General features: G+C 61.7%; 203 protein-coding genes, 5 tRNA genes, 1 other RNA gene, 1 pseudogene and 2 riboswitches (2 of these 212 cut by a window edge). Of the genes and pseudogenes, 121 read left to right on the top strand and 89 right to left on the bottom strand.

Annotated features, from left to right (window positions below; genetic code table 11):
* The 7 genes from KSW38_RS00275 to KSW38_RS00305 all read right to left on the bottom strand — a co-directional run.
* Positions 1–784: the 5' portion of an aldo/keto reductase gene (locus KSW38_RS00275; RefSeq protein WP_216921305.1), read on the bottom strand. It extends 56 nt beyond the left edge of the window; only the first 784 of its 840 coding nucleotides appear in the window; the start codon lies at positions 782–784; its stop codon lies beyond the left edge, outside the window.
* Between the two features lie 120 nt (positions 785–904).
* The gene (locus tag KSW38_RS00280; protein ID WP_216921308.1) at positions 905–1357 is read right to left on the bottom strand and encodes a hypothetical protein; all 453 of its coding nucleotides are present in this window, start codon (positions 1355–1357) and stop codon (positions 905–907) included.
* A gap of 8 nt (positions 1358–1365) precedes the next feature.
* Positions 1366–2007, bottom strand: coding sequence for a bacterial proteasome activator family protein (locus tag KSW38_RS00285; protein ID WP_216921311.1), 642 nt, complete (start codon positions 2005–2007; stop codon positions 1366–1368).
* 79 nt (positions 2008–2086) lie between these two features.
* On the bottom strand, positions 2087–2278 hold the full coding sequence (locus KSW38_RS00290; protein WP_216921314.1) for a YbdD/YjiX family protein: 192 nt from the start codon (positions 2276–2278) through the stop codon (positions 2087–2089).
* Entirely contained in the window at positions 2278–4557 is a 2280-nt protein-coding gene (locus tag KSW38_RS00295; RefSeq protein WP_216921317.1) for a carbon starvation CstA family protein, read from the bottom strand. The genes KSW38_RS00290 and KSW38_RS00295 overlap by 1 nt, the downstream gene beginning before the upstream one ends.
* Before the next feature lie 153 nt (positions 4558–4710).
* Positions 4711–5253 carry a PadR family transcriptional regulator gene (locus tag KSW38_RS00300; RefSeq protein ID WP_216921319.1) on the bottom strand — a complete coding sequence of 181 codons (543 nt, stop codon included), beginning with the start codon at positions 5251–5253 and terminating at the stop codon, positions 4711–4713.
* A 62-nt stretch (positions 5254–5315) separates the two neighbouring features.
* On the bottom strand, positions 5316–6299 hold the full coding sequence (locus KSW38_RS00305; protein ID WP_216921321.1) for an NAD(P)H-quinone oxidoreductase: 984 nt from the start codon (positions 6297–6299) through the stop codon (positions 5316–5318).
* 101 nt (positions 6300–6400) lie between these two features.
* Between KSW38_RS00305 and KSW38_RS00310 the strand changes: the two genes are divergently transcribed.
* The 3 genes from KSW38_RS00310 (at position 6401) to KSW38_RS00320 (ending at position 12256) form a co-directional block, all read left to right on the top strand.
* Positions 6401–6491 (top strand) — tRNA-Ser (locus KSW38_RS00310).
* Between the two features lie 223 nt (positions 6492–6714).
* Positions 6715–7500 carry a VOC family protein gene (locus tag KSW38_RS00315; protein WP_216921323.1) on the top strand — a complete coding sequence of 262 codons (786 nt, stop codon included), beginning with the start codon at positions 6715–6717 and terminating at the stop codon, positions 7498–7500.
* A 223-nt stretch (positions 7501–7723) separates the two neighbouring features.
* Positions 7724–12256, top strand: coding sequence for an ExeM/NucH family extracellular endonuclease (locus tag KSW38_RS00320; RefSeq protein WP_216921325.1), 4533 nt, complete (start codon positions 7724–7726; stop codon positions 12254–12256).
* A gap of 76 nt (positions 12257–12332) precedes the next feature.
* Here the strand turns inward: KSW38_RS00320 and cycA are convergent, their stop codons facing one another.
* Together cycA and KSW38_RS00330 are read right to left on the bottom strand one after the other, a co-directional pair.
* On the bottom strand, positions 12333–13820 hold the full coding sequence (cycA, locus tag KSW38_RS00325) for a D-serine/D-alanine/glycine transporter (RefSeq protein ID WP_216921327.1): 1488 nt from the start codon (positions 13818–13820) through the stop codon (positions 12333–12335).
* A 133-nt stretch (positions 13821–13953) separates the two neighbouring features.
* Positions 13954–14052, bottom strand: a riboswitch (glycine riboswitch).
* A gap of 74 nt (positions 14053–14126) precedes the next feature.
* Positions 14127–16112, bottom strand: coding sequence for an FAD/NAD(P)-binding protein (locus tag KSW38_RS00330; protein WP_216921329.1), 1986 nt, complete (start codon positions 16110–16112; stop codon positions 14127–14129).
* 59 nt (positions 16113–16171) lie between these two features.
* Between KSW38_RS00330 and KSW38_RS00335 the strand changes: the two genes are divergently transcribed.
* Both KSW38_RS00335 and KSW38_RS00340 read left to right on the top strand, forming a co-directional pair.
* Entirely contained in the window at positions 16172–18430 is a 2259-nt protein-coding gene (locus KSW38_RS00335) for a prolyl oligopeptidase family serine peptidase (RefSeq protein WP_216921331.1), read from the top strand.
* A gap of 144 nt (positions 18431–18574) precedes the next feature.
* Positions 18575–18662 (top strand) — tRNA-Ser (locus tag KSW38_RS00340).
* 59 nt (positions 18663–18721) lie between these two features.
* On the opposite strand, the gene KSW38_RS00345 is transcribed toward KSW38_RS00340, so the two are convergent.
* Positions 18722–20155 (bottom strand): MFS transporter, encoded by a 1434-nt coding sequence (locus KSW38_RS00345; protein ID WP_216921333.1) that lies wholly within the window; start codon positions 20153–20155, stop codon positions 18722–18724.
* 140 nt (positions 20156–20295) lie between these two features.
* Positions 20296–22461, bottom strand: a complete 2166-nt coding sequence (locus KSW38_RS00350; RefSeq protein WP_216921335.1) for a RecQ family ATP-dependent DNA helicase — start codon at positions 22459–22461, stop codon at positions 20296–20298.
* A gap of 143 nt (positions 22462–22604) precedes the next feature.
* Here KSW38_RS00350 and KSW38_RS00355 point away from each other — a divergent pair, with 143 nt between their 5' ends.
* The 4 genes from KSW38_RS00355 (at position 22605) to KSW38_RS00370 (ending at position 26302) form a co-directional block, all read left to right on the top strand.
* Positions 22605–24023 carry a phosphomannomutase/phosphoglucomutase gene (locus KSW38_RS00355; RefSeq protein WP_216921338.1) on the top strand — a complete coding sequence of 473 codons (1419 nt, stop codon included), beginning with the start codon at positions 22605–22607 and terminating at the stop codon, positions 24021–24023.
* 12 nt (positions 24024–24035) lie between these two features.
* Positions 24036–24491, top strand: a complete 456-nt coding sequence (locus KSW38_RS00360; RefSeq protein WP_216921340.1) for a hypothetical protein — start codon at positions 24036–24038, stop codon at positions 24489–24491.
* Positions 24492–24514: 23 nt separating this feature from the next.
* Positions 24515–24985, top strand: a complete 471-nt coding sequence (locus tag KSW38_RS00365) for an RrF2 family transcriptional regulator (protein WP_216921342.1) — start codon at positions 24515–24517, stop codon at positions 24983–24985.
* A 144-nt stretch (positions 24986–25129) separates the two neighbouring features.
* A complete protein-coding gene (locus KSW38_RS00370; RefSeq protein ID WP_216921345.1) occupies positions 25130–26302 on the top strand; it encodes a globin domain-containing protein in 1173 nt (390 codons plus the stop codon).
* Positions 26303–26415: 113 nt separating this feature from the next.
* Here KSW38_RS00370 and KSW38_RS00375 read toward each other — a convergent pair whose 3' ends face one another.
* Entirely contained in the window at positions 26416–28242 is a 1827-nt protein-coding gene (locus KSW38_RS00375; RefSeq protein ID WP_216921347.1) for a phosphoenolpyruvate carboxykinase (GTP), read from the bottom strand.
* 284 nt (positions 28243–28526) lie between these two features.
* On the opposite strand from KSW38_RS00375, the gene KSW38_RS00380 reads away from it, so the two are divergent.
* Positions 28527–28600: transfer RNA gene (locus KSW38_RS00380), tRNA-Arg, on the top strand.
* A gap of 164 nt (positions 28601–28764) precedes the next feature.
* Here the strand turns inward: KSW38_RS00380 and KSW38_RS00385 are convergent.
* Complete coding sequence (locus KSW38_RS00385) at positions 28765–29493, bottom strand: FadR/GntR family transcriptional regulator (protein ID WP_216921348.1); 729 nt, start codon at positions 29491–29493, stop codon at positions 28765–28767.
* Positions 29494–29843: 350 nt separating this feature from the next.
* Here KSW38_RS00385 and KSW38_RS00390 point away from each other — a divergent pair, with 350 nt between their 5' ends.
* From KSW38_RS00390 to KSW38_RS00445, 12 genes are all read left to right on the top strand, one after another.
* Positions 29844–31466: an ABC transporter substrate-binding protein gene (locus tag KSW38_RS00390; RefSeq protein WP_428982332.1), complete on the top strand. Its 1623-nt coding sequence runs from the start codon at positions 29844–29846 to the stop codon at positions 31464–31466.
* A 100-nt stretch (positions 31467–31566) separates the two neighbouring features.
* A complete protein-coding gene (locus KSW38_RS00395) occupies positions 31567–32523 on the top strand; it encodes an ABC transporter permease (RefSeq protein WP_256449672.1) in 957 nt (318 codons plus the stop codon).
* Positions 32524–32526: 3 nt separating this feature from the next.
* Positions 32527–34638 (top strand): dipeptide/oligopeptide/nickel ABC transporter permease/ATP-binding protein, encoded by a 2112-nt coding sequence (locus KSW38_RS00400; protein WP_216921352.1) that lies wholly within the window; start codon positions 32527–32529, stop codon positions 34636–34638.
* Entirely contained in the window at positions 34635–35432 is a 798-nt protein-coding gene (locus KSW38_RS00405; protein WP_216921354.1) for an ATP-binding cassette domain-containing protein, read from the top strand. The genes KSW38_RS00400 and KSW38_RS00405 overlap by 4 nt, the downstream gene beginning before the upstream one ends.
* A 37-nt stretch (positions 35433–35469) precedes the next feature.
* Complete coding sequence (locus tag KSW38_RS00410; protein WP_216921357.1) at positions 35470–36387, top strand: dihydrodipicolinate synthase family protein; 918 nt, start codon at positions 35470–35472, stop codon at positions 36385–36387.
* 6 nt (positions 36388–36393) lie between these two features.
* Complete coding sequence (locus KSW38_RS00415; protein WP_254185936.1) at positions 36394–37368, top strand: ROK family protein; 975 nt, start codon at positions 36394–36396, stop codon at positions 37366–37368.
* A 12-nt stretch (positions 37369–37380) separates the two neighbouring features.
* A complete protein-coding gene (locus KSW38_RS00420) occupies positions 37381–38067 on the top strand; it encodes an N-acetylmannosamine-6-phosphate 2-epimerase (protein ID WP_216921360.1) in 687 nt (228 codons plus the stop codon).
* Between the two features lie 95 nt (positions 38068–38162).
* Positions 38163–39620, top strand: a complete 1458-nt coding sequence (locus tag KSW38_RS00425; RefSeq protein WP_216921363.1) for a dihydrolipoyl dehydrogenase family protein — start codon at positions 38163–38165, stop codon at positions 39618–39620.
* A 70-nt stretch (positions 39621–39690) separates the two neighbouring features.
* Entirely contained in the window at positions 39691–40461 is a 771-nt protein-coding gene (locus tag KSW38_RS00430) for a P-loop NTPase family protein (RefSeq protein WP_216921366.1), read from the top strand.
* Positions 40458–42494 carry a YhgE/Pip domain-containing protein gene (locus KSW38_RS00435; protein ID WP_216921368.1) on the top strand — a complete coding sequence of 679 codons (2037 nt, stop codon included), beginning with the start codon at positions 40458–40460 and terminating at the stop codon, positions 42492–42494. Before KSW38_RS00430 ends, KSW38_RS00435 begins: the two co-directional genes overlap by 4 nt.
* Positions 42491–43144: a TetR/AcrR family transcriptional regulator gene (locus KSW38_RS00440; protein ID WP_216921371.1), complete on the top strand. Its 654-nt coding sequence runs from the start codon at positions 42491–42493 to the stop codon at positions 43142–43144. The genes KSW38_RS00435 and KSW38_RS00440 overlap by 4 nt, the downstream gene beginning before the upstream one ends.
* Before the next feature lie 85 nt (positions 43145–43229).
* Positions 43230–43850, top strand: a complete 621-nt coding sequence (locus KSW38_RS00445) for a hypothetical protein (RefSeq protein ID WP_254185937.1) — start codon at positions 43230–43232, stop codon at positions 43848–43850.
* A 52-nt stretch (positions 43851–43902) separates the two neighbouring features.
* Here KSW38_RS00445 and KSW38_RS00450 read toward each other — a convergent pair whose 3' ends face one another.
* A complete protein-coding gene (locus KSW38_RS00450; protein ID WP_216922770.1) occupies positions 43903–44814 on the bottom strand; it encodes an EamA family transporter in 912 nt (303 codons plus the stop codon).
* Between the two features lie 73 nt (positions 44815–44887).
* Here KSW38_RS00450 and KSW38_RS00455 point away from each other — a divergent pair, with 73 nt between their 5' ends.
* Entirely contained in the window at positions 44888–45817 is a 930-nt protein-coding gene (locus KSW38_RS00455; RefSeq protein WP_216921376.1) for a LysR family transcriptional regulator, read from the top strand.
* A gap of 118 nt (positions 45818–45935) precedes the next feature.
* On the opposite strand, the gene KSW38_RS00460 is transcribed toward KSW38_RS00455, so the two are convergent.
* The 5 genes from KSW38_RS00460 to KSW38_RS00480 are packed head-to-tail and all read right to left on the bottom strand — an operon-like array spanning position 45936 to position 50953.
* Positions 45936–46826: a polysaccharide deacetylase family protein gene (locus tag KSW38_RS00460; protein WP_216921379.1), complete on the bottom strand. Its 891-nt coding sequence runs from the start codon at positions 46824–46826 to the stop codon at positions 45936–45938.
* Positions 46823–47521 carry a fumarylacetoacetate hydrolase family protein gene (locus KSW38_RS00465; protein WP_216921382.1) on the bottom strand — a complete coding sequence of 233 codons (699 nt, stop codon included), beginning with the start codon at positions 47519–47521 and terminating at the stop codon, positions 46823–46825. The genes KSW38_RS00460 and KSW38_RS00465 overlap by 4 nt, the downstream gene beginning before the upstream one ends.
* 3 nt (positions 47522–47524) lie before the next feature.
* Positions 47525–48826 (bottom strand): MFS transporter, encoded by a 1302-nt coding sequence (locus KSW38_RS00470; protein WP_216921385.1) that lies wholly within the window; start codon positions 48824–48826, stop codon positions 47525–47527.
* Positions 48827–48855: 29 nt separating this feature from the next.
* On the bottom strand, positions 48856–50139 hold the full coding sequence (locus tag KSW38_RS00475) for an amidohydrolase family protein (RefSeq protein ID WP_216921391.1): 1284 nt from the start codon (positions 50137–50139) through the stop codon (positions 48856–48858).
* A 25-nt stretch (positions 50140–50164) separates the two neighbouring features.
* Complete coding sequence (locus KSW38_RS00480) at positions 50165–50953, bottom strand: sulfite exporter TauE/SafE family protein (RefSeq protein WP_216921394.1); 789 nt, start codon at positions 50951–50953, stop codon at positions 50165–50167.
* Between the two features lie 79 nt (positions 50954–51032).
* Between KSW38_RS00480 and KSW38_RS00485 the strand changes: the two genes are divergently transcribed.
* A complete protein-coding gene (locus KSW38_RS00485) occupies positions 51033–51692 on the top strand; it encodes a GntR family transcriptional regulator (RefSeq protein ID WP_216921395.1) in 660 nt (219 codons plus the stop codon).
* Positions 51693–51726: 34 nt separating this feature from the next.
* Here KSW38_RS00485 and KSW38_RS00490 read toward each other — a convergent pair whose 3' ends face one another.
* Together KSW38_RS00490 and KSW38_RS00495 are read right to left on the bottom strand one after the other, a co-directional pair.
* Positions 51727–52251, bottom strand: a complete 525-nt coding sequence (locus tag KSW38_RS00490) for a SixA phosphatase family protein (RefSeq protein ID WP_216921399.1) — start codon at positions 52249–52251, stop codon at positions 51727–51729.
* 91 nt (positions 52252–52342) lie between these two features.
* Positions 52343–53209 (bottom strand): winged helix-turn-helix domain-containing protein, encoded by an 867-nt coding sequence (locus KSW38_RS00495; RefSeq protein ID WP_216921402.1) that lies wholly within the window; start codon positions 53207–53209, stop codon positions 52343–52345.
* A gap of 669 nt (positions 53210–53878) precedes the next feature.
* Between KSW38_RS00495 and KSW38_RS00500 the strand changes: the two genes are divergently transcribed.
* The 4 genes from KSW38_RS00500 to KSW38_RS00515 all read left to right on the top strand — a co-directional run bounded on the left by KSW38_RS00500 (position 53879) and on the right by KSW38_RS00515 (position 58199).
* Positions 53879–54619 carry a response regulator transcription factor gene (locus KSW38_RS00500; RefSeq protein WP_216921404.1) on the top strand — a complete coding sequence of 247 codons (741 nt, stop codon included), beginning with the start codon at positions 53879–53881 and terminating at the stop codon, positions 54617–54619.
* Positions 54620–54622: 3 nt separating this feature from the next.
* A complete protein-coding gene (locus KSW38_RS00505; protein ID WP_216921408.1) occupies positions 54623–56116 on the top strand; it encodes a sensor histidine kinase in 1494 nt (497 codons plus the stop codon).
* Between the two features lie 134 nt (positions 56117–56250).
* Positions 56251–56408, top strand: a riboswitch (cyclic di-AMP (ydaO/yuaA leader).
* A 5-nt stretch (positions 56409–56413) separates the two neighbouring features.
* The gene (locus KSW38_RS00510; protein WP_216921411.1) at positions 56414–57229 is read left to right on the top strand and encodes an aggregation-promoting factor C-terminal-like domain-containing protein; all 816 of its coding nucleotides are present in this window, start codon (positions 56414–56416) and stop codon (positions 57227–57229) included.
* Positions 57230–57440: 211 nt separating this feature from the next.
* On the top strand, positions 57441–58199 hold the full coding sequence (locus KSW38_RS00515; RefSeq protein ID WP_216921415.1) for a MerR family DNA-binding transcriptional regulator: 759 nt from the start codon (positions 57441–57443) through the stop codon (positions 58197–58199).
* 10 nt (positions 58200–58209) lie between these two features.
* Here KSW38_RS00515 and KSW38_RS00520 read toward each other — a convergent pair whose 3' ends face one another.
* The 4 genes from KSW38_RS00520 to upp are packed head-to-tail and all read right to left on the bottom strand — an operon-like array spanning position 58210 to position 61462.
* Positions 58210–59601: a pyridoxal phosphate-dependent decarboxylase family protein gene (locus tag KSW38_RS00520; RefSeq protein ID WP_216921417.1), complete on the bottom strand. Its 1392-nt coding sequence runs from the start codon at positions 59599–59601 to the stop codon at positions 58210–58212.
* A 50-nt stretch (positions 59602–59651) separates the two neighbouring features.
* The gene (locus KSW38_RS00525) at positions 59652–60356 is read right to left on the bottom strand and encodes an HAD-IA family hydrolase (protein ID WP_216921420.1); all 705 of its coding nucleotides are present in this window, start codon (positions 60354–60356) and stop codon (positions 59652–59654) included.
* A 44-nt stretch (positions 60357–60400) separates the two neighbouring features.
* Positions 60401–60778 (bottom strand): VOC family protein, encoded by a 378-nt coding sequence (locus KSW38_RS00530; RefSeq protein WP_216921423.1) that lies wholly within the window; start codon positions 60776–60778, stop codon positions 60401–60403.
* A 48-nt stretch (positions 60779–60826) separates the two neighbouring features.
* Positions 60827–61462, bottom strand: a complete 636-nt coding sequence (upp, locus tag KSW38_RS00535) for a uracil phosphoribosyltransferase (RefSeq protein WP_216921426.1) — start codon at positions 61460–61462, stop codon at positions 60827–60829.
* 23 nt (positions 61463–61485) lie between these two features.
* Between upp and KSW38_RS00540 the strand changes: the two genes are divergently transcribed.
* Together KSW38_RS00540 and KSW38_RS00545 are read left to right on the top strand one after the other, a co-directional pair.
* A complete protein-coding gene (locus KSW38_RS00540) occupies positions 61486–62022 on the top strand; it encodes a nucleoside deaminase (RefSeq protein WP_216921429.1) in 537 nt (178 codons plus the stop codon).
* A 22-nt stretch (positions 62023–62044) separates the two neighbouring features.
* Positions 62045–62425, top strand: a complete 381-nt coding sequence (locus tag KSW38_RS00545) for a VOC family protein (protein ID WP_216921432.1) — start codon at positions 62045–62047, stop codon at positions 62423–62425.
* Between the two features lie 203 nt (positions 62426–62628).
* Here the strand turns inward: KSW38_RS00545 and KSW38_RS00550 are convergent, their stop codons facing one another.
* Genes KSW38_RS00550 through KSW38_RS00560 form a run of 3 tightly spaced genes read right to left on the bottom strand, consistent with a single transcriptional unit; the run spans position 62629 to position 65040 of the window.
* On the bottom strand, positions 62629–63636 hold the full coding sequence (locus KSW38_RS00550; protein WP_308169247.1) for a glycosyltransferase family 4 protein: 1008 nt from the start codon (positions 63634–63636) through the stop codon (positions 62629–62631).
* A complete protein-coding gene (locus KSW38_RS00555) occupies positions 63637–64035 on the bottom strand; it encodes a 6-pyruvoyl trahydropterin synthase family protein (protein WP_216921434.1) in 399 nt (132 codons plus the stop codon).
* Positions 64036–64038: 3 nt separating this feature from the next.
* Positions 64039–65040, bottom strand: a complete 1002-nt coding sequence (locus KSW38_RS00560; RefSeq protein ID WP_216921438.1) for a zinc-dependent alcohol dehydrogenase — start codon at positions 65038–65040, stop codon at positions 64039–64041.
* 138 nt (positions 65041–65178) lie between these two features.
* On the opposite strand from KSW38_RS00560, the gene KSW38_RS00565 reads away from it, so the two are divergent.
* Positions 65179–65268: transfer RNA gene (locus KSW38_RS00565), tRNA-Ser, on the top strand.
* Between the two features lie 808 nt (positions 65269–66076).
* Complete coding sequence (locus tag KSW38_RS00570) at positions 66077–67897, top strand: glycoside hydrolase family 15 protein (RefSeq protein WP_216921441.1); 1821 nt, start codon at positions 66077–66079, stop codon at positions 67895–67897.
* Between the two features lie 1138 nt (positions 67898–69035).
* Here KSW38_RS00570 and KSW38_RS00575 read toward each other — a convergent pair.
* Positions 69036–69497 (bottom strand): MarR family winged helix-turn-helix transcriptional regulator, encoded by a 462-nt coding sequence (locus KSW38_RS00575; RefSeq protein WP_216921443.1) that lies wholly within the window; start codon positions 69495–69497, stop codon positions 69036–69038.
* 159 nt (positions 69498–69656) lie between these two features.
* Between KSW38_RS00575 and KSW38_RS00580 the strand changes: the two genes are divergently transcribed.
* The 3 genes from KSW38_RS00580 to KSW38_RS00590 all read left to right on the top strand — a co-directional run bounded on the left by KSW38_RS00580 (position 69657) and on the right by KSW38_RS00590 (position 72365).
* Positions 69657–70859 (top strand): MFS transporter, encoded by a 1203-nt coding sequence (locus KSW38_RS00580; protein ID WP_216921445.1) that lies wholly within the window; start codon positions 69657–69659, stop codon positions 70857–70859.
* A 113-nt stretch (positions 70860–70972) separates the two neighbouring features.
* Positions 70973–71869, top strand: a complete 897-nt coding sequence (locus tag KSW38_RS00585) for an LLM class oxidoreductase (RefSeq protein ID WP_216921448.1) — start codon at positions 70973–70975, stop codon at positions 71867–71869.
* Positions 71870–71948: 79 nt separating this feature from the next.
* Positions 71949–72365, top strand: coding sequence for a GlcG/HbpS family heme-binding protein (locus KSW38_RS00590; protein ID WP_216921451.1), 417 nt, complete (start codon positions 71949–71951; stop codon positions 72363–72365).
* A 403-nt stretch (positions 72366–72768) separates the two neighbouring features.
* Here the strand turns inward: KSW38_RS00590 and KSW38_RS00595 are convergent, their stop codons facing one another.
* The 5 genes from KSW38_RS00595 to KSW38_RS00615 all read right to left on the bottom strand — a co-directional run bounded on the left by KSW38_RS00595 (position 72769) and on the right by KSW38_RS00615 (position 77725).
* Complete coding sequence (locus tag KSW38_RS00595; protein WP_216921454.1) at positions 72769–73080, bottom strand: putative quinol monooxygenase; 312 nt, start codon at positions 73078–73080, stop codon at positions 72769–72771.
* A gap of 32 nt (positions 73081–73112) precedes the next feature.
* Positions 73113–74024 carry an ABC transporter permease subunit gene (locus KSW38_RS00600; RefSeq protein ID WP_308169248.1) on the bottom strand — a complete coding sequence of 304 codons (912 nt, stop codon included), beginning with the start codon at positions 74022–74024 and terminating at the stop codon, positions 73113–73115.
* Positions 74025–74112: 88 nt separating this feature from the next.
* A complete protein-coding gene (locus KSW38_RS00605; RefSeq protein WP_216921459.1) occupies positions 74113–75660 on the bottom strand; it encodes a sugar ABC transporter ATP-binding protein in 1548 nt (515 codons plus the stop codon).
* 7 nt (positions 75661–75667) lie between these two features.
* Positions 75668–76621 (bottom strand): substrate-binding domain-containing protein, encoded by a 954-nt coding sequence (locus KSW38_RS00610; protein WP_216921462.1) that lies wholly within the window; start codon positions 76619–76621, stop codon positions 75668–75670.
* A 9-nt stretch (positions 76622–76630) separates the two neighbouring features.
* Positions 76631–77725 (bottom strand): zinc-dependent alcohol dehydrogenase family protein, encoded by a 1095-nt coding sequence (locus KSW38_RS00615; RefSeq protein ID WP_216921465.1) that lies wholly within the window; start codon positions 77723–77725, stop codon positions 76631–76633.
* Between the two features lie 230 nt (positions 77726–77955).
* On the opposite strand from KSW38_RS00615, the gene KSW38_RS00620 reads away from it, so the two are divergent.
* The 4 genes from KSW38_RS00620 (at position 77956) to KSW38_RS00635 (ending at position 81702) form a co-directional block, all read left to right on the top strand.
* Entirely contained in the window at positions 77956–78897 is a 942-nt protein-coding gene (locus KSW38_RS00620; RefSeq protein WP_216921467.1) for an SMP-30/gluconolactonase/LRE family protein, read from the top strand.
* On the top strand, positions 78873–79907 hold the full coding sequence (locus KSW38_RS00625) for a zinc-dependent alcohol dehydrogenase family protein (RefSeq protein WP_216921469.1): 1035 nt from the start codon (positions 78873–78875) through the stop codon (positions 79905–79907). Before KSW38_RS00620 ends, KSW38_RS00625 begins: the two co-directional genes overlap by 25 nt.
* Before the next feature lie 376 nt (positions 79908–80283).
* Complete coding sequence (locus KSW38_RS00630) at positions 80284–80913, top strand: aldose epimerase family protein (RefSeq protein ID WP_216921471.1); 630 nt, start codon at positions 80284–80286, stop codon at positions 80911–80913.
* 3 nt (positions 80914–80916) lie between these two features.
* On the top strand, positions 80917–81702 hold the full coding sequence (locus KSW38_RS00635; RefSeq protein WP_216921473.1) for an SDR family NAD(P)-dependent oxidoreductase: 786 nt from the start codon (positions 80917–80919) through the stop codon (positions 81700–81702).
* A 483-nt stretch (positions 81703–82185) separates the two neighbouring features.
* Here KSW38_RS00635 and KSW38_RS00640 read toward each other — a convergent pair whose 3' ends face one another.
* From KSW38_RS00640 to glmS, 5 genes are all read right to left on the bottom strand, one after another.
* On the bottom strand, positions 82186–82980 hold the full coding sequence (locus KSW38_RS00640; protein WP_216921476.1) for an SDR family NAD(P)-dependent oxidoreductase: 795 nt from the start codon (positions 82978–82980) through the stop codon (positions 82186–82188).
* A gap of 41 nt (positions 82981–83021) precedes the next feature.
* Positions 83022–84053, bottom strand: a complete 1032-nt coding sequence (locus KSW38_RS00645; protein WP_216921477.1) for an ABC transporter permease — start codon at positions 84051–84053, stop codon at positions 83022–83024.
* Positions 84050–85591, bottom strand: coding sequence for a sugar ABC transporter ATP-binding protein (locus KSW38_RS00650; protein ID WP_216921480.1), 1542 nt, complete (start codon positions 85589–85591; stop codon positions 84050–84052). The genes KSW38_RS00645 and KSW38_RS00650 overlap by 4 nt, the downstream gene beginning before the upstream one ends.
* A gap of 12 nt (positions 85592–85603) precedes the next feature.
* Complete coding sequence (locus KSW38_RS00655) at positions 85604–86770, bottom strand: sugar ABC transporter substrate-binding protein (RefSeq protein WP_216921482.1); 1167 nt, start codon at positions 86768–86770, stop codon at positions 85604–85606.
* Between the two features lie 156 nt (positions 86771–86926).
* Positions 86927–88813: a glutamine--fructose-6-phosphate transaminase (isomerizing) gene (glmS, locus tag KSW38_RS00660; protein WP_216921485.1), complete on the bottom strand. Its 1887-nt coding sequence runs from the start codon at positions 88811–88813 to the stop codon at positions 86927–86929.
* Between the two features lie 306 nt (positions 88814–89119).
* Between glmS and KSW38_RS00665 the strand changes: the two genes are divergently transcribed.
* Genes KSW38_RS00665 through KSW38_RS00710 form a run of 10 tightly spaced genes read left to right on the top strand, consistent with a single transcriptional unit; the run spans position 89120 to position 98645 of the window.
* On the top strand, positions 89120–89956 hold the full coding sequence (locus tag KSW38_RS00665) for an MBL fold metallo-hydrolase (RefSeq protein ID WP_254185938.1): 837 nt from the start codon (positions 89120–89122) through the stop codon (positions 89954–89956).
* A 10-nt stretch (positions 89957–89966) separates the two neighbouring features.
* On the top strand, positions 89967–90608 hold the full coding sequence (gene eda / locus KSW38_RS00670) for a bifunctional 4-hydroxy-2-oxoglutarate aldolase/2-dehydro-3-deoxy-phosphogluconate aldolase (RefSeq protein WP_216921487.1): 642 nt from the start codon (positions 89967–89969) through the stop codon (positions 90606–90608).
* Positions 90609–90652: 44 nt separating this feature from the next.
* On the top strand, positions 90653–91492 hold the full coding sequence (locus KSW38_RS00675) for an SDR family oxidoreductase (protein WP_216921490.1): 840 nt from the start codon (positions 90653–90655) through the stop codon (positions 91490–91492).
* Positions 91493–91498: 6 nt separating this feature from the next.
* Positions 91499–92566 (top strand): galactitol-1-phosphate 5-dehydrogenase, encoded by a 1068-nt coding sequence (locus KSW38_RS00680; protein ID WP_216921494.1) that lies wholly within the window; start codon positions 91499–91501, stop codon positions 92564–92566.
* On the top strand, positions 92563–93612 hold the full coding sequence (locus KSW38_RS00685; RefSeq protein ID WP_216921497.1) for a zinc-dependent dehydrogenase: 1050 nt from the start codon (positions 92563–92565) through the stop codon (positions 93610–93612). Before KSW38_RS00680 ends, KSW38_RS00685 begins: the two co-directional genes overlap by 4 nt.
* 43 nt (positions 93613–93655) lie before the next feature.
* Positions 93656–95155, top strand: coding sequence for a glycerol kinase GlpK (gene glpK / locus KSW38_RS00690; protein WP_216921499.1), 1500 nt, complete (start codon positions 93656–93658; stop codon positions 95153–95155).
* A gap of 35 nt (positions 95156–95190) precedes the next feature.
* Entirely contained in the window at positions 95191–96150 is a 960-nt protein-coding gene (locus KSW38_RS00695) for a shikimate dehydrogenase family protein (RefSeq protein ID WP_216921501.1), read from the top strand.
* Positions 96147–96740, top strand: coding sequence for a glucose-6-phosphate isomerase (locus tag KSW38_RS00700; RefSeq protein ID WP_216921502.1), 594 nt, complete (start codon positions 96147–96149; stop codon positions 96738–96740). The genes KSW38_RS00695 and KSW38_RS00700 overlap by 4 nt, the downstream gene beginning before the upstream one ends.
* 5 nt (positions 96741–96745) lie before the next feature.
* A complete protein-coding gene (locus KSW38_RS00705; RefSeq protein ID WP_216921504.1) occupies positions 96746–97696 on the top strand; it encodes a phosphoglycerate dehydrogenase in 951 nt (316 codons plus the stop codon).
* A 22-nt stretch (positions 97697–97718) separates the two neighbouring features.
* Positions 97719–98645, top strand: coding sequence for a MurR/RpiR family transcriptional regulator (locus KSW38_RS00710; protein ID WP_216921506.1), 927 nt, complete (start codon positions 97719–97721; stop codon positions 98643–98645).
* A 101-nt stretch (positions 98646–98746) separates the two neighbouring features.
* Here KSW38_RS00710 and KSW38_RS00715 read toward each other — a convergent pair whose 3' ends face one another.
* The 3 genes from KSW38_RS00715 to KSW38_RS00725 form a co-directional block, all read right to left on the bottom strand.
* Positions 98747–99418: an HAD family hydrolase gene (locus KSW38_RS00715; RefSeq protein WP_216921507.1), complete on the bottom strand. Its 672-nt coding sequence runs from the start codon at positions 99416–99418 to the stop codon at positions 98747–98749.
* A gap of 603 nt (positions 99419–100021) precedes the next feature.
* Positions 100022–100774 (bottom strand): IclR family transcriptional regulator, encoded by a 753-nt coding sequence (locus KSW38_RS00720; protein WP_216921509.1) that lies wholly within the window; start codon positions 100772–100774, stop codon positions 100022–100024.
* Positions 100774–101589, bottom strand: a complete 816-nt coding sequence (locus tag KSW38_RS00725) for an IclR family transcriptional regulator (RefSeq protein ID WP_216921511.1) — start codon at positions 101587–101589, stop codon at positions 100774–100776. Before KSW38_RS00725 ends, KSW38_RS00720 begins: the two co-directional genes overlap by 1 nt.
* Positions 101590–101816: 227 nt before the next feature.
* Here KSW38_RS00725 and KSW38_RS00730 point away from each other — a divergent pair, with 227 nt between their 5' ends.
* From KSW38_RS00730 to KSW38_RS00750, 5 genes are all read left to right on the top strand, one after another.
* Positions 101817–102761: a zinc-dependent alcohol dehydrogenase gene (locus tag KSW38_RS00730; RefSeq protein WP_308169250.1), complete on the top strand. Its 945-nt coding sequence runs from the start codon at positions 101817–101819 to the stop codon at positions 102759–102761.
* Between the two features lie 81 nt (positions 102762–102842).
* Positions 102843–103736 (top strand): transketolase, encoded by an 894-nt coding sequence (locus tag KSW38_RS00735; protein WP_216921515.1) that lies wholly within the window; start codon positions 102843–102845, stop codon positions 103734–103736.
* On the top strand, positions 103733–104665 hold the full coding sequence (locus KSW38_RS00740) for a transketolase family protein (RefSeq protein WP_216921530.1): 933 nt from the start codon (positions 103733–103735) through the stop codon (positions 104663–104665). Before KSW38_RS00735 ends, KSW38_RS00740 begins: the two co-directional genes overlap by 4 nt.
* An 18-nt stretch (positions 104666–104683) precedes the next feature.
* Complete coding sequence (locus tag KSW38_RS00745) at positions 104684–105772, top strand: 1-phosphofructokinase family hexose kinase (RefSeq protein WP_216921533.1); 1089 nt, start codon at positions 104684–104686, stop codon at positions 105770–105772.
* A gap of 29 nt (positions 105773–105801) precedes the next feature.
* Positions 105802–106569 carry an SDR family NAD(P)-dependent oxidoreductase gene (locus KSW38_RS00750; RefSeq protein ID WP_216921535.1) on the top strand — a complete coding sequence of 256 codons (768 nt, stop codon included), beginning with the start codon at positions 105802–105804 and terminating at the stop codon, positions 106567–106569.
* Between the two features lie 65 nt (positions 106570–106634).
* Here KSW38_RS00750 and KSW38_RS00755 read toward each other — a convergent pair whose 3' ends face one another.
* A complete protein-coding gene (locus tag KSW38_RS00755; RefSeq protein WP_216921538.1) occupies positions 106635–107648 on the bottom strand; it encodes an alcohol dehydrogenase catalytic domain-containing protein in 1014 nt (337 codons plus the stop codon).
* A gap of 73 nt (positions 107649–107721) precedes the next feature.
* Positions 107722–109023: an MFS transporter gene (locus tag KSW38_RS00760; protein WP_216921541.1), complete on the bottom strand. Its 1302-nt coding sequence runs from the start codon at positions 109021–109023 to the stop codon at positions 107722–107724.
* 249 nt (positions 109024–109272) lie between these two features.
* Here KSW38_RS00760 and KSW38_RS00765 point away from each other — a divergent pair, with 249 nt between their 5' ends.
* The gene (locus KSW38_RS00765; protein ID WP_216921544.1) at positions 109273–110055 is read left to right on the top strand and encodes an SDR family oxidoreductase; all 783 of its coding nucleotides are present in this window, start codon (positions 109273–109275) and stop codon (positions 110053–110055) included.
* A gap of 588 nt (positions 110056–110643) precedes the next feature.
* On the opposite strand, the pseudogene KSW38_RS23295 reads toward KSW38_RS00765, so the two are convergent.
* Positions 110644–110802: pseudogene (locus KSW38_RS23295) on the bottom strand (hypothetical protein); the annotation flags it as partial.
* Positions 110803–110975: 173 nt separating this feature from the next.
* Here KSW38_RS23295 and KSW38_RS00775 point away from each other — a divergent pair.
* The 7 genes from KSW38_RS00775 (at position 110976) to KSW38_RS00805 (ending at position 120206) form a co-directional block, all read left to right on the top strand.
* Positions 110976–111446, top strand: a complete 471-nt coding sequence (locus KSW38_RS00775) for a hypothetical protein (protein WP_308169253.1) — start codon at positions 110976–110978, stop codon at positions 111444–111446.
* On the top strand, positions 111443–112096 hold the full coding sequence (locus KSW38_RS00780) for an SRPBCC family protein (RefSeq protein WP_216921549.1): 654 nt from the start codon (positions 111443–111445) through the stop codon (positions 112094–112096). The genes KSW38_RS00775 and KSW38_RS00780 overlap by 4 nt, the downstream gene beginning before the upstream one ends.
* A gap of 138 nt (positions 112097–112234) precedes the next feature.
* Positions 112235–112852 (top strand): hypothetical protein, encoded by a 618-nt coding sequence (locus tag KSW38_RS00785; RefSeq protein ID WP_216921552.1) that lies wholly within the window; start codon positions 112235–112237, stop codon positions 112850–112852.
* A 99-nt stretch (positions 112853–112951) separates the two neighbouring features.
* Positions 112952–113689 (top strand): YcnI family copper-binding membrane protein, encoded by a 738-nt coding sequence (locus tag KSW38_RS00790; protein ID WP_216921555.1) that lies wholly within the window; start codon positions 112952–112954, stop codon positions 113687–113689.
* A gap of 101 nt (positions 113690–113790) precedes the next feature.
* On the top strand, positions 113791–114417 hold the full coding sequence (locus KSW38_RS00795) for a DUF4232 domain-containing protein (protein WP_216921558.1): 627 nt from the start codon (positions 113791–113793) through the stop codon (positions 114415–114417).
* Positions 114418–114472: 55 nt separating this feature from the next.
* Positions 114473–119383, top strand: a complete 4911-nt coding sequence (locus tag KSW38_RS00800; RefSeq protein ID WP_216921561.1) for an ATP-dependent helicase — start codon at positions 114473–114475, stop codon at positions 119381–119383.
* A complete protein-coding gene (locus tag KSW38_RS00805; protein WP_216921564.1) occupies positions 119376–120206 on the top strand; it encodes a DNA-formamidopyrimidine glycosylase family protein in 831 nt (276 codons plus the stop codon). Before KSW38_RS00800 ends, KSW38_RS00805 begins: the two co-directional genes overlap by 8 nt.
* 29 nt (positions 120207–120235) lie before the next feature.
* Here the strand turns inward: KSW38_RS00805 and yczE are convergent, their stop codons facing one another.
* A complete protein-coding gene (yczE, locus tag KSW38_RS00810; protein ID WP_216921566.1) occupies positions 120236–120865 on the bottom strand; it encodes a membrane protein YczE in 630 nt (209 codons plus the stop codon).
* 60 nt (positions 120866–120925) lie between these two features.
* Between yczE and yczR the strand changes: the two genes are divergently transcribed.
* Positions 120926–122380 (top strand): MocR-like transcription factor YczR, encoded by a 1455-nt coding sequence (gene yczR / locus KSW38_RS00815; protein WP_216921569.1) that lies wholly within the window; start codon positions 120926–120928, stop codon positions 122378–122380.
* On the opposite strand, the gene KSW38_RS00820 is transcribed toward yczR, so the two are convergent.
* Positions 122377–122880, bottom strand: a complete 504-nt coding sequence (locus KSW38_RS00820; RefSeq protein WP_216921572.1) for a DUF4188 domain-containing protein — start codon at positions 122878–122880, stop codon at positions 122377–122379. The two genes, yczR and KSW38_RS00820, sit on opposite strands and share 4 nt — an antisense overlap.
* 83 nt (positions 122881–122963) lie before the next feature.
* On the opposite strand from KSW38_RS00820, the gene KSW38_RS00825 reads away from it, so the two are divergent.
* Positions 122964–123539, top strand: coding sequence for a TetR-like C-terminal domain-containing protein (locus KSW38_RS00825; protein ID WP_216921575.1), 576 nt, complete (start codon positions 122964–122966; stop codon positions 123537–123539).
* A 25-nt stretch (positions 123540–123564) separates the two neighbouring features.
* Here the strand turns inward: KSW38_RS00825 and KSW38_RS00830 are convergent, their stop codons facing one another.
* Both KSW38_RS00830 and KSW38_RS00835 read right to left on the bottom strand, forming a co-directional pair.
* Entirely contained in the window at positions 123565–124257 is a 693-nt protein-coding gene (locus KSW38_RS00830; protein WP_216921578.1) for an SRPBCC family protein, read from the bottom strand.
* Positions 124250–124885, bottom strand: coding sequence for an ArsR/SmtB family transcription factor (locus tag KSW38_RS00835; RefSeq protein ID WP_216921580.1), 636 nt, complete (start codon positions 124883–124885; stop codon positions 124250–124252). Before KSW38_RS00835 ends, KSW38_RS00830 begins: the two co-directional genes overlap by 8 nt.
* A gap of 152 nt (positions 124886–125037) precedes the next feature.
* Here KSW38_RS00835 and KSW38_RS00840 point away from each other — a divergent pair, with 152 nt between their 5' ends.
* A complete protein-coding gene (locus KSW38_RS00840) occupies positions 125038–125988 on the top strand; it encodes an RluA family pseudouridine synthase (protein WP_216922776.1) in 951 nt (316 codons plus the stop codon).
* 83 nt (positions 125989–126071) lie between these two features.
* Positions 126072–126740 carry a hypothetical protein gene (locus KSW38_RS00845; RefSeq protein WP_216921583.1) on the top strand — a complete coding sequence of 223 codons (669 nt, stop codon included), beginning with the start codon at positions 126072–126074 and terminating at the stop codon, positions 126738–126740.
* 23 nt (positions 126741–126763) lie between these two features.
* Here KSW38_RS00845 and KSW38_RS00850 read toward each other — a convergent pair whose 3' ends face one another.
* A complete protein-coding gene (locus tag KSW38_RS00850; protein ID WP_216921586.1) occupies positions 126764–127294 on the bottom strand; it encodes an O-acetyl-ADP-ribose deacetylase in 531 nt (176 codons plus the stop codon).
* A gap of 53 nt (positions 127295–127347) precedes the next feature.
* Here KSW38_RS00850 and KSW38_RS00855 point away from each other — a divergent pair, with 53 nt between their 5' ends.
* The gene (locus tag KSW38_RS00855) at positions 127348–127980 is read left to right on the top strand and encodes a DedA family protein (RefSeq protein ID WP_216921589.1); all 633 of its coding nucleotides are present in this window, start codon (positions 127348–127350) and stop codon (positions 127978–127980) included.
* 7 nt (positions 127981–127987) lie between these two features.
* On the opposite strand, the gene KSW38_RS00860 is transcribed toward KSW38_RS00855, so the two are convergent.
* From KSW38_RS00860 to KSW38_RS00895, 8 genes are all read right to left on the bottom strand, one after another.
* Positions 127988–128293: a hypothetical protein gene (locus tag KSW38_RS00860; RefSeq protein ID WP_216921592.1), complete on the bottom strand. Its 306-nt coding sequence runs from the start codon at positions 128291–128293 to the stop codon at positions 127988–127990.
* 117 nt (positions 128294–128410) lie between these two features.
* Positions 128411–131209, bottom strand: a complete 2799-nt coding sequence (gene ppc / locus KSW38_RS00865; RefSeq protein WP_216921595.1) for a phosphoenolpyruvate carboxylase — start codon at positions 131207–131209, stop codon at positions 128411–128413.
* Positions 131210–131326: 117 nt separating this feature from the next.
* Positions 131327–131656 carry a hypothetical protein gene (locus KSW38_RS00870; RefSeq protein ID WP_216921598.1) on the bottom strand — a complete coding sequence of 110 codons (330 nt, stop codon included), beginning with the start codon at positions 131654–131656 and terminating at the stop codon, positions 131327–131329.
* 43 nt (positions 131657–131699) lie between these two features.
* Positions 131700–132827, bottom strand: a complete 1128-nt coding sequence (locus KSW38_RS00875) for a hypothetical protein (RefSeq protein ID WP_254185940.1) — start codon at positions 132825–132827, stop codon at positions 131700–131702.
* Entirely contained in the window at positions 132824–134101 is a 1278-nt protein-coding gene (locus tag KSW38_RS00880; protein ID WP_216921599.1) for a glycosyltransferase family 2 protein, read from the bottom strand. Before KSW38_RS00880 ends, KSW38_RS00875 begins: the two co-directional genes overlap by 4 nt.
* A complete protein-coding gene (locus KSW38_RS00885; protein WP_216921602.1) occupies positions 134098–135021 on the bottom strand; it encodes an ATP-grasp domain-containing protein in 924 nt (307 codons plus the stop codon). The genes KSW38_RS00880 and KSW38_RS00885 overlap by 4 nt, the downstream gene beginning before the upstream one ends.
* Complete coding sequence (locus tag KSW38_RS00890) at positions 135021–135935, bottom strand: PIG-L deacetylase family protein (RefSeq protein WP_223947926.1); 915 nt, start codon at positions 135933–135935, stop codon at positions 135021–135023. Before KSW38_RS00890 ends, KSW38_RS00885 begins: the two co-directional genes overlap by 1 nt.
* 111 nt (positions 135936–136046) lie before the next feature.
* Complete coding sequence (locus KSW38_RS00895) at positions 136047–137576, bottom strand: sigma-70 family RNA polymerase sigma factor (RefSeq protein ID WP_216921605.1); 1530 nt, start codon at positions 137574–137576, stop codon at positions 136047–136049.
* Between the two features lie 296 nt (positions 137577–137872).
* Between KSW38_RS00895 and KSW38_RS00900 the strand changes: the two genes are divergently transcribed.
* The 3 genes from KSW38_RS00900 (at position 137873) to KSW38_RS00910 (ending at position 141110) form a co-directional block, all read left to right on the top strand.
* Positions 137873–138568, top strand: coding sequence for a hypothetical protein (locus tag KSW38_RS00900; protein WP_254185941.1), 696 nt, complete (start codon positions 137873–137875; stop codon positions 138566–138568).
* 91 nt (positions 138569–138659) lie between these two features.
* The gene (locus KSW38_RS00905) at positions 138660–140009 is read left to right on the top strand and encodes an Ig-like domain-containing protein (RefSeq protein WP_216921613.1); all 1350 of its coding nucleotides are present in this window, start codon (positions 138660–138662) and stop codon (positions 140007–140009) included.
* 273 nt (positions 140010–140282) lie between these two features.
* Positions 140283–141110 (top strand): DUF1684 domain-containing protein, encoded by an 828-nt coding sequence (locus KSW38_RS00910; RefSeq protein WP_216921616.1) that lies wholly within the window; start codon positions 140283–140285, stop codon positions 141108–141110.
* 9 nt (positions 141111–141119) lie between these two features.
* On the opposite strand, the gene KSW38_RS00915 is transcribed toward KSW38_RS00910, so the two are convergent.
* On the bottom strand, positions 141120–142391 hold the full coding sequence (locus KSW38_RS00915; protein WP_428982352.1) for an acyl-CoA dehydrogenase family protein: 1272 nt from the start codon (positions 142389–142391) through the stop codon (positions 141120–141122).
* Entirely contained in the window at positions 142391–143215 is an 825-nt protein-coding gene (locus KSW38_RS00920; protein WP_216921619.1) for an SDR family NAD(P)-dependent oxidoreductase, read from the bottom strand. The genes KSW38_RS00915 and KSW38_RS00920 overlap by 1 nt, the downstream gene beginning before the upstream one ends.
* Before the next feature lie 91 nt (positions 143216–143306).
* Here KSW38_RS00920 and KSW38_RS00925 point away from each other — a divergent pair, with 91 nt between their 5' ends.
* From KSW38_RS00925 to KSW38_RS00940, 4 genes are all read left to right on the top strand, one after another.
* Positions 143307–144464, top strand: coding sequence for a glycoside hydrolase family 76 protein (locus tag KSW38_RS00925; protein WP_216921622.1), 1158 nt, complete (start codon positions 143307–143309; stop codon positions 144462–144464).
* A 191-nt stretch (positions 144465–144655) separates the two neighbouring features.
* Positions 144656–145711, top strand: coding sequence for an iron ABC transporter substrate-binding protein (locus KSW38_RS00930; protein ID WP_216921625.1), 1056 nt, complete (start codon positions 144656–144658; stop codon positions 145709–145711).
* Positions 145712–145715: 4 nt separating this feature from the next.
* On the top strand, positions 145716–147317 hold the full coding sequence (locus KSW38_RS00935) for an ABC transporter permease (protein WP_216921628.1): 1602 nt from the start codon (positions 145716–145718) through the stop codon (positions 147315–147317).
* Complete coding sequence (locus tag KSW38_RS00940) at positions 147314–148480, top strand: ABC transporter ATP-binding protein (protein ID WP_216921631.1); 1167 nt, start codon at positions 147314–147316, stop codon at positions 148478–148480. The genes KSW38_RS00935 and KSW38_RS00940 overlap by 4 nt, the downstream gene beginning before the upstream one ends.
* 17 nt (positions 148481–148497) lie before the next feature.
* Here KSW38_RS00940 and KSW38_RS00945 read toward each other — a convergent pair whose 3' ends face one another.
* Positions 148498–149103, bottom strand: a complete 606-nt coding sequence (locus KSW38_RS00945; RefSeq protein WP_216921633.1) for a YdeI/OmpD-associated family protein — start codon at positions 149101–149103, stop codon at positions 148498–148500.
* Positions 149104–149184: 81 nt separating this feature from the next.
* On the opposite strand from KSW38_RS00945, the gene KSW38_RS00950 reads away from it, so the two are divergent.
* The 5 genes from KSW38_RS00950 to tgt all read left to right on the top strand — a co-directional run bounded on the left by KSW38_RS00950 (position 149185) and on the right by tgt (position 153795).
* A complete protein-coding gene (locus KSW38_RS00950) occupies positions 149185–149925 on the top strand; it encodes a hypothetical protein (protein ID WP_216921636.1) in 741 nt (246 codons plus the stop codon).
* A gap of 73 nt (positions 149926–149998) precedes the next feature.
* Complete coding sequence (locus tag KSW38_RS00955; RefSeq protein ID WP_216921639.1) at positions 149999–150538, top strand: NUDIX hydrolase family protein; 540 nt, start codon at positions 149999–150001, stop codon at positions 150536–150538.
* 111 nt (positions 150539–150649) lie between these two features.
* A complete protein-coding gene (locus KSW38_RS00960) occupies positions 150650–151657 on the top strand; it encodes a DUF6707 family protein (RefSeq protein ID WP_216921642.1) in 1008 nt (335 codons plus the stop codon).
* A gap of 49 nt (positions 151658–151706) precedes the next feature.
* The gene (locus KSW38_RS00965) at positions 151707–152417 is read left to right on the top strand and encodes an SRPBCC family protein (protein ID WP_216921645.1); all 711 of its coding nucleotides are present in this window, start codon (positions 151707–151709) and stop codon (positions 152415–152417) included.
* A 46-nt stretch (positions 152418–152463) separates the two neighbouring features.
* Entirely contained in the window at positions 152464–153795 is a 1332-nt protein-coding gene (tgt, locus tag KSW38_RS00970) for a tRNA guanosine(34) transglycosylase Tgt (RefSeq protein ID WP_216921648.1), read from the top strand.
* A 10-nt stretch (positions 153796–153805) separates the two neighbouring features.
* Here tgt and KSW38_RS00975 read toward each other — a convergent pair whose 3' ends face one another.
* Together KSW38_RS00975 and KSW38_RS00980 are read right to left on the bottom strand one after the other, a co-directional pair.
* Positions 153806–154516, bottom strand: a complete 711-nt coding sequence (locus tag KSW38_RS00975; protein ID WP_216921651.1) for a queuosine precursor transporter — start codon at positions 154514–154516, stop codon at positions 153806–153808.
* Between the two features lie 235 nt (positions 154517–154751).
* Positions 154752–155282, bottom strand: a complete 531-nt coding sequence (locus KSW38_RS00980) for a methyltransferase family protein (RefSeq protein WP_216921654.1) — start codon at positions 155280–155282, stop codon at positions 154752–154754.
* Positions 155283–155677: 395 nt separating this feature from the next.
* Between KSW38_RS00980 and KSW38_RS00985 the strand changes: the two genes are divergently transcribed.
* The 5 genes from KSW38_RS00985 to KSW38_RS01005 all read left to right on the top strand — a co-directional run bounded on the left by KSW38_RS00985 (position 155678) and on the right by KSW38_RS01005 (position 161158).
* Positions 155678–157081 carry an MFS transporter gene (locus KSW38_RS00985; RefSeq protein WP_216921657.1) on the top strand — a complete coding sequence of 468 codons (1404 nt, stop codon included), beginning with the start codon at positions 155678–155680 and terminating at the stop codon, positions 157079–157081.
* 160 nt (positions 157082–157241) lie between these two features.
* Positions 157242–157904, top strand: a complete 663-nt coding sequence (locus tag KSW38_RS00990; RefSeq protein WP_216921659.1) for a response regulator transcription factor — start codon at positions 157242–157244, stop codon at positions 157902–157904.
* Complete coding sequence (locus KSW38_RS00995; protein WP_216921662.1) at positions 157901–159316, top strand: sensor histidine kinase; 1416 nt, start codon at positions 157901–157903, stop codon at positions 159314–159316. The genes KSW38_RS00990 and KSW38_RS00995 overlap by 4 nt, the downstream gene beginning before the upstream one ends.
* A complete protein-coding gene (locus KSW38_RS01000; protein ID WP_216921665.1) occupies positions 159309–160274 on the top strand; it encodes a TAXI family TRAP transporter solute-binding subunit in 966 nt (321 codons plus the stop codon). The genes KSW38_RS00995 and KSW38_RS01000 overlap by 8 nt, the downstream gene beginning before the upstream one ends.
* A 50-nt stretch (positions 160275–160324) precedes the next feature.
* Positions 160325–161158: a hydroxymethylpyrimidine/phosphomethylpyrimidine kinase gene (locus KSW38_RS01005; protein WP_428982336.1), complete on the top strand. Its 834-nt coding sequence runs from the start codon at positions 160325–160327 to the stop codon at positions 161156–161158.
* 10 nt (positions 161159–161168) lie between these two features.
* On the opposite strand, the gene KSW38_RS01010 is transcribed toward KSW38_RS01005, so the two are convergent.
* Positions 161169–162098: a cytochrome b/b6 domain-containing protein gene (locus tag KSW38_RS01010; protein ID WP_216921671.1), complete on the bottom strand. Its 930-nt coding sequence runs from the start codon at positions 162096–162098 to the stop codon at positions 161169–161171.
* 308 nt (positions 162099–162406) lie between these two features.
* Here KSW38_RS01010 and KSW38_RS01015 point away from each other — a divergent pair, with 308 nt between their 5' ends.
* Positions 162407–163021 carry a TetR/AcrR family transcriptional regulator gene (locus tag KSW38_RS01015; protein ID WP_216921674.1) on the top strand — a complete coding sequence of 205 codons (615 nt, stop codon included), beginning with the start codon at positions 162407–162409 and terminating at the stop codon, positions 163019–163021.
* Between the two features lie 89 nt (positions 163022–163110).
* On the opposite strand, the gene KSW38_RS01020 is transcribed toward KSW38_RS01015, so the two are convergent.
* Positions 163111–164412, bottom strand: a complete 1302-nt coding sequence (locus KSW38_RS01020; RefSeq protein WP_216921678.1) for a serpin family protein — start codon at positions 164410–164412, stop codon at positions 163111–163113.
* 176 nt (positions 164413–164588) lie between these two features.
* Entirely contained in the window at positions 164589–166103 is a 1515-nt protein-coding gene (locus KSW38_RS01025; protein ID WP_216921681.1) for an XRE family transcriptional regulator, read from the bottom strand.
* A gap of 151 nt (positions 166104–166254) precedes the next feature.
* Between KSW38_RS01025 and aceA the strand changes: the two genes are divergently transcribed.
* Together aceA and aceB are read left to right on the top strand one after the other, a co-directional pair.
* Complete coding sequence (gene aceA / locus KSW38_RS01030) at positions 166255–167577, top strand: isocitrate lyase (RefSeq protein WP_216921684.1); 1323 nt, start codon at positions 166255–166257, stop codon at positions 167575–167577.
* A gap of 249 nt (positions 167578–167826) precedes the next feature.
* Entirely contained in the window at positions 167827–169479 is a 1653-nt protein-coding gene (aceB, locus tag KSW38_RS01035) for a malate synthase A (protein WP_216921686.1), read from the top strand.
* Positions 169480–169737: 258 nt separating this feature from the next.
* On the opposite strand, the gene KSW38_RS01040 is transcribed toward aceB, so the two are convergent.
* Together KSW38_RS01040 and KSW38_RS01045 are read right to left on the bottom strand one after the other, a co-directional pair.
* Entirely contained in the window at positions 169738–170931 is a 1194-nt protein-coding gene (locus KSW38_RS01040) for an MFS transporter (RefSeq protein WP_216921689.1), read from the bottom strand.
* Between the two features lie 85 nt (positions 170932–171016).
* Complete coding sequence (locus KSW38_RS01045; protein WP_216921692.1) at positions 171017–172237, bottom strand: ROK family transcriptional regulator; 1221 nt, start codon at positions 172235–172237, stop codon at positions 171017–171019.
* Positions 172238–172419: 182 nt separating this feature from the next.
* Here KSW38_RS01045 and KSW38_RS01050 point away from each other — a divergent pair, with 182 nt between their 5' ends.
* The 12 genes from KSW38_RS01050 (at position 172420) to KSW38_RS01105 (ending at position 184245) form a co-directional block, all read left to right on the top strand.
* Positions 172420–173160 (top strand): sugar phosphate isomerase/epimerase family protein, encoded by a 741-nt coding sequence (locus tag KSW38_RS01050; RefSeq protein ID WP_216921707.1) that lies wholly within the window; start codon positions 172420–172422, stop codon positions 173158–173160.
* A complete protein-coding gene (locus KSW38_RS01055) occupies positions 173157–174314 on the top strand; it encodes a Gfo/Idh/MocA family protein (RefSeq protein WP_254185942.1) in 1158 nt (385 codons plus the stop codon). The genes KSW38_RS01050 and KSW38_RS01055 overlap by 4 nt, the downstream gene beginning before the upstream one ends.
* A 42-nt stretch (positions 174315–174356) precedes the next feature.
* Positions 174357–175685: an ABC transporter substrate-binding protein gene (locus KSW38_RS01060; RefSeq protein ID WP_254185943.1), complete on the top strand. Its 1329-nt coding sequence runs from the start codon at positions 174357–174359 to the stop codon at positions 175683–175685.
* Between the two features lie 63 nt (positions 175686–175748).
* Positions 175749–176762, top strand: a complete 1014-nt coding sequence (locus KSW38_RS01065) for a carbohydrate ABC transporter permease (protein WP_216921710.1) — start codon at positions 175749–175751, stop codon at positions 176760–176762.
* Positions 176755–177594, top strand: a complete 840-nt coding sequence (locus tag KSW38_RS01070; RefSeq protein WP_216921713.1) for a carbohydrate ABC transporter permease — start codon at positions 176755–176757, stop codon at positions 177592–177594. Before KSW38_RS01065 ends, KSW38_RS01070 begins: the two co-directional genes overlap by 8 nt.
* Positions 177595–177669: 75 nt before the next feature.
* The gene (locus KSW38_RS01075; protein ID WP_216921716.1) at positions 177670–178446 is read left to right on the top strand and encodes a sugar phosphate isomerase/epimerase family protein; all 777 of its coding nucleotides are present in this window, start codon (positions 177670–177672) and stop codon (positions 178444–178446) included.
* A complete protein-coding gene (locus KSW38_RS01080) occupies positions 178443–179564 on the top strand; it encodes a Gfo/Idh/MocA family protein (RefSeq protein WP_216921719.1) in 1122 nt (373 codons plus the stop codon). Before KSW38_RS01075 ends, KSW38_RS01080 begins: the two co-directional genes overlap by 4 nt.
* A gap of 21 nt (positions 179565–179585) precedes the next feature.
* The gene (locus tag KSW38_RS01085) at positions 179586–180803 is read left to right on the top strand and encodes a Gfo/Idh/MocA family protein (protein WP_216921723.1); all 1218 of its coding nucleotides are present in this window, start codon (positions 179586–179588) and stop codon (positions 180801–180803) included.
* A gap of 1 nt (position 180804) precedes the next feature.
* Positions 180805–181806 (top strand): sugar phosphate isomerase/epimerase family protein, encoded by a 1002-nt coding sequence (locus tag KSW38_RS01090; RefSeq protein WP_216921726.1) that lies wholly within the window; start codon positions 180805–180807, stop codon positions 181804–181806.
* Between the two features lie 12 nt (positions 181807–181818).
* A complete protein-coding gene (locus tag KSW38_RS01095; protein WP_216921730.1) occupies positions 181819–182718 on the top strand; it encodes a TolB family protein in 900 nt (299 codons plus the stop codon).
* Positions 182719–182722: 4 nt separating this feature from the next.
* Positions 182723–183772 (top strand): Gfo/Idh/MocA family protein, encoded by a 1050-nt coding sequence (locus tag KSW38_RS01100; protein ID WP_216921732.1) that lies wholly within the window; start codon positions 182723–182725, stop codon positions 183770–183772.
* Positions 183769–184245, top strand: coding sequence for a heme-degrading domain-containing protein (locus KSW38_RS01105; protein ID WP_216921735.1), 477 nt, complete (start codon positions 183769–183771; stop codon positions 184243–184245). The genes KSW38_RS01100 and KSW38_RS01105 overlap by 4 nt, the downstream gene beginning before the upstream one ends.
* Before the next feature lie 3 nt (positions 184246–184248).
* Here the strand turns inward: KSW38_RS01105 and KSW38_RS01110 are convergent, their stop codons facing one another.
* The 5 genes from KSW38_RS01110 to KSW38_RS01130 form a co-directional block, all read right to left on the bottom strand.
* Complete coding sequence (locus KSW38_RS01110; RefSeq protein ID WP_216922786.1) at positions 184249–184674, bottom strand: ChaB family protein; 426 nt, start codon at positions 184672–184674, stop codon at positions 184249–184251.
* Positions 184675–184781: 107 nt separating this feature from the next.
* Positions 184782–185540 (bottom strand): hypothetical protein, encoded by a 759-nt coding sequence (locus tag KSW38_RS01115; protein WP_216921738.1) that lies wholly within the window; start codon positions 185538–185540, stop codon positions 184782–184784.
* Positions 185541–185560: 20 nt separating this feature from the next.
* Positions 185561–186544 (bottom strand): hypothetical protein, encoded by a 984-nt coding sequence (locus tag KSW38_RS01120; protein WP_308169261.1) that lies wholly within the window; start codon positions 186542–186544, stop codon positions 185561–185563.
* A gap of 154 nt (positions 186545–186698) precedes the next feature.
* Positions 186699–187367, bottom strand: coding sequence for a response regulator (locus tag KSW38_RS01125; RefSeq protein WP_216921741.1), 669 nt, complete (start codon positions 187365–187367; stop codon positions 186699–186701).
* Between the two features lie 2 nt (positions 187368–187369).
* On the bottom strand, positions 187370–188941 hold the full coding sequence (locus KSW38_RS01130; RefSeq protein ID WP_216922790.1) for a sensor histidine kinase: 1572 nt from the start codon (positions 188939–188941) through the stop codon (positions 187370–187372).
* 284 nt (positions 188942–189225) lie between these two features.
* Here KSW38_RS01130 and KSW38_RS01135 point away from each other — a divergent pair, with 284 nt between their 5' ends.
* From KSW38_RS01135 to KSW38_RS01155, 5 genes are all read left to right on the top strand, one after another.
* Positions 189226–190236, top strand: coding sequence for a Bug family tripartite tricarboxylate transporter substrate binding protein (locus KSW38_RS01135; RefSeq protein ID WP_216921744.1), 1011 nt, complete (start codon positions 189226–189228; stop codon positions 190234–190236).
* A complete protein-coding gene (locus KSW38_RS01140) occupies positions 190233–190736 on the top strand; it encodes a tripartite tricarboxylate transporter TctB family protein (protein WP_216921747.1) in 504 nt (167 codons plus the stop codon). Before KSW38_RS01135 ends, KSW38_RS01140 begins: the two co-directional genes overlap by 4 nt.
* Positions 190736–192346 (top strand): tripartite tricarboxylate transporter permease, encoded by a 1611-nt coding sequence (locus KSW38_RS01145; RefSeq protein WP_216921750.1) that lies wholly within the window; start codon positions 190736–190738, stop codon positions 192344–192346. Before KSW38_RS01140 ends, KSW38_RS01145 begins: the two co-directional genes overlap by 1 nt.
* Positions 192343–192735 (top strand): universal stress protein, encoded by a 393-nt coding sequence (locus KSW38_RS01150; RefSeq protein WP_216921753.1) that lies wholly within the window; start codon positions 192343–192345, stop codon positions 192733–192735. Before KSW38_RS01145 ends, KSW38_RS01150 begins: the two co-directional genes overlap by 4 nt.
* A gap of 87 nt (positions 192736–192822) precedes the next feature.
* Positions 192823–193353, top strand: coding sequence for a GNAT family N-acetyltransferase (locus tag KSW38_RS01155; RefSeq protein ID WP_216921756.1), 531 nt, complete (start codon positions 192823–192825; stop codon positions 193351–193353).
* A 15-nt stretch (positions 193354–193368) separates the two neighbouring features.
* On the opposite strand, the gene KSW38_RS01160 is transcribed toward KSW38_RS01155, so the two are convergent.
* Positions 193369–195504, bottom strand: a complete 2136-nt coding sequence (locus tag KSW38_RS01160; protein WP_216921759.1) for an amylo-alpha-1,6-glucosidase — start codon at positions 195502–195504, stop codon at positions 193369–193371.
* 40 nt (positions 195505–195544) lie between these two features.
* Positions 195545–196627 carry a glycosyltransferase family 4 protein gene (locus KSW38_RS01165; RefSeq protein ID WP_216921762.1) on the bottom strand — a complete coding sequence of 361 codons (1083 nt, stop codon included), beginning with the start codon at positions 196625–196627 and terminating at the stop codon, positions 195545–195547.
* A 219-nt stretch (positions 196628–196846) separates the two neighbouring features.
* Between KSW38_RS01165 and KSW38_RS01170 the strand changes: the two genes are divergently transcribed.
* Positions 196847–197545, top strand: a complete 699-nt coding sequence (locus KSW38_RS01170; protein WP_216921765.1) for a DsbA family oxidoreductase — start codon at positions 196847–196849, stop codon at positions 197543–197545.
* Positions 197546–197639: 94 nt separating this feature from the next.
* Here the strand turns inward: KSW38_RS01170 and arfA are convergent, their stop codons facing one another.
* The 5 genes from arfA to KSW38_RS01195 form a co-directional block, all read right to left on the bottom strand.
* Entirely contained in the window at positions 197640–199178 is a 1539-nt protein-coding gene (arfA, locus tag KSW38_RS01175) for an arabinosylfuranosidase ArfA (RefSeq protein WP_216921780.1), read from the bottom strand.
* A gap of 50 nt (positions 199179–199228) precedes the next feature.
* On the bottom strand, positions 199229–200122 hold the full coding sequence (locus KSW38_RS01180; protein ID WP_216921781.1) for a carbohydrate ABC transporter permease: 894 nt from the start codon (positions 200120–200122) through the stop codon (positions 199229–199231).
* A 2-nt stretch (positions 200123–200124) separates the two neighbouring features.
* Positions 200125–201072 carry a carbohydrate ABC transporter permease gene (locus tag KSW38_RS01185; protein WP_216921790.1) on the bottom strand — a complete coding sequence of 316 codons (948 nt, stop codon included), beginning with the start codon at positions 201070–201072 and terminating at the stop codon, positions 200125–200127.
* A gap of 36 nt (positions 201073–201108) precedes the next feature.
* Complete coding sequence (locus KSW38_RS01190) at positions 201109–202443, bottom strand: extracellular solute-binding protein (RefSeq protein ID WP_216921793.1); 1335 nt, start codon at positions 202441–202443, stop codon at positions 201109–201111.
* 181 nt (positions 202444–202624) lie between these two features.
* Positions 202625–203623 carry a LacI family DNA-binding transcriptional regulator gene (locus KSW38_RS01195; RefSeq protein ID WP_216921796.1) on the bottom strand — a complete coding sequence of 333 codons (999 nt, stop codon included), beginning with the start codon at positions 203621–203623 and terminating at the stop codon, positions 202625–202627.
* A 278-nt stretch (positions 203624–203901) separates the two neighbouring features.
* Here KSW38_RS01195 and KSW38_RS01200 point away from each other — a divergent pair, with 278 nt between their 5' ends.
* A complete protein-coding gene (locus KSW38_RS01200; RefSeq protein ID WP_216921799.1) occupies positions 203902–204294 on the top strand; it encodes a hypothetical protein in 393 nt (130 codons plus the stop codon).
* A 277-nt stretch (positions 204295–204571) separates the two neighbouring features.
* Here KSW38_RS01200 and KSW38_RS01205 read toward each other — a convergent pair whose 3' ends face one another.
* Positions 204572–205348 carry a hypothetical protein gene (locus KSW38_RS01205; RefSeq protein WP_216921802.1) on the bottom strand — a complete coding sequence of 259 codons (777 nt, stop codon included), beginning with the start codon at positions 205346–205348 and terminating at the stop codon, positions 204572–204574.
* Between the two features lie 770 nt (positions 205349–206118).
* Between KSW38_RS01205 and KSW38_RS01210 the strand changes: the two genes are divergently transcribed.
* The 5 genes from KSW38_RS01210 (at position 206119) to KSW38_RS01230 (ending at position 210934) form a co-directional block, all read left to right on the top strand.
* Positions 206119–206586, top strand: a complete 468-nt coding sequence (locus KSW38_RS01210; RefSeq protein ID WP_216921805.1) for a nuclear transport factor 2 family protein — start codon at positions 206119–206121, stop codon at positions 206584–206586.
* Complete coding sequence (locus KSW38_RS01215; protein WP_216921819.1) at positions 206586–207152, top strand: TetR/AcrR family transcriptional regulator; 567 nt, start codon at positions 206586–206588, stop codon at positions 207150–207152. Before KSW38_RS01210 ends, KSW38_RS01215 begins: the two co-directional genes overlap by 1 nt.
* Before the next feature lie 270 nt (positions 207153–207422).
* Positions 207423–207848 carry an NUDIX hydrolase gene (locus tag KSW38_RS01220; protein WP_254185947.1) on the top strand — a complete coding sequence of 142 codons (426 nt, stop codon included), beginning with the start codon at positions 207423–207425 and terminating at the stop codon, positions 207846–207848.
* 830 nt (positions 207849–208678) lie between these two features.
* Positions 208679–210091 (top strand): MFS transporter, encoded by a 1413-nt coding sequence (locus KSW38_RS01225; protein ID WP_216921822.1) that lies wholly within the window; start codon positions 208679–208681, stop codon positions 210089–210091.
* Between the two features lie 156 nt (positions 210092–210247).
* Complete coding sequence (locus KSW38_RS01230; RefSeq protein WP_216921839.1) at positions 210248–210934, top strand: TetR/AcrR family transcriptional regulator; 687 nt, start codon at positions 210248–210250, stop codon at positions 210932–210934.
* 78 nt (positions 210935–211012) lie between these two features.
* Here the strand turns inward: KSW38_RS01230 and KSW38_RS01235 are convergent, their stop codons facing one another.
* Positions 211013–211657 (bottom strand): LytR C-terminal domain-containing protein, encoded by a 645-nt coding sequence (locus KSW38_RS01235; RefSeq protein WP_308169264.1) that lies wholly within the window; start codon positions 211655–211657, stop codon positions 211013–211015.
* Positions 211658–211679: 22 nt separating this feature from the next.
* Positions 211680–211979: a type II toxin-antitoxin system VapB family antitoxin gene (locus tag KSW38_RS01240; RefSeq protein WP_062069994.1), complete on the bottom strand. Its 300-nt coding sequence runs from the start codon at positions 211977–211979 to the stop codon at positions 211680–211682.
* 136 nt (positions 211980–212115) lie between these two features.
* Here KSW38_RS01240 and KSW38_RS01245 point away from each other — a divergent pair, with 136 nt between their 5' ends.
* Both KSW38_RS01245 and KSW38_RS01250 read left to right on the top strand, forming a co-directional pair.
* Positions 212116–213036: a Cof-type HAD-IIB family hydrolase gene (locus KSW38_RS01245; protein WP_216921846.1), complete on the top strand. Its 921-nt coding sequence runs from the start codon at positions 212116–212118 to the stop codon at positions 213034–213036.
* Positions 213037–213083: 47 nt separating this feature from the next.
* Positions 213084–214673: a stealth family protein gene (locus KSW38_RS01250; RefSeq protein WP_428982353.1), complete on the top strand. Its 1590-nt coding sequence runs from the start codon at positions 213084–213086 to the stop codon at positions 214671–214673.
* A gap of 10 nt (positions 214674–214683) precedes the next feature.
* Here KSW38_RS01250 and KSW38_RS01255 read toward each other — a convergent pair whose 3' ends face one another.
* From KSW38_RS01255 to KSW38_RS01270, 4 genes are all read right to left on the bottom strand, one after another.
* Entirely contained in the window at positions 214684–215637 is a 954-nt protein-coding gene (locus tag KSW38_RS01255; protein ID WP_216921849.1) for a phosphodiesterase, read from the bottom strand.
* 140 nt (positions 215638–215777) lie between these two features.
* A complete protein-coding gene (locus tag KSW38_RS01260; protein WP_216921852.1) occupies positions 215778–216260 on the bottom strand; it encodes a glutathione peroxidase in 483 nt (160 codons plus the stop codon).
* Positions 216261–216358: 98 nt separating this feature from the next.
* Complete coding sequence (locus KSW38_RS01265) at positions 216359–217957, bottom strand: M23 family metallopeptidase (RefSeq protein ID WP_216921855.1); 1599 nt, start codon at positions 217955–217957, stop codon at positions 216359–216361.
* Positions 217958–218115: 158 nt separating this feature from the next.
* Positions 218116–218493 carry a MarR family transcriptional regulator gene (locus KSW38_RS01270; protein ID WP_216921859.1) on the bottom strand — a complete coding sequence of 126 codons (378 nt, stop codon included), beginning with the start codon at positions 218491–218493 and terminating at the stop codon, positions 218116–218118.
* Between the two features lie 96 nt (positions 218494–218589).
* On the opposite strand from KSW38_RS01270, the gene KSW38_RS01275 reads away from it, so the two are divergent.
* A complete protein-coding gene (locus KSW38_RS01275) occupies positions 218590–220029 on the top strand; it encodes an MFS transporter (RefSeq protein WP_216921862.1) in 1440 nt (479 codons plus the stop codon).
* Positions 220030–220119: 90 nt separating this feature from the next.
* Positions 220120–221040, top strand: a complete 921-nt coding sequence (locus KSW38_RS01280; protein ID WP_216921865.1) for an oxygenase MpaB family protein — start codon at positions 220120–220122, stop codon at positions 221038–221040.
* Positions 221041–221166: 126 nt separating this feature from the next.
* Here the strand turns inward: KSW38_RS01280 and KSW38_RS01285 are convergent, their stop codons facing one another.
* A complete protein-coding gene (locus KSW38_RS01285; RefSeq protein WP_216921867.1) occupies positions 221167–224628 on the bottom strand; it encodes a bifunctional proline dehydrogenase/L-glutamate gamma-semialdehyde dehydrogenase in 3462 nt (1153 codons plus the stop codon).
* A 123-nt stretch (positions 224629–224751) separates the two neighbouring features.
* Here KSW38_RS01285 and KSW38_RS01290 point away from each other — a divergent pair, with 123 nt between their 5' ends.
* Complete coding sequence (locus tag KSW38_RS01290; RefSeq protein WP_216921869.1) at positions 224752–225699, top strand: LysR substrate-binding domain-containing protein; 948 nt, start codon at positions 224752–224754, stop codon at positions 225697–225699.
* A gap of 46 nt (positions 225700–225745) precedes the next feature.
* Here the strand turns inward: KSW38_RS01290 and KSW38_RS01295 are convergent.
* Positions 225746–225830 (bottom strand) — tRNA-Ser (locus KSW38_RS01295).
* 303 nt (positions 225831–226133) lie between these two features.
* Here KSW38_RS01295 and KSW38_RS01300 point away from each other — a divergent pair.
* From KSW38_RS01300 to recR, 5 genes are all read left to right on the top strand, one after another.
* Positions 226134–226457 carry a YqfO family protein gene (locus tag KSW38_RS01300; RefSeq protein ID WP_216921872.1) on the top strand — a complete coding sequence of 108 codons (324 nt, stop codon included), beginning with the start codon at positions 226134–226136 and terminating at the stop codon, positions 226455–226457.
* A gap of 36 nt (positions 226458–226493) precedes the next feature.
* Positions 226494–227216 (top strand): M15 family metallopeptidase, encoded by a 723-nt coding sequence (locus tag KSW38_RS01305; RefSeq protein ID WP_216921874.1) that lies wholly within the window; start codon positions 226494–226496, stop codon positions 227214–227216.
* Positions 227217–227313: 97 nt separating this feature from the next.
* Positions 227314–227410, top strand: an RNA gene (gene ffs / locus KSW38_RS01310) — signal recognition particle sRNA small type.
* 34 nt (positions 227411–227444) lie between these two features.
* Positions 227445–230510, top strand: a complete 3066-nt coding sequence (locus KSW38_RS01315) for a DNA polymerase III subunit gamma and tau (RefSeq protein ID WP_216921876.1) — start codon at positions 227445–227447, stop codon at positions 230508–230510.
* Between the two features lie 33 nt (positions 230511–230543).
* Positions 230544–230686, top strand: partial view of a recombination mediator RecR gene (recR, locus tag KSW38_RS01320; protein WP_216921891.1) — the beginning only. The gene runs 457 nt beyond the window's last position; only the first 143 of its 600 coding nucleotides appear in the window; its start codon is at positions 230544–230546; its stop codon lies off the right edge, out of view.

Here is a 230686-nt window from a genome sequence, read left to right on the forward strand (position 1 = left end):
CCAAGCCACTGATGGCCTCGACGTCGGCGTCGTCCAGCTTCACGCCCAAGGCGGCGAAGTTCTCTTGGATACGGGATTCCGTAACCGACTTGGGGATCACCACGTTGCCGATGGCCAAGTGCCATGCGATGACAACCTGGGCCGGGGTGGCGCCATGCTTGGCTGCGATTTCGCCGACCGTGGCGTTCTCCAACAGCTCCCCACCTTGGCCCAGCGGCGACCAAGCCTGCGTCAGGATGCCCTTGGAGGCGTTGAACGCGCGCAGTTCCGCCTGGTTGAAGAACGGGTGCAGTTCCACCTGGTTGATAACCGGAACAACTCCGGTTTCATCGATGATGCGCTGCAGTCCCTCAACCGTGAAGTTGGAAACACCGATGGACTTGACCCGGCCGCGCTTCTTGAGTTCGATCAGGGCCTTCCAGGTGTCCACGAACTTGTCCTGCTTGGGCTGCTGCCAGTGGATGAGGTAGAGATCCAGGGTCTCAAGGCCCAGGCGGTCCATGGATTCTTCGAACGCGGCAAGGGTGGACTCATAGCCTTGGTCGGCGTTCCAGAGCTTGGTGGTGATGAAGATTTCTTCGGCGGAAAGGCCAGAAGAAGCAATTGCGCGGCCCACCCCAGACTCGTTACCGTAAATCTTTGCGGTGTCGATGTGGCGGAAGCCCGCTTCGAACGCTTGGCGCACAACTTTTTCGGCTACATCGTCTTCAACTTGCCACACCCCGTAGCCGAGCTGGGGGATGGTGTTGCCGTCGTTGAAAGTAAGTGTTGGTGACGAAGTCATGTTTGCCATCCTGCCAGCAATGGGTTGCCTGAGGCACCAAATATTACAGAGATCAGCTATCCGCTTAACTATTTGCGCTCTCACAATATAGGCGGGCGCCAGTAGTTGCGCACGCTTCCTTTATTGGATCTCTGGAGCCTGCAGTTGGCGTTCGGCGTCGGCAACCTGCTCGAAGACTGACTCCGCACGGCGCCTAACGGACAATGCGCCCACAGGGACGGGTCCAACGGCCAGCCGAAGCATGGCAGCTGCTTCTGCTGTAGTGGCCAAGGAATTCCCAGCCTTGGACAGTGCGCGGTGGACACCCGCGAGAGAACCAGGAACGTCCAGACCATCGCTCGGCGCCCTCTTTTGGGCTTCCACGCAGATGGTTCTCACACGAGGAGACAACTCAGCCAGCTCATTCGCGATCTCCACGAGTTCCTTGTAGAGCTGGTCGTCGTCGACACCCTCAAGGACTTGGTGGTACCGGTCCAATCCGCGGTGAAAGCGATCGTGGGCGCGGCGCCACAGCCCCTTACCCAGCTCAAGATCGTCTTTCCGCCCTTGCCGGACGGCCCCAAAGAAACCCACGGTCAAGCTCAGAGGTACTGGCCCGGGCCATGGTCCGGATCTTCGGGACGGCCCTGGGCCGCTGCTCCGGGCGCACCCGGTGCGGCGGCCCGCTGGGGTTGACCGTTTTCGCCGATGACAATGCCGGGCGCAATGACAGTTCCTGGGGGAAGCTGACGGAGTTGCATCTGTGCCTTTGCGGCCTGCTGTGCCGCGACAGCAGCCTGAATGCCGTGGAAGAGTCCCTCCAACCAGCCGACGAGCTGGGCTTGGGCGATGCGAAGCTCTGCATCCGATGGCGCCTTCTCCTCTGGGAAGGGAAGACTGATGCGTTCCAGCTCTTCGATGAGCTCCGGCGCTAGTCCGTCCTCGAGTTCCTTGATGGAGCGCTCGTGAATCTCTGCGAGCCGGCCCCGGGCAGCATCGTCCAGCGGTGCACTCTTCACCTCTTCAAGGAGTTGGCGGATCATGGTGCCGATCCTCATTACCTTGGCTGGCTCGTCAACAAGTTCCTGGAGGTTCGTGCCCCGGGGTTTGGAATCCTTGACAGGTAGCGCATTGCCCGAATGCTCTTCTGTGGGCGTGCTGGTGCCCTCGTCCAAGGTGGTTCCCTCCACGGGGGTGTCGTCCGAAGCCTCATCCGTGGGCTGAATGTCGTTCAGATCGCTCATCCGTTCATACTCTCATGCGGTTCACGGGAACCTGGGTCCAGGCCCGGATTTTGGACTTCGTTCGTAGCGAAACTAACCGTCAGCAGCAGCGGCCTTGTGGGTTGTTGTCCTGCCGGTCCGTCCGGTCCCGCCAGAACTCGCGTTCTGTCATGGCGGGACCGGGGTGGCCTGTGGCGGTGAAGTGGTCCAGGTACTTCCGGTACGCGTCAGCGCCCATGAGTGAGCCCATGTAGGCGGCGAAGCCCCGGAAGCCCTTGACGACGGCGTGCATTAGTGGTGCCCGGCCTTTTGTGTGCGTTGCCCGGCCGGCAAGGCGTTCCATTCGGCGAGCAACTCCTTCTCTGCCGGGGTCGGGAACAGCCCGGCGGGGGCGAAGACCTTGGAAGCTACTGCTGGATCCTCGTGGTCCTTGCCTCCACCGGCACGGAAGGCCTTGATGGTAGCGATCACTGCCGTGAGGATCACGATGATGCTCAAGACCACGAAGATCACGGACAGCACGCCCTGGATCATAGTGTTACGCACTACCGCCTCCATGGCTTCCACCGTTTTGGCGGTGCCGAACGACGTCTTGCCATCGGCCAAGGCCTTGGAGAACGCCTGGTTGTTGGCAAAGTAGCCCACGGCGGGAACCGGCGAGAAGATCTTGTGGAAGCTTGCCGTAATGGTCACGACGGCGGCAAAAGCCAGCGGGACCGCGACGATCCACAGCCACTTGAACACCCCGCGCTTGGCAACAATAGCCATGCACACTGCCAGGGCAATGGCAGCCAGGAGCTGGTTCGCGATGCCGAACAACGGGAAGAACGTATTGATCCCACCCAGGGGATCCGTAACGCCCAACAAAAGCACCGCACCCCACGCTCCCACCATGACGGCCGTGCACAGCCAAGCGCCCGGGCGCCATGCGGGCTCCTTGAACTTGGGCACGAAGTTGCCGATGGAGTCCTGCAGCATGAACCGGGCTACGCGGGTTCCGGCGTCCACGGCCGTAAGGATGAACAGGGCTTCGAACATGATGGCGAAGTGGTACCAGAAGGCCATCATTGCCGGCCCGCCAATGAATTGCTGCATGATGTGGGCCAGGCCCACCGCCAAGGTGGGCGCTCCACCCGAGCGCGAGATGATGCTCTCCTCCCCCACGTCCTTGGCCGTCTGCGCCAAAACCTCAGGAGTGATGTTGACGTTGGCCAAGCCAAGGCTGTTCACCCAGTGCGCTGCGGATTCCACGGTGCCGCCCGTGAGTGCGAGGGGTGCGTTCATGGCGAAGTAGATACCGCGATCGATCGAGATGGCAGCCACCAGCGCCATGATGGCCACAAAGGATTCCATCAGCATCCCGCCGTAGCCAATGAAGCGGGTCTGGCGTTCCTTCTCGATCAATTTGGGCGTGGTACCCGAAGAGATGAGTGCATGGAAACCGGACAACGCTCCACAGGCGATGGTGACGAACAGGAACGGGAAGAGAGCCCCGGAGAAGACCGGGCCGTTCTCACGTCCCGCGAACTCACTGAACGCCGGGACACTGATTTCCGGGCGGACCACGATGATCGCGACGGCAAGCATCACGATCACACCGATCTTCATGAACGTGGACAAGTAGTCCCGCGGCGCCAGGAGCAACCACACAGGCAGGATCGCCGCGATGAAACCGTAAATGATCAGGCCCCACGCGATCGTGACCTTGTCCAGGTGGAAGAACGCTGCGCCCCATTCGGTACCGGCCACGGCACCGCCACCAATGATCGCTGCCATCAACAGCACGAAGCCGATGATGGACACTTCCATGACCTTGCCCGGACGGAGATAACGCAGGTAGACACCCATGAACAGTGCGATGGGAATCGTCATGCCCACCGAGAACACACCCCACGGGCTTTCACCCAGGGCGTTGACCACTACGAGGGCAAGAATGGCCACGATGATGATCATGATGAGCAGCGTTGCCACCAGCGCCGCCGTGCCACCGATGACACCGAGTTCCTCACGGGCCATCTGGCCCAGCGAACGGCCACCACGGCGCATGGAAAAGAACATGACCAGGTAATCCTGCACCGCGCCGGCAAGAACGACGCCGATGATGATCCAGATAGTGCCGGGCAGATAGCCCATCTGGGCCGCAATGATCGGGCCCACCAAGGGTCCAGCACCCGCAATAGCCGCGAAGTGGTGGCCGAACAGGACGTTACGGTCAGTGCGAACGTAGTCCTTGCCGTCAGCCTTGTACTCCGCCGGAGTCGCTCGCCGGTCATCAGGCTTCAACAAGTACCGCTCAATGACCTTGGAATAGAAACGGTAACCAATCAGGTAGGTACACACCGCAGCGAATACAAACCAGATGGCGTTCACCGTCTCCCCGCGGACCAAAGCCAGCATGAACCACGCCACGGCCCCCAGCAGGGAAACCGCCACCCAGATTCCAATCCTCGCCGGAGTCCACCTGCGCTCCTCGGCATCCAGAACAGCTTCATCAACGGCAGTCGGGGGCAGCGCAGGATCCAGCCCTGTCGCAACTTCTGTTTGGTCAGGTTCTGTATGGTCAGGGGTCATGCCCGTGTCTCCTCCTTGAGAACTGCTGCGGTTGTGGCCGCGGGTGCGCTGAACAGTCAGGGCACGGTAACAATGAGGACAGACAGAAGATGGGGGTGACACAGGAACCCCGGTGGTCTTGCGGTAAGCGGTAGTAGCGCTGCGGTGGGCGTACTAACTAAGCCCTCTGTTTCCCTGCGACTGGACCATGCGCGCCTCGCAAAGATCCAGCCAGCGCACTTCCGCTTCGGCTTGAAAAATCAAGGAATCCAGCACAAGCAGCCATGCCGTATCGGAGGACCGTTGGTTGGCCGAGACAGCCTTTCGCGCTTGCGTATGTTCTTGCAGGGCCCGAACGGAAACTTCGCGCTGTGATTGGATGACGGCCGATGCATCCACGCCCGGCAGCGTCACGGCGAGCGCAAGTTTGATGGCAATTTCATTCCGCGGCGGATTGTCGCGACCCACCGCTCCCTCAAACCAAGCCGCAACTTCCTCCACCCCGGCGTCCGTGATGCTGTAAACGACGTGGCCACCGCCGTCGTCGCCGTCTTTGCTGACAAGGCCATCGCGCTCAAGCCGGTCCAGCGTGGTGTACACCTGACCGATGTTCAGCGGCCAGGCAGCACCGGTTCGGTCCTCGAATTCCACACGCAGCTCATAGCCGTACCGGGGCTGGTCCTGAAGCAGGGCAAGCAGGCTGTGCCGGATGGACATGGGGCTCCTTGCTACTGGGGATTTGGTGGGGGACGTCCTGCATTAACGGGCTGCTGTGGTTGTTAGAGGAGCAGGAGGACCTTTCCTACGTGCTCTCCGGAATCAAAGTATTCATGTGCCTCGCTGACATGGTCCAGCGGAAATGATTTGGCCACCAGGGGCTTGATGCGGCCGTCGGCGAGCATGGGCCACACGGACTCGCGTACGGCGGACATGATGATGCCCTTTTCGGCCACCGTCCGCGGCCGGAGGGCTGTGCCTATGACGGCGGCACGTTTGCTGAGGAGTTGGCCCAGATTGATCTCGGCTTTGGTTCCACCCTGCAGGCCAATGATGATCAGCCGGCCGTAGTCGGCGAGCGCTTCAATGTTCTGTTGCAGGTACCTGGCGCCCACGACGTCGAGGATCACGTCTGCGCCTTTGCCTCCGTTTTGTGCCTTGAGGGTTTCAGGGAAGTCTTCTTCGTTGTAGTTGATGGCGATATCGGCACCTAGGAAGGCCTTTGCTGTGCCAACTTTTTCATCAGAGCCGGCGGTGGTGGCAACCTTGGCTCCATAGGCCTTGGCGAGCTGAATGGCCATGGTGCCAATGCCGCCGGTGGCACCGTGGATGAGCACAGTCTCCCCGGGTTGCAGCTGGGCCGTCATGATGAGGTTCGAGTAGACGGTTGCCGCCACCTCGGGCAGTGCCGCAGCTGTGACCAGGTCCACGCCGTCGGGTAGCCGCAGTACTTGCTCTGCCGGCACGGCGACCTGCTGGGCATATCCGCCGCCCGATAACAGCGCCACCACTTTGTCCCCCACTGAGAAGGCTTTGGTGACTCCTGGCCCGAACGCGGCAATGCGACCGGAAACCTCCAGCCCGGGAATCTCTGAAGCCCCTGGTGGCGGTGGGTAGAAGCCACGGCGCTGCTGGACGTCGGCGCGGTTGAGGCCAGCGGCCACGACGTCGATCAGTACCTCGCCCTCGCCCGGCACCGGAGCCGGTACGTCACGGACTTCGAGGACTTCGGGTCCGCCTGGTTCAGAAATATAGACGGCTTTCATGACGAACTCCCGGTTTCTTGCTTGTAATCCAGGCCCGGGGCAGGGACTGGAGCACGTGATGTTTTGGAACAGCCAACTCCCTATGAAACACTACTAGGCAGGGAAGGTTGTCCGAGCGGCCTAAGGAGCTGGTCTTGAAAACCAGTGTGCGGTAACCCCGTACCAAGGGTTCAAATCCCTTACCTTCCGCCAGCAAATGCCCCGGGTCTACGAACCCGGGGCATTTTTGGCTTAACACCCGGGGCATCTCGGGCTTCAAACCGGGCCAGAAGTTGGGCTGCCATCCGGATCTGAGAACTGACACCCAGAAAATCATTGAAACTGTCATAGCCCCCGCATAGTGTTCTGCTTGTCCTCGCAACCGCCCATAAACAGCCGTAGCTTCCGCCGCGGAACGAACACAGGAGCCTCACTTATGCCTACGCCTGACATCACCCCCGGCGCCCCGTGCTGGATTGATTTGATGACATCCGATACGGAAAAGGCCAAGTCCTTCTACAGCGCACTCTTTGGCTGGACTTACGAGACGGGCGACCAGGAGAAGTACGGCGGCTACATCACAGCTTCCAAAGATGGACGCATGGTTGCGGGCATCATGCAGAAACAGGCAGACATGGGTGCCATGCCTGATGTGTGGTCGACGTACCTGCGCACGGACGACATCAAAGCCACCACTGAGGCAGCTGCCGCCCATGGTGGCCAAGTCCTCCTGGAGCCCATGGAAGTTCCTGAACAGGGCAGCATGGCCATGTATGGCGACTCTTCAGGAGCTGCAATCGGGGCCTGGCAGTTCGGTGAAATGAAGGGTTATGAGGTGGCTGCCGAATCCGGCGCCCCGGCATGGCACGAACTACTCGCGAAGGACTACGAGTCAGCAGTCAGCTTCTACCAGAGCGTCTTCGGTTGGGAAACTGCCGTCATGAGCGATACGCCCGAGTTCCGCTACACCACGTTGGGCGCTGGTGACGATGCCAAGGCCGGCATTATGGACGCTGCCGGTTTCCTCCCGGACCAGGTTCCGTCCATGTGGAGCGTGTACTTCGCGGTGGACGATACTGACGCCACAGTGGAACGGGCCGTAACTCTGGGCGCTACCGTCCTGCAGGCAGCAGAAGATACCCCCTTTGGACGGCTGGCCACGTTGTCGGACCCTACAGGTGCCGCCTTCAAGGTGATCCAAAGCATGGCGCCTGCCAGCTAACCCGTGCACCTCCGGTTCCTGCGGCTGCCTCCTGACCCGAGGCAGCCGGCAGGATCCGGGCGTCCTCCATCCACCACTGGTCCACTTCCTGTTCATTCCGACGTGTTCTGCTATGCCCGATACCCAGGTTTACCCGGAGTAACTTCCGGCATATCGCCCACTTCACAAGAAAGCGGGCGTAGTCCAAAGAGCCCCACAGGGCCCCTAATGAAAGTTAGAGCGGATGCACAAAAAACACTGGAAAACAGCAGCTGGAGCAGCCCTTTCGGTTGGTTTGCTTGCTGCCCCGCTGACAGCCGTTCCCGCAATTGCCGCCGACGATCCTGCATCGCCGCCCGGCAACTCCGCAGTAATCATCAATGAGGCCTATCTAAGCGGAGGCAGCAGCGGCTCTGCTTTCAAGAACAAGTTCGTAGAGCTCTACAACTCCTCGGACACTTCCGTCAGCCTGGCAGGGTGGTCGCTACAGTACCGGTCTGCAACCGCCACGGGAGCGCCCACGGGAATCACTCCCCTCACCGGCAGCATCCCGGCCAAGGGCTATTACCTGATCCAAGGGGCTACGAACAGCGGCACCTCCACGGCACCCGCCCTGCCCACCCCGGATCTGCAGGCCACCGGAACCTTGAACCCGGGTGGAACTGCCGGCACGTTGGTCCTGGCGAAGCAGAGCAACGCAGTTTCTCCGCTCGGCGTGGGCTCAGTGACGGACAATGCCGCCATAGCGGATCTCCTGGGCTACGGCGCATCAAACACTTTCGAAACTTCGGCAGCAACTGCGCCCACGGGCAACACTGACGTCAGAAGCCTCAATCGGAGCAACGGTGTGGATACCGGCTCCAATGCTGCCGACTTCAGCTTGAGCGCCACCATCACGCCCACGGCGTCCGCCGGCGGAACTCCGCCCACTGAACCCGAGCCGGCCCCCGGGTTCAAGACGATCGCCGAAATCCAGGGAACCAGCACGGCAAGTCCGCTCGTCGGCAGCACGGTAACCACCCGTGGCAAAGTAACTGCCGTGTACGCTACGGGCGGTTTCAACGGCTACTACGTCCAGACCCCGGGAAGCGGCGGGGAGGATGCAGGGGCGGCCAGGACGGCGTCGGACGCTTTGTTCATCTACTCCCCCGCGACGACGGGAACGGTGCAGCCCGGCGACTACGTGGAACTCACGGGGGTGGTCAGCGAGTTCGCCAACCAGACACAGCTCACGGTTGAGGCTGCCGGCCTGCAGAAACCGAGCGAAGCTGCGCCGGAGGTAAAGCCCACTGCCTTCGAGATGCCCGCCAACGAGGCCGCGCGCGAAGCCCATGAGGGCATGCTCGTCGCCCCACAAGGCCCTTACACCGTGACAGACAACTATTCGCTGAGCCAGTATGGCGAAATCGGCCTCGCGGCCGGGACATCGCCGTTAGTGCAGCCGACGGCGGTCGCGACCTATGGTTCGCCAGAATATGCCGGCGTGGTGGCAGAGAACGCCCTCCGTGCCATCAAGCTCGACGACGGCGCATCCACCAACTTCCTCAAGGACGCCACCACCAAGGCCCAGCAGCTCCCTTACTTGACTACATCCGATCCTGTTCGGGTAGGCTCCCCCGCCCGGTTCCGGACCGATGTGATCCTGGGCTACGGCAATAATTCGTGGAAATTCCAGCCCCTCACAGCGCTGACTCCCACGAATGCGGACACTGTGCAGCCTGCAAGTTTCTCCGCTTCCCGCCCGGACGGCCCCGCTGACGTCGGCGGAAACCTAAAGCTTGCCTCCTTCAATGTGCTGAACTACTTCACAACCACCGGCGATCAGCTCAGCGGCTGCATTTTTTACACCGACCGGGACGGGAATCCGATCACGGTCAAGGAAGGTTGCAATGCCCGCGGCGCTGCCAATGCTGAGAACCTCCAACGCCAGCAGAACAAGATCGTCGCTGCGATAACCAAGGCCGGTGCGGACGTCGTATCCCTTGAGGAAATAGAGAACTCCGCCCAGTTCGGCAAGAACCGTGATGACGCCCTGTCCAAGCTCGTGGACGCCCTCAACGTGAAGACGCCGGGCGTATGGGACTACGTGCGGACACCCGCAAACGCTCCCCCTCCAAGCGATGAGGATATGATCCGCACCGCGTTCATTTACAAGAAGGCGGTAGCCGAGCCGGTCGGGGAGTCAATCATCCACAACGACACCGTGGCCTTTGCAAGCGCCCGCAAACCGCTCGCGCAGGTCTTCAAGCCGGTCGGCGCGGACGAAGACAAGAAGTTCATCGCGATCGTAAACCACTTCAAGTCCAAGGGTTCCGCTGCCACCCCGGATGACACGGACAAGGGCCAGGGCGCCTCGAACATTGCCCGTACAAAGCAGGCTGAATCACTCCTCGCCTTCTCCAAGGACCTCCAAGCCTCCAAAGGCACGGACAAGGTCTTCCTGATCGGCGACTTCAACGCCTATGCCAAGGAAGACCCCATCAATGTCCTCACTGGCGCAGGCTACGCCGACCTCGAAGCTGGTACCGGCAAGCATTCCTACCTCTTCGGTGGCATGGTGGGCTCGCTGGACCACATCCTTGCTTCCCCGGCAGCGGCCGGGATAGTCACGGGAACCGACATTTGGAACATCAACTCTGTGGAGTCCGTGGCGCTGGAATACAGCAGGTATAACAACAATGTGACCAACTACTATGCAGGGGACGAGTTCCGTGCCAGCGACCACGATCCTGTGGTGGTGGGCATGAACTTGGGATCGGATATGCCGGCCACTGTTGACCTGCAGTTCCTGGGCATCAACGACTTCCACGGCCGGATCGACTCCAACACTGTCCTCTTCGCCGGCACTGTGGAGAAGCTCCGCGCTGCGGCCGCCCCCGGCGCAACAGCCTTCATTTCTGCCGGGGACAACATCGGCGCTTCACTTTTCGCTTCCTCGGTTGCGAAGGACCAACCAACCATCGATGTCCTGAACGCGCTGGAGCTTCGGGCTTCCGCACTAGGTAACCACGAGTTCGACGGCGGGTGGCAGGACCTGCGCGATCGCGTCATCGCCGACGGTACCAACGCGAAGTTTGCCTACCTGGGCGCGAACGTTTACCAGAAGGGCACCAAGACTCCGGTACTGCCGGAGTACAAGGTCCTGGATATGAACGGCCTGCGGGTGGCCGTCATCGGCACCGTCACGCAGGAAGTTCCGTCGTTGGTGACCCCGGCGGGAATCACGGATCTCGAATTCGGGGACCCTGTTGAAGCCATTAACCGCGTAGCCGCCAAGATCAAGTCGGAGAACGCGGCGGACCTGATCATTGTGGAGAACCACGACGGCGCAGCATCGGGCACACCGGAGGGTGCCACCCTGGAGCAGGAAGTCGCAGCCGGCGGACCGTTCGCCAAGCTCGTCAACGAGACCAGCCCTGACGTGGCCGCCATCTTTACCGGACACACCCACAAGGAGTATGCCTGGGACGCACCCTTGCTGGATGCCAACGGCCAACCCACCGGCAAAACCCGTCCCATTGTGCAGACCGGCAACTACGGCGAAAACGTGGGAAGCGTGACTCTCACGGTCGATACCGCTACGAAATCCGTGACGGGCTATAAGGCCGCCGTCGTGGACCGGACCACGGAGACTTCAGAAAGCCTGGCTGCCGCGTATCCCCGGGTGGCGACGGTAAAGGCGATCGTGGATAAGGCACTGGCCGAGGCCGCCGTGATAGGGAACCAGCCTGTTGGCGCAGTGACAGCTGATATCACCACCGCCTTCACGCCGGATCCGCTTGGAGGTGCCCCCAAGCGGGACGACCGCGCGAGCGAATCCACCCTCGGAAACCTGGTAGCGGACTCCCTGGTGGACACGCTCAAGGCGCCCGAACTGGGCGGGGCGGAGATTGGCGTCGTAAACCCCGGCGGCCTGCGCAACGAGCTCTACTACGCCCCGGACGGCACCATCACCTACGCCGAGGCGAATGCGGTCCTGCCGTTCGTGAACAACCTGTGGACTACATCCCTCACTGGCGCCCAGTTCAAGACCCTTCTTGAGCAGCAGTGGCAGACCAACGTTGACGGAACTGTTCCCAGCCGCCCCTACCAGCAGCTGGGATTCTCCAAGAACGTCAACTACACCTATGACGCCGGCCGCCCTGCAGGGTACCGCATCACCGGCATCTGGGTGAACGGGACCGTGATGGACCCGGCGAAGCAATACAGAATTGGGACCTTCAGCTTCCTGGCAACGGGAGGCGACAACTTCCGGATCTTCAAGGAAGGCACCAACACGAAGGACACCGGTCTGGTGGACCGCGATGCGTGGATCAAGTACCTGCGTGAGCACAACCCCGTGTCTCCGGACTTCGCGCGCCGGTCAGTTGCCGTGGTTAACACCACCGCCACAGAGGTCAAAGCAGGTGAGCCCATGACACTCGCTATCTCCAAGCTGAATCTCACCTCGATCGGCAGCCCGGCCAACAACACCCTCAATGCGATCTTCGTGGACAGCAAGGGCGCAGCAGTGCCGCTTGGATCGGTTCCAGTAACGGCAGGAGCAGCCACGGTGGACCTCAAGGTTCCCGCTGCGGCAGCTGCAGGTACCGGCACCTTGGTGCTGACCGCCGTCGAGAGTGGAACCGTGGTGAAGGCCAGTGTTCAGGTAGCTGATAGCGGGCCCAACCCGCCGCAGTGCACTCCGCCGGTCAAACCGTCTACGTGGTACGACCTCGTGGGCTGGCTCCGCTACGCGTGGGCGTGGCTGGAGTATCAGAAGTGCCTGAGGGGCTAAACAGCCCCTTTCCTTAGGCTGCCCCAGGGGGCACCGCACGGTGATGAATCGTGAGGTGCCCCCTGGGGTTTGGCAGCTACTTCTTTGCGAGCTCGGGCTCTTCCGCTCGCTTGGCGTCTTTCTCAAGCTCCGCTTGGAACTCCTCGTAGCGAACCAGATGCGCGGGCCGACGACGCAGGATGGACCAGGCCACCCCCAGAATCACGAACCACAGCGGCGTAGCCAGCAGCGCAGCAAAAGTGTCCGGCTGCGTGGTCAGGGTCCAGAGCACGAAGGCAAAGAATGCGAAGACCACCCACACCATCACCACGCCGCCGGGCATTTTGAACGCCGAAGAATCATGCAGGTGTGGCCGCCGCTTGCGGAACGCCAGGTAGCTGGCCAGGATGATGGACCATACGAACACGAAGCAGACAGCTGACACGGTGGTCACCATGTCGAACGCCTTGCCGATGTCCTGCCCTGCGTACATGAGAACGACGCCGGACAGCAGCAGGACGCAAGAAAGGAACAGGGCGTTGCGGGGTACTTTGCGTCCTGAGAGCGCGCCGAACACAGCTGGGGCGTCGCCTTCCTTGGCCAGGCCGTAAACCATGCGGGACGTGGAGTAGATGCCGGAGTTGGCGGAGGACATCGCAGAGCTGAGCACCACAAGGTTGACGATGGTGGCGGCAGCACCCAGTCCGGCCAGGGAGAACATGGCAATGAAGGGGCTATGTCCAGCCGCGAACTGGGTCCACGGGGTGACGGACATCAGGATGATGAGGGCGCCCACATAGAAGAGCAGCACGCGGATCGGGATCGAGTTGATGGCCTTGGGCAGGTTCTTCTCCGGGTCCTTGGCCTCGGCGGCCGTGGTGCCTACCAGTTCAATGCCGACGAAAGCGAAGACGGCGATCTGGAAACCGGCGACGAAGCCCATGAATTCGTTGGGGAAGAAGCCACCGTGGCTCCACAGGTTGGTGAAGCTGGCCGGTCCGGCGTCGGACTGGAAGCCGCTGAAAATCATGAACAGGCCGACGATGATGAGGGCCGCGATAGCGACGATCTTGATGAGGGCGAACCAGAACTCGGTCTCGCCGAATGCTTTCACCGTAGCCAGGTTCAGGAGCAGCAGGATACCGATGGTGATCAATCCGGGTACCCAGAGCGGAAGGGAAGGCCAGAGCTCCTTGGAGTACCCGGCGATCGCGATGACGTCAGCGATGCCGGTAATGACCCAGCAGAACCAGTAGGTCCAGCCGGTGAAGAACCCTGCCCAGGGACCCAGCAGGTCCGCTGCGAAGTCGCTGAAGGATTTGTAGTTCAGGTTGCTCAGGAGCAACTCGCCCATGGCGCGCATGACGAAGAACAGCATGAAGCCGATGATCATGTACACGAAAATGACAGACGGACCAGCGGCAGAAATTGTCTTTCCCGAGCCCATGAACAGGCCCGTGCCAATTGCACCGCCTATCGCGATCAGCTGGATGTGCCGGTTACTGAGCTGCCGTTCGAGGTGTGGTGAGTCTGCTCGATGCGAGTCGGAGGATGGTGGGCGCTGAATCGTCAAGAGGAACTCCATTGTTCAGGCGGCACTGGGTGCCACGATGATTCGGGTTCCTCCCCGCTCTGTCGTGGACCTGAGAGTTTCCGCAGGAATGGGCCTGCTTGCACCTTCGGTGAGCCCGGTTGCCCGGACTGCTTTCCAGAGTTGCCTCGCCGCGGCGGTACATGGGCCTGAGAGATTCCTGGGGAGGGTTTGCTCCTACGGCGCCTGACGGGATGTACCGGCAGGACTCTCCCGCCGCAGATCAAAAGCGCGCACCACTTTGCCGGTGATGCAGCTCACACACTAGCGAAGCGTTGGACTCACCGCAAACGAAGGCAGCTAACTGCCCAGAATGCTACGAGCGATTTCGTCGGCATCCCGCAAGGTTCGCTGGCCACTGGCGTAAGCCTTCCCGGTTGCCGGACGCGCCTCCGCAGCAATCGCTGTTCCCCACTGGGTCGCGGACAATTGCAGGCCCAAAACATACATCCCCTGCGTCACAGAGCCGTTGGACGCCACAGGCCGGTACGGGTGCGGTTCCACATCCAGTCCGGTTGTCTGCACTGGCGTGCCCTCGGCACTCATCATGATTTTGGTTCGCACAAGGCCGTCGGCCATGAGTTGTTCCAGGAGCGGGGAAATATTGATGCCTACTCGGTTGGCTGGCGACATCGCTTCAATCAAAGTGGATGCCTCCACAGGTCCATCGTGAACCCAAGGCGAGACCGCCCGGAAAACCTTGGCGCTTCTATCCACGCTGAACTTGGGATCGGGTCCAACGAAACCAACGACGCCGGCACGCGCCAAAGCTGCCAACTGCTCCGAACGCAGCGCTGGGGCTCCGCTTGCAAGGCCTTCAACAAACGACTCGAACCATCCCCGCAGCTCAGCGACCCACGATTCGTCCGTGATTCCGCCGTCGGCGACGACGGACTTGAGGATCGCCCTGCCTCTGTGGAGGGCTCCGATGGCCATCTTCACGGGGTCGGCTTCCCCGAGGGCAGAGCGCCGCGCGTCGTCGTCAAGGTAGGCCGTTATTGCCAGGTCCAACTCCCGGCGGGACGCGAACGTCCGGCCAGCCAACGGCGCAGCGAGCCCGCGGACATTGAGTCGGCGGGAGGCAACCACGTGCTTGTCCACGAGGGCGGCGACGTCACTTTCCCATTTGGCAGTGGTGTGCGCGTGGGGCTGCAAGGCATCCTCAAGGTCCGCGAGGAACTGCGCTGCATCGCGAATGGCGGCGGGCTGCGACCTTGCCAGGGTGGAGTAGTAAGCCCACAAGGCGTCACGATGCAGGAGCGGCCAAAGGTCATGGTCGAATCCTGGCTGGATGCCGGCTGCCCTGAAGCGGTCCACTGCTGCCTCGGTCAGGTAACTCATGGTGATGCTGCTGGGGTAATACCCTGCCAAACCAGCCTTGGCCCGGTACGGGGTTCCGCGCCGGGATGCTGCGATGATCTTGGGTTCCCTGCCTGAGGGCCGGTACTCGAGAACTCCGGCTCCCGGTACGCCGGCTTCGACGAACTTGCCTCCGCGGCCCTCGGTCAGCTGGCCCATGACATCGAAGAAATTCAGTCCCATCCCACGCATCAGGACGGGCTCGTTGTCCGGCACCCGCTGCCAGTCGACGTCGGCCGGCGGTGCAGGCGGGAAATAGAGGAGGCCGTGCTCGTCGGCGGCCCGTTGGAACGCACGCTGCTCCGGATTCAAACGGGACTCGACGTGCCCCAGCGCGAGGACCACCGAGCCGACGGTGAGCGTAGTGCCGTCGGCCAGTTCGACGTCGAACGCTTGCCCGCCTGTGGTGCCTGAACTTGCCGGGACCGGGCGCGCCGCTACGGCGGTCGTTTCATGGAAGGCGACCTCCACGCCGTCGGGCATTCGCTGAAGCAGCTCCGCCAAAGTCTGCCGCAGGTACCTTCCATATATGGCCCGGCTCGGAAAATCGTGGGACTCGAGCGTGGCCAACTCCGCCTTTTCGGCGTCATTCAGGCCCTGTCCATCACGACGTCGGGCGGCGCGCCACTGGTCGAAGGAACCGCCCGCGAGGGGCTGCGCAAGCTTGGGATCTTCAGGGATGAGCGTCGGATAGAACGCCTGTGTGTTCATCAGGTACAGCCTGGACTGCTCCGGCTGCCACACATGGCCGGATGCCGGTGGGAAAGGATCTACAACATGGATGTGCAGTGCGCTCCACCCTGGATCGGCCCGGTTCGCACGGCTGGTGGCCCCTGCAGCCCAATTCGCGAGCAGCCGCTCAAGGACACTCGTGCCCCGGGGGCCGGCCCCAATCAGGGCAACACGATTGATTTGCGATTTAGCCACGCTCAAGCCTAACTTCCTGTGACTTGCTTCCAGTTGAAAAGTGTTGCTTGGATGGGGCGATGACCACCACAGAAGCTGATCAGACGCCCCTTCCTGACAATGACACGGATCTGGAGACCACGTCCGGGCCTCGCCACGCTGCGACCATAGCGCCCGAACCCACGGATGAGAACGTGTGGTTGGAGGACATTCACGGCGAAGAACAGCTGGCCTGGGTCGGTGAACAAAACGCGCGAACCGAGGATTTGCTGGAGGACGCAGAGTACGCAGCGGTTGAAGCCGGCATTCTGGAGGTCCTGGATTCCACGGACCGGATTGCCATGGTGAACAAGCGCGGTGATTACTACTACAACTTCTGGAAGGACCAGGAGCACCCCAAGGGCCTTTGGCGGCGGACCACGTGGGAGAGCTACGTTTCCGAGGCACCCGAATGGGACGTACTGCTGGACATCGATGCCCTCGCCGCCGCAGAAGGCGTCGAGTGGGTGTTCCATGGAGCTGGGTTTCTCCGTCCTTTGGACGGGGACATGTACCGCTTCGCGATGGTTTCTCTGTCCCCCGACGGCGGCGATGCCAACCGTCACCGCGAGTTCGACGTCGAATCCCGCACCTTTGTTGACCCTGCCGCTGGCGGATTCGATCTGCCCACGGCAAAAGGCAACGTGAGTTGGCTGGATGCGGACACCTTGCTGGTCTCCAGTACGGCAGAGGGGTTGCCTGCAACCAGTTCCTCGTACGCCCGGACCGGTGTGAAGCTGCGTCGCGGCCAATCCCTCGCCCAGGCAGAGCAGATCTTCGAGATCCCCGAAGACCACATGCTGGCCATCGTCGCCCACGACTCAACGCCGGGCTTCGAACGGACCTTCGCCGTGGATTACATCGACTTCTACAACCGCAGGACGTGGCTGCTCCGCGACGACTCATGGGTTGCGATCGACGTGCCTACGGACGTGAACATCAGCGCCCACCGGGAATGGCTGATGTTCCGCCCGCAGAAGGACTGGGACGTTTCCGGCGTTACCTACGCGGCCGGTTCCTTGCTGGCCGCTGACCTCGAGGGCTACTTGGCTGGATCACGGCAATTTGTGGTGCTGTTTACCCCCGATGATCACACGTCGCTGCAGTCATGGAGTTGGACCAAGGACTACCTGCTGCTCAACCTCCTGCGCGACGTCTCTTCCGAAATCAGGGTGCTGGACCCTTCCCGCGTCGATTCCGACAGCGGCTGGGTTGTCACCGCCCTGGACGCGTGCCCGCCGCTTCACGACGTCAACGCCTATGCGGTGGACGACGAAGACGAATCCGGGGCCGGAAATGACTACTGGTTGGTCGCCACCGGGTTCACTACGCCAACTACCCTCACCCGCGGCACCCTCACGGCTGGCGAGGTTCCTTCATCCGGCGGATCGACTGCCGGAGTGACGAGCCAGCATGCGGTGGTGAAGCGTTCGCCGTCGTTCTTCAATGATGGTGACTATGAGGTCCAGCAGCATTTCGCTGTCTCGGCGGACGGGACCAAAGTCCCCTACTTCCAGGTGGCATCCAAGGACCTGGTCCTGGATGGACAAAATCCCACGCAGCTTTCCGGCTATGGCGGATTCGAAGTTTCCCGCACCCCCGCCTACAGCGGCACCATTGGCAGGGCTTGGCTGGAGCGTCGCACTTCCGCTGCTGCCCTGGCCGACGGTCCCGGCTCGCACACCCGCGGCGGTGTGTACGTTGTGGCGAACATCCGCGGCGGCGGCGAATACGGCCCCTCGTGGCACCGCGCAGCCCTGCAGGAAAAGCGGCACCGTGCCTACGAAGACTTCGCCGCCGTGGCACAGGACCTGATCTCCCGCGGCGTGACCAGCCGCCGTCGACTCGGTTGCGTGGGCGGCTCAAATGGCGGGCTCCTGGTTGGCAACATGCTGACCCAGTACCCCGAACTGTTTGGCGCGGTGTCCTGCGGCGTGCCATTGCTGGACATGCGCCGCTACACCAAACTCTCTGCCGGATATTCCTGGATCGCGGAGTATGGAGACCCCGACGTGCCTGAGCAGTGGGAATTTATCCGTACCTTCTCCCCCTATCACCTGCTTCATGACGGCGTCGAGTACCCCGAAACCTTCATTTGGACCGCGACCTCGGATGATCGGGTAGGCCCCGTCCAAGCCCGAAAGATGGCAGCTCGGATGCAGGCAATGGGTATCCCGAATGTCTGGTTCCACGAAGCACTGGAAGGCGGGCACGCGGGCGCTTCGGACAATAGGCAGGCAGCCGCACTCCAAGCGCGAAGCAACCACTTCCTATGGCGTGTGTTGGCCGGGAGCAACTGAGGTTCCATTTCGATGGCCCGCTGCACGCAAGGCCGTGCGAACGGCTTGGCTGGCAGCGAGTCATCGAAATGGGCAGCGGATCGCAGGCGGTTTTGCACTGAACGGCACGTTCTGCGTATCCTTGGTGGGCTAGCAATAGCAAACGGAGACGTGCCAGAGCGGCCGAATGGGCTTCACTGCTAATGAAGTGTGGGGCACAACTCCACCGGGGGTTCAAATCCCCCCGTCTCCGCGGATGGGTCCCGGTTTTCGAACCGGGACCTTTTGCGTTTAATCCCAAGCCTCCGTAAGTTACCGGCGCTTCGCTCCGTGACTGACTTCCGCACCAGCGTGCCGGTGCAGGGTCAGGCTGTCCACTGTGCTGACCAGCATCAGGACAGCCATGGCGATAAATGCCCCTTTATAGGCCGCTACCTGGTCCGCCCCGAGCACATCCGTTGCCTCGAACAGCCTCAGGAACAACGCGCCCACGGCGATACCTGCCGCAGCCGCCAACTGTACGAGGGTGGCGGAGATGGCGTTGGCCGAGGGCAGCTGCCCCGGGACGATGTCGGCATACTGCACGGAGGCGTAGGCCGAGAAGCCTATGGATCGGAAGGCACCGCTGAGCAGCAACAACGCGAAAATGAGGGGCTCGGGTGTTTGGGCATTGAGCAACGCACACAAGGCAAACGTCACGGCTGATGCCAACGATGCAAAGACGAGCACGGGTTTGAACCCGAAGCGCCTTATCAGGGGTGTGGTGGCCGGCTTGATCCCGATGTTGCCCACGAAGACTGCGGCGACCATGATCCCGGCCTTCAACGGATCCCAGCCAAATCCATCCTGAAACATCAGAGGCAGCAAGAACGGAACCGAGCTGATGGTCAGTCGGTAAACGAAACCTCCCGTGGACGTCGACCTGAAAGTCCTGGTGCCAAATACGCTGAGGTTGAACAGCGGAACCTTTGCTTTGCTCATCCACCAGACGGCGCAAGCCAGGGACACCACGCCGGCAGTCACCACCACAATAGCCAGCAGATTGGATGCGTGTCCGCCCAGCGTTTCCAGCCCCACCACAAGGGAACCCACACCCAAGGTAGTCAGCAGCAGACCAAACCAGTCAAGACGGCGTTTGGCATCAAATTGAGTCCTCGGAACCAATCTCAGTGCCGCAATGAGGGCAGCCAGGCCGAGGGGGACGTTAATGATGAAGATCCAGTGCCACGACAGGAAAGTTGTGAGGGCGCCGCCCACCATGGGAGCCAGAACGGGGGCAAGAAGGCCTGGCCATACCAAATAGGCGGTGGCACGGAGAAGTTCGGATTTGGGCGTGCCCCGCAAGACCACCAGGGTGCCCACGGGAACCATCATGGCACCGCCCGCCCCCTGCGCCACCCGACTCAACGTCAGCATGGTCAAGTCGGTGCTTACTGCGCAGAAAAGGGAGGCAATAGTGAACACCGATATAGCCAGGCAAAATATCCTGCGGGCGCCGAACCGCTCGGCAAGCCAACTGCTCAACGGGATCCCCATTGCCACCGTCACCAAATAGGCAGTCATCGTGATGTTGATGTCTGCCGGCGCCGCCCGGAAATCGGCTGCAATGCTGGGGATGGCCGTGGTGAGGATAGTTCCGTCGAGAAACTCCATGAAGAACGTCGCCGCCACAAGCAATGCCAGGCGCGGGCGCCAACTGGTTTCAGTGGCCGCTTCGACGTCGGTGTTGCTCGGTTTTGTGCTCATGGCTCCGGTCCAAGTCTTGTCAGGTGGCCCGCATCGGCAGGCGGGCGTTTTTGCTCGATCCTCGTCTTTGCTCGATCCTATAGAGGCGCGGTGGGAGCGTTCACAACATGACGGTTTTCAGCGCAGTACCCGCCTGCGCGCTAACCCGCCTGAGCCAGGGCGAGCGGTAGCACTGCACCTACCCCGGACCGCCTGAGCGCCCTCGCCGCAACGGTCAGCGTCCAGCGGCTGTCGACGAGGTCGTCCACCAAGAGCACTGGTTGGTCACCAATGCCTGCGAGCGCTTGTGACAGTTCCGGGCCAACCGCCAAACGGTCCCATACTCCCGCGAGCCTGTAAGCGCTGTTCCCGCCACGTGATCCTGTGGGGCCTCCGTGCTCTGGCTGCAGTTGGCCCAGGTAAGGCATCCGCCCTATGCCGGCGATCCCCTGCGCCAGGGAGTCCACAAGTTGTGGCTTGCTCCTTGAGGGAATGCTGACAACGGCCGCCGGGCGCCCAACCCCGCTCCAGGCAGTTCCGCCGTCGGCCCCTGACCATTCGCGCAGCACCTGAACGCAGGCCTGCAGCATAGCGGGGTCCACGGACCGATCGGGTGCCCCGGCAGCAAAAAGCTCGCGGAGCGCACCACCCCAGCCCAGGTCCGTCAGCCTTGCCAGGACACGGCCTTCGGAAATGCTTTCGTCCGGCTTGATCTTGCCTTTGACTCCCACACCCAGCCTGTCCATTCCGCTGGGCCATTGGAGCCGCGGCTCCACCACGATCCCGGCTCGGCGCAGCGTCTGGCCTGCTGCATCAACCGCAGCCGCTGCAATGTCCACTGGGAACCAGCGTCCAGCACAGTTGTCACAACGGCCGCAAGGGGCGGCGGTCTCGTCATCGAGCACCGAGGTGATGTACTCCATGCGACAACCTGCGGTGTCCTGGTAAATCACCATGGAGTCCTGCTCATCCACGCGGGCTTCGGCAATGCGTGCATATCGCTCGGCATCGTAGCTCCATGACCGTCCGGTAGCCCGCCAGCCGCCGCCCACGCGTTCAACTGCCCCGTCAACGGCCAAGACTTTAAGGAGGAGTTCCAGAGGCGTGCGCCGAAGGTCCACTCGGGCTTCCAGCGCCACCGTGGACATGGCGCCGTTAGCCTCACCAAGTACCCTCAGGACGGCGTCAGCCTTTTCGGCTGAGGGCATGGAGGCGGTGGCGAAATACTGCCATATTTCCCGGTCCTCGGAGCCTGGAAGCAACAGGACATCGGCGTTGGCTGCGCCTCGGCCGGCTCGACCAACCTGCTGGTAATAGGCGACCGGCGAGGACGGCGCCCCGAGGTGAATGACGAAACCCAGATCCGGCTTGTCGAATCCCATCCCCAACGCCGAGGTGGCCACAAGCGCCTTGACCTGGTTGTCCTTGAGGAGTTGTTCTGCCCGCTCCCGATCGGCCGGATCCGTCCGGCCGGTATAGGACAAGACATTGTGTCCAGCCTCGGAAAGAAGCCGGGCAGTGTCCTCTGCGGCTGAGACGGTCAGCGCGTAAATGATTCCGCTGCCGGGTAGGTCCGCCAAGTGCGTCAGCAGCCAGCCCAGGCGATCGCGGGAGTCGGACAAGTTGAGAACGCCGAGCCGCAGCGACTCGCGGCCCAGTGCACCGCGGATGGTCAATACTGCGGCGCCGAGTTGTTCCTCGATATCGTGAACAACGCGGGAGTTGGCGGTAGCCGTGGTGGCGAGGACTGGAACCGATTTGGGCAGTTGGGCAATGAGATCGGCGATGCGCCGGTAATCGGGCCTGAAGTCGTGGCCCCAATCCGAAATGCAGTGGGCTTCATCAATAACGAGCAGTCCGGTCCTCCGGATCAGCTCGGGCAACTGGTTCTCCCTGAACGAGGGATTGGTGAGGCGCTCCGGCGACACCAGAAGAACGTCTACCTCGTCAGCTGCCAACTGGGCCAGGACAGTATCCCATTCAAGTGCGTTGGCCGAGTTGATAGCCACTGCCCGGACTCCCGCCCGTGCGGCCGCTGCTACTTGGTCCCGCATGAGCGCGAGAAGAGGGGACACGATCAGCGTGGGACCCGCACCGCGCTGGCGCAGCAACAAGGAGGAGACGAAGTAGACCGCGGATTTTCCCCAACCTGTGCGTTGGACCACCAAAGCGCGGCGCCCCGCGTCCACCAATGCCTCAATGGCCTCGAACTGGCCGTCATGGAAATCTGCTTCAGGGTGCCCCACTAGCTCACGAAGACAAGCCAAAGCCCTCTGGCGGGTAGGGGATTCCACGGAAACAGCGGCATTTGGGGAGGTGTTGGCCATGGACCAAGTATCCCAGCAGCCCCCGACAGCCAGAACCCGTGGCCCCGGCTATGTGGAAAGCGGCTCGCCAGTGGGACTGGTTTTTCCACTTAGCAGGCTCCCCGGTTCATGCTCAATTGCGCTACCACAGTAGGATTGAGCCCGTGACTAGCGAGCAGAACAAGAACTTCGACCTCTCGGCTTCCTTCAAGGCGTACGACGTCCGGGGCATCGTGGGGGAATCCATCACGGCTGAAATCGTCGAGGCGGTCGGTGCTGCCTTCATCGACGTTTTGGGTCTTGAAGGTGAAACCGTCCTTGTTGGTGGAGACATGCGCCCGTCCTCGCCGGAGTTCAGCCAGGCCTTCGCGAACGGTGCTGCCAGGCGCGGCGCCAACGTCCAGTTGCTGGACCTCATCTCCACAGACGAGCTCTACTATGCCTGCGGCGCCCTGAATGCAGCCGGTGCCACATTCACCGCCAGTCACAACCCGGCCGAATACAACGGCATCAAAATGGCCAAGGCCGGGGCGCAACCGATTTCCTCCGAGAGCGGCCTGAAGGAAATCCAGGTCCTTGCCGAGCAGTACCTGAACGAAGGCAGCATCCCCGCGGCAGCGGTGCGCGGGCAGATCGGTGTCCGGGACGTGCTGAGGGACTACTCCGAATACCTGCGCCAGTTGGTGGACCTCTCCGGTTCCCGTCCATTGAAGATCGTCGTGGACGCCGGCAACGGCATGGCCGGACTAACCACCCCTGCAGTGCTCGGCAACAAACTCCTCCCGGCCCTGCCGTTCGAGATCATCCCGCTCTACTTCGAACTGGACGGCTCGTTCCCGAACCACCCGGCCAACCCGTTGGAACCCGAAAACCTTCGTGACCTCCAGGCGGCAGTGATCAAGCACGGGGCAGACATCGGCCTTGCCTTCGACGGCGACGCTGACCGCTGTTTCGTGATCGACGAAAAGGGCGAGCCAGTCTCCCCGTCGGCAATCACCGGCATGGTCGCGCGCAGGGAGATCGCCCGAGCCCAGGCATCCGGGGAAGAAACCCCGGTGATCATCCACAACCTGCTCACGTCCAAGGCGGTTCCCGAGCTCGTGGCCAAGGACGGCGGCCGGGCAGTCCGGACCCGCGTGGGGCATTCATTCATCAAAGCCGTGATGGCCGAAGAAGGTGCCGTGTTCGGCGGGGAGCACTCTGCGCACTTCTACTTCCGTGATTTCTGGAACGCGGACACCGGCATGCTCGCCGCGATGCACGTCCTGGCAGCCCTGGGCGAGCAGGACGGTCCCCTGTCCGAACTCGGACGCCAGTACGAGCCCTACGTCTCTTCCGGTGAAATCAACTCCGAGATCGACGACAAAGCCGGCGCCGTGGAGCGGGTCCGCCTCGATTTCCAGAACGATGACGTCGAGATCGACCACATGGACGGCAGCACTTTCAGTGCCAAGGACGGCAGCTGGTGGTTCAACCTGCGCCCCTCCAACACCGAGCCCTTCCTCCGTCTGAACGCCGAAGCTAAAGACCTGCCCACCATGGAAAAAATCCGGGACCGCGTCCTGGCCCTGGTCCGGGCATAGGGAGCGTCAAACATGAGCGAGCAGCCCATCGACGACGCCGGTTCCACCGGGACCATCCAAGAGCGTGAACTCCGGGAGATTCTGGGGACTGCTCTGGGAACTGCCCAGGAGCACATTCTGCAGAACGGCGGCTTTCTCCCCTTTGGCATCACACTTTCGCACGAAGGTGAGGTGCGGATTGTCATGGTTTCTCCGGGAGAGCCGGACGAGGACGGTCACATTGATGCGGGGGCAATGTTGACGGATGTCCAGGAATTACTTCGCCAGGGCCGGAACGACTACCGGGCCGTGGCCATCGCAAGTGACGTCGCGCTGCCCGAGCATGGCTCGGACGGCATCCACGGCACCGCCGAGCACCGGGATGGTGGGGTCATGGCAGCCGTAATTCCCTATGTCCACACAGCCGATGGCTTCTCCTTCGGCGCCCTTGAGCCTGACACCCATGAGCCCTCGCTCTGGGTGGACTAGACCTGACTACGTAAGCTGATGCCATGAAAATCAACGCTTTCGCAGACGTGAGCCTCCGCGCCGTCATGGTGTTGGCGTCCGCCCCTGAGGGTACGTTGCTGACAACCCAGGCTGTTGCCGACGCCGTGGGTACTCCGTATAACCATGTCAGCAAGGCTATGGTCCGATTGCGCAGCCTTGGATTGATTGATGTGGAACGAGGCCGCTTGGGTGGCTCGCGCCTGAACGAAGCAGGACGCCAAGCAACCGTTGGCCAACTCCTTCGCCACTTGGACAGCCGGCAGGATCCCGCCGAATGCCAGTCCCCCAACCATGACTGCCCCCTCATCACAGAGTGCGCTCTCCGGCACGCAATGAACCGGGCCCGCGAAGCGTTCTATCGTGAGCTCGACACCGTCGTCATCTCGTCCCTGCCCCATGCCCGGCAGATGAATCCCGTCTTCCAAACAATAGGCCTCCGGCCGGAATTCAGGTCCCCCGCAACCCTGCCCTGACGGCGTGCGGACGCAATCGCGTTCAGCGATTTGCACATCTTTTCTACAAGGAGTAGAAATTGAGGTGTAAATATGCGCATTCCAAATGCTTGTATTGTGATGGTTCGAATGACCCAACCGGACCCCTACCCCCCCAGGAGAATCATGCTCTCGGAAAAATCCCGCCCCATTATTGAAGCCACCCTTCCCCTGGTCGGCTCGCGTATTGGCGACATCACCGCAGACTTCTACAAGCGCCTCTTTGCAGCGCACCCCGAGTTGCTCGATGGACTATTCAGCCGCTCCAACCAGCGCTCAGGCGATCAGCAACAGGCACTCGCCGGGAGCATCGCCGCCTTCGCAACCCATCTGGTGAACAACCCGGGCACGCTCCCGGAAAAGGTCCTGGCCCGGATCGCCCACAAACACGCCTCACTGGGCATCGCCGAAGAGCAGTACGGAGTGGTCTACGAACACCTCTTCGCAGCAATCGCGGCCGACTTGGCGGACGTCATTACACCGGAAATCGCCGAGGCATGGACGGAAGTCTACTGGCTGATGGCAGACGCCCTGATCAAGCTTGAGAAGGACCTCTATGCCTCCCAGTCAAACAACAAAATGTGGATGCCTTGGCGCGTGGTTTCCAAGGTAACGGCTGGCAAGGACGCCATGACATTCACCTTGGAACCTGCCGACGACACTCCCGTAACGCCGGCCCTTCCCGGCCAGTATGTGAGCGTCAAGGTCGCCCTCCCTGACGGCTTGCGCCAAGTACGGCAGTATTCACTGTCAGGCGACGCCGGCACCAGCCGGATCTTCACCACCAAGCTAAACGACGGCGGCGAGGTGTCCACCGCCCTGCATACCGCCGTCGAACCTGGCGACGTGCTCGAAATTTCCAACCCCTATGGCGAGATCACCCTCAAAGAAGGCGAGGGGCCGGTTGTGCTCGCATCGGCGGGGATCGGGTGCACGCCGACGGCCTCAATCCTGCGTTCCCTGGCTGAGGCAGGCACTGATCGCCAGGTTCTTGTCCTGCACGCCGAACGCTCCATGGACAGTTGGGCTCTGAGCGGCCAAATGACGGCAGACGCTGCGAGCATTGACGCCGAACTTCAGCTCTGGCTTGAGTCGCCCCAGTCCAGCAACGAAGTGCACCGCGCCAAGGCAGGCTTCATGTCCCTGAGGGAAGTCGACATGCCGGCAGACGCTTCCTTGTACCTCTGCGGGCCGTTGCCTTTCATGAAGAAGATTCGCGACGAAGCGATCGAGGCCGGGATTCCGGCCACCCGGATCCACTACGAAGTGTTCGGCCCTGACGTCTGGCTCGCGAACTAGTCAAAGCAAGAGCCAGGACAAAAGCAACAAGCACGACGGCGGCCCGTCACTTTTCCAGCGAAAAGTGACGGGCCGTCGTCGTTCACTTAAGAACGCCGTTGTCCTTAAGAGGTCTAGCCCAGACGGCTCTTGAGGCCGTCCAGCTCGGACTGCAGCGCCGCGGGGAGGGACTCGCCGAAGTTGGCGAACCATTCCTCGATGGATGCCAGCTCGGTGGTCCATTCGTCGGCATCCACACGGACAGCTGCCTCGACCTCGGCCGGGGTCATGTCCAGGCCTTCAAGGTCGATGCTGTCGCCGGTCGGAACGAAACCGATCGGCGTTTCCACAGCGTCCGCCTTGCCTTCGAGCCGTTCAATGGCCCACTTCAGGACGCGGGCATTGTCACCGAAACCAGGCCAGGCGAAGCCACCATCAGCAGTACGACGGAACCAGTTGACCAGGAAGATCTTGGGCAGTCGCTCCGGGTTGGCCTTCGCCGACAGGTTCACCCAGTGGTTCAGGTAGTCGCCTGCGTCGTAGCCGATGAACGGCAGCATTGCCATGGGATCGCGGCGGACAACACCTACGGCGCCAGCTGCAGCTGCCGTGGTTTCCGAGGAAAGCGTGGCACCCATGAAGATACCGTTGGACCAATCGCGGGCCTCTGTGACCAGCGGGATGGTGGTCTTACGACGGCCTCCGAACAGGATTGCCGACAGCTCCACGCCGTCCGGGCTGAAGTACTCCTCGGCGAGCATGTCGATCTGGTCGATCGGCGTGCAAAAACGGGAGTTGGGGTGTGCGGCCGGGGTGTCGGAGTCCGGAGTCCAGGACTCCCCGCGCCAGTCGGTCAGGTGCGCCGGAGTTTCCTCGGTCATACCTTCCCACCACACGCCGCCGTCATCGGTCAGGGCAACGTTCGTGAAGATGCTGTTGCCCTTGGCGATAGCGCGCATCGCGTTCGGGTTGGTTCCCCAACCGGTGCCCGGGGCTACGCCGAACAGGCCAGCCTCAGGGTTGACGGCGCGGAGCTCGCCTTCCTTGCCAAAACGCATCCAGGTGATGTCATCGCCAAGAGTCTCAACCTTCCAGCCCTTGATGGTGGGGTCGAGAAGCGCGAGGTTGGTCTTGCCGCAAGCAGACGGGAAGGCAGCGGAGACGTAGTAGGTCTTCTGCTCAGGCGAGGTCAGCTTGAGAATGAGCATGTGCTCGGCAAGCCAGCCTTCGTCGCGGGCCATCACGGAGGCGATGCGCAGGGCGTAGCACTTCTTGCCAAGCAGCGCGTTTCCGCCGTAGCCCGAACCGAAGGACCAGATAGAGCGCTCTTCAGGGAAGTGGACAATCCACTTGTCCGGGTTGCACGGCCACGCGACGTCGGCCTGACCGGGTTCCAGGGGTGCGCCCAGCGAGTGGAGGGCAGGCACAAAGAATGCATCGGTCTGCGTGATGCGGTCCAGGACGTCCGAGCCGATGCGGGCCATAATCCGCATGGAAGCTACAACGTAGGCGGAGTCAGTGATCTCAACGCCGAACTTCGGGTCCTCTGCATCCAGGTGGCCCATGACGAAAGGAATGACGTACATGGTGCGGCCGCGCATGGAGCCGGCGAACAGTCCGCGCAGCTTCTGCTTCATCTCCGCCGGAGCCATCCAGTTGTTGGTAAAGCCAGCGTCGCGCTCGTTCTCGGAGCAGATGAAGGTCTGTTCCTCTACACGGGCAACGTCAGCCGGGTCAGAGAACGCCGCGAAGGAATTCGGGAACGTTTCCGGGTTCAGCCTCGTCAGGGTGCCGGCCTCGACGAGTTCGTCGGTCAGCTTCTTGTTTTCTGCTTCGCTGCCATCAACCCAGTGGATGCGGTCCGGCTGAGTCAGCTCGGCAACTTCCTCGACCCAGGCCAGCAGGCGTGCATGCGTAGTAGGTGCCTTCTCAAGCAGCGGCAGTCGCGCCAGATCGCCCATTGCGGTTCCCTTCCTCGGGTTCAGTGGTGTGTCCTAAACGATAGGGGGCGCGGACCAGACCAATTCGTTGTCAGACATCGGACCTTCGAAGGCTTCAAAACGAAAAACCCCTAGAATTCAAGGTTTCAATTTCAGAGAAGGGCGTTTTAAGTGAGGAAGGTCACATAGACCGGTCTAGTTGTGTAGATTACAGCTTTTCGATTTGGAACTTCACATGAACTTCTGTAAAGTTTATTGAGGTTCGAGGGGGTCAGAGAAACAGACCGCCGAGAAACACACGAAATGCGCCCATAGCTCAGCTGGATAGAGCGTCTGTCTACGGAACAGAAGGTCAGGGGTTCGAATCCCTTTGGGCGCACAGATAGAGACCCGCACCGGTTCGCCGGTGCGGGTCTTTTGTTTTCCCCGCTTACCCAAGTAAGTAGCAGCAGTGCGCGTTTAGAGCACGCTAAACGCGCACAACTGCGACTCAGTTGGGCCGGCCGCGCGCAGAAACGCAAGGGCCGCCGTCAGTGGGAACGCCTACTCCCCCACGGCCTCGCTGATGCGGCGCCGAATGCCGTCGAAATGACGGTTGAGCAGCTCGGCTGCGAGGACCTTGTCTCCCGCTGCAACGGCGGCATAGATATTGCGATGGATTGCGGCGGTCTTTGCCAGGTCCTCGTTACCGGCGCCGATCTCTACGTGGATCTTCCGGTACACCTTCCAGAAAACCCCCATCAGGTTGATCAGCAGCTCGTTGTTCAGGGGTTCGAATAGCCGGCGGTGGAACTCGGCGTCGGCGGCCACGAAGTTCTCACCGGCGGCGGCGAGTTCTTCCATTTGCTTCACGGTTTCCTCGATGGACGCGAGCTGCTCTTTGGTCATCACATCGATAGAGGAGCCAATCAGCCCAGACTCCAAGGCCTGCCGCACGTCCACCAGCTGCAAGGCTTCGAGTCCCTGGTGTCGGAGGGAAAGCCGACCCCGGAATGTCAGGCCATCAGCCAAAGCATCGAAGTTGCTGGGCGCCACGAACATCCCGAAGCCATGGCGGATCTCGATCACACCCAGGGCCTGCAACACTTTCAGGGACTCACGCAACGTATTGCGCCCCACACCGAGGGCGACTGAAAGCTCGTTCTCTGTGGGCAACGGGTCACCCGCCTCGAGCTCGCGCTCAAGGATGAGTTCCATAATGTCCGACTGCAATGCACGCAGCCGGGCCTGTGCACTGAACCGCGCTTGCGGAACGACACCGGAAGTTGTCATGGCGCTCTCCTTGCCGATGCACTCTTCCCAGAGAGGCCTGTGTACCTCGGATGCAGAAGGAGTGCGGTGTTAATATTGAGGCGAGCTTTATGCCCACCGCAGATGAGTGACTCGCAACATACAATATCGGATGTCCCACCTCCTTGATAGGTATGTCTTCGGAATTCCTCGAGAATTCCGCCTTCGGGCACCCGGGCAGCGCGGAACCCGCGGGTTTCCAGCGTCCCAGGCAGCCTCACCGTGATCCATTTCTCACTTGACGTCCCCTTGTGACCACCCTTACAGTTTCAATACGAGCATCGGACGTCCTACATCCGATAACCCACGACAGTCGAATGGTGAGGCACCCTATGAGCAAGACCATCAACAGCCTGCCGCTGGTCAATGACGCCAGCCGCCGGAACTTCCTCAAGCTGAGCGGCGCCGTTGGTGCAGCCGCCGCCTTCACGGCGACCCTTTCTGCGTGCGGCGGCGCTGCCAGCACCACCACGGGGAACGCAGCGAACACCGCTGCTGTGAACAAGGACCTCATGATCGAAGCTGGCATCTCCTACGCCCTCTCCACAGGCTTTGACCCGCTGAGCTCCTCGGGAGCCACACCGATGGCAGCCAACCTGCACATCTTCGAAGGCCTCATCGAGCTGCACCCAGCTACCCGCCAGCCATACAACGCGTTGGCAGCCTCGGATCCCAAGAAAATCAACGACACCACCTACCAGGTGACCATCCGCGACGGTGCCAAGTTCCACGACGGCTCTCCCGTCACTACCGACGACGTTGCCTTTTCCTTCACCCGCGTGATGGACCCGGCGAACAAGTCATTGTTCTCCCAGTTCATCCCGTTCATCCAGGACGTCAAACCCTTGGACGCCAAGTCCGTGGAATTTACCCTCAAGTACGCCTTCCCCGGCTTTGGACCGCGTATCTCCGTTGTGAAGGTCGTCCCCAAGGCACTCGCCAGCGATCTGAAGGCCTTCGACGCCAAGCCAGTCGGCTCCGGGCCCTACAAGCTGGTGTCCGCAGTCAAGGACGACAAGATCGTCTTCGAAGCATTCGCCGACTACAACGGCCCCAAACCTGCTCTCGCCAAGGGCATGACCTGGCTCCTTCTTTCGGACGCAGCCGCCCGTGTTACTGCTGTCCAATCCGGCCGCGTCCAGGCCATCGAGGACGTTCCGTACCTGGACGTCGACGGCTTGAAGTCCAAGGTCAAGGTGGAATCCGTACAGTCCTTCGGCCTGCTGTTCCTCATGTTCAACTGCGCCAAAGCCCCGTTCGACAACAAGTTGGTCCGTCAGGCATTGCATTATGGCCTGGACAAGGATGCCATCATCAAGAAGGCCTTGTTCGGCAACGCCAAAGCCGCCAGCTCCTACTTCCAGGAAGGCCACCCGGACTACGTCAAGGCCAAGAACGTCTATGGTTTTGACACGAAAAAGGCCGAAGACCTGCTAAAGCAGGCCGGCGTCACGAGCCTCGAATTCGAGCTCCTCACCACGGACACCGCCTGGGTCAAGGACGTTGCACCGCTGATCCTTGAATCCTGGAACAAGATCCCCGGGGTCAAGGTCACCGTCAAGAGCCTCCAATCCGGCGCCTTGTACAGCGACCGCGTGGGCAAGGGTGACTACACCGTGGTTGCGGCCCCGGGTGATCCATCAGTGTTCGGCAACGATGCGGACCTGTTGTTGAGCTGGTTCTACTCTGGCGCCACATGGATGGAAAAGCGGGCCTTCTGGACCACCCCTGAGCGCGCCAAATTGCAGGAACTCATGAACAAGGGCTCCCAGGCTTCCGGCGAGGAGGCCAAGAAGGTCGTGGGCGAAATCGTGGATATGGTCTCTGACGAGGTTCCCCTGTATCCGGTCCTGCACCGCCAGCTTCCCAGTGCGTGGGACGAGAAAAAACTCAAGGGCTTCCAGCCTCTGCCCACCACCGGATTGTCATTCATCGACGTCGGACGTACCGCCTAGAAACCCGAGTTGCGAGGCCTGCTTTGCGCACTAAATCCCCCAAATAGCACGCAGAGCAGGCCACACAACCAAGCAGCACCCCAACCAACCGGAGAACAAATTGGTCACGATATTGCGTCTGCTTGGCCGCAGGCTTGCAGCATTGCCATTGATGATCCTGGGCATTACGTTGCTCGTCTTCCTCGTACTGCAGGGCGCCCCCGGCGACCAAGCCAGTTCCGCCCTGGGTGACGGTGCCAGCGAAGAAGCCAAGCAGCAGTATCGCCAGGAGAATGGCCTGAACGATCCCCTGGTCCTGCAATACTTCCGTTTCCTTGGGAAGCTGCTGCAGTTCGATCTCGGCGTCACTACCCCGCCGGCGAAGTCGGTGGCATCCATGATCGGCTCTGCGTTCCCGTTGACGCTGCAGCTCACCTTCCTGGGCGTCATTATCGCAATTGTTCTGTCCCTGGCTTTCGGAATCCTCGGTGCCCTTTACCGGGACAAGTGGCAGGACCAGTTGGTCCGCGTCTTCTCGATCGCCGCGATCGCCACGCCGTCGTTCTGGCTGGGTATCCTGCTCATCCAGTGGTTCGCACTCGGCGCCAACCCCATGTTCCCCTCAGGTGGAATTGCGACGCCGGAGTCCGGCTTTGGCGGTTGGCTCAACTCGATGGCCCTCCCGGCACTCGCCCTCGGCATCCCCGTCTCGGCATCACTGATCCGTGTAGTCCGCACCTCCATGGTGGAAGAGCTTGACCGCGATTACGTCCGCACCGCCATCGGCAACGGTGTCCCCTACCGCGAAGTGGTTTCCAAGAACGTTCTCCGCAACGCCCTCGTCACCCCAGTGACCGTGCTGGGACTCCGCGTGGGCTACCTGCTGGGTGGCGCCGTCGTGATTGAAATGATCTTCGCCCTGCCCGGCATGGGCCAGCTGATCCTCAATGGCATCACCAATCTGGACGTCAACCTGGTCCAAGGAGTGGTTCTCACCATCTCTGTCACGTTCGTTCTGGTGAACATCGTGGTGGACCTTCTCTACCTGCTCATCAACCCCCGAATCAGGACGGTATAGCTCATGCGCAGCAAGCTCGCAGAACGGCTAAGTGCCCCGGGCATTCGTTTCAAGGCCCTGCCCTGGGGCTCCCGTATCGCCCTGCTCTTCCTCGTCATGATCGTGCTCGCGGCCATCCTCGCGCCGGTCATCGCTCCGCACGATCCCCTCGAGACGTTCATCCCGGCAACCCCGCCCGGCGCCGAGCACTTCTTCGGCACCGACCGCCTGGGACGCGACATCTTCTCGCGTCTGCTCTTCGGCGCACAATCCTCGCTCATGATCGGCCTCGGCGCGGTTGGCCTCGCCATCCTCGCCGGTGCGCTCCTTGGCTCCTTCGCGGCGACCTCCAGCAAGTCGGTCAACGAGATCATCATGCGGCTTATGGACATCCTCATGGCGTTCCCGGGCATCGCGCTTGCGGCGGTACTGCTGGCCGCGTTCGGCAACTCGGTTCCCACCATCATCATCGCGATCGCCATCATCTACACCCCGCAGCTTGCACGAGTGGTCCGCGCCAACGTGCTCGCACAATATGGCGAAGACTACGTCCGTGCCGAACGCGTGATCGGCGCCGGCCGCTTCTACATTCTGGTCAAGCACATTGTCCGTAACACCGCCGCTCCCGTACTGGTGTTCGCCACAGTGATGGTGGCCGATGCCATCATCCTGGAAGCGTCGCTGTCCTTCCTCGGCGCCGGCGTGCAGGATCCTGCTCCGTCTTGGGGCAACGTGATCTCCTACGGCCGCAACCTTGTGCTCTCCGGCGGATGGTGGGCAACAACCTTTGCCGGCCTGACCATCCTGCTGACCGTGCTGTCCCTGAACATCCTCGCCGAGGGCCTCACGGACGCCATGGTGAACCCGAAGCTCCGCCGCGCCCCCGCGGTGAAGGACGACGACGGCTCCACCGCTGCTGTTGTTGTGGACACCGAAGTTGCCACTTCCGTTGCCCAGCCTTCCGTAGTTGAAGAACACGAGCTCGACGGCGTCCGTGCAGCTTCCGGCGATGCCGTCACTTCCAGTGTGGGAACCTCAGCCGTCCTCACCGATGTGAAGCTCGCCGCCGCCAACCCGCACCTCCTGTTGGACCGCGAACTGGAACTGCTGGCAGCCATCGAGGCGAAGCGCACCGACCGGCTCCCGCAGGTATCTCCGGGTGCCCGCAATGTGCTGGAAGTGAAGAACCTGTCCATCCGCTTCCCGGGCCGGTTCGGCGACATCGCAATCGTGGACAACGTCTCATTCACCGTCCGCGAAGGCGAGACCATGGGCCTCGTAGGCGAGTCCGGTTGTGGAAAGTCCATCACCTCACTGGCCGTAATGGGTCTTCTGCCCAAGACCGCACAGGTCACCGGATCCATCAAGTTCGATGGCAAGGAACTCCTGGACGCAAACACTCAGCACAGCAACCCCAAGGCTTACGAGGGCCTGCGTGGCGAGCAGATTGCCATGGTCTACCAGGATGCTTTGAGCTCGCTGAACCCATCCATGAAGATCAAGGACCAGCTGGAGCAGCTCACCAAACGCGGCGGCCGCAAGACACCGGCGGAGCTGCTGGAAATGGTGAAGCTGGACCCTGTCCGGACTCTTGCCAGCTACCCACACGAGCTCTCAGGCGGCCAACGCCAACGCGTGCTGATTGCCATGGCGCTCTCCCGCTCACCGAAGATCGTAGTGGCCGACGAGCCCACCACGGCCTTGGACGTCACCGTGCAAAAGCAGGTTGTGGACCTCCTCAACGAGCTCCGCGAACAACTGGGCTTCGCCATGGTGTTCGTTAGCCACGACCTCGCGTTGGTGGCCTCCCTGGCCCACCGAATCACGGTCATGTACGCCGGCCAAGTGGTGGAATCCGCACAGGCTTCCGAGCTTCTGCAGAATCCGAAGCACGAGTACACCCGTGGCTTGTTGGGGGCAGTCCTCTCCATTGAGGCCGACGCCGTCCGCCTGCACCAGATCCCCGGCACGGTCCCTTCACCACGGGATTTCGCTGCGGGCGACCGCTTCGCGGCACGCTCATTGCGCGCCGACGCGGATCCCAATCAGAAGCTCGTCCTCACCACGGTTGCGTCGTCCACTGGCGATGATGCGGACCACTACTGGGCCAGCCACTTGAAGGAGGATGCGAAGTGAACGCCACGCCCGTGATCGAGCTCAAGGACGTCAAGGTCTACCACCACGCCCGGACCGGCGGACTCTTCCGTCCAAACATCGTCAAAGCCGTGGACGGTGTGGACTTCAGCATCAGCCGCGGCGAAACCGTGGGCATCGTTGGTGAGTCCGGCTGTGGCAAGTCCACCCTCGCTTCAGTGCTTGTGGGACTGCAACCACCGACGTCGGGCCAGGTCTTGTTCCATGGAAAGCCAGCTATCAAGCGCAACGCTGCCATGCGCAAGCAGTTTGGCCGCTCGGTCTCCGTGGTCTTCCAGGACCCGGCAACTGCGCTGAACCCGCGTATGACCATTCAGGACATCCTCACCGATCCCCTGCAGATCCACGGCATCGGCAATGCGACAACGCGCGCCGCCAAGGTCAAGGAACTGTTGGCCCTGGTTGGTCTGCCGCAATCGGCGGCCGAGGTGACGCCGTCGCAGGTTTCCGGCGGCCAGCGCCAGCGTGTGGCGATCGCCCGCGCACTGGCCTTGGACCCGGACATCATCGTGGCGGACGAGCCGACGTCGGCCTTGGACGTTTCGGTCCGCGCGCAGGTCCTGAACCTGCTGTCGGACCTGAAGACCCAGCTGAACTTGGGCATGGTGTTCATTTCGCACGACATCCAGACCGTTCGATACGTCTCGGACCGGATCTGCGTCATGTACTTCGGCAAGATCGTCGAACAAGGCACCGCCGCACAGGTCTTCGACAACCCGAGCAACGACTACACCAAGAAGCTGCTGGGCGCCGCGCCGAGCCTGCTTCACATCTAGTTTTTCCCTTCACAAGTTACAAACAACGGAGATTTCTGTGTCCACTCAGTTCCAGGGCGTCATTCCCCCGGTCATCACCCCCCGCCACGCCGACGGCAGCGTCGACACCGCGTCGCTGAAGAACGTCGCCAAGCACCTGATCGACGGCGGCGTGTCCGGCCTTTTCGTCCTGGGCTCCTCCGGCGAAGTCCCCTACCTCACCAATGACGAGCGTGAACTGGTGGTCTCCACCATCGCCGACGCCAACGCAGGAGCGGTCCCGCTCATCGTCGGCGCCAACGAGCAGACCACCAACCGGGTGATCGAGGAAGCCCGAAAAGTGGTGGACCTGGGCGCTGACGCGATCGTGGTGACCTCCATGTACTACGCCATCGGCAACGCCGCAGAGACCGAAACGCATTTCCGCAGCATCCACGAGGCGATCGGCAAGCCGATCTTCGCCTACGACGTCCCCGTCCGCACCCACTTCAAGCTGCCCACGGACCTTCTGGTCCGGCTTGGCCGCGACGGCGTGATTGCCGGCGTCAAGGACTCCTCCGGCGACGACGTCTCGTTCCGCCAACTGCTCCTGGCAGCCAAAGACATCCCCAACTTCGACATCTTCACCGGCCACGAAGTAGTGGTGGATGGAGCCCTCCTAGGTGGCGCCCAGGGTGTCGTGCCGGGTCTTGGCAACGTTGATCCGGCCGGCTACCGCCGTCTGTTCGACGCCGCGAAGGCTGGCGACTGGGCCCTGGCCGCGCGGGAACAGGACCGCCTGGCCGACGTGTTCGAAATCGTCTACACCCCCAAGGGCCGTGTCTCCGGGGGCGCTGCAGGCCTGGGCGCTTTCAAGACCGCCCTGCAGGTGATGGGCGTCATTGAGTCCAACACGATGAGCGAGCCCATGCTGTCCCTGAACTCCGAAGAGACGGCGCTGATCCGCGAAATCCTGGAGCGGAACGGGCTGGTCTAGTCTTCGATGACCGCTTCCCTGACCCATGTGATCGGCGTTGACCTCGGCGGCACCAAAACCGCCGCCGGGGTTGTTTCCTCTTCCGGCGAGGTGTTGGCGTCGGAGACCATTCCGACGTTGAACCGGGCTGGTGGCGAGGCAATCCTTGATGCCACTGCAGCGCTGATCTCGGGCTTGGTGGAGCGCGCCGCCGACGCCGGAGTTACAGTTTCCGGCGTCGGCGTGGGCTCTGCGGGGGTCATCGACGCTGCTGCCGGGACCGTTGTTTCGGCGACGGATGCGATTCTGGGCTGGGCTGGAACGAACCTGGCCGCAGGGCTTTCCGCCCGTGTGGGTCTTCCCGTCCGGGCCGTCAACGACGTCCACGCACACGCCATCGGCGAAGCGTGGCTCGGTGCTGCCGCGGGGTCCTCAAGTTCACTCATGGTTGCGTTTGGGACCGGCGTGGGCGGCAGCTTTGTCCTTGGCTGCGCTCCAGTTTTGGGGCACCGCTTTGTTGGCGGGCACGTGGGTCACTTCGCATCGCCATACGCCACATTTGAGGGTGTTCCGTTGCCCTGCGTCTGTGGTTCGGCCGGGCATGTTGAGGCGATTGCTTCCGGGCCCGCCATCCACGAGTCGTACCTGCGATTTGGTGGTTCTGCCGTGGATGCTGTGGACACGCGCGGCGTGTTTGCGCTCGCCTCTTCTTCCACGCCCGACGGCGGTGCTGCCGCCACTGCCAGCCGAGCCGCTGCCTTGCGTGCCATTGATCTCGGCGCGGGCGCCGCAGGTCAAGCCGTGGGCGGGCTGATCAACATTCTTGACCCTGAAACCGTAGTGATTTCAGGTGGACTAGCCGACGCCGGCGGGCTCTGGTGGGAGCCCATGGAAGCCGCCCTCCGCCAAGAGCTGCTGGCGCCTCTCGCCCAGGTCCCCGTGGCGCGGGCAACCCTCGGCAACACCGCTGCCATTGTTGGTGCCGCGAAACTCGTCCTTTAGAAGAGAGACATCATGATCCTCACCCCCGAAGGCCTCGAAGCCCTCCGTTCCCAGCTGATCGTCTCCTGCCAGGCCTACCCCGGCGAACCCATGCGCGATCCTCGCACCACAGCTCAGGTGGCGGCCTCGGCTGTCATCGGCGGTGCCGCGGCGATCCGCGTCCAAGGGTTAGCCGACATACAGTTCACGCGTGCCGCCGTCGAAGTTCCCGTCATCGGCCTCTGGAAGGACGGTCACGATGGCGTCTTCATCACACCCACGCTCCGGCACGCGCTTGCCGTGGCGAACGCAGGCGCACATGTGGTGGCGATTGACGGAACGCGTCGTCCACGGCCAGATGGTTTGTCGTTCGCGGAGACCGTGGCCGGAATCCACGCCGAATCGCACGCACTGGTCATGGCCGACTGTGGCTCCTTCGACGATGCTCTGGCAGCCGTTGATGCCGGAGCGGACCTGGTCGGAACCACTCTGTCCGGCTATACCGGCGAGCGCCACAAGACCGACGGCCCGGATCTGGAGCTTTTGGAGCAGATCGCTGCCGGTGGATTGGGTAAGCCACTGATCGCGGAGGGCCGCATCCATACCCCCGCCCAGGCCCGTCAAGCACTCGATGCAGGGGCATTTGCCGTAGTGGTCGGCACGGCTATCACCCACCCGGCGTCCATCACGGGCTGGTTCAAGGGTGCGATGCACGCCTAGCCCTAAGTTGCGGGGCCTACTCTGCGCCCCAAAACCCACGCCAACCACACAGACCGGGCCTCACAACGCAGACGTAGCAGTTGTAGGCTTCTCCCATGAATGCCGAGAGCTCCCGTGAATTCGACGTAATCGTGATCGGCGCGGGTGCCGTCGGGGAAAACGTGGCGGACAGGGTGGTTCGTGGCGGACTGACGGCAGTGATCGTGGAAAGCGAACTGGTTGGCGGCGAATGCTCGTATTGGGCTTGCATTCCTTCAAAAGCACTCCTCCGGCCAGGCAGCGTGCTCCACGCGGCGCAGGGAATCCCCGGGGCTTCAGAAGCAGTCACCGGAGTCATTGACGCAGAATCGGCCCTGAAGCACCGGGACTGGTTCACGAACAATTGGCAGGACGGGGGGCAGGTCGAATGGCTGGACAGTGCCGGCATCGAGCTGATCCGTGGGCGGGGGCGCATCACAGGACCACGCGAGGTCCAGGTGGACGGGCTCGATGGCAACAGCTACGCGCTCAAAGCGCACCATGCCGTGGTTGTGGCCACAGGCTCTACTCCTACCATCCCGGATATTGAGGGCCTCAAGGACGTACCATTCTGGACTACCCGTGGCGCCACTGCGGCAAAAGTCATCCCACAGCGATTGGCCGTGCTCGGAGGTGGAGTGGCCGGCGTCGAATTGGCCCAGGCTTTTGCCCGCCTTGGTTCGGTGGTGACAATCATTGCTCGTGGTCGCCTTCTGAGCAGCTATCCCGAAGAGGCAGCCAATCTGGTCCTGTCCGGGCTGCGCGCCGATGGGGTGACGGTCCATCTCCACACGGATGTGGACAAAGCAGAAAAGAACGACGACGGCTCGGTGACAGTTACGTTCAACGGCCAGGCCGTCACGGCAGACACACTCCTGGTCGCGTCCGGCAGGCATCCAGCATTGGCCAATTTGGGCCTGGAGAATGTGGGCGTTGAGCCGCAGAACGGAAAACCCCTCCGGCTCACCACGGACGCCAGTGGCCTGGTGGAAGGCCCGGCAAGCGATGGCACCAGTGGACTGTGGCTGTACGCGGCAGGCGATGCCGCGGGCAAAGTATTGCTCACACACCAGGGAAAGTACGAAGCCCGTGCTACCGGCGATGCCATCGTTGCCCGGGCCAACGGCAAGCTCCAGGGCACGCCCCGGCCCTGGACCGCATATGCTCACACGGCCAACGAGCACGCCATTCCAAGTGTCGTCTTCACGGACCCGGAAGTTGCCTCAGTGGGTCCCAGCCTGGAGCAGGCCCTTCTTCAAGGCAAGCACGTCACAGGCGTTGAGTTGCCCATCGATGTTTCCGGCTCCCAGCTCTATTCCCCCGACTACAAAGGGTGGGCGCAGATCGTGGTGGACGAGGACCGGAAAGTCATTCTTGGTGCTACGTTCGTTGGCCCCGGCGTAGCTGAACTTCTGCATTCGGCCACTATTGCGATCGTCGGGGAAGTCCCTTTGGACAGGCTGTGGCACGCGGTTCCGTCGTATCCCACCATCAGCGAGGTGTGGTTGCGCCTCTTGGAGAAGTACGGACTCTAAAGCCCTATTTGAACTGACTGGTCAGTTCAGTTAGACTTTCAGCAGACACCATTTCTGCGAAAGGCTCATTGTGCTGTCCGTACAGCAACTCCAGATCAACGGCCGCCGGGACGATCTCCTTCCGGCGACGTCACTCCAGGCCCGTCGTGGCGAACTCTTGCTCGTGGCTGGCGAAGGCCAGGATCAACGGACCGCCCTGGCCTTGGCACTGAGTGGCCGCATGAAACCCAGCAACGGCGTCCTCAGTTGGGACAACAACAGCAAGACCAAGAAGATCCGGCTGGCGAGCGCCTTGGTGGATTCGCCCGGCGTCAATGAGCCTGAACAGCACCTAAGCGTTCGCGACCTCGTCACAGAGGACCTCTCCCTCATCCCCCGCCGTTACCGTGGTGCGCTGCTGAGCAAGCCGTGGCTGAAGATCAACAGCTTTGAGGACATCGCCGGCCTGTGGGTTGAACAGCTTCCCGCTGTCCGCCGGCTCGAACTCCTTACCGCCCTCGCCTTGGCAGATCCAGCTACCGACCTCCTGGTGCTCGATTCGCCCGATCGCCACAGCGCCGATCCCTCGGCTTGGTTGCCCCGGCTTGAGGCTTTGGCGTCCGACGCCGGGCGGCCGCTCGCCGTCGTCGCCGTCGTCAGTGCCCTCCCGGACAACTGGGCTGGCCCTGCTGCGGTAATTGGCAACTCAGTCGCCCACCCGCCGGAACCGGAAACCGTTGAAGTGGCCGAGCACGCACCGGCGACGAACGAGCAAGCGACAACGAGCCCAAGCCCGGCCCACGAGCTTCAAGACGAAGCATCCGAACCTGAATTCCAAGACCTTCAAAGGACTGCAAAGTGACTGTTCTGCGGCTCGCCCGCTCCGAACTCAAGCGCATGACCGGCGGGCTCCTGCCCAAGCTGACCATCCTGGCCCTGACCATGGTGCCGCTGCTCTACGGCGCGGTGTATCTCTACGCCAACTGGGATCCGTACGGCAACCTGAACCAGATCGACGCCGCATTGGTGGTTGAAGACACGGGGGCAACCTCCAAGGATGGCACCGAGCTGCAGGCCGGCAAGAAGGTTGCCGACAGCTTGGTGGATGGTCACGTCTTCAACTGGAAGCAGGTTTCCAGTCCGGAAGCTGCGGATGCCGGCGTCCGTTCAGGCGAATACGCCTTCGCGCTGCGCATCCCCAAGGATTTCTCCGCCAACCTGGTCTCCCCCGGCAGTTTCGATGCCGCCAATCAGGCAATGCTCCATGTCACTACGAACGACGCCAACAACTACCTCCTGAGCACCATCGTGGACAAGCTCACCACAGCCGTGCATTCAACGGTCGCAAAGGAGGTAGGCGAGGAAACGGCCAACCAGCTCCTCACCGGGTTCGGAACCATCCACGCCTCCATCGTGAAGGCTGCGGACGGAGCGTCCGAACTCGCCACGGGAGTGGGTCAGCTCAGTGATGGCGCTGCAACCCTGCATGACGGGACCACCCAGCTGGTCACCGGCGCCGATCAGCTCGTCGCTGGTCAAACGCAACTCCGCGATGGAGCTGTGCAACTCAATGACGGCGCGAGCCAGCTGAGCTCGGGCCTCACTGAGCTGAAGAACAAAACTGCCACCCTGCCTGCCGATTCCAAGAAACTCGCCGACGGTGCGGCGCAAGTAGCCGCTGGGAACGCCGAGCTGAATGCCAAAGTACAAGACGTCGTCGGGCAGCTTGATGCGGCAGACAAGGGCCTGCGCAATCGTGTTATCGAGTCCAATGCACGGCTGGTTAGCACTGGCGTGCTCACCCAGGAGCAGGCTGACAAGGTACTGGCCGATTTCGACTCCACTGCAACCTCCGGCCCGGTTACCGACGCAAAGGCCAAGATCGCGGGCGACGCCGCCAAGATCCAGCAGCTCTCGGACGGCTCAGCTGCGGTGAGCGCGGGCGCATCGAAGCTTGCGGCAGCCACACCAACGTTGACCGACGCGATTTCGCAGGCAGCGGCCGGAGCGGGGCAGTTGAAAACCGGGGCGTCCGCGCTGGCCGCTGGCCAACAGAGCGCACTGGACGGTGCCATAAAGCTCGACGACGGCGCCCACCAACTCAACGACGGCGCCGGACAGCTCGCCACTGGCGCATCGAAGGCCTCCGATGGCTCACACACCCTGGCCACAGAACTTGCCAAGGGTGCCGGAGAAATCCCGAACCCGAACGATCAACAGAAGAGCAGCGTGTCCAAGGTGATCGCCGATCCCGTCGCGGTGGACAACGTATCGCAGGCCAAGGCAGGTTCTTATGGCGCCGGATTGGCGCCCTTCTTCCTGACGCTGGCCTTGTGGATCGGAGTATTCATGCTGGTGCAGGCGATGCGCCCCATCACCCAGCGCGCGCTGGCATCCAACGCACGCTCTTGGAAAATCGCCGTCGGTGGCTGGCTTCCGTTCTTCGTCGTCTCGGTCCTGCAGGCCACTATCCTGACCCTCGTGGTGAATCTGGGCCTCGGCTTGAACGCCGCCCACCCCGTGGGCATGTGGTTGTTCATGCTTGCCGCCGTGATGGCGTTCAGTGCGATCATCCAGGGCATCGTGGCGCTCATGGGAACGCCGGGCAAGTTCGTGGTGCTGATCCTGCTGGTCCTGCAGCTCGTGTCCTCGGGCGGTACGTTCCCTTGGCAGACCACTCCCATGCCACTTCATGTGGTGCACGAAGTCCTACCCATGGGCTACGTGGTTACGGGAATGCGGCACCTGATCTACGGCGGGGAACTCAGCATGATCTGGCCAACAGTTCTGGGCTTGCTTGGATACACTTTGCTGGGAGCGGCACTGTCCACTCTCGCCGTCCGCAAACACAAGATGTGGACACTCAAGACGCTGAAGCCGGAGATTGCCGTATGAGTACCACCCAGCCGGCGGCCCCTTCAGAGCAGGGGCCGGCCGCAGGAACCGCGGAGAAGAAGCTGCGCCCCGGGCGCACCAATGCCACCAAGCAGCGCCTCTTCGAAGCGTCGATGGAACTGATTGGCGAACGTGGCGCTGCGGGCGTCACCGTGGATGAGATCGCGGCCGCGGCTGGCGTGTCCAAGGGGACGGTCTACTACAACTTCGGCAGCAAATCGGACCTGATCGCGCAGCTGCTGCGGCACGGCGTGGACATCATGCTGGTCCGTCTACAGGCAATCGAAGGCGAAGCCAGCGATCCCCTCGAATCCATGAAGAACATGGTGGGCCAGGCCATGGAATTCATGGACGAATACCCATCCTTCGCGCGCCTTTGGGTGAGTGAAAACTGGCGGACGCCGGGCGAGTGGAGTGCCGTGTTCGCCGAACTCAGGGCAGAACTGCTCGCCGTCATCGGCTCTGCGGTGGAACGCGTGGCCGCCGGATACAAGGTGGACGAGTCCGTCGTCCGCGGCAGCCTGGAGGCGGCCATCTTCGGGGCCATCTTCGTGGTGGGTCTCGACCGGCAAACCTACAACCCGGAGCGCACCCGCGAACAAAGCGTTGCCGCGGTCATGACCATCATGCACGGATACGTCATCAAGTAGGTTCACCCTCACAACGGTATCCAACTGCAATCTACGACGGCGTGGCGTGGCCCGCTGGTCGGCGATGATTAGACTCATGCGTCACATGGGGAACAGCGGAAAGCTTGCGGTGGTAGCCGCTTTCGTGTCCCTCGGGCTTTTGGTGCTCGCAGCCGTGGTCCTCGAAGAACTGGTCCTGTACCTGTTTCTGGGAGCGGTCCTGACCTGCTATTTGGCTTCGATAGTGCAGGTCTTCAACCGGCGTCGATACCTCGTGGTTCTCCTTGGCGCTGCCGGTACCAGCCTGTTCATCGGCTTCAGCATTGCATTCCTGCGCATGTGGGGCCTCGCGTTCAACCAGGACGCCAACGCCATGGGGACTGCCGTAAGCACGGAGGACTCAGACATCTACTTCTACTTGGCCGCAGTTGCAGGTGTGGGGACGCTGGCTGTGCTGTTCCTCGGGGCGGTCTGGCCATCGCTTGGTTCCAGCCGGTCCAAGCAACCCACGCCGGTAGCCAAACGAAGCACAACACCAACTAAGCGAGCTGCCAGCTCACGTCCAGCCGCGCCTGCCAAACGCCCAACTACATCGACGGCACGTCCTTCGGGCGCTGCCAAGGCCGCTCCGGCGAAGCGTCCCGCAGCACCCCGCACGCCAACAGCGGCAGCCAAACGTCCGGCGTCGGGCGTTTCCACACAACGCAAACCCGCCTCGAAGCGCTAACGACCCCCAATCCGCTGCGTTGTGGGGCCCGCTCTGCGTGCTTCAGGCGCGATTAGAGGCGCAGAGCAGGCCTCTCAACGGGAGTTTCCGTGCGTTTTCGTGATGCGCCGAGCACAGCAGTCGCGACTCCGACCAGCAGGATCAGCCCTCCCAAAATCTCGGGCGGCGTCGGGATTTCGTTCAGGACCAGCCAGGCAGCCGTCATACCCACCACCGGAACCAGCAGCGTGAAAGGCACGACGTCGGAACTCGGGTAGAGCGTCAGCAGGCGGTTCCAGATGCCATACCCAACAAGCGAGGCGAAAACCGCGGTGTAGATGGCGCTCAGGATGGTAGGCATTTGGAGGTCCGTGATAGTCGCCCACACGGTGCCCGGGCCGTCCACCACAAGTGACAATCCCGCCAAAGGGAACGGCACCACGGCCCCGGACCACACCACCAGGCCAAGGCCCGACGCCGCTTTCGAGTGCCGCGCAACCACGTTTCCGATCGCCCAGGACAAGGCCGCGGCCAGCACGATCATCAGAGGCAGGATAGGAGCCACGGCGCTGCGCCCCACAGCGACCACGCCAAGACCCGCGAGGCCGAGTCCAACCCCGAGCATCTGCCTGCGGCTGGGCCTCTCGCCAAGGAACCGCGCCGCAATCAGCACTGTGAACAGCACCTGCGCCTGCAAGACGAGGGAGGCCAGCCCCGCCGGCATCCCCAGAGCCATGCCCAGGTACAGCAGTCCAAACTGACCAGCGCTCATGAAAAGCCCGACGCCGATGATCGCCTTCCAGCTCACGTCGGGTTTGCGGATGAACAGAATGAACGGAAACACGACCAGGAGGAATCGGATCGCGACGAAAAGCAACGGCGGGACATTGCGGCCGTTGGCGTGCAGGCCCAGGTCTATGGCGACAAAGTTCACGCCCCAGAGGACAGCGACGAGGACGGCGAGGGCGGAGTGGCGGAGGTTCACAAGAATCACTCTGGCACTGGAATAGTTTAAGCACCAGCGTTGAATTCAGCATGAAACCAAGTAGATTTCCTTCATGATCGACATTTCAGCCCTGCGTGCCCTGGTAGCCGTGGAACAGCACGGATCGGTGGTGGCCGCCTCGGACGTGATGGGTTACAGTCCGTCAGCGGTTTCCCAGCAGATCAAGAAGCTGGAGAAGCAAACCGGGGTGGCCGTCCTGGAGCGCAACGGCCGCGGTGTACTCCTTACGGAACGGGGCCTTGCCCTCGCTGGCTATGGGCGGCGAATCATGGGCGAACTCGAGGAACTGCAGGCAACACTCCTCGCCGATCCCGCGAAGCCTTCCGGGCTACTGCGGCTCGTGGCGTTCTCCACTGCCTGCCGCGGCCTGGTGGGGCCAATGCTGGGACGCATCGGCACCACCGATTCTGCACTTGAAATCAGCGTGCTGGCGGAGGACCCACGTGAAGCCGTCCAACGAGTCGCATCGGGCGAGGCTGAACTGGCCGTGGTGCACAACTGGAACTCCGTGCCGCTGGTCATTCCCGAGAACCTGGTGCATGAGGACCTTTGCCTGGACCAGGCCGACGTCCTGCTTAACAGCACCCACGCTCTTGCTGGACGGGCCGTCGTCGAGCGTGAAGACTTACTGGACGAAATCTGGGTCAGTACGCCGGCCGGCGCTATCTGCAACGAAGCCCTCCTGCAGATCTTCGCCGGGCTTGGGCGGGTCCCCGATATCCGAGTCTACGATCCCGATTTCTCCACCCATATCGCCATGGTGGAGCAGGCTGTGGCCGTAGCGCTCGTGCCGCGTTTGGGCAGGCCATCTCTGCCACCCGGCGTCGTTGCCGTGCCGGTCGTCAACCCCGTTCAGCAGCGAGCCGTTGGAATCGTGTATCGAAAGACCATGACTGCCAGCCCCAATATCCGGCATGCCGTCCGGCTCCTGCGCGAGGTGGCGGCCGAGCATGAGCTACCTGTACGCCCTGAACCCAAGTAGCTCGCAATAAGGGTTGTTTTGAGCCCTCGAAAAAACCCTAATGCCAGTCAGTTGGGTTAGGGGCGCGGCGACGGCGACGGAGCACCCCGCCTCCGCCGCCGCTCCATTCCAACAGGACTTATAGTGCCGCCAAGCTCTGGTTGTCCGCAGTTTGGCGGTGCCAATCCAGAATCTGCTCCCCGGTCATGAACACAGATCTGGCATCGGCCCGGATATGCGCCAGCGCCTGCTTGAAGTAGGTCAGGCGGTGCGGCGCGGCCATGATGTAGGGGTGGATGACCAGCGCCATAACCCTGGCCGACTCCGCCGAGTCCTCGGCAAGCTGGTCAAACTGGTCCTTTGCACGCTGGAGATATTCACGGGCGGGATGGTGCTGGATGAGCATCATTGCCACGTCATTGCACTCCTGCGTGTAGGGGATGCTGGTGATGGGCTTTGTCCGCGTGCGGAGTTCAACAGGCTGGTCATCCAATACCCAGTCACAGACGTACTCGTAGCCCTCCTCGACCAGAATGTCCGGCGTCTCCCAGGTTTCCGTCAGGCCCGGCCCCAGCCAGCCACGCGGGGCCCTGCCGGTGGCTTGGCGGATGGCGTCGGTGGTCAGCCGGATATCTTCGCGCTCGTCCGGCACTTTCTGCATGTTTTTCTGGCCATAGCCGTGGCCAATGAACTCCCAGCCGCGTTCCTTTGCAGCCGCAGTTATCGCCGGGTAGGACGCGACGGCCTTGCCGTTGACGGCCAATGCCACCGGGATGCCGAACTCATCGAGGGCCTTCAAGAGCCTCCAGAAACCCACCCTGTTTCCATATTCATGCCAGCACCAGTTGGGCACGTCCGGTGTGGGGACGCCGCCGGCCGGAGGACTCAGGACAGTGCGCGGCATCGCCTCATCGTCATTCCACTCCTCAATGTTGACTATCACCCAGACCGCTACCTTCTTGCCGTCCGGCAGAAGTCGCACTGGACGATCAACAATCGCCTCATAGTCGATCCGTTCGCTGGGTTTCATGATTCCTCCTGTTCGGTCACTGCGATGCTTAGTTGAGGAAGGCCCGTAATCTCCACGGAGACCTGGTCGCCGGGAACAATGGCCGAAACGCCCGCTGGGGTACCCGTGTAAATCAAGTCACCCGGTTCCAGGGTGTACAGGGAGCTAAGCCGGGAAAGGATTTCCGGAACGGACCAGATCATCAGGCCCAGGCTCGTTCGCTGACGCTCTTTTCCATTGACAGTGAGCACCAAGGTTGCGTTTTCCAGGTCCTGCACCGATGCCGCTGGAAGGATCGGGCCGCAGGGAGCCGAACTGTCAAATGATTTTCCTGGCTCCCAAGGACGCGCTTGGGACACTGAATTTCTTTGCAAGTCCCTGCGGGTCAGATCGATTCCGGCAGCGTAGCCAAACACAGCATCGGAAGTATCCTGTGGCTGGCTGTTGCGAAGCCGCTTGCCCACTGCCACTACGAGTTCACCCTCGAACTGGAAGTCATCGGTTGATTGCGGGTAGGCGATGGCCGCGCCGTCCAGTTCGACGCAATCACTTGGCTTCTGGAAGAAGAACGGATCGTCGCGTTCGTCGCCTTCACGCATCTCGCGAATGTGGTCCACATAGTTCCTCCCCACGCAGTAGATGCGGCGGACGGGGAATCCGTGCTCGGAACCGGCTACGGGAACAAGGGCTTGGGTTGTTTTCCAAAGTGTTTGCATTGGTTACTCCTGAGTGGTGGCTATGGGGTCCGGAACAGTGGCTGAAGGGGCCAGCCGACTGAAGTCGGCCGTTCGCAGGGCCAAAGCGAGCAGACCGGACGCCAAGGACAGGCCTGTGATCTGGACCAGGCCGGCGGTGCTCCAGTCGGTACTTCCGACAAGAAGGCTGAAGGCCAAACCGGCGAAACCGGCTGCCGTGTAGATGCACGTTGTGAAGAGTCCTGAAGCGCGGGATGAGTGGGATTCATTCATGCTTTTGACCAGGGAAGCGACGAGCCCAACGTAGAGTCCGGAGCTGGCCACCAAGCCAAAGAGGAACGACCATACGGCCTGCCACGCAACGGTTGCGGGTCCTGCGAACAATGCAGCACCACAAACGGCCTGCGCGACGCTCAACGATGTGATGGCAATTTTGGGAGTCAGGCGATCAACAAGCCAACCCCCCAGGGGAGAGGCGAAAGCCGCAAGTCCGGATAACCCGACGGCAAGAGCTGCATCAGCCTGTTTGAAATGCAGGTGCTCGATCAGGAAACTGGCATACATTCCTATGTAGCCAAAATCTATGAGACCGAACAGCAGCGTGATCACCGCCAGGATCAGGGGATTACGGCTGAAAAAGCTGGTTGCCCCGCCTACGTAATGGGTTGTCTCCTGGACGGAGCGCCGTTCCGTGAATGATGATCGGACGAACACCGCAACCAGAAGCGCGGCTACGATCCCGATGGCTCCGAAGGCAATCATCGGAGCACGCCAGGAATCAAACTCCTGGTGGAGGAAGACTCCGAGGTTTGGCCCCACCAGTGCGCCCGTGGCGAAGGCGACGTTTACTGAACCGATCGCGATGCCACGGTGCCTGGGAAAGGCATGCGTTGCCACAGTAAGGATGGCCACCAACTGCAAGGCTTCACCTACACCGCTGAGGACCCGCCACAGCAGCATGTCCCAGAACCCGGCGCTCAACACCGTGAGTACCGTGGCGATGGAGAAGAGGACTGTACCCATGATCAGGACGTGTTTCCGGTTTACTCGGCGCAAGGCCATACCAGCCGGGATACCCGTAAGTCCCATTCCCAAGGCGAAGAGTGTGGATTGCAGCCCGGCCTCGGGAAGCCCAAACCCGTATTCTGTCCTGACCTCCGTCAGCAGGACCGGGAAAACCATGCGGTCCATTGCATTGACTGAGTAGGCCAGGAGGATAAGCAGGAACATGAACATGGCTCCGGAGGTGCCGAGCCGTTGGACACGCTCCGCTGACGCCGGAGGCCGTTCCTTGGGCACCGCCGTTGAGTCGTTTTGGCTTATCATCGTTGATTGCCTTCCTGATTGTTGCTGATTTATTTGTCCCAGGTTCCGGCTGCCATTGCGCGCTGGACCAGGGCGTCGCGCCGCTCTGTGGCCGTATCAATGGCTTGGCGGGCCGTCTGTTGTACCAGTTCGCCATCACGAAGAAGAACGCGTCCATCGCTGATGACGGTGCGGATTGCCGCGGAAGTTCCGTGATAGACGAGGCTTTCGGCAGGATCCCCCGTTGGAAGAAGCGAGGTACTTGACCTGTCGAAGACGATCAGATCGGCCCGCTTGCCCTGTCTGATGGATCCTGTGATGCCATCGATGCCAAGATCCTTGGCGGCACGGATGGTAGCCATCTCGAGGGCAATTCGAGGAGTCAGTGTTGCCCGTTTGGTGCGTGCGTGCTCAACGGAGAGCAACGCCCGCAAGCTGGAAAGTACGTCTGCATTTGCCGGCATGGCGAGTGTGTCCACAGAAAGTGATGTCAAAACGCCCGCTTCGAGGAACTCCGTGACCACGGGAAAGCCCATGGTGCGCATTTCCGAAAGTGGGCTCACCGAAATCCTGGTTCCTGTCCGGGCAATGGCTTCAATGTCCTCCGCGCTGGCGTGCACGGCGTGAACCACCTGGACGTCCGGTCCGAGCAATCCCTCACGGTCCAGTCTGGTCAGGCCACACGACTGACAACCAGGTTCCCGCATGCAGCGGTCGCAATGCATGGTGATGGGAACGTTGCGTTCCCTGGCACAGCTCCATTCCCGCGCAGCAAGCTCCGTGGATGTGCGATAGGGTCCCCGCAACGCCACCCCGAAATGGATCCGCCCGTCAAGGCGGTCGGAAGTCCATCTGTTGATGGCATCGTCCAGACCGTCGAAATCCATCACTTCGTCGGCACCCGAGGAATCCCTTGGCCCATAGGAGAATCGGCCCCTCAACCCCGAATCCAAATGCGCTTGGATGTTCGCATCTATATCCCCCGCACCGCGGACGTTGTGGTCCCAGTTATGGACGGTGGTGATTCCGTTCTGTACTGCTTCTGCCAGGGCGAACCTGGCGGACCAGTAGAAGTCATCGTCATTAAGGTGGGGGGCAAGGCCGCGCTTCACTGAGAAGTAGTCCCGTCCGGGCCCATCCCCCACTGTTCCCCGCAGAAGTGAATTCCACAGATGCCAGTGCGTGTCTACGAAACCAGGCACCACCAGGTTTCCGGTGCCGTCTATCTGTTCCACCCCGTCGGGGAGGGCGAGGCCCTGCCCGAGTTTTTCGATAATGCCATCCCTGATCAGGATGTCCGTGGTCCCGTCGGGGACGTCCGGGTCAAGGGACAAAATAAAGGCATTTTGCAGTAGCAAGCTAGTGCGTTGAGGAAGCATGATCCATCCAAAGAACGACGAAAATGACAAGGCCAAAAATGACTACACACCGCCGCAGCAGGACATCCGGAATGCGTCGGCCCAGAACGGCACCGATCCATCCTCCGAGCAGTCCAGCGGCGGCCATCACAAATGCCGCGGGCCATGCGACAGTCGCGAAGATACCGAAGAAGACAAGGGAAACAGCGCTCGCGACGGCGGACAGCACACTTTTGAGTGCGTTGAGCCGGGGAAGCCGCTCATCGAGGGTAATGCCCAAAACACCGAGCATCATGATGCCCAGCCCGGCGTTGAAGTAGCCACCATAGGTAGCCACACCCAACTGACCGAGACTGCTGGCATGCAGTCGTTCAGCTCTCACGCTTGAATTCTGAACCCCACCCACGCGTGCGACTGCCCATTTGGTCAAGACGGGCTGCGCTGCCAGCAGCAGGGTCGATGCAAGCACCAGCCACGGAACCACAGCAACAAATGTCGATTCCGGTCCCAGCAGCAGGAGCGCTGATCCCATTGTGGCTCCAACCACGGTGGTGGTTCCCAGGATCGCGACCCTGCGGGCCTGTCCTTTGAGTTCCCTGCGATAGCCCCAAACGCCGCCCACATAACCCGGGAAGGCTGCCACCGTGTTGATGACGTTGGCCGCGACGGGCGGGTAGCCCAGCGCGAGCAGGGTTGGAAAGGTCACCAGCGACCCGCCACCTGCAACCGCATTTATTGCGCCGGCAGCTGTGCCGGCCAAAGCCATAAGGGCTACAGACCCAATGTCCATGACCACCTCCCACACTCAGCGTACGCATTGCATGCAATGAATGCAATAGGTGTTTTCGCATGCCTTGTATACTTAGGTCATGAGTACAGACGCGGCAGGAACAGGATCAGCACGGTCAACCTACGACGTCCTGTGGGCCAGATTTCTCGACGGCACCTACACCGCCGGGGACCGCCTTCCGGAGGCAGCGATAGCAGAGGAATTGGGAGTCAGCCGCACACCCGTAAGGGAAGCACTGAGCCGCATGCTTGCCGAGGGCCTGCTCACGCCCGCAGCACGCGGCGTAGTAGTTGCAGGTTTGGACCACGACGCCAAACGCCGCCTGTTTGATCTGCGACGCAACCTTGAAGGATTCGCAGCCGAACTGACAGCCGCGCGGGCCCGCGATGGACAGATCGCTCCCGTCTGGTTCGCGCGGCTGAACGACGCAGCAACGGGCTTCGCGAAAGCCATTGAAAGCGGTGAAATACGGGAGTCAACGCGAATCAACAGGCAGTTCCACGACCTGATCGTCGAAGCCAGTGGCAACGAATTCCTGGCCGATGCGCATCGCCGGGCCATAGCCAGGCTTGCGGTTTCCACCGCAGCGAATCTCGGCAAGGATGACTGGGCGCACAAGGCCGCCGAACAACACGTAGAAATTGCCCGGGCAATTGCGGACGGAGACGTAGCGTCTGCCCGCGCACTTTCGGAAGCCCACATCAGTGACGCCCAAAAGGTGGCGGATCTGGCGGCCTAAAGTCGTCCCGGGATCATACAGCCTGGCGGGAAAGTCAGTGACGCGGCACTTTGAAGTGCGTCAGACGGGCGTCCTGCCCATCCAGCTCCGCCCATGGCTTCTCAGTCTCCATCACCGTCAAAGCACTGGTTGGGTAACGTGTGGCGGCATCCATATAGGCATCATGGTCCGAGTCGCGCGAAGCAAGATGCATGGCCAGGTCCTGGACGCCGGGCATGTGCGAGATCACCATCAAGGTGGTGACGGTGTCAGGGACATGGTTGATCACGGTCAACATCCGGTTTGCCGAGGCGGCGTACAAGCCGTCCTCGAGCTTGGGCGTCGGGGCTTTGTCCCCCAACTCATCGCACACCCACGTGCAGGTTTGGCGGGTCCTCAGCGCAGACGAGCACAGAATGAAGTCTGGAACTACCCCATGCTTGAGCAACCATCGCCCAGCCAGCGGAGCCTCACGGTGTCCGCGTTCCTCGAGGGGACGTTCGTGGTCGGGGACCCCCATGGGCCAATCCGCCTTGGCGTGGCGCATGATCACCAGGCGCCTGATGTGATGGTCACTCATTCAACAACCTTATAGCCGTACATGCTCGCGTCCCGTGATAGCGAAAGCGCCCGCCCCTTTACAGGACAGGCGCTTTCGGCTGCAGCAATAGCTAGATCGAGTATTCCGGAGCGGCCCAGACGATGACCTCAGGGTGCTCGTAGAAGCGGTAGCCCTGCCCACGTACGGTGCGTACGGTGTTGGCGAGGCGGCCCAGCTTGGAGCGGAGGCGGCGGATGTGGACGTCGATGGTGCGCTCGTTGGGCACTTCTTCGGCGTTGCGCCACAGGCCCTCAAGGAGTTCGTCGCGGCCTACCGTGCGGGTACCGTTCTCGACGAGGTAGTTGAGGAGCTCAAATTCCTTGAACGTCAGGTTCAGGGATTCGCCGTCGAGGTGGACTTCGCGGCGGGCGAGGTCGATCAGCACGCCGGAGGGGCGGGCTTCCTGTTGCGGTGCCGGGCGGGCAGCCTCGGTGCGCTGGCGTGCGGCGACCGTCGGGTCACCAAAAGTTGAACGTACGACGTCGAGCGCGGACCCGGGTGCCCCGGCCGGTGCGACGGCGACTGCAGCGTAGCTCTCAGCGCCGGTGACCAGCGACTGGGCGTAGGCCCGGATTTCCTGGGCGAGCTTGGCAATGGAGGTGCCGGCCGCTGCCGCTGTCTCTTCGTCAATACCCATGTAGAGCACGAAACCGCGGGCCACGTTGTCGTTGGCGACGGGGCGGAGGCGGTCAGACTGCGCAATGACGGGAGTAGGCGCCGTCATGGGTGCTGGCTCGTTGGTGGGAACTGCCCGCAACTGGCCATAGGAGTTGGGGTTGTAGCCCTGGGGCACATAGCCGGGAGCCTGCTGGCCGTTGCCCTGGGTGGTGGGGGCGTAGCCGGGGCGGTTGCCGAACCCGGGGCGGAGGCCTGCGTTTGAAGCGGCCTTGTTGGCGTTTCGGACGGAGATGTGGACGTAACCGGATGCAACTGACATGGAGTGATTACCTCAAAAGTGAATAGCCGTCATCGCGGCTTCGAATGCTGGTTGTCCCCGCAATGAGTTTGGGGAAGGGCGCCCAACGCTGGGCTAGGGGGCGAATGCCTGAAACTTCTTTGGGGTGGAAAGTTAGGCTTGCATTCGACAACAGCGGGTCTCGTCGCCAGCGGGTGTGCTGGACCAGATTGCTGCGGCTGCAGGTGCTGTTGAGTTCTTGTTCACATTGGAAGTGTGCAACGTAACAATGGCAACACGCAAGTAACAAAGCGCCAAAACGTCCACATTTTGAGACAAGAGGGTCTATTGTGCTGCAGATCACAATTCTTTCACCATGGAAAATGAACGTCATTTCATTCGGCGGCGATGAGAAATATTCGGCTTGGGGTGAATTTTCTTCGGCAGATAGTGCATGATGCCCTCCCTGATTCCCATCAGGCGCAAAACGACGGAATCTCAAGATCTGAAACACTTGCTGTCCAATCCCAAGCGACTCCAAGCTCGAATTTTTCCCCCAAAATCTGCTACAAGCCGTAGAAACGGCACCTGTTGGGGCGGGCGCGCTCGTGAACGCCTGCCGCCGAACTCCCACGTGGCTAGTGTTGACCTCACAGCGTCCTCACAGGACCGGCAAAGCTTCGGCAAACCAGCAGAATGGAGAGTTGTCACATGGCATCCCCGCACTCCATGACGAACAACCTTCCCCAGCTTTCCCACCCGGACGGCTCCCCTATCCGAGCCTTGGTGGTGGACGACGAGCCGAGTCTGTCCGAGCTCATGAGCATGGGCCTTCGCATGGCCGGCTGGTCCGTCGCGGTGGCAGCCGACGGACCGGAAGCTGTAAAGCTCGCCAAGGACTTCCGCCCCGACGTGCTGGTGCTGGACGTGATGCTTCCAGGATTCGACGGCGTCGAGGTCCTCAACCGGATCCGCGCCTTCGCGCCGGAAGTGCCCGCACTGTTCCTCACGGCCAAGGACGCTGTCCAGGACCGCATCGTAGGCCTTGCCGCCGGCGGGGACGACTACGTCACCAAACCCTTCAGCATGGAGGAGGTTCTCCTGCGCCTGCACCGTCTTGTACAACGCTCGGGTGTTGCGGCCATGGATACAGCGGAACTGGTGGTGGGTGATCTCACCCTCAACGTGGACACACGGGAGGTTTCGCGCGCCGGCGAGGACATCCAGCTCACGGCAACGCAGTTTGAGCTGCTTCGCTACCTCATGGAGAACCCCAAGCGCGTGGTCAGCAAGGCACAGATCCTGGACCGGGTCTGGGACTATGACTTCGGCGGGCAGGCCAACATCGTGGAACTGTACATTTCCTACCTGCGCAAGAAAATCGAAGCCAACCACCCGCCAATGATCCACACCGTCCGTGGCGCTGGCTACGTCATCAAGCCTGCGGACTGAATCTTGTCCACCCCTTCAGGCGTAACCCGCAAGACCCAGCGGAACTGGCTCAATCCCTCCACCTGGCATTTGCGCACGAGGTTGGTCCTGGTGGCGATGGCCTTGCTGGTGGCTATTTGCAGCGCAGTGGGAGTGGTTAGTTACGCCTCCATGGACATGTACTTCAACAAACAACTGGACAAGCAGTTGGAGCAGGCCTCAAGCCGCGCGAATGAATTCGGCAGGCCGCCGTCGAGCTTTCCCTCAAGCGGTCGGCCAGATCCACTGGAGGCCCGTGGCCAAGGTGCCGGGACGCTCAACGCGCGGATCGATGGTTCCGCGGTCATCAACTCGGGCTTCCTCAACGCAAACGGTCGCCGCGTGGCACTCTCGGCAGAAGACAAGCAGGTCCTGCTCTCGCTCCCCCGCGACAAGGGGCCCGTTGACCGTTCATTGTCCAACGGCGACTACCGGCTGGTGGCAGTTGAGACCCCCTACGGCGACATTATTGTGACGGGCCTACCGTTGGCTGACAAGCAAAACGCCGAGGCCTCGCTCGTATGGACCATGGTGTTTGTTTCCCTTGGCGGCCTGGTTCTGATCGGCCTCGCGGGCACTGTCATCATTCGCAGGACCATGCGGCCACTGGAGCAACTCTCGGAGGTTGCAACCAAGGTATCGCGCCTTCCCCTCGACGCCGGTGAAGTGGCACTCGCGGTGCGCGTACCGCCGTCGGCCTCCCATCCAGGAACAGAAGTTGGCAGCGTTGGCCACGCCTTGAACCAAATGCTCAACAACGTTTCCAGGGCCCTGGAAGCCCGTCAGGAGAGCGAAACCAAGGTCCGGCAGTTCGTTGCCGATGCCTCCCACGAACTTCGGACGCCGCTGACCGCCATTCGTGGGTACACCGAACTCCTTCGTATGACGGAGAACTTCACGGAGGACGGCAGGAAATCGCTGGCACGGGTCCAGAGTCAGTCGGAACGGATGACCACGCTTGTGGAGGACCTGTTGCTGTTGGCGCGTCTGGACGAAGGCCAGGCGTTGAAAGTCACCGATGTGGACCTGACGCAGCTGGTGATCGAGACCGTCAGCGACGAAAAGGTGATGGCACCGGACCACATATGGAAGCTCCAGCTCCCTGACGAGCCCATTACAGTGCGCGGGGACGCGACCCAGCTGCATCAGGTGCTGGCCAATCTGCTGTCCAACGCCCGCAAGCACACCGATCCAGGTACCACGGTGGTCACAGGCGTCATGCTCTCCGCGGACGGTAGTGCGGTGGTCACAGTCACCGACAACGGGCCTGGTATTCCCGCTGGGTTCCAGAGCCGTATCTTCTCGCGGTTTGCCCGGGCTGACGCGGCGAGATCGGGGTCGGAAGGAACCTCCGGATTGGGCCTGTCAATCGTCGAATCCATCGTCCAGGCGCATGGGGGAAGTGTGGAAGTGACGTCCCGGCCGGGACACACCGAATTCGCTCTTCGCTTTCCTACGGCTTTGAACGACCGCATATAACGAATCGGGCAACATGACGCGCCGTGAACGTGATCTCTGTTACCCAAATGTGACTTAAGCCGAAACCTCCTGTACCTTCGAAAGGGTGGGTCGCCCCTAACTGGCCCGCACCCGGGATGCGCCGAGCTCTGCCACTTCCCGGAGTTCCGTTCTCATTCGAGGCAGAGACGGGGGACCCAGAGTCTCCGGGCACAGTACTTTCCTTGCCCTTGGGGTGAAGCCGCAGCTACGCGCGCGGCCGGATGACCTCATCCGAACCCGACAGCTAACTCCGCAGGCGCTGAGAGGTAATCACACATGTCTGAATTCAACGATCAGACGCGCCCTTCCGCGCGTCACCGTGACGAACACACTGCTCCCCTGACGAAGTCGCAAGCCGTTCTGAAGAACGCTGCACGGCGCGGCAAGACCGGGCAACGAATGTCAGTTGTTGCAGGAGTCGTTGCCGCAGCATTGGGCGTTGCATCGCTCGGCCAGGCAGCAAACGCCGCATTCAATCTCCCCGAAACGAGCCAGGCGTCCGAGACGCAGGCTACCGCCCAGGTCAGCAACAAATCAGCGGAAATCTCTGCGTCCTTGGATGCTGCTGCCAAGAAGGGCGCTGCAGACAGGGCTGCTGCAGACCAGGCGGCTGCGGCACAGGCCGCTGCCGAGAAGGCTGCCGCGGAGAAGGCTGCGGCCGAGAAAGCCGCTGCCGACCAGGCAGCTGCCGCCGAGAAGGCTGCCGCTGATGCAGCCGCCAAGCAGGCTGCGGATGCCGCCGCTGCTGCAGCCGCGGCCGCTGCTGCGGCTCCCAAAGCCGTGGACGATCCCGCTGCTGCCAAGGCATACGCCGCCAGCATCCTCGCAAACTACGGTTGGGGTCCGGGTGAAATGACTGCCCTGAACACACTGTGGGAGAAGGAATCCAACTGGCGGACCACCGCGACCAACACATCCAGTGGCGCCTACGGAATCGTGCAGTCATTGCCGGCCTCCAAGATGGCAACTGCAGGCGATGACTGGCTGACCAACTACCAGACCCAGATCAAGTGGGGCCTGAACTACATCAAGGAACGCTACGGCTCCCCCTCCGCCGCCCTCGCCTTCCACTTGGCCAACAACTGGTACTAAGCCAACTCAATAAGCACGTTTGAGCCCACCCCAGCGGGCTCAAACGTTCAGGGCACGATTGCCGCCCCGTTTTCCGCCGTTCGCAGCAGGGATTACTGCAGCCAACGGCGGGACCGGGGCGGTTTTCGCGTTTAACCTGCCTTCCCAGGTTTAAGAAATCGGACGACGCCGGCTTGCACCTGACGTTACGTCAGGACTTAGCGTTGTGCTCATGACGGGAACAAGGGGATCCGGACCGTGGAGCATCGGTGAGCTCGCCACAGCATGTGGCGTCAGCGTGCGGACGCTCCACCATTACGACGAGATCGGGCTGCTGTCCGCAAGCCAAAGGACACCGTCCGGTCATCGCCGGTATTCGGAGGGCGACCTGCGCCGGCTATACCGGATCAGATCCCTTCAGATGCTGGGGCTTCCGCTCGCGGCCATCGGCAAGGCGCTGCAAACGCCCGAGGATGATCCGGAGTCCCTTCGGGGCCTCCTCCAGCAGCAGTTGGTCCATGTGCAGGAGCACGCCCAGCAGCTCCAAGCGCTCCAAAACCGTTTGGGCGAGCTCTTGTCACGCATGGACGGACACGCCATGCCCACCCCTGAACAATTCATGTCAACGTTGGAGATGATCACCGTGCTCGAAAACAACTTCACAGCCGAACAACGCCAGCAACTCGCGGACAAGCGGGAAGAACTCGGCGCAGAAAAAGTCGAAGCCGCCAAGCAGCAGTGGGCTGCCTTGGTGGAAGAAGGACTGGCGCACGTCCAAGCCGAGAGGCCCGTCACGGATCCCTCCGTCCAGGAATGGGTGCGCTCATGGGACGGTATCGGTTCCATGTTCCACTCGAGTGAGGACACCAAAGCTGCAGCGCGTGCAGCCTGGCAGGAAAACAGCCAGGCCATCAGCGCGGGACTGCCGTGGAGCGCTGAGCAGTTGGCCGGGCTGATGGCTTACCTGGAAAAGGCGCGCTCGGCCTTGTAACAGGACGTCGCTATGCTTCCGGTTCGGCCTCTGCCGCACCTCGAACGGCTGCGATCGAGGCAGCGACGTCACCTGCGTCCGTGGACCAGTTACTCACCGAAATCCGGAGGATTTCGCGTCCGCGCCATGAGGAACCTGACATCCACACAATGCCTTCGGCCATGAGTCTCTGGGTGACGCGGTGAGTGCGGTCATCGCTGCCGAAGGCGACCGACACCTGCGTGAAAACGACGTCGTTCAGAATTTCCACGCCCGGGATACCGGCGAGGCCCTCCGCCAACGCGCGGGCGTTTGCGGCAAGCCTGTCCACCATGGCAATGACTCCGGACCTGCCCAGCTGTCGCAGGGCAGCCCATACGGGGATGCCCCGGGCCCTACGGGACAGTTCCGGAACTTTGTCGAACGGATCACCCAGTCCGGTCTCGGTTGCAATGAGGTAGCTCGTATGGATGCTGAAGGCGCGTCTCAGGGCTTCGGGGCGGGAGACGATGGCCAGGCCACAGTCGTACGGGACGTTCAATGTTTTGTGGGCGTCGGTGGCCCACGAATCGGCCTCCTCTACTCCAGCCAGCCGCCCGCGTAGATGTGGGCTGACCGCCGCCCACAACCCAAATGCGCCATCCACATGCACCCAAGCCTCGCGGTCGTGGGCTACCGCAATGGCTTCGGACATCGGATCGAACGCTCCGGAATGCAGATTGCCCGCCTGCAGGCACACGAGGGAAGGTCCAGGTTGTTCATCCATGGCATCCGCGAGGGCGTCCGGCAGGATCCTGCCTTGATGGTCCGTGTCCACGGGAACGCATGCTCCCAGCCCCAGATACCGCAGGGCGAGGTCCACGGCGGCGTGCCGTTCGCGTCCGGCAAACGTAGTGATCCGCGGCGCCCCGGTCAGGCCCAGGTCCGCGAGGTCCCACCCCGCCTCGTCCATCAGGTATTGACGCCCGGCGGCCAGGCCCGCGAAGTTGGCCGTGGTAGCGCCAGTGGTGAACCCGACGTCGGATCCTCGCGGAAGATCCAATAATTCCAGGAGCCAGGCCGCTGCGGATTCTTCGATCGCGGCGGCAGCTGGAGTCGCAAACCTGAGCCCGGCGTTTTGGTCCCATGCCGAGACAAGCCAATCTGCAGCCATGGCAGCCGGCAGCGTCCCGCCCATCACCCAGCCGTAGAAGCGTCCGGACTGGATGGCCATCAACCCCGGCTCAGCCAATGCGGCGAGCTCATCTACTACGTCAGCCGCATCCGTTGCTTCATCGGGAAGGCTTGAGAGGAGACTCGAGGCGACCTGATCGGCGTCGGACGCTGGACGCACAGAACGGCTGGGCACCGATGCAAGCCAATCCGTAGCGTGCGCCATGGCCCGCTCCAGTGCAGCACCATACGCCTCCGGCAACGCAGACATGCGCACAGCCTACTCCGGCTTCACCGGTCGGAACAGCGGTGGCGAACAAGCTAGAGCGTGAGGGTGATGAGGTGACCGCCGTCGTCGTGTTTCATGGCCGTGACCGTCACGGCCGAGTAGTCCGGGATCCGCCACATACCCGGCTCAAGCTGCCCGCCGGCGTCGCCGACCACCACGGTTCGCATCCCGGCGGCGCGGGCGGCTGCGATACCTGCCGGAGCGTCCTCGAAAACCACGACGTCGGCCGGTTCCGCGCCCAGCAACGCTGCAGCTTTGAGGTAGCCCTCCGGGTGCGGCTTGCCCCGCGTAACACCTTCGGCGGTGACGGCGGTCGATGGCATGGAAAGTCCCGCAGCCTTCATCCGGATGTCGGCAAGGATGCGGTCCGCCGATGTGACGAGCGCGATGGCGTCCTCCGGCAGGGCAGCGAGTAGCGCTTCGGCGCCCGGGAGGGCAATCACGCCGTCGGTTCGCGTGCGTTCCATCTGGCCAAGCTCGGCAGTCAAGGCTTCCAAATCGGCTCCTGCCGGAGCATAACGCCGCACGGTATCGCCCGCTTGCACGCCGTGGGACGTCCGCAGGATCTCGTTGTAATCGAGGCCGTATCGTTCAGCGAACTCCAGCCATACCTGCTCAACGATCGCCGTGGAGTCAACCAGTGTTCCGTCCATGTCGAACAGGACAGCACGGACAGTCAAGGTTGGCGATCGTTCGGCTTGCGCGGAAGGTGAAGTTGGCTCGGCAGGATGGCTCATAGTTCCATCCTGCCGCACCATACAGGGGTGGGAGCGAAGTGTGACTAGCCGTTGGGCCGGTGCGGAATGTACTGCACAGCCCACTTATTGCCGTCGGGGTCCGCAAAATGGACGAAGTGTCCCCAGTCCTGGACATCGATATCGCTGACATCCACACCGTTTTCTTTCAGGTGGTCGTGGGCCTTTTGGATATCGCTGACCACGATTTGAAGCGACGGCGCCGTCCCCGGAGGGGCATCATTGAGGCCCTCCCCGATGGCAATGGAACAAGCCGAACCCGGCGGGGTCAACTGCACAAAGCGGAGGCCGTCCATGGGACGCTCATCGTAATCGGCGTTGAAACCAACTTTGTTGACGTAGAAGTCCTTCGCGCGATCGACGTCGGACACAGGGACAAACACCAGTTCAAGTTTCCAGTCCATGCGCCACAGGCTAACGGGACTCGCCGGAAAGCGGTAGGGGCGTGCGGATTAGCCGGCCACGCCGTAGAGGCGGTCGCCGGCGTCGCCCAATCCCGGAACGATGTACGACCTCTCATTGAGCTTCTCGTCAATCGAAGCGAGGACTACCTTCACGTTGGCGTCCTGCAGTTCCTCCTCCAACTTGGCGAGGCCTTCCGGAGCTGCCAGCAGGCAGATGCAGGTAACGTCCGAGGCGCCGCGCTTGAAGAGGAACTTGATGGCTTCGCGCAGGGTGCCGCCAGTGGCAAGCATGGGATCCAGCACAAAGATCTGGCGTCCGGTGAGGTCCTCGGGGAGGCGCTCGGCGTAGGTGATGATGTCCAGTGTTTCTTCGTCGCGGGCCATTCCCAGGAAACCGACCTCGGCGGTGGGGACCAGTTTGGTCATGCCCTCGAGCATGCCCAGGCCAGCGCGCAGGATGGGGACCACCAAGGGCGTTGGCTTGGTGAACGCCGTGCCGATGGTCTTGGTGACAGGGGTTTCGATCTCGACTGGCTGCGTCTTGACCTCACGGGTGGCTTCGTAGGCCAGGAGGGTGACGAGTTCTTCAGTGAGTTGCCGGAAGACCGGTGAAGGGGTGTTCTTATCCCGCAGAACGGTGAGCTTGTGAGCGACCAGCGGGTGGTCCACGACGAGTGTGCGCATGCGTTCAAAACTATCATTGAGACATGAGCGCCACCGAGCCGTATCACGCAGAACACATGGCTTGGATGGGCCTTGCCTTGGACGAGGCACGGCTGGCGTTGGAAACGGACGACGTACCGATTGGCGCGGTTGTCTTAGGGCCCGACGGCGGCGTGTTGGGTTCAGGTCGCAACGAACGGGAAGCGCACGGGGACCCAACGGCCCACGCAGAGATCGTCGCCATCCGTGAAGCCGCGGCCGCCCTGCAACGCCACGCCCTCGAATTGGGCGAAGGCGGCGATGGATGGCGCCTCGAGGACTGCACCTTGGTGGTAACCCTCGAACCGTGTGCCATGTGCGCCGGGGCAATTGTCCTGGCACGGATTCCCCGCGTCGTGTTTGGCGCGTGGGATGAGAAAGCCGGGGCCGCAGGTTCCGTGTTCGATATCCTCCGCGAGCGCCGGCTCAACCACTGGGTGGAGGTTTACGCAGGCGTGCGTGAGGAAGAATGCGCAACGCTCCTCCGGGACTTCTTCGCTACACACCGCGTACCGGCAGCGGAGCACCGCTCATCCGCCTGAGCTCTATGCAAAGGAGCCAATCATGACAATCGCTTTCAACCACACCATCGTCTATGCCAAGGACAAGCACGCGTCCGCTGCGTTTCTGGCCCGCATCCTTGGGCTTCCCGCTCCACAGCCGATGTGGTCCTTTGTCACTGTTTCCTTGGAGAACGGCGTCACCCTGGATTTCCTTGAGTCTTCGGAAGCCATAGCGCCCCAGCATTATGCCTTCCTGGTCAGCGAGAAGGAGTTCGATGCGATCTTCCTGCGGATCAGCGCCGAACACATCCCCTATTGGGCCGACCCCGCACGCTCCCGTGCGCAACAGATCAATCACAACGACGGCGGGCGCGGGATCTACTTCTGCGACCCGGACGGGCACTTCCTCGAAGCAATCACCCGGCCTTATGGTTCGGGCTAGTTGTCTCCTTGCAGCCCTAGCGCCCGGCAGCAGCATCCAAGGCGTCGATCCGCAACTGGCGCGACGCGGATGAGTCCACATGTCAGCCGAACTCCGCCGGCGGAAGTCAGCCAAGCTCCGAGCAGGCGGCGGGCGCCGTCGTCGTCGATACGGCTGCGGCGAAGGCCCCACCTGGTGTAGGCGTAACGCAGCTGGTGACGGCCCTATTCTGCACCCTCGCCGCTGCCGAGGGCTTTCAGGACCGTTGCTGCTGTGGTGTCCCACCCGGGAAGGTTGGACCGCGCCTGGAGCGCCGCAGTTCGCCACCTGTGTTGAAGCTCTTGGTCGGTGAGCCATCTCCGGAAAGCGCTGGCAAGGGTGTTGGGCTGTGTGAGGTCAAGCGCCGTCCCCGCTCCTGTGTTCCCGAGTGCTTCCACGGCACCGGTCCCCTGCCGGACAACAACCGGGACGCCATGGGCCAAGGACTCCGTCACTACCAGCCCGAACGACTCGGACTTCGAGATGAGGATGCTGAGATCGGCCGAGCGCCACTGATCCTCCAACGGTTTGCCGGTTAACTCCCCAGTCATCATGATGCGGTTTTGGAGTTTGTAACGTTCGACGGCGGCCCTCACTTCTGCCGCGTACGCGGGGTCAGGTTGGTCTGCTCCGATCAGGGCCGCCGTCCATGGCAGGTCTTTTAGGGTAGCGAGCGCTCCCACCAGTTCCGTTTGGCTCTTGTTGGGGAGCAGGGCGGCGAGGGCGATGATGTGCGGTGGTTCCGAGCCCTTTGCTGTTTCAGCCGCTTCAACTCCGGGCTGGGCAACCACGATGTTTTCGAGGCCATGCCTTTTTTCCAATGCGGCAGCAGCATGCTCGCTTGGGCAGATAACACCTGAGGCTGCGGCCAGGGCCCTGGCTTCAAGGTCCGCGTGATCGGCCAGCGCCATGTGGGAAAGAATCCACACCCGGGTTCCTGCCCTTACCGCGCCCGCCACTTCATCCGGGGCCCCACTCGCGACCAAACCGTCGGCAATCACTGTGGTGCCACCGTCGAGCATTTCGGCAAACCGTTGCCGGTCCGCCGCGCTCCCAACCGGCCAGCCGCCGTCGACGATGACTGTCTCTATCCCGACGCCCAAGGCTGTCAGGTGCTCGGCGAGCTTGGCGTTGTACTTGTTCCCGCCGGAGCCGTGCCGGACGTTTCCCGGCACCAGGAAGCGGATGTGCACTTACTTAACCGGGAGCTCCAGTGAATATCCTGCCCACGCATCCGGATTCTCGCGAAGGACGACGTCGATACCGTTGAGGGCTGCTCCATCCGGGGTGTCCGCGATGCGTGCGGCAACTGCGTCGGCGATGTGCTTGGCCAACGCCTCCGTGGTGGACAACTTGCCCTTGAAGGCTGGGTGGTCGTCGAGGTTCTTGTAGTTCAGGTCTTCAAGAACCTCCTCAAGAATGCCGCCTGCAGCACCGATATCCAGGACGATGGCGTCCTCGTTGAGGTCCGGGCGGCGGAAGGTCACCTCGGCGACGAACGTGGCACCGTGGAGGCCCTGCGCGGGGCCGAAGGCTTCCCGGGGAAGGCTGTGGGCAATCATGAAATGGCGTCGGACGGTCAGGCTGAACATGTCTTATTCCTCCGGCTTTGGATAGGCGACCACGTGGCAAAAGCCGCCCGGCTTTTCAAACAACTTAACGAGGCTGGTGGGCAGATTCTGAAATTGGCACTCGCTGCTGAGGAATGTGTCGAAGACCGGATCCTTCAGGGTTGCTGCCGCGAGTTGGAGGCGCTGGGCGTTGGTTCTTCTGTGCCTCCTGGGCAACGCCACGGCCCCCACTTGGCTGGAGCGGATGGTGAGCCTGCGCGCGTGGAAATCCTCGCCCAGCGGCAGGGTGACTTCCTTGTCAGCGAACCACGAAAGCTCGATCACGTCGGAATCGTCGCCGGCAAGTTGGAGGCTCAGTTTGAGTCCCTCGTTGGATGCGGAGCAGTGGAAGACGATGTCGCAATCGTTCTCTGCTTCGTCCGGGAGTGCGAAGTTGATGTTGAGCTTTTCGGCGAGATTTCTCTTCTCCGCGTCTGCATCCACGAGTTGCAGGCGGCCCAGCGGATACTTCCGGAGGATGGTCGCCAGGACGCCGCCCACCAAGCCACCACCGACGACGGCGACGCGGTCTCCCAGCCTCGGCCCGGCTTCCCACAGGGCATTGATTGCTACCTCCACGATGCCCGTGAGCACGGCACGGCGGGCAGGCACGTCCTCCGGTATGGCTGTGAGCTGGTTCGTCGGGACCACATAGAAATCCTGATGCGGGTGGAGGCTGAAGACTGTCTTGCCGATCCAGGTGTCCGGGCCTTGTTCCACGACGCCGACAGACAGGTAGCCGTATTTGACCGGCCCGGGAAAGTCGCCCTCTTGGTGCGGCGCGTGCATTCGTTCGGCCACCCTTGCTGGCACCCGCCCTTCATGGACTACGCGCTCCGTGCCGCGGCTGACGCCTGAATACAGGGTCCGGACGAGGGCTTCTTGGGGGCCGGGTGTTGGTATGGCCTCCGGGCGCAACTCACCGTGGCCCGACCCAGTGACCCAATAGGCCTGGGCCTCGTGTGCTTGTTCGCGCGAGATAGTCATGATGCTTATGAATCTATCGCTGGGCGGGTGCGGGCGGAAGTTGAGTCCACTTCTCGGCGTTTCCCCGGTGGTTGGCTGGGGGCTCGCTTGCGGGCCGTTTTGGGGAACAGGCCCCAACTCCGGTACCCTATTTCAGTTGGTGACGTGTCCGAGCGGCCGAAGGTGCAACACTCGAAATGTTGTTTGGTGTAAAAGCCAACGTGGGTTCAAATCCCACCGTCACCGCCACGTGAGAAGGCCCTGCTTCCCTTTGTTTATGAGGGAGGCGGGGCCTTTTGCTTTGCCCGGAGGCATGCCAGCCGTCTGTGACGAACTCCGCGCGGCTCCTTTAAGGCAGCTGCAACAGGAGCGGATTGACCGGCTTGAACCGCAGCAATCGGATGGTTTGCGCGAAGATGGCGATGCGGAAAATCAAGCTGAGGACGTTGGGCACCTCCCCTGTGGTGGTTACGACTGTCGTTTGAAACGCACGGAAGCTTCTTCTTGTTCGCTCATTAGGCCTTCTGGTCGACCTAAATCCCTTTCTAATCCCGCAGTCAGAGGCGTTTTCCAAGGTGAAACGAGTGCCCGGTGGCGGACGGTGAGCGGTGGAATGGTGATCATGGATTGGATGCAATGATCACCATTCAGCTTGATGGAACGTCCATTATCGGCGCTTAAACCACCGGACGTTCATTAGGTGGGAGAGCTCCCTATCCCTTCTCATTACGGATGTCAGGTTTCGCTCTCCAACCTGTCAGATGACGGATTTGGGCCATTATCGTCAAGCTGTCAACTGGCACACTTGCCCTGCCTTGCCTGGCGGAGGTCTTCGCCAGGCGCGTTCAGGCACATTACTGATTTACGGAACTGACCACAAGATTCCGCGAGATTTTCTGATCCAATCTGTCATTTCCCACGTTCGGTGGACGCCGTTTTCTGACGGGTTCCTCACTGCTCCTTCGGATGGGGAGGCTGTGGCCTTACGCGTGCTATGGAGCGCTATATCGTTTTTGAGGTTCTGCCGCATAGCAGCCAGTTGTGCTTTAGTGAAGCCATGGCTGCTCTCATTGAGGACTATGCGCTGCTGTCGGATCTGCAAACCGGTCCTCTGATCTCGAGGGATGGGAGCGTTGACTGGCTGTGCTTCCCGCGATTCGACTCGCCGGCGTTGTTCAGTTCCCTGCTTGGAGTCGAGAGTCATGGCCGCTGGCTACTGGCTCCCCGCCATCCCGAAGCAGCTGTGGTGAAGCGGCAGTATGTCGATTCAACATTTGTGTTGGAAACAGTCTGGAAGACGCCCACGGGGCTGGCCCAGGTCACGGACTTCATGCCGGTGGGGCATACGGGATCGTCCATCCTGCGCCGGGTAACGGGGATGGAGGGACGGGTTGGGATGCAGCAGGAACTCATCATCCGTCCGCGGTATGGCACGGTGGTGCCTTGGTCCAGACGAATCCAGGACGGTGCAGCTCCCGGTGAAATGGTGCTTCTGGCCATGGCTGGCCCGGATGCCGTTGCGCTGCGTGCACCGCACCTGCCTGAGGCTCACGCGCATGGGCACTCCGGTGAATTCGATGTAGCGGAGGGGGAGGTTGCTGACTTTGAGCTGACATGGTTTCCTTCGCACAGGCCTGTTCCCTCTGCGGTAGATGTCGACGCCGCACTTGAACAGTCCATCGATTACTGGACACGTTGGGGGCGCCATTGTCGTTCCGAGGGGCCCTACGGGGCCGCGGTGAAGCGTTCTTTGCTTGTGCTGAGGGCGCTGACAAATTATGAGACCGGTGGCATCGTTGCTGCGCCCACCACTTCGTTGCCCGAGGAGTTCGGAGGGCCTCGGAACTGGGACTACCGCTTCTGCTGGTTGCGTGACGCCGCACTAACGCTGGAGTCCATGCTTACCCACGGCTACGAATCCGAAGCCCTCCAGTGGCGCAATTGGCTACTTCGATCTCTCGCTGGCGAGCCCGAAGATTTGCAGATCATGTATGGCATCGGCGGCGAACGAGACCTGCCGGAGCGCACCTTGGACCATCTGCCCGGTTACCTGGACTCACGGCCGGTGCGCATTGGTAACGCTGCGGTGGCTCAATTCCAGGCAGACGTCGTAGGTGAGGTGTTGGTCGCATTGGAGAGACTCCGGCTGGCGGGCGGCAAGGAAGACCAGTTCTCCTGGGCATTGCAGCAGATTCTGCTCGGCTTCGTTGAGAAGCACATCGAGGAAAAAGACTTTGGCCTGTGGGAAATGCGGGGTGACCCCCAGTTCTTTACACATTCACGCGTGATGATGTGGGCGGCCTTTGACTGTGGGATACGTGCAGTCCGGAACCATGGCCTGGACGGACCTTTCGAGCACTGGGAACAGCTTCGCGAAAGGCTACGGGCTGAGATTCTGCGTGAAGGGTTCAACTCGGATCTTCATTCGTTCACGCAGACCTACGGCGGAGGGCAGACGGACGCGGCGTTGCTCGTGATTCCCCAAGTGGGCTTTCTTCCCTACGACGATGACCGCATGCGGGAAACCGTTAAGCGGCTGGAGGAGGAACTCGTTACCGATGACGGCTTGTTGTTGCGGTACCGCACCGAGACAGGTGTGGATGGGCTTGATCCGGGGGAACACCCTTTCCTTGCGTGTTCTTTTTGGTTGGTTGAGCAGTACGCGCGCACGGGCCGCAAGCTCGAAGCGAAGAACCTTATGGACAAACTGGTGGGTTACTCCAATGAACTCGGCCTACTGAGCGAGGAGTACGCCCCCAAGGAAGAGCGAATGGCCGGCAACTTCCCGCAGGCCTTCTCGCATCTGGCGCTGGTCCGGGCCGCCGATGCCATGCATGGGGTGGACCTTCTGAGCCTAGCGGCCGAGGCTGTGAGCTGAATTATGCAATTGAGCGGAAATCGACGACCCCGTATTAAACGCCCCTTAGCGTTGCATTCCGGCAGGCCGGTAGGGTTCCTGGCCCGGAAGGCACGTGCCTGGACTTGGCTGTCAGCGCCCCGGTTTGGGCGGACGTTGAGCCGCGAGACCTGCTAATTGACGCCTTCCATCTGATTCAGAACGTCCATCCGCTCCCGAGAGCAGTTGATGCTCTCAGCTTGTATCGCGTTCTTGTCCTGGCTCGGAGTGAGCCGCGATTCATTCGTGGGCCCCGTCTGAACCAGGGAATCTCCGATAGGAGCTAAGGCAGCGGGCGATAATTGGGTAAGGATTTGCTAAAGCAAGAGCCTCGGAGGGAGAAGGCTGGTCGCAGGCACCAAGCCATGGTCTTCATCAGCCATGCACGTGATACTCGAGGGTCGGGCTGCAGGCAAAAAAGCTGGGCTGAGTCACCGGGGCAAAGGGCACAATGAGCCATCGATTGCCATAAAACTCGACGTAACTGTCCGCCGGGCATTTTGCAAAGGCTTCTTCGCGTGTCATTGTCATGCTCCCTTCAAACCCGTCCACCGACCGCGGTTCCCACAGCTCGAGTGCGGGCGGCACTGGAGGTTCTCTAGTCAGAAGTGTAGCAGAAATTTCTATATAATAGTGCCTATTTGAAAAAAAATTCTATTCCAACCGGGATGCCATTTTAGGTCCTCGCTTATGCCGAGCCGTCGGTGCGTGGAGGAGGTCTGCTAAGAAGGTGGCTAAAGCTGTTCTGGAGAAGGGCATCCGTGGCCGCTGCCCAAGATTCTCAACAGGTTCAGGTCGGCTCCAACCACCCTTGCAAGACCCGCCTAATCCCATTTTCACGAATATCCGAGCAAGCCAGTCCAGAAACTAGCCCACCTTTGCTTTGTGCTCGACGCCGGCGCATGGCCGAGGTTAAGCCGCCCAGCCATGGGTCCCCAACGGCTACCATGGGGGGGTGTTTCGTGAACGTTCACAGCTGCAGGGGACCCTCCACTCGGCGGCATGGAGAGGCGGGCCCGCGGACTCTTTCGGGGGCGCCGCTTTCCCTCGTGGCTGCTTTATCTGGTCACAAGCCGTTCGCAGCGCTGCAGCACTCGCGCGAATCGCCGCTCGAACGAAGTCATGTCCGCATTTTCACGCTCTCATGCAGCGCGGGTAGGGTGTCGACCAGCGGGGCTAATTCAGGTAGTCGCTGTGCTTCAGCGAGGACGCGTTCCAGGGTTGCATCGTGGGCGGGGCGGGTTGCCTCCAGCAGCGTGATGCCGTCAGGGGTGAGCTCAGTGTAGATACCCCGGCGGTCATCAGCGCACAGAATACGCGTCAGAAGACCGCGGTCCTCCAGACGGTTCACCAAACGAGTAGTGGCGCTGGCGCTTAATGCCGTGGCCCGCGCCAGCTGTTGCATCCGCATGTGCCACCCGTCCTGCCGACTCAAAGCCTCCAGGACGGTGTATTCCACCACAGAAAGCTGGGCCCCGGCTTGCAGGGCGCGTTCTAGCTCGACCTCGATCAGACCATACAGGGCCGCCAACGTCCGCCATCCTTGCGCTCGGATCTCGACGCTGTCATCCATGATGGCCATTTGATACTTCCCTCGAGTCCTGTGCTCCGCAACCGCGGAACGAGTGAATAATTAGTTGCTTGCGCGCTATATTTGCGTGTGCAACAATATATACAGCGCCTGCAACTACAAGCGTACGCGCACTAAGCCCTTCCGTATAGATCCTAAAGGAGTATTCCAATGCCTATTGGCCTGATAGCCCTAGCCCTCGGTGGGTTCGGGATCGGACTCACCGAGTTCGTCATCATGGGCTTGCTTCCCGAAGTGGCCACAGACTTTCGGGTCAGCGAGGCGACGGCGGGTTGGCTGATTTCTGGTTATGCCTTGGCCGTCGTCCTTGGAGCATTGCTCCTCACTGCTGCGGTGACTCGCTTTGAACGCAAACCGGTCCTGGCCGTGCTGATGGTTTTGTTCATCGCAGGTAACGTCCTCTCGGCTCTCGCCCCGGACTACTGGACCATGATGATCGGCCGGATCATCGCAGCCCTATCGCACGGAGCCTTCTTCGGCGTAGGGGCCGTGGTAGCCGCCAATATGGTCGCTCCCACCAAGAAAGCCGGAGCCATCGCCATCATGTTCACCGGGCTAACAGCAGCAAATGTGCTGGGGGTTCCGTTCGGCACCATGCTGGGACAAGCTACGGGCTGGCGGTCTACTTTTTGGGCGATTACGGGTATCGGCGTACTCGCGCTGGCTGGCATCCTAGCCCTCGTACCTAGCACGGGTTCGGGCGACGCCGCCCCGGGCGGACTCCGGAGCGAGCTGCGTGCTTTCCGCTCCGGACAGGTCTGGCTCTCCATCCTCGTCACCATCCTCGGCTACGGCGGCATGTTCGGCGCCTTCACCTACATCGCCTTCACCCTCACAGAGGTCACCGGATTCTCCTCCTCCACCGTGCCGTGGCTGCTGATTCTCTTCGGCGTGGGCCTTTTCATCGGGAACACAGTAGGCGGCAAGGCGGCCGACAAGAACGTGGACCGAACCCTCATCGTCGTGCTTTCCGCACTGGTGGCCGTGCTCGTGGTATTCGCACTGACCTCAGGCAACCAGCCGATGACCATCGCCTCCATGGTGTTGCTGGGCGGCTTCGGTTTCGCCACCGTCCCCGGACTGCAGATGCGGGTCATGAAGTACGCCAATAACGCCCCCACGCTAGCCTCTGGCGCCAACATCGGCGCCTTCAACGTCGGCAACGCCCTCGGAGCGTGGCTCGGCGGAGTAACCATCACAGCCGGTCTCGGCTATACCTCCCCTATCTGGGCCGGAGCAGGAACCACCGTGCTGGGCTTGGTCGTCATGGCCTTCGCTGCAGCCGACGCTAAGCGCAGCCAGATAGTTGCCACCGATAGCGATACCCGCGCCGTCGCCAATGCATCGCTGTAGTAAGGAGAAATCAGATTCCAGATCGAACGGTGGCTTACGAAGTGACTAAGGTCCATATCTCAGCCCAGCCGAGGTTTCCCGCTTTGGATGCCCTCAGCGGCAAGGGCGGTGGAATGAGCCTCGGAGTCGAGCTCCCACTTGATAACGACTTCGCTCGCCAAACTTCACCGACGGGGGTGCCCTCAACTTTCGGCATACCGGACTTGAGACACCATAGAAAGCGAGCGGAACTCGCGGACAGATTGGGGTTCAGGGCCTTGTGGCTCCGTGATGTGCCGCTTTGGATTCCAGGATTTGGTGATGCCGGACAGGTCTTTGATGCTTTTACGTATCTCGGGTTCCTGGCTGGCGTGACCGACAACATTCTGCTGGGCACTGCAGCCGTTGTTCTGCCTCTGAGGCACCCACTTCACGTTGCAAAGATGGCGGCCACTGTCGACCAATTGTCTGGGGGGCGGCTGATCCTCGGTGTTGCCTCAGGTGATCGGCCGGGAGAGTATCCGAGTTTCGGGATTGACTTCCAATCCCGCGGTGAGCAGTACCGAACGGCGGTGGCTGCTCTTAGGTCGATCTGGCATGAGAGTGCTGGACTCCACAATGACCGGATTAAGGTACTTCCGGTGCCACAGAACGGGTCAATTCCGCTCGTCGCCGTTGGGCGCGGCCAGCAGAGCACAGAGTGGGCGGCCGAGAATATGGACGGCTATATGACTTACCACCGGCCGGCCCACCTAATGAAGCCTGTAACCGATAAGTGGGCGCACTCTATGCCCCCAGGGCAGCATAAGCCTGCCATCACTACGATGCTGGTCGATCTCCTCGAGGATCCCGACGCTCCGGCAGAGCCAATCAGGTTCGGGGCGCGCCTTGGACGCAATCAACTCCATCGCTATCTAAGCGGCCTTGAAGAAGCAGGCATAGCCCATGTGGCACTAAATTTCCGCCCCAGCTTCCGTCCCGTCGAAGAGGTGCTGGAGGAGATAGCCGAGCATGTGCTACCCGACTTTTGAGGTCATGCTCAGACACACGATCCCGGACGCGCGGACTCCGACGAGTTCCCAACTGGAACTGTCAAAAAAGAGATTTCTGATGACCGCACACGATTACCTCACAACACAGGACGCGGAAAAGCTGATCGCAGCTGCGCACCATGCCGCCAATGAAGTGGACGTGAGCATTAGCATCAGTGTTCTCGACGCCGGCGGAAATTTTCCGGCCTTCAGCCGGGATGACCGCGCAGTCCTCATCTCGAGGGAGACAGGCACCCGCAAGGCCTTTACCGCGCTTCAGATGAATGCGTCAACCGACGAGTTGGTTGAAACCACTAAATCAACCGGCCCGTTCTACACACTTCAAACGGCTCTGGACCGTACATTGCTATTTATCCCCGACGGCATCCCCATCCAACGCGAAGGACACCCCATCCGAGCCCTGGGGGTGGGAGGCGCCTCCCCGGAGCAGGATCACGCCATTGCCATGGCAGCCTTGGCAGTGCTCGACGGATAAGACGCTTGGGTTGGGCGTGTCGGCCTCACGTTCGTAGAAGCCGACACGCCCGCCTATCCATTGCTGTTGGTTCGCGCTCTAGACCGAAGTTCAGACGCCTCGGTCCCTGCAGCCGAGGCCTGACACGTGGTCATCGACGTACGATGCCACGGACGCTGACTCTTTCACCGCTACCGGGAAATAGTTTTCCCATGTGACACATACTGGCCGGGGACGTGGTCAAGGGGATCCGCTATCGTGATGTAAGTTCCTATGGTGTTTTCTTCGACTGCACCCGTATACCCCCCAGCGGCTCTTGGCTCGCTGTTTGTCGACACGTATTGACCACGTAGAGGCGAAACGGAGATGGGCGTTTCGGTGCTGCCCGTTCGGACGTTGCTTGGGGAATCCATTGGCCCTACTTTCAGAGTTTGGATTTTGAAGCGTGACCAAGCGGCAGTGCCACAACAGGCCACACTTGGGCAGGTTCGGCTAGAAGTGGCGATAACGCGGCATTCAGCGCTTTGTTTTCCGCTGTTGCAAGGTGCTGATCCCACAAGGGTCGGCTTTCCCATCGCTCGATCACTACAAATGTGTCCGGACCTTCATGGAGAGCGAGTAGCTCACATCCTGGTTCTTCCTGGATGCCGGGCCAGTACTTACGGCAGATTTCCAGCAGCTGTACACGCTGACCAGGTATGGGAGTCAGAGTGACGACGACAACGATTTCGTTCATGGTTTCCTTTGGTGTGGCTTTTGTGACATGGCCTATTGGGCTGTGCTTCCACGGCGCAGGCGGTCCACGAAGACGGCCAGGAGAATGACGGCGCCCATGATGATCTGCTGGTAGAAAGACTGCACGTTCAGCAGGGTCATTCCGTTGGAGAGGACCGCGATGAAGAGGGCCCCTACCAGTGTTCCCAGCAGGGATCCGCGGCCACCCATGAGCGATGTTCCACCTAAAACTATTGCTGCGATTGCGTTCAGTTCGTAACCCGTTCCTAAGTCCGGGACTGCACTTTCAAGCCGGGCTGAGACGATTACGCCGGCAATTCCCGAGCAAAGTCCTGAGATCACGTAGACCAAAAAGATGATGCGGCGAACCGGGATCCCGCTGAGTCGTGCCGCTTCGGCATTCCCGCCGATTGCATATACTTGGCGGCCGAAAACGGTTCGTTCCAATAGCAACCAGCCAGCGAAATAGACGGCAAGCAACACGAACGCAGCGACGGGTATGCCGAGAAGCTGTCCTTGTCCGATCCATGAGAATGCGACGTTGTCCGGGACCAGGGTTGTTCCGCCTGTTCCGACGTATACGAAGCCGCGCAGGTACGTGAGGGCGGCAAGCGTGACAATGAAGGCCGGCAAGGCAAACCGGGCGATGAATGCGCCATTGATTGCGCCGATGATCCCGCCTGCAAGGAGGGCAAGGGCGACTGCAACGAACCATGGCGCGTCTGTGTTGGCCATGACGATGGCTACCATGGCTGTCACGCCTAGTGCTGATCCCACAGAGAGGTCTATTCCGCTAGTCAGAATCACAAAGGTTCCGCCTGCGGCCAAAATGGCGATTGCCGCCACCTGGCGCACGACCTCAAGGAGGTTGTTAACGCTCCAGAAGTATGGGGCTATAAACGCCATAACGGCTACCAGCACGATCAGGGCCGCGATGATACCCACTAGTCCACTGCTTGCCAATCCGCTTGGGAGCATGCTCTCTTTCGGCTTGGACGCTGGAACGGTGGGTGAAGGCGGGGCTTGAAGCTGATTATTGGCCATGATGTACATCTCCTGGGGTATGGCTCGTGGAGGTTTCAGGGATTCCAAAAGCGTGGTTCATGATCGCCTCTTCGGTCAGGCCCTCGGCGTCGAGTTCTGCGACGAGGCGACCCTCACGCATGACATGGACCCGGCTGCTCAGGCCGATGAGTTCGGGCAGCTCGGAAGAGATAACCAGCACCGCCACACCTGCCTGTGCGCACGCATTGATGACCTGGTAAATCTCTGCTTTAGCCCCTACATCGACGCCCCTTGTCGGTTCGTCGAGAATCAAGACCTTAGGTCTGGTTTCAAGCCATTTCGCCAGCAGCACCTTTTGTTGGTTGCCGCCGGACAGTGTCCTAATTTCCTGCTTCAGGGAGGCGGACTTGATGCCGAATTGCTCCTTCGCCTTTGCAGCGACCTTTCTCACCGCCGAAGGCCGCACCCATCCGGCGCGCCGGACGTGCCTAAGGCTGGCCAACACCACGTTGGAGGTGATGGATTGGTCAACAATGAGCCCCTCAGTTTTGCGGCTCTCTGGGACCAACGCAATCCCCGCCCGGATGGCAGCAGCTGGGTGGCTTACGTCGGCGGGCACGCCGTCTACTCTGACCGTGCCGGAGCTGGCCCTGTCAGCACCGAAAATAAGGCGGACGAATTCACTCCGGCCCGATCCGATGAGTCCCCCGATTCCAACTACTTCGCCGGCCCGGACCTTGAGGTCTATGGGCCCGATGTTCTTTCCGTCGGTGAGTTGTTCCACTTCCAGTACGTCGGGCCCAGGGGTGGGTCTGTCCGCGGTGAAAAGTGACTCGATCTTACGGCCAACCATCCTCAGCACGATGGCATCCGGGGATGCCATCGCTTTGGGCAGTGTTTCGACGAGCGAGCCGTCCCTCATGATGCTGACCGTGTCCGCAATAGCATCTATTTCGTCCATGCGATGGGTGATGTAAATGATGCTGGTGCCCGCTGCCCTCAACTCGCCGACGATGCGGAGCAGCCGCTTGGTCTCTGCGGATGACAGAGCTGACGTTGGCTCATCGAGGATCAGGATTTTTGGACGTTGGGCCAATGCACGTGCAATTTCGATCTGTTGGTGGTCGGCGACCGTCAGGTTGCCTGCCTTGGCCGTTACCGGAAAACTTGCGCCAATGTACGCCAGTTGCTCCCGGGCGTTGCTCTTGGTGGCGCCCCTGTCAAGCCCGCCAAACCTGTTTCGATTCTCCTGGCCCATGGCAAGGTTGTCGGCGACCGAGAGATTCGGAGCAATGAGGAGTTCCTGATGCACGATGGTGACCCCGGCGGCTCGTGCGGACTTCACATCGAACGGACCACTCTCGCCGAATATCTCTACGCTCCCGTGGTCGGGTTGGTGTATGCCAGCAAGCAGTTTGGTGAGCGTGGACTTTCCGGCACCGTTTTCACCCGCGAGTATGTGGACTTCACCCGCCCGGAAGTCGAGGTCTACGTCCCTGACGACCGTGTTTCCAGCAAACGACTTTGTGACACCGCGCAGCCGTGCAACGACGGCTTGGTTATGTTCTCCTGCCATGGTCTGCTCAGCCCCAAGGGGTATAAGCCGAGACGTTGCTTGCGTCCACGAGTTCGGTGGGTACCAAGACCAGTGACTTCTCGGGCTGCTTGCCCTTCTTGATCGAAATTCCCAAATCAATGGCCTGTCGCATGAGTGCTGCAGGATCCTGGGCCGCCGTTGCCGTAATCAACCCCTTAGCTGCAATCACATCGGTGGCCGAACTGGCCCCATCCACCGACGTGATGATGACTGAGACGCCCTTCTGTTCTGCGGCCAGTTTGACGCCAACAGCCGTAGGATCGTTGATCGCAAAAAAGCCATTGATGTCCGGATTCGCGGTCAGGATGTCGGTGGCAATCGGCAAGGCTGAATCCCTGCTGTTTTCACCTCGTTGGTCCGCCACGATCTTGATGCCTGGGTACTGTTCGAGGATCCGCTTGCAGCCTGTAACCCGGTCGTCAACAGCTGAGACGGGCGTGCCATTCAAGATCGCCACTTTGCCTTTGCCACCGAGTTGTTCAGCCAACGACTTGCAAGAAATTTCACCCGCCTGGGTGTTGTCCGTTGTGATATTCACGGTGGCATTCTTGGACTGGTTGTCCACGCCGATAACTGGGATCCCTGCACTGATGGCACGCTTAACGGCCGGGCCAACTCCATCGGTGTCCGCAGCGTCAATCACGATGAAGCTGACGCCCGACGTAATGAACTGGTCGATCTGGTTCGACTGGGTCTGTACGTCCTCGTTGGCAACCTGGGAGAGGACTTCAGCCCCGGCTTCCTTGCCATACTTCTCGGCAGTCTTCGTCTCCTGCTGAAAGAATGGATTGGTGGAGTTGGCGACCGTCACGCCGATCTTGAGGGAGCCCGATCCAGAATCGCTGGCGGCTGCGTTGCACCCGCTTAGCGCCAAAGCAGCGGAGGAAGCCAGGAGAGCTGCGACTCCCAGGCGGAAGCGGGAGGATTTGGATGGTTTCATTGGGTTCTCCTAATTTTGGGTGAAAACGGACACACGGCTTCGTGCGTCCCGTTCGGTACTGTTGGGGATGATGACTGATTTGATTTGTTCTGAGTCGTGAAGGTTGTCGAGGGCGTGCTGGAACTGTTCAAGCCCGATTGCGCTGGTGATGATTCCTTCGGTGGAGACTTGTCCGGACTGCAGGGCGAAAAGCGCCCTGTCGATGCAGTGGGCCTGCGCAAACGAACCCTTGATGGTTAGTTCCCGACTGAAGATCTCGTATGGCCGCACCTTGGCCAGAGCCTGTTCCCCGGCAAGCCCGTATACCAAAATCGTGCCGCCGTTGCGTGTCAGACCGACCCCCATTTCCAGGACTGAAATGGATCCTGTCGCTTCAACAACTGCGTCGAATCCCTCCGGGGCGATTCGTCGCAGCTCTGCCTCCGCAACCTGGGGGTTGGAGCGGTCAACCTGAACGGTGTGGGAAGCGCCCTGCCGTTTTGCCAGGTCAAGCTTCGAAGCGGTGGGCGCGGCAACGGTGACTCGCGCAGCTCCGGCCATGCGCAGGAGCTGGGCAAGGATGAGACCGGTGGGACCAGCTCCGAAAATAAGCACATCTGAGGCGGGTTTGAGTGCCAGAATATCCACCCCGTGCATGGCGCATGCCGTGGGTTCGGCGAGCACCGCCACGTCGGGGCTGAGGCCGTTGGTGGGAAAGATTTTGGACGTTTGGGCGACCAGGAACTCGGCGAAGCCACCTGCCCGATCGCAGCCCAGGGAGCCAAAACTGCTGCAGTAGCCGGGTTGGCCGCGCTTGCACGCGGGGCAATCGCCACAGAAAACTGTCGGGTCAACTACTACTTGGGTCCCGATGTCTGGGCCGTGCGTGCCATCACCGTAGCCGACAATCTCGGCAACGATTTCATGTCCTGGAATGAGCGGGAATTTGGCGATGAAGCCACCGTGCAGGAGATGCTCGTCGGTCCCGCAGACTCCAACGCGGATCGGCCGCAACAGCACTTCGCCAGCCGATGGTGATGGTGTCGGCACACGGTCGAGGCGACTCGATGATCCTTGGTCGAAAACGACTGCGCGCATTGTTGAAGGGGGGGCCGTTTCTGGCATGTTCGCTCCTTTGCGAGATTCAATCCAGCTCAATCTCACTTCGAGGGATCATGAACGATGGATGAAAATAACTACCTAAATAGTAGTTCTAGTTGGAAATATTTTCTAGTAGGATTTGAAGGATTCCAGGGTCGCTCGAATGGCCCTCATCGACTAGTCTATCGTGAGACGGATCACTTGTCCGTAATATGATACTAGGTGATGGGTGAGGAGGAAGTGGAACAGTGCCCTTGATTAAGACTCGCCCGGCAACCCTCGTGGCTTCGGGCTTCACGTTCCTGGAGGGCCCGCGCTGGCATGCATCCGGACTGTACGTATCGGACTTCTACTCTGAGACGGTCTTGAGAATTGAAGAGGATGGATCCCACGTACCGGTGTGTTCTGTCCCGGGACGTCCCTCCGGGCTCGGCTTTCTGGCAGACGGGTCGATGTTGATCGTCTCAATGCTGGGCAGAACAATAATGCGGTGGGACGGGACGCGTCTGACAACGCATGCAGAGTTCGGGCATCTTATTGACGGATATGCCAACGACATGCTTGTGACTCCTGAAGGCTGGGCCTTCGTCGGAAATTTCGGTAACACGGATGCCGACCCGGGGTCCCTGCGGACGACCGGGCTGGTACGGGTATCACCGTCTGGAGGGGCAGACATCGTCGCCAGGCCACTCGTCTTCCCAAATGGAATTGTCTTCAGCTCAAACCACGACCAGATCATCGTCGCCGAGACATTTGCGGGCCGGTTAACGGCCTTCGACTACACGGTGGATGCTCGGGGCGGGCCCGTCCTCGGTGGCCGCCGGGTATTGAAGCAGTTCAATGTGGCTCCCGAGTACCTGGATATAGAAAGGGCCGCGCGTGAGTTGGATGCACTGCCAGATGGGCTTGCCGTAGACGCGGAAGGCGCCGTCTGGGTTGCTTCGGCCAATTCCCACGCAGCTCTCCGCATAGCACCGGATGGGGAGATCCTTGAAGCAGTCGACGTAGGTGAATTGAGCGCTTACGCGGTCGCGCTGGGCGGACATGACGGCCAAACCCTTTATTTGTGCTGCAGCCCTCCCCTTGGGGTATCCGATCCGAGCACAACCTTTGAATCCGTCCTCATGGCTGCCCGAGTGGATGCTCCGGCTGCATCATTTGAAAGGAAACCATGTCACAGTCAATTCGCGCTCTGAGATTTGCCGATAAAGAGAGGGTGTCCGTCGTCGATGCACAGGTGCCCGACCCGGGGCCCGGAGAGATTCTCCTTGATGTCAAAGCTGCCGGTCTGTGCGGCAGCGATCTGCACTACTTCCACATGACGCATGAGGAAATGCAACACGCAACGCAACCGCGTTCCCCAGAGATGACCCCCGGCCATGAGATTGCCGGCGTTGTTCTATCTGTTGGCCCAGGAGTCAACTATCCGGCAGTAGGCGATCGTGTTGCTGTTCAGCACTACTCAGGCTGCGGCTCTTGCGAAACATGCCGCAAGGGGTGGGATGTGCACTGCGAGCAGGCAAGCGTTTATTCCTTGAATCGGCCGGGGGGGTGCCAGGACAAGCTTGTCGTAACAGCCAAGGACGCCGTAGTGCTACCCGAATCGGTGAGCTTTGCCGCAGGTGCCTTTCTCGCGTGTGGAGCCACGACGGCCTACCAAGCGCTGAAGCGTTCGGAGGTAAGTCCCGGAGGCACCGTGCTCGTCATCGGAGCAGGACCCGTGGGTCTTGCCGTCCTGACTTGGGCGCGCTCCCTTGGTTTGAACGCGATTGCCACAGATCCCAGTCCCGAGCGGCGCAGGTTTGCCAAAGAGATTGGATTCGGCGACGTGTACGACTCCGCCGACTTCGACATTCTTCGATGGCACTCTGACAAGGCCGACGTCGTCATCGAAACCTCCGGTAACATTCACGGCCGGCGAGCTGCTCTCGCAGGGGTGAAGACCTGGGGAACCGTGGTCTTCGTGGGATTGGGTCCGGGATTCGAACTTGACCCCGTGCCAGATCTCATCATGCGCCAGATCACCCTGCGCGGCATGTTCGTGTTCAGTGTTCCACTGATGATGGAAGCTGTTCGCGAAGCTGCAATACGTCAGGTACACCTGGACCCGATCATTACGCGCGTCGCAGGTATCGAGGACGGGCCGGCGGCTTTTTCCGACTTCGCCAACGGCAGCGTGGGCAAAACTGTCATCGGTTGGGCCTAAAGTGAGCATTTCGCAGAATACCGATGGGCAGACCTTCCAGCTGGACAGCGACTTGCTATCCGTGACCATCAATCCTGAACGTGGAGCCGATATCCTTTCGATGCGTTGGCGTCCTACGGATACGGAGATCCTTTGGCGCAACCGACGGTCTGAAGGAATACCTCCAAAGCGCGGTGGCTATGACGCTGATGCCAGCTCATACTTTGACCGGTATCCAGGTGGGATCCAGGAGTTGTTCCCGAATGCTGGCCCGGCGTCTGAATTCAGAGGGGCAGTGCTCCCGTTTCATGGCGAAGCCTTGAGGCGTCCATGGGCCACAGTGGTGGACGGTCAGACGTTGAAGTGCAGCACTGTCCTCACGCGATACCCATTTGCCATGCAGAAGACGTTCAAAGTCGATGGCGGGGTGCTCCAGATCGCGGCCAGTGTCACGAATCTGGCGGAGCAGGACCTGCCGGTCCACTGGGGATTTCACCCTGCTTTCAATACACAGACGGTCGCCAGAGCTGCGACTGTCTACGGTCCCTTCGAGTCACTGCGGAGTCATCCCGAACAGTTCGCCCCGTCGCAGCAGCACGCCGCGGGTGCGGCAGTCGATGCGTTCGCTGCTGCCGGGGTCGGCAGACTTGACTTAGCTCCCCCTGGTTCGCACAGCGCCGATCTGCTGTACGCAAAAGTAAGCGCCGGATGGTTTGGTCTCAAATCCGCCGATTCGGATCTTCTGGTTACCATGACGTGGCCGAAGGAGGTCTTTCCAGAACTGTGGATTTGGGAGGAATCGTATGCGCCTGGCGGCTATCCATGGTGGGGTTCGGAACACATCGTAGCAGTGGAACCGCATACAACCTCCCCTTTTGCACCCCTGAATGCTGAGCCTGATCCATTCCGAGTCGCTGGCGGCGAGACGGTGCATGTTGATCTCACACTTGCCGTGCAACGTGTCCGATCCAACCAAGTCCCTTTGGGCGTGGATGCATCAGGTCAAGCACAACTAGGAGATGTTTAGTCTATGAACCGGTTCAAGGAAAAAGTCGCTATCGTTACCGGCGGCGGGGCAGGCATAGGTCAGGCCACAGCGCTGCGGCTGGCTTCGGAGGGCGCTGAAGTGGCAGTTTTCGACATCTCGCCCGACCGGGCAGACGAAACAGCTGGCATAATCAGGCAGGCTGGCGGCCTTGCCGTGGCCTACCGGGTAGATGTCAGTGACGAAGAATCTGTAAGTGCCGCCGTGCAGGAAGTCGTCAATCTGCAGGGAGTGCCTTTCTCGCTGGTGAACGCCGCCGGCATCCTCGAAATCATGCCGGCGTTGGAGATGTCGGCTAACCACTTCGATCGTGTCATCGGGGTCAACCTACGCGGTGTCTTCATGATGTCGACAGCGGTTGCCCGACACGTTGTTGCCAGTGGGCTCGCTGCGCGCATAGTCAATGTTTCTTCAATCCATGCTGCAATCTCCCTCCGCGACGCCGCCAGTTACGCAGCTTCCAAGGGCGGAATCGAAGCTCTGACGTTCACTCTCGCCGCCGACTGGGCGCAATATGGGATAACCGTGAATGCGGTGAGGCCAGGCGCGACGTGGTCCGCACTTACGACTCCGATGTACACGACGGAGGTCCTGGCTGCATTAGGCAAACGCATCCCGCTTGGCGATGTCGCGCAGTCCAGCCAGATCGCCTCGGCCATTGCCTACCTCGCCTCGGAGGAGGCGTCGTATTCTACCGGGGCCGTTCTTTCCGTCGACGGCGGCTACACAATCAACGGCAATATGCCAGGCGAAGAGTACGCGGTCCGCTGAGCACCCGGTTGGCGGACCGATACGGAGAGGATCAGGGCAGCAGCGTCTGCTGTCCTAATCCTCCCTGTCCGTTTAGGCATCCAGATAAAACGTGCGAGATGATCGCCGGCAAAGGTCAAAACTCGAAGCGCCCGGCGGCGACACCCTGGTTTCCCTCCGATCGGCCAACATTCGCTGGCTGGCCGGCCGGGTGTCATGGCTTGGTTCAGTCAGGGAAGCCGTGTTGACAACTTTGGTTCTAATAGTCGCCGCAACATCTTGTCTATGACGATGTAACAACCACGTCGTCGTGAGTGATGGTACAAGCTGGCCAATGAGTATCCCCATACGCGAGCGACATGCAGGGCTACCTTCTGTGACCGCAAACGGAAGGGTCCGGGCGCGTTGTGGAAACCGTGTCCGGACCCTTCCAAGTTGAGGATCTTATTCGTCCATCGTGGGTATTTTGGCTAAGAGTCTCCCCGGGCTGGGCCCACGAAGATTCTAGAAGATGGCCCGGCGGGTACCGCCGTCAACGGAAACGGCTGCACCGATCGTGGCTGATGCCTGCGGCGAGCTGAGGTAGACCACCAAGTTAGCGACTTCCTCGGTGCTGGCTGCCCGCTGGAGCAAGGACGTAGGCCGGTGTTCCTTGACGAAGTCGTCGGTCTGCTGCCTTGCTGACAACTGCGAGTCACCGCCCATCTTGACCACGAAATCCGACACACCTTCCGAAAACGTGGGTCCCGGCAGTACGGAATTAACCGTGACGCCCGACCCGGCAGTCAGCTCGGCGAGGCCGCGCGAAACACCCAGTTGCATGGTCTTCGTTGCGCCGTAGTGCATCATTTCCGGGGGGATCTGCAGGGCTGACTCACTGGAGATGAATACGACGCGGCCCCAACCGTTGGTCATCATGCCGGGAAGGTACTGGCGCGCCGTTTTGATGCCCGACAACACGTTGACCTCGAAATAGCGGATCCATTCTGCGTCATCTATCTCAAAAAAGGATTTCGGTTCGAAAATGCCGAGGTTGTTGATGAGGATGTCCACGGTGGGGAGGGCTTCGAACAGGCGTGAAGTTCCCTGTTCTGTGGACAGGTCCACTGTGATCGGCTGTAGCTTTCCGGCCAGGCCGAGGTTATTGACGTCTTGGGCAGCCTTTTCCAAACGTTCTGCATCACGGCCGGTGATAGTGACAACGGCGCCAGCTTCAGCCAGGCCCTTGGCAATGGCCAGCCCGATGCCTTGGCTGGATCCGGTGACGAGGGCGGTTTTCCCGTCGAGGTTTATTTTCATGTGGTTGTTCCTTTGTTGGTGGGTGATCCTGGGTATCCGGACTAGTTGGCTCGTCCCCGGAGGAAGCGGGTAGCCGCAACGGCGGCTATAAGGGCTGTCCCCGTAAAGAGGGGTTCGATCCAGAACGGGGCGCCGAGAAGGGCCAAACCGGTTGTGCCCACTTGGAGGGTTATGACGGCTACAACGGTCCCCCAGACGTTGAACAGGCCCGGCGAAAAGGCTGTCGCTCCGAGAAAGACGGCAGCGTAGGCCGGTAGCAGCATGGGAGGTCCAACAGTGGGACTGCCGCTGCCCAGGATGCCGGCTTGGACAACGCCCGCGATACCGGCTAGCGCGCCTGCTCCGGCGAAGGCTCCGATGGTCAGCCGTGGAACGGCAATCCCGGAGAGCCGGGCGGCGTCCCGGGATCCACCGATGGCGTAGAGAAACCGCCCCGCGGGGGTCTGGGAGAGCAGATACCACATGATCAGGCTGACGGCGGCAGCGACGATCACGGGGATGGGGACTCCGACGATATTGCCCTGTCCCAATCCGGTCAGTTCCGCGGGAATGTTCTCGTAAAACACGTTGCCCAGTGTGTAGGCGCCAATCAGGCCGGCGAGAATCGTGGACATGCCGATGGTTACGATGAAGGAATTGATTCCGACCTTGCTGACGAGCAGGCCGTTGATCACTCCAACCCCTGTGCAGGCCAGGATACTGATAATGATCGCTGGCACTGCAGGGAGTCCCTGTTGGGAGGTAAGGCCGGTGGCAAGGATCAAGCCAAGCCCAAGATTCGCGGCGACGGAAAGGTCAAGTTCCCCGACGATGAGCGGAAGCAGCAGCCCGACTGCAACAATCGTGAGCACGGACTGAAGATTCAGGACTGTCTTTAGATTGTCCACGGTTGCAAATGTCTCTGGTCGGGCAGCTGAGAAGATGCCGATGAGGAGAACGAGTAACAAGGGCAATGCGATCCGGGAGAAGAACACCGGCAAGGATTCCTTGGACCGGTTGTAGAGAGGGCGACGTCCTCCGGCCGGTTGGTTCTTTTGTGTGTTTGGCCGTGAGGGGCCCAGGGTAGAAGTCATGATGATGTTTCCTTGATGGGTTCTTCGTCGAAGTACATGGCACGGGTTACCGTGCTTGCCGCCAGTCCTGGAGTTGGTTCATCAGCTACGATTCTGCCGCGGCGGAGTATGAGGACGCGATGGCTGAGACTGATCATCTGGTCAAGTTCGGAGGAAATGAGGATGACTGCCGCGCCCTGGCTCGCTGCTTGACTGATGAGGCTGAAGATTTCAGCGCGGGCACCGATGTCAACGCCCTGGACTGGTTCATCGAAGATGACGACGTCGGGTTTGGTCTCCAGCCATTTGGCGATAACCACTTTTTGTTGGTTTCCGCCTGAGAGAACACGAAACGGTCGGGCTGATTCTGCAGGTCGCACGTCGTAGTCGTGGATCTTTTGTGAAATCCACTTCTCTTCCGCGGTCTTGGCTATCCTGACGCCCTGCCAGAATTTCTTGGTCGACGGTATGGTGAGGTTCTTCCCTACACTCATGTCCAGTACTCCGCCTTCTCGTCGGCGGTCTTCGGGAATCAGCGCAATCTTGTGATCGACGGCGTCGCGCGGGGTCTTGAAACAGGTTTTCCTGCCTCGCACGAAGATAGTTCCTGCTGATGGCTTTTGGGCACCGAAGAGAATTCGCGCGAGTTCGCTCCTGCCGGATCCGAGCATGCCCGCAATGCCGATGATTTCTCCTGCCCGGATGTTGAAAGACACATCACGCAGTCGCGTGCCGGAAATCCCTTGGACTGCCATGAGCTCGCGTTCGGCCGTGATGTGGGGTTTGGGAATGTCCGAAGTGGCCGCGACCTCTTTCCCTACAATCAGGTGGACAAGTCGGTCCCGGTCTGTTTCACGGATGTCGACTGTGTCTACGTTGCGCCCGTCGCGGAGGACAGTGGCGCGGTCCGCAAACGCCGGCAGTTCCTCGAGCTTGTGGGTCACGTAGAGCACGGCGACGCCTCGATCAACGACCTTCCGCACGGCATTGAACAGGAGCACTGCCTCAGCATCGGGCAGTGCCGCTGTTGGTTCGTCCAAGACCAGCACTTTTGCGCCTTCGGAGGCCGTACTGAGTGCCCTGGCGATAGCCACGATAGTCTGATGGGCTATCGGAAGCCGACCCACAGGCGTAGTGGGATCGAGATCCCCGTGGCCTAACTCGGTCAACGTCGCCTTGGTGTTGGCCGTCATCCTCGCCCAGGAGATCTTCGAAAAGAGCCTGGTTCCGTAGCTTCTTGATGCTTCGAAGTTTTCCGTAATGGACAGGTTAGGAATGAGACCCAAATCTTGGTGTACGAAAACCAAGCCGAGGGAAGCAGCCTTTGTTGGTTCATAGGGAAAAGCTACGGGTTCCCCGTCGAGCAGCACCTGTGCGCCTTCATCGGCGTGATGGAAGCCTGCAAGACATTTGATGAGGGTCGATTTTCCGCATCCGTTCTGCCCCAAAAGTGCATGGACTTCGCCGGCTCGGAGGTCGAGGCTCACCTCGTTCAAGGCCCTTTGTCCGGTGAATGTTTTCGAAAGGCCCTGCACCGTAAGGACATTCGTCTGCGGCATGGCCATGCCCACCTAACCGACCTTCCACAGATGCTTGTACAGCGTGGTCGCGTCGAAGTCTCCATCCCAGCCTCCGGACCCAGGGACATTGTCCTTGGTGACAAGCTTGCCGGTGACACCTTGGTCCACAGGCGCCTGTCCGTCAAAGAGCCTGTTCAGGTTATCCACATGTCCGTATCCGGCCCTGCCAAAGGCAAATCCAACCGATGCGGCCTGGAAGCCCCCCTTGCGGATCATTTCGGTGTTGGCCACGTCCGCATCTACGGAGATGCCGAAGGCCTTCTTAGTGTCCGCGAGTCCCGCCTGTTGCAATCCTTGGGAGAAGAACAGCATTGCTGCGTCGAACCCTGCGAACATGACGTTGTAACCAGGGTTGCTGCGGACCAGTTGGGCCACGCGACCAGGTGCAACGGTGCTGATTTCGCCAGCCAGGAACGAGCCCTCCGCGACCTTTTCGCAGCCAGCTCCCGCTGCCTTGCAATCGTCGATGAACTGCTTCAGGCCACTGACCCTGGCTTTGACCGTGTCAAACTCCGGATCGGTGAGAACAATGAACTTGGGAGCTGAGTTGAAGCGCTTGCGGGCTTCGAGGTAGGCAAATTCACCCAGAAGGTACCCAGCTTTGTTATTCTCATCCAGGCTCGGAACCATTGACTCGTAGAGATCATCTTTGTTACCGCACATGTTGCACGTGACAGCGATGCCTGCGTCCCTTGCCGCCTTAATATCCCCTTGAACGGCAGCAGCGTCAATTGACGTGAGTGCAATGGCGTCCGCTTTCTTCGATACAGCCCGCTGGATGGCTGCAGAAATCTTGGTGCTGTCGCTGGCCGGATCATCAATACTGGCCTCCCAGCCCAGCAGATGTGCAGCCTCGATAATTGAGCGCGCTGGCCGGGCGCAACCTTCAACGGCCATGGAGCAAGGGATAACGACGATCTTCTTGCCGTGGACGATTGGGTCGCTGGTTGCCGGCACGGGGTTGGTGGAAGCTGTCTGCGCAGCTGTCGCCGTGGCTACGTCAGCGGCGACTTTGGCCGTGAAGGCCGAAGAAGCTCCGGAGTCTTGGGCTGATGATTGAGTCGTTGCAGCTGGTCCACAACCTGTGATGAGTGCAACAAGGCAGGTGAATACTGCGACGACAGCACCTGCTTGATTGGGGTTTCTCCGTCGAAACATGGTTCTGCCTCTCTAAATGTGCGCCTGCAGACGGTTCGCGAACGGTGGAGTTGCGTGCGTCATGCGGTGCAGTGGCTGCCTTCATTGGCAACATCATCAAAATAGCAGGAAGTTTCAGTCTTTACTATAAGATCGGAAGAAACTTTTTTGATTTCTTTATTCGACGGTTACCGACTTTGCGAGATTCCGCGGCTGGTCGACGTCCATGCCCCTGGCGAGGGCAATATGTGCCGCAAGCAGCTGCAGGGGAACTGTGGTAAGCAACGGCGCTAGCAGTGGGTGCGTTGGAGGCAGTGCTACCACCTCGTCGGCCCAAGTGTTCACAACGCTGTCACCTTCTTCGGCGATACCGATGATGGTGGCGCCGCGGGCCTTTATTTCCTGGATGGTGGACATCGTCTTGGCGTGCAGGATCGGGCTGCCTATAGGTGAAGGCACGATGACCACGACTACCTGGCCGGGTTCGAGCAACGCAATCGGTCCGTGCTTCAGTTCGCCTGCGGCGAATCCCTCAGCGTGGGTGTATGCCAGCTCCTTGAGCTTGAGTGCGCCCTCGAGGGCAACCGGGTATCCGACGTGACGGCCTATAAACAGGACTGCGGGCGCACCGGCCAGAGCGCCTGCCAAATCCTTGATCTGCCGCTCGGATGCCAAGACCTGCTTCACCTTCTCTGGTATCCCCCGCAACTCCTCAACCGCATCGCCTATTTCCGCGCCCACCCCAACATCGCGAAGCTGCGCGAGATATAAGGCGAGTATCAGGACGGCCGTCACCTGAGTAAGAAAGGCTTTGGTTGAGGCTACTGCGACCTCGGGTCCGGCCTGCGTGTAAAAGACCGCGTCGGATTCCCGTGGAATAGTTGCGCCGGGAGTGTTACAGACTGCCAGAACCCTGGCACCCTGCTCGCGGGCATAGCGTACGGCCATGAGAGTATCCATGGTCTCGCCAGATTGAGATATGGCCAAGACCAGGGTGTGCTGGTCGAGCATGGGACTTCGGTAGCGGAATTCGTGCGCGAGGTCGACTTCCACCGGGACCCGGGCCCATCGCTCGATGGCGTACTTGGCTATTTGGCCGCTGTAGGAAGCCGTGCCGCAGGCAATGACGATGACCTTTTTGAGACCCATCAGGAAATCGGCCTCGATGTCCGTGTCCGCGAGAGTAATGCGCCCCTGGGCGTCCACTTTTCCCTGCAGGGTTCGGCGGACGGCATCGGGCTGTTCTTGGATTTCCTTGGCCATGAAGGAGGGGTAGCCGTCCTTGGTGACTGCAGAAGGGTCCCAGTCCACGTGGAATTCCTGCCCCTGGATCTCGGCGCCGCTGAAATCGGTGATGGTCACTTTGTCCGAGGTCAGGCTGACTACCTGGTCCTGACCGAGCTCAATCGCGTACCGGGTGAAGTCGGCGAACGCTGCCACGTCCGAGCCAAGAAAGTTTTCGCCTTCGCCGCGTCCGATCACGAGGGGGGAATTTCGACGCGCCGCAACGATGAGGCCGGGATGGTCGCGGTGCACGGCGAGCAATGTGAATGATCCCTCAAGTTTCGCGCAGGCGACCCGCATCGCTTCGGCAAGTCTGTCGTCGGCGACCTCTGGATCAAGGGTCCGGTACGCGTCCGCCAAGAGGGCGGCGGCAACTTCGGTGTCCGTGTCTGAGGAGAAGGCGTGTCCGGCGGCTTCAAGCTGTCGCTTAAGTAACGCGGAATTCTCGATAATCCCGTTGTGGACCACGGCCAGTCGACCATGGTCAGCCAGGTGCGGGTGGGCATTGCCGTCGGTCGGTGCCCCGTGCGTTGCCCATCGTGTATGTCCTATCCCGACATGCGCCGATGGCAATGGATTGCTGGTCAGTGCATCTTCCAGATTGCCTAGCTTGCCGGCCTTCTTTCGAACATTGATGCCTTCCCGCCCCAAAAGGGCGATACCCGCGGAGTCATACCCGCGGTACTCCAAACGCCTGAGGCCGCCCATGACCACACCAACTGCCCGGTGTTCACCCCAAGCAAGATCCTCTTTGCCAACATAGCCAACGATTCCGCACATAGTGACAGGGTAGTAAAGGAAAAAGTTTTTTCCAACTTGTATTGCTCATTGGAAAATTCTTGCTAATCTAGTCCTGAGACCGCCGCAAGGGAGCGGACACGAACTCTTTAGAAGTCCAGAAAGGCACTGGAACATGCTTGACCGTACACAAAGGGGTGCGACGGAGTCGTCGAGGCTGAGCCGCCGTCGTCGCCGCACGAACGCAGCTGCCGTTGCGTGGGCCCGGACAGGCTTTTCCACAGAGAGGGCCGGTAAGTGAACAGCCCAGCAGTCCAGGAACTCCCCGACGGGCCAGGAGTTGATTACTTGACTCGGGCGACTGATTCGTCGATGCAACTGAGGTTCTGGTGGCTCGGGCAGGCCGGCTTTGCCGTTGAGCACAATGGACGCCGACTGCTCATTGATCCCTATCTTTCGGACACGCTTGCCGTGAAGTACGCAGGCACGGTCTTTCCGCATACACGGCTTCATGCCGTGCCTGTCGGTCCGCGGGAGGTACGGCACGTAATGGCCGTGCTGCACACGCACGCCCACACTGACCACATGGATCCCGAAACTATCCAATCGCTGCAAGTAATGAACCGCCCCTTCTTCTTCGCCCCCAGGGCCCGTACCCGGATCGCCCAAGACCGGCACATCCCGGAAGAACTCCTGATAGCAGTAACCTCCGGAAGCAGCGTTGAACTTGATGGCGGCATCACCGTGACGGCGGTTCCGGCAGCTCACGAAGAGCTTGAATTCGACGCCAATGGCGATTCGGTGTTCCTGGGCTACATCCTGGAGATCGCCGGTGTGCGGATCTATCACTCAGGTGATTGCACTCCGTACGAGGGGCAGGCTGAACTGCTGCGACGTCACGGCGTCGATGTCGCCCTGTTGCCCATCAACGGGCGTGACGAGCACCGGAAGCAGAACGGTGTTCCCGGAAACTTTACGGTGCGCGAAGCGGCAGCCCTCTGCCAAGAGGCGAACATTCCCGTCTTAGTGGGACACCACTTTGGACTTTTCGATTTCAACACCGTTGAGCGCGAGGACGCCGCCAGGGAATTGGGCGGCGTTGCCGGGGACCTGCAATGGACCCTCCCGGAGGTCGGCCACTGCTACCGAATCGACACTCCTAAACCAACCATCAAACTTCAGTAAGGACGCTGACATGGACCTTGAAGACGCCCTCCGGCAATTGCGGATCGTACCCGTCATCGAAATAGCAGACGCCGCGGACGCCGTCCCCTTGGGACAAACGCTGGTGGAAGCCGGGCTGCCAGTGGCCGAAGTGACCTTCAGGACACCGGCCGCGGCTGAGGCCATCGCCCGTATGGTGCGTGAAGTGCCGGGGCTGCTGGTGGGTGCCGGTACGGTCCTTTCCGAAGCCGATGTGGATGCGGCTGTCGAAGCCGGCGCTCACTTCCTGGTGTCACCCGGGCTGAATCCCGGGGTGGTCGGCAGGGCACAGGCGGCAGGGGTGCCGATCATTCCCGGAGTCACCTCACCCACGGAGATTGAAGCCGCCCGGGCACTTGGCCTCCGCCTGCTGAAACTCTTCCCCGCCGAGGCCGTGGGCGGGCTGCCGCTGGTCAAAGCCTTCGCGGCACCCTACCCGGATGTCACGTTCATGCCCACTGGCGGAATCACGGCTACGTCATTGGAATCCTGGCTGCAGGCGCCCAACGTGGTGGCCTGCGGAGGATCCTGGATCGCCACCAAAACGGACATCGCCGGCCAGCGCTGGGATGACATCCACACCAAAGCCAGCCAGGCCGCGCGCCTGGCCTCCCCCTCGGTGGCGTCGCTCTGACGACCACCGACCCCATCAAAACCACCTATACAAGGAGAACAACAATGAGTGAAACCTACGTCCCCCAGAACGGCATTGCACTGGCAGGCAAGGTAGCCATCATCAGCGGCGCCGCCTCGGGCATCGGTGAGGCCGTGGCCCGCATCTTTGCCGCCAACGAAAGCAAGGTCCTGCTCGTGGACATCGACGAGGAGCGTCTGGACAAGGTCACCGCCAGCATCCGTGGCTACGGCCGCGGCGAAGTACACTCCATCCTTGCCGACGTCACCGACGAACAGTCCGTTATCGACCTCTTCGCCTGGGCAAAGACCAACTGGGGCAGCGTAGATCTGCTGGTGAACAGCGCCGGCCGCGACTCCCTCGCCCCGCCCGTCACGGACGTCACCCTGGACGAATGGAACAAGACGCTGAACCCGAACCTGACCGCCGTCTTCCTGATGTGCCGCGAAGCCTTCCGCATCATGGAGAAGCAGGAAAACGGCGGCCGCATCATCAACATGGGCTCCTCGTCCGCCCGCGTCGCCTCCGGCCCCGGCCACAGCCCCTACCGCGCCTCCAAGCACGGCCTCATGGGCTTCAGCAAGAACATCCTGCTTGAAGGCAAGGACAAGAAGATCGGCGTCACCGTCATCAACCCGTCCCACGTCAAGACCCCGATGACCGAAATCATCGACAAGGGCCTCTACGACGGCGATGTCCCCGCCTACATCGACGGGTGGCTGGACAAGAAGGAAATCGAAGAAGGCATTCACGCCAGCTGCATCGAGGTGGACAACGTCGCCGAGATCACCCTCTACGTCGCCACCCGCACGCCGGACGTCACGATTCCGCAGATCGCCCTCTACCCCACCCACAAGGCTCACCGCTACGGCATGGAGGTCTAACCTGCCATGAAAGCTGCCATTCTCAACGGACTCAATGACCTGGAGTACCAGGACATTCCCGAACCCGAACCTGTAGGTGAGAACCCTGTCCTTGTGCGTGTCGGCGCCGTAGGGGTCTGCGGATCCGATGTCCTCCGCTACGGCCACGGCAAGGCGTACCACTATCCGCTGGTCCTCGGCCACGAGTTCTCTGCGATCGTGGAAGAAGCCCCAGCGGACTCCGGGCTCAAGCCCGGGGACCGCGCCGCGGTCTTCCCGCTGCTGCACCAGCACGGGGACCCCATGTCCGAAATCGGCGAACACGCTTTGGGCACGGGATACGACTACTTTGGCTCCCGTCGCCACGGCGCAATGTCCGAGCGCATGTGGGTGCCCGCAAAGAGCATCTTCCGCGTCCCGGACCATACTCCCTTGACCCACGCAGCCATGGTGGAGCCGGCAGGTGTTGCCCTGCACGCCATGCTAAAGCTGGACATTCCCACCCACGCAACGGCCTTGGTCATCGGCGCAGGTCCCATCGGCGCCCTGGCCGCGCAGTGGCTGCGGATCCTCGGATGTTCGAGGGTCCTTGTGGCCGATATTGATGACCGGAAGCTGGAGATCATGTCCGGCCTGGGCTTCGAGACGCTGGATGCCAAGACCGGCAACACGGCCGATCTCGCCCGGACTGCCACCGAAGGTTGGGGACCACAGATTACCGTGGAAGCCACTGGCAACCCCAAGGCGTTGGTACAGGCTATCGACGCAGCATCCGTCCAGGGCCAGGTTGTACTGCTGGGCGACCTCAGCGGCGACCTGCAATTGGCAAAGGCGGAAGTTTCCTCGCTTCTACGCAGGGAACTGCGCCTCTACGGGACCTGGAACGCCAAGGTAACTCCCAAGGGCCACAGCGAATGGGACATGGTCATCGCGCATCTGGGCAAGGACCTGAAAGTGGAAGAACTCATCAGCCACGTACGTCCGCTGAACGAAGCCCCCGGGCTGTTCCGGCAGTTGACGGACCGCTCCATCTGGTACAACAAAGTGCTGTTCGCTGTCTCGGAAGAAGCGCAACGGGAGGTGCTTTCCCGGTGAAGGCTGCAAGGCTCCACTCAGCCGGCACCATCACGGTGGATGAGGTTGACCGTCCGGTGGCCGGACCCGGTGACATTGTCATCAAGGTCCGTGCAGCGTCCATTTGCGGCACGGACCGCCGGATCGCTGCCAACGGCCACTTCAAACTTCCGGAAGGAACTCCCCGGGTCCTTGGCCACGAGTTCGCTGGAGACATTGTCTCCGCGGGTGCCGAGGTCGCTGGTTACGCCGTGGGCGACAGGGTCAGCGTCACGCCCAACGTGGGCTGCGGACGGTGTGCCAGTTGCCTGGTGGGGCTCAACAACATGTGCCCCTCCTACGAAGCCTTCGGCATCACCATGGACGGCGGCTTCCAGGAGTACGTCCTCATTCCGCGCTTCGCCATTGAGCGCGGCAACGTCTTCCATCTTCCTGACACCGTGGAGTATGCCGAAGCAGCCTTGGTGGAGCCTCTGTCCTGCTGTTACAACGCCATCAGCAAACTGGACATAGGCCCCGAAACCACCGTACTGGTCATGGGCGCCGGGCCCATCGGAGCCTGCCATGTGATGTTGTCCAAGCTCTACGGTGCAGCCAAAGTCATTGTGTCCAACAACCGCCAGGCACGGCTCGACTTCGCCAGCTCCGTAGGGGCCGACGTCCTGGTCAACCTCGGCGAACGCGATCTGGCCTCCGTGGTTGCGGAAGAAACATCCGGCAGGGGCGTGGACGTCGCGCTGACGTGCGTGTCCAAGCCGGAAGTCCAGGCCGAAGCGGTGGACCTGCTGGCCATGCACGGGCGGGTCAACTTCTTCGCGGGCCTCGGCAAGGCCCAGCGGGTCCCGGTAGATACCAACCGCGTCCACTACCAGGGCCTAACCTTGACGGGAACAACCGGTTCGAGCAACTCCGACTACGCCGCCTCGCTGAGGCTTGTTGGCCAGGGCCGCTTGAACCTCTCGCCACTGGTCACGGAGACCTTCACACTGGATGACATCGAGAAGGCCATGGACTACGCAGGATCGGGCGAAGGCATGAAAGCCATGATCCTTTTCGACTCGAAGTGAAGCGCGGCCCCGCAGGCAACGCGCAGGCAGAAACGGACATCCGATGACGACGAAGTACATCATGGCACTGGATTCGGGTACCACAGGAATCAGGTCAATCCTGTACAACCAGGAACTTGAAATCGTGGGAGAAGCCAGTCAGGAATTCACCCAGATCTACCCCCGGCCCGGCTGGGTGGAACACGACCCCATCGAGATTTGGAACACCCAGTTGGCCGTCGCCAGGCGTGCCACCGAGGCGGCAGGCATAGACCCCCGCGACATCAGCGCAATCGGTGTGACCAACCAGCGTGAAACCACTGTCATCTGGGAGCGCAGCACCGGCAAGCCCATCATGAACGCCATTGTGTGGCAGGACCGGCGGACCGCAGGCTTGTGCGATGAGCTCAAGGAAAAGGGCTTCGAAGAGCATGTCCGCGCAACCACCGGCCTGGTGGTGGATGCCTACTTCTCTGGAACCAAAATCGCGTGGATCCTGGACAACGTTCCAGGAGCCCGGGCTCGGGCAGAAGCCGGCGAGCTGTGCTTTGGCACCGTGGACAGTTGGCTGATCTGGAACCTCACCGGAGGCACGGCGCATGTGACGGACTACTCCAACGCGGCGCGGACCATGCTTTTCAACATCAACACCCTGGACTGGGACGACAAGCTGCTGGACGAACTGGGTGTTCCGCGGATGCTCCTCCCCCAAGTCCGCCCCAGTAGCGAGATCTACGGCCACACCTGCGATGCGATCTTTGCCGGGGCCCGCATCCCCGTGGCCTCGGCCGTGGGGGACCAACAGGCAGCACTGTTCGGACAGGCTTGCTTCGACCGGGGCATGGTGAAGGCAACCTACGGGACAGGGGCCAGCCTGGTCATGCACACCGGGGACGCACCTGTGAGCTCAACCAACGGGATGCTGACCACCATTGCGTGGGGCCTGAACGGCAAGGTGGAGTACGCGCTCGAAGGACTGATCTTCGTCGCCGCTGCCTCCATCCAGTGGCTGCGTGATGAACTGCGGGTCATCTACGACTCCGCGGACAGTGAGTACGCCGCCATGCATGTGGAGGACTCCGGCGGGGTCTACGTCGTGCCGGCGTTTACGGGCCTGGCAGCGCCGTATTGGGACCCTTATGCCCGCGGAGCGATCCTGGGCCTCACCCGTGGATCGAGCCGCAATCACATCATCCGGGCAACGCTTGAGTCCATTGCCTTTCAGATCAAGGACGTCATCGACTGCATGGAAACGGATGCAGGCATTCCGGTGTCCGAGATCCGGGTGGACGGCGGGGCTGTCCGCAACAACTTCCTCATGCAGTTCCAGGCGGACATGCTCAACGTCCGCGTGCTGCGTCCCCGTCAGGTGGAGTCAACGGCACGGGGGGCCGCCCTCTTGGCTGGACTAGCCTGCGGGATGTGGAGCGGCCAGGACCAGCTCCGCGAAACGTTCGCGTTGGACCGGGAGTTCGTTCCGGACATGGCCGAAGAGAAGCGGCACAAGCTGTACTCCGGCTGGCAGCGGGCCGTAGCCCGCGCTTCCGACTGGGAAGAGCACTAGACCATCCATTACTGCATATTGAGGAGAGGGCCACTATGTTGATGCCCGCCACTGAACCCACCATGTACTTCGTGGGGGTCACCACCAAGCAATCATCCATCATGCGCGTCTTCCCGGCGTGGGCGGAGGAATTGGGACTGTCCGCGGTCCTGAAAGGCATCGACCTTCCACCGGGAGCGCCGGCCGCCGATTACCAAGACGTCGTGCGCTTCCTCAAACAGGATCCGCTGTCGCTCGGCGCGTTGGTTACCACCCACAAGCTGGACATCGTCAGCGCAGCAGGCGAAAGCTTTGACGACTTCGGTGAAGATGCGCAGGTGCTGCACGAAATCAGCAGCATCTCCAAAAAGGACGGGAAGCTGTGGGGCAACGCCATGGATGCCGTCACCAGCGGGCTCTCGCTTGAGGCCATTGTGCCTGACAGCTACTGGGAGGACGGACAAGCTGAACTGGTACTGCTGGGTGCCGGTGGTTCGTCGCTGGCTCTGACGTATCACCTGCACAAGCGTGCACTCGCAGGGCTCCCGGTACCGGCCAGGATCACGGTGACCAACCGCCGGATCAGCCGCTTGGAGGAAATGCGTGCCATGCATGCCAGCCTTGGCAGCACCCTGCCCATCACTTACGTCCAAGTGGCTGACGCCACTGAAAACGACGCGGTTGTGGCAGCAGCGGCGCCCGGATCCGTCATTATCAACGCCACAGGGCTAGGTAAAGACCGTCCGGGCTCACCACTGACGGAGAACGTAGTCTTCCCTCAGGATGCCATCGCGTGGGACTTCAACTACCGCGGCGACCTCGTCTTCCTGGACCAGGCCCGGGCCCAGGAACCCGGCTTGAACGTCCGCGTCGAGGACGGCTGGGTCTACTTCCTGCACGGCTGGACCCGGGTAATCGCCGACGTCTTCGCCATCGACATTCCTACCCGCGGACCGATATTTGACCGGTTGTCCGACATTGCACTAAACGTTTCCAAGAAGGAGATCTCCAAATGAGTACCACACCTGCTGAAACCACTGTTCAGGCCGTTTTGACTGATTTTGATGTCAAGACCGGGTTGTCGACCACCAAGGCACCACTGCAGCGGCGGCTCTCGGCCATGGCCGATATGTATGCGGACCAGGCCGCAGCAGCGGCACAGGTGGCCCAAGACGACGTCCTGGTCTATGAGTTCTTCGACATGGGTGTCCCCTCCACGTCCGGAGACGTGGCATACGGAACCAGCATCACCTACCCGGGCAAGGTGGGCGACGAGTACTACATGACCAAGGGCCACTTCCACGAGGTACTGGACACAGCGGAGATCTACTACTGCCTCAGCGGCAACGGCTACATGCTCATGGAAAACCCGGAAGGCGACTGGCAGGCAGCCGAGTTCAAACCAGGCCAGGCCGTCTATGTTCCCCGCCGATACGCGCACCGCAGCATCAATATCTCCGCCACAGAGCCGCTGGTGACGTTCTTCGCCTTCCCGGGGCACGCCGGCCACGACTACGGAACCATCGAAACCAAGGGTTTCCGGAAGCTGTGCGTCGAGCGTGACGGCAGGCCCGAGTTCGTCGACAACCCGCGCTGGCAGGCCTGAGCATCATGTCTCGTTTGACAACGCACGAGGGCGGCAAGCCCCGGGTTGTGGTAACCCCCCGTTCCATTTCGGACGGGGGGCACCCCGCGTTGCGGAAACTCGAGCAGGCGGGATATGACCTGGTCTATCCCGCACCGGGCGCCGTCCCCAACGAAGAGCAGCTACGTAACGCGTTGCCGGGCTGCGTTGGCTACATCGCCGGGACCGAGCGCCTCAGCGGGTCCTTTCTGTCCGAGTTTCCGGAACTGAAAGCGATATCACGGAACGGTGTTGGCATCGACTCCATCGACGTCGATGCCGCATCCCGGCAAGGCATCAGTGTGTTAACAGCGCCTGGCGCCAATTCCCAGGGCGTCGCGGAGTTGACGATCGCGCTTATGTTGTCAGCGATGCGAGGAATCCCCTGGCACGATGAGCAACTCAAAACGGGACAGTGGTCGCGTCGTGCAGGCAGGGAAATTGCCGGACAGACACTGGGGTTGCTCGGTTGCGGTCAGATCGGGAGGAGGGTGGCAACCATGGCTTTGGGATTGGGCATGAAGGTTCAGGCCTTCGATGCATTCCCTTTGGAGTCCTTTGCTCCGTCTGAGGACTTCGCCTGGAAATCGTTTGAAGAGGTACTGGCGTCCTCCGATATCGTGTCCCTTCACATGCCACCTGCGGCGAAACCCATCATCGGACCCAACACCATAGACCTGTTGAAACCGGGAGTGGGAATCATCAACACGGCCAGGGCGTCCCTGTTGGACGACGCTGCTGTCCTCGCTGCATTGGAAACCGGTCACGTAGCATTCCTGGCCACCGACGTCTTTGAAATGGAACCTCCGGGCCGCACACCCTTGGTGCAGCACACGAATGTCATCGCGACCCCACACATCGGTGGATACACTGGGGAAAGCGTTGACCGGGCCACTTGGGCGGCTGTGGACAACCTGCTTCAGGCACTCGAACCCTAGACATTCAGACGGAGACACCGACATGACGGAGACTTTTACCGACGGCGGCCTGCTGCACCGGATATCGGCGCGGTTGCCCTACCTGCCGCCGTCGCTCCGTCTTGTTGCCGAAGCCGTCCTGAAGTCTCCAGAACGTGCACAAGCCATGACAATCACCGAACTGGCGCTTGCCGCCGGTGTCGGCGAGTCAACGGTTTCGCGATTCGTCAAGGAACTCGGTATTGATGGTTACAAGTCCATGCTTCTAGGCCTGGCCGAAGCGACCTTCATTTCCAAAGCAGCCACAAAGGCACTGACGTCAGAGGCTGAAGTTGTCTATGAAGGTGTCAACCGCGGAGATGACGTCTCAGACATTGCCGGCAAGGTTGAACGGAGCAGTATCCAGTCCCTCCGGCGGACCGCACAAAGGCAGGACGGCGACGCAATTCGGCGCGCAGTCGAGATGATCGATGCAGCCAACACCTTGGTTTTTTGCTGTATGGGATCCTCCAGCATTGCCGCCGAAGAGGCCGTCATGCGCTTCACACGGGCCGGAAAGAAATGCATGCTGTACCGGGATACCACCATCCAGGTCATGCTTGCCACGATCCTTGCTCCAGGGGACCTGCTCATCGGTATCAGCGACTCCGGGCGCAGTACCCCAATTATCGAAGCCATGCGCTTGGCCCAGGAACGTGGCGTGGAAACCATTGCCCTCACGGGTTCAGAAAGTTCGCCTCTTCAGCAGCATTCCAGCGTTGTGCTTTACACGGCGACAGTCCCCAGCGGCGGGGAACTGTACGGTGAATCCGTGACAAGCAAATGGGGTCAGTTGCTGGTCATCGATATCCTCTATGCAACATTTGCCAGTCGCAACTACGATGCCACCGTTGAACACCTCAAACGGACATACCAAAGCGCCATTCGTCAATCCAGGACAAACCTGTCCGGTACCGTTGGTGGCGCTTAACCATGTAACCAAGCGTGGCCAGCTTTTCATTTGTACCCTAATAGGTACGCGGGCAGCCAGAAACGCTTCAGGAGTCCCTTCCAGATCAGCAATGGGAGGAACTAGGTTCGGCAACCCCAGTGCTGCACCCAGTCGGACAAAGCACCGACCTCCAGAGAATCAAAGGTCACGTCCCCAGCGGGTTGCTGGCCTGGAGAAGGTATCGCGATGACCCTCATCCCGGCCGCGACGGCGGCTCTCGCGCCGGCTTCGGAATCTTCAAAGGCAAGACAATCTTGAGGACTTAAGCCAAGATCAGTACAGGCAGCGATATAGACATCTGGGGCGGGCTTCGGGCGTGTCACCTCATCAGCTGAGACAACAACATCGAACAGCCCGGCGAACCCTCCATGATGCAGGGAAACATCCAAGATGGGCCTGGCAGAATTGCTGGCGACGCCCACAGGGCGTCGTGAAGATACCTCTGTTACAAAACGCAGGGCCCCTGGCATGGCGACGGCGGACTCGCGAACCAATGCAAGATTTGTATCCAGCAATTGCGTTATGACCGCCCCGGATTCAACGCCAACATGCGCGGCAATACGGGGCCCTATCACGCTCGCCGGTAGCCCGACCAGCTCCGGAGAGGTGCGCTCAGCCGATACCCCATAGCTTTCCAGGACCATCCGCTGTGTATCTATCCACAACGACTCAGTGTCCATCAATAGGCCGTCGCAATCGAAAATCACGCCGTGTGGTCGCCAACTGCCGAAAGCCCTACAAATATCCGACATCCCGGGCGCCCTAACGTTCTTCTGCCATTGTATTGACCTAAATATTATCCAGCGGACACATGTTTCGTAATATAATAATAGCAGTTCCCGCCAAGAGCTATACGCAGTCGCCAGTTATTTTGCAGCAGGCACTGTCGTGACATTCAAGAACAGCACTAGACAGATGAAGGCCCCCGAAGATGCCCGTGTTACACAGAAATCCTGACCATGAAGTGGAGGCGCCGGAGGTGACGTCAAGTGCTCTCGCCGACGTGGATCTTCGCAACGGCATAACAACCCGTTCGAGGGCTGCTGTGCTGCACCCGGGTGTCGTCGCTTGCGGGCTTCCGGGCTGCGAGGACGGGTGCAAAGCTTCGCCAGGGCAAGGATATGAGGTTCGACCGGCGCGGAGTTCTAATTAACCCGCCACAGAGGGCTGACCGGCATCTCCTTCCACCCAGCGGCCGCGAGCCAAATCCAGGGGATGATCTGGCTTGATTCGAACCGCCATGCGTCTAGGGCGCCAGCCTTCCCGACCTTCTTGAGGGTGCATTCTCACGCCCGGCCGTCGCGACAGATCAGCTGCCACGATGGAGAAGCAACCGCGGATTTCAGGCCGGTGGCCTAACTGATGGCGTCGACTGCCTCGGAAATGTTCGCCGCAGCTTGAAGCAAGAGGCTGCCATATTCATGCTCATACGGAATGATACTGTCGCGAAGCCCCGCGATAGAGATAGCACCGCGCAGATTGCCCCGTGCATCGAACAACGGAGCGCCGACCGCTGCCACACCAATGGTCACGTCCTCGTCGGAGACACTGTATCCGCGGGAACGTGTTGTGGCCGCATCGGCCTCAAGTTCGTCTGCGGAAACCAGCGTGTGGTCGGTTAGCTTCTCCAGAGGTGCAGCCGAGGTCACATCCCAGCGGAGGGACTCATTCCAGGCGAGAATCGCACGGGATGAGGCGCCTGCATGCGGTGGGAGATGGCCACCAGGATTGAGCTGCATCAACGCGACCCTTGTTCCTTTGACCCAGTCCAGGCAGGCGATCGTCTGGCCACGCAAGGCACACAAGTAAACAGTTTGCCCCGTCACATCATTCAAGCGGAGCATCTCCGCTCGTGCGGCGCGTGCTTCTGGAATCTCCCGGAGCGCGGCGTCGGCAAGGTGGAGGACCTGGGTGCCCAACTGGGCACGGCCGTCGTCTCTCATCCCGACAAGGCCAACACGCCCCAGGGCGTCCAGGAGCCTGTACACACTCGGTCGGGGCATGGATATAGCCACTGCAATGTCCGCGATGCCCAGTGGTCCGTTGTCCGCCAACACATTAAGCAGTTCAGCACTGTTGGCCAGGACTTTGATGGGTTTGGCGGCCATCAGGCAATCCTGCTTTCAGCCACTGGTTCCATAAGATCTTCACGCGGGATTGCGCCCAGTGCACGGCTGACAGTTGCCGCAGCATCAGTCACGAGCCGCACCGGGTCATGGTCGCTGGTGAAGACCCGGTGAGTTTGGCCGCTGACGGACAGTGCGCCCACGACGGCACCTTTGTGATTGAAGATTGGCGCTCCAACCCCCCCAATACCTTGCCCCCAGTCGCTGTGCGCAACAGCAACGCCTGCTGAAGCAGTCTCTCGCAACAGCTCCCTCAGCTCCATCGCGCTCTTTGCCACGGGTCCAAACAGTTCGTCCTCCGGTAGCTCGCGCAGATAGCGTTCCACCACTTCCGTTGACTCGAAGGCCAGGATCGCGCGCGGCGCCGCGCCCTGCCCCAGCGGCATAGATTCGCCGAGTCTCAAATTATGGATCTGGACGTCAATGCCATCGATCCGATCAATGCACACGGCCGACAGGCCCCGTCGGATACACAAGAAGGCTGTCTGGCCTGTAATCATGTGGAGCTTCTCAAGCTCAGGCCGTGCCAACTCGCGCAAATCGAGTTGCGCCTCCAGCTTCGCTCCAAGGCGTACGAAGTCCAGTCCCAATCGGGTCATCCCGCGACGCGAACCATCCTCGACCCAACCAATCTTCTGCATAGTTGCAAGCAGTCGATACAGAGAGCTGGCGGGTTCTCCGGTGCGCTCCGCCAAGTCGGCCACGGTTAGCTCGCCCGCAGCAGCGATCGTCTGCAGGATGCCGGCGGACTTGGTAACCAAGTTCATCCCACCGATTGACTCGTCTGGTTCCGTCATCGAGCACCTCTCACGCAGCGGACAAAGTTCAGGAATGACGATACGTGCGGCAGTAGCTCGACGCAACAAGGTCCAATGCAAAATTAGCATAGAGTGGTCACTGCGTCTGAATGGCGATAATTTAAAATGGACGAACAGGAGCGCTGATGCCATCAACGACAGGCGGCGAAAATACTAAGATTCGGGCGGCAGTTCTGGAGGCGCCAGGAAAGTTCAGCGTCCAAAACGTGCCTCGTCCCGCCCTGGCAGCCCACGAAGTCCTGGTCCGTATCGCCTACACGGGAATCTGCGGCTCGGATTTCCCTATAGTCGACGGGATTCATCCACGCGCCACCCTCCCTTTGGTGCCGGGGCATGAAATGGCAGGCATCGTTGAAGAGTCCGGCGACGGCGAACTGCCCAGTGGAACAGTAGTTGCCGTCAATCCCCTCCTTTCATGCGGCGGCTGCGGCGCCTGTGCGCGCGGCCTGCCACACATCTGTCGAAATCTCAGGCTGCTGGGCATTGACGCGCCCGGGTCGATGGCGGAGCTCATGGCTGTGCCGTCGGCGAGTCTATTTCCGCTCCCAGCCGGCACCCCCTTGAAGGAGGCGGTGCTGGCAGAACCCCTGGCCGTCGCGGTCCATGCGATTCGTCGGTCGCGCCTGGTTTCCGGGGAAAGCGCGCTGATCTTCGGCGCCGGGCCGATTGGCCTGCTGATTGGCCTGGTCGCCCGCCACATCGGCGCATCGGTGACGTTGGTGGAACCAAACGACCGGCGCCGAGAGGCGGTGGAAGCTCTGGGGATGCCCGCCATTACGCCTAACGCCGCCCCTGTTGCCCGCGCGCTTCGGGACGACGTTGCTGATGTGGTTTTCGATTGTGCCGGACATCGCACGGTCACCCCGCTGCTTACTGAAGCCACCCCAGTCAGGGGAAGGATCGTTATTGTGGCCGTTCACCACGGCCCTTCGGAAGTCGACCTACGCGAGCTCGCGTTCGCCGAGCAGGAGATTATCGGCGTGCGCGTTTACGAGCGACGGGACTTTAGCGAGTCTGTCCGGCTGATCGGTGCCGGGTTGTTGCCAGTTGGTGCGGTACCCATCTCGGAGTACCCCCTCGAGTCGGCAATGGACGCTTTTAGTGAGGCACGTTCGGGCAGTGGAGCAGTGAAGGTCGTCATTAGAAGCTAAATTACTTCTTGGTGGACACTACGTCCGTTTTGCGATAATAATTGGTCATACGCAAATGACGAGATCGATGAGGACAGAGTCATGTCAACCAAGCAAGCAAGCAAGATGGGAACAGCGGAGCTCAACAAGCTGTCTGCTGCCGGACGGTGGCACGTGTTGAACACGGTGGCCTCTGCGAAGGCTGGCCACATTGGGGGGCCGCTGTCGGCCATGGACCTGCTGGTTTCGCTATATTTCAACGAGCTCACCCTTAACCCTCAGCAGCCGCAGGATCCGACCAGAGACCGCTTCATCCTTTCCAAGGGACACTGCGCAATCGGGCTCTATGCCGTACTGGCCATGCGGGGTTACTTCCCGCTCGACGAGTTGGCTACCTTCGACCAAGGTGGCTCGCGACTCCAAGGGCATCCGGACATGAAACTGACTCCGGGTGTGGACTCCTCCAGCGGGTCTCTGGGACAAGGGCTTTCGGCCGGCGCGGGAATGGCCATCGCGGCCAAGCGGCTCGGGGCGGAATTTCACACCTGGGTGATGTTGGGCGACGGGGAGCTTGAGGAAGGGATGGTGTGGGAAGCAGTCCACACTGCGCGGCGCTTTCAGCTGGACAACCTTACCGCCATCATCGACCTGAACGGTCTGCAGCAGTACGGATGGCCGGTAAAGGAGGAGGGCGACCGTTTCGACCGCTCAAACCCTTGGGCGGGAGTGGACCTCGAAAAGGTCTTCGCAGGCTTCGGATGGAACGTCGTTGCCGTGGACGGCCACAATTTTGATGAGATCCAGGCAGCATTCCACCAAGTCCGCGCAGGCCGCGGCTCGGGTAGGCCGACAGTAATCCTCGCCACCACCACCAAAGGCAAGGGCGTCTCCTTCACCCAGGGCACCTACAAATGGCACAACGGGGTTGCCACGCCGGAACAGCTGGCTATTGCCGCTGCAGAGCTCGGCCAGACCTTCGAAGGAGAAGCAAAGTGAAGGCACAACGCGATGTATGGGGTCACACACTGGTGGACCTCGCCCGGGAGGACGACCGGGTGGCTGTGGTGGACGGTGACTTGGCAACATCCACCAAGGCCGACCTCTTCGCTGAGGCCTACCCGGACCGGTTCTTCGAAATCGGCATAGCCGAACAGAACATGGTGGGTGTCGCATTCGGTTTGTCCACCCTTGGGTACCGGCCTTGGCTTTCCACATTCGGCGTGTTCTTGACCCACCGCGCCTTGGATCCCATACGCATGCTCGTGTCCCAGACAGGTGCCCCGGTGAAAATCGCTGCGTCTTATGCGGGACTCCTCAACGGCAGCAGCGGAAAAACACATCAGGACATCGAGGACTTCGCCATCATGCGCGCGATGCCCGGCATGACAGTAATTGCCCCGGCCGATGCTGTCGAGGCGGAAGCAGCCATCCGCTGGTCCGCGGACTACGACGGTCCCGTCTACTTGCGGCTGGCACGGGACGCCGTTTCCGATCTCTTCGCCCCTGGTCACGTCTTCACCCCCGGATCAGTGCATGTGCTCCGCGAAGGGAATGACGCAATCCTCGTTTCCACTGGTGTCCAGAGTTCGCGCGTCATGGACGCCGCGGCGCTGTTGGCCGACCAAGGAATCGAAGTCCGGGTAGTTCACGTTCCCTGCCTCAAACCCGTGGACGAAGCGGCACTGCTGACTGCCCTCTCGGGCCCCATGCCCATCTTCACCATCGAAGAACACAGCATTATTGGAGGACTGGGCGGGCTGGTCAGCGAACTGGTCACCAGCACTACGCTGGGCAAGACCGTCACACGGCTTGGCCTCGCCGATGCCTGGTCTGAATCGGCCCCCAACAGCTATTTGCTGGACAAGTACGGCCTCTCTGCAACGCGCGTCGCAGAGCAAGTCCGGCGCGCGTTGGCCGACGACTGAGTCGCGGGTCCTGAGCGCATGAGCAGCCTTACCCACAGAACCATTCGTGCGGGATCGGCCTATCGTTCCCACGGTGCAGGACAGTCAGTCCAAGGACAGAAGGTCCGCCAGCGCCTGCAAACCGTGGTGACCCTGACGCCGTCGCCGGTGGTGGACCGGGTGTACTTCTTCGAAGACTTGGTGCCCGGCGCCGTGAACCGGGCGTTCGCCGTCGAGGAATACCTGGGCGGCAACGGCATTAACGTCGCCCGGACACTGACACTGGCAGGCAATACCACCAGCGCCGTCATCCCCGTGTGCCATTTGGACAACTCGGGCCTCGCCCTCGTTCAGGGAGAGGGCGATCTGGTCCGCATCGTGTCTGTTTCAGCGCCCATCCGGGTCAACACTGTGCTGGTAAGTTCAGGCGGGTCCACCACGAATGCCAACCAAAAGCCGGGGCACTTACCGGAGCCCGAGTGGCGGTCCGTCTGCGAAGCCACACTCGACCAACTCCGGGCTATGGACGCGGACTGGCTGGTTGTCGCCGGGTCATTACCCCAGGCTTCGGATGGACACACAGTTGATTTGCGGTGGTTGCTGCACCAAGCACGTGAACTCGGAGCCAAAGTGTGCTTGGACATCAACGGACCGGACCTTTGCCGATGGGCCAACAGCAATCTGGTGGACCTCGTCAAACCCAACGTTCCGGAGCTTGAGCAGTTTGCCGGGCACCCGCTGCGAACGGTTGGCGACGTAGTCAACGCAGCACGATCTCTCGCCGACGCGGGCATCGGCACAGTGCTGGCCAGCATGGGAGGGGATGGCCTGATAGGGCTCGGCCCCGACGGCGTCCTGTGGGCTCGGCCGCCCAAAACGCCGGTGGTCAATACAACCGGCGCGGGTGATGCGGCCCTCGCCGGGTTCCTCAGCGAAACGTGCCTGGATCCCGGTGGCCCCACCGGAGCACACAATCGCCGGACCTCCTTTGCTGAGGCGTTGGCGCGTTCCGCCGGCTGGGGAGCAGTCGCCGTCGGGCGTTCCACAACAGCCCTGGGCGGCCTCACGGAAGTCCCGGACGTCATCGTCCAGGAGCCGGACCCCGTCTATCGCCTCGGCAACGCCTGAGGCGCCTCAACTAAGCATAGGAGCACATCATGAACTCACGTACTGCCCTGATCACCGGCGGCGCCCAGGGAATCGGCGCCAAGGTGGCACATACTCTCGCAAACCGTGGTTGGCGCGTGCTGGTGGCCGATCTGAACGAAGGGCCGGCCAAGGAATTGGCTGACGAACTCAACGGCAGCTTCCCCGCTGCCGCTCCCCACCTCGGCTTCGGCGTTGACGTCGCTGACGAGGACAGCGTACTGAATCTCTTCACCGCCCTTTCCAGCGAAACCGACCGGCTGGATGGTCTGGTGAACTGCGCCGGCAACATTCTTCGCCAGCCTGCCGAGGAACTCGACATCAAGCAATGGCGCCGACTGCTGGACATTCATCTCACCGGGTCGGTCCTCATGGCGAAGAACGCGTTCCCTCTGCTCAAAACAGGCAGCGGCTCGATCGTAAACATTGCTTCCGTCGGTTCCACGTTCGGCCTGCCAGGCCGCTCCGCGTACGCCACCGCCAAGACGGGAATGCTCGGATTGACACGCACCCTGGCCGTCGAATGGGGCCCCCACGGCATCCGCGTCAACGCGGTAGCTCCGGGCTACGTCAACACCGAAATGGTTCGAAGCGGCCTGCGGAACGGGACCCTCAGCGAGCAGGCCCTCATGGGGCGGACACCGTTGGGCAGGCTTGCTGAGCCGAAAGAGATCGCTGCCGTGATCGCCTTCCTGCTCTCGACGGATGCCTCGTTCGTCCACGGTGAAGTCATTAAGGTCGACGGTGGACTCACGATCGACGGCACGTTCAGTCAGTAACTGCTCAGCGAAATGGGCGGCCGGAACAGTTGTTCCGGCCGCCCATTTATTGCGTTAAGGCGAAGTCAGGGTTCGACGGCGATTTTCGGCATGGCGCCCCGGCCCACCTTCTCGAAGGCAACAGCAATGCTGGTGAGCGGCACGGTTTCCACCAGCAGGTCCCCCAACCCGGGATGTGTCTGGAGGATGTCGAGCGCCAGCTGGTAGTCCGGGCGGTGGGAACTGTAACTGGTGGTGATGTCCAGCTCCTTCCGCACGGCGTCGTTGGCTGCCAACGCCGGTGGCGCTCCATAAAGCGCCACCACCACCAGCCGCCCCTGGGCCGGGAGCTCACGGACGGCGTCGGCCAAGGCCGAGGAGGCTCCGGCAGCTTCGATCCACACATTTGGCTTGAAGCCGGGGGGAAGGGTTTCCACCAAGTCCAGACCCAGCCGGTCGGCGAGACCGCCACGGGCTGCCACATCATGGGCCGTACCCTTGAGAACAACACGAGCGCCGAGATGCCTGCAGACTAAAGCGGACAGGATACCTATGGTTCCGGGGCCGCTCACCACAACGGTGTCCGCGGCTGTCACACTGCCACGGTCCGCCACTGCCCGCGCGGCCACCGATAGCGGCTCGGTGAGGACCGCTGTCCGGGCCGGCACATCATGCGGCACGGCCAGCAGCTGAGTGGCGGGGATAGCGACGAAGCGTGCGGCGCCCCCGTCGCGCGTCAGACCCAAGGTGACCTTATCCGGGCAACCGTTCGCGTAGTCCATCATACAAGCGGGGCAGCTCCCGCAGCCGGACTGAGCGATGGCCACCACGCGGGTCCCAGGCTTTAGGCCGCCGGGGTCATCGCTGCGGACAATCCTTCCCACAATCTCGTGGCCCAGGACGGTTCCGCACGGCACCCAGCCGTAGCCGTCGTCGCCGTTCCAGATGTGCAGATCGGACCCGCAAAGACCACAGTATTCCGTCTGAACCAGCACCTCGCCAGCATGAAGCTGCGGGGTTTCCCGCATTCTTACCTCGATGCTCCGTTGGTCCATCGAAGCACGGACGGCGGCATGGGCCGCCGGGAACATGGTTGCCATGGTGTTTCCTCCGGGATATGGCAGTTCCCGGCGTGCCACTGGCGCCGCCGGGAACTGATTGACGTAAGCAGTACTAGACCTGCTCCAACGGAATGCCGGTGTTGTTCTCCCATTTCAGGACTACAACGCTGGATACAGCCGCAACTGCGATTACGTAGATGTTGAAGACCCAGCCGCTGCCGATCGAGTAGAGCCAGGTGCTGAGATAAGACGCTGTCCCGCCGCAAATGGCGACGCCTAGGGATATCGAAACCCCAAAGATCCGCGTGCGGTAACGGTTGGGGATCTGCTCAGAGATGGCAGCTGGCTTGGAGCCGGTGATAAAGGCGACCAGCAGGAGTCCCGCGGTCTGGGCGACCAGCAAAGTCCAAGGTTCGTTTGTCATGAGGCCCCACAACGGGAACACGGTGGCCGCGATGCCTAGCAAGGAGATCAGTGTGGTGGTCTTCCTTCCCCAATGGTCGGAAATCCAGCCTGAGACAGGCAGGAAGACAATATAGACCACTTGGGCGATCACGCTCATGACGAACGCCTGCCCCGGGTCCATGCCCCTGACTCCGATGGCGTAGATAGCTGCCGAGGTGACCCACGTGTAGTAGGTGAGGGTAGATCCAGCTTCATAAAGAAACAACTTCACGCCGGCCGAAAACACTTGTTTCTTGCTCCATGGAGCTGGGGCGCTGGCACTTGGAACTGCGGCGACATGTTCGCTCTCCATCATGCCGCTTCGCAGCCATAGAGCTGCTACCGCCAGCATTGCACCCGCCGCAAAGGGAACTCGCCAGCCCCACTCCATCATTTCCGACTTGCTGATCAGACCGGTCAACACAGCCATGAAGAGCGTTGCAAGGAGGGATCCGGACCCCACTGCGATAAATACCGTGCTAGACCACAAGCCACGACGCTTGGCTGGTGCGATCTCGGCGGTGTACGCATAGGACGTCGTCGACTCCCCGCCGTGGGCAAAGCCCTGGATCAGGCGGGCCAAAAGGAGTAGTAAGGACGCCCAGCTGCCAATCGCGGCGTAGGAAGGAATCAAGGCAATCCCGAGGCTGGCGCCGGCCATTAGAAACATAGTGGTCAGCAGGACACGGCGTCGGCCGAGCTTGTCCGCAAGGGGACCGAAGACCAGCCCGCCAATGGGCCGCATGAGGAAGCCTACAGCAAAGACGGCCAGCGTACTCAGCAGTGCAGACATGGGGTTGCCGGAGTTGAAGAGGCTCCCGGCGATATAGACGGAGGCAACCGTATAGATGGTCCAGTCGAACCACTCAAGCAGGTTACCTACGCCAGTGGCGAGCAAGGATTTACGTTTCAGGCGCTGTCTTCTTGGGCCGGACTCCGGTTTTGCGCTGTTCTGCTCAACAATCGTCATTGAATGCTCCCGCCTTGGGAAGCCACACGAAGTGGCTCAACTCGAAATTGACCAAGGACCTCCCTACCTGAAAGCAGCGGTCTGGCCCTTGGAAGGGCGAGGTAAGCCGAGTGACTCACCTTCGCGGTTAACATCACCATCCGAACAAACTGTCTGTCAAATGATAATTTATAATCGGAATGATCCGTGTCTCAATCGCATCGCCTAAGAACCAAAAAGCGGCCCATGGCCCAGCTACAGGAGGAAGAAATGGACGAAAACCTAAAAGGTAGGGTTGCTCTCGTCACCGGAGCCAGCAGCGGAATCGGAGCCAGCGTCGTCCGCCGTCTCCTTGCCGCCGGCGTCAGGGTGCACGGCGTAGCCCGTCGGTTGGACGCATTGGAAGCTGTCAGCTCCGAACACCTGGACAGCGGTCAGTTCGTGGCACACGCCCTGGACGTAGCCGACATAAGGGCAGGGCGTGCCCTCGTGGCACAGCTCGCGCAGAATGATCCCATCGATATTCTGGTCGCTGCAGCTGGAACGAACGTGCCGCGGCGCAGGATTGCGGAACTCACGGACGAGAGCTTTGACCAAATCATGAAGACAAACGTGTATGGCGTCTTCACACTGCTCTCCGCCTCACTTGACCAGCTGCGCGAGCGCCAAGGAGATGTGGTCATCATCTCAAGTATCGCTGCCAACTGGCCAGACCACAGTGGTGCTGCCTACGGCGCGTCCAAGTCTGCACTTCTGGGCCTGGCCCGAGGTGCATCCAGAGACGAACACGGCAACGGCATCCGAGTTTGCAGCATATTGCCCGGCATCGTCGACACCCCTATTCTTGACCTGCGTCCCAGCCCGCCTCCGCGGGAAGTCCGCGACTGGGCCATTCATCCCGACGACATCGCGGAGGCAGTCCACTGCGCCGTCAGTCTTCCACCGCGGACCAACCTTGCAGAAATCAGCGTTGTAGCCACGAGGCTGCAATCGCTCAGTAACACTCAGGCCGCTACGCCCGAGCTTCCAGCAAGCATGCGGGGCAACAACTGAACTGGTTGTGCATCGAATTTGATTTGATGATCGAAACTGGACGGGTCAGCGTTTTGTTGGGTGCCAAGACTTCTGCAATAGATTGCCGCGGTGCCGTTCCACGGGACAACTGGATCCTATTCCAACGGATACGGCGCAAACTGGCTCCTTGGTCGCCCAGGCATTCGTGACTGCAGAGGCTAGCGCGGTGGGTGCCCTTACATCTCCTTGCTGTGCACCCATCGTGCTAGATGACGCACATTCTCTTGGGATTTGGCAGTTCAACGGTTTCAGAGCCCAGCTTGGACCCGGTTAACCGGGAACTTTTACCGGTGCGTAATTAGCCAAGAAGTAGAAGTGAAGGCCACGTTAGTCCCAGAATGCCTGGCCTTGTACCCCACGGGGACGCTCGAGGTACAGGGAATTGATCGGAGGATCGTTGGTAGGCAAAAGATCAACTACGCGTCCGCCTGTGAGGTCATGGCGAATCAGATACTGCCGCAGAAATGGTTCGCAGCGAACAACTGATCGCACGGTACCGAGAGCGCATCTCATGGCTCGGATAAGGTGAGGAGAGTCCGGCAGCAGCGTTCGGATTCTGGATGCGTTTTAGTGACCCTGTGAGCACGACGCTGCGGTCGTTCTCGGCGCCGTAGAGACGCTGCGGTCGTTCTCGGCACCGTAGATTAGAATGCCGATGGTTTCGTTGTGGTGCTCGCGGCGGAGTATGTCATCGACGAGGGCGACGTAGAAGTTGAGTTTGCCGGCGTACTCAGGCGAGTTCGGCTTGGCTCACGCTGAGCCGGTTGCGGTGCCAGGATTCCATCCCAGCAGACTAACGTCTCAGTCCGCACGTTCACATGCGTGTTGTCCCACTCCCGCTAGGCTAGTGACACATCGGGCCGCCACAGGGGGATTTCATGCGTCGCCGTATCGCGTTAGTGTCTATTGCCGCATTTTCGCTGGGAATGCTCACGGCCTGCGCCGTCCCCAGCAGCCTCAAACTGAATCCATCGGAAACCACTGTCGAGTACAGATTCCGCGACAGTTCCGTTCCGCCCAAATACCATCGCAGCTACACCATCAAGGCCTCTGACAAGGAAGCCAGCATCACGGTCGATTCCTACGGCGACGTGCTTCGTCAGGAAACTGCTGCCATGCCCGCAGAGACGTGGACAGACGTCATGGACCTTGCCCGAAGCCTTCCCGAGCGCACCAAGGACGTCCCCGCTCCAAAGCCTGGCTGCGCAGGCGGCACTGCATCGAAGATTGTCGTCCGTGAAGGCGAGCAAGAGCGATACTCCCAGCGAGTTGAAGATTGCGGCGGAGGCCCTGTCACACCACTTACGGACACAGCTGCGCCGCTGGAAGCACTTTTCGACATGAAGGATCTGCTGAAAACCGGCGCATGACGTTTAGCTTTGCCCTACAAGGGACAAAGCTAAGGCGCCGGGACCAGCCTCTCGGTACGATTAGCAGCGGAGGCACCAATGTCCAGGTCAATGCAACGAACCAGCAAAGCACCGACTACGAGTTCCTTACGGTCTGGAGAGTGGCCGGAACGCCCGAGGAAGTGGTGGATGTCCTCGGTAACGCGGGCACCCTTAAGCAGTGGTGGCCTTCGGTGTATCTCAAGGTGACACCAGTGGCGCGAGGCAACGCGGACGGCGTGGGCTCCTCGTTCGATCTCCACACCAAGGGCTGGCTCCCCTATACGTTGCGCTGGCGACTCACCGTTACCGAACCCATCACCCTGCACGGATTTGCGCTCAAAGCCGAGGGCGACCTCAACGGCACTGGCCGCTGGACCTTCGAGACGGACGGCCCTGAAGTCGTGATCACCTACGACTGGCGGGTGAGCACCGCCAAGCCACTGCTCCGCAGGCTGAGCTGGCTCCTGAAGCCTGCGTTCTCGGCCAACCATCACTGGGCCATGGCGCGCGGCGAAGAAAGCCTGAAACTTGAGCTTCGCCGTCGTCGTCCCGGGGCGGACCTCAGCCGCATACCTGAGCCGCCAGGACCAACCTTTGTCCGCACCAAGGGCCAACTTTCAACGCAATAAGGGTGGAGCCAGCATCCCCGCACCCGCGAAAAGTATCCACATAGGCAACAATCCGAGGCCAGTCGGGCTCCGAACTCCCGATAGAATCAAGACGCTGACAACAGACAGCATCCAGCCAGGCGATCGAGGGAGGACTCCGTGCGCTCATTGCAGCCCCGGGCACCCTTCCATGCGTTGCGGTCCGGCGCGATCTCGCTCGTAATCGTGCTTCTGGCAGCTGGGGCTCACGTGATCGGCGGCGGGGAACTTCCCGCTATCCCGGTCCTGTTGGCACTTGTCGCGTTGACAGGATTGGCCGCGACGCTGGCCACTCGCTTCAAGCTCAACTTCACCGCCATGACGGCATTGCTGGGAACCAGCCAGCTCGTACTCCACGAAGCCTTCACGGCTTTGAGTCCAGTAACGGCAACAGCTCCAGGGAACTCGCACCACGCTGGCGAACCTCTGAATCCCTTGCTCTACACGGCGACGCCCCACGTCCATGAGTTGGGCACAACTCTGGGCACTGCGATGTTGGTTGGCCACATCCTGGCGACGATCGGGTCTGCCGTGATCCTGGCCAAGGGCGAGGACGCCCTGTGGCAGTTGGCGGCCTGGCTGCGCCCCTTGGTTGCGCTGCCCACCCTGCTGTTCAGGCCCGACGCCGGCGCCTCCCCTATCGCCGTCGACTCACCTGACGTTTTCCTGCCCCGCCCTTGGCGGAACCTGAGGCAAGACAGCCGCCGCGGCCCGCCCGCCGCCGTCGTTCTTCCCTGATTCCGCCCGGCACCAACGCAACGCACTCAGCAGACGCCTTTGGTGACGGGCCACAAACCCGTACCCGCGCCAGTTTTCGGCGCCCCGAAAGGCAATCCCATGAAGAAGTCCACCCTCCGCCGTACCCTGTCCGCGACCGCTGCCGCTGGCGGAACCGCTGCCCTGATGATGGCCGGTCTTGCCGGAGCATCTGCACACGTATCGGCAGATCCGAACAAGACTGCTGCGAACTCGTACGCCTTGTTGACGTTCGGCATCCCCCACGGCTGCGACACGTTCGGCACAACAAAAGTCGCTATCTCGTTGCCCGAGGAACTGACCGATGCCCAGCCCACGGTCAACCCAAACTGGACGGTTGAGAAGGTGACGGAGACGTTGCCAGGGCCGAAGAAGTTGGCTGATGGCACCACCATCACCAAACGGACCAGCCAGATCGTCTACACAGCCAAGGCCCCGCTGGATCCACATCTTCGTGATGCTTTGGTTCTCTCGGTCAAGCTGCCCGACGCCGCCGGCAAGACGCTCTATTTCCCGACGCTGCAGACCTGCGAGCAGGGCCAGACTGACTGGTCGGAGATCCCGAAGGAGGGACAGGACGAGCACGATCTCAAAGCCCCGGCCCCGTCCGTCACCATCACACCTGCCGAAGCCGAAGGTGACCACCACGCAGCAAACGCGGTGTCAACAGAGCAGGCGTCATCGGTAACCGACGACGGATCACAAGCGCGAAGCTGGGCGGGCCTTATTGCCGGTATCGCCGGTTTGGGCCTGGGCGGCGCCGCATTCTTCCGCGGCCGGTCAGCAAAGACAGCAGCAGCCAAAGTCGACGCCAAGTAACACGGTGGTTGGCGTCCGGAATATCACGATCCGGACGCCAATCCGCTTTCCTTGCCGTGGCTCAATTGACTCACGTCACACCCGGCGCAAGGCTGGTGCCCATGTGGACTCAGCGCATCAAAACCGGACTTGTGACGACGACGGCCGCAGCCTCGCTGCTGCTCCTTGCTGCTTGCGGGCCAAGCCCAAGCCCCGCGGGAAGCAGCAGTGCCCCGCCCACCTCATCTTCCGCATCTCCGACGTCGGCCTCCCCCAGCGCGAGCAACTCACCTTCGCCGTCCGGTACGGTCACCTCCGCAGCACCCGCCGAAGGTCAATGCAGGGCCGATTCCCTGACTGCCGCCACTGATTCCACTGGCGGCGGCGCTGCCGGAAGCATCTACGAAAAATTGATCCTGACGAACTCCGGAACCACGCCTTGTACCTTGGAAGGCTTCGCTGGCGTTTCCCTGACGGCCGACGCCAACGGTGCCCCTATCGGCGAGCCCGCTACCCGTGAAACCACTACGCCGGTCACCAAGGTCGAGCTTGCCCCGGGGAAATCGGCATGGGCTGAATTGCGTTACACCCAGGCTGGAAACTACGGCGATTGCACCAAAGTTCCTGCTGCTGGTTACCGCATTTACCCACCTAACGACACTGCGTCACTGTTCGTCGCTGAGCAACACGATGCCTGCAGCAACGCGGGCATCAAACTCCTGACCATCACTGCCTTCCAGGCTGTCTAACCGTCAGCCCACGGCTCGGGCTTATTCTGTCTGAGCCGTGGGGCATGATGGAGGAATGCAGGAGCAGCAGGCGTCCATCGGCGCCATAGGCCGTTTCAGCCAAGCAACCAGGGAATGGTTCCTCGGCGCTTTCTCCGCGCCCACTCCCGCCCAGGATGGCGCATGGAACGCTATCTCTTCGGGCTCGCATGCCCTAGTTGTGGCCCCGACTGGTTCCGGCAAGACTCTCGCCGCCTTCCTTTGGGCCTTGGACAGGTTGCATTCCACGCCGTCGGACGCGTTGCCCGGATTGGAGTCCGTCTCCGACGGAAAGGGTCGCGCGAAACGTCCCAAGACCAAGACCCGCGTCCTTTATATATCGCCGCTCAAAGCACTGGGCGTAGACGTGGAGCGGAACCTGCGGGCACCGCTTATCGGGATCACGCAAACCGCCAAGCGACTGGGGCTTCCGGCACCTCTGGTTAGTGTCGGCGTCCGTTCGGGAGATACGACGGCGGCAGATCGCCGCTCGCTGTTATCGAACCCGCCGGACATCCTGATCACTACGCCGGAATCCCTGTTCTTGATGCTGACGTCCCGGGCCCGGGAAACGTTGAGCGAAGTAGACACCATCATCATTGACGAAGTGCATGCTGTTGCTGGCACCAAACGGGGCGCCCACCTTGCGGTGTCCCTGGAAAGGCTGGATGCCCTTCTACCGAAGCCTGCCCAGCGGATAGGCCTCTCCGCTACGGTGCAACCGCGTGAGCTTGTGGCCCAGTTCCTGGCTGGCCAGGCCCCTGTGGAAATTGTTGCTCCGCCGTCCAAGAAGAACTGGAATCTCACAGTCACTGTGCCTGTAGAGGACATGTCGGACCTCCAAGGAGCTGCGGGCGCGTTTGACTCCGGTCCTGCCTCCGGGCTTCAGCCGCAAGCATCCATCTGGCCCCATGTTGAGGAACAGATTGTCGATCTTGTCCTCTCCAAGCAGTCCACTATCGTCTTCGCCAACTCACGCCGCTTGGCTGAACGGCTAACCGCCAGATTGAACGAGATCCATGCCGAGCGGCAAATGCTGGCCGCGGCCGGCGGTGAGTGGGGTGCTGCCGAAAAGGAAGAGGATTCGGGAAGCTGGGGCACCGGGCCGGCCGCCAAGTCTGCGGGGACCGCTCCCGTGTCCACTGCGACCCCGGCGCATATGATGGCGCAGGCCGGCAGCACGACCGGAGCAGATCCTGTCTTGGCGCGCGCCCACCACGGTTCAGTCTCCAAGGATCAGCGGGCCATGATCGAGGATGATCTGAAGTCGGGCAGGCTCCGCTGCGTCGTTGCCACATCGTCACTGGAACTTGGCATCGATATGGGAGCCGTGGATCTGGTCATCCAGGTGGAGTCGCCGCCGTCGGTAGCCAGCGGCCTGCAGCGTGTAGGGCGTGCCGGCCACCAAGTGGGCGAGATCTCCGAGGGCGTGTTGTTCCCCAAGCACCGGGCTGACCTCCTTCACACCACCGTCACCGTGGAACGGATGCTAAGCGGCCAAATCGAACGGCTCAGCATTCCCACAAATCCCTTGGATATTCTGGCCCAGCAAACCGTCGCCGCCACTGCCTTGGGCAGCATCGACGTCGAGGAATGGTTCAGCACTGTCCGTCGGTCGGCGCCGTTTGCAAGCCTGCCCCGATCCGCGTTTGAGGCCACACTCGATCTTCTTGCCGGAAGGTATCCCTCCGACGAATTTGCAGAACTTCGGCCACGCATTGTCTGGGACCGCCATGCAGGCACCATCGAGGGCAGGCCCGGGGCACAGCGACTTGCGGTCACTTCGGGTGGCACCATTCCGGACCGAGGTCTGTTCGGCGTGTACATCATCGGCACGGAAGTTGAAGGATCCTCATCCTCCGCCAACGCCGATGCTGAAGGCCCCAGTGCCTCCGCCCGCGCCGCGAAAGGTGGTCGCCGCGTTGGTGAACTCGACGAAGAAATGGTCTACGAATCGCGGGTGGGCGATATCTTTGCCCTCGGAGCCACCAGCTGGAAAATCGAAGACATCACCCACGACCGCGTTTTGGTCTCCCCTGCTTTCGGTCAACCGGGAAAGCTGCCCTTCTGGAAAGGCGATTCGCTCGGCCGTCCGGTGGATCTCGGCCGCGCTTTGGGAGCCTTCATCCGCGAACTCTCCGCGGCCGACCCCGCGCCAGCCATGGAGCGCTGCCAAGCGAGTGGGCTCGATGCCTTTGCGGCCGGCAACCTGCTGCAATATCTGGAAGAACAGAAGCAAGCCACAAACATCGTTCCCAGCGATCGGACCTTGGTTGTGGAACGTTTCCACGACGAGCTCGGGGACTGGCGTGTTGTTCTCCACAGTCCGTTCGGAATGCCTGTCCACGCGCCGTGGGCTTTGGCCGTTGGACAACGCCTTCAGCAGCGTTACGGCTTGGACGGTTCAGCCATGGCCGCCGATGATGGCATCGTTCTTCGTGTCCCCATGATGGAGGACGAGCCGCCCGGTGCTGAGTTGTTCCTGTTCGATCCCGAAGAACTCGAACAGATCATCACCGCCGAGGTGGGCGGCAGTGCCTTGTTCGCCTCCCGGTTCCGTGAGTGCGCGGCCCGCGCCCTGCTGCTGCCCCGCCAAAACCCAGCCAAGCGCCAACCCCTGTGGCAGCAACGGCAACGCTCTGCCCAATTACTGGATGTCGCCCGGAAGTATCCGTCCTTTCCTATCGTGCTGGAAACCGTCCGCGAATGCTTGCAGGATGTTTATGATCTGCCCGCCCTCAAGGACATTGCGGCATCAGTCGAGCGCCGTGAACTGCGCATTGTGGAGACCACCACCCAGCAGCCTTCACCTTTCGCGAAGTCCCTGTTGTTTGGCTATGTAGCCCAGTTCCTCTACGAAGGCGATTCCCCCTTGGCGGAGCGTCGGGCCGCAGCGCTGGCCTTGGATTCCACGCTGCTCAATGAGCTTCTGGGCAGAGTGGAACTCCGCGAGCTCCTTGACGCCGCGGTCATCGATGCCACGGAACGCGAGCTGCAGCGGCTGGTACCGGACCGTCGCGTGCGCGGAATGGAAGGTGTCGCTGATCTCCTCCGGCTCCTTGGTCCGCTCAGCGTCGAGGAAGTGGCGGAGCGCCTTGAAGAAGGGCCGGACGCGGGCTCACACCTGGCCGCTCTCCAGAAAGCCAACCGGGCGCTGAAGGTAACGATCGGCGGCGTCGAGCGTTTCGCAGCAGTGGAAGACGCCGCCCGGCTGCGCGACGCCATTGGTGTCCCTCTGCCCATGGGCGTGCCGCTCGCCTTCATTGAGCCCGTCCACGATCCCTTGGGCGACCTCGTCTCACGGTATGCGCGCACCCACGGACCATTCACAGCAGCCGAGGCCGCGTCCAGGCTGGGACTTGGCGTCGCCGTCGTCAATACTGCACTGAAGCGGCTCGCTGCCGATGGCCGTGTTGTGGAGGGCGAGTTCCGGCCACATGCCGTGGCGACGGAGAGCGCCCCACTAGAGCCTCTGGACTCCGAGCTCATGTCCGCCGAGGCACCGCCGTCCAGCGAATGGTGTGATGCCGAGGTCCTGCGGAAGCTCCGGCGTCGTTCACTGGCTGCCTTGCGCGCAGAGGTTGAGCCCGTTGACGCTGCCGCCTATGGGCGGTTCCTGCCGGCCTGGCAGAACGTGACGGCGCCTGGGAAATCCCGGAGCCAGGCATTGCGCGGACTCGACGGCATCATCACGGCGGTTGATCAACTCTCAGGCGTTCCCATCCCCGCTTCCGCATGGGAACCATTGGTGCTCTCAAGCCGCCTGGCGGACTACAAACCAGCCATGTTGGACGAACTCATGGCCGCCGGTGAGTTGCTGTGGTCCGGGGCTGGGGCCTTGCCCGGAAACGACGGCTGGATCAGCCTCCACGTGGCTGACTCCGCCGAGCTGACGCTCAATCCTGCTCCGGACTTCGAACCCGGCGACGCCCAACAACGGCTGCTGGACTACCTGGGTGCAGGTGGCGGTTACTTCTTCCGCCAACTCACTGAGGTGGCAGGCGGAATGGACGCTGTGTTGAGCGATGACGCCGTGGTCTCGGCACTCTGGGATCTGGTGTGGGCCGGCCGCGTCACGGGTGACACCTTTGCGCCGGTGCGGGCCATGATCGCCGGTGGGCGCACAGCGCACCGGCAGGTCGCCAAGGCACCTCGGGCCCGTGCCCCGAGAATGAGCAGGTTGGGGCGCTCCCACGGTACGGGCCTTCTGGGATCCCCCGGGCTAACGGGTGGGCGCTATGGTTCTGTCTCCGGCACCGCTCCCGCCCCGCCATCAGCGGTAGGACGCTGGTCTGCGCTGCCTTCGCCCGAACTTGACCCGACCATCCATGCACGCGGCACCGCCGAGCTCCTGCTGGATCGGTATGGCGTGGTCACCCGGGGCTCGGTCATGGCCGAGAACATCATTGGCGGTTTCGGACTCATGTACAAAGTTCTGGCCCGGCTCGAAGAAGCCGGGCGTTGCCGCCGTGGCTACTTCATCGAGCATCTGGGAGCGGCCCAATTCGCCGTCCCCGCAACCGTGGACAGGCTCCGTTCCTTCACCGAAGATGCGCGCATCACCAAAGCAGAACCCGCAGCCTTGGCACTCGCAGCCACGGACCCGGCCAACCCTTACGGCGCCGCGTTGCCTTGGCCGGCGCTGTCCGTCGACGCCGGTTCCGGACACCGCCCCGGACGAAAGGCCGGTGCGCTGGTAGTGATGGTCGACGGCGCGTTGGTCCTTTATGTTGAGCGCGGCGGTAAGACTCTTCTCACCTTCAGCCATGATGACGCCGTCCTGGCGGTCGCTGCCGAAGCTTTGGTGGACGTGGTGCGACGCGGAGCGGTGGACAAGCTTTTCATGGAAAAGGTCAACGGTCACGACCTCCTGGACACGCCGATTGCTGCTGCGCTTGCGGCCGCCGGAGCCTACTCAACCCCGAAGGGGCTGCGGATCCGTGCCTGAGGGAGACTCCATTTGGCGTGCAGCCACGCGCCTCAACGCCGCCTTGGCAGAACAGGTCATCACAGCTTCAGACTTCCGGGTACCGCGCTTCGCCACCCTGAACCTTGAGGGTTGGACCATGACCGAGGTGGTTCCCCGGGGCAAGCACCTGCTCATGCGCCTCGTGGGACCTGCCGACGAGGAACCCGGCGCGAGCAGGAAACCCCGCGAGCTGACCATCCATTCCCATCTCAAGATGGAAGGCAGTTGGATGGTCTACCCGCCGGGAGGCCGCTGGACCAAGCCAGGCCACACCGCGCGTTGCGTGCTACGAACGGCTTCCGCTGACGCGGTCGGGTTCTCGCTGGGCATTCTCGAGGTGGTGCCAACCAGTGAGGAAGATCGGATCGTCGGGCATCTCGGGCCTGATCTGCTCGGCCCTGACTGGGATGAAGAAGAAGCCCTCCGCCGGCTCCAAGCTGAACCTGACGTCCCCATCGGCTACGCCCTGCTCGATCAGCGGAAGCTGGCCGGGATCGGCAACATCTACCGCTGCGAAGCGTGCTTCCTTTCCGGAATCCACCCCGCATTGCCTGTGGTCTCGGTGCCGGACCTCGCCAAGACCGTCAACGATGCCAAGAGACTCCTGGGCGAGAATCTGGGTCCAGGCCTGCGGAGCACCTTGGGTCCTCGGGCGATGAGGCCCGGCTACTGGGTTTACGGCAGGGCTCGCCAGCCATGCAGGCGCTGCGGGACACCTATTCGTCGCGATGTCCTCGCAGCGCCGGATGGAACCGAGGAGCGGGACATCTACTTCTGTCCCAGATGCCAACCACGTCACTAGGACTCGAAACCCGTCAGGACGGCTATCCATCAGGCAGCCGGCGCGGCCTCCACAGCTTCTGTGGGGGCCGGAGCCTTGGCTGGTTCCGGGACCATGAACTTCGGCAGGAGGACCTGCACAATCGGACCGATTGCCAAGGCATAGACCACGGTGCCCACGCCCACCGATCCACCCAGCAGGAAGCCCACGGCCAGGACCACCACTTCAATTCCGGTCCGGACAAGGCGGACAGACCACCCTGTCCGGCGAACCAGTCCCGTCATCAGGCCGTCACGCGCTCCCGGGCCGAGGCGTGCTCCGATGTAGCAAGCGGACGCGATTCCATTGAGGATCACCGCGCCGGCCAGCAGCGCAATTTGTCCTCCCAGGTGTGAGAACTCCGGGATCAGCCATAAGCCCAGATCAGCAAAGACTCCCACAAGGATGGCGTTTGCCAAGGTGCCGAATCCGGGCATTTGCCGCAGCGGTATCCAGAGGAGCAGGACGAGGAAGCTGACGGCGATCACCACAACCCCGATGCTGAATCCGGTCTTTTCCGAAACGCCCTGATGGAAGACATCCCAAGGGTCAAGGCCAAGCCCGGCGCGGATGAACATGGCCAGGGAAATGCCGTACATCGCCAGGCCGATCAGGAGTTGAGTGATTCTTCGGGTCATCATGGATCCATACTCGCGAAGAACTGGCCTTGTATTCCATAGCCAGTTTGCAATACTGGTCCTATGCCCGGCTCACTGAATCCCACCGCACTCGTCCGCCTCCTGGGCTCTTGGAGCAACGGAGCGCTACCCGCCTACCGTGAGCTGGCCGACGTCGTGCGTTTACTGGTGATGGATGGGCGCATTCCGCTGGACGTCGCGCTGCCCAGTGAGCGTGCGCTGGCGCAGACGCTTGGCCTGAGCCGCACCACGGTCACCGCGGCTTATGCGAACCTGCGCGAGCAAGGCTTTCTCACCGCTGGCCAAGGCAGCCGGGGCAGGACGAGCATTCCCCACCGCAGCGCACCGGTGAGCGTACCGGGCCTTGCCGCCCCCGAGGGACTCCAGGATCTTGCCTACGCATCGCTTCCCGCCGCCGGAGAAGTTGTGCACCGGGCGTTCGCCGACGCCCTCACTGAATTGCCGGCGCTACTGCCCGGTTTCGGGTACGACGCCCTTGGAGTGCCGGCCCTGCGTGAGGCGATCGCGCAGAAGTACTCTGCTGAAGGAGTGCCCACTACGGCGGACCAGATCCTGGTGACGTCCGGCGCGCAGCATGCCCTGAACATCGTTCTCCATACCCTCGTCGGGAAGCAGGACAGGGTTCTGGTGGAACACCCTACCTATCCCAACGCCCTGGACGCTATCCGGGCGGCTGGCTGCAAAGTGCTGCCTGTGGCGTTATCGCCGCACGCTTCCTCTGGCTGGGAAATCGACGCGTTCGTTTCCACCATGAACCAGCAGCACCCCTCAATGGCCTACGTTGTTCCGGACTTCCACAACCCAACCGGGCGCATCATGTCAGACCTTCAGCGCCGCCAGTTGGCACGGGCGGCTGCTTCTGCCGGGACGGTGCTTGTGGTGGACGAGACGTTGCGCGGGTTGAACCTCGACGGCGTCCAGTCGGCGCCTATGTCAACCTTCAGTCCCAGCGTTGTTTCGATCGGGTCGCTCAGCAAATCCCATTGGGCCGGGCTCAGGACGGGCTGGATCCGGGCGGAGGAGGCCATGATCACCAGGTTCGTGGCGACGAGAACCACCATGGACCTGGGCGGTCCGGTGGTTGAGCAGTTAGCTGCCGCGCGGCTGGTGAGGTCATTCGCAGAACCGCTCGATGCCCGCCTGCAGGAGTTGCGGCACAACCGGGAATCGCTGCTGGCGCTGCTTGCTGAACATCTGCCGGAATGGGAAGTGGAAAGGCCGCTCGGCGGGCTCACCGCTTGGTGCCGCCTGCCCACTGCATGCAGCACCGCCCTCACCGTGCTGGCGCCGGATTTCGGGCTTCGGCTGGCGGCGGGACCGCGATTCGGAGTGGGCGGCGCGTTCGAGCATTACCTGCGCGTCCCCTACACCTTGCCGCCGGCGCAGCTGGAATTCGCCGTGGGTGCGTTGCGAGCGGCCCAGGACAAGCTCGACGCTTCTCCCCAACTCCGCCGGACCCTCAAGGCCGGGCGGCCACCCGCCGTCGCAGTCGCCTAGGCGCTTTTGGCAGGCGCCGCTGCAGCTGAACCCATGCGCTGTTTCGCCGTGTTGCTGCCCGGTCCGACGGGGACATGGGAGGTGGCCTTCGCCAAGCCAAAAAGCGGCATCCCATTGTACACCACTTCAATGCCCGACGCCGGAACCTGGTACGTCTCGTGCCACACCCCAATATCACCGCTGCCGGCAATCTCCTTCATGAATTTCCGCCACGGACCCAGATGTGGGGAATCACGGTCCGCTGCGAAGCGCCTCAGATGCTCTGGGCTTTCCCAGTAACTGAGCAGGATTGTGGTCCGCCCAAACCATTGCTCGCTGCCAAGCAACCCGGCCTCGGGGTTGGCGGCGAGGTGTCGCATCATCATGGGCATGGCTGATGCCACACGACCCACTTTGCCCATCTTCCACCAACGGTTGGCTCGCATCCCGATCAGGAAGACAGTCACTGTTTCACGCCCGATGTCCGCGGTAAAACGTCCGGGAAAGATCTCCTGTGCCATGTCGCTCCTTTTGGTGGGGAATTTTCGGGATTTCCCAGTTTCGTAACGATGTTATGAAACGATGTTATGAAACACTTGAAGGCATGGCAAGACCCGTCCTTCATGATCAGCACGTCCAGCAACGGCTTCTGGCAGTGACCGCAGAACTTGTGGACCGCGAAGGTCCCGCGCGGGTCACTCTCCGCGATGTTGCCGCAGCCGCAGACACATCCACCTCTGCGATCTACTCGCTCTTCGGCGGGAAAGCGCAACTCCTGACGGCCGCCGTCGACGACGGTTTTCGCTCCTTTGGGGAGTCCCAGCAGGCTGCGGCAAAAGACGGACTCCTAGGCCTGGGCAGCGCCTACCGCGAGTGGGCCTTGCAGCATCCGGCCCTTTACCGGCTGATGTTCGGTGGCGCACTGGCCGCCTATGTAGATTGCAGCCCGACGCCGGAAGTCGCCTCGGCGTCCATGCTTCCCCTGGTGGAGGCGGTAGTTGCCGCCCAAACGGCCGGGAGGATCCGTTCCGATGATCCCTCCGTCATCGCAATGGCCATCTGGGGGCAGGTGCACGGGCTCGTCAGCCTGGAGCTGGCGCAAGTGGACAATCGCGGCACGGACTGGGCAGGAATCTACGAGGCCTCCCTCGAAGCAGTTGCCCGCGCGTGGGCCCAGTAAACGCAAAGTCACTGGCGGGAAACCCCTACGTATAAACGTTCTCCAAGAACGCGCCCCACGCCTTGGCAGTGAGGTCCGAGTCTCCGGATCCACCGAACTCATGCACGGTCATGCCAACCGGCGCACCGAAGGCGTTCCGGCCGAAGAAACGGTACATGGTGTCCGATGTCCTGAGCCCGAGGAAGTTCTCATTCGAGAAGTCCACCTCCCCGCTCAGCCGGCCCACGCCGTCGACGTCCACCTCAAAAGGTGTGCCGGCGGCAAGACCATCCACGCCCAAAGCCTTTTTCAGTTGCACAAATCCGTCGGGAGTCTGCGATGAAGCAGGCGCCTGGATATCCGTGAAGACCACGGGCTGACCATCGAAATACTGCAGGTACTGGCCCAGGGTGTGGAGGTAAAACTCCGTGTGCTTGCTGGCGCCGTCGTACTGTTCGTCCCAGTTGTCGGCAAAGATCCCGCTGTGGACGTAGTGGAGCTTTGCCCGGCCACCCTCCACAGGCTCCAGGACGTGCTCCAACTGGTTGAACCAACCGTTGGGACCCTCCATCCGCGACACAAGATGGGTGGGATATTCCTCCACCGTTTTCACATCGGGCCACTGATCCGTGGGGAACATCCAGGCCGCCGTGTCCTTGGTGACCGCCTGCCACACCCGCTCGGGAGTGCCCGGCAGTTCGGCGTCCGCCACAATTTCGAATTTCCGGTTGTCAGTCATTGCCTTGTTCCTTTTCTGCTGATTTTTCCGTTGACGGGGTCTTGAATGCGGGGTGAAGTACGACGACGAGCCGGTGCTTGCGTGCCCCGCTCGCCACTGCGGCAGCACCGCCGTCGTGATACTTATCGACGAGCCGCGTCACCGCTACGCCCAGCTCTTCTGCGAAAGCGGCGCGTTCTGCGGCTGAACGGAAAGTAATTTCGCCGTCGATCGCGAAACTTGCGAGCTTTTTCTTGGCGGCGGCAGCACCGGAGATGAGCTTCCCCATTTCCTGGACCGTGCGGGAGGCGAGCGCCAGGAGCCAGAAGGCGGAGAACCTGTCGGCGAAACGCTGCGGATCCGGGGCCACCGAAGCCAGGGCGACGGGTGAGATCAGGTACGAGGCCGCCGTCGCTTGAAGAACGCGTTCGGTGACGTTGCCCTTGCGGCGTTCTTCCACAAGCTCCACCAAGCCATGCCGCTCGAGTGCCTTGAGGTGATAGTTGACCTTTTGCCGGGGCAGCCCTACCTTGGCGGCCAGTTGAGTGGCCGACCCCGGAACGGCGAGCTCCTGCAGTATGCGCGTGCGGATCGGATCCAGCGAAGCCTCTGCGGCGGCTGCGTCCTCAATCACTTCGATGTCCAACATGCTTCCAGTCTGCCTACCGACAATTTTTATTGTCAAGAACTTTTTTATCGTCGGTTTCCAGCTGCGTTGCGGGGCCTGATTTGCGTGCTCCTCGGGCCCAATGCCACGCAGGGCAGGCCCCACAACGAGAGCCACAGTAGAATTGTCCGGTGATGCAATCCCCCCTTCCCGTGCGCGACGGCGTAAACGCAACCCGCCTGCGCCTCCCGGACGAAGGGCCATGGGATACGGCGATGGACTACATGATGCATCGCTGGGGGCACATCGACCCCCAAGGCATCGAGGACCGCTTCGATGCCGGCGAGATCGTTGGCGAAGGCGGAGTGCGCCTGAACCGAAGCACCAAGCTCGAGGACCACACCTTCATTTGGTATTACCGGACACTCCCTCCGGAGACCCGCCTGCCCGTGGAAATCAACATCCTGCACCAAGACGAACACATCCTCGTGGTGGACAAGCCGCATTTCCTGCCCACAACGCCCGGCGGCACGTACATCCAAGAGTCCGCCTTGGTCCGCCTGCGGAACCTCCTCGATCTTCCTGACCTCATTCCGATGCACCGCCTCGACCGCATGACCGCCGGCATTTTGCTGCTCTCAACCAACCCCGAGACCCGCGGCCGGTACCAGGTTCTCTTTGAGAAACGCCAGGTCCAGAAGGAATACGAGTGTGTGTCCGCCGCGGCGCCAGCGGACGGCTATCCCGCCGTCGAATTCCCCGTAGTGGTCCGCAACCGCATGACCAAGTCCCGCAGCTATCTGCTCGCCGAAGTTATCGACGGCGAACCGAACGCGGAAACGCGCATCGAACGGGTCAGGACGTTCGACGCCGGTGACGCTACCGATGGCACGGCTACTTCTCCCCGTGCCCTGTACAGGCTTGAACCGCACACCGGCAAAACGCATCAGCTCCGGGTCCACATGGCATCGCTGGGTCTGGGCATCGTCAACGACGCCTTCTATCCGGACCTCCTGGACAAGGCCCCGGACGACTACAGCAAGCCGCTTCAATTGCTGGCCCGCGGCATCACCTTCGTGGATCCCATCACCAAGGAGCGCGTGGAATACCGTAGCCAACTGGAACTCAGCGAAGCCCACGGCTGAGCCCGCCCCGGAGGGAGAACCTATTCCTTCAGGTTGGGCCCGGGTCTACCATGATTCTGCTGGGCAGCATCCGGGAGCGTCTGATGGATAGTTTCGTTGAGGTCCCAGGCGCTAAGACTGCATCCGTCTTCGCCTACTCTGCCGCTGCGGTGGGCGTGGCAGGGGTTCTTACGCTTGGCGCCATGTTTGCCATTGAAGTGCCCAAGGGCGGCCCCTTCGTGTTTGGGACCATCAACGACGCCACCGGAGCTGTATTCAACGTCCTGGTCATTCCGGTGATCCTCCAAGTGCACAAACGTCTTCCCGAATCCCGTTGGAATGGGCCGTTGAAATGGATCACTGTGGGCGCTTGTGCTGCCGGCGCAGCAAGTTCCGCACTGCTGGTGTTCAAAGTCCTGGACTTCACACCATCTACCGTGGTGTCCGTTGCTGCCATTACCGTCCAGGCCGCATGGTTTTTGGTGGCAAACAACAAACTTCGCAGCGTTGATCGATACCCCCGGGAACTGGCACAACTTGGACGGTTCATCGGGGGTGCACTGCTTGTGGGGCTGCCCGTGGCCGGCCTTGGCTACCTGATACCCGGCCCGGAATGGCTGAAATATGTGGTCATGGGGGCTGGCTTCGTTGCCGGTTCGGCGTCGTGGGTGGCGTGGCCATACTGGTACTTCAAAGCAGGCAGGTTCCTGCGCCATAAAGGCGCGGTCCAACCGGCGGGCGGTGCACCTATGGGCCGTCCCGAACCCGCCTGAACGACGAGCAGCCCAGCGGCCGGTCAGGACTGCAACACAGACCGGAAGATCGCCGTCGTATCCGCGGAAAACAGCACGAACTCCACCAGCTCAAGTCCGCCGTCCCTCGCGGCACCTTCTGAAGACGCAGACGAAAACGAGCCCACGGCGTCGAACGCTACTTCCGCGACCTCTCGGGCATCCCAACCATAGATTCCGGCGCTGATCGCCGGAAAAGCGACGGACCGTGCACCCACCGTAATCAGGCTTTCCCGGAAGCAAGAGGCGAGCAGAGCAGGATCGGTTTGGCCAGCGTGCCGGTTGGGACCCACAGTATGAATCACCCAGCGCGCCGGGAGCCTGAACCCGGGAGTCACGACGGCGGCGCCGACCGGCAGCCCGTCCGGCACTTTGGTGCGACGAACCTCGCGACAGGCCTCAAGCAGTTCTGGCCCGGCGGCCCTGTGGATGGCGCCGTCCACTCCCCCTCCACCGAGCAATGACGAGTTGGCCGCGTTGACGATCGCGTCGACGTCGCGCGTGGTGATGTCCGCGTGCATGATTTTGATCTGCATTGCGCCAGTCTCCCGCCGAGCGGCGAGACCGGCAAGTGCGGTACCTTGTGCGAATGGACTTCATCGCCCCCGACACGTGGGGATCCGCAATTTACTTGTGGATCGTTCCCATGGTCCTGGGCGATGCCATCTTCCCGCCGATCCCGTCCGAAATGGTGGTCATCACCGGCGGAGCGCTGGCAGCCGACGGACACGCCAATTTCTGGCTCATCCTGCTGCTTGCAGCTTTCGCGTCCTGGCTCGGAGACATGGCAGTCTACTTGCTGTTCAAGCGGCGGGTGAGCCACGTACTGGATCGCTGGGCATGGGGCCGGAAAGTCCACCGTGGAATCCACGAGGCCATCGCCAAGGCAGGCCGATCCTCCACTTATGGGGCTATCATCGGTGCCCGGTTCGTTCCTGGCGGCAGGCTCGCAACCTCGTCCGCGGCCGGAATCGCCAACGTCTCTGTCCGCGGTTTCAGCCTCTGCGCCGGACTGGGCGCAGTGCTTTGGGCCGTGTGGCAAGTAGGCCTGGGCTACTTTACGGGCTCTACAACCAAACTCCCGTTCTGGGCCAGCTCACTGATCGGAGTGGGCGTCGGCCTGGTCATCGGCGTAGTGGTGGGGCTGATCGTCACGCGGCGGCGCGGGAACCGCTCCCCTGTTGATGAACCGTTCGACGGCGACGTACCCCAACCGGAATAGCGTCTGCCTAGATCGGCGCCCAGCGTCCGCGGCTGCGGCGCAGCACGTAGAGGCTCCCGGTCAGCGCAACGCGTTCGACGGCGTCGCGCATCATGGCAGCGGAGGTCCGCGCTTCGTCGTTCTCACCCGTGTAATCGCGGGCATCCACCATGAAGCGGAGGCTGAGCTGCGGGACCCCTCCCACGATATCGAGCTGGTTCGATTCGACATGATGGCGGGTTTCCAAAGCTTCGATGGCCGCCGCCATGACCGACTCGGGAGGGTTGCCAGGCTTGAGGCCAGTGATCTTCAACTTGGTCTGGAACGACGGCATCCAACAACCCTAACGCTCAGGCGCAGGTGCTTTAAGCCGGAACGCTCCCCCACCCCGATCGGCATTTCGAGGGGTGAGAGAGCGTTCGGGAAAAACCAAGAGGATGTGCGAGAGCGTCTAGCCTGTGTTCCGAAGGCCGGCCGCAACACCGTTGACGGTTATCAGCATGGCGCGCTGAAGCCGTTCATCAATCTCTGCGCCGGACACCGATTCCTCGCGGACACGGCGAAGCAGCTCCACCTGCAAGTAACTGATCGGGTCCAGATACTGATCACGGATTTCCAGCGATCGCTTCAGGGTGGGCTGGGCGTCAAGGAGTTCAATCTCCCCGGTCAGCCGCTCGATTTCAGCAACTGTGAGCTCGTACTCGTCCCGGATCATGTGGAACAAGCGGTGCAGTTCCTCAGGAACCAAGGAAGAAACGTAGTGTCCCGCGATTTCCATGTCGGTCTTGGCCAACGTCATTTCGACGTTGGAGATGACCGACCGGAAGAAATGCCAACGATCCATCATTTCCATAAGCTGCTCAGCGTCACCGGCTTCCCGTGCCGCTTTCAGGCCTGAGCCCACACCAAACCAGCCGGGAACGATCTGGCGCGACTGCGTCCAACCGAACACCCACGGGATGGCGCGAAGCCCACCCAGGCCAGCACCCGAATCAGGACGCTTGGAGGGTCGCGATCCGATATTCAAGGAACCCAGCTGCTCCACGGGCGTGGACGCCAGGAAATAGGCCGGAAGATCGGCGTCGTCGATCAATGCCCGGTAGCGTGCAAAGGCAGCATCGGAAATGGTTTCCATGACGTTCGCGTAGCGCTCGCGCTCGTTTTCGGAGGTTCGCGGAGTCCGGTGCAAGGCAGAGCCCTGCATGACGGCTGCCAAGGACAGCTCAAGGTTCTCGCGGGCAAGCTCGGGAAGTGAGTACTTGTCCGAGATGACCTCGCCCTGCTCGGTGAACTTGATTTCGCCCTCGAGCACACCATTGGGCTGGGCCATGATGGCGTCATACGTAGGACCACCACCACGGCCTACGGAACCACCACGGCCATGGAACAGGCGGACCCTCACGCCGTGCTTGGCAGCCACATCGCGCAGCTTCCGTTGGGTCTTGTGGATCTCCCACTGGCTGGTCATCACACCGGATTCCTTGTTGGAATCGGAGTACCCGAGCATGATTTCCTGGACGTCGCCGCGGAGACGGACCAGTTCACGGTAGGAGGGATCCGAGAGCAACTGATCCACAATCTCAGCGGATGCGCGGAGCTCCTCCACGGTTTCCAGCAGCGGTGCAAAGCCGATCTTGGCGTGCGCCTTTTCCCCGAAGAGGTCAATCAAACCGGCCTCGCGTGCCAGCACAGCGGCGGCCAGGACGTCGTCGGCGCCCCGGGTCATGGAAATGATGTATGTTTCCACAACGTCCGGACCGTAAGTGTGCAGGGCCTGGCGGATGCTCCGGAAGACGTCGTAGGTGCCATCCGCGGCGCCGTCGAGCTTGATCGGGTGGCCGGAGAGTGGACGGCGTGAGGCCAGCTCGGCTCCAAGGAATTCGAAACGTTCCTCACGGGTCAAGGAGGCGTATGGCTTCTCGCTACCAAGACGGTCCACGAGCTGTCCGACGGCATCGTGGTGGTAATCGGCATGCTCACGGATGTCCAGGGTTGCCAGGTGAAGGCCGAAGGCTGCGATCGCACGGCGAACACGGGCCAAGGCGCCGTCGGCAACAAGACCCGCAGCGTGGTTCCGGAGCGAGGCTTCGAGCAGGCCGAACTCGGCCAACAGCTCACTTGTGGTGGAGTAGTCCCGCCCGGGCTCATGATAGGTCGAGGCGGAAACGCGGCGGCCCGTATTGATGAGCTTGGCCTTGATACACGTGAGCTTGAGTCGATAAGGCTCCTGGGCATTCAGCTCCAGGATGCGCTTGTCCAGACCGGGGAGGTTCTTGAGGTCCACGTCGATCGAATCCAGCAGCTCTTGGTCAGCCCCGAACAACGCGGTGGAGTTGGACAGGACCGAGATCAGCTCGTCGATCAGCGCGATACTGATCCGAACCGCGTTCTGGTTCTGCAACTGCAGGATTTCGCGTGTAACTGCCGCGGTAACGTTCGGGTTTCCATCGCGGTCGCCACCGATCCAGGAACCGAAACGCAGCGGCGCGCTGGCAGCGGGCAGGACCACGCCGTGCTCGGCAAGGAGTTCAGAGAGGTCAGTCAGCATCTCCGGCATGGCATCGGTGAGGATGCTGTTCAGGTAATAGATCGCGTTCCGCGCTTCATCCACGGGCGTCGGCCGGACCTGGCGAAGCTCATCGGTCTGCCACATTTGGTCGATGATTTCCGAGAGTTGGCGATCCTGGCGGCGTCGGGCAGAGGTTCCCTCTTCCGTGGGCTGGGCCAACACGTCAGAGAGCTTGCGGACCTTGTCCAGCACTGAGCGTCGCGAGGCCTCCGTGGGATGTGCCGTGAAAATGGGCCGCACATCGAGCTCGTTCACAACATCCTGAAGGACCTGCGGCCCAGCCTGGCCGGCAATTTCCGTAACGGCCTTCGCAAGCCAGCCGTCCTTCTCCTGTCGGGTCCTCAGCCCGCGGACGCGGTGGACCTGCTCGGCTGCATTGCTGAGGTGGAAATAGAACGCGAAGGCACGGACCAGATCCGTCGCCTGGTCCAGCGGGAGGGAGGCGAGCAACTCGCGGACCTGGGCTACGACGTCGTGCGCGCTCCATGGACCGGTCGCGTCCGCCCCGCCCCGTGCGGCTTCTTTGGATTCCTTCGTCAGCAGGCGGACCTGCTCCACGAGCTGCAGCAATTCCGGGCCGTGTTGTCGCACCAGGGACTCACCCAACAGGGTGGAAACGCGGCGCACGTCGGCCCGCAGTTCTGCTGCGAGATCGGTGTCTTGATGGGCAGTGTGAACCATGGATGCTTACCTTCGGGATCTGGTTTGGCTCGTACACTGCGCTGGATACTGTGAGCCGGGTTACTAATGTTTCCTACGGGATCTTACCCGCACAGGACTCTACTGCGGGAATACGTCTCAGATTTTGGCGTCCCCGGACTGCTGCTTGGCTATCCTGTCGGCCGACGGCGGCAGGACCACCTTCCCGGCGAACAGACTGACCTCTGCGGTGCCGGGGCCGGCTACCAATTTCTCGTGCCTTCGCTGCCGCATCTCCTCGCGGGCTGCCGCGGCCTCAATTTTGGTCGGCGCACCAGTGGACGGCTCGATCATGGAAAGGACACTCCCGAGCGTGCCCGTTGCCCCCTTCGCGGAAACGCCCTTCTGCACCAGCCGCGTGCCAGCCCAAACCGACCCCACAATCAGTGCAAGGCTTACCACTGCCGCCATTACGGATTCCATGCCCATGCGCTCAGGGTACGCCTCGGGATGGGCACCGGACAGACCGTAATTACCGGGCCCAAGCGTTCCGCAAGACCTCCCAATGACCGGCGGTCATGAGGCTTGCGGGCGTCACGGACACGGATGTGGCCCCGCCCCGGGCAGCCTCGCGCAAAGCGGTTTCGAACCTTTCCGGGGAGATCGTGCCGTCATCGGACCAGAGACCGACAGACAATGACATGCGGGAGCCCGCGCGGCGGGTCAGGGCTTTTGCGAGATCCTTCGTCTGCGGCGAGCGCTCGGCGTTAATTCCTACGTACTCCCAAACGTGGAGCCGATCGAGCTGCTTGAGCAAGAGGTCGTAGTCATGGCCGCTGTCGGCGCGGTCCGCCGACGGTGAATCCCGCGGCGAGCGCACATCCATCTCCAGCCGGACACCATAGGGGTCGACGGCGGCTCCCACCCTGCGCACGATGTCAGCCATGGCTTCGCTCCGCCACGTGCTGATCCGGGCATCCGATTGGTCGATCCCGCCTTCGCGGTTTCTGGGCCAGTCATCTTCTCCGGTGGTGGCTTTGAAGTCATCGAAGTCTTCACTGCCAAAGGTGAAATCATCGAACATCAATTCCGTGAGATTCACCGCCGTGGGCCGGTACTTCTTCGCGACGGCAGCAGCCAAGGAAGCCAGTCGGGCACCGGCCTTGCCGTGCCGCAGGGACGACACACTGGCAAAGGCTTTGGACCGCTCCCCAGCGATATTCCGACCCGCCAGGGAGGGGTCCTCACTCAGCGCACGGCCCAACAGGACGTCGATCGTGAGGATCACATCACGTTCCTTGCCATTTTTCGCCAATGCTGAGATCGCCTCCCCCACGAAGTCCCGCCCAGTGCGGGAAACCTCATCAGAGATCGCGTCGGTTTGGCCGGGCCAGGGAAAGGCCGTCCAATCTGTGCGTCCCACGGAGATCGATACGGCGGTGGCGTCCACAGCTTCCAATCGTTCCGCCAAATCCACAAGGTGCGACGGGTCCTCGTTGATGACGTCCTCAAAGCCAAGATTCACCATGCGGTCCGTAGGACGATGCTCCGGTTCTTCTGCGCATGCAGCGACACCCGTCAACGCAACGCCAAGGAGAACGGAGCCCACCAGGGCAGCACTTAGCCTGGCAACCAGCATCGTGGATCCAAGAGCCTTCATACGCCTGCCTCGTAGCGGGGGCCGGCCTCTGTGGCAGTTACGGAAATAACGCCCGTCCGTTGGAGCTTGTTCCAGACGGCAGGGGTGCCGCGGATCTCCTTGATGATTGCGCTGGCTAGAGCCAGGCCAACGAATACCGAATACAGGGGCCACAGGGGCAGCGTCCATAGAAAGCGAAGGTCCTTCCATGAACGGTTGAGGCCAATGGAGAACACAATCAGAGCCAAGGACACAAACAGTCCCAACCAGCCAAGAATGGCGAGGACTTCAGCGGGTACGGGACCTGAACCGGCAAGGTAGAGGAACGGCAGCACCGCCAAAATGGCAAGTTGCAGCACAGGAATCACCACCATGGTGATGGCGTTGAACAAAAGAAACATGCCAAACAGCCCGTAACGCCGCCGCCCAAGCATCCCGATATGCATCCGGAGCGTCTGGAGCAGGCCCCGCGACCACCGAACGCGCTGCCGCCACAATCCGCCCATCGTTGACGGCGACTCGGCATAGACCAGGGCTGAGGGCTGGAACCTCACCCGGTAGCCAGCCTTATAGACACGCCAAGTGAGCTCAAGATCCTCACCGAGCGTATCCTCGTGAAAACCGCCTACCAGTTGGACTACGTCACGGCGGAAGGCACCTATATTCCCGGAGACGATTGGCAGGCAATGCAACAAGGACAAGGCCCTACGGACCAGGCCTGTCCCGACGTGGCTTAGGACGGCAAGCATCATCGTTTGAACGCGATTCAGGTTAACCGGCCGGTCGTCGCCGCATACCGCTCCCACCTTGGCGTGATCAAAACCCTCGAGCATGCGCATCAGGGTGTCGGGGGCAAATATCCCATCGGCGTCGACAAACATCAGGATGTCTCCATTGGCCTCGGCGATGCCATAGTTGAGCGCAGCGCCTTTCCCTGCATTCGCTTGGGTGAGAAATCGGACCCGATCATACTGATCTGCAAGTCCTGCCATGATGCTGGCGGTGGAATCAGTGGAACCGTCGTCCACCAGAATCACTTCCAAGCGTAAATAGCGGCTGGCAAGTATCGACTCGACGCAACTGGTGATCACCACGGCCTCGTTATAGCCGGGCACGATCACAGAGACCAGGGGCCGGTCAGTGATGACGGAGTAGCGATGCTTGGCAGAGTTGGAACGGTAAAGCCGGTTGAAATACAAGGCCAGTGGAACGTAGACGATCTTGACCACTCCGAAACTGAGAATCAGCACGCCCCCAACCTGGACAAACGCCAGGGCAGCATCAAGAGGTGTCACGCAGGCCTTCCGGTCATTCGACCGGCGACAAATCGGTCCAGGACGTTCTCCAGGAGTTCGGGGGCGAACGCACTGTTTGCACCGAACCTCGCGTTGATCTCCAGTACCACCGGACTTCCGTCCTGCAGGCGGCGCACGTCCACGTCGATGGGTCCTATCAACCCGAGCGCTGTCACGGCTGAATCGGCCAATTGGGCCACATCGGCGCTCTCGGCGCCCTCGACCCTCCTGACAGACACGGCATTACCCACGCGTCCCTCTTTGAGTTCCGTCTTCTCCAGCACCACCACAAGATCGTCCTGGCCCGGCTCAGGCCTGTGGCGGAGGACCACGGGCGCGTACTCCGTTCCAGGTGCGAATCGTTGCACAATCCAGGAATCGTCCAAGGAGGACCAGACGTGGGCGGCGTTCCGGCCGCCGTCGGCAGTCTTTTCCAGTACCTGAACCCCGCGTCCCCCGCGGGAAATGCGTGGCTTGACCACTAGGGATCCCCCTAGCCGCGCCATCGCCTGATCGACAGAGGCGAAATCGCCGGGCAACCCGAAATCGGGGACAGCGACGCCTGCATTGGCGAGGCACGTCATGGTGAGGAATTTGTCATTCGCGATTCGAACGGGTGCGGGGTCGGCAATAAGGACCTCGACATTAGGAGTGAAGCCTTGCCGGGCTTCGGAAACCAGGACGAGTTCATCGCTGACGGTGGGCACCACAAGATCGATGCCATGGGCGCCCACAAGTCCCCGCAGTTCCCATAGGTAGTCGGGAGAACTGGAGGCCGATACCAAGGAGACCATGTGAGCCGCGGAACCGTTGACCGCTTGCATATCAACGCCCAGGACCCAATGCCCCAGTTCTCTTAGCTGGCGCGCCAAGGAGGAGCCAGCTGGTCCTCCAACGCCTGTTACGAGTACCCGAACCATCAGAACTCCCCTACGGCCGAGCCAAGCAGTCGAACAGGTTCGAAACCCTCTGCATACGTGGTCTTCACTTGCGAGCCCCTGAACGCTGCGAGGCTGCGTACTCTTTCTGCACTCATGTAAGGCTTGCCCTTTTGGTTCCGGTGCATGGCAACGGCGTGAATCTTTACGTCCACATACCCCGCGATATCCACGAAGACGCTGGGATCGAACTGCCGTGTAGATGAGGGACTCTCGAAGCACAGGATGGAGGAGTGCTGGCGGGCTGCCCGCATGGTCGCACTGTGTACGGCCTGATGGTCCTGGTGATAATCGTTACGGGAATGGGTAATCACAACGTCGGGGCGGAAATCGCCCATCACAGCCTCAATCGCCTGGACCATTTCATCCCCATGTTCCGCGAGGCTGGTGTCCGTAAAGTCGTGGACATGCACCTTGGAGGCACCCATGAAATCCGAGCCTGACGCGGCTTCGGTCACACGGATGGCGCTGTCGCCTCCCTTGCCGCCTGAGCTCATCACCATGGTTCGGACTTCGTGCCCGGCATCGGCCAATTTGGCGAGGGTTGCACCGCAGGCCAATTCCAGATCGTCAGGGTGGGCTCCTATGGCCAGCACCCTTCGGGGTTGCAAGGCCACACCGTGGTGAATCCTGAAGGCGGGCGCGACAAGAAAGCCCACAATCAACCCCGCTCCTGTAAGCAGGACTACGACCTCAAGCCACGGGCGGTGCGCCGGCTCCATTGCGCACCCCACCAGTGACAGCAGCAACAGGGCGCCCAAACTTGCCATGGCCCATCGGAGGCCATGCGGCGAGCTGAACCTGCGGACGAACCATTTTTGACCGATCGGGACCAAAGCCCAAACCGCCGCCAACGCGCCCAGCAAGCCTGCAACGGCCAACAACGTTGCTTTCATATTTCCCCTAAATTGCACAGATAAAAGGGCGGCTGCCTTCTCAGGGCACCGCCTCTGAGTTAGTGGCCGTCGCAATAGGTTCGTGACGCTGTATCTGGCAATGATTCGTGGTCAGTACTTGTGCACAAATTCGCCCGCTGCAAGACCGCTCCCACTCAAGGAATATGTCAGGACACCGGCGCCCTTTTTACGCTTGGACTGGGCGGACACCTGAAAATGGAGGTCGTTCCGCCGGGCCGAAGCTGTAATGCAGGTGACGGCCGTCCGCCCCTCCATGGAGCAGGACCACCCCTCCGGGGCAAGCAGCGAACTCTCCTGGATCCGTGCATCCATCTCCACTGAGAACACGGCTTTGGCCGGTCCCAGGGACTGTGAGCCGCCGATCCCAAAATCCACCTCCATGGCCGTCATGCCCGCACCACGGTCCTTTGGTATCCGCACCGACGCTGTCACCGCTACAAGTGACGCGGGAAGGGCTGTTGCCGCTGGCGAGGCCGGGTCCGGCGAGGGAGCAGACTGTTGAGGCGCCGGCTGGGATTCCACGCCCGACGGTACCGGGGCAGCGACCACGGGTTCGGCCCCGGCGTTTGACTCCTCGGGCCCAGCGTTTGACTCCTCGCGCCCGGCGTCTGACGGCGCTGGCTCAACCGCGGCTGGTGACACAGGCGATGGCAAGCTCGGTAGCGGGGTCGCCGTGGGAGTTGGGGCGGGGGCCCCTACAAATGACTCCTGACGGGAGGAACTTGTCTCAATGGCCAACTGCTCCATAGGGACATCCGGCGTCAAGCGACCAACGATTCCAACCGCGCCTAGAGCCAGGCCCAAACCGGCCACCGCTACCATGGCCATTACCGCTGGTTGCCCAATAGCCGGCACCACGATCGCCGCCTTGATGGGGACCAGCCCGCCCAGAAAACCTAATCCGGCACCCTTGGCTGCCAAGGTGGCGAGAGGTATGCCAGTTACCAGCGGGATAAGCACAGCCCGCATGGTTCCCTGAACGTCCTTTAGTTCCGAGAGGGCGCCGGTGCATTTCGAGCAACCACTAAGGTGTTGACGCATTTTGCGTTCAGCAATCCTTGAAAGTCCTCCTCGAATGAATGTACCGAGCTTTGATGCGAATCCGGCGCACTCACTGTCCAGTTCTTCCGCCACGTGGGCCTGCAGGTATTGCCGCCTTAGGCCTTCCCGTGCCCGGAGCGCCAGTGCTGACACGGCATTCGCAGACAGACCCAGTAGTGGTGCCACCGCCGCTGGCTTCATTCTTTCCACGTCCAGATACCACAGCACGGCCTGCCACCGTTCGGGAAGCGCGCGAAATGCCTTTGCCACCGTATGCGATTCGAAGGCTTTGACTACGGCGTCGGGATCCGGCAACGTACGGTCAAGAATGGCGTCGTCACTGCTGGGCAGCGACCGCCCGGCCTTCCGGTTCCGATGATGTGACAGGCGGGTGACAGTGGACAGCAGGTACGCCCTGAAGAAGTTGTCCGGCCCCCGTCCCGCAACCAGGCTCTGCAATACGGCTTGGAAAGCCTCGGCCACAACATCCTCGGCGTCGCTTGGATTGTCCACGTTTCGCCGGGCCACTGTGGACGCGACAGACACATGACGTTCATACAGTTCGTCGAATGCGGACATGTCACCGCCACGCACTAACCCGATAAGATGACCGTCGCTCTCAACTCCTGCGCTGGAAGCGTTGTCAGTACCTGTCCCGGATGCCATTTAAGGCACCCCCACAACGTAAAAAATCGTGCCCATATATACGCAGTGGGCACCAAGCCCAGGTCATGACGCGAATTTGTATAGACTCTTTACCAAAGAGATCCTTATACCGCTTTTCGTCATGAATCCTTATTCGGACGCACTATTCGGATATGACATCGTTCCGGACAAAATCATTCGCTGAATGCACATTTTCCCGACACCTGTTGATGCGCAGATGGCAGACCACCAGCTATCAGCATGGTTGGCGGTTCCCTGCAGACTGGTTCCTGCCCGAGGTCCGAACGGTGGTGACGTCGCTGGCCACTCGGTCCAGTGTTCCACCTCCTACGGCACGGTCCTTGGGCGCGGCGCGAGCCCGGAACGGCGTTGGAATCAGTGAAACCATGACGGACTTCCGCGCACTCTTCCTTGCAGCAGACCGGAACATGGACATCGAGGCCCTCCAATCCCTGGCTGAAGGATGGGCAGAGGCCGCCGAATCCGCACCGCCGATTTCGTGCACGGACGTTCAGACCGGGCTGGCCACGCAAGCCCATTTCCAGCGGCGTATCCACGAACTCTCCATTTTTGGAACGGCATGTTCCCACCCGTACGCTCTTGCGATCCTGTCACTGCCCCAACCCCTTGAGAGCCGCGGCCATCGCTGGACCCTTCTGGCGCGGCTCGGCGAAACTGTTCAACGGCAGCTGCACGGGACAGGTGCTACGGCCATGTACAAGAACTCCGCTGTCCACGTGCTGTTGCCCCTCTCAGCAGGCAATCTTGGGCAGCTCATGGAGTGCAGGACTGCCATGGAAAGCCTGGGTGAAGGAGCTCTCCGGCCCGCGCGCATGCAGTTCTTCCCGTTGGCAAATGCCCCTTCAGAACCAGCGCCTCAGGATTACATTCCCGAAGCAATGTGAGTGAAGCCTGTTGGTGCCGTCACGAACAGCGTCGAGCCGCCACTCACCATGCGACGAGACACGCTTCCGCATTCGAAGGACCATCCAACACATGAAGAATCAGCTCCATCTAAAGTCCGCCTCCCTGGTGGCCGCACTACTGGCTGTTGTGGTGACAGCCTTCGGACTCGCCTGGTCGGCAGGGCCAGCGAATGCTGCCGTGATCCCGGGCGCGGCGGTCACCATCAGCACGGATTCAGTGGTCACGAACCAATGGGACCAAGTAGACCTGACCTGTCAGTGGTCCGTTCCTGACAACTCGCAGCCCGGCGATACCTTCAACCTGCAGCTGCCGCCGGAACTTCGCTGGTTTGGTGCCGCGTCATTTGATCTAGACAACGCCGACGGCGTAACGGTCGCCAAAGCGGCAGCCAACGATGCCGGACAAGTGGTCTTCACCTTGACCGACTTCGTGGCGGACTATCCCAACAACGTGGGTGGGACGTGTAATTTCAGCACGCAATATGCTGTGCAGCCGGGCACCGGCGAAACGACGGAAGTGAACTTCACCGTGGGGTCCACAGTGGTACGCGTGCCTGTCCATGTCGACGGTCCATGCACCCAGGACTGCGATCCCGCTGCCCCTACTTCGGCGGGCAAGTCCATGTGGTGGGCCGACGCTCCGCAAACTGAACTTGAATCCATCTTTTACATGCCTCCAATGCCCTCAGAATCAAACGACGTCGTTGTGACGGACACGCCCGCCGCTGGCATGGAAATCGATTGCGACCACATCACTCCGCGCGTCGGCAGGGTTGTCAACAGCTCCGGAAACATCACCGAGCCAATGGACAACGAGCTATACCCCGCAAATGTCGAGTGCACTCCCCAAGAAGCAACTGTGCGGTGGACGGGCCTGCCCAGGGGTGAACGGGTAGAGCTCTTCGTCGTCACCAAAGTGACGGACAGGAAGCTGGACGTCTACACCAACAGCGGAACCGTAAATATTGCGGGTGAAGAAACCCCTGTCGGTGCCGAAACGCGGCGAACCCGTGCTGACGGAACAGGCGACGGAACGGCAAGCCCCACGGCAACACCCACACCGACGCCGAGCCCAAGCACCGGAACACCCACGGCCACAGCAACGCCCACACCCACACCCACACCCACACCCAGCACAGCAACACCCACACCCAGCCCGAGCACCAGCACAGCAACACCCACACCCACACCCACACCCAGCACAGCAACACCCACACCCAGCCCGAGCACCAGCACCACAAGCCCGGTACTCGTAGCCACGGACGAGCCGACTCAGCCCGCAGAGGTTCCGGGACCAGAGCGGCTTGCTACCACGGGCGCTCAAAGCCCGGTGTTCGTCTTCGCAGCCGCTGCACTTTTGGCGTTGGGATCGTTGCTGGGTTTCCTGGGTGTCCGGCGGTCGGCTCGTCGTCAGCACTAAATAGCAAAAGGCCGAGTCCGATGGCACCGACATCCCAATAGCCACGCAAGAATGCAAGACAAGACCGCGAGGACTCACAGGCTCCACCGCGAATGGCGCTCCAAGCGAACGATGGGCCGTGCACACGATGCGCGGCCCATCGTTGTACTCCTCCGGAAGCACGCTCGGGGTTGCGCGCTCGGGGTTGCACGCTTCCGGGAATGCACCGGTGCGGCGCATAGTTGAGGAGATTGCAAAGCCGCCAACCGCGGCTCACACCTGCCGAGGAGAACCATGAGCTCGCCCACCACTGCAACAGACGCCCAGCTTGCCCGTTGGGAGCGGTTCCGTGCGTCACGGAATGCAGCACTGGCCTCGGATCACGGCTGGCTGACGCTGACGTCGTTTCAGTGGCTCGAGTCGGAGCCGGCAGATGTCGAGTTTGCCCCGGGACTGTGGTCAACGGATGGCACGACTGCAACCCTCACGGCCACCACTGCGGACGGCCTGACCCTCGTTGAGACCGGCGAGAGCGTTGATGGCACAGTGACGGCGACCTTGCAGGATGAAGAGTCCCTCATGTGGGTGCAGTACGGCGGTGCCGACGGGAAGCAGGTGGTGGTGGAGCTTGCGATGCGGGCGGACAAGTATGCCATCCGGACCAGGGACGCGGGCTCGCCCGTTTTTACGGACTTCGCTGGGGTTCCCACCTACGATTACAACCCGGACTGGGTGATTCAGGGTCGGTTCGAACCCTATGACCAGCCCGTGGATGTACCTATCGGAACGGCCAACCCTTTGGTGGACGGCGTTCATCGTTCGGTCGGGGAGGTGGTGTTCCGGGTTCCTGGCGTTGCCCATGAAGTCCGCCTCCATGCTGAGGAAGAGAAGCTCGGCGCCTTGAACGTGACCTTCCATGATGAGACCAACGGCGACACCACGGATGAGTGGAGGAAGGTTTTTATCCCCCGCCCACGCCCGGACGGATCCGTGGTGATCGATTTCAACCGCGCCATCAACTACCCGAGCGCTTTTACCCCTTATGGCACCTGCCCGATGCCGGTCCGCGGAAATTCCATTGATGTCCGCGTTGAGGCTGGCGAAAAGATCCCTCAGGAGTAAAGCGCCTGACTATACGATGGCAGAGACCCCCGTTACTGCCCGGCCCACGATCAATGAGTTGATCTCGTAGGAGCCCTCGTAGGTGAAGATGGCCTCGGCGTCGGCAAAAATCTTGGCGATTTTGTAGTCGGTGACGATGCCGTTCCCGCCCAGGATGGAACGGCCCAAGGCCACGCTTTCACGCATCCGTGCACTGCAGTAGGCCTTTGCGAGAGCCACTTGTGCCATATCGGCACCGCCGTGCAGGGCACCTTGCGCGTCGCGGGAAATGCCCTCTTGGAGTTGGGCGATCCGCACCATCATCCCCATGCTGGCCACGGCGTTGCCGAGCATGTCCACCAGATGCTGCTGGATCAACTGGAACCTGGCAAGGGGTTTACCGAACTGCAGTCGTTCCACCGCATACTGGCGCGCGACGTCGAAGGCTGCCAGCTGTTGGCCTACCGCCTGCCAGGCAACCATGATCCGCGAGCCGCGCAGCAGATGGTTGGTATCGGCAAAACTGCTGATTCCGCCGAAACGGTCTGATTCTGCAACGTGCACGTCTTCGAAGAGGATGTCGGCGTTCTGCACTGTCCGCAGGGCAATCTTGTTCTCGATCCGGCTCCGAGTGATGCCCGGCAACGAGGCGTCCACGATGAATGCCCGGACAGCGCCGTCGCTTTCGTCTTTGGCCCACACCAGCATGTAGTCGCAGAACGTCCCATTGCCGATCCAGCGTTTAGCGCCGTTAATCACCCAGTAGTCACCGCCGTCGGAGGCTGCTCTTGCCACACGCCGGGCTGTTGTCTGCATACCGCCGGCGACATCGGACCCATGCTCTGGTTCGGTGAGCGCGAAGGCCCCTGTGGTACGGAGGTTTGAGGCGTCGTCGAGGTATTTGTCCTGCTGGGCGTCGCTGCCAAAGTCGTAGAGCGAATCAACGAAGAGATCGTGGTGGACCATGAAGAACGTCGCGATGGAGGTGTCTACGCGGGTCATCTCGGCAATGACCAGCCCGGCGAACAGGTGTGTGTAACCGCGCTGGGCCGGGGCACTGAGGCGAAGGGCCGCGAGCTTGGGCAGGATGTGTTCGGGGAACTCGGCTTTGTCCCACCACTGCCCTGCATAGGGGGCGATCTCGGAGGCAAGGAAGGAGCGGAGTTCGTTGAGTTTCCGCTGTTCCTGGACGCTGAGGAGAGACTCGAAGTCGAAGAAGTCGGCCGTGGGGAGGTCGGCCGCTGAGGCCCCCACCTTACCCACCATGCCGGCGGGTACTGGCCCGCCGCTGTAGTCGCCCATCATTTCAGGCCCATACGGATGGCGCCGTCCAGCCTGATTGTCTCGCCGTTCAGCATGGCATTTTCGACGATGTGTGCCGCTAGATTGGCGTATTCGGCGGCGCGCCCTAGCCGGGCAGGGTGGGGAACCTGCTGGCCAAGGGATTCCTGGGCAGCTGGCGGCAACCCAGCCATCATGGGGGTTTCAAAGATCCCGGGCGCAATGGTGGCAACGCGGATCAGGGAGCGGGCGAACTCGCGCGCAAGAGGCAGTGTCATCGCCGCGACAGCACCTTTGGATGCGGCATAGGCGGGCTGGCCGATCTGCCCTTCGAAAGCCGCTACGGACGCCGTGTTGATGACGACTCCGCGCTCCGGTCCGCCCAATTCCGTCGAAACCGGCTCGCTCTCCACCATTGCTGCTACCGCCAGGCGGATGACGTTGAAGGTTCCAACGAGGTTGATCTGGATGACCTTGTTGAAAGTCTCAAGGGGCAGAACGCCATCGCGGCCCAGGACCTTGCCCGGCGTAGCGATGCCGGCGCAGTTAACAACTATTCGCAGGGTTCCCAGTGAAGCCGCGGCATCGACGGCGGCCTGCACCTGGGCTTCGTTGGTTACGTCCGCGGGCACAAAGACGGCCTCGGGATCCGAGCCTCCGCGGGTAGAACCAGTCGCGTTGGCAGAACCAGCAGCGTTCAACTCCGCCGCGTAATCCTCACCGGCAGAATTTGGCAGGTCCACCAGCACCACCGACGCCCCGCCGTCGAACAAGCGTTTGGCGGTTGCCGCGCCCAAGCCTGATGCCCCGCCGGTTACCAGCGCGACAGTGCCCTTGATGTCCATCCATCCTCCTTGATGCAGGCCAGAATCCGTTAATGCATGTTAACTGGAATTGTGATCCAGCGCACCTCGGGCCGCCCGATAGGCTGGTTCAATGCCCACCGAAAGCAACCCCGCCGGCCAGCAACCACCCACAACGGAGGCAGCAGTGTGGGCGATTCGCGCAGACGAGGCCGCCCGTTCCGTCACGCGACTCTTCGGCCGACGGCTGCTTTTCCTCCCAGGCACCCACATCGGCGCCGTCAGCATCCCCTCCCGCGGCATCCGCGGCCTTCTCGGTCCATGGCATTACTGGTGGCAGGCACACTACGTCGACTGCCTGGTGGATACAGGCCGCCGGGAACTGGCCACCAAGAGAAGGTTCGACGGCGACTCCCGCCCGAGCGCGGGACGGCTCGCTTCCCGGCTGGTCACCACCATCCGCCTCCGGAACTTCTTCAGGTTCGTCAACGATTACTACGACGACATGGCTTGGCTCGCACTGTCCACCCTCCGATTGGAAAAGCTGGCCGAGGAGACGCGAAAGCCCGGACGCCGCCGAAATGCCTATATTCGCCGGAAGCTAACCCTCCAATTCGATTCGGCCTCCACGGATGACTTGGGCGGCGGAACATTCTGGAGTACCAAGAGGGACTTCAAGAACACGCCCGCAACGGCCCCGGTTGCCCTGTACTACGCACGAACCGATCACCGTGAGCGGGCCCAAGCCCTGGTGAACTGGCTGAATGGCAAACTCCTTCACCCCGGCCGCGGCCTTTATCTTGATGGACTTCGCATACGGAATGGGGAGATCGTCCTTGAGGACGCGGTCTACACCTACAACCAAGGGCCAATCCTTGGGGCACTCCTGGAACTGGGCGGAGAGGAGAACCTGGACCGCGCCGCCCATCTGATCGAAGCCGTTGCGAGGGAGCTAACGGTGCCGGGCACGCAGGTAATCCATGGCGATGGAACCGGGGATGGGGGCCTCTTTACCGGCATCTTGATCCGGTACCTGGCGCTCGCTGCCCGGGATCAGCGGCTCCAGGATTCCGCCCGTGACATCGCTAAAGTGCTCGTTCTCAGCACAGCCCAGGCCTTCTGGGATGGCCGCAGGGAGTCCAGTGGTGATCCCAAAACTCCGGGCCTTACCTTCTCCCCGAACCCCTTGCGACCGGCGAGTGAAACGTATCCGGCGGGGACCGCCGTCGAGCTCTCCACCCAACTCCAGGCGTGGATGACGCTGGAGGCAGCGGCCACGCTGGAAACTTAGTCCGCAGTAATTACGGCATGCAATAGTTCCGTAATTGTTGTGATCCTCATCACTTAAGCCCTCTTAGCTTTGGAAGCATAGGTTTGCCTAACCTACGCTTTTCTCAGCGGGCTCCTCCAAACCCGTCCCGCTCACACGGACCCAAGCCCCAAACTTGGCACGCTGTTCTTTGTTCGCAGAAAGAAGCCCTTATGAAGCTCTCCAAAAACGCGCTGGCTGGAATCGCCCTGCTCGCTTCCGCCGCCCTTGGCCTCACCGCCTGTGGTTCCAACGCCGGCACTGCTCCCACTGCTTCCGGTTCAGACGCGGCTGCCTCCGGCGACGGCATCACGGTTTACAACGCGCAGCATGAGAGCCTCACCAAGGAATGGGTGGACGCCTTCACCCAGGAAACCGGCATCAAGGTCACCATGCGGCAGGGCTCGGATACCGAACTCTCCAACCAGATCGTCCAGGAAGGCGCTGCTTCTCCGGCAGACGTTTTCCTCACCGAGAACTCCCCTGCGATGGCGCAGGTTGAGAATGCGGGACTGTTTGCCGACGTAGACAAGGCAACCCTGGACCAGGTCCCGGCTGAATTCCGGCCTTCCACGGGCAAGTGGACCGGCATCGCAGCCCGCTCCACGGTCCTTGTGTACGACAAGAACAAGATCAGCGAAGACAAGCTGCCCAAGTCGATGCTGGACTTGGCGAACCCGGAGTGGAAGGGCAAGTGGGCCGCTTCGCCGTCGGGAGCCGACTTCCAGGCGATCGTCGCAGCGCTGCTTGAGCTCAAGGGCGAAGCCGCTACGGAAGAGTGGCTCAAGGGCATGAAGGAAAACTTCAAAGCCTACAAGGGCAACAGCACTGCCATGAAGGCCGTCAACGCCGGTGAAGTGGACGCCGCACTGATCTACCACTATTACTACTACGGCGACCAGGCCAAGACCGGCGAGAACTCCAAGAACGTCACGCCGTACTTCTTCAAGAACCAGGATCCGGGCGCGTTCCTTTCAGTCTCCGGCGGCGGTGTCCTGAAGTCATCCAAGAAGGCAGCCGATGCCCAGGCGTTCCTGAAGTTCATTACCGGGAAGAAGGGCCAGGAAGTCCTGAAGACCGGCACCTCGTTCGAGTACGCCATCGCCTCGCAGGTGGACGCCAATGACAAGCTTGTCCCGATCAAGGACCTGCAGGCACCCACGGTTGACCCGGCCAAGCTGAACTCCACAAAGGTCACCGATCTGATGACCAAGGCAGGACTCCTGTAATTCTGTGACCACTGATCTATCGGCTCCCGACCTCCCACAGTCGCCAGGGAGCACGCCGACGGCGGGCAAGGGCAAGCGCCCTCGCCCGCCATTCGGCGTTTCCACGGTGTCGTTGCTTGCGGTGTTGATCGCCCTGTTTTCCCTGATGCCCCTGGGCTACGTCATCTTCATGACGGCAGCGACAGGCTGGGACACCGCCGTCGCACTTATCGTTCGGCCACGGGTGGGCGAACTGCTGTTGAACACCATCATGCTGATGGTCCTCACGGTGCCGTTGTGCCTCATTCTGGGAGTTGGCGGCGCCTGGCTGGTGGAGCGCACCAAGCTGCGTGGAAACCGGTGGTGGGCGGTTGCCCTGGCTGCACCGCTGGCCATTCCCGCCTTCGTCAACAGCTACGCGTGGGTCTCGGCTGTACCTTCCCTGCAGGGTATCTGGTCCGGCGTCCTGATCGCCACATTGTCCTATTTCCCGCTGGTCTATATCCCCGCGGCGGCCACGCTGGGGCGATTGGATCCGGCGATCGAACAATCTGCCGCATCGCTCGGACTCGGTACCTGGGCCGTGTTCTTCCGGGTAGTGCTCCCGCAGCTTCGTATCGCAATGACCGGCGGCGCGCTGCTGGTGGCGTTGCACCTCCTTGCCGAGTATGGCGCTTTCGCAATGATCCGCTTTGATACCTTCACGACGGCGATCATGGTCCAGTTCCAGTCGACGTTCAACGGCACTGCCGGAAACATGCTGGCCAGTGTCCTGGTCTTCCTTTGTCTGCTTCTTCTCCTTGCTGAAGTCAAGAGCCGAGGCACAGCCCGCTACGCGCGGATTGGCTCAGGCGCCCAAGCGAAAGCAACACGGGCGCCCTTGGGCGGATACCAGGCTCCGGCTCAGCTCGCTTTGCTGGCCCTGACAGCCCTGGCGTTTGGGCTTCCTGTCTGGTTCGTCCTGCGCTGGCTTTCTGCCGGAGGCGCCGAGGTATGGGCCGCCGACGAATTCCTGCCCGCGCTGCTGCAAACCCTCTTGTACGGGGCTGTCGGTGCCGCAGTTACCACGATCGTGGCTTTTCCCATGGCCTACTTGGCAGTCCGGCATCCCAGCTGGTTCAGCAAGATGCTCGAACTGTCCAACTATGTGACCAGCTCCCTGCCCGGCATTGTGGTTGGCCTCGCCTTCGTCACCGTCAGCATCCGCGCAGTCCCCGGCATCTATCAAAGTGCCGGCGTGCTGGTGGCCGCCTATGTCTTGCTCTTCCTTCCCCGCGCACTGGTCAACATCCGCTCCGGGCTGGCCCAGGCACCCAAGGAGCTCGATGAAGCCGCTCAATCCCTTGGCAAAGCTCCGCTGGTGTCCTTCTTCAGGGTGACGCTCCGGCTCACGGCGCCGGCGGCGGCAGGCGGGGCCGCGCTTGTCTTCCTTGCTATCGTCAACGAACTCACGGCCACCCTCCTTCTTTCGCCCAATGGAACCCGCACCCTGGCGACGGAGTTCTGGAGCAAGAGCAGCGAGATCGACTACACAGGTGCTGCACCCTATGCGCTTTTGATGATCGTGCTTTCCGCCCCGATGACCTACCTTCTTTTCCAACAGTCCAAGAAAGTAGCCGGACAGTGACCGAACAATCTCCCTCCAGGCTCCCGTCACCGCGAGTGGCTCCCTCCATTGTGCCCACCACCAACACGCACTTGGACATCGCTGAGGTCACAAAGAACTTCGGTTCCCAGGCTGTCCTGAAGGGGGTCAATCTTTCGGTGGCCAAGGGTGGAACCACGGCCATTGTTGGTCCTTCAGGCTCCGGCAAAACCACACTGCTTCGCTTGATCGCGGGTTTTGAGCATCCAGACACCGGGACCATTGCGCTGAACGGATCAACGGTTGCGGGCAATGGAGTGTGGTTCCCTGCGCACAAACGACAAGTGGGATACGTCGCCCAGGATGGGGCTCTTTTCCCGCATCTGACCGTGGGACAGAACGTCGCTTTTGGTCTGGATTCCGGAAAGCTCGACGGCGGCCGCCGGGCCGTTGCTTCCCGTGTCCAGGAACTGCTCGAAATGGTGTCGCTGGACGCCTCGATGGCGAAGCGACGTCCGCACCAGTTGTCCGGTGGGCAGCAACAGCGCGTCGCCCTGGCACGTGCGCTGGCCCGCGAACCGGAGCTCATGTTGCTGGATGAACCCTTCTCCGCTCTTGACGCCGGGCTCCGTGTAGCTACGCGCCGGGCCGTTGCCAAGGTGCTCAACGCAGCCGGCGTCACCACCATCCTGGTGACGCACGACCAAGCTGAAGCTCTTTCCTTTGCCGACCAGGTGGCCATCATGCGCGGAGGAAAACTGGCACAGATCGGCAACCCCTTTGTGGTCTACACGCGCCCAGCAGACCGCGCGACAGCCGAATTCCTAGGCGACGCAGTAATCCTGGACGCGTGGATGGAAGGATCCCTGGCCACCTGTTCCCTGGGCGGAATTCCGGTCCGCCGGCCACCGGCACAGGGCAAAGTTCAGCTCATGCTCCGCCCCGAGCAGATCCGGATCGCACCCGACGGCCCGATCCGGGGCGTGGTTGTGGACACGGACTACTTCGGTCCCGAGACCACCGTTCGAATACAGCTCTCCGCTTACACCGCGGCTGACGGCGTCTTATCCGGGAATGGCCACCGTTACCCCGGCGGAGGCGAGATCATCACCATCCGGCACTGGAACGCGTCCATCACCAAACCTGGAACTGTGCTTAGCCTGCGCGTGGTGGGCGAGGGTGTGGCGTTCCCGCCCGAGGCATGATTACTTAGGCCCTGACGCTACTTGGGCCCTGACGCCGGGCGTTTCTTCTGAGGGTACGGTGCCTCGTACCGAGCAAGCATCTCCACAAAATCGGCGATCTTGCGCTCCCTCGTGTCTGCCCTCTTGACGAGGTTGGTCCGGTGTATGAGAGCGAAGCGGTTTTGGGACGTCAGGACGTCGAACATGGCCTGCGCCTCGGGAACAGCCGCGATGGCAGCTGCGAGATCATCGGGAACCACTGAATCCGCGGGTCCGGCATAGGCAGCTTCCCATCGCCCGTCGGCTTTGGCAGCGTCCACGGCGGCCCACCCGGCAGCGGTCATCTTCCCTTCCTTGTCCAAGCGGGCAATGTGCCCAACGTTGCGTGCCGACCAGATGCTGCGGCGGCCCCGGGGTGTCATGCGCTGGAAGTAGCTTTCGGCGTCGCGGCTTTTGGATTGGCCGTCGATCCAGCCGAAACAGAGCGCCTCGTCCAACGCGGCGTCGTAGTCCAACTCTGTGACGTTCCCGCGCTTTTTGTGCAGGACCAGCCACACGCCAGGACTGTCAACCGCGTGCTCCTCGAGCCACGCCCGCCACTCGGTGGCATCCTTGACGATCAATTCTTCGAGCTCGATAGGCATGGGTTCATTCTGCTGCAAACCGGACGGCATAGGCTGGAGGACGGAAGCCGAAATGCCAGTGAAGCCGTGCCAGGAGGACCCATGTTGCGAGCCCGCCCCATCCACTTCACCTCACGCCCGGAACAGTGGGCTGAGCTGCTGGAAGCCTTGGGCCTGGTCTCCACCTTTGAGGACAAGGATTGGTTCGAGTTCGACGCCGGCTCCGGTCGCCTTGCGCTGCGTCGCGTACAGCATGACGCAGCGGCGCACGACCCCGCAGGTCCTCAGGATGGCACCACGGTCTTCGGCGTCGAGGTTGGGGGCCTGGAAGAGTTTGCCCGGCGCACGCAGGAAGACGGGACCATCGCAGAGCTCACCGAAGCTTCGCACGGCCAGACGGTTCAGGTCACGGCCCGGGATGGCTTCACATTCCTGGCTGACCCCGCCCAACGAGCCGCGGACGGCACCTGGGCCACGTCGGACAAAGCCGACCCGGCTCTTGCCGTTGTAGCCACCTGGGTGAGTCCCGGCGTCGACGATTCCGCACAGGAGCTTCGCAACATCGGCGCCCGGCCCCGGAGCTCGGATGACGAATCAGCAACCTTCACAACCAAAAACGGCGGAATCCTGCGTGTGATCCACGGTGCGGCTGCGGAGTCCGGCGACCTCGCTTTTGAATACGACGGCGATCTGGACCCTCTGCTGCTCAAACTCCACGAAGCGGGAATCGAGGCGCGGATCAGCGAGGGCGTGCTCTACGTCGCCAACCCTGATGCTGTGGGCGGCTCCGCGCCGGCGTCAATCGTGGTTGAGCGGACGCCGGACGTGCGCAACCAAACATAGCCAGCAGCTTAATGCGGCAGCACCCGGGGGCCCTGCCACCGAACTTCGGCCTGGGATGGGGTAGAACTTAACCATGAGCGTACGTACACCCGACCCGTATCCAGGCTGGCTTTCCGACGAAGACCTCTTCGAAGCCCGCGGCCGTCTTCCCATGGTTTACGTGGAGGCAGTCCCCGTCCGCCTTGATCCGCTCGGGTACGTCAATGAAGTCGGCTCCCTCCTGCAGGGTGACGCCGACGGCAACATGGTGCGCTACCTCGTCTCCGGGCGTGTCCTCTACCGTGAAACCATCCGTGCAGCCCTGCTGCGGCACATGGAAAAAGACCTCGGCCCCCTCGCATTCCCGCAGCTGCCCATCAGCCCTGTTCCCTTCACTGTGGCCGAATACTTCCCCGCGCCGTCCCAGACGGGATTCACCGATGACCGTCAGCACGCAGTGTCGCTGGTCTTCATCATCCCGGTCACTGGGGAATGCGAACCGCGCCAGGACGCCCTGGAACTCACGTGGATGACGCCGCAGGAAGTCCTGAGCGAGGACGTGCAGCAGGAGTTCGAGGGCGGCCGCGGGAACCTGGTGCGCCAGGCGCTGGCTTTCTCCGGCATCGTCCTTTAGCTCGGCATCGTCGTCTAGCTCCGTCGTCGTCCTCTAGCGGGTCCCGACCTCCCTCGGCGGCCGGAGTTTGTAGACTGGACGGCGGACCGCAAGAGAACCAAAGGACTTCCGATGACTCACAGCCCAGCCTCACAGCAATACCGCGAAAAGCAGGCTGGGGACCTGCAACCCGGAGACTTTGTGTTCCTGCCCGGAGACGGGCCCGCCGAGGAAATCGGCACTATCGAGGTCCAGAACGATGATTACGGCGTACCCGCGCTGCTGCTCGTGACAACGGTCGACGGCGCTGCGGTACGGGTCGCTCTGGGGTCCAGTGTGCCCGTGGGGGACGGAGTTTCCGCTGGCTCTGGGGCATCCGACTCTTCCGCAGCTGGTGTTCCGGAATCCGAAGCCGCCACCGGCAACAGCACCTCCGCGGAAGACGACGTGGACCCTGAAGCTGGGCCCGCCGTCGTCGTTCCGCCGCGCCCGGAGACGCCACCCGCACTCACGCCGGTCCCGGAAGAGCTTGCGCTGATCCCCGAGCCGGAGGGGACGCCTGAAGCTGTGGTCCGGGCCGCCGTCGCTAATCACAAGGGCAAGAACGGCGTCCAGGTGCTCGCCGAGAGGCTGGCCAAGGGCATCAACACCAAGTCCGGAAGCTGCCTCCGGGACCTCAGTAATTTGGCGTTCGATCTCTGCATCGTGCTGCGCGACCCGGATAATGCCCTGAGGGTGGCGGATCTCCTGAACGTGCTGCCCTTTGACGGCAACCCCGACCGCTGGGCGTCGATTGAACGCGCGCTGGCACTCTCCAGTTTTATTTGCCGGGAGGGCGGACAAACCGAACGAGCGGCTGTATACGAGAAATTGCTGCGCGCCCATGAGTCAGAGGAAACGGACCCCTTCAAGGCGCGCATCGCCGCCAAGGTCCGCCAGCGCGCACTGAACGAACCGAATCTGTACGACAAGGAAATCTTCCGCGCAATCGACAACGGCAACCATGAAGCTGAGCGGGAATGGCGCTTCCTTCGCCTGGAATCGCTGCTGTTCCTGCGGGCCCACGGTGGATCCGAAACCCTGGGAGAAGAGGAATTGGGCCGTCGGATCGGCATCGAACTGGATGCAGTGCGCGCCTGAACATTTCAAGACCTGTTTTATGGACGCGAACGGCGGTAGATTCGGGGCCATGACGAACAATCTGAGCGTTGTGGTTAATGCCGACGCGCAGCAGGTTTGGACAATGCTGCGCGAACCCTCGCTGGTGGCTCAATGGCACGGGTGGGAAGCCGATGACCTCGCCGACGAAATCAAACAGATCTACTTCCATCCCGATGTGGTGGAAAATCCCGATCACACCAAGCTGACCGTCCATGGCGGGGATGAATTTGAACTCCACCCCGTTTCCGGCGGCACCGAAGTCAAGGTCACGCGCTCAGCGCTGGACCACGATTCCGAGTGGGCTGAGTGGGACGAGGACATCACCCAAGGGTGGCTCACGTTCCTGCAACAACTCCGCTTCGCCCTTGAGCGGCACCCGCACGGACAACGGCGAACGCACTTCGTGTCTCTTCCCGGCAGTGGTGGTCCGGCCATCGAGAAGCTGGGGCTGGGCGATCTCCCGCCAGTCGGAGATGACTACTCCCTCACACTTGGCACCGGCGAGAAAATCTCCGGCCGCGTGTGGTTCAAGAGTCGGCACCAAGTGGGCCTTACCGTACACAGCTACGCGGAGCACGGCGATGGGCTGCTAATCGTGGCGGAGCAGCTGCCGATTCCGGAGAAAAGGCCCGACGGCGGCTCCATGGTGATTGCCTCCACGTACGAGTTGGGGGCTCACACCTTGGCGGACATCCGGTCGTCGTGGGACAACTGGAAGGCTGAGAACTACAGCTCCTAGGCGGGCTCCGCAGGTTACCCGCGGTAAAGCTGGCACACTTGGTAGCGTGCCAGCTTCCGCTTTCCTGCCCTCGTCCTCTCCGTCCACTGCCTTGCCGGGTACTTCTTCACGGGCATCCGGGTTCTCCTTTTCGGTGGGCCAACGCCTGACTGAAACGTGCTCGCCGTCGGACGCGTTGGTCGACGCCAATGGCGGCACTTTCCTGGGCCGAACCGGAACTATCACCACGCCGCACGGAACCATCCAGACGCCCGCGTTTATCGCCGTCGGGACCAAAGCGACGGTCAAGGCCGTGCTGCCCGAGTCCATTGCCGGGCTGGGTGCGCAGGCAGTGCTCGCCAACGCCTACCATCTATACCTGCAGCCGGGTCCGGAGATTCTCGACGCCGCCGGCGGGCTGGGCGCTTTCATGAATTGGTCCGGGCCGACGTTCACGGATTCAGGTGGATTCCAGGTCATGAGCCTGGGCTCGGGCTTCAAGAAGGTCATCGACATGAAGAATGTGGACACGTCGGGGCCCGATGACGCGGTGGCACCTGGCAAGGAACGGCTGGCACACATTGATGACGACGGCGTGTGGTTCAAGTCGCACCTCAACGGGGACCGGCACCGCTTCTCCCCCGAGATCTCCATGCAGGTCCAGCATCAGATCGGCGCTGACATTATGTTCGCGTTCGACGAGCTGACAACCTTGCAGAACTCCCGGGCGTACCAGGAGGAGTCGCTGGAGCGGACGCGTTTGTGGGCACTGCGGTGTTTGGAAGAACATGCCCGTTTGACTTCCGCCCGCGTCGGGAAGCCGTACCAGGCGCTGTTCGGCGTGATCCAGGGTGCGCAATACGAGGACCTGCGCCGAAAGGCCTGCCGGGACCTCGGGGCCATGCCGTTTGATGGATACGGGATCGGCGGCGCATTGGAGAAGGAGAACCTGGGCACCATCGTGCGGTGGTGCAATGAGGAACTTCCCGAGGACAAGCCACGGCACCTGCTGGGCATTTCCGAGCCGGACGACATCTTTACGGCAATCGAGAATGGGGCCGACACTTTCGACTGCGTGTCACCCACCCGCGTGGCCCGGAATTCCGCGTTCTATACGCCCTCCGGTCGGTTCAACCTGTCCGGTGCCCGCTATAAGGCCGATTTCGGACCGCTGCAGGATGACTGCGACTGTTACACCTGCGGAAACTATTCGCGTGCGTACATCCACCACCTCTACAAGGCGAAGGAGATGGTCTCGGCGACACTGATCTCCATCCACAATGAGCGTTTCGTGGTGAAGATGGTGGACGACGCGCGGTTGGCCATCGAGTCCGGGGATTTCTTCGAGTTCAAGGCGGAGACGCTGGGCCGGTACTACACGAAAGGCAGGGCGTCGTAGCTTAGTACGGCTAGGCCGCGACTACCCCGTAGCTCGGCTCGCGCTTCTTGATCCAGCCAACAACCATTACGGTGACAGGCACGAACAGGAACTCCACGCCGGTCTTGTAGAGGAAGCCCACCAAGACGTAGTTGGCGAACATTCCAAAGTCCGTGATGCCAATGACCGAGGCTGCGATGCTGCAGAAAATCAGGGTGTCCACGAATTCACCCACCACGGAGGAACCCATAAGGCGCGCCCAAAGGGTCTTTTCACCGGTGCGTGCCTTCATCTTCACCAGGATCCAGGAGTTGATGGTCTGTCCGGCGAGGAAAGCCAGCAGCGAGGCAAGGACGATCTGCGGCACGGGTCCAAGCGCCCCCTCGATTGCTGCCTGCTTCGCGGTTCCATATTCGTCGTCGAAGCCGGGCAGCGCGATGATCACCCAGTAGCAAAGCGAGGCGAACACCGAGAGCGCGAACGACGTGACGATGGCTTTGCGGGCAACCTTGAAGCCATAGACCTCGCTCATTACGTCGCCCAGGATGTAGGCCAGCGGGAACAGGAAGAACCCGCCATCTGTGATGATGGGGCCGAGTACCACTCCTTTGGAAGCGCCAATGTTGGACAGGATCAGCACCACGGCCATGATGGCCAACATGATGCCGAAGTATGGGGAGCCGATCGACGCGAAGCGGGGTGCGGGCTTGCTCAATGTGCTGGAGCCAGAGGGCGAGGTCATGGGTCATCCATTTCGTAGTGGTTCGCGCAGGCGCCCGTGAAGCACGGCGCCCCGCTGTATTAGCACTGTGGTTGGTGAGGCATTCAGCCCGACACCGGTTTTATTGTCCCATCCCCGGATGCTCTCTCACATCCCGACGCGATTCGCCCTTCCCTCTCTCACATAACCGAGGGCTTTTCTGGATTCTCGCTCACATAATCCCCCTGATTGGCGAATGCTCGTTCACATCACTCGATCACGCCAATGGTCCTGAGTGGCGACAATGGAAGTCGAAGTATCGGGGAACCCTGTCCGAGTAGTCAGCGTAGGACTGGCCGAATTCCCGCCGAAGCATCTTCTCTTCCCACAACGTGCCAAAGTGTTCCACCAGGATTCCAGCGGGCAAAGTAGCGAGCGTCCAGGGAGAACCTCTAAAGATCCCCACGCCCGAGTGGATCAGCCACCACCCGAGGTACATCGGATGGCGGCTGGCGGCATAGGGACCGGTGGTGACCAGACCCTCGGGGCGCTCCAACGAAAAGGTGCCGGTCGTTTGGCGCCGACGTTCCGCCACGGCCCACGCGGTAAAACCAACCCCTGCCAGAGCCAAGCCGAGGCCGACGGTTCTGCGCACGGTCCCGGGCGCTTGAACAGGAGCAGGATGCAGACGGTCAAGGGCCGCATCCAGCACCAAGCCAACCACTTGGCCCGGTGGCAATGGGGTGGTCCGGTAGAGGCTCCCCAAAGCGCGCACTGTCCGGTCGATCGACCCGAGAACGGAGGCCATGCCTGAAGACTAATCGCACCTGGCCCCCGTCCACCAGCCACTCATTTGCGCTGAACGGGACAGCTCGAAATCTCGCGCACAGGCTTCGGAGCAAGCGGCCATGTGAGAGAACATTGCCCAAAACCGGCGATGATCTGCGAGAGGAACGCCCAAAACCGGCGATGATCTGCGAGAGGAACGCCCGAAACCTAAGGAAGTGTTAGGAAATCGCTTCCGGCGTTGGCTGTGCCCTGTATCACCAATAGTTTGGATTATGTCCTCTTCACCCATGGAGGACCTTTCTTAGTCGACGAAGAGCCATGCGCAAGGACGCCATGAGCACGAGCTTCATGGACAGAACGAACTCATGCAAGACACGGCCGCGGCAAAACGCTGCCGTCCAGGAAGGTTCATTGATGAGCACCCAACAAGTTGCGCCCCTCAGCGAGGCCGCGCAGACACGCAAGGCCGTGAGTAACATCCTCAAAGGCTCCGCGGGCAACCTCGTGGAGTGGTTCGATCTCTACGTCTATACGGTTTTCGCGGCGTATTTCCAGTCGCACTTTTTCAACTCCTCTGACGATCTGCAGGCTGGCCTTGAAGCGATGGCGGTCTTCTCGACGTCGTTCCTCATGCGTCCCATCGGCAGCTGGTTCTTCGGCCGTTACGCCGACCGCAAGGGCCGCAAGGCCGCTCTGACCCTCAGCGTGACCATGATGTCGGCCGGTTCGTTTGCCATTGCGCTCCTGCCAACCCAGGACGTGATTGGGCTCTGGGCACTGATCCTGCTGGTCTTTATCCGCGTCGTGCAGGGCTTCTCGGTGGGCGGCGAATACGGTACCAGCGCCACCTATATGTCCGAGGCTGCCACTGCCAAGCGCCGCGGTTTCTTCTCCAGCTTCCAGTACGTAACGCTCATTGGCGGGCAGATGCTGGCCCTCCTGGTGCTGGTGATCCTGCAGAACACCATGGGCAAGGAAGACCTGACGGCCTGGGGCTGGCGAATTCCTTTCGCGATTGGTGGCGTCGCTGCGTTGGTTGTCCTCTGGCTTCGCCGGTCCATGGAAGAAACGCTTTCCGCCGATCAGCTCCGCGCCGCGCACGTGAAGGTTGAAGGCGAGGCACAGCCGGGGACCATGAAACTGCTGTTCACCAAGCACTGGAAGCCGCTGCTCATCTGCATTGGTATCACGCTCGGTGGCACCGTGGCGTTCTACACGTACACCAACTTCATCCTGAAGTTCATGAACGATACGTCCGGAATCGCCAAGACCGATACCTCCGTCATCAACTTCTGGGCATTGTTCATCTTCATGTTGCTCCAGCCGGTCTATGGCTTGATTTCGGACAAGATCGGCCGCAAGCCGCTGCTGATTTGGTTCGGCGTTACGGGTGTACTGTTCACATGGCCGTTGCTCTCCACGCTGTCCGGAACCAAGGATCCGTTTATGGCGTTCCTGCTCATGCTGGGCGGCCTGCTCATGGTTGGCGGCTACACCTCCATCAATGCGCTGGTGAAGGCTGAGCTGTTCCCGGCATCGATCCGGGCCCTGGGTGTCGGCCTGGGATATGCGATCGCGAACTCGCTGTTCGGCGGCACGGTTCCGCTGATTGGCGCCGCTCTGCAGAAGGCCGGGCAGGTGGACATGTTCTTCACCTATGTGACTGCCGCGATCTTCATCTCGCTGCTTGTATACATCTTCGCGTTGAAGAACAAGAAAGCGACGCACTTGGACGCCGAGCAGGGAAGCGCCTTCGCCGCGAAGGGCTCTGCCTCGCACGAAGCCGACGAGGACAAGAAGGACCTGGCCAACGCCTAAAACCTGCTGTGCCAGCGCCTAGAACGGCTGGCTTGTGAGGCCCGCTCTGCGCCCTTTGGACACTCCGAGGGGCGCAGAACGGGCCTCACAACGTTAAGCTCGAGTAGCGAACCAGCCCACCAGCCCACCAGCCCACCAGCCCACCCCAAAGGATCACACAGTGCACGTGCTCATCGTCGAGGATGACGACGCCATGGCGTCGGCCTTGAGCGCTGCCGTTGCATCCGCCGGCCACAAAGCTACAAGGGTGTCCCGTGGCGAAGACGCACTCCTTGGGCATCGGCACCACGAAGTGATCCTGCTCGATCTCGGACTGCCGGACCTGGACGGGTTGGATGTCCTACGGAAACTGCGCCAGGTAACCCAGGTCCCCATCCTGATCCTGACGGCGCGCGACGACGAGCGCAGTGTGGTCCTGGGCCTTCGATCCGGGGCCGACGACTATCTGGTCAAGCCTGTGAAGCTCGTGGAATTGCTGGCCAGGATCGAAGCGGTGACACGCCGGACCAACCGTGCTGGGCAGGCTGCACCGCACAGCATCGTGGTGGGAAACGTCAGCGTGGACCTCGACCGCCGGAAAGCAGCTGTTGGCGAAAGGGAACTCTCCCTGACCGCAACAGAGTTCGAACTCCTCAGCCTCCTGGCAAGGCACGCAGGATCCGTAGTGACAAGGGAACAGATCCTCGATGCCCTCTGGGGTGACGCTTTCCTCGCAAATTCCCGGTCCTTGGATGTGCACCTCACGGGCCTGCGGTCCAAGCTCCAACTTCCCGGCTTCATCATCAACGTCCGCGGGGTCGGTTACCGCGTCGAGCAGCCGTGAAAATCCGTGTCCTGGCCATCCTGAGCGTGATCTCAGTGCTCATAGTGGTCACCGTGTCCAGCGTGATCCTGACATCGGCCGGCAGGGAGCTCACCCAGGAACTCCAGATCAACCGCGTCACGTCATTGAACCGGTTTGCCCAGCTCGCCAATGACGCTTCATCGGACAATGACACCACCCAGCTGCAACGCGAAATGGATCGCTATTCCGAGCTCTACGGCGAGGGCATCCTGGTCCGGCTCCAGCAGCAGACAGTGCGCTCAGGGGACCTGAGCGAGGACCGCGCCGAAGTCCGTGATGCCCTGAACCGGGCCAGCTTGAACCTCAGCGACACCACGCTCAGCCCGATCAGGCCCTTCGGATCCGGCACGGAGGTTATCTCGAGGTCCTTCGGCACAGCCAGCCAGGTGCTCGGGGAGGCGGTCCTTGAAGTTAATCCCGAAGCGGCCCGGGAGAAGCTACGGGAGCGGTGGCTCGTCGTCGGGCTTGCGGCGGTTGCGCTCGGCGCGCTCCTCCTGTTGGCAGCGGCCCGCATCACCGGCTGGGTCCTGCGGCCGGTCCATCGGCTGAGCCTCGCCGTCCACGAACTTGAGACGACGGGCAAGACGAGCCACCTTCCCGACGCCGGTCCGCCCGAGTTGCGGGAGCTGAGCCGCTCGTTCACCGCAATGGCCAACACAGTGACCGAGAGCATCGATTCGCAGCGCCAACTGATCGCCGACACCTCGCACGAACTACGGAACCCGGTGGGTGCCTTGCGGCTCCGGATCGATCTGCTGCAACTGGCGCTGAAGTCGGAGCCCGAGAAAGCCGCCGCGGCAGGCGTGGTTGCTGAGCTTGAGCGTGTGGAGGCAATTCTCGACGGCGTGCTGAAGCTGGCGACGGCGGAACACCGCGCTTTCGAGGGATCGACGCGCGCGGACCAAGAAGCAGAACACAAACACCATTCGGTGATCGACCCGTTCCCAATCCTGCAAGGAGAGGTGGAGCGGGCGATGCCGGCTGCTGAACGCGCGGGTTCCGTGATCACGCTCGCGCAGCCGGAGCAACCGCTCCACCTCGCGTGCAATCCGGACGAATTGGCACACATGGTGGGTGAACTTCTGACCAACGCCATCAAGTACGCCCCTGGCTCCCGGATCACGGTGGCAACGAACCAGACAGAAGGAGGGCTCGCCGTCGAGGTTTCCGACGACGGTCCCGGGCTTTCCGCCGAGCAGCGCACCGCCTCCACAACACGGTTTTGGCGGGCGCCGCAGCACAGCAAGATCTCCGGGAACGGCTTGGGCATGACGATCGTGGATCGACTGGCGCAGGCGAATGACGCTGAGCTTGTGCTGGAAGGAAGACAGCCACACGGATTGACGGCAAGACTTGAATTCCGGCAGCCGTCAGGAGGCAAGGATGGATAGCCGGATCATGCCAAGGCGGGCTGCGCTCAGGGCCGGTCTGTCAGTTGGATTGGCGGGCCTTTTGCTGCCGGTATCGACCGCTTGCACTCCTGACGAGAAGCTGCAAAGGCTGACGGTCGCCGGCGGTGAACCCGGTGGCTTCTACCTGGAGTTCGCAACGTTGTTCGCGGAGTTGCTCCAACGCGAGGGTGTGGCGCAAACCGCCGTTCCGCTGACCACCGGCGGAAGCCTGGAGAACATCCGGCGGGTGTTGTCAGGTGAGGCGACGTTCGCCGTCGCCCTTGCGGATGCAGCTGCCCAGGCTGCGGCCACCCCGCAGCCCGGCGGGAATCTTGTGGCGCTCGGAAAGGTGTACCAAAACTACGTCCACTGCATCGTGCGGGAGGATAGCGGTCTTCGCTCCTTCGCCGATCTCGCCGGGATGACGGCCGGTGTTGGCGAGGTGGGCTCCGGAACATCGTTGACCGTTCCCCGCATCATCTCCGCAGCCCCGGCTGACATGGGCCTCAAGCAAGTGAATCTCGGGCTGAACCAGGGGCTCGCAGCCCTCCGGGACGGCTCCATTGATGCCCTCTTCTGGTCTGGCGGCGTGCCAACCGCTGCCATCGCGTCCACTGCCAATGAGGTTGGTCTCCGGTTGATCGACTTGTCCGAGCACATCAAGGCCATGCGCGAGCAGTATGGCGTTTTCTACGATCGCGTCCTGATCCCCGCCAAGAGCTACGGGGACGCAGCTGCCACGTGGACCGTGGGCGTGGCCAACCTGCTCCTTTGCCGCAGCGACCTTGCCGATCACGTGGTTTCGGAGACCGTGGAACTGCTAGTGGAACGGGCCCAGGAGCTGGTCCCGAAGACGAGCACGGGCGTGCAGTTCCTCAGCCCCGAGACCCTCATCAACACCGCTGGCGTGCCCCTTCACCCAGCCGCCAAGGCAACGTACCGCCGCCTGCACGGCTAAGGCTGCTGCCAGAATCTGCCGGCAGCGAGGCAACTGGCAAGATGGAAGGCATGACTTCAGCCGTTGCCCCTGCCATTGCCCTGACCATCGCCGGCTCCGAAGCGACCGGCGGCGCCGGCGCGCAGGCCGACCTCAAAACCTTCCAGGAACTGGGAGTTTTCGGCATCGCGAACCTCACGTGCATCGTTTCCTTCGACCCACTGGACAACTGGAACCACCGCTTCGTGCCAGTGGACCAGCAGGTTATTGCTGACCAGTTGGAAGCCACGACGGCGGCCTACGGTCCCGTTTCCGGCGCACCATCTGCCCTGGACACCGTGAAGATCGGCATGCTCGGCAGCCCGGCAACCATCAGCACGGTGGAGAAGGCGTTGGCCGATGGCTCATTCGCGAACGTGGTCCTTGACCCGGTCCTGATCTGCAAGGGACAGGAGCCCGGCCACGCCTTGGACACCGACCAGGCCTTGAAAGCGCAGATCCTGCCGCTGGCCACCTTCGTCACCCCCAACCACTTTGAGGCTGAGTCCCTGTCCGGGCTGACCATCAATGACGAAGAGTCATTGAAGGACGCTGCCATCCGCATCCATGAGATCAGCGGCGCAGTAGTCCTCGCCAAAGGTGGGGTGCGGCTGGAAGGCCCTGACGCCGTCGACGTTTACTACGACGGCGAAACGCTGGAAGTCCTGCGCAGTCCCAAGGTTGGCGACGTCGCTGTGTCCGGTGCCGGCTGCTCCCTGGCCGCGGCGGTGACCGCTGAGTTGGCCAAGGGCGCCACGCCACTGGAAGCTGCCCGCACCGCCAAGGCGTTCGTGACGGCCGGGATCAAGAACCGGGTATCCTCGGGCGCTCCGTTTGATGCCCTGTGGCAGGGCGGGTCCCGCTAGACGGTTTCCCTTAGCGCGAGACCTTGCCCATGAGCGAGGCGACCGGGCGCAGGAACAGCGGGCGAGCCAAGAACCAAGCGGCCGCCGTAAAGACGATTGAGGCAGCGAAAATGCCGAAACCCCACCAGCTGTAGTCGTTGTTCGAGGCGTACATGTGGTTCAGGTTGTTCAGCGCACCGGTGGCCAGCACCAAGGTGACGTGGACGATCACGAACGCCACGAAGTAGATCATCACCGGGAAGTGGATCTGGCGGGCGAGTTCGATCGGGTAGAACTTGTTGACCGCGGCCTTTTTCGGCCACGCACCGGACATCCGAAGACCGGTGATGATGGCCAGCGGGGCGGCGATGAAGACGGTGACAAAGTAGGTCAGCAGCTGCAGGCTGTTGTAGTTGTTCCAGCCGTTCTCAATGGGCCAGTTCAGCGAGGCGTACTGCAGCGCTGCGGACAACGCGTTGGGGAAGACGTCCCAGTTGGTGGGGATGATCCGCAGCCACTGGCCGGTAGCAAACAGCAGGACGATGAAGATGATGCCGTTCAACACCCACAAGGCATCCAGCGTGAGGTGGAACCAGAGATCCAGGCTGATCTTGGACGGCGCATTCTTGGTCTTGATGAAGCCCTTGTTGTTCCGGGTCCAGTAAGCCGGCGGCCTTGTGGTGGTCCGGACCTGCCAGCCGGAGCGGATGATCAGAACCAGGAAGAACATGTTGAGGAAGTGCTGCCAGCCGAGCCATGCCGGGAAGCCTGTGGGGGTGCCCTCGGGGATCGCTGAGTGTCCAGGGTAGTCCACCAGGAACTGTTGAACGGGTTGCAGCGTCCGGAGCCACTGGGCGATGAGCACCAGTACCAACGCCACCACCAACGCTACGGAGGTAACGACGACGGGTTTGAACCACCTGTTCGACGTGATCCCGGACGACTTGCTTGAAACGGACATCAGGCCGCGTTCCTCTCTGGCTTTGTTTGGCGTGCGACCAGTTGGCGCTCTCTCATAGCGATTCAACCAGTTGCAGCGCGACGGTAAAAACGGCACCCGGGTTTCGGGGCGTTTGACGTCAAAAATCGCAGCATTCGGGTACATACCGCAACACATATTTCTAGAACAAGCTTCTAAGATTGTTTCCTTTAGTTGATTCATGGTCAAGGGGTTTGAATGCTTTAAGTCGGGGCTTGGTGAAGGTACGATTCCAGAAAGAACCCCGACGACACTCCGGCAAACTGCATGTCGCGGCGAAGGGAGCATCCTTGGTTCGTAAAACATCCAACGCCGCAGTCCATTCCGGCTCGTGGCAATGGAGCCGGACAGCCGCCACCCGAAGAAACCTCCTGGATGCGGCCAGGGAAGTTTTCTGCGAACACGGCTTCACCGATGCCAGCATTTCGGACGTCGTAGCCCGTTCCGGCTCAAGCGTCGGCAGCCTGTATCACCACTTCGGGGGCAAGACCGAACTGTTCCTGGCCATCTGGGATGATTATCAAAACGAGCATGAAAGGCTCGTCGCCGCGGCTGTAGCAAAGGCCAAGAAGTCAGGCGAGAACGATCCGTTGGCACTGTTCAACGTGGGCAGCCGCAGCTACTTCGACTACACCTGGACGCACCGCGCATTGGAGCGGGTGTTCATCGAGGGCGACACTCCCCCGGGGTTCGAGGTACTTCGGCGTGAACGTGGACGCGAGTGGGTTCGGCAAAACTCCGTGCTGCTGGGCGCCAGCGATGACACTCTGGGCAAGCTCACGGTCGCGGTCATCACGGACATCATTACTCTCGCCGGACACGAGGTCGCCTTGAGTTCGTCCAAACGGCAGGCGGACGACGTCGTTGAGGCTGCGGCAGTGCTGGGGGGGCGGCTGGTTCAATAGCCAACGCTCTCTCACATCCAACCCCCTTCCGGCAGTTCTTCTCTCACATCCCGGCGGGTTCCGGCTGTTCCTCTTGCACATCCTGCCCCTCAGCGCGGATCAGCAACCCAACCCGTGAACAACGGCATGTCGGTTTCAACGTGCACAATCTCGTAATGGAACGGGTGGTCGAGGATGATCTCGCGTTCTGCAATGAGGGCGCTTGCGGCATCCCCGTTGAGCTGGGTTACAGCGGATGCGATGGTTCCCTTTTCAGCAACGGTAATGTTGGCTGCTTGTGCCGCTTGAGTAAGTTGCATTCCCTGTTGGATCGCATCGAAATCGGACTGTGTCGCCAGTGTTTTCCTGAGGCCGAGTGTTTCGAAGACCTTCCGCAGTTCAAAGGTCGTCTTGTGGTCCCATTTGGGCAGGCTGATCTGGACCATCCCCACCGGGGCGTTTTCCAAGCGTCGGGCAACGTCAGAAAGCACCTCCGCTGAAACCGGAACTGCACCGGCGACACCCGACGCACCGCCGTCGGGCAGTACCAGCCTCATCACGAAACCTTCGGCGTACGGGAGGTCAACGGCTTTCCAGCCCGCGCCTTCGGCATACGCCATGCTGATGCCTCCGTGCATAGTGGGAACGGAGACGACTTCCCCGCCGGCTTTGGTGAAGGGCTGAGCCGATGTGTCGTTCGGGTCGAAGGGCGTTTGCCAAGCCGCGGCGAAGTAGAGCGCGTTGAGCAAGCTGAAGGTGTTGTCGGGATCGTACTTTGCAGGTGCTTCCTTGATCCTGCCACCCGTGTTGCTGCTGACCCATTGGTCAATGGCAGGTTTGGTCACGGCCTCATCCTGGAAGGACACCGGGTACACACCCGTGCCATAGTGCTTGGCGAGCGTGGCCAGAAAGTCCTTTCCGGTGGGGATGCCTTTGTCGACGAACAGGCCGTTGACTGCGTGCATGACAGGTTTGCGCGGCGGGTCGTCCTCGTCCACGCTGCCGGGGTCACCGTCATACTTTTCCAGCGCAGCGAGTACCGCGTTCATCGCTTCGTCGCGACCGTCGATGGGCAAAGCCAGGGCCGAATCCATCTCAGCGGCAGATTCTCCGGATGCTCCGGCTCGCAGCATGCTGAGCGCGATCAACAGGCCGGCGGGCGACGAAACAACATTTCCGTTTGCGGCATCCCCTCCGTCCGCGAGCAGTGTAGCGCCGAGCTTGCGCGCGGAGGCATTCAGCGCCTCGCGTTGGGCAGCGTAATCCGCCGCTTGGACCGAAACCCGCGTAACGCCGTCGGCCTTGACGAGCCCGACGTCGGCTGGTTGCGGCGCGCAGGCACTGATTGTCGCCGATCCGCTCGCCAATATGGCTGCCGCTACTACCGCGACCACTTTCCGAACTCGATACATACCGATCCCCCCATTTGATCTTCTCCTCACATGCTGCACGCTTTGCCTTCGGAACTCACGCGATCTGAGAGAGGGATGCCCAAATGTGGCCGGAATGTGAGCGAGCATCACGGAAAAGCAGGTGGGAAGTGAACGAGCATCCGGGGAAAACGGTCAGGATGTGAGAGAGGGTCGGGTCAGCGGGCGGAGTGGGCGGCCAGGAAGCTGTACACCTCGGTTTCGTCCACGCCGGGGAACGCGCCGGGAGGCATGGCAGCCAGCAGGTGCGAATGGGCCCGTGCCGACGGCCAGGCGTTACCGGCCCACTCGTTCGCAAGCGAGGCAGGTGGCCGCTTGCAGCAGTTCGGGTCCGGGCAGGTAGAGGTAGCACGGGCCGTGGTCTCGCGCCCACGGAACCATTTCACGTGCTGGTACGGCACCCCAATACTCAAAGAAAATTCACCCGCAGCCGAGCGCTCGGTCCGGGCTGTGCACCAGTAAGTACCCGAAGGCGTGTCCGTGTACTGGCTGTATGCGCTGAACTTGTCCGGCACGTCAAACACTGCCCGCGACGTCCAGGCCTTGCACGACGGTTGCCCCTCGATGGCGCCCGTGTGATCCTGTGGGAAGGTCACGCCGTCGTTCTCGTACGCCTTGTAGATGATGCCGGACTGGTGTGTCTTCTGGAAGTGCGTGGTGATGCCCAGGTGCTTGGTGGCCAGGTTGGTGAAGCGGTGCGCGGCGGTTTCGTAGGACACAGCAAAGGCATCGCGAATGTCCTCCACGGCGATTTCCTTCGCGGCCTTCGCTTTTTGGAGGAACTCAACGGTGGCCTGCTCCGGAAGCAACAGCGCGGCCGCGAAATAGTTGGTGGCCACTCGTTGTGCCAGGAAATCGCCGTAGTTCCGCGGAGTTTCGTGCCCCAGGACATAGTGGCCGAGCGCCTGCAGAAGCACCGAACGGGGGTCGTGATCCTGGCGTTGGTTCTGCGTCAGATAAATTCTGCGGTTCTTCAAATCGGTCACAGACCGGGTGGAATGGGGCAAATCGCCCACATGGTGCAGGGTGAAACCGAGGTTCTCCGCGATGTCCGCGATGACGTGCTGGCTGAGCGGGCCGGTAGTGTAGCCCACCCCTTTGAGGACCTTCTGCGCCTCCGCCTCATACTCTGGGAAATAGTTACCGCGCTCGCGCATCATGGCACGCAACTCGCCGTTCGCGCGGCGGGCTTCTTCCGGCGTCGCGACCTGCTCGTTAAGTTTGCGTTCGAGCTCCTGAAGCAACCCCACCTGGGACTCCAGCACATCCAGCGGAAGCCGCGAGCTGATACGGATTTTCGGCAGGTTTAAGGACTCGTACAGGGGTCCGCGCTGGTACCGTTCCAGCTCGATTTCCAGGGCCGCTCGGCGGCTGGGCGGCTCGGCCCCCAACAGCTGATCGATGCTCACGCCGAGGGCCGCGGCGAGTTGCTGAAGCAGCCCCAATTTGGGTTCGCGCTTACCGTTTTCGATCAGGCTGAGCTGACTCGGCGCGGTCCCGACGGCGGCACTCAAGTCATCCAGCGTCAGGCCGGCCTGTTTGCGCAAGTGGCGCACGCGGCGGCCAAGGCTAATGACGTCCAGTTCAGGGGACGTTGTGGAGGACGACGGCGGCGCGACTTCGCGATTCCAGCTCACAGGCGACATTTCTTGAGAATACGCGAAGAAGTGCATTTCTTTCCATAGTTTTCCTCTAGAAAGCCTGTTGTAAGTGCAGAAAAGTAGGTCTTACGAAAAAGAAATACAGACCCCGGGTAAGCCGGCCGATGCAGCAAAGGCGCAGCGGAGGCCGGCCCGGGAGCCCTTGGATATTAGGAGACATGCAATGACCGCATCATTTGAACCAGCAGAATCCGCACAGACTGCAGAGCAGCAGGCAGCAGCGCTGGAACTTGAATGGTCCGCCAACCCGCGTTGGGAAGGCGTCACCCGTGATTACTCGGCCACCGACGTCGTCCGCCTCCGCGGTCGCGTCTCTGAAGAGCACACCCTGGCCCGCCGCGGTTCGGAGAAGCTCTGGAAGCAGCTCACCGAGGAAGCACCCAACGGGGGCTACACCAACGCTCTCGGCGCACTGACCGGCAACCAGGCCGTGCAGCAGGTCAAGGCCGGACTCCGCGCCATCTACCTTTCCGGGTGGCAGGTTGCCGCTGACGCGAACCTCTCCGGCCACACCTACCCGGACCAGTCCCTGTACCCGGCCAACTCGGTCCCTCAGGTTGTCCGCCGCATCAACAACGCGCTGCTCCGGGCTGACCAGATCGAATACGCCGAGGGCGTCAAGACCGTTGAGGACTGGCTGGTTCCGATCGTCGCCGACGCCGAAGCCGGCTTCGGTGGCCCGCTGAACGCCTACGAACTCATGAAGTCCATGATCACCGCAGGTGCCTCGGGTGTTCACTGGGAAGACCAGCTCGCTTCGGAGAAGAAGTGCGGCCACCTTGGCGGCAAGGTCCTGATCCCCACCCAGCAGCACATCCGGACCCTCAACGCAGCCCGCCTGGCAGCCGACGTCGCCGGTACCCCGACGGTGGTCATTGCCCGCACCGACGCCGAAGCAGCAACGCTGATCACCTCGGACGTTGACGAGCGCGACCGCGAATTCATCACCGGAGAACGCACCGCCGAGGGCTTCTACAAGGTCCGCAACGGGATCGAACCCTGCATCGCCCGCGCCAAGGCCTACGCACCGTACTCCGACCTCATCTGGATGGAGACCGGCACCCCGGACCTCGAGCTGGCCCGCAAGTTCGCCGAATCGGTCAAGGCCGAGTACCCGGACCAGATGCTCTCCTACAACTGCTCGCCGTCGTTCAACTGGCGCAAGCACCTGGACGACGCCACCATCGCCAAGTTCCAGCGCGAGCTCGGCGCCATGGGCTTCACGTTCCAGTTCATCACCCTGGCCGGCTTCCACGCCCTGAACTACTCGATGTTCGACCTCGCCCACGGTTACGCCCGCGAAGGCATGAGCGCCTACGTCGAGCTCCAGGAAAAGGAATTCGCCTCCGAATCCCGCGGCTACACCGCCACCAAGCACCAGCGCGAAGTCGGCACCGGCTACTTCGACGACATCGCCACCGCGCTCAACCCGAACGCATCCACCCTCGCTCTGGTCGGATCGACCGAAGAGGGCCAATTCCACTAACCACACCCGCCCAAGGTGAGCTGTTCGCTTCGCTCACCGGAAGGCACGACGCCGGCACTCACGGAACGTAACCGCAGCGGCTTGGAGGGGAAACCCGGAAGCGTGCGTAAAAGGGGCCCTGTCCCGGACACCGGCCGAGCCCCGCGAGGCCATGTGGCCGGGATGGGGAATAGCACGCGGAGGGTCTCCCCTCCAAGCCCACCCGCTCAGCCGAGTGCCGCCGTCGAACATTTTCTTAGGAGATTTGAAATGAACAGCTTCACCGACAACTTCACTATTAATGGCATCACGTTGACCGCGCAGCCCATCTCGCGGCAGAACGAGGTCCTCACTCCCGACGCCCTTGAGTTCGTCGGCAAGCTTCACCGGGCCGTTGCTGATCGTCGTCAGGAGCTGATGCAGGCACGGCACGCACGGCGCAACCAGATTTCCAGTGGCCAGGATCCGCGGTTCCTCCCCGAGACCGAAGCCATCCGCAACGACCCGAGCTGGCGTGTTGCTCCCCCGGCCCCGGGCCTGGAGGACCGCCGCGTAGAGATCACGGGCCCGGTGGATAAGAAGATGACCATCAACGCCCTGAACTCCGGTGCCAAGGTCTGGCTGGCCGACATGGAAGACTCCTCCACCCCGACGTGGCGCAACGTCATCCAGGGTCAGCTGAACCTGACCGACGCACTGGAACGCCGCATTGATTTCACCTCCCCCGAGGGCAAGGAATACAAGCTCAAGCCGGCGGGCGACCTGCCCACCATTGTGGTCCGTCCCCGCGGCTGGCACCTGCCCGAGAAGCACATGCTGATCGACGGCAAGCCCATCGCCGGCGGCATCGTGGACTTCGGGCTGTTCTTCTTCCACAACGCCCGCCGCCTGCTCGCCCAGGGCAAGGGCCCGTACTTCTACCTGCCCAAGATCGAAAACCACCTCGAAGCACGCCTGTGGAACGACATCTTCGTCCTGGCCCAGGACCTCCTCGGCATCCCGCAGGGCACCATCCGCGCCACCGTGCTGATCGAAACCATCACCGCCGCCTTCGAGATGGAGGAGATCCTGTACGAACTCCGGGATCACGCCTCCGGTTTGAACGCCGGTCGGTGGGACTACATCTTCTCCCTGATCAAGAACTTCCGCACCCGCGGACCGCGCTTCGTACTCCCGGACCGCGGCCAGGTGACCATGACCCAACCGTTCATGCGTGCCTACACCGAACAACTCGTCCGGGCCTGCCACCGCCGCGGGGCCATGGCAATCGGTGGCATGGCCGCAGCTGTCCCGAACCGCAAGGACGAAGCAGCCAACACCGCCTCGTTCGAGAAGGTCCGCGCCGATAAGACCCGCGAAGCCAACGACGGCTTCGACGGCTCCTGGGTAGCCCACCCGGACCTCGTACCCGTGTGCCGCGAAGTGTTTGACTCCGTGCTCGGCGACAGGCCGAACCAGCTGGACCGCAGCCGCGAGGACGTCACCCCGGATGACCGCGCACTGATCGACATCGCCAGCACCGAAGGCACCATCACCGAGGAAGGGGTCCGCCTGAACATCGAGGTAGGCATCCGCTACATCGAGTCCTGGCTCCGCGGCAACGGCGCCGTCGCCATCCACAACCTCATGGAAGACGCCGCAACCGCCGAGATCTCCCGGTCCCAGCTCTGGCAATGGATCCACTCCCACGCCATCACCGATCACGGCGAGATCATCAGCCGTGAATGGGTCCAGGACATGCTGGACGAGGAATACGCCCGACTGGAACGCTTCGACGGAGACCGCTTCGCTGACGCCCGCGCCATCTTCGAAGAAGTCACCCTGGCCGAGGAATTCCCCACTTTCCTGACAATCCCGGCCTACGCCCGTTTCCTCACCGAGGCCCGTGAAGAGGCCACGGAGGAGGAACTCGTCGCCGCCTAGCTGTACTGGTCAGCGACAAACCAAGCCCCGACGCTGGGCTGCCTGCACTCTTCGCAACAAGTGACCCCGATCGTCGGGGAGGCAGCCCAGCAGCGGGGTTTCTCCATGCCACCGCGAACCCGGAATGCGACCGCCCTCGCACCGATTCGACGGCCAGCTTCACACAAGACGCTTCCTACCGTCTAATGCGCAGCGCACCCCCGAAATGGGCCGGAAAAGAATCGGGTAGGGAAGGACAACCCCGACGGCGGCGCTCACCTACCCCTGCCGGGCCACCCAGCGCACGGACAACGTAACGCACACACAGAACGCGAGCACCGAACCGAGGATCACAAGCAGCGGCACGGTCCAGCCCTCGGACACGCCATGGACGTAGCCGATGACGGTTGGCGCCAGGGCTGCAACCAGATAGCCCACGCCTTGGACGACGGCGGACATCTTCCCTGCCGAGGCTTGGTCCCGCGCAAACTTGATGATGGCGATGAACACCACCGTGATGCCGCCACCCTGCGCAATGCCGCCCATGGAAGACCACATCCACCACAAATCAGGCGCCAGGAGCAAGCCCACGGGAACCGTCAGCCATAGCGCACTCAAGGTGACGGCCACCGTCGTCGTGCTGGCGAAGCGGGCCAGGAGCGGCACACCAAGCCCGCCCACAATCGCGAAGATCTGGAACAGTGAGGAGCCTGCGCCGGCCTCGGCGGCGCCCATGCCGAGTTCGTCGGACAGGAAGCTCGGCAGCCACGCTGTGACCCCGTAATAGGAGAACGCTTGACCGGCGAAGCCAAGTGTCAGGCCTGCCGTTAACCAGCCAACTCCTACCACCGCAGTGGACGCGGAGCGGTCGGGCGCAGGAACTGCGGCGGGAACCAAGGCGCGGCGGAATCCCACAGTCGGTATCCAGAACAAGATGGCTGCCAACGCCAGAAGGGCACTCGCCGCCAAGGAAAGCCGCCAGCCCACCAGTTCAGCGAGCGGTGCAGTAGCCACAGAGGTGAGGAACGAGCCAATGTTCAGGGCTGCCGTATATACGCCCATCGCCGTAGCTTGACGCCGTGGAGCGAAGTCCCTGCGGATGATGAGTGGCACGGCGATATTGCCGATCGTAATAGCCACACCGATGATGACTGTCCCCACCAGGACCGGCACGCCACCGCCGCTGGACCGGATCACGACGCCGGCCAGTACGCCGAGCAGCGTGAGCATGACGGCAAATTCGGCACCGAGCCGCCGCCCGGCCAGGGACGCCAACGGCGAGGCGAGCGAAAAACAGAGCACGGGGATACCAGTCAGCAGACCCAGTTCAACAGGCGAAAATCCGAGATCGGCCTGCAGCGAATCCACCACTGGGGCCACTGCCACGAACGGCCCACGCATGTTGAGCGCGATCAGGCCGATGCAGGCGAGGATCAACCATCCCCGGGGAACTTTGGCGAGGAACTGGCTCATGGATTGCGCTGGACGGTGGCGGGAAACGTTTTCATCACCTTCATTGCTATCACGCCGCCACCGGCCATCCAGTCACAAACGGCGCCTATCCCGCTGCTTGGAGCGTGGCTTCAATCACTGCCGGTGAGAGCACGTACTGCGTCACCATCTGGCTGGCGCCCAGGATTGCAGCGCGATCACCAGCCATGGAAATACCGATCCGCAAGTGAGTGGTGGCCAACGGCAGCGAACGCCGGTACACAACTTCGCGAATGCCGGCAACCAGGTGTTCGCCAGCCTCTCCCACGCTGCCGCCGATGACAATCATGGACGGATTGAGCAGGTTGACCACGGTGGCCAGCACATCGCCGACGTCCCGTCCCGCCTGCCGGAGGGCCTGGATGGCCTGCAAATTTCCCTCGGCTACCAGTCGGAGGACATCAGCTCCCGTTGCCGCTTCGAGACCTTGCGCCTTGAGTTGGCGGGCGACGGCGGGACCTGAGGCGAGCGCTTCCAGGCAGCCGTAGTTGCCGCAACGGCAGAGGACGTCGTCGCCGCGGGGCACGCGCACGTGGCCGAGGTCCCCGGCGGTGCCGTTGGCGCCGCGCTGCAGCTGGCCGCTGCTGATGATGCCTGCGCCGATGCCAGTAGCGACCTTGATGAACAGGAAATTCTCGTGGTCGGGCCAGTAGGCGGTGCGTTCGCCAAGCGCCATGATGTTGACGTCGTTGTCCACCAGAACTGGAACGGGCAGCGAGCGCTGGACATAAGGAACGACGTCGAATCCATCCCAGCCCGGCATGATGGGCGGCTTGACCGGCCGTCCGGTGGCGTGTTCCACGGGCCCGGGCAGTCCGATGCCAATGCCCGCGAGGTCGCCGGGTTCGCGCCCGGCTTCGCTGAGCAGCTCGCGTCCGGCTTTGATGACCTGGCCAAGCACGATGTCCGGGCCCTCGGCGACTTCCTGCGTCAGCCTGCGTTCGGCGAGGACGCTTCCACCGAGGTCGGTGACGGCGACAATCACGTGGGTCGCTCCGACGTCGACCGCCAGGACGACGCGGGCGGCGGGGTTGAAGGCAAAGCGCGACGGCGGCCTGCCGCCACTGGATGTGGCCTCCCCGGCAGGCCCGACGAGGCCGGATCCGATCAGGGCGTCGATCCGGGAAGCGACGGTGGAGCGGGCGAGTCCTGTGGTGAGGGCAAGTTCAGCGCGGGTCCTTGCTTGGCCGTCCCGGAGGAGCTGGAAGAGGTCCCCGGCACGAGAAAGGTTACCGGCATCCTGCGCGGGGGCGTCTTTTACGCCTTGGTGTCCGGGTGCTGAGGTCATGCAATTAGTGAAGCACGATTGCTTATGCGTGTCATGCAGCAGAAGTTTGTCGGCAATATTTCAACTTTTGCTTGACGCTCGACAAAAGTCCCCCTAGGTTGTGAGGAGCAGCACATCACCCCCTTGGATGCCGGAAATCAACGGCATCAATTTGCCTCCACCCACAACGACGAGGAGAGACAGTGTCATATTCGATCCAGCTCTACACGGTCCGAAAGGCCCTTGAAGAGGATCTGGCGGGAACCATCCAGCGCTTGGCCGACATCGGATTCACCATGGTTGAGCCATACCGTTTCGTTGCCAAGGCTGACGAACTCAAGCGGGCATTGACGGAGAACAACCTCACCGCCCCGTCCGGCCATGCTCCTTTGCTCAGCGATGACCAGGACGCAATCTTTGCAGCTGCGCAGCAGCTGGGCATCGGTACAGTTATTGACCCGCATGTCCCGATCGAGCGCTGGAACACGATCGAAGACATCAAAGCAACCGCGGAACAGCTCAACGCGGCCGCCGCCAAGGGAGCCGAATACGGTGTCCGCGTCGGTTATCACAACCACTGGTGGGAAGTTGAGTCCGTCATTGACGGCAAGACGGCAATCGAACACCTTGCCGACCACCTGAACCCCGAGGTGGTCCTGGAATTGGACACGTATTGGGCAGCAGTAGGTGGCCAGAACCCCGCCGAGCTCTTGGCCCGGCTCGGTGACCGCGTCAAGTTCATTCACATCAAGGACGGTCCCGTGACCTCGGACCCGTCGAGCCAGCTCGCCGTTGGTGCCGGCCAGATGCCTATTTGGGACGTGTTGGGCGCCGCCGGCTCTCTTGAGGCAGCGGTGGTGGAACTGGACGACTTCCAAGGCGACATGTTCGACGCCGTGGAAGACAGCTACAACTACCTCAGCGCGGGGAAGGTGTCCGCATGAGTAACGCAGCAGCAATGGCCTTTGGTTCCCTGACGTCAGGCCCGGTGGGTTCAGGCCCCGTAGGCGTAGGCATCATCGGCGCAGGTGTCATCAGCAAGCAGTATCTGGACAACCTCACAAGCTTCCCCGATGTTCGCGTTGTGGCGATCGGTGACTTGTTCGAAGAGGCCGCAGCCACCCGCGCCAACGAGTACGGCATCTCCGTGCACGGTGGCATTGATGCTGTCCTCGGCCACCCGGAGGTGGAGATTGTCATCAACCTGACCATCCCCTCTGCCCACGTGGAAGTCGCTACACAGGCTGTCAACGCAGGCAAGCACGTGTGGAGCGAAAAGCCATTCTCGCTGGACCGTGAAAGTGGCCTTGGCTTGCTCAAGGCAGCCGACGCCGCCGGCGTCAGGTTGGGTTGTGCTCCGGACACGTTCCTCGGCGCCGGCCTCCAAACTGCCCGCCGCATGATCGAACGCGGCGACATCGGCACTCCGCTGACGGCACTGACCCTGATGCAGTCCCCGGGTCCTGAATCCTGGCACCCGAACCCCGCGTTCCTATTCCAGGACGGCGCCGGCCCTCTGTTCGACATCGGCCCCTACTACCTGACAACGCTCGTGCAGACCTTTGGCAGCATCCGAAAGGTAGGCGCTTTCGGTTCCAAGTCCCGCGAGACACGTGTCATCGGCTCGGGTCCCAAGGCCGGCGAGACGTTCGAGGTCACAGTCCCTACTCACGTCAGCTCCATCCTGGAGTTCGAGAACGGTGAATCTGCGCAGAGCATCTTCAGCTTCGATTCCCCGCTCAAACGCGCAGGGTTTGTGGAGATCACCGGTTCCGAAGCCACCATCGCTTTGCCGGACCCGAACAACTTCGACGGCGACATCAGGATTTGTGCGCTCGGTTCCGACGACTGGACAACCGTCCCTTCAGTTGGCTCAACTGCCAGCCGTGGAGCCGGTGTCCTGGAAATGGCCCGCGCCATCCGTGAGGGCCGGCCACACCGTGCCCAGGGTGAACTTGCGTTCCACATCCTGGACACTATGGCCTCCATCGCAGAATCAATCGACAACCGGGCCTTTGTGGATGTGGAAAGTTCTGCAACACAGGTCCCTGCGCTGCCCGAGGATTGGGATCCCACAGCAGCAACGCTTTCAGCCTAGTTTCAGCCAGCACCAGCTCGACGACGAGAAAACCGGAGCATCATGAAGAATCCCATGAAAGTCCTATCGGCAGTTGCCGCGACAGCAGCTTTGGCACTGGGCCTCAGCGCCTGCGGTGGCGGCGGTAGCAGCCCACAAGCAAGCAGCGACACCATCACCTACTGGGCATCGGACCAAGGCAACAGCCTGGACGACACTGCAGCCAAGCTGAAGCCCACGCTGGATCGTTTTACGGAAAAGACCGGAGTAAAGGTACAGCTGGAAGTCATCAGCTGGACTGACCTCTACAACCGCATTCTTACCGCAGTTACCAGTGGCGACGGCCCGGACGTCCTCAACATCGGCAACACGTGGGCCGTGACCCTCCAGGAGACGGGCGCTTTCGAGCCCGTGGAAGGTGAACTGCTGGAGGCCGTTGGTGGCAAGGACCGCTTCCTGAAGACCAGCTGGTCCACCGGTGGCGCAGAGGGCAAGACCCCCACGTCTGTGCCGCTCTACGGCTTGGCCTACAACATGTATTACAACACAAAGCTGTTCAAGGAAGCCGGCATCGAGAAGGCCCCCACAACTTGGGACGAGTTTGTGGCCGATGCCAAGAAGCTCACCAAGGACACCAACGGAGACGGCAAGCCTGATCAGTGGGGCTTCACCGCAGCCGGTGCATCCGTTTCCGCCAACTCGCACCAAGCGTTCGTTCGTGGCCTGCAAAACGGCGGCACCTTGTTCGACGGTGACGGAAAGCCCACGTTCGACAGCGATCCGCAGGTAGAGGGCGTCAAGCAGTTCGTGGACCTGATGGCCACGGACAAGGTGATGTCGCCGTCGGACGCTGAACTGAGCCAAGGCAGCCAGAAGGTGGACAACCTCATCAACGGCAAGGCCGCCATGATGTTTGACCAGAGCCCGCTGAAGAACTTCGCTGCTCGCGACTTCAAGGACTGGGGTGTAGCCCCGATCCCCATGATGACCGCCGGAGCTACCGGTGACCGCGGCACCCAGAGCCACGTGGCCGGTATCAACCTCAGCGTCTTCAAGAACAGCGACAACAAGGCAAATGCCATCAAGCTGGCCGGGTTCCTGACCAGCGACGAAGAGCAGATTGCCCTCAACAAGGCCTATTCCTCCCTGCCGGTAGTCACCGCGGCGTCGAGCGATGCCGCCTTCCAGACCGAAGAGGTCAAGGCCAAGAATGACGCCCTGTCCAACCACTCCCTGCCCATGCCGCTGATCGCCAAGGAGGGTCAGATGGAGACCCTCACCGGCACGGCAATCAAGAACCTCTTTGCCAAAGCGGCAACGGGAACTGTTTCCGAAGACGACATCCGGGCGGCCCTCAAGGACGCCAATAACCAGATGGCCGCGGCCCAGTAACCAGGCCCAGTGAGCGGGGACGCCACCATAAAGTGGTGTCCCCGCTCCGGCAAAGGAGTTTCCATGTCCCATTCAGCATTGGACAGCGGCCCCGCCGCTGCAGGCAGCACCGCTGCCGTTGATCCCGAGCCCGGGAAACCACGGGCCGCAAGCACACCGCCGGTACGTAAACGGCGTCGCTCATTCCTCCCCTACGGCTTGATCCTTCCGGCCGCGATCCTTGAACTCCTGATCCACATCGGCCCGATGCTCCTTGGGATTTGGATTGCGTTCATCTCCCTGACGCAGCTCAACCTCACCAACTGGCTCAACGCACCGTTCGTAGGGCTACAGAACTTCATCAACGGGCTCAACCCGGACAGCACCATCGGCCAGGCCTTCTTCAGCACGGTTGGGCGCACGCTGGGCTACACCATCCTGGTGGTCGGCTTCTCCTGGATGCTCGGCATGGCAGGCGCAGTTTTCCTCTCCTCCAACTTCAAGGGACGTGCTCTTCTCCGTACGTTCTTCCTGGTCCCCTACGCACTCCCGGCCTATGTAGGAACCATTGCCTGGGCCTTCATGTTCAACCAGCGCGATGGTGCGGTGAACCAAATCCTGGTGGACACGCTTCACCTCTTCGGAGACGAACGCCCCTTCTGGTTGCTGGGCGGGAACTCCTTCGGAGCCATGGTGATCGTGAATGTGTGGCAGCTGTGGCCTTTTGCGTTCCTTATGCTCATGGCGGCCCTGCAGAACGTTCCCACCGACGTCTACGAGGCAGCGGCCATTGATGGCGCCACGCTCTGGCAGCAGTTCCGTCGCATCACGTTGCCCATGGTCCGTCCGGCCAATGGGGTCCTGCTCATGGTGATGTCGCTGTGGACCTTCAACCAGTTCAACGTCCCCTTTGTCCTGTTCGGAGCCACTTCCCCCAAGGAAGCTACCCTTATTTCCCCACTGATCTACCAAAACTCCTTCGGCAGTTGGAACTTCGGCCTGGGCGGCGCAATGAGCGTGCTGCTGCTGATCGCGTTGTTCATTGCCTCCGTTTTCTACATCCGCATGGTGCTGCCCAAGGGAGCCGACAATGATTGAGACACGCAACTTCCGGATCCTCAGGAACGTGGTCCTGACCATCCTGTCCCTCTGGGTAGCGGTACCGCTCTTCGTGGTGGTCTCCACCTCGCTGAAACCCCTCAAGGATGTCTCCGGACTCTTCCAGTGGATACCTCGCGAAATCACGGCGTCACCCTACCTGGACATCTGGAGCACGGTCCCGCTGGCCAAGTACTTCCAGAACAGCCTCATCATCACCGTCTGCGCTACAGCCTGCTCAGTGACAGTTGCCGTCCTTGCTGCCTACGCCATTGCGCGGCTGCAGTTCAAGGGAAAGCGTGCTTTCAGCCTGACTGTCCTATCCACCCAGATGTTCCCCGGAATCCTGTTCCTCCTGCCGCTTTACCTGATCTTCACGCAGATCCGTAACATGACCGGCCTGCAGCTTCAGGGCTCCTACCTCGGGCTGATCATCACGTACATGACATTCACTTTGCCCTTCGCCATCTGGATGCTCAGCGGCTACTTCGCCTCGATTCCGAAGGAACTGGAAGAGGCTTCGATGATCGATGGCACCGGCAGGATGGGAGCACTGTTCCGTGTGATCCTCCCTGTTGCCAAGCCTGGCATCATCGCAGTTGCCGTGTATTCATTCATCTCCGCATGGGGCGAGGTTCTGTTCGCATCCGTGCTGACCAACGAGGCCACAAAAACACTGTCCTTGGGGCTCAAGGCTTACGCCAGCGAATCGGATGTGTTTTGGAACCAACTCATGGCTGCTTCGGTGGTGGTCAGCCTGCCGGTCTTGATCGGATTCATCCTGGTGCAAAAACACTTGGTGGCAGGTCTGTCATCCGGGGCAGTTAAGTAGGTTCACTGTTAATAGACCGCAACCGACAGTACGAGCAACACCGAGGAACACCGGGCGATCACCGGGAAGGAAGCCATGTCCTATTCACTCCAGCTGTACACCCTCCGCAACGCCATCCAGGAGGACCTGCCTGGAACCATCAGGAGGGTCGCCGAAATCGGCTTCACGCAGGTGGAGCCGTACAACTTCGTGGCCACCGCTGCCGAACTCGGCAAGGCCTTGAAGGAAAACGGCCTAACCGCCCCATCCGGCCATGCGCCGCTCTTGAGCCAGGACCACGACGAGATCTTCGCGGCCGCTAAGGAACTGGGGATCACCACCGTGATTGATCCTTTCCTCCCTGCGGAACACTGGCAGGACGCAGAGACCATCCAGTCCACGGCCACGGCTCTGAATGCGGCAGCGAAGAAGGGCGCCGAGTACGGCATCCGCGTTGGTTACCACAACCACGCGTGGGAACTGGAGTCCACCATCGAAGGCAAGACTGCCTTGGAGTACTTCGAGGGACTGCTGGATCCGGAACTCGTCCTTGAAGTGGACACGTATTGGGCTGCTGTCGGCGGCCAGGACCCGGTTGAATTGCTGGCCCGCTTGGGCGACCGGGTGAAGTTCATCCACATCAAGGACGGTCCGGCCACCACGGACACCAAGGCCCAGCAGCCCGCTGGCCAGGGATCGATTCCGGTGCTGGACGTGATCGCTGCCGCCAAGTCCCTGGAAGTTGGCGTGGTGGAGTTCGATGACTACTCCGGCGACATTTTTGAGGGCATCACCGAGAGCCTGAGGTATCTGACGGCAGCGGCAAGCGTTCAGGCAGCCGAGGGAACTGTTTCCGAGGAGGCAGGGGCATGAGCTTCACTCCGTCAAACCGCAAGGGTCCGGTGGGCGTGGCCTTTATCGGTGCGGGCAACATCAGCAAGCAATACCTGGACAACCTCACCACCTTCCCGGACATCAAGGTCCTGGTGATCGCCGACCTGTTCGAAGAAGCAGCCAAGGCACGTGCCGAGGAATACGGCGTCCCCGAGTTCGGTGCGCCTGAATTGGCACTGAACCATCCCGACGTCGAAATCATCGTGAACCTGACCATCCCGGCAGCTCACGTCGAGGTTGCAACGGCGGCGGTCAACGCGGGCAAACACGTCTGGACGGAGAAGCCGTTCTCCCTGGACCGGGAATCGGGTCTGGGCCTGCTCAAGGCGGCAGATACCGCGGGCATCCGCCTCGGAACGGCGCCGGACACCTTCCTCGGTGCGGGGTTGCAGACAGCCCGGCGCATCATCGAACGCGGGGACATTGGAACCCCGTTGACCGGCATGACCACGTTCCAGACCCCGGGGCCGGAATCCTGGCACCCGAACCCTGCGTTCTTGTTCCAGCACGGTGCGGGCCCCCTGTTCGACATGGGCCCGTACTACCTCACCACTCTGGTCCAGACCTTCGGCTCGGTGCGTAAGGTAGCCGCCGTCGGCTCCTCCGCAAAGGCGACCCGGATCATTGGTTCCGGTCCGAAGGCCGGGGAGGAGTTCGCCGTCGAGGTCCCCACACACGTCTCCGCGATGGCGCAGTTCGAAAGCGGTGCGTCCTCGCACAGCGTGTTCTCCTTCGAGTCCCCCCGCCAGCGAATGGGATTCGTGGAAATCACCGGCTCCGAGGCCACGCTCTCGCTGCCGGACCCGAACTATTTCGACGGCGACCTCAGGCTCTGGCGGCCCGGGGCGGAAGAACCCGAGATCATCCCCGCCACCGGACCGGCCAACGGCCGCGGCCTGGGCGTGTTGGACATGGCCCGTGCCCTGCGTTCAGGCACTCCGCACCGCGCCACCGGCGAACTGGCTTACCACGTGCTGGACACGATGGTCTCGATTTCCGAATCCGTGGAGTCGGGCTCGTTCGTAGATGTCACCAGCAACGCGCCCGCCTCCGAACCCGTCCCGGAGGACTGGGCGCCGGAAACCGCCACACTCTAAGAATCAGCGAGGAACCACACCATGACCACCCCAGTCCGCCCATCCGACCAAACGCCTGCCCCGGCACACGGCCCAGCATCTGACCCGCTGGGTGTGGCCGCCATCGGCTATGCCTTCATGGGGAAGGCCCACTCGAATGCGTGGCGGAACGTGGCCAGCTTCTTCGACGTCCCCGCCTTCGAGCAAAAAGTCCTCGTCGGCCGGGACGCCGAATCCGTCGCGGCGGCCGCCGCCAAGTACGGCTGGGCAGAGTCCGCCACCGACTGGCGCTCGGTCATTGAGCGGGATGACATCCACATCGTCGATATCTGCGCTCCGGGCTGGATGCACGCCGAGATCGCTGTTGCCGCCCTCGCTGCCGGGAAACACGTCCTCGTGGAAAAGCCTCTGGCGAACACGATCGCCGAGGCAGAAGCCATGACCGCAGCCGCGGCCGTCGCCCGCGCGAACGGCGTCCAGTCGATGATCGGCTTCAACTACCGCCGCGTCCCGGCCCTCGCCCTGGCCCGCGAACTGATCGCCGAAGGCCGGCTCGGCACCGTCCGCCACGTCCGCGCCGCCTACCTCCAGGACTGGCTCTCCGACGCCGAATCCCCCATGACTTGGCGCCTCCGCAAGGAAACCGCCGGCTCCGGTGCGCTGGGCGACATCGCCTCCCACGCCATCGACCAAGTCCTGTTCCTCCTGGGCGATGCCGTCACCGAGGTCACGGGCCGCCTGCACACGTTCGTGAACCGCCGCCCCGGAGCGGACGGCCTGGAAGATGTCACGGTCGACGACGCCGCCTGGGCTACGCTGACACTCGCCTCCGGAGCAATTGCCTCGGTGGAAGTCAGCCGTGTAGCGACCGGCCAGAAGAACTCCCTCAAACTTGAAATCTACGGAGACAAGGGCACCATCCTGTTCGACCTCGAGAATTTGAACGAGCTCGGCTTCCTGGATGCCACCGCCCCTGTCCGCGAGCAGGGTTTCCGGCGGATCCTGGTCAACGAACCCGAACACCCCTACCTCGAAGCGTGGTGGCCGCAGGGTCATATCATCGGCTGGGAGCACACCTTCACCCACCAGATCCGAGACTTCCTGCTGGCCATTCGGGACGGCAGCCAGCCATCGCCGTCGTTCGAAGAAGGCCTGAACGTCCAGCACGTCCTCGCTGCCATCGAAGAATCTGCAGCGGCCAAGAGCTCACTGATCCAGCTTTCCCCGAAGCCAACCAGCACCGCTACCGAAGGAGCCTGACATGCCCCGCCCCTACACCCTGTTCACCGGCCAGTGGGCCGACCTGCCCTTCGAGGAAGTCGCCCGGCTTGCCTCGGGCTGGGGCTACGACGGCCTGGAAATCGCCGTCTCCGGAGACCACCTGGACGCCTGGCGCTGGGACGAACCCGGCTACGTCGAGAACAAACTCGCCATCCTGGACAAGTACAACCTCAAAGTCTGGGCCATCTCCAACCACCTCAAAGGCCAAGCCGTCTGCGATGACCCCATCGACTTCCGCCACGAAGCAATCGTCGGGTCCAAAGTCTGGGGCGACGGGGACCCCGAAGGCGTCCGCCAACGAGCCGCCGAGGAAATGAAGCACACCGCACGCCTGGCCAAAGCTTTGGGCGTGGACACAGTCGTCGGGTTCACCGGATCCTCCATCTGGCAGTACGTCGCGATGTTCCCGCCCGTCCCCGAAAAAGTCATCGACGCCGGCTACCAGGACTTCGCCGACCGCTGGAACCCCATTCTGGACGTCTTCGACGAAAACGGGGTCCGCTTCGCCCACGAAGTGCACCCCTCCGAAATCGCCTACGACTACTGGACCACCGTCCGGACTCTCGAAGCGATCGGCCACCGCCCCGCGTTCGGCCTGAACTGGGACCCCTCCCACTTCATGTGGCAAGGCATCGACCCCGTGTCCTTCATCTGGGACTTCAAGGACCGGATCTACCACGTGGACTGCAAAGACACCAAGCTGCGCCCCACCGGCCGCAACACCGTCCTGGGCTCCCACCTGCCCTGGGGCGACCCCCGCCGGGGCTGGGACTTCGTCTCAGCCGGACGCGGGGACGTGCCCTGGGAATCGTCCTTCCGCGCCCTGGCCGCGATCGGTTACAACGGCCCCATCAGCATCGAATGGGAAGACGCCGGTATGGACCGCCTCCACGGTGCCCCCGAAGCCCTCGCCGCCCTGAAGAAGTTCGACTTCCCCGCGTCGCAGACCAGCTTCGACGCCGCCTTCAGCAGCAAAGACTAGGACAGTACCGACGTGATCCGCACCCTTCAATCCGGCCAGCGCTGCGAGGTGCGGATCGCGTCGGTGACCGGGGAAGCTGAGCTGGTCTACACCACCGACGGGATCCTGCTGGAGGCGCCCAACTGGACCCTGGATGGAAGCTCACTCATCCTCAACGGGGATGGGAAGTTATGGCGTTTGGATCTGGACGCGGGTTCTTTGGAACCTATCCCCCTCACCGGAGTCCCGGACCTGAACAACGATCACGTCCTTGCACCTGACGGTCAGGGCATCTTCGTGTCCGCGAACGACGGCCACATTTACCGTGCTTCACTGGGCGGCGGACCGGCATTGCGCATCACGGAGGACCACGGCTCCTTCCATTTCCTCCACGGCGTCAGCCCGGACGGCAAGGAATTGGCTTACGTGGGGATCGAAGCGGGAGACTTCACGCAGCCAGGTCGCCTGATGACCATAGCGTCAGACGGCGGCGCTACCGCCAGCGTTGAGGTCGGCCGCTTTGATGTCGGTTCAGGACACTGCGACGGGCCGGAATACTCGCCCGATGGGAAATGGCTCTATGTAAACACGGAATCCTTTTCCTCCACACAGGGTCACGCCCAGCTCGCCCGGATTCGCGTGGACGGCACTGGCTTCGAGCGGCTCCTCGCATCCGAAACAGTCGACTGGTTCCCCCATCTCTCCCCCGATGGCCGGTACGCCAGTTACCTTCAGTTCCCCAGTGGAACGGTAGGACACCCCGCGGACCTGTCGGTCGCCGTCGTACTTGTTTCCACGCAGGACTGGGCCACGCCGTTCCATACATGGCCACTTTTCGGTGGCCAAGGTACCCTCAACGTCAACAGCTGGTCGCCGGACTCCCGGCGTTTTGCGTATGTGGCGTACCCGCTTTCTGACTCGACGAAGGACTAAGCACGTGACCCTCAGCAACGGCACCTCCGATGGAACAATCCGCTGGGGCATCCTCGGCACAGGATTTATTGCCGGACTCCAAACGCAGGACCTGAACGAGAACGGCTTTACCGTGCAGGCTGTTGGCTCGCGCTCCTTGGAGTCCAGCAAAGCCTTCGCTGAGCTGCATGGAGTGATGACCGCCCACGGCAGCTATGAGGACTTGGTGGCGGACCCACTGGTGGACGTGGTCTACATCGCCACGCCGCACCCGTTCCATCATGCCAACGCGCTCTTGGCCCTGAACGCCGGCAAGCATGTGCTGGTGGAGAAGGCTTTCACCATGAACGCCCGCCAGGCCCGGGAGATCGTGCACCTTGCCGAATCCAAAGGCCTTGTGGCTCTGGAAGCCATGTGGACCCGATTCCTTCCGCACATGGTCCGCATCCGCGAACTCATCCAGGAAGGCGCCATCGGCGAGGTCCGGAAGGTAGTTGCCGGCCACAATCAGAGCCTTCCGAAGGACCCGGCCCACAGGCTGAATGATCCCGCCCTCGGCGGTGGGGCGCTGCTGGACCTGGGCATTTACCCGATCTCCTTTGCCTTCGACATCCTGGGTGCCCCGGAACGCATTCTTGCCAGTGCCTCGATGACGGCAACGGGCGTAGACCGGCAAACTGCCGCGATCTTTGAGTACTCCGGCGGCCGGCAGGGGCTGGTTGACTGTGAACTCGACGCCGCCAGCGCCAACCGCGCCATGGTGATCGGTACAGAAGGCTACATCGACATCGAGCACACCTGGTACAACCAAGTGCCCTTCACCGTTTTCGGGGTCAGCGGTGAGGTGGTGGAGCGTTTCGAAGAGCCCGTGAAGAGCCGCGGAATGCAGTACCAGGCGGCCGAACTGGAACGCCTGATCCGCGCCGGTGAGACCGCCGGCACCATCCTGCCCCCGAGTGAAAGCGTGGCCATCATGGCGGCCATGGACGAAATCCGCCGCCAGATTGGGCTCAGCTACCAAGCGGACGCTGCTGTTTCAGACGCTGTTGTTTCAGAAGAAGGTGCAACGAAATGACTGAATCTGCCCGCTTTGTCGAGCTCCGCCAGCAGGAGGAAGAACTGGTCTTCGCCAGCTTTGACCACCACGACGCCTGGCGCCTCGGCTCGCTCATTGCCAACCACGCGATCGCTTCCGATTACGGGGTTGCCATCGATATCCGCCGGCACAACCTTGTGCTTTTCCGCTGCGTCCTGCCTGGAGCCACGGCCGACCAGGAAGAGTGGATCCGCCGCAAGTCCGCCTCGGTGCTGCGTTTTGAACACAGCACAGCGCTGCTGACTGAACAATTCTCCGCCCGTACCCACAGCCCTCTCGGAGGCGGCTGGCTTGCCCATGAGGATTACACCTTGGCCGGTGGCTCATTTCCGATCCGGGTTCGCGGGGCGGGCGTCATTGGCGCGATCACGGTGTCCGGGCTGACCTCGGACGAGGACCACCAGTTAGTGGTCGATGGGATCCGGAATTATTTGAAGACGGTGGCGGGGTAGAGACTAGCCGCCCCGCGCCTTCCGGGTCGCGGCGTCGTTGGCTTTCTGCAGAGCTTCGACCAGTTCGTCCTTGGTCATTTTCGAACGGCCCTTGACGTCCAGTTCCTGGGCACGTCGATAGAGATGCTCCTTGGAGGCGTTGGCGTCCACTCCCCCGGCGGTAGGTTTCGTTGATTCAATGCCTTCTGCCGCGTGCTGATCAGAAGGACCCCGTTCTTCCTTCGCCTCCCAGTGGTCGCCCACCTTCTCGTAACTGTGTTTTACCGCGGCAAAGGCAGTGCGGGCCGCCCGGCTCTCATCGTTGTCGTAGGTCTCCATGGCGGAGTCGTAGGTCTTGGCGAAGGTATCCTGGGCCTTCTGCTCAGAGCGCTGCAGCGTGGATGGGAGTTCGTCTTTGCGGGCATGATCGTTCTTGCCGGTCTTAGGCACGGTACTCACGCTCCTTTGTCAGAAAGCCTGATCATGGACGTGCACCCAGTTTATCAATTGACCACAAGGTCAAGCCTGACCGGGTGCAAGTGCTCCCTATACAGAAGTCAACCAACTGCCGGAATATTCTCCTTGATAAGCGCCGCCAATCTTGCAGGTTTTGCCACCGCGGCCCCTGCTCGAACCAGGCCGCGGTCGAGCCTGTCGCGAAGCATGTGCAGAGCGCGGGCTGCGTCTTTACGATGCCCGCTCGTGCCCCGGCGGCTGTCACTGAACTCCCAGGAGGAGAGCGATTCCTTGTGCCTACGGACGATCTCCAGCAACGAGGTGAGGTCCATCAGGTCCTTGTCAGTGGACCTGTACCTCCAAGCAAGTGCCTTCAGGATCAGGGCGGCCTCTACGTCAGGCACGGGCACGGTGAACGTCAAGTCGTCACCGCCAAGCAGCAATACCTTCACTTCGACCAGTAACGGGTCTTGGGACAACGCAAAGGACAAGCCCGGGATGGCATCAAAGCCGCGCCCGTTGATGATCTGAGTCTCAACCTTGCCCACCGAGTCATGCGGCACGAGGAGGTCAATGATCATCTCGCCACCTTGGCCGTCTTTGCGGACATACTGGTTTCCTCTGGTGTCTCTGTATCCCTGGGCCAAGAGGTGTTTGTGCAAGTCCTGGCCCACCGCGGTGGTGTGCTTGATTCCGGCGTCGGCATCGGCAGTGCTACGTTCTCTGGCTTCGGGCGTTGGATATGCGTGGAGAAGCAACTGGACCATGTGGCCGCCAACAATGCGATACGAAGAAGTATCGATGCCGGCACCAGCCACATCAGCAAGGGCACGATATCCGAGATCCGAAGCATTGGACATCGAAATAACGTGGATGGCCCTCATACGGCTGTGCCGCTCAGTATCGCCTTCTTCAAATGATCTGCGGCTTCAGGTCCGTCGGGTGCATCGCTCAGGGTAAGTTCCCAAAGGGTCACAAGGGGATCCACAAGCGGCAACCCCTCACGCTCCATATCCGGGGCTGTCCTCCAAAGGGTTTGATCTTCCGGGATGACAGAGATCAGCGTGGCCTCGTCCTTAGTCGCAGGACTGAAACCGGCGTGGCTGAAGTCCACCATCTGACGAACGTAGAGTGTCGCGCTGTCCGGTAGCCGCCATGGTGCATAGATGTCGGCTGCCACGTCGCCTGACACCAACGGTTCCCCGCCCATTTCTTTCGCGTATTTGGTTGCTTCCCGCACCTGCTCATGTAGCCGATCCAAGCCGTACCAGTAAGTGGCAGCACCCCGCGGACCTGGATACTTCTCCAACAGCAGGGACATAAGATTATTGCGATCCGTGGGTGACCATCCGCCGGACGTTCGTTCTACAAGTCCGTCCAGATACTTCAAGTTCTTCACAACTGCCGGTTGGCTGATACCGGAGCATTCTGCCAATTCCTTTTGAATAAGCGGTTCACTCGCCAGCAGGAGGGAGCGGATGAGGGCATAGCGCCCCCAAGCAGGCATCCCCTGACGGATGGGCACTGCCTTGATCGCTATGGCCTGATTCTTGGGGAGCAGATCCTGTCCACTGATGATGATGGAGGCGGGCTCCAGAGTTATGAGGTTCAGCACGCCGGTGCGCGCCGCATCTGTTAGGGACTCAGTCGGACGGACGGTGACTATTAGGTAACTTGACTCTCGGTGGGCAAAGAGCTTGACCAGGGCACTTGGACTTGGTGGGACACGGTAGGTCTTCACTTGGACGACGAGCCTGGAACCATCGGGCAGGGTTAGGGAGAGGTCATTCAGATCACCGCCGTTGACGTGGACATCACTTCTTCGCAGCAACTCGAAGGCCCTGCTCGTTACAGTATCTTCCACTCCAAGCTCCTTGTACTCACTTCTCTGCAAACCGTCAAATAACCATTTCGGGCAATATGCGATTGTGGTTATATTCTTACCGTCTACAGCGCCATAGTCCATTGCTGCGCTATCAGCCTTCAAGGGCGAGTGATGCACCACACCGGTGCACTCATCACCGCCCCTTCAGCACATACCTTCTTTCAGGACGCCCGACGCCGTACTTCAGCCTCACATCCAGCGCACCTTCGTCATGGAGGTACTCAAGGTATCGGCGGGCGCTCACCCGGGAGGTTCCCAATTGCTCGGCAACCTCGGCGGCGGAGACGTCGCCCGACGCCGATTTCAGCGCGGCCTCCACGAGCTCCAGCGTCTCCACGCTGCAACCTTTGGGCAGCGTACGTTGAGCGGAATCCAGCCCGAATACCCGGTTGACATCCGATTGCTCGGCCACGTCCTTGGAAGCGTCCAGCCCTTGGTAAGCGTTCAAATAGTGTTGCAATCGTTCCTGAAGATCAGCCTGCGAAAAAGGCTTAATGAGGTAATGCACAATGCCGCCGCGCAGCGCCTTGCGAACCGTCTCGGTTTCACGGGCCGCGCTGATCACTAACACGTCAAGGTCCGGGGCAACATCCCGGAGCTGATGCATCAGGTCCAGCCCGTTAATGTCCGGGAGATGGATATCCAACAGCACCAGGTCCGGCTGCAGCCGTTGCGTCTCAAGGATGGCCTGCGCGCCGGTGTGCGCTACACCCACGACGCCGAACCCCGGGGTCCGTTGGATGAACCCTGCGTGGACCTTGGCCACCATGAAGTCGTCATCCACAATCAAGACTTTGATCATGATTACACTGCCCCTTTGTTGAATCGTGCGGTGAAAACTGCCCCATGATCGTTGGCTACTGTCAGGTCGCCACCGGAACGACGGCAGATCACCCGCGAGAGCGCCAAGCCGAAGCCGCGGGCATCGCCAGGTCCCGGCTCCTTCGTGGAAAAGCCCTGCCGGAAAATATCCTCAGCGGAGCCCGAGGGCACGCCCGGACCGTTGTCCCGAACCGTGACTGAAACACCGTCCGCTGAGTTGACCACCAACACACTCACCGCCGCCCCAGCCAGCCCCGTGACGGCGTCGAACGCGTTGTCCACCAAGTTGCCCACCACAGTGGTGAGGTCCCGGGACAGTTCCTCGTTGACGCGCGGGAGCCCGGACTGCGGGTCGATCTGCAGTTCAACGCCGCGCTCAGTGGCCAAACTGGCTTTGGCTATCAAGAGGGCTGCGAGTGCCGGGTCCTGGATGCGGCTGGTCACTTCGTCGTTGAGCCGGGTACGGTCCACGGTGGCGCCGTTGACGAACTGCACCACGGAATCGTATTCGCCAATCTGGATCAGGCCGGAAATGACGTGGAGTTGGTTGGCGAACTCGTGGGCTTGGGCACGCAAGGTGTCAGTCACGGTTCGGGTGGCACCTAATTCACTCTCCAGGGACGACAACTCGGTGCGGTCCCTCAGCGTTGTCACCGAGCCAATGTCCCGTCCACGGGACCTGAGGGCCACCCTGTTCATGACCACCAACCGGTCCCCCACGAGCACCAATTGGTCTGGGTCTGATTGTTCCCGGGTGAGTACCACCTTGAGCGCGCGGTCCACGTGAAGCGAGCCAAGTTTCCGGCCTACACAGTCTGCGGGCAGTCCCAGGAGTTGGCGGGCGCTCTCATTTGCTACGGTAATCCGCTCGTGAGGGTCAAGGGCAACCACCCCTTCCTTCAGGCCTTGCAGCATCGCTTCACGGTTTTCCACGAGTCCCGTGATCTCACGGGGCTCCATTCCCAGCGTTTGCCGTTTGACACGACGGGACAGCAGAAGGGAACCCACCACGCCCAGGACACTCGCAACGCCCAGGTAGGTGAGAAGGTTGGGCACCACGTCTTCCAGCCGTTCAAGGGCGGACGGATAGTTCCTGCTGATGGCGGCGATACCGATCATGGTTCCGGAGTCGTCCAGTACCGGCACGTGTGCTGAGAGAACTTTGCCTTCATTGCCGGCCAGGACTCCGGTCCATGCCCTGCCTTCTTTGACTCTGCTGTCCCCGAGGAGAAGTTGCTTGCCCAGCTGGCTTGGATCCGAGGAGGTCACTACCGTGCCGTCCAACTTTGCCAGTGCCACGTGGGAAGAGCCGGAAACAGTGCGAATGGATTCCGCCACGGCCGGGAGGGCTGACCCGTTGCGGGGTTCGGCAGTCGGCAACAGGGCGCGCACTGTGGGGTTGTTGCCCAAGGTCTCTGCCGCGGACAAGGCGCGGCGCCCTTCAGTGCGTTCAAAAGCAGCGGCAGATTGGGCCAGGGAGATGGCTACAACAGCGACCAGGACCGCCAGGACGATCAACAACTGCAGCACAAGGTACTGCCCTGCCAAGGACATTCCTCTTCGTCGAGTCACTGTTTGGATCCTTTGATGATTCCTTTATGCAAGGGCCGCTAACAGTTTCAAAAGTAGTCCGCCTTGGCGTATCGGAACTATACCCTAAGCACGCTGAGCACCAGCGGGGCCAGGCCCTATGAGACGGCAGAGGCGTGAACGCAATGAACTTAAAGATCACTGCGAACACAAGAGTGATGACCGTCACGCCGGGACCTAGCATCAACTCACGGGGGCACAACGCTGATCGCCCTGCACAGAATTTCCATACTGAGAAGAGGAACACCATGCGCCAGATCCGCGCATTGCGAATCGCCGCCGTTGCTGCCGGCATCGCCCTGATGGCCACCGGTTGCGGCGCCACAGGTAAGAGCTCCACTGGTTCGTCCAGCTCCGGCGCTGCAGCCGGTCCCATCACCGGACTCCAGATCATGGTTCCCAATACTCCCGGCGGCGGTTACGACACCACCGCACGTGCGGCCGCCAAGGTTCTCGACGACGAGAAGATCGCCAACAACACGGAGGTCTTCAACCTTGCAGGTGCTGGCGGCACGGTGGGTCTGGCCCGCGTCGTCAACGAAAAAGGCAACGGGGACCTCGCCATGCTCATGGGTCTTGGCGTGGTGGGTGCCAGCTACACCAACAAGTCCGAGTCGAAGCTGACCGAGACCACCCCGCTGGCACGGCTCATTGAAGAGCCCGGCGCCATCATGGTCAGCAAGGACTCCCCGTACAAGTCGATCGATGACCTCGTGAAGGCTTGGAAGGCAGATCCCGGATCCATCTCCGTGGGTGGCGGTTCCTCGCCTGGCGGCCCCGACCACCTCCTGCCCATGCAGTTGGCAGGCGCAGTTGGAATTGACGCCACGAAGGTCAACTACGTCGCATACGACGGCGGTGGAGATCTTCTTCCGGCCATCCTGGGCAACAAGCTTGGCTTCGCGGCTTCCGGTGCAGGCGAGTACCTGCAGCAGATCAAGTCCGGTGAAGTCCGCGTCCTGGCCACCAGTGGCGAGAAGCGTCTTGAGGGTGTTGACGCTCCCACGCTGAAGGAGTCCAACATCGATCTGGTCTTCACCAACTGGCGTGGCATGGTGGCCCCTCCGGGCATCAGCGAGGACGACAAGAAGTCACTGATTGCCGCGCTGGAGAAGATGCACGAATCCGCTGGCTGGAAAGAAGCCCTCAAGACCCACAGCTGGACCGACGCCTTCATCACCGGTGACGAGTTCCAGAAGTTCCTGACGGACCAGGACAAGCGGGTGGCGGACGTGCTCACCAAGCTTGGCTTGGCGTGAGCACTTTAGCAACAGGCCTCAAGGGCCGCGCCGAGCTGGGGGTAGCCCTCCTGCTCGGCGCGGTAGGCGTCCTTGTCTTCCTCGACGCGAACGGCCTGGTAACCCCGTATTCGAAGTCGGACCCCGTAGGGCCCAAGGCGGTTCCCTTCGTCGTTGCCGGCCTTCTGGTGGTCTGCGCAATTTTGCTGGCTATCAATGTTCTCCGCGGCGGCAAGGGCGAGGTGGAAGGCGGCGAGGACATTGACCTCGCACACCCCGCCGATTGGAAGACGGTGCTCCCGCTCGCAGGAGCCTTCATCCTCAACATCCTGCTCATCGACTGGGCCGGCTGGGTCATCTCCGGGACTGTCCTGTTCTGGGGCAGCGTACTGGCACTTGGCAGCCGGCACTATGTCCGTGACGGAATCATCTCTGTTGCGCTCTCCCTGGCCACCTTCTACGGCTTCTACCTCGGCCTTGGCATTGCACTACCCGCCGGACTCCTGGAAGGAATCCTCTGATGGACGTCTGGTCCTCTTTGATGGACGGTTTCGCCACCGCCCTCACCCCCATGAATCTTCTGTACGCCATGATCGGCGTACTCCTGGGAACGGCCGTTGGCGTTCTCCCAGGGCTCGGCCCGGCCATGACTGTGGCGCTGCTGCTTCCGGTCACGGCCGCCCTTGAGCCCACCAGCGCCTTTATTATGTTCGCCGGCATCTACTACGGCGGCATGTATGGCGGTTCAACAACCTCCATCCTGCTGAACACACCCGGCGAGTCCTCGTCCGTCGTCACGGCTATCGAGGGCAACAAGATGGCGAAAGCCGGACGGGCAGCCCAAGCGCTCGCGACTGCGGCGATTGGTTCCTTTATTGCCGGCACCATCGGTACGGCCCTGCTGGCAGGACTTGCACCGTTGGTGGTTCAGTTCGCCGTGAGCTTGGGCGCACCGAGCTACTTCGCCATCATGATCCTCGCCTTGCTGGCCGTCACCGCAGTCCTGGGTTCATCCCGGCTCAGGGGATTTGCTTCCCTGGGACTGGGGCTGGCCATCGGTCTGGTAGGCATTGACTCCGTTACAGGCCAGCGCCGCCTGACATTCGGCCAGCCGATGCTGGCCGACGGCCTGGACATCGTTGTGGTGGCAGTGGCCATCTTCGCCGTGGGTGAAGCACTGTGGGTTGCCGCGCACTTGCGGCGTTCACCACTTCACATCATTCCCGTCGGACGGCCCTGGATGGGCAAGAAGGACTGGGCCCGCTCCTGGAAACCCTGGTTGCGTGGCACGGCCTTCGGCTTCCCGTTTGGCGCACTTCCCGCCGGTGGTGCCGAGATCCCCACGTTCCTCTCCTATGTCACCGAGAAGCGGCTGACAAAACATCCGGAGGAATTCGGCAAGGGAGCCATCGAAGGCGTCGCAGGCCCGGAAGCGGCCAACAACGCTGCAGCCGCCGGAACCCTGACCCCAATGCTTGCCCTCGGCTTGCCCACGAACGCCACAGCCGCCGTCATGCTCGCAGCGTTCACCTCCTACGGCATCCAGCCCGGTCCGCAGCTGTTCTCCAGCCAGGGTCCCCTGGTGTGGGCGCTCATCGCCAGCCTCTTCATCGGCAACCTGCTGCTCCTTCTGATCAACCTGCCCCTGGCACCCTTGTGGGCGAAACTGCTGCAGCTTCCACGGCCCTACCTCTACGCCGGCATTCTCTTCTTCGCCACGTTGGGCGCCTACTCGGTGAACCTGCAGGCGTTCGACCTGGTGATCCTGCTGGTGCTCGGAGCCTTGGGATTCATGATGCGGCGCTTCGGGCTACCTGTATTGCCCCTCATTCTGGGCGTCATCCTCGGTCCGCGCATCGAAGGCCAGCTACGCAGGACTCTCCAGCTGTTCGCCGGTGACCCCGCCGGGCTGTGGAGCGAGCCAATCGCCGTCGTCGTCTACATCATCGTGGCTATCGTCATCCTCTGGCCGCTGCTCTTCAAGCTGGTCCGCCGCAACCGTCCGGTGCCAGCAAGCGTGGTCCCGGCCCACCCCAGCGAAGTGCTCCTGGGCGAGGACGACGCCATCCAAGCCGACCAAAACAGCACACGGATCCACCACAACAGCCACCACAACAAGGAGAAGCCATGACCATCGTGGTGGGATACGTCCCCACGCCTGAAGGCGAAGCCGCACTGACCCAAGCCATTGCCGAAGCGAAGAAAAGCAACGACACCCTGTTGGTGATCAACTCTTCCAAGGGGGACGCCTTGGTGGATAACCGGTACGCGCAGGAACCGGAAATCCAGACCATCGAGGAGCGCCTTGCCCTCCAAGGCATCCAGCACATCATCAAGCAGCCCGTCCGGGGCCATGATGCCGCTGCTGAGGTACTCGATGCGGCCGACGAGCACAACGCCGAGCTGATTGTGATTGGCCTGCGCCGCCGCAGCCCCGTTGGCAAACTCATCATGGGCAGCGTCTCGCAACGGATCCTGTTGGAGGCGGACTGTCCGGTGCTCGCCGTGAAAGCAGACTAAACGCTCGCTTTGACTCCGTGTCCAGCCAATGCCCTTAAGATTCGTTCTTAGGGGCATTAGCCGTACACAAACTCCAAGGGGGACCACGTGGCCGAGACCATCCGAACCGCAACAGCAGACGACGCCGGAAAACTGGCCGAGCTTGCGGCCGTCACCTTCCCGCTGGCGTGCCCGCCCGACGCCTCAGCGGCTGACATCCAGGCCCATCTCGAGAAGACGCTTGCCGAGGCGAACTTCGTGGATTACCTGGCCGATCCGCACATCACAGTATTGGTGCTCGACGACGGTGGTCAGCTCAACGGGTACACCATGCTTATTGCCAAGCCGGCAAGCGACCCGGATGTAGCCTCTGTGCTCTCGGCACTCCCCTCCACGGAACTCAGCAAGTGCTACGTCCACCCGGATCACCACGGCCAAGGAGCCGCATCCCGCCTCATGAAGGCGTCCGTCGCGGACGCTGCGGAAAAGGGCGCGGCAGGAGTCTGGCTTGGCGTGAACAGTGAAAACGCCAAGGCGATCCGTTTCTATGAAAAGAGTGGTTACCAGAGGGTGGGCACCAAGTCCTTCAAACTGGGAGACACAGTGGAACATGACTTCGTCATGGAGCACACGCTCTAGCCAGCATCCGGGCAGTTAGCCGAACAAGTCCCCAGCCAATGGCGGCCGGGGATCGGAGCGCCGCTGCAGGCCAGCCGGCAATCCCGTCACGGTGCCGTTTCCCGCGGACGCCTGGATCGTGATCCGCGAGCGCCCCAGCAGGACGTTTTCTGCCCTGAACTCCCCGAACGAGTCCGGGAGGATGGGCGCCAGGTGGAGTACTTTCCTGGTGAAATCGGGGTCGAATCGCAGGAGGATGCGAGCCAGCTGAATCGGGGCCGCCGCTGCCCACGCCTGGGGGGAGCACGCCGTCGGATATGGCACCGGCTCCGGAAAGTCCGAGCGGTCAAAGCCGCAGAAAAGTTCCGGAAGCTGACCGCCGAAATGCTCAGCGGCGTCGAACAATCCGCTCGCCACGCGGCTGGCTTCCTTCACGAAGCCGTAGCGCATGAGTCCGGTGGCCACGAGCGCCGTATCGTGCGGCCAGACCGAGCCGTTGTGGTAGCTGACGGGGTTGTAAGCACCCATGTCCGAACCAAGGGTGCGGATCCCCCAGCCCGTGAACATCTCAGGTGACATCAGCTGCTCCGCCACAAGTGCAGCCTTGTCCTCGTCCACAATGCCCGTCCACAAGCAGTGGCCCATGTTGGACGTGCAGGAATCCACGGGTTTCTTGTCCTTATCCAGGGCAAGGGCAAAATAGCCCTTGTCCGGCAGCCAGAAAGCCTTGTTGAACTCCTCCTTGAGCGCTTCCGCCCGATCCGCACAACGGCGTTCGACGGCGGTATCGCCCGCGGCGCGCGCCAGCAGCGAACGCCCAACATAAGCTCCGTAGGCGTAAGCCTGGACCTCACACAAGGCGATGGGTGTTTCAGCGATCCTGCCGTCGGCGAAGTTGATGCCGTCCCAGGAGTCTTTCCATCCTTGATTGATCAGGCCGTGACTGTTGGGGCGCTGGTATTCAATGAACCCGTCGCCATCCCGGTCGCCGTATTTCTCCATCCACGAGATAGCACGGTCTGCGTGGGGAAGGAGGGAATCGATGATGTCCGCCCCCAGACCCCACCGGCTGAGTTCGCCCAGCAGCGTCACGAAGAGTGGCGTTGCATCGACCGTTCCGTAGTAGGCGGTTCCGCCCAAGGAGAGTCCGGCCGTGACTCCCAGCCTCACCTCGTGGGGCATGCGGCCGGGTTCCTCCTCGGAGTCGACGTCCACTTTGCTGCCCTGAAGCCCGGCCAGCGTTTGCAGCGAGCCAGCCGCGAGTCCAGGGTCCACCATGAGTGACATGTAGGACGCCAGGATCGAGTCGCGTCCAAACAGTGCCATGAACCAGGGCGCCCCTGCTGCGACGGCAGCACGTCCAGGGTGCTCGTGGTCGAAGATCCGGAGCGAACCAAGATCGCTCTGGCTTCGTTCCAGGACGTCCTCGACGTTCCTGTCCGTGACAGCGATCCGTGGAACGTGCTCCGCCCAGGCCATATGCCGACGGACGCCAATCGTGTGGTGCAGCGCCGTGGTTTCCGTAAACGGTTCGTCCGGCCCCTTTCCATTGATCAAGGGAATGGCAATGACGCTGGTGCTCCATTGGCTACGGGGCGGGATAGTGACGTGGAATGTCAGGCCTTGCCGGGTCGCTTTGGCTCCCGAAGCCCGGAACGCCACTCCGCGGCGTTCCCCGTTCGTGTGAACGGACTCAATATGGAGCTCCTTTTTGCGCGCTGTTTTCTCGGTGGCTCCTGCCCTGCTTGCCCTGCCGCCCTTGACGTCGAAGAGGTCGGCGAGGTCGGCGTCGATAAGCAACTCGATCTCGCAAGGCGCGGGCTGGCCCGAGTAGTTCCTGATGGTGAGGTCGTCCCGCAGCCCGGCGCCCACATGCCGCTGATGCTGCACAACCAGCGGACTGTCGAAGCGCCCATCGCTGGAGCAAGCCCGGCCAACATATTCGGCTTGGAACGCGGTGCGGTTGGTGGTGACCAGTGGTTCCCGGAGGGCTCCGTTGATCCTCAGGATCCAACGCGACACGATCCGGGTGTCCTGGTAATAACTGCCTTGGGAGCCTCCGCCGTGAATGTCACCTGAATGTGCGGAAATGCAGAAGGATGAACCTTCGACGACGGTCACGGCACCCAGCTCGGAAGCGCCTGCCTCCGTATCGGCGTTCCAAGCAGTCATGGCCCACGAAGCCTTCCTCGGGAAATGTCCTGCTTATCAGTCACAGGTTGATAGGGGCTTGCCTCTGATTGTCTTGCAACTTGCCGTTACCCGGAAGGCCTCCGGCCTTGAATTCTTCGATGACCGCGGCATAAAGCTCCAGATGGTCCGACGCCATCCGTGCTGCATTGAAATACTCATCCACGGTACGCCGGCACTCCGCACGGCTAAGCCCTTGCACGTCCTGCACAAACCCTGCGAGTTCATTGGTCTGCGCCAGGTATCCCGTGACGCCGTGTTGGACTATTTCCGGGGCGGCACCCATGGGGGTGGACAATACAGGGGTTCCAGTAGCCAGCGACTCGATCATTACCAGCCCGAACGGCTCATGCCACTGGATGGGATTGATCATGGCCATCGCTCCGCCCATGAGCTCGTACTTCTCCGGATCTGAAAGTTCCCCTAGGAATTCTTCCTGTGAACCAAGGACCGGCTCCACGACATCGTGGTAATAGTCCTGCTCATCCTTGGCATGCATCTTTGCGGCGATACGCAGCGGCACCCCGGCCTCGCGGGCAACGGCCACCGCTTCCAGCAGCCCCTTGTCCGGGCACATGCGTCCCACAAAGCACGCGTACCCGCCGGAACCGTCGCCCACGGAAACCGTGGAGAGATCCAGGCCGTGGTGAATGACGGCCGATATTTGCAGATCGGAAATGCGGCTGCATTGGTCATGCGAGATTGCGATGATCCCGGTGTCCTTGGCCATGTCCCGGTACAGCCCTGCGTATCTTGGCGTCAGCGGACCATGCACGGTGGTCACCACGGGTACATCCAGCGGCCGGTGGGCATAGAGAGGTCCGGCAAGGGTGTGGTCGTGGATGATGTCCACGTCCTGCATGCCGGCATATGCCTTGATGACGTGGTGCAGCTCGCTGAGCGTCAACCCCAACTCTTCAGGCTCACTCGGCCCGAAGCCACGCAGCAGCGGAACGGGGCAGGTGCTGTCAGACGCCGCAGCCAGGAGTACGTCATGCCCTGCATCGGATAAGGCACGGGCCAAGGCATCCACAACCCGTTCCGTGCCGCCATACCGTTCCGGGGGGACTGGGAACCATGGTCCAACTATCAATCCAATGCGCATGCTGAAGGCCTCCACAAATATGCGAACCCCACGCACGGGATTCACCTCGTGATCATCGCGGCCCCAGACACACGCGATTCTTGGGGCGAAGAGCGCCCCCACCGGCTAACTGCATAACCTGCTTCACACATTAGGCTGGGCACACCAGCCCCGGCAATGGGTGACGAAAATAACAGACTTTTCCGGAATGCGCGCCAGGCCCTGAAGGTTGACCAAAGCATGAAGATTGAGATCTGGTCCGACGTCGCGTGTCCGTGGTGCTACATCGGCAAGCGCCGTTTTGAGACCGCCCTGGCACAGTTTCCGCACCGTGATTCCGTGGACATCGAGTGGAAGAGCTACCAGCTGGACCCTTCAATCCCGGGACACTATGACGGCACGGAGTTGGACTACCTGAGCAAGCGCAAGGGCATGGCTCCGGAGCAGGTCAAGCAGATGTTCGCCCACGTCACCGAGACCGCCAAGGGCGAAGGCCTGGACTATCACTTCGACAAGGTAGTGGTTGCCAATAGCTTCACGGCCCATCGCCTGATCCACCTCGCCGCAGCCCATGGCCGCCAGGATGCCGCCAAGGAACGCCTGCTCAGCGATCACTTTGAGCACGGCAAGGACATTGGCAACCAGGAGTACCTCACGGAACTTGGCGCCGCTCTGGAACTCCCGGCTAACGAAGTCGCAGAGCTGTTCACCACCGACAAATATTCGGACGCCGTCAACGAAGACATCAATGAAGCCCGCGCCATCGGCGTCACCGGTGTTCCGTTCTTCGTGATCGACCGCAAGTACGGCATCTCCGGTGCACAGCCGGCGGCGCTCTTCAGCGAAGCGCTGAACCAGGCGTGGCAGGAAGCCAATCCCCTGATCCCCGTGGGCGCGTCCGACGCCGAGGCCTGCGGCCCTGACGGCTGCGCAATCTAGCCAGCCACCCGCCGTCGTACGCCCAACTGAGTCGCAGTAGTGCGCGTTATGAGAGCTCAAAACGCGCTCAAGTGCGACTCAGTTGGGTGCGGCGCTAGTTTTTCACAACCTCAAGCTCGACGACGGCCCAGGACAATGCGGGCAGCGTCAGCCGGAGTTCCGAACCAGTAGCCTTGACGCCTTCCAGCGGCTTCAGGCCGACCCGGCCCTGCTGGTCCTGGGTGTTGGTGGTGAACCTGTCGCCGCCCTCGGGGATCTCCAGGACTTCGGCACGGACAACCTGCCGGGCGTCGAAACCGCGCAGGGCTGCCTCGACGTCGGCCGCTTCCTCCAGCCCGCGATTCGCGAAGAACAGCGCAACGCGCCCTGTTTCCTCGTTCCACGTGGCGCTGACGTCCACAAGGTCCGTGCCGCCGAACCGCTCATTCTCGTACTTGTCCGAGTCCACGGAAAGCCGCAGGATCTGGCCCTTGGCGAGCTCAGCCATCCGGGCGAACGGATGGAAAATGGTCTGCTTCCAGGCCGGCCCGTTCTCTTCCGACAGGATGGGCGCGATGACGTTGACCAACTGCGCCTGGTTGGCGATCTTGACGCGGTCGCCGTGGCGGAGCAGCGAGTTCAGCAGGGTTCCCACCACCACTGCATCCGTCACGTTGTACTTGTCCTCGATGACACGGGGGTGCTCGCGCCAGCCAGCCTTGATCACGTTGTGAGGCTGGTCCTCAGTGTCCAGGCCACGCTGGTACCAGACGTTCCATTCGTCGAAGGACAGGTTGATGTGCTTCTTGTGCTTGCCCTTGGCCCGGACGGCGTCCGCGGTGGCGATCACTGACTCGATGAAGTAGTCGGTGTCGACGGCGGATGCCAGGAAGCTGCCGACGTCGCCTTCTTCTTCGAAGTAGTAGGCGTGGAGGGAAACGTAGTCCACCTCGTCATAGGTGTGGGTGAGAACCGTTTGCTCCCAGGCACCGAACGTAGGCATCCGGGAGTTGGAACTGCCGCAGGCCACCAATTCAATGTCCGGGTCCACGAAGCGCATGGCCTTGGCCGCTTCCTGGGCAAGTCGCCCATACTCCTCGGCGGTCTTGTGGCCGATCTGCCAAGGACCATCCATTTCGTTGCCCAAGCACCAGAGCTTGATTTCGAACGGGTCCTTGTGGCCGTTCTTGGCGCGGAGATCCGACCAGTAGCTGCCGCCCGGGTGGTTGGCGTACTCCACTATCTCGCGGGCAGCGTCCACTCCCCTGGTGCCCAGGTTGATGGCTTCCATGATTTCCGTGCCGGCCTGCTTGGACCAGTCCACAAACTCGTGCAGGCCGAAAGCATTCGTTTCCACCGTGTGCCAGGCGCCGTCCAGGCGGCGGGGCCGGGACTCGCGCGGGCCGATGCCGTCCTCCCAGTTATAGCCGGAGACGAAGTTGCCGCCGGGGTACCGGATGACGGTGGCACCTAGTTCCTTGACGAGCTTCAGGACGTCCTGCCGGAAGCCGTTCTCGTCGGCCTCATGGTGTCCGGGTTCGTAGATGCCGCTGTATACACAGCGACCCATATGCTCCACGAAGGAGCCGAAGAGGCGCCGGGGTACCTCCCCGATGGTGAAATCGCGATCGAGGGTGACGCGTGCGCGGGACATGTATCTCCTTGGCTGTGTTTTAGGTCTGGTGATGCGTAAGCAGCGGCCGGTCAGGTGCCGGCGAGTCCCGTCGTCGAGATGCCCTTGATGATCTGGCGTTGGAAGAACAGGAAGACGATGATGAGCGGCAAAGCTGCCAGCAACGCAGACGCCATGTTCTGCGCGTACTGGACGCCGTAGGCGCTCTTGATGGTTTGCAGACCCACCGGGAGGGTCAGAAGGGAGTCGTCGTTGGTGGAGATGAACGGCCACAGGAAGTTGTTCCATGCACCGATGAACACGAAGATCGCGACGGCGGCCAGGATGGGCCGAGACAACGGCAGGATGATCTGCAGGAAGATCCGGAGACGACTGGCACCGTCCATCACTGCCGCTTCTTCCAGTTCATGCGGGATCTGGTCGAAGAATTTCTTGAGGACAAACACCATGGCAGGGTGAATCACCTGCGGCAGGATGATGGCCCATGAGGTATCGATCATTTTGAACGCGAGCATTTGGTAAAACAGCGGAATCATCAGCACGGGTGGCGGGACAATGATGGCCGCGATGATCACGACCATCAGAACCTTCTTGCCTTTGAACTCGATCCTGGAGAGTGCGTAAGCGATGAGGGCGGAGATCACCAGTGTGATTGCCGTGATGGCCGCGGAGGTGTAGAGCGAGTTCCACGTCCAGAGCGGGATGTTCCCTGCCTGGAACACGTTGACGAAAGCGTCAAAGGTAAAGCCCGACGGCGGAACCCAGCTGATCTTGGACGCTGACGCATCCGCTTCAGACTTGAACGCAGTAACGGTGGCCCAGGCGAACGGGATCAGCCAGAGGACGGCAATGAAGGCGGCGGCCGTGACTGCCGCGATCTTGCCCACTGTCGGTTTTTTGCGGGGCTGCCGTATGACTTGGCGGTTTCCGGTGGCTGGAGTGGAACGGGTGAGGGTGATTGCCATGGCTATGCGCTCCTGCGGCGGGTGATGACGAACTGCAGCGCGGAAACCAGCACGATCAGTCCGAAGAAGATGTAGGAGATAGCTGCGGAATACCCCAGCCGGTATCCGGTGAACCCGGTTTCGAAGATGTACTGGACCACGGAACGGGTAGATCCGCCCGGACCCCCTGCTGTCATCTGGTAAATCTGGTCAAAGACCTTCAGGGAAGCCAGGATCTGGAGCAACACAATCATCACGGTGGTGGGCGTGAGCTGCGGCAGCGTGATGGAGAAGAATTGGCGCCAGGCGCCGGCGCCGTCGAGTGACGCTGCTTCATAGTGCTGGACGGGGATGTTCTGCATTGCCGCCAGATAGAGCAGGAAGTTGAAGCCAACAGTCCACCAGAGTGTCGCGATCACGATCGACCACATCGCCACATTGGGATCGTTAAGCCACCCCACTTTTGCTATGCCGAACTTTGACAGGAAATCGTTGATCAGGCCGAGCTGCGGGTTGTACATCCAGACGAAGAACAACGACACAACCGTGGAAGCCAACAGGAACGGGGCAAAGTAGGAGAGCCGCCACAGCCATTGGGCCGGAAGGCCGATGTTCAAGAGCGCCGCCATGACCAACGCAACCAGGACCAGGGGAACTGTACTGATGACCGTGAAGTACAACGTGTTGCCCAGGGAACGCCACATGCCGGCATCGGCAAAGGCTTCGGCGTAGTTGGAAAAGCCGATGAGAGCGTCGTTGGCTCCTGTCAGGGATTTGCCCGTGAGGCTCATGTAAAAGCCGTGCAGAATGGGCCAAACAAGGAAGACGAGGAAGAACACCAGGAAGGGCGCTGCAAATGCCCACCCGTTCAGGGTGTCCCTCCTTCTTCGGAGAGATAGCCCGGCCTTGATGCCGGGGCTGGATGTTGTCCGTGGTTGGCTGGTCTGCCGGGACAGTGTAGAGGAACTCATGAAGGACTCCTTTGTCGCTCGGTGCGCTGGTGCCGGTCAGACCGGATTGGGACGGGATAGGAGGTCGTTGGTGCGGGCCACGAAGCTATCCCACCCGGCGCTTGCCTTATCGCGCCCCAGAAGCACGTTCTGGATATGCTCGGCAAAGTAGGTCTGCCAGTCAGAGCCGGAGCCGCTGAACCACGCCTCGGGATCGTAGGCGATGATGTCCGCCGCGTTGGCGTAGTGGATCTGAGGCGTGAGCTGGCCGTAGGCCGGCGACTGAACCACGGGCTGGAAAGCCGGGATATGGCCTGCCTCAGCCCACAACAGCGAACCCTTCAGAACGTCACTGACGAACTTGTACGCATCCTTCCGCTTCACTTCATCCACCACGAGCTGGCGCGGGAGGACGAAGGAATGAGAGTCGGCGTACGAGGCGGGCGTCCCGTAAAGAGTCGGGATGGTGACGGCATCAACCGGCAACTTTGCTTTCTTCATGGTGGGCAGTTCCCAGCCTCCACTGAAGAGCATTCCCGAATCGCCACGGACGAATTCTGCAATACCGGTGTTGATGTCGCCGCTCTTGGCCGCGATGGTGTCGTCGAAGAGCGAGGCCATGAACTCCAGCGATTCGATCGCAGCGTCCCTATCCGCCTCCATCTGCCGTCCGGGCGTGAGGACAATTTCCGCTCCGTGCTGCTTATAGAGCGTGTAGAACAGCCGCCACATCTGCGAGCCCAGGTTCAGGTAGCCAAAGGACAATCCGTGGGCCTTGGTGACCTTTTGCATCTCCAGCGCCATGGCCTTGAACCCCTCCGGGGAGCTCACTTCCTGCAGCTGGCCGTTGCTTTCCAACAGCCCGGCTTTACCGGCTATGTCAGTGTTGTAGAACATGATGAACGGGTGGGAGTCCAGCGCCAGCGAAAAGACTTTTCCGCCTTGCTGGCCCTTTTCCCAGATGCGCGGCGCGAAGTTCTCCGGCGTGATGCCATTCTCCGCCAGCAGCCCCAGATCCCAAGGCTCTATGAGGCCGCCCGGGGCATATCCCGGGACTCGGCTGGCATGCATAATGGCTACCTCTGGAGGTCGGCCCCCGGCAGATGCCATGGCCAGCTTGGTGTAGTACGGCGGGCCCCATGCCAACACGGTGGGGTGCACTTTGAAGCCGGGATTGGCTTGGTTGGCATTGGCGATCATCGTTTGCATCTTGGTACCGTCCCCGCCGGACAAGAGATGCCAGAAGCCGATCTCCCTGACGCCGGTGGCTTGGGCCGCACCTCCACAGCCTGTGAGGCTAGTGGCCAGAAGCCCGCCTCCGAGGAGGGCCGATCCCGTCAATAACTGTCTCCGGGACAACTGTTTCCCGGTTAAAGATTCAAACTGCTTCACCCGTCACTCCTTTGGAAGGGTCCGCTGAAAAGGACACAACTGCTGCTCAAATCCGGCTTCGGTGCATCCCCACTGCCGGGTAAAAGGGTGGCCCGGGGGTGACGCGGCTCTCACATTACATCGTTGTAAAAATTGAGGCAAGAGAAATTGTTAGCGCGCACAGTTAAATGTCAGAGACCGCTTAGCGGGTGCTGTCCCGCTCAACAATGGTGTAGTCCACCGTGACGACACGTTGTCCGTGGGTCCTGTCCGCCATGCGCTCAGTGAGGAGGCGCAGCGCTTCGGTGGCGATGGTCCGCTTGTCGAAAGACACGGTAGTCAGCGAGGGAACGGCGTAGCGCCCGTCCGTGACGTCGTCGAATCCGGCCACAGCGATGTCCTCAGGGACACGAACGCCCCTCTTCCACAGCGCATTGAGGGCGCCAATGGCCAGCGAATCCGTGAAACAGAACAACGCCTCCGGCAGCGGGTTGGAATCCAGATAGCGGGCCAGTGATTCGGCTGCAGATCCAGGTGTCCACAGTCCGCACGAAATCAGCAGGGATTCATCGCGTGGGATCCCGAGGATGTGGAGCGCGGCCTCATAACCCCGTCTCCGTTGAATCGAGGTGGCAGACTGCCTGGTCTTGTTAATGCCCAACACCGCGATACGCCGACGCCCGGATTTGGCCAGGGCCAACGTCATATCCCGCGCCGCCGCGAAACTGTCCACGTAGACGCGGTCCGCAAGCTCCTGGGCCACTTCGCCCAACAGCACGACGGGAGGCAAGGCCACCCCAACCTTGACGGCACTTTCATCCAGCACCACCGGATTGAGAATGAGCCCGTCGATGAGGTTGGAGCGCGCCCGGGTCATCAGCTCCTGCTCGCGCTGCGGATCGGAACCTGTTTCCTCGATCTGGACGCTCCAGCCCTGCTCGTGGGCCACTTCCACAATGCTCTGGGCCATTTCAGCGGAGAACGGAGTTGCCAGGTCCGGCAGCGCCAAAGCGATGACGCCCGAACGGCCGTTGCGGAGCCCGCGCGCGGAAAGGTTGGGAACGTAGTCGAGCTCCTGCATTGCCTGCTCAACCCTGAGCCGCGTTGGAGCGCTGACCGGCACGATTCCGTTCATGACGTTCGAGACGGTTTTCGGCGACACTCCCGCGCGGCGCGCCACATCCTTGACCGTTGCCCGCAACAGTCCCCCTCATGAATTTAGTGTCCGGGTGAATTCGTGTCCGGTTCCCACGATGTTACGCGAGTTTGTCTACACCTCATGCTCCCGGGAAGGGGCGGTTTCCAACGATCGTCGCAACAGATCTGCTGTGAACACATGTGGTAAGCGGTGAGCTCAAAAGGCTACGGGCGCGGCTTGTTGTACGCCATGCTCACAAGAACGGACAGCGCAGTCGGCGAGATACACTTCCGGATGGAGCGACGAGGTTCAGGCGTTATTGTCTGGGCTTCGTCGATTTGATGTTCGGACTGTTCACGGCATGGATAACTGTCGCGAATACGGTTGAGATCAATGGGCAATTCCTGGACTACCAGGCAGCGGGAAAACACGTACCTGTCGGTTGGATCGCAACCGTTGTGGCTGTGATCGTGGGATTCAGTGTGTTGTCCCTTGCGGGCCTCTTCATTGGAATCTGGAATGTACGCGGGTTAGGCACGATGAGCCCGGCACCGCTGGTTGCTGCCATCGTCTACTCATTGATGTCCATCGCGATGATGGCGGTGTTCCTCAGCGAATTTGGCGGCACGTTTGGCTTGGTCGTCCTGCATGCTTTGGTGGTCTTCATGACGGTTAGGATCCTTCGTCACGAAGGCATCAAGTCCCTCAGGGACGTTCGCCAGCGAATCGTTTGAAGTGCAAGATATCCAGTGGCTAGGCAGTTGGTTTAGCGCTGCCGTCCCGTTGCGGATCCCTTACCGGACGGTGAATTCAGCGCTGGCGGAGCTGACGTCTCTAGTGTGAGCATATGACCGAGCTAGATCGAGAGGTATCCGTCGAGATCGAGATCTCACAGTCCTGCAGTTTTACGGTCATAAGGGAGTCTTGCTCAAAGACATGCAGGTGGGTTCAGAGAAGGAGCCGGCGCCCGCGGGCGGGATCGCCTATCGGATCAGATGGTCACTTATCTGACTAGAACACGATCGAGTCGAAGACGGCGCGTGCCTCCCTCATCAGCTCCGGATTGATCGATTCGTCGATATGGCCCACCGCGGCGACAGCCCGCTGGCCGTTCAGGTCGACCACCCGGTAGGTTTCGTGTTCATTCCGAGTTAAGTACCAGCGTGAGCAACGTTGTGTATCTTCTGAGTGGATGCATAACTGACCGCCGTTGCAGGCCGTGATGTCCACGTTGCCCTCGACGGAGTGGTCGAACTCGAAGCCGGAGTAATTGCCTACCATGACCTTGGCGGGAGGGGTGCTTGCCGTTGACGACTGCGCCGCCATCGCGTCAACGAAGGCCTCGGCCGACGGACCGGAATCGGCAAGGGCGCCCCTCCAGGTGCATGCGTCCTTCGCCACATAGTACGCGCGCGAAAGAGTTATGTAGACGGCCCATTCAGCCGGGTGATCCGGGTCGTCCTTGCCCAGGCTGTGGCCGTCGAGAGCAAACCAGCCGTCTGGAACGGTGATCTTGAAAGGTTCCGTATAGCCGGCGACGGGGACGAGGTATGTGCCGGCGTCGATGTCGCCGCTCTCCGGCAGCGGTGGGACCGTGCCGGTGTCGCGACTCTCTGGCAGCGGCGGGACCGTGCGGGCCTCCGTAGTCGGAGAACTGGCGGACGGGAGGGGGACGTTATCGGATTCATATTCGCAGCCGCCGAGACATCCAATCAGGGCGACAGTCACCAAGGGCACGAGATGGCGTGACCGCTGAGCGGCCTTTTCGAGCGCTGTCACAGAACTCATTGATCCACCAGCCGCTACAAGGTTCTGTGAGGCCCCGCAGCCGGGTGGCCCCGTGGGCGGCCCGAGATTGGATGCCGTCGCCCCAAGTCTCCTCCGGCAGAGATCCCATGACAATGAAGAACATTTGAGGCAGCTTTCACCGCCCGGGTCTAACTAGCCGGAAAGACCGGCGGTAGGTTACGTGTCGTAACCCTTAGGATTCGAGACGTCTCACTGGCTCAGCGAGCCCGACGGTTGCAGCAGCTCATTTTGTGACTTTCGGCGATAAGTGGCGGCGCTATTTGGCGCATTAGCTCAGCCCGCAAGGGATCGGCTAGCGTGCAGTGGCGCGTCTATCGCTTCGTCGATATCGGTCGCGTTCAGGATGTAGAACCCGGCTACGACTTGACCAGCCGCGTCGTAAGGGCCGTGAGCAGTGCCGGCCAGTCGGACAGTGCGCGCGTGGTCACTCGGCGTGAGCGCCTATTCCGGCTGCCGTGTTCGACCAGTCTCATAATGAAGGGCGCCCTCGTGTTGCAAAGCGAACAATCGGTCGGCAACTTCCTGCGTCTGGGCCTCGCTGGAAGATATAGCGAAGAACCGCGGAGAGATGAAATCAAGAAGGCATCCACGCGCAGCAAGTTCAGATCCTAGAGGCTCCCACCCAACTTTGGTAGCCCCCTGGTTTACGACTCATGTCGGGAAAGAGGTTGACGCCCATTACCCAAAAGCTGTACTGTTTAGTACAGTTTGTACCAATCGGTACAACTTAGCTTGCGAAGGAACCCACTATGTCCCGTCCCCCTCTGCCTCCCTATACCGAAGAAACCGCTATCCAGAAGGTCCGTGCAGCCGAGGACGGCTGGAACACTCGTGATCCCGAGCGCATTTCCCTCGCGTACAGCGAGGACAGTTGGTGGCGCAATCGGTCGACGTTTGTGCAGGGTCGCGCCGCCATCGTCGAGTTCCTCGCCGACAAGTGGGAGCGCGAGCTCGACTACCGGCTCATCAAGGAATTGTGGGCCTACACCGACGACGTCATTGCCGTCCGCTTCGCGTACGAGTACCATGACGCCGCAGGCCAGTGGTTCCGCGCATACGGCAACGAGAACTGGCACTTCGACAAGGATGGACTCATGACACACCGACACGCGAGCATCAACGACCTCGCCATCAACGAGTCCGAGCGCAAGTTCTTCTGGGACACCTCCGGGCCCCGCCCCGCGGATCACCCCGGCCTGAGCGAACTCGGACTGTAATGCCACGCACCCTCCTCGAACGCCCGGACGCCGTGCGCGCCCTCGCCGGTGTCTTCCGCCGGCGAGGGTTTGAGAGCAGCTCCCTGTCTGTCATCCAGCAGGAGGCCGGGATCGGTCGCGGCAGCTTGTACCACTTCTTCCCGGAGGGGAAGACAGACATGGCCAGGGCCGTGCTGGACCAGGTGGGCGACTGGTTCGAGGATGAGGTTTTCGCCCCGCTTCGTTCCGCAACAGACGCCGCTGAGGCGGTCTCGGCTATGACTAAGGCGGTCGCTGACTACTTCGTCTCCCGCGAGAATGTCTGCCTATTCGCCGCAATGACACTCGGCGAGGAGAAGGAGACGTTCGCCGGTGAGGTCAAGGCCTACTTCGTGGACTGGGTCGACGCGTTGGCCGCCCTGCTGCAGCGCGGCGGGCTCAACGCCGGGGATGCGCACGAGAACGCATTGGACGCCGTTGCCATGATCCAGGGTGGACTCATCCTTACCCGCGCCTATGGCGACGAGTCTACCTTCCTGGGGGTCATGGAACGTGTCGAGCGTCGTCTGCTCGCGCAGCTCAGCTGACGTCTGGATGCGCCGCCCCATCTCACTTCTTGGAACCCGGACGTCCGGTAAAGGATCGGCTAACGGGCGCGAACTGCTTCGTTGATACCGTGGTCGGATGGGAGAACCGGAACAAACGTGGACCACGCTGGGCCGGCGCGTGTCGCACCAGGGCCGGGTTAGGTTAGTCGAACACACGGTCGTCCTCGCCGACGGATCAGAAGCACGGTACGAGGTCGACGAAAGCATTCCGTTCGCGGTGGCGACACTGGTCGTGGACGGCGACGTGTCTTGCTCACCCGTCAGTACCGATACCCCATCGGGCGTTGGATCTACGACCTGCCTGCTGGAGCTGGACAAGCAGGCGAGCCGCCACAGTCGGCCGCGCTTCGAGAGCTCGAGGAGGAGACCGGGCTTATAGCCAAGGATCTCCAACCCCTCCACCTCTACTACATGAATCCGGGTCGCTCAGCTTGGCCCGTACACGTTTTTATCTGCACTTCGGGTACAACTAAAGGTCACGCCGACCAGTCTGACCCAGCCGAGCAAGTTCGCCTGGTCCGCATGCCCGTGCGAGAGCTGGATGCACGCATTGCCAGTCAAGAGATCGTCGATCCGACGCTCATCGTCGCGCGTTCAGCTGCAGCAGCTCAAGGAATGCTGCCACCCGTCCAAGCAATCGCGGCCGGTGAAGGATCTCCTTGTGGGATCCAATGAGTACACGAGCCTGACACCCCTCGGTTCCAGCCTCCATATGCCGAAAAACCTGACAGCAAAGACTCCCTGAATTTCCTCTTGCATCCGAGCCGAGCCGAGCCCTTGCAATCCCATCAAGGGTCCTCTATCACCCCACAACATTGGTGCGGCTGGGATTCCGCTCGCGCCCTGATAAGTAGCGTCCACAAATAGATCCCGATTCGGACACCGGCACCTATGATTTTCGGGTCGACGTCGGAGCTGGGCGTCCGACCGTCCTGGTACCGATCACGGTTCCGTCATCCCCAACGGCCCTGATCAGATCTGGCTCATCGTCTGGGAAAGCGGCATCCATGGCCGAACCAAACGTCTCCCCTCGGGCGTGCTTTGCAAATGACTGCGCCACTTGTCCCTCGTGGATTCCCCGTGCTGTGAGTTGCAGTCCCGCTCGCAAACGAAACGAATCACAGAAATTTAACGAGGTCAACGGCCTCAGAAACAATGGCTCTCCAAGCGTCCACGCCTTCTCAAACTCTTGACTGTGGCGCATCACACCTTTAGAGTTCTGATATATGAGTCATATGTCACAGTTTGCCGACCTCGACTATAGGTCGTGATCTCGATGGGTCGGCACAAGGGCGCTGGTAACGAAGGCCTTGCCATATGAATCTCGAAAGCAGTGATACATGACGACGCCGAAATCATCTCGCGTCCCGCGGCCATGTCGGCTGGCATCGAGCCAGTCGGCATCGTCCACCGGGCGCTAAGGGCTGCGGCTGTCCGAGCATCTAAGCAACGGCGCTCTGGTGCCGTCAGCGGTTTGCGCTGAAGCCAGAAGGGAACAAATCTCAATGATCCATCCGACCAAGACGACGGCCTCCGTCGACACCCCCATACCAAAAGAGACCAGCTCCAAGTTCAAACGCCGCTTCATGGTGCGGCTTGTCGCAGTCTTCATCGGCGGGATGTTCCTCGACGGTTACATTCTCGGAATCATCGGCCCTGTCACCGGACTCATGCGGTCAGATCTCCAGCTCGACGCGCTATCGCTGGGCATGATCGCTGCAGGCCCACTGGTTGGTATCTTCGTAGGCTCCCCGCTTGCCGGCTGGGCTACTGACAAGTTCGGACGCAAGCCCATGTTCCTCGTTGACATGGGCCTGTTCCTGGTCGCCTCAGCGGCCCAGTTCTTCGTAACTTCCGGAGACGGGGCCGTGATACAGCTGGCCGCCATCCGGTTCCTGATGGGCGTCGCGATCGGAGGAGAGTACTCAATCGGTGGGCCATTGCTATCAGAGTTCTCCCCTCCAAAGCTCCGCGGGCGTTTGCTCGGGCTGACCCTGATCGCCTGGTACGTCGGTTTCATGATGGCATTCATCATCGGCACGCTCCTGCACGACGCCGGCACCCCTTGGCGCCTAGTACTCGGCACGAGCACGGTACTCGCACTCGTCCTGTTCCTCGCCCGCATGGGCCTCCCCGAGTCGCCGAGCTGGCTCATTACGAAGGGCCGGCATCAGGAAGCACTCGCGATCGCACGCAGATACGTCGAATCGCCCCAGATGCACGACAGCATCACCGGAGAGATGGATCTGAGGATGATCCAGGAGGCCGAAGCCGCGAAGAGTGGGACCAAAATAAAGAACGCCTCCTTCGGCATGCTGTTCTCCAGGCAGTACTGGCGCGCCACCGTCTTCACTGCAGGTTTTTGGTTCTGCGCGGTCACTCCCTACTTCGCGATCGCGACCTTCGCCGACGAGGTGCTCAACCAATTCGGCTTCGGAGGCGGCTGGGCCGGTGGAGTCGGCCTGTCCGCACTTGCGGTCGCGGGCGTGGTCACCAGCGTACTTCTGATTGATAAGCTCGGCCGCCGAATCCTCACTGTGCCCGGGCAGTGGCTCTGCGCGGGCATCCTGCTGGTCATCGGAGTCTGGGGGAACGCACCAGCGCTCCTCGTGCTCGTCCTGTTTCTCGCCTTCTCCTACTTCAATGCCGGCTACACCACGATGACCCAGGTCTATCCGGCCGAGGTATTCCCCGGCCACCTGCGTGGCGTCGGCATGGGCTTCGCCGCGTCCTTCAGCCGCATCGGAGCCGCACTCGGCACCTTCGCCCTGCCCTGGGCGATCGCCAACATCGGCATGGGCGCAACCATGGTCGTAGCCGCCGCCGTCGCATTACTCGGCGCAGTCCTCTCGCAATGGCTCGCGCCGGAGACGAAGGGGCGCACCCTCGCCGAGATCTCAGCAGACTTCTCCCACTGACACCGGGACTGCACGTGACTTCGAGTCAGAGCTAAGAGTCATCATTCTTGCCCTGATTGGGGTAGGCGTGTCTACAGCACAGCTGTAGACACGCCTACGTTCATTTAGACAAACAAACCGGCGGTACTTGGTGACACATCACTGTAAAGTGTCTATATGCCCAGGATCACGGCCGCCACGAATGCTGCCCAACGCGCCGAGACCCAACGCCGTATTCTGACCGCCTTCGGTGAACTCCTCTTTACCCACGGCCTGCCTGGCCTCACCATGACGGACGTCGCGCGCCATGCAGGCGTTGGCCGCACCGCCGTTTATAACTACTACGCAGACATGGAGCAGTTGCTCATTGCGTACGCGCTGGACGAAACCGAGCGTTTCATCGTAGATCTTCGCGATTCGCTGGCAGCTCTTGAAAATCCAGTGGACAGGCTGGCCCTCTATGTCCGCGCCCAGGTGGAGGACCTCAGCCGCCGGCACCTCCCGCCAGGCCCAGCGATGGCGGCCGTTCTTTCCCCGGCCTCGTTCGCGAAGCTCGCGGATCACGTGGGCGACCTCAACCTGCTCCTCCAGGACATCCTGACTGACGGCGTCCGGCAGGGCTACCTCCCGGACACGGACGTCGCCCAGTTGGCGCGGCTCATTCACGGCACATTGTCTGCCAGCGCCGCACGACGCAATAGAACGCCCGACGGCGAGACTCCGGCGCCTGCCCCAGCCTCCGACGTCGAGCTCCAGACGGCGCAAACGGTGCGATTCATCCAGCTAGGTGCGGGAGCGCAGTTCGACGAGGCGGGCAAGCCCGTCCGCGTGGATACTGCAGTCCCGGACACCTTGGCCGGCTAACGCCACAGCAACAGAGCGGCGACACCCAAATCCGGGCATCGCCCACCACTTCGAGTGGCGAAAATCGAGCCGCGCCTCCTACTGAGCCGGGCGGGTGGGGATGATCGGCCACCGGGAGCTATCCGCGATCCTCAGGTCCTCGCGCGGACAGCTGAGCTTGCCTGGAGTTTGATCCACGAGTTGCGGTTCCACCAAGCCTTGATATCCCCGGGTGAGGACGAGGTCCACCGATTCGTCCTCGCGGTTGTCCTGGAAGTAATCCGTTCCGGCCACATTCCGCTGGACGTTGAATGCAGCTGCCTGGCCCTTGACTCCCGAGACCACCACGCCGATCCCCGAGTACGCGGTGTCGCTGTTGTCCACGGATAGGACCTTGTACCCCCGTGCTTTGAACTCGTCGGCAACAGTAGTAGCCAGCCCAGCCCGCGAGGTGGCATTGAAGACCTTGATGTTCACGGTTTCGTTCGGTACGTAGTCGAACGTCGTGGCAGGGCAGAGGCTGGTGGGCGCTTTGCTGGCGATCGCCGTGGGAATCTTGATGACACCGTTCATGATCGCCCAGGCGCCAACTGCTCCGGCAGCTATAACACCAACCAGCAGGACAAGGACAATAGCGTGGAAGACGCGGCGCCGGAAGCGGCTGCGTTGGGCACGGGCGTCCTCGGCGAACGTCGCGCGAAGCTCAGGTCCGGTCACCACATGGTGCCCGTGCAACTGCGTCACATCTTTGGGACGCTTGGGCTGCCTAGCCATCGATCACCAGCACGCGTGCGTGGATGGCCGTCCTCTGGTGGAGCGCGGTGCGGACTGCCCGGTGGAGCCCATCTTCGAGGTACAGCACGCCCTGGTACTGGACCACGTGCGGGAACAAATCCCCAAAAAATGTTGAATCTTCTGCGAGCAATGCCTCCAGATCCAGGGTGCGCTTGGTGGTGACAAGTTCATCGAGGCGAACGGGCCGCGGTGGAAGGGCAGCCCAGTCACGCGGCGCGGAATATCCATGGTCAGGGTACGGGCGTCCCTCGCCCACAGCTTTGAAGATCACCCTGCAAGCCTATGGAAGTTGCTGCGCTAACGGAACTTGTGACCCCCGGCACATGCAGGTTGTGGCCAAACGGTGACTATCGGACGTCAGGCGTCATAGCTGTGATGCACACCTCGGGGACTGACAGAATAGGGGCATGACTCAATCGCTCCAAGGTACCGACCGGACCGCTGCCCATACGGCCCCAGCCCTCGCGCTGCTGCTGGACGTCGACGGCCCCATCGCCAGCCCTGTGACGCGCGACGTCAAGCCGGATATCATCGCGGACCTCGTGGCGCTGGCTTCGGCCGGCATCCCCGTCATCTTCAACACGGGCCGATCGGACGCCTTCATCAGCGAACAGGTCATGGGGCCGATGATCGAGGCCGGGATGCCGGCCGGGACCATCATCCACGCCATCTGCGAAAAGGGTGCCGTCTGGTTCAGCTACACCGCTTCCGGCCCCGGACCCATCCACGTGGACCACGAGCTCGCCGTGCCCAAGGCATACGGGGATGACATACGCAGGCTCGTGGCCGAGGAATACTCCGCGCACATGTTCTTCGATGAGACCAAGCGCGCCATGGTCTCCGTTGAGCAGCACGTTGAGGTGGCCAGCGAAGATTACCTGGCCGAGCAAAAACTCTTTGACGCCGATGCCCTGAACATCATGGACCGTCACGGCTTGAACGCAGCCATCCTGGACCACCACGCCCCTGAGTCCGATGACACCGTGGACTACCGCCTGGACCCCACCATCATTTCCACGGACATCGAATCCGTCCGCTTGGGAAAGGACCTTGGCGCCAGCCGGGCAGTGGAAATGTTGGCCGCCCAAGGGATCACCCCGCTCTCCTGGCGCACCGTGGGTGATTCCCGTACGGACTACGCCATGGCAGACTGGCTTCACCACAACGACCACGATGTGAAGCACGTGGACGTCCGGCCCGCAGACGGCGTTCCGGTGAAGCCCTACACCATTCTTACCGCCGCTGACCTCGAGCTGGCGGACGACGTCATTCACGACGACGCCGGCGGAGCCTTCCTGCGCAGCTGGCGCGAGGCCCTGGACATCTAGACTCCCGCATTCCCCAGAAACGACTCACAACAGTACGGAGAAAAGCCATCACGCAAGCACAGGTCGATCCGATTTACCACGGCAGCCCCACCGTAGAGGAAGATGCGATCGCCGAGGCGGTCTCACCTGCCGTCGTTGCCCACCTGAAGCACAGGTCCGACGTCGTCCGTCACCGCGGGCGGTACGCCCTGCTTAACGGTGACCTCACGCCCCAGCAGGCAATGGTTGCCGACCTCCTGGCCATCCGCGCCGCTTTGGACGCCGCCGGCGTGGACTTCATCCTGGTTCGCGGCAACGACGAAAGGCCGGTCATCGCGGTCGACTGGGAGTCGCGCAAGGACGTTCGCGAAGCACTGGTTGCCGCCTTCCGCAATGAGCCGTTCTACTCCATGACTGTTGATGCCAAGAAGAAAGCCTCGGTCCTGGTGGCTGACGGCGAACTCTCGGCCAACCGGAAGGCACGGATCTTCCGTCTGTACCGGCCCAGGGTGGAACTCGGCGGCGGGCTTTGGTACGGCCCGGCCCTCGGTGTCCAGTTGGAACTGTGGAGGTTCGAAGGCGACCACCTTGAACTCCCCGTGGAGAATTCCCTGACCCGGCGCACCATGCTGCGCCAGGACGCCGTTCGCGGTACCGTGCAACGGCACGGCCTCACCTGGCCAACCATCGAGAACATGTTTGCGGACCACGCCAGCGACATCGACTTCGACATCGACATCGTCTTCTCGTGGGTGGATGGCAGCGACCCCGAATACATCGCCAGGAGGCGCGCCCAGCAGGCCGGGGCTGTCCTCGGCGAGGGCGACGACCATGAGGCCCGTTTCCGGCAGATCAACGAGCTGAAGTATGCGCTGCGCTCGGTCCACATGTTCGCACCATGGGTCCGCCGGATCTTCATCGCCACCGATTCGCCTACCCCGGCATGGCTGGCCGACCATCCCTCGGTCACGATCGTGCGCAGCGAGGAGTTCTTCGCGGATCCGTCGGTATTGCCCACCCACAACTCGCAAGCGGTGGAGTGCCAGCTGCACCATATCGAGGGACTGTCCGAACACTTCCTCTACTCCAACGACGACATGTTCTTCGGCCGTCCCGTGGGCCCGGACATGTTCTTCACACCCGGCGGAATCACCAAGTTCATCGAGGCTGACACCCGCATTGGGCTCGGGGAGAACGATGCCGAACGCAGTGGCTTCGAAAACGCTGCGCGCGTTAACCGCAAGCTGCTGTGGGAACGCTTCGGACGCATCACCACCAGGCACCTGGAACACACGGCCGCTCCCCTGCGCCGGAGCGTGGTGGCCCAGATGGAGCACGAATTCCCTGCCGAGTTCTCCAAGACCGCGGCCAGCCGCTTCCGTGCGGCGGACAACATCTCAGTAACCAACTCGTTCTACCACTACTACGCGCTGCTCACCGGCAAGGCAGTGACCCAGACCAATGCCAAGGTCCGCTATGTGGATACCACGCTGTGGTCTGGTCTCCACTACCTCCCAAAGCTGCTGGCCAAACGGCACATGGATCTCTTCTGCCTCAACGATGGCAGCTTCCCTGAGGTTGAAGCGGACGAACGCGCGGAACTGGTGACCGACTTCCTGGAGAAATACTTCCCCGTCAAAGCCCCCTGGGAGAAATAGAAACCCTGAGTCAGTCCCGGTGGCGCGAATGGGAGACGAGTTCCTGCGACGTCGGGGCTGGCACCCGCCGGGAACGGCTCGGAATCCGGATGCCGGCTTCGGTGAGGCGGCGCTGCACTTCGGCAGCGTCCACCGGCTCGCCAACAGTGACGCCACCGGACATGGGGACAACCGAATGCACGATCGTGTGCTCGTAGACGTGCACCATGTTGTAGGACTGGGCACCGTCCCGGCCCCGCTGTCCGCCGGCGCGCACGCCGAGGTCCTGCGTGTAACAGGTCGCCGAGGCAACTGACACCGGGATGCCGGCGAAGCCCGCCGTCGTGGAGTAATGCAGGTGACCGGCCAGGATGGTACGGACATCGGAATTGCGGACGACGGCGGCCAGGGCGGCTTGGCCGCGCAACTCCACCAACACTGCGAGGTCCTGGACGCACGGGACCGGCGGGTGGTGCAGGGCAAGGATGGTGCCGTCCGGGGCGGGAGTGGCCAACTCTGCAGCCAGCCACTGAAGCTGCGATTCGGACAACTCGCCATAGTGGTGTCCGGGGACCGTGGTGTCCAAGGTAATGATCCGGAGCCCATTGACGAAGTAGCTGCGGTCCACGGGATCCTCGGGCCTGCTCACGGCGGAGGCATCCAGGAACGCAGAGCGGAAGTTCGCGCGGTCGTCGTGGTTGCCCATTGCCCAAATGGCCTTTGCTCCCAGCGAATCGCACACCGGCTCAATCATGTCCCGGAGGCGCTTGTAGGCTTGGAATTCGCCCTTGTCTGCAAGGTCTCCAGTGAAAATGATGGCCTCTGGCTTGATCTTGGAGGCAATGATCTGATCGCAGATCTCCTGCAGCCTGGCAGCGCTGTCAACAGACCCGTGGAGCGTGCCTGGACCGGCCACCAGGTGAAGATCGCTCAAGTGCAAAAGCACATGACCTGGTTTGGGGTACTCGGCCTCGATGAGCTCCATAGCTGCCTTAGCGTTTGGTGGGAGACGGTGTCCCCCGTGTCATTCCAGTACTGCCAATCCAACCAGACAGCAAGCCAACAACAGGCTAACTGCTGGCGGAATGTTGGAAAATTACTTTCTCCTTTCGAGATCGACCACTCTTATGACAACGCCTTTTCAACGGCGTCAACCAATTCCTGCGCGTCAGGTTCTACCGCGGAGGGGAACCTTGCAACCAGCTCGCCGTCACGGTTTATGACGAACTTCTCAAAGTTCCACTTGACCTTGACCGGCTGCCCGGATTCATCCCGGGTCAGCTCGGCAAACAACGGATGCTGTTCTTTGCCCAGCACGTTGGCCTTGCTGGTGAGTGGGAATGAGACGCCAAAGTTGCGTTCGCAGAACTCCGCGATTTCCTCGTCAGCGCCGGGCTCCTGGCCACCAAACTGATTGCAGGGGACGCCAAGGACTTCAAGGCCGTCCTCGCGGTACTTCCCGTAGAGCTCCTCAAGGCCCGCATACTGGCGGGTGTAGCCGCATTTGGAGGCGACGTTCACCACCAGGACCGCCTTCCCTTCAAAGCGTCCAAAGTCTGCTTCAGAGCCATCATTGAAGGTGAGGGGAATGCTGTAGAGGGTTCTCATGTGATCGCTTCCTGACGACGTCGTCTGGCGGGATTGCCGCCATCGAGCTTACGGGGAGCTGCCCAAGCCATGAAACGTAGGGGTACCTACTCGCCGGCTTATGACGCGGGGAGGATGAGCGTAGACAACGGCACGATCACGCCGTCCGCCCGCTGGACCATGTCCGGGCCAACGAGGACATATCCAGGCGGAAGGACCACTGCCGGAGTAGTTGATGGAAGCACAGCGACGGGGCTCGGCGCCGGAACAGGAGCCGCCGGCACCGGAGCCACGGGCTCCACGGTCTGAGTGACCGCAACCGGGGCGGGAGCAACCAGCACGGGCTCTGGTGCAACAACCACAGGCGCTGGCTCAACAACCACGGGGGCCGGTGCAACCACGACGGGTGCGGGTGCAGGGGCTACCGGAGCAGAAGCCGGATCAGCGGGCGCCGCTGGAGCGACGGGCGCCACGGGCTCGACGACGGCTGGCGCGGTGGCGGTGTTGGGAACCGCAGGCGTCGTACTGGGCGCGGTAGTCGTCGTGCCCGGTGTCGTTGTGGTGGACGTCGGTGTGGGCGTCGGTGTGGAAGTCGCCGTCGGGCTTGGCGTCGCTGTAACCGTAGGCGTTGGCGTCGCTGTAACCGTAGGCGTTGCCGTGGGTGTAGGTGTAACAGTCTGCGTAGGAGTCGAGGTAGCTGGTGGCGTTTGCGTGGCAGGCGGCGTCTGGGTAGCCGGTGCCGTAGTGCCCGAAGTGGCAGGCGGCGTAGTGCTCGAAGTGCTCGGCTGGGTGGTCACCGGCGGAGCAACGGTCTCTTCGTCGTCGCCACCGATAACGGCCCGGTTAGTGCTGTCTGACACCGGCACGGCCCACTGCGGCGACGCAGTGACGCCTGTTCCAACTCCAGGCTGGTAGTTCACCATGGTGATGTTCTGCAGCGGATCGAGCTGCCGGAGGGGCAGATAGGTCCAGCCGTTGGGGTTGGTGTGCAGGCCGTTGACGATCGTCTCAAAGTGCAGGTGGCACCCAGTGGACCATCCGGTGGTCCCTACCTCGGCGATGACTTCTCCGACGCGCACGGACTGGCCCTGCGTCACACCAATCCCTTGAAGGTGGTTGTAGGTAGTGACCAGGCCGTTGCCATGTTCAATCTCAACACGGTTGCCTCCACCCCAAGGGTGCCAACCGACGGCCCTGACAACACCGGCGTCTGCGGCGTAGACGCGCGTGCCGCATGCGGCGGCGTAATCCTGGCCCCAGTGGAATTCGCCGGGAAGTCCGGTCAACGGACTGTAGCGGTATCCGTATGGAGAGCTCGGATTGAGGACTTCAAGCGGCGCGTAGAGGCTGCCGGCCGGTGGACGCGACAAGCCGGACGAAGCGACCGTCAGGCCGGACGATCCGTCCTTGGCCACAGTCCGGACAAGTGCGCGGTCGAAGTAGACCATGGGCGTGCCGGCCTCTTGGGCCGGCGGCTCGGGCATGGTGTCTATCACTGTGGTTTCGGCTTCCGGCGGCACAAGGCTGCCAAGCGAGAAAGGTCCAACGACGCCTTGCGCCACAGAACCATCCACGGAGCCGGTAGAAACGGAATTTAGGGGTTGGAAACCAAAAGCGAAAAAGGCTACGGCTGCCAGGATTCCGGCGATGAGCATCCGACGAAAACCGTCGCTGCGCACCAAGTCTACATATCGGTCAGATTCACTATGCTTGCCCACAAGAACACTCCCCAAAGCCAGCGGCACCAAACCCCAGCCTGGCGTGCAAGCACCATTGTTGCGGGAATCAAAATGAAAATAAAGGCTTTCGGGCCCCAGCGAAGCGCAGGGTTTCCTCAGTTTTTGCTCAAGGGATCTTGAGGTTCGGGGAGGACGCCCTACCCGAGGTTTTCCTTGAGCAGCGCACGGTGTTCCACGGCAGCAGATTCATGCAGCGCGCGGCCTGCGTCTGTGAGCTCCAGAAACAGGGAGCGACGATCATCGGCGCACGTCTGGCGGGAGACCAGACCTGCTTTTTCGAGTCTGTCCACCACCTTGGACACAGCGCTTTGGGTCATGGGCGTGCGCTCCCCCAAAGACTTCATGCGGCAAGCGGCGTCCGTGCTTTCGGCGACGAGGTCCAGGATTTCGAACTCGTTCAGGCCGATGTCGAACTTGGCTTCCAGGGCGCGGTCGATGGCTCCTGCGGTACGGAAGTAGGAGTCCTGAATGCTGCGCCACTGCTCAACGAGCTGGCGATCACGCGTCGTTGCCATGCCCTGATTCTAGTCCATTCCGCCTTTAGAATCCACGTCATAATATTCCCCGTCATATTCCTTGTCATTCAATGACGTGTCATATAGCTTGGACGCATGACATCACCCACCACCCTTCAAAGATCCGCCGAACCCGTGGTTTCAGCCGTCCGTTGGACGCGCGCCCAGTGGCTCCTGCTGATGGTTGTGTGCACCGTCCTCGCCCTGGATGGGCTGGATGTTTCCATGGTTGGCGTGGCCCTGCCTTCGATCGGACAGGAACTCAACCTTGGAACCGATTCCCTCCAGTGGATCGTGTCCGCCTACGTCCTTGGGTACGGAAGCCTCCTGCTCCTGGGCGGCCGGCTCGCGGACCTGTTGGGCCGCCGTCGCATATTCCTCATCGCCCTGGCGGTGTTCGCCGCAGCCTCACTCCTGGGTGGCCTGGTGGACGATCCCGCGATCCTGATCGCTACCCGGTTCGTCAAGGGCCTTGCCGCAGCGTTCACCGCGCCAACAGGTTTCTCCATCATCACTACCAACTTTGCCGAGGGCCGTGAGCGCAACAAGGCTCTGTCCATCTTCACCACATTCGGCGCCAGTGGCTTCTCATTGGGCCTTGTGGTCGGTGGCCTGATGACCAGCCTGAGCTGGCGGTGGACGTTCCTGGTGTCCGTGCCGATCGCCGTCGCGGTAGTCCTGCTGGGCATGAAGTTCATTCCGAAAGACAAGCCGTCCGCTGAAAACAGCGGGCACGACATCTGGGGTGCCGTGACGCTCGCCCTGGGCATGCTTGGCCTGGTCTACACCTTGGTTTCAGCGCCCGAGCAGGGCTGGGGATCTGTGGCAACTATCGCCGGATTCGCAGTATCTGCGGCCATTCTTGCGGCCTTCGCGGTGATCGAGAACAAGGTGAAGCACCCCCTGATCCGTTTCGGCATCCTCAAAGAAGGCTGGGTAGCCAGGGCCAACCTCAGCGCCGTAGGACTCTTCGGTTCTTACCTGAGCTTCCAGTTCATCGTCACCATGTTCCTGCAGTCTGTACTGGGTTGGACGCCCTTGGGCATGGCCCTGGCGCTGCTGCCCGCCGGACTGCTGGTGGCTACGAGTGCACCTTTTGCTGACCGGTTGATCGAGAAATTCGGTGCCACCCAGCTCATCCTCACAGGCCTCACGGCGCTGGGATTGGGCTACGTCCTGTTCCTCCGGGTGGGCACAACGCCCAACTACGCCCTGGACATCCTGCCCTCGGTAATCCTGCTGGGCATCGGGTTCGCCCTGGCCTTCCCGTCCATCAACGTCCAGGCCACCACCGGCATCAAGGACTCTGAGCAAGGCCTGGCTGCCGGTTTGATCCAGACCAGCACCCAGGTGGGAGCAGCACTGGTCCTGGCTGTCACCACCGCATTGGTGAGCGGCCACGGACGGTCGGCTGGAACCGTCAGCGCCCAGGCCATGCTGGAACAGTACCGCCCGGGCCTCATCCTCAGTGCCGTCGTCGCCATCGCGGCCCTCCTGGTGGCGGCAGCACCTTCAAGGCGCCGCATCCGCTCCTAGATTGTGCGCGGCTCCTGTCCTTTCGACAGCTTCATGAGGGCAGGAGCCGTGCACAAATTTCTCTGTACAGGTTCCGCGAAGAGCGGTCTCATGGGATGCATGAGGAATTACCTCACCGAGTACAGGTACGACCTGCAACGCACGTTCACGGGAACATCCGGAACGCCACCTGAGTGGGTGCCGCGCCTTGCAGAAGGGAACGACGCCGGATATCACCTTCCCGGCTCGGCCGTCTGGGCTGTGCATGGCTCCATGGCCACCATCGTGGCCGGAATCAGGGTCCTGCTGATGCAGTCCTTGCACCCCGGCGCGCTTGCGGGTGTTTACGAGCACTCCGGCTTCAAGGAGGACCCGCTCGGACGGCTTGCCAGTACCGTGCGCTGGATCTTCACCGTCACGTATGGCTCCAAAGAGGCCGCTGAGGCAGCAACCTACCGTGTCCGGAAGATCCACGAACATGTCCGGGGAAGCTATGTGGACGGAACCGGCGCGTCTCACCACTACTCCGCCAATGATCCCGAACTCCTCCGCTGGGTCCACGTCACCTACGCGGATTCCTTCCTAAGGGCCAATCGCATCTGGGGCCGCCCGATACCTGGCGGCCCGGATGCCTACGTCCGTGAGTGGGCCCAAGCTGGCCGGCTCATGGGAGTGGAAGACCCACCGCTCACCGAAGCCCAGGTGCGCCAGGAGCTGGAAGCCTGGTATGCCTCGGGGATCCTGCGCTCGGATGAGCGGCTGGCAGAAACCATCGCCTTCATCCGCCGCCCGCCCCTGAGCCCGTTGCTTCAGCCGGGCTACCGGATCCTGTTCGCTGCCGCCGTCGCAAGCCTTGAACCCAAGTACCGGGACATGCTGGGCCTTCGACCTGCCCGGCTGGGTCCGATCCCCCTGCCTGCCGTCACCACCGCCCGTGCTGTTCTGGGCATGGTCCGGCTGGCCCTGGGTTCACACGGGCCCAGCGAACTCGCAGCGCGACGGCGGCTGCAACGCTTGGGATACGCGGTTTGAGATCACCCCGCGAGAGAAGCTCGCACACAGGTGCGGGCTTCTCTTTTTAAAGACAGCCAGGCAGGACGTCGTTATGGACGACGTCCTGCCTGGCTGTCTTTACAATTCCGGCGTGTCTTGGTGGGACTAGATCAGGTGGTCCGAAAGGTGGTTCGGGGTACCGAAGCGGTGTGCCGTAATGGACACGGCCTGCTCGCGCAGGAACGGGAGCATCTCGATGCGGCCGGCCTGCGTCACTTCACCGTGGTAGACAGCAACGTCCGGGCGGCCACCCATGGCTGCGCTCAGCGCGGCGAAGTCGCCACCGATCAAGCGGATCCTGCCGGCGTCGAACTTTGCTGCACGAGCCAGCCACGCGGCGTCGTCCTCGATCCGGACGCTGACGCCCAGGTTCGCGAACACATTCACCACAGCATCGGGAAGCACGACGGCGGTGCTCACCTTGACGGCCGATCCCGCCACTGCACCGGCTGCTACTACGCGCAACAACTCAGCGAGCCGCTCGCCTTCGGACAGGCGGACCGTGACCGGGATCGGGCGGTAGCGGAACACGTTGCGCTCTGCCGTGAGCTCCGAGACGTCCTTGCGGGTGCCGAATTCGGATTCCCAAGCGGCGGCGTCGCTGAAGAGGGCCTGCTGGAGGGTTTGAAGTTCCTCGGCGGTCACGTCAGCGGACTTCGCAGCTGCGAGTACCTGGGCGGCTGCCCCTTGAAGCACCGTGCCACGCTTGGCCTTGGCTTCGGCGGGGAGCCAGCTGCCCAGACCGATGAGGTAGTTCGGTCCGCCGGCCTTGGTTCCGGCGCCAACGGCCGACTTCTTCCAGCCGCCGAACGGCTGGCGCTGGACGATCGCACCAGTGATTCCGCGGTTGACGTACAGGTTCCCGGCCTGGATGGTGTCCAGCCAGACGCCCATTTCAGCGGAGTCCAGGGAGTGCAGGCCAGCGGTGAGGCCGTACTCGATCTCGTTCTGGATGGCGATGGCCTCCTCGAGGGTCTCGGCAGTCATCACGCCAAGGACCGGGCCGAAGAATTCGGTGAGGTGGAAGTACGAGCCACGCTTGACGCCCGAACGGATGCCCGGGGACCACAGGCGGCCTGTCTCGTCCAGGCGCTCAGGCTTGATGGCCCAGGTTTCGCCCTCGCCAAGGGTGGTAAGGGCGTTCAGGAGCTTGCCGTTGGCCGGCTCAATGATCGGCCCCATCTGCGAGGTGGCGTTTTCCGGGTAGCCGACGGTCAGCGATCGGGCGGCATCGATCAGCTGGTTGTGGAAACGTGCACTCTTCGCCACCGAGCCCACCAGGATAACCAGCGATGCGGCCGAGCACTTCTGACCGGCGTGGCCGAATGCCGAGTACACGACGTCCTTGGCGGCAAGGTCCAGGTCAGCGCTCGGGGTCACGATGATGGCGTTCTTGCCGGACGTTTCCGCGAGCAGCGGAAGGTCCTGGCGGAACGAGCGGAACAGCTCAGCGGTTTCGTAGCCGCCGGTGAGGATGACGCGGTCAACGCTCGGGTGTGAGACCAACTGGGTGCCGAGTTCACGCTCTTCAAGCTGCACGAGCGCCAGGACTTCGCGCGGCACGCCAGCCTCCCAGAGTGCGTCCACCATGACGGAACCGGAGCGTCGCGCCTGCTTTGCAGGCTTAATGACGACGGCGGAACCTGAGGCGAGCGCTGCCAACGTGGAGCCTGCGGGGATCGCCACCGGGAAGTTCCACGGTGGGGTTACCACGGTGAGGTTCGCTGGGACGAAGGTGGCGCCGTCGACCTTTTCCAGGTCCTTGGCACGCTCGGCGTAATAGTGAGCGAAGTCGATTGCTTCGCTGACCTCGGGGTCGCCTTGGTCGATGGTCTTGCCGGTCTCGGAGGCCATGACCTCCAAAAGTTCAGCGCGGCGGGCTTCGAGGACCTCGCCGGCGCGGTGCAGGATGGCGGCGCGCTCGGCAGCGGGGCGGGCACCCCAGGCCTTACCGGCATCCACAGCGGTAGCGATGATGCGGTCCAGTTCGGCGGCGTCGGAGACCTTGGTGGATTCCACAATCTTGTTGCCGGCAGTAGACCCGGGGATGCGCTTGAGGATGTCACGGCCCCAGGCGCGGTTTGCCGGGAGGGCCGGGTCCGTGTCCGCCGTGTTGCGGAAGCCCTCCAGTGGGGCCGGTTCGGCTGGCAGGCGGCGGTCCTGCTTGCGGTTGGGACCCGGGACCTCGTCCGTCATGCGGGCCAGCGAGTTCAGGAAACGCTCCTGCTCGCGCTTGAAGAGAGCTTCATTTTCGCTCAGTTCGAAGACCGCGGACATGAAGTTTTCCTGGCTGGCGCCCTCTTCCAGACGGCGGATCAGGTACGCGATGGCGACGTCGAACTCGCCCGGGTGGACCACCGGTGTGTAGAGCAGAAGGCTGCCGACGTCCTTGCGGACAGCCGTGGCCTGGCCGGTTGCCATACCCAGAAGCATTTCAAACTCAATACCCTCCGTAACCCCGCGCTGCTTGGCGAGCAACCATGCGAAGGCGACATCAAACAGGTTGTGGCCGGCTACACCGATGCGGACGGCGTCGATGTGCTCCGGGGTAAGGGCGTAATTGATGACGTTCTTGTAGCTGGTGTCCGAGTCCTGCTTGCTGCCCCAGGTCGCCAGCGGCCAGTCGTGCAGGGAAGCTTCTACCTGTTCCATGGGCAGGTTGGCACCCTTGACGACGCGGACCTTGATGGGCGCGCCACCCTGTGCGCGGCGTGCAGCGGCCCATTCCTGCAGTTCCTGCATGGCACCGAGCGCGTCCGGGAGGTATGCCTGGAGCACGATACCGGCCTCGAGGTTCTTGAACTCCGGCATGTCCAGGATCCGCTTGAACACGGCAATGGTCATGCTGAGGTCCTTGTACTCCTCCATGTCCAGGTTGATGAACTTGGGCTTGGGGAAAGACGCGGCCAGGCGGTACAGCGGAGTGAGCTTCTCCACCACGTGATCCACGGCCTCGTCGAAAGCCCATGGCGAGTGCGGTGCCACAGTGGAGGATTCCTTGATAGAAACGTAGTCAACGTCTTCGCGGGCCAGGAGCTTGAGCGTGCCATCCAGGCGGCGCTGTGCCTCGTGCTCACCGAGGACAGCCTCACCCAGGAGGTTCACGTTCAGGTGAACGCCGTCCTGCTTGATTTTGGCGATGGCCGGGCCGAGCTTGGCATCGGTGGCGTCCACAATGAGGTGGCCCACCATTTCGCGGAGTACCCGGCGGGCGATCGGGATAACTACCTGCGGGACGATCGGAGCCATGACGCCGCCCACGCGGACAGCGCTGCGCATGTACCACGGGAGGAACTTGGGCACCTTCGGGGCCAGCTCGGCGAGCTTGCGGCCGGCGACCGACAGATCCTCAGGGCGGATGACGCCGTCGACGAATCCGACCGTGAAGTCAAGGCCATTCGGGTCCTTCAAGACACCTGCGAGCCGCTGGGCGGACACGTCCACGGGAATCTTGCTGGCTTCGGTAAGCCAGTGGCGGACCAACGCGATGGCTTCCTGTGCCAGTGCATCGAACTGCCCGGAATCCTGGGTGCGCGGGGCGGCGGCAACCGGGAGGGTGCTGGTCATTGGAGCTCCTTCTGAGACGGAGAAGTTTGTTTGTTTCCATCAGTATGGATCTACAATCACGTTAGGAAAAGCGATCTTTTCTGACGAATATTCATTACCCATTCCGATCCTTTGGAGGCCGCCTTGCTGGACGTCCGCAGGCTGCGTTTGCTGCACGAATTGAAGATCCGCGGAACGCTCGCTGAGGTGGCCGACGCCATGCAGTACAGCCCCTCTTCCGTGTCCCAGCAACTCACCCTGCTGGAGAAGGAAGCAGGCGTCGAACTGCTCCGCAAGGCCGGCCGCCGGGTGCAGCTGACACCTCAAGCCGAGATCCTGGTTGCACACACCGCCGCCCTCCTGGAGACGCTGGAACGCGCGGAAACCGAGCTGGCGGCATCGCTGTCTACGGTCACGGGAACCGTGCGGCTGGCCGTGTTCCAGTCGGCCGCACTTGCGTTGCTGCCTGACTTCCTCAGCATCATGCGCCAGGAGTACCCGGAAGTGCGCGTGGAAATGACCCAGCGCGAACCCGAGACGGCCCTCTACGAAACTTGGGCGCGCGACTTCGACATCGTGGTCGCGGAGCAATACCCCGGACACGCCGCGCCCCATCACCCGGGGCTGGACCGGGCAACACTGACCAGCGACGCCATCCGGCTGGCAACTCCCCCGATAGGACTGGGCGGGGAGCTTGTTAGCTCACTGGCCGACACCGCTGACATGCCCTGGGTCATGGAGCCCCGTGGCGCTGCCTCCCGGCACTGGGCCGAGCAGGCTTGCCGTTCCGCTGGCTTCGAACCGGACGTCCGATACGAAACGGCCGACCTCCAAGCGCAGATCCGCCTCATTGAATCGGGAAACGCCGTTGCCCTCATGCCGGACCTCGTCTGGACAGGCCGGACCCGCCCCGTCCAGCTACTGGACCTCCCCAGCCTGCCAGCGCGGACAGTCTTCACGTCCACCAGGACGGCCGGCCGGATCCACCCCGCGATTCTTGCGTGCCGCGAAGTATTGGAGCGCGTGGCGGCGGCGCAACAGGTGGATGCCGGGCAACAAGTGGATGCCGGTCAACAAGTGGACGCTGGCTAGTCTCCGGGAACGCAAAAGGCCCCGGTCCAGGGACCGGGGCCAAACGCGGAGAATGGGGGATTTGAACCCCCGAGGGCGTTAACCCAACACGCGTTCCAGGCGTGCGCCATAGGCCGCTAGGCGAATTCTCCTTGCTTCCGAATCGAAAGCAGATACTACTGTACCTGAGAATTTCGGCATCGTGTAATCGGGCCGGCGGGACCTCCAAGCGGGTCGGTCAAAACCCCGCCTTAACGGAAAAATGGACGCCCCCAACGCGCCCATTCTTGCGGTATCACCGTTGAGCTGCCGGGTCCGGCCCCTCGCCCCCAGGCCCCGCAGCTCACAATCTTGAGATTGCCCCAATCGGTGTACATACCCATGGTCCGCTGTGACCCGGAGATATGCAATGGTGTGGGCCGCTTTGGAGCCGAAGTTACTGACAGGATGTTCCCATGACGCAGCTCCACGCCCTGGTCGTTTACGCTCCCGAGACCCACACTCCAGCCCTCCTGAAAGCGATCGGGGACGCCGGCGCAGGACGGATCGGCGACTACTCGCATTGCTCATTCACTTCGCCCGGCACGGGCCACTTCACTCCCCTGCCGGGCGCGCAGCCGTTCATCGGCGACGTCGGAACAAGCGAACATGTACCGGAAACCAGGGTTGAGTGCGTGGTTGAGGAGCACGTGCTCGACGCCGTTGTGCTGGCTCTGCGCGCGGCCCACCCCTACGAGGAGCCGGCTTTCATGACGTGGCCGGTAAACGGGTGGCGGTGATACCGGACGAGGTTTTGTTTTCAAGGATTGTCGGCCTTGGATTCCGGGAGTACAGTCGCCCCATTGCCGGAAGTACCTGCCTTGGAGGACCCGATGAAGCTGCGCAAATTCTGGTTGGGATTCGCTGCCGCACTGCTGTCCATGGGGCTCATGTCCCCGCAGGCTGCCGTCGCCGTCCAATACGACATCGACTCGGCCAACAGTCTCCAGGTTGTGGTTAACAAACACCGGATGCTGAATCCGCCGAGCTATGTCCCGGCGTCACTTACGCGGGTTTCAACTGAACGGCTGCGCTCGGAGGCTGCAACCGCATACAACTCGTTCGTGAAAGCAGCCAAGGCGTCAGGGGTCAACGTCCGGGCCACCAGCGGATACCGCTCCTACTCTCAACAACAGAGTCTCTACGCTGACTACGTCGCGCGATACGGCCAGGAGACCGCCGATACCTTGGCTGCGCGCGCAGGTTACAGCGAACACCAGACCGGCCTGGCCATGGACATCGGCAACGTCAGCGGCGTATGTGCTCTGCAAGCTTGCTTCGCCGATACTCCTGTTGGACGTTTCGCGGCCACGGACGGTTGGAAATACGGGTTCATCATCAGGTACCCGGCCGGGGCGCAGAGCATCACAGGCTACGAATATGAACCGTGGCATCTCCGGTTCGTGGGCGTGGAGATCGCCACAGATATGAAATCCAGGGGAATCACAACGCTTGAGCGATATTTCGGGCTAGAGGACGCGCCTGACTACCTGTCTTAAGTCCCGCCGGAATCCGGCCCCGACCACCCGTCGTCGAGCGTTTTCCACAGCCCTCTGCGCCGATTCGAACCAATAACCAAGTTCAGGTAAGCTTGTCGACGGCCCCTCATGTGGCGTCATCCTGTTGAACTCCCCCAGGACCGGAAGGTAGCAAGGGTAGATGGGCTCTGGCGGGTGCATGAGGGGTCTCTTATTTAAAATGTCAGTCCCTATAGGTAGGTTTCACTTGTGACTGTTACAACTGCCCTGTATCGAAGGTATCGCCCGGACTCTTTCGCGGACGTTATCGGGCAGGAACACGTCACCGAGCCCCTGATGACGGCCCTGCGGAAGAACCGCGTGAATCACGCCTACCTCTTCTCCGGCCCCCGCGGCTGCGGCAAGACCACCTCCGCGCGCATCCTGGCACGTTGCCTTAACTGCGCCGAGGGTCCCACCGACACCCCCTGCGGCAAATGCCCCAGCTGTATCGAACTCGCGCGCGGCGGCTCCGGCTCCCTGGACGTTATTGAGATTGACGCCGCCAGCCATGGCGGCGTGGACGACGCCCGTGATCTCCGCGAGCGCGCAACTTTCGCCCCGGTGCGGGACCGCTACAAGATCTTCATCATCGACGAAGCCCACATGGTCACGTCGGCTGGCTTCAATGCGCTCCTGAAGATCGTCGAAGAGCCGCCGGAACACATCAAGTTCATCTTTGCCACCACGGAGCCGGACAAAGTCATCGGCACCATCCGCTCGCGCACGCACCACTACCCCTTCCGGTTGGTGCCGCCCGAGCCGCTCATGAAGTACCTTGAGTTGCTCTGCCACCAGGAGAACGTTCCCGTGGCTCCGGGCGTGCTTTCGCTCGTTATCCGAGCCGGCGGCGGTTCCGTCCGCGATACCTTGTCCGTGCTTGACCAGCTCATGGCGGGCGCAGGACCCAACGGCCTCGACTACGAGCTCGCGGTTGCGCTTCTCGGCTACACGCACGCTTCCTTGCTGGACGACGTCGTGGACGCCGTTGCAGCTGCTGATTCCTCAACTGTCTTCCGTGCCGTTGACCGCGTCATCCAGACCGGTCACGATCCCCGGCGTTTCGTAGAAGACCTCCTGGAACGCTTCCGGGACCTCATCATCGTCCAGGCGATGCCGGAGAGCGCACAGGCCATCCTCCGCGGCGTGCCCGAGGACCAGATTGCCCGGATGCGCAACCAGGCTACAAACCTGGGCGCTGCGGAGCTTTCCCGCGCGGCGGACGTCACCAACACGGCGCTCACGGAAATGACGGGAGCCACGTCCCCGCGGCTGCACTTGGAACTTCTCTGTGCGCGCATCTTGCTGCCAAGCTCCGAGCAGACTGAACGGGGCATTGCGGCCCGGATCGACCGCGTGGAGCGTCGGCTGAACTACGCCGGCGACGCCGGGGTCCCGGCTGCCGCCTCTGGCACACCTTCCGCCGCGGCTTCTGCCCCGGCGGCTGCCCCCGTTGCCCAGTCGGCTCCCGCGCAAGCGCCGGCGGCAGCTGAATCGGTCCCGACTGGGGCTCCAGCACCCGCACCAGTTCAGGCACAAGCACCTGCACCTGCACAAGCACCAGTTCAAGCGCCTGCACCTGCACCTGTGGCGGAAACGTCGTCAACGCCCGTGTCCCGCGAGCAACTTTCCGCGCCTCGCGTCACCACAAATGACTGGCCGGTGGACGAGCCGACGGCTACACAGCGTCCCGTCCAGAATGCTCCCTCGACGAAGCCACCCGCTGCGACGGCCCCTCCCGCCGCACCGCAACCGGCTCCGCAGAGTACACCCGCCTCACAGACTGCACCCGTTTCCCAGCCGGCCCCCACGTCAAAGCCGGCGCCAGCCGCTGGCGGAGACGTCGAAGCACTCCGTCGAGCCTGGCCCGAAGTCCTGCAGACGCTGACCAAGATCAAACGCAGCACCTGGGCCTTGGTTGAACCCAATGCCCAAGTGGCACAGTTCGACGGTCAAGTGCTGACACTCGCCTTCACCACCGGTGGGCTCGCCGGTGCTTTTGGGCGCGCAGATCACTCCGAGAACCTTCGCCAGGCAATCCACAAGACCATCGGCATCGACTGCCAGATCGTCGCAGTGGCTGGCGGCAACAGCTCAGCGAGCTCTGAGCCAAACCCAAAAGCACCTACTAGCCGGGATGTTCCGGCGTCACCTGGCGCGCCAGCGCCGTCTGCTATCCCTGTCCCTGCCCCGACGCCTGCATCGTCAGTCGACTCTGCCTGGGGCCTGGCCCCCACTGCCCCTGAGGTAGCAACACCGGTTCCGGCCAGGCCGGAGATAGCGACCCCAAACGCAGCTATTCCAATCGCAACCGTCACCGTCCAGGCAGAATCAACGACGCCGGCATCCTCGCCAGCTCCTGCCGCAGAGGCGGCGGCTTCCGTAGAAACTCCGGCTCCTACCCAGGAACCAGCTGGAGACTACGCCTACCCTGACGAGGATTGGGGTCCTCCGCTCGACGAAGATGCGCCGCCGCTGGACGAAGAACCGCCGATGGATTGGGAACCGTCACCCGCATTTTCCGCCTCGAACAGCACGCCGGCGGCCGCTTCCGGGGAACGTCAGGCTACGTCGGGATCATCGCAGCCAACACGTGAGCCGCATGCCGCTGCAACCTCGGCCACTGCAGCTACCACGTCCTCACAGCCATCGGCCTCGCAAGATCCCTGGTCAAGGGCAGTAGAACAGGCACCTGGCACATGGGTAGTTGGCACTGAATCCAATGTGGGCGCCAGGCCCCAGTCACCCGTCGAGTCCGACACTGGCGCGTCGAATGTCCCTGTCTACGAACCGGCGGCGGCGCAAGTCCCGGCGGCTGACATTCCAGACACGCCGGCGACCACCAGCTATGGCCACGCAACCAACGCCGATCAAAACGGCTCTTTGGGCTGGGACGTCGCCCCGGCGTCGAGTTGGCCCGGCACGGCACCGGCGACCACCCCAGCACCTGCGGCGTGGCCCACTACAGCCACGGAAACCCAGCCCGCTGGCGGCTCCGTTGCGACGCTTGAGGAGGGCACGCCGTCGAGCGCTCCGTCGGCTCGTCAGAGCCTGTACCAGCGCTTGACCAACAGTCCCGAAGCCCAAGCCGGACGGGTGCAGGCGCCCGTGCGGACGCAAGCCAGGCCGGAGCCGGCGCCGGAGGATATCCCCAGCCCGGAGGACGAGACGATCGAGGAATCGAGGGTCTTTGGGCGGGCTGCCGTCGAGCGTATTCTGGGCGGAAAGCTGATCGAAGAGCGCGCCTTGGACGGTTCTCCCCTGCAACCCCGCTGATGACAGCATCAATACCAAACAAACGAGGACATTTTGTACGAAGGTGCAGTTCAAGAGCTGATTGACGAGCTCGGCCGGCTTCCCGGTGTGGGCCCGAAATCGGCACAGCGCCTGGCGTTCCACATACTTGAGGCGGATCCCGAGGACATGAAGCGGCTCGTTACGGCCATCACCAC

Source organism: Paenarthrobacter aromaticivorans (assembly GCF_019038615.1).
Lineage (GTDB): Bacteria > Actinomycetota > Actinomycetes > Actinomycetales > Micrococcaceae > Arthrobacter > Arthrobacter aromaticivorans.

What these genes read in the sequence shown, in the direction of transcription:
- KSW38_RS00580 (WP_216921445.1), top strand. Translation starts at nt 69,657, where the DNA reads ATGCCTATTGGCCTGATAGCCCTAGCCCTCGGTGGGTTCGGGATCGGA.
- KSW38_RS00700 (WP_216921502.1), top strand. Translation starts at nt 96,147, where the DNA reads ATGAGTACCACACCTGCTGAAACCACTGTTCAGGCCGTTTTGACTGAT.
- KSW38_RS01215 (WP_216921819.1), top strand. Translation starts at nt 206,586, where the DNA reads ATGCCACGCACCCTCCTCGAACGCCCGGACGCCGTGCGCGCCCTCGCC.
- upp (WP_216921426.1), bottom strand. Translation starts at nt 61,462, where the DNA reads ATGCGCACACTCGTCGTGGACCACCCGCTGGTCGCTCACAAGCTCACC.
- glpK (WP_216921499.1), top strand. Translation starts at nt 93,656, where the DNA reads ATGACGACGAAGTACATCATGGCACTGGATTCGGGTACCACAGGAATC.
- KSW38_RS01135 (WP_216921744.1), top strand. Translation starts at nt 189,226, where the DNA reads ATGCGCCAGATCCGCGCATTGCGAATCGCCGCCGTTGCTGCCGGCATC.
- aceB (WP_216921686.1), top strand. Translation starts at nt 167,827, where the DNA reads ATGAACAGCTTCACCGACAACTTCACTATTAATGGCATCACGTTGACC.
- KSW38_RS00635 (WP_216921473.1), top strand. Translation starts at nt 80,917, where the DNA reads ATGAACCGGTTCAAGGAAAAAGTCGCTATCGTTACCGGCGGCGGGGCA.
- KSW38_RS01275 (WP_216921862.1), top strand. Translation starts at nt 218,590, where the DNA reads ATGACATCACCCACCACCCTTCAAAGATCCGCCGAACCCGTGGTTTCA.
- KSW38_RS01010 (WP_216921671.1), bottom strand. Translation starts at nt 162,098, where the DNA reads ATGTCCGTTTCAAGCAAGTCGTCCGGGATCACGTCGAACAGGTGGTTC.
- KSW38_RS00930 (WP_216921625.1), top strand. Translation starts at nt 144,656, where the DNA reads ATGAAGCTCTCCAAAAACGCGCTGGCTGGAATCGCCCTGCTCGCTTCC.
- KSW38_RS00425 (WP_216921363.1), top strand. Translation starts at nt 38,163, where the DNA reads ATGAATGCCGAGAGCTCCCGTGAATTCGACGTAATCGTGATCGGCGCG.
- KSW38_RS00765 (WP_216921544.1), top strand. Translation starts at nt 109,273, where the DNA reads ATGGACGAAAACCTAAAAGGTAGGGTTGCTCTCGTCACCGGAGCCAGC.
- KSW38_RS00595 (WP_216921454.1), bottom strand. Translation starts at nt 73,080, where the DNA reads ATGAACGAAATCGTTGTCGTCGTCACTCTGACTCCCATACCTGGTCAG.
- KSW38_RS00465 (WP_216921382.1), bottom strand. Translation starts at nt 47,521, where the DNA reads ATGCAAACACTTTGGAAAACAACCCAAGCCCTTGTTCCCGTAGCCGGT.
- KSW38_RS00300 (WP_216921319.1), bottom strand. Translation starts at nt 5,253, where the DNA reads ATGTCCATCCGGCACAGCCTGCTTGCCCTGCTTCAGGACCAGCCCCGG.
- KSW38_RS01025 (WP_216921681.1), bottom strand. Translation starts at nt 166,103, where the DNA reads ATGCACTTCTTCGCGTATTCTCAAGAAATGTCGCCTGTGAGCTGGAAT.
- KSW38_RS00960 (WP_216921642.1), top strand. Translation starts at nt 150,650, where the DNA reads ATGACTCACAGCCCAGCCTCACAGCAATACCGCGAAAAGCAGGCTGGG.
- KSW38_RS00460 (WP_216921379.1), bottom strand. Translation starts at nt 46,826, where the DNA reads ATGAAACCCAGCGAACGGATCGACTATGAGGCGATTGTTGATCGTCCA.
- KSW38_RS01245 (WP_216921846.1), top strand. Translation starts at nt 212,116, where the DNA reads ATGACTCAATCGCTCCAAGGTACCGACCGGACCGCTGCCCATACGGCC.
- KSW38_RS00540 (WP_216921429.1), top strand. Translation starts at nt 61,486, where the DNA reads ATGAGCGCCACCGAGCCGTATCACGCAGAACACATGGCTTGGATGGGC.
- KSW38_RS00545 (WP_216921432.1), top strand. Translation starts at nt 62,045, where the DNA reads ATGACAATCGCTTTCAACCACACCATCGTCTATGCCAAGGACAAGCAC.
- KSW38_RS00610 (WP_216921462.1), bottom strand. Translation starts at nt 76,621, where the DNA reads ATGAAACCATCCAAATCCTCCCGCTTCCGCCTGGGAGTCGCAGCTCTC.
- KSW38_RS00825 (WP_216921575.1), top strand. Translation starts at nt 122,964, where the DNA reads ATGGCAAGACCCGTCCTTCATGATCAGCACGTCCAGCAACGGCTTCTG.
- KSW38_RS00625 (WP_216921469.1), top strand. Translation starts at nt 78,873, where the DNA reads ATGTCACAGTCAATTCGCGCTCTGAGATTTGCCGATAAAGAGAGGGTG.
- KSW38_RS00480 (WP_216921394.1), bottom strand. Translation starts at nt 50,953, where the DNA reads ATGGACATTGGGTCTGTAGCCCTTATGGCTTTGGCCGGCACAGCTGCC.
- KSW38_RS01055 (WP_254185942.1), top strand. Translation starts at nt 173,157, where the DNA reads ATGAGTAACGCAGCAGCAATGGCCTTTGGTTCCCTGACGTCAGGCCCG.
- KSW38_RS00795 (WP_216921558.1), top strand. Translation starts at nt 113,791, where the DNA reads ATGTGGACTCAGCGCATCAAAACCGGACTTGTGACGACGACGGCCGCA.
- KSW38_RS00895 (WP_216921605.1), bottom strand. Translation starts at nt 137,576, where the DNA reads ATGTCCGCATTCGACGAACTGTATGAACGTCATGTGTCTGTCGCGTCC.
- KSW38_RS00675 (WP_216921490.1), top strand. Translation starts at nt 90,653, where the DNA reads ATGAGTGAAACCTACGTCCCCCAGAACGGCATTGCACTGGCAGGCAAG.
- aceA (WP_216921684.1), top strand. Translation starts at nt 166,255, where the DNA reads ATGACCGCATCATTTGAACCAGCAGAATCCGCACAGACTGCAGAGCAG.
- KSW38_RS00490 (WP_216921399.1), bottom strand. Translation starts at nt 52,251, where the DNA reads ATGAGTGACCATCACATCAGGCGCCTGGTGATCATGCGCCACGCCAAG.
- KSW38_RS01085 (WP_216921723.1), top strand. Translation starts at nt 179,586, where the DNA reads ATGACCACCCCAGTCCGCCCATCCGACCAAACGCCTGCCCCGGCACAC.
- KSW38_RS00320 (WP_216921325.1), top strand. Translation starts at nt 7,724, where the DNA reads ATGCACAAAAAACACTGGAAAACAGCAGCTGGAGCAGCCCTTTCGGTT.
- KSW38_RS01105 (WP_216921735.1), top strand. Translation starts at nt 183,769, where the DNA reads ATGACTGAATCTGCCCGCTTTGTCGAGCTCCGCCAGCAGGAGGAAGAA.
- KSW38_RS01225 (WP_216921822.1), top strand. Translation starts at nt 208,679, where the DNA reads ATGATCCATCCGACCAAGACGACGGCCTCCGTCGACACCCCCATACCA.
- KSW38_RS00840 (WP_216922776.1), top strand. Translation starts at nt 125,038, where the DNA reads ATGCAATCCCCCCTTCCCGTGCGCGACGGCGTAAACGCAACCCGCCTG.
- KSW38_RS01170 (WP_216921765.1), top strand. Translation starts at nt 196,847, where the DNA reads ATGAAGATTGAGATCTGGTCCGACGTCGCGTGTCCGTGGTGCTACATC.
- KSW38_RS01300 (WP_216921872.1), top strand. Translation starts at nt 226,134, where the DNA reads ATGACGCAGCTCCACGCCCTGGTCGTTTACGCTCCCGAGACCCACACT.
- KSW38_RS01060 (WP_254185943.1), top strand. Translation starts at nt 174,357, where the DNA reads ATGAAGAATCCCATGAAAGTCCTATCGGCAGTTGCCGCGACAGCAGCT.
- KSW38_RS01045 (WP_216921692.1), bottom strand. Translation starts at nt 172,237, where the DNA reads ATGACCTCAGCACCCGGACACCAAGGCGTAAAAGACGCCCCCGCGCAG.
- KSW38_RS01285 (WP_216921867.1), bottom strand. Translation starts at nt 224,628, where the DNA reads ATGACCAGCACCCTCCCGGTTGCCGCCGCCCCGCGCACCCAGGATTCC.
- KSW38_RS00655 (WP_216921482.1), bottom strand. Translation starts at nt 86,770, where the DNA reads ATGTTTCGACGGAGAAACCCCAATCAAGCAGGTGCTGTCGTCGCAGTA.
- KSW38_RS00975 (WP_216921651.1), bottom strand. Translation starts at nt 154,516, where the DNA reads ATGACCTCGCCCTCTGGCTCCAGCACATTGAGCAAGCCCGCACCCCGC.
- KSW38_RS00890 (WP_223947926.1), bottom strand. Translation starts at nt 135,935, where the DNA reads ATGAAAGCAACGTTGTTGGCCGTTGCAGGCTTGCTGGGCGCGTTGGCG.
- KSW38_RS01075 (WP_216921716.1), top strand. Translation starts at nt 177,670, where the DNA reads ATGTCCTATTCACTCCAGCTGTACACCCTCCGCAACGCCATCCAGGAG.
- KSW38_RS01230 (WP_216921839.1), top strand. Translation starts at nt 210,248, where the DNA reads ATGCCCAGGATCACGGCCGCCACGAATGCTGCCCAACGCGCCGAGACC.
- KSW38_RS00980 (WP_216921654.1), bottom strand. Translation starts at nt 155,282, where the DNA reads ATGGCCTCCGTTCTCGGGTCGATCGACCGGACAGTGCGCGCTTTGGGG.
- KSW38_RS00955 (WP_216921639.1), top strand. Translation starts at nt 149,999, where the DNA reads ATGAGCGTACGTACACCCGACCCGTATCCAGGCTGGCTTTCCGACGAA.
- KSW38_RS00445 (WP_254185937.1), top strand. Translation starts at nt 43,230, where the DNA reads ATGGGGAACAGCGGAAAGCTTGCGGTGGTAGCCGCTTTCGTGTCCCTC.
- KSW38_RS00790 (WP_216921555.1), top strand. Translation starts at nt 112,952, where the DNA reads ATGAAGAAGTCCACCCTCCGCCGTACCCTGTCCGCGACCGCTGCCGCT.
- KSW38_RS00680 (WP_216921494.1), top strand. Translation starts at nt 91,499, where the DNA reads ATGAAAGCTGCCATTCTCAACGGACTCAATGACCTGGAGTACCAGGAC.
- yczR (WP_216921569.1), top strand. Translation starts at nt 120,926, where the DNA reads ATGCCCGGCTCACTGAATCCCACCGCACTCGTCCGCCTCCTGGGCTCT.
- KSW38_RS00400 (WP_216921352.1), top strand. Translation starts at nt 32,527, where the DNA reads ATGCGCAGCAAGCTCGCAGAACGGCTAAGTGCCCCGGGCATTCGTTTC.
- KSW38_RS01255 (WP_216921849.1), bottom strand. Translation starts at nt 215,637, where the DNA reads ATGGAGCTCATCGAGGCCGAGTACCCCAAACCAGGTCATGTGCTTTTG.
- KSW38_RS00515 (WP_216921415.1), top strand. Translation starts at nt 57,441, where the DNA reads ATGACGGGAACAAGGGGATCCGGACCGTGGAGCATCGGTGAGCTCGCC.
- KSW38_RS01160 (WP_216921759.1), bottom strand. Translation starts at nt 195,504, where the DNA reads ATGACTGCTTGGAACGCCGATACGGAGGCAGGCGCTTCCGAGCTGGGT.
- KSW38_RS00830 (WP_216921578.1), bottom strand. Translation starts at nt 124,257, where the DNA reads ATGACTGACAACCGGAAATTCGAAATTGTGGCGGACGCCGAACTGCCG.
- KSW38_RS00905 (WP_216921613.1), top strand. Translation starts at nt 138,660, where the DNA reads ATGAAGAATCAGCTCCATCTAAAGTCCGCCTCCCTGGTGGCCGCACTA.
- KSW38_RS00710 (WP_216921506.1), top strand. Translation starts at nt 97,719, where the DNA reads ATGACGGAGACTTTTACCGACGGCGGCCTGCTGCACCGGATATCGGCG.
- KSW38_RS01070 (WP_216921713.1), top strand. Translation starts at nt 176,755, where the DNA reads ATGATTGAGACACGCAACTTCCGGATCCTCAGGAACGTGGTCCTGACC.
- KSW38_RS00585 (WP_216921448.1), top strand. Translation starts at nt 70,973, where the DNA reads ATGAGCCTCGGAGTCGAGCTCCCACTTGATAACGACTTCGCTCGCCAA.
- KSW38_RS01270 (WP_216921859.1), bottom strand. Translation starts at nt 218,493, where the DNA reads ATGGCAACGACGCGTGATCGCCAGCTCGTTGAGCAGTGGCGCAGCATT.
- KSW38_RS01000 (WP_216921665.1), top strand. Translation starts at nt 159,309, where the DNA reads ATGGATAGCCGGATCATGCCAAGGCGGGCTGCGCTCAGGGCCGGTCTG.
- KSW38_RS01150 (WP_216921753.1), top strand. Translation starts at nt 192,343, where the DNA reads ATGACCATCGTGGTGGGATACGTCCCCACGCCTGAAGGCGAAGCCGCA.
- KSW38_RS00520 (WP_216921417.1), bottom strand. Translation starts at nt 59,601, where the DNA reads ATGTCTGCGTTGCCGGAGGCGTATGGTGCTGCACTGGAGCGGGCCATG.
- KSW38_RS00350 (WP_216921335.1), bottom strand. Translation starts at nt 22,461, where the DNA reads ATGGCCAACACCTCCCCAAATGCCGCTGTTTCCGTGGAATCCCCTACC.
- KSW38_RS00510 (WP_216921411.1), top strand. Translation starts at nt 56,414, where the DNA reads ATGTCTGAATTCAACGATCAGACGCGCCCTTCCGCGCGTCACCGTGAC.
- KSW38_RS01260 (WP_216921852.1), bottom strand. Translation starts at nt 216,260, where the DNA reads ATGAGAACCCTCTACAGCATTCCCCTCACCTTCAATGATGGCTCTGAA.
- KSW38_RS00900 (WP_254185941.1), top strand. Translation starts at nt 137,873, where the DNA reads ATGCGCAGATGGCAGACCACCAGCTATCAGCATGGTTGGCGGTTCCCT.
- KSW38_RS00945 (WP_216921633.1), bottom strand. Translation starts at nt 149,103, where the DNA reads ATGCCTATCGAGCTCGAAGAATTGATCGTCAAGGATGCCACCGAGTGG.
- KSW38_RS01185 (WP_216921790.1), bottom strand. Translation starts at nt 201,072, where the DNA reads ATGAGTTCCTCTACACTGTCCCGGCAGACCAGCCAACCACGGACAACA.
- KSW38_RS00870 (WP_216921598.1), bottom strand. Translation starts at nt 131,656, where the DNA reads ATGGGCATGGAATCCGTAATGGCGGCAGTGGTAAGCCTTGCACTGATT.
- KSW38_RS01065 (WP_216921710.1), top strand. Translation starts at nt 175,749, where the DNA reads ATGTCCCATTCAGCATTGGACAGCGGCCCCGCCGCTGCAGGCAGCACC.
- KSW38_RS00715 (WP_216921507.1), bottom strand. Translation starts at nt 99,418, where the DNA reads ATGTCGGATATTTGTAGGGCTTTCGGCAGTTGGCGACCACACGGCGTG.
- KSW38_RS00705 (WP_216921504.1), top strand. Translation starts at nt 96,746, where the DNA reads ATGTCTCGTTTGACAACGCACGAGGGCGGCAAGCCCCGGGTTGTGGTA.
- KSW38_RS00335 (WP_216921331.1), top strand. Translation starts at nt 16,172, where the DNA reads ATGACCACCACAGAAGCTGATCAGACGCCCCTTCCTGACAATGACACG.
- KSW38_RS00345 (WP_216921333.1), bottom strand. Translation starts at nt 20,155, where the DNA reads ATGAGCACAAAACCGAGCAACACCGACGTCGAAGCGGCCACTGAAACC.
- KSW38_RS00440 (WP_216921371.1), top strand. Translation starts at nt 42,491, where the DNA reads ATGAGTACCACCCAGCCGGCGGCCCCTTCAGAGCAGGGGCCGGCCGCA.
- KSW38_RS01090 (WP_216921726.1), top strand. Translation starts at nt 180,805, where the DNA reads ATGCCCCGCCCCTACACCCTGTTCACCGGCCAGTGGGCCGACCTGCCC.
- KSW38_RS00285 (WP_216921311.1), bottom strand. Translation starts at nt 2,007, where the DNA reads ATGAGCGATCTGAACGACATTCAGCCCACGGATGAGGCTTCGGACGAC.
- KSW38_RS00845 (WP_216921583.1), top strand. Translation starts at nt 126,072, where the DNA reads ATGGATAGTTTCGTTGAGGTCCCAGGCGCTAAGACTGCATCCGTCTTC.
- KSW38_RS00965 (WP_216921645.1), top strand. Translation starts at nt 151,707, where the DNA reads ATGACGAACAATCTGAGCGTTGTGGTTAATGCCGACGCGCAGCAGGTT.
- KSW38_RS00470 (WP_216921385.1), bottom strand. Translation starts at nt 48,826, where the DNA reads ATGATAAGCCAAAACGACTCAACGGCGGTGCCCAAGGAACGGCCTCCG.
- KSW38_RS01005 (WP_428982336.1), top strand. Translation starts at nt 160,325, where the DNA reads ATGACTTCAGCCGTTGCCCCTGCCATTGCCCTGACCATCGCCGGCTCC.
- KSW38_RS00575 (WP_216921443.1), bottom strand. Translation starts at nt 69,497, where the DNA reads ATGGCCATCATGGATGACAGCGTCGAGATCCGAGCGCAAGGATGGCGG.
- KSW38_RS00525 (WP_216921420.1), bottom strand. Translation starts at nt 60,356, where the DNA reads ATGAGCCATCCTGCCGAGCCAACTTCACCTTCCGCGCAAGCCGAACGA.
- KSW38_RS01080 (WP_216921719.1), top strand. Translation starts at nt 178,443, where the DNA reads ATGAGCTTCACTCCGTCAAACCGCAAGGGTCCGGTGGGCGTGGCCTTT.
- KSW38_RS00985 (WP_216921657.1), top strand. Translation starts at nt 155,678, where the DNA reads ATGAGCACCCAACAAGTTGCGCCCCTCAGCGAGGCCGCGCAGACACGC.
- KSW38_RS00850 (WP_216921586.1), bottom strand. Translation starts at nt 127,294, where the DNA reads ATGCAGATCAAAATCATGCACGCGGACATCACCACGCGCGACGTCGAC.
- KSW38_RS01205 (WP_216921802.1), bottom strand. Translation starts at nt 205,348, where the DNA reads ATGAGTTCTGTGACAGCGCTCGAAAAGGCCGCTCAGCGGTCACGCCAT.
- KSW38_RS00835 (WP_216921580.1), bottom strand. Translation starts at nt 124,885, where the DNA reads ATGTTGGACATCGAAGTGATTGAGGACGCAGCCGCCGCAGAGGCTTCG.
- KSW38_RS00630 (WP_216921471.1), top strand. Translation starts at nt 80,284, where the DNA reads ATGCAGAAGACGTTCAAAGTCGATGGCGGGGTGCTCCAGATCGCGGCC.
- KSW38_RS00530 (WP_216921423.1), bottom strand. Translation starts at nt 60,778, where the DNA reads ATGGACTGGAAACTTGAACTGGTGTTTGTCCCTGTGTCCGACGTCGAT.
- KSW38_RS00295 (WP_216921317.1), bottom strand. Translation starts at nt 4,557, where the DNA reads ATGACCCCTGACCATACAGAACCTGACCAAACAGAAGTTGCGACAGGG.
- KSW38_RS01165 (WP_216921762.1), bottom strand. Translation starts at nt 196,627, where the DNA reads ATGCGCATTGGATTGATAGTTGGACCATGGTTCCCAGTCCCCCCGGAA.
- KSW38_RS00495 (WP_216921402.1), bottom strand. Translation starts at nt 53,209, where the DNA reads ATGTCAGTTGCATCCGGTTACGTCCACATCTCCGTCCGAAACGCCAAC.
- KSW38_RS00390 (WP_428982332.1), top strand. Translation starts at nt 29,844, where the DNA reads ATGAGCAAGACCATCAACAGCCTGCCGCTGGTCAATGACGCCAGCCGC.
- KSW38_RS00455 (WP_216921376.1), top strand. Translation starts at nt 44,888, where the DNA reads ATGATCGACATTTCAGCCCTGCGTGCCCTGGTAGCCGTGGAACAGCAC.
- KSW38_RS01210 (WP_216921805.1), top strand. Translation starts at nt 206,119, where the DNA reads ATGTCCCGTCCCCCTCTGCCTCCCTATACCGAAGAAACCGCTATCCAG.
- KSW38_RS00725 (WP_216921511.1), bottom strand. Translation starts at nt 101,589, where the DNA reads ATGACGGAACCAGACGAGTCAATCGGTGGGATGAACTTGGTTACCAAG.
- yczE (WP_216921566.1), bottom strand. Translation starts at nt 120,865, where the DNA reads ATGATGACCCGAAGAATCACTCAACTCCTGATCGGCCTGGCGATGTAC.
- eda (WP_216921487.1), top strand. Translation starts at nt 89,967, where the DNA reads ATGGACCTTGAAGACGCCCTCCGGCAATTGCGGATCGTACCCGTCATC.
- KSW38_RS01020 (WP_216921678.1), bottom strand. Translation starts at nt 164,412, where the DNA reads ATGTATCGAGTTCGGAAAGTGGTCGCGGTAGTAGCGGCAGCCATATTG.
- KSW38_RS01180 (WP_216921781.1), bottom strand. Translation starts at nt 200,122, where the DNA reads ATGGCAATCACCCTCACCCGTTCCACTCCAGCCACCGGAAACCGCCAA.
- KSW38_RS00745 (WP_216921533.1), top strand. Translation starts at nt 104,684, where the DNA reads ATGAGCAGCCTTACCCACAGAACCATTCGTGCGGGATCGGCCTATCGT.
- KSW38_RS01130 (WP_216922790.1), bottom strand. Translation starts at nt 188,941, where the DNA reads ATGTCCTTGGCAGGGCAGTACCTTGTGCTGCAGTTGTTGATCGTCCTG.
- KSW38_RS00415 (WP_254185936.1), top strand. Translation starts at nt 36,394, where the DNA reads ATGACCGCTTCCCTGACCCATGTGATCGGCGTTGACCTCGGCGGCACC.
- KSW38_RS00375 (WP_216921347.1), bottom strand. Translation starts at nt 28,242, where the DNA reads ATGGGCGATCTGGCGCGACTGCCGCTGCTTGAGAAGGCACCTACTACG.
- KSW38_RS00760 (WP_216921541.1), bottom strand. Translation starts at nt 109,023, where the DNA reads ATGACGATTGTTGAGCAGAACAGCGCAAAACCGGAGTCCGGCCCAAGA.
- KSW38_RS00365 (WP_216921342.1), top strand. Translation starts at nt 24,515, where the DNA reads ATGAAAATCAACGCTTTCGCAGACGTGAGCCTCCGCGCCGTCATGGTG.
- KSW38_RS00800 (WP_216921561.1), top strand. Translation starts at nt 114,473, where the DNA reads ATGCAGGAGCAGCAGGCGTCCATCGGCGCCATAGGCCGTTTCAGCCAA.
- KSW38_RS00555 (WP_216921434.1), bottom strand. Translation starts at nt 64,035, where the DNA reads ATGTTCAGCCTGACCGTCCGACGCCATTTCATGATTGCCCACAGCCTT.
- KSW38_RS00485 (WP_216921395.1), top strand. Translation starts at nt 51,033, where the DNA reads ATGAGTACAGACGCGGCAGGAACAGGATCAGCACGGTCAACCTACGAC.
- KSW38_RS00650 (WP_216921480.1), bottom strand. Translation starts at nt 85,591, where the DNA reads ATGCCGCAGACGAATGTCCTTACGGTGCAGGGCCTTTCGAAAACATTC.
- arfA (WP_216921780.1), bottom strand. Translation starts at nt 199,178, where the DNA reads ATGTCCCGCGCACGCGTCACCCTCGATCGCGATTTCACCATCGGGGAG.
- KSW38_RS00950 (WP_216921636.1), top strand. Translation starts at nt 149,185, where the DNA reads ATGTTGCGAGCCCGCCCCATCCACTTCACCTCACGCCCGGAACAGTGG.
- KSW38_RS00910 (WP_216921616.1), top strand. Translation starts at nt 140,283, where the DNA reads ATGAGCTCGCCCACCACTGCAACAGACGCCCAGCTTGCCCGTTGGGAG.
- KSW38_RS00885 (WP_216921602.1), bottom strand. Translation starts at nt 135,021, where the DNA reads ATGGTTCGGGTACTCGTAACAGGCGTTGGAGGACCAGCTGGCTCCTCC.
- KSW38_RS01200 (WP_216921799.1), top strand. Translation starts at nt 203,902, where the DNA reads ATGTTCGGACTGTTCACGGCATGGATAACTGTCGCGAATACGGTTGAG.
- KSW38_RS00590 (WP_216921451.1), top strand. Translation starts at nt 71,949, where the DNA reads ATGACCGCACACGATTACCTCACAACACAGGACGCGGAAAAGCTGATC.
- KSW38_RS00855 (WP_216921589.1), top strand. Translation starts at nt 127,348, where the DNA reads ATGGACTTCATCGCCCCCGACACGTGGGGATCCGCAATTTACTTGTGG.
- KSW38_RS00560 (WP_216921438.1), bottom strand. Translation starts at nt 65,040, where the DNA reads ATGACTATCTCGCGCGAACAAGCACACGAGGCCCAGGCCTATTGGGTC.
- KSW38_RS00920 (WP_216921619.1), bottom strand. Translation starts at nt 143,215, where the DNA reads ATGGACATCAAGGGCACTGTCGCGCTGGTAACCGGCGGGGCATCAGGC.
- KSW38_RS00385 (WP_216921348.1), bottom strand. Translation starts at nt 29,493, where the DNA reads ATGACAACTTCCGGTGTCGTTCCGCAAGCGCGGTTCAGTGCACAGGCC.
- KSW38_RS00570 (WP_216921441.1), top strand. Translation starts at nt 66,077, where the DNA reads ATGGCTGCTCTCATTGAGGACTATGCGCTGCTGTCGGATCTGCAAACC.
- KSW38_RS00615 (WP_216921465.1), bottom strand. Translation starts at nt 77,725, where the DNA reads ATGCCAGAAACGGCCCCCCCTTCAACAATGCGCGCAGTCGTTTTCGAC.
- KSW38_RS00305 (WP_216921321.1), bottom strand. Translation starts at nt 6,299, where the DNA reads ATGAAAGCCGTCTATATTTCTGAACCAGGCGGACCCGAAGTCCTCGAA.
- KSW38_RS00290 (WP_216921314.1), bottom strand. Translation starts at nt 2,278, where the DNA reads ATGCACGCCGTCGTCAAGGGCTTCCGGGGCTTCGCCGCCTACATGGGC.
- KSW38_RS00420 (WP_216921360.1), top strand. Translation starts at nt 37,381, where the DNA reads ATGATCCTCACCCCCGAAGGCCTCGAAGCCCTCCGTTCCCAGCTGATC.
- KSW38_RS00735 (WP_216921515.1), top strand. Translation starts at nt 102,843, where the DNA reads ATGTCAACCAAGCAAGCAAGCAAGATGGGAACAGCGGAGCTCAACAAG.
- KSW38_RS01145 (WP_216921750.1), top strand. Translation starts at nt 190,736, where the DNA reads ATGGACGTCTGGTCCTCTTTGATGGACGGTTTCGCCACCGCCCTCACC.
- KSW38_RS00925 (WP_216921622.1), top strand. Translation starts at nt 143,307, where the DNA reads ATGCCCACCGAAAGCAACCCCGCCGGCCAGCAACCACCCACAACGGAG.
- KSW38_RS00605 (WP_216921459.1), bottom strand. Translation starts at nt 75,660, where the DNA reads ATGGCAGGAGAACATAACCAAGCCGTCGTTGCACGGCTGCGCGGTGTC.
- KSW38_RS00695 (WP_216921501.1), top strand. Translation starts at nt 95,191, where the DNA reads ATGTTGATGCCCGCCACTGAACCCACCATGTACTTCGTGGGGGTCACC.
- KSW38_RS00820 (WP_216921572.1), bottom strand. Translation starts at nt 122,880, where the DNA reads ATGGCACAGGAGATCTTTCCCGGACGTTTTACCGCGGACATCGGGCGT.
- KSW38_RS00780 (WP_216921549.1), top strand. Translation starts at nt 111,443, where the DNA reads ATGACGTTTAGCTTTGCCCTACAAGGGACAAAGCTAAGGCGCCGGGAC.
- KSW38_RS00875 (WP_254185940.1), bottom strand. Translation starts at nt 132,827, where the DNA reads ATGAAGGCTCTTGGATCCACGATGCTGGTTGCCAGGCTAAGTGCTGCC.
- KSW38_RS01115 (WP_216921738.1), bottom strand. Translation starts at nt 185,540, where the DNA reads ATGTCCAATGCTTCGGATCTCGGATATCGTGCCCTTGCTGATGTGGCT.
- KSW38_RS01125 (WP_216921741.1), bottom strand. Translation starts at nt 187,367, where the DNA reads ATGATCAAAGTCTTGATTGTGGATGACGACTTCATGGTGGCCAAGGTC.
- KSW38_RS00370 (WP_216921345.1), top strand. Translation starts at nt 25,130, where the DNA reads ATGCTCTCGGAAAAATCCCGCCCCATTATTGAAGCCACCCTTCCCCTG.
- cycA (WP_216921327.1), bottom strand. Translation starts at nt 13,820, where the DNA reads ATGGAGTTCCTCTTGACGATTCAGCGCCCACCATCCTCCGACTCGCAT.
- KSW38_RS00720 (WP_216921509.1), bottom strand. Translation starts at nt 100,774, where the DNA reads ATGGCCGCCAAACCCATCAAAGTCCTGGCCAACAGTGCTGAACTGCTT.
- KSW38_RS00360 (WP_216921340.1), top strand. Translation starts at nt 24,036, where the DNA reads ATGAGCGAGCAGCCCATCGACGACGCCGGTTCCACCGGGACCATCCAA.
- KSW38_RS00315 (WP_216921323.1), top strand. Translation starts at nt 6,715, where the DNA reads ATGCCTACGCCTGACATCACCCCCGGCGCCCCGTGCTGGATTGATTTG.
- KSW38_RS00915 (WP_428982352.1), bottom strand. Translation starts at nt 142,391, where the DNA reads ATGGGCGACTACAGCGGCGGGCCAGTACCCGCCGGCATGGTGGGTAAG.
- KSW38_RS00500 (WP_216921404.1), top strand. Translation starts at nt 53,879, where the DNA reads ATGGCATCCCCGCACTCCATGACGAACAACCTTCCCCAGCTTTCCCAC.
- KSW38_RS01040 (WP_216921689.1), bottom strand. Translation starts at nt 170,931, where the DNA reads ATGAGCCAGTTCCTCGCCAAAGTTCCCCGGGGATGGTTGATCCTCGCC.
- KSW38_RS01280 (WP_216921865.1), top strand. Translation starts at nt 220,120, where the DNA reads ATGGGATGCATGAGGAATTACCTCACCGAGTACAGGTACGACCTGCAA.
- ppc (WP_216921595.1), bottom strand. Translation starts at nt 131,209, where the DNA reads ATGGTTCACACTGCCCATCAAGACACCGATCTCGCAGCAGAACTGCGG.
- KSW38_RS00640 (WP_216921476.1), bottom strand. Translation starts at nt 82,980, where the DNA reads ATGAAAATAAACCTCGACGGGAAAACCGCCCTCGTCACCGGATCCAGC.
- KSW38_RS00755 (WP_216921538.1), bottom strand. Translation starts at nt 107,648, where the DNA reads ATGGCAACCATGTTCCCGGCGGCCCATGCCGCCGTCCGTGCTTCGATG.
- KSW38_RS00860 (WP_216921592.1), bottom strand. Translation starts at nt 128,293, where the DNA reads ATGCCGTCGTTCCAGACCAAGTTGAAGATCACTGGCCTCAAGCCTGGC.
- glmS (WP_216921485.1), bottom strand. Translation starts at nt 88,813, where the DNA reads ATGTGCGGAATCGTTGGCTATGTTGGCAAAGAGGATCTTGCTTGGGGT.
- KSW38_RS00645 (WP_216921477.1), bottom strand. Translation starts at nt 84,053, where the DNA reads ATGACTTCTACCCTGGGCCCCTCACGGCCAAACACACAAAAGAACCAA.
- KSW38_RS00750 (WP_216921535.1), top strand. Translation starts at nt 105,802, where the DNA reads ATGAACTCACGTACTGCCCTGATCACCGGCGGCGCCCAGGGAATCGGC.